Below are 229128 nucleotides of genomic sequence, written 5' to 3'. Positions count from 1 at the left end.
GCGTGCTGGTCTTCTCGCTGGCCGCCGTACCGATGGCGTACCTGCTCCTGCGCGCCCACCGCAGCGGCCGGGTGCTGCGCACGCCGCCGGGCTTCCTGTTCTGGCTGGTCTTCCTCGCCGCCGTGGTGATCGGCCTGGCCGCGCTGGACGCCGACCCGCCCGGCACGGTGCCCGGCGCGATCGGCGACCGGCTGTTCGGCGCCGGGTACCGGATCAGCCAGTACGGCGTGGCCACCGTCGTCCTGCTCTACGCGGGCAACCTCGCCGAGGCGGAGCTGCCCCGGCGCCGGCTGGTACAGCTCCTCGGCTGGCTGTTCGGCGTGACCGTGGCGGGCGGCTTCCTCGGCATCGTCGCCGGGCACTTCGCCTTCACCTCGCCGGTGGAGCTGCTGCTGCCGGCCGGGGTGCGCAACCAGCCGTTCGTGCAATCGCTGGTGCACCCGTACGCCGCGCAGATCATGGACCTGGTCGGCGGCGCCGCCCCCCGCCCGGCCGCGCCGTGGGGGTACACGAACACCTGGGGCAACAACTACTGCCTGCTGGTCGGCTGGTTCATCGCCGCCGTCTGGGGCCGGCTCGGCCGCCCCGGCCTCAAGCTGCTCGCCGCGGGCGTGCTCGCGGCCAGCATCGCCCCGGTGATCATCTCGCTGAACCGCGGGCTGTGGATCGGGCTGGCCGTGTCCGCGGTGTACGTCGCCGTCCGGCTGGCGCTGCGCGGGAACCTGGCCGCGTTCGGCGCGCTCGCCGGCGCCGTGCTGCTCGCCGGCGGCCTCGTCCTGGCCACCCCGCTCGGCGACGTGCTGACCGCGCGGCTGGACAACGGCAAGTCCAACGGGGTGCGCTCGTACCTGGCCGAGAAGTCCGTCGAGGGGCTGCTCGCCACCCCGATCGTCGGGTACGGCTCCACCCGCAGCACGCTGGGCGGCCGCAACTCCATCACCGTCGGCGAGCGCGCCGACTGCGCCCGCTGCGGCAACTTCACCATCGGCGGCACCGGGCAGCTCTGGCAGCTCCTGTACGCGCACGGGCTCGCCGGCACCATCGGGTACCTCGGCTTCCTCGGCTACGGCCTGTGGCGGTTCCGCCGCGACCACACGGCGGTCGGCCTGGCCGGCAGCGTCACGCTGATCAGTTCGCTGGTCGCGACGCTCTGGTACAACGCCCTGGTCACCCCCCTGATTTTCACGTTTCTCGGGTACGCGCTGCTCTGGCGCCAGCACCTCCGGGGGTCTTCCGCATGAGTCCACTCCAGACCGCACCGGCCGGCCTGACGGCCGACGACCGCGACCGGCGCGCCGCGTACCTGGAGGAGGTCCTCGGCGTGCTCTACCCGCAGACCCGGGCGATAGCCCGCCCGGCGCCGGACGCGGTGGCCGCGTACGCGCTGGTGCCGCACGCCCGCCGGCCGGTGCTGATGGTGCCGGTGGCGTCCCGCCGGGTCGCCGCCGCGGCCGTCCGCCGGTACGCCGAGCCGGGCTCCCGGCTGGCCCGGCTCAAGCGCGAGGCGGTGATCGCCGCGCTGCGCACCGGCGCGGACGCCGTGCTGCTGCCGGACCGGGTCACGGTCACCGGCGACCCGGCCGGCACGATCGACGGGTACCTGTCCGCCGCGCTCGGCGCCGAGCTGCACGTCAGCGTGCACATCGGCCCGGCCCGGGCCAACCGCAAGCCGGTCCTGCAACTGATCACCCCGGCCGGCGAGACCGTCGCGTACGCCAAGCTCGGCACCGGGCCGCTGACCCGCACGCTGGTCCGGCACGAGGCGGCGGCGCTGACCGCGCTGGCCGACGCGTCGCTGACCCGGCTGCGGGTGCCGCAACTGCTGCACCACGGCCAGTGGAACGGCCACGAGGTGCTGGTCCAGTCGGCGCTGCCGGTCTGGCTGCCCCGGGCGCCGCTGACCGACGACAAGCTGGCCGCCGCGATGCGCGAGCTGGCGCACGCCGGCGCGGTCGGCGCGGGGCCGCTGGGGGCGAGCGCGTACTGGCGGGACCTGCGCGCCCGGCTCGCGCTGCTCACCGACACCGCCGACGGCGCCACCCTGGCCGACGCGGCCCGCACGCTGGTCGACCGGCACGGCGCCGCGGAGCTGCGGTACGGCGGGTGGCACGGCGACTGGTCGCCGTGGAACATGGCCACGCTGGTGGACACGCTGCTGGTCTGGGACTGGGAGCGGTACCGGGTCGGCGTCCCGATGGGCTTCGACGCCGTCCACCACGAGCTGCAGAAGCGGCTGGCCGGCACGACCGACGCGACCGCCGCGCTGACCCGCACGCTGGCCCGGCTGGACAAGCTGCTGCCGGAGGTGCCGCCGGACGCGCGGGAGGTGACCGCGCTGCTGTACCTCGTGGACCTCGCCGCCCGGTACCTCGCCGACCGGCAGGCCGAGGCCGGCGCCCGGCTGGGCGTGCTCGGCACCTGGCTGCTGCCCGTCCTGGTGGCCCGGGTGGCGGACCGATGAGGCTGATCACCGGGGACCGGGTGCCCATGCCGGTCAAGCAGGTCGCGCACGCCGGCTGGCGGACGTACGGGCGGCTGACCGCCGACGACCGGATGCTGCCGTCGTTCCTCATCTGCGGCGGCCAGCGCTGCGGCACCACGTCGCTGTACCGGGCGCTCGCCGCCCACCCGGCGATCCTCAAGGCCGTGCTGCACAAGGGGGTGCACTACTTCGACACCGGGTACGCGCGCGGCCCGCAGTGGTACCGCGGCCACTTCCCCACCCAGCGCGCCGCCGCCCGGGTGCGGGCGGCGACCGGGGTGAACCCGCAGACGTTCGAGTCGAGCCCGTACTACATGTACCACCCGCTCGCCGGCCGCCGGATCGCCGCCGGGCTGCCGAAGGCGAAGCTGCTGGTGCTGGTCCGGGACCCGGTCGAGCGGGCGTACTCGCAGCACGCGCACGAGGTGGCCCGCGGCTTCGAGCCGCTGACCTCCTTCCCGGACGCGCTGGCCGCCGAGCCGCGCCGGCTGGCCGGGCAGGAGGAGCGGCTGGCCACGGACCCGGCGTACTACAGCTTCAGCCACCAGCACCACGCGTACCTGGCCCGCGGCGAGTACGCCAGCCGGCTGGCCAAGCTCGCCGACGTGCTCGGCCGGGAGCGCATCCACGTGGTCGAGAGCGAGCGCTTCTTCACCACGCCGGAGAAGGTGTACGACGAGGTGCTGGCGTTCCTCGGCCTGCCCTCGATGGGGTACCCGGACTTCGCCCGGCACAACGCCCGCCCGCGGCCGGCGCCGATGGACCCGAACCTGCGGGCCGCGCTGTGGGACTACTACGCGCCGTACGACGAGCACCTGGGCCACTGGCTCGGCCGCCCGCCGATCTGGCGCCTGCGGTGACCCGGGCCGCCCCGCCCGCCCCCGCGCCTCCCCCGGCCCCGGCCGCACCGGACGACCCGGCCGCACCGGACGGGCCGCTCACGCCGGACGGTCCGGCCGCCGCAAGCGGCCCGGCTGCGGCGGTCGGCGCCGGTGGGCAGGCCGGCGCCGACCGCGGGGAGACCGCGGCCGTGGCGCGCGGCGGGGCGGCCAACCTGGTCGGCGGCGGCGTCGCGGCCGTCTGCGGCGTCGGCGTCACCTGGGCGGTCGCCCGCGGCCTCGGCCCGGCCGCCGCCGGCGGCTTCTTCGCCGCCGTGGCCGCGTTCACGCTGGCCGGCGGGGTGGCCAAGCTCGGCACGTCGACCAGCCTGGTCTACTGGCCGGCCCGGCTGCGCGCCGGCGGCACCCCCGAGCTGCTGCGCGAGGGCCTGCGCGCCGGCCTGGTCCCGGTCGGGCTGGCCGCGGCCGCGCTCGGCGGGCTGCTCTGGTGGGCGGCGCCGGCCATCGCCCGGGCCACCGCCGAGGGGCACGACCCGGCGCTGGTCGCCGAGCCGCTGCGGGCGCTGGCCGTCCTGCTGCCGGCGGTGGCGCTGGCCGACACCCTGCTCGCCGCGACCCGCGGGTACCGGGCGATGCGCCCGACCGTCCTGCTCGACCGGCTGGCCCGCCCGGCGCTGCAACTCGTCGGCGTCGGCGGGCTGTGCCTGCTGGCCGGGCACCGGCCGGTGCCGCTGTGGGCGTTCGCGCTGGCCTGGGCCGGGCCGTACCTGCCGACCGCGCTCGCCGCGGCCCGGCACCTGCGCCGGGTGCACCGGGCCGCCGTCCGGGCCGGCGGGCCGCGGCCGCCGGTGGACCGGGCCGGGCGGCGGGCGTTCCGCCGCCGGTTCTGGGCGTTCGGCTGGCCGCGCGCGGTCGCGTCCGTCCTCCAGCTCGCGCTCCAGCGGGTCGACGTGCTGCTGGTCGCCGCGCTCGGCGGCCTCGGCCCGGCCGCCGCGTACGCCGTCGCCGGCCGGTTCGTCGTCGCCGGGCAGCTCGCCAACCAGGCCATCTCGGTGGCCGTCCAGCCGCGGCTCGCCGAGGCACTGAGCACGGGCGACACCGCCAGGGCCGGTGAGCTGTACCGGGTCGCGACCGGCTGGCTCGTCCTCGCCACCTGGCCGATCCACCTGCTCGTGCTGGCGTTCGCGCCGCTGTACCTCGGGCTGTTCGGCCCCGCGTACGCCGGCGGCGGCGCGGTCGTGGCCGTGCTCGCCGGCGCGATGCTGCTCGCCACCGGCTGCGGCATGGTCGACATGGTCCTGGCCATGGGCGGCCGCACCCGGTGGAACCTGCTCAGCGTCGGCATCGCGCTGGCCGCCCTCGTCGCCGTCGGCGCGCTGGCCATCCCCCGGCTCGGCGCGCTCGGCGCGGCCCTCGGCCTGGCCGCGGCCATCGCGGTGAACAACCTGCTGCCGCTCGCCCGGGTCCGGCGCGAGCTGGGCCTGCACCCGTTCGGCCGGGGCACGCTGGCCGCCGCCGGGCTGGCGGTGGCCGCGTTCGGCGCGCTGCCCGCCGCGGCCACGGCGCTGCTCGGCCGCGGCTGGGCCGGGCTCGGCGCGGCGCTGGTGCTGGGCGGCGCCGCGTACGCCGCCGGGGCCCGGCTGCTGCGCCGCCCCCTCGCGCTGGACGCGCTCCGCACGCTGCGACCGCGGGGAGGCCGCGGCGCCGGACCATCCACCGAGGGGGTTGCATGACCGCGACGACCGACTACCCGGCCGTCTTCACCGACGAGCAGGCAGTGACCAAGTACGCCGACGAGGTGTACGCGCCGGGCAGCTACAGCTCGATCGTCAGCGCGCGGCAGCGGCGGTACCTGCGCAAGCTGGTCGCCCGCGAGTTCCCGTACCGCCGGCCGGTGCAGCACGACTTCGCCTGCGGCACCGGGCGCGGGATGCGGATGCTGGCGGGGCTGGTGCGCACGGCGTACGGGTACGACCCGTCCGAGCAGATGCTGGACCGGGCCCGCCGGGACGGCACGGTCGGCGACCTGCGGGTGATCCCGGCCGACGGCCCGGTGCCGCTGCCCGCGGCGGCCGACGGCCCGGCCCTGGTCACGGTGTTCCGGCTGCTGCTGAACGTGCCCGCCGAGGTGCGCGACCGGGCGCTGGCGTTCGCGGCGGCCGCCCTGCCGCACGCCCACGCGGGCCTGCTCGTGCTGGAGAACCACGGCAACCGGCACTCGCTGCGGCACCTGCGGCACCGGGGCAAGTCCACCTGGTACGCCGAGCTGTCCCACGCCGAGGTGGCCGACCTGCTGGCGCGGCACGGGTTCGAGTTGGAGCGGGTGCGCGGGTGCACGCTGTTCCCCCGCGGCTGGTACGGGCGGGCGTGGCTGCGGCTGCTGGTCCGGCCGGTGGACGCGCTGCTCACCCGGCTGTCGGTGGCGGACCGGTTCGCGGTGACCGTCCTGTACGTCGCCCGCCGGGTGCCGCCTGCCTGACGCGGCCGGGCTTCCCCGGTTCGTTCGGACGGTGGGGAGGGGCGGGTGCCCCGGCAGGGGCGGTCAGGCTTGATCCCCTGCCGGGGCACCCGCCCCTCCCCACCTCACGTCCGTACGCGGGGTGCCGGGTGGGGACGGGTCAGTCCGCCGGGGGGCGCTGGCCGGGGCGGTAGCGGGTGAGGGTGGCGCCGGCCAGGAGGCGCAGGGCGTACGGGGCGTCGTGTCCGATGTAGCGGGTGGCCAGCCGGCGGGGCTCGCTGGCCAGCCGGTGGGCCCACTCCAAGCCGCTGCGCTGCATCCACTCCGGGGCGCGCACCCGGTCGCCGGCGACGAAGTTGACCGCGGCGCCGCAGCCCAGGTACCAGGCGCCCGGCAGCCGGCGGCGCAGCACCGAGATCACCGACTCCTGCTTGGGGAAGCCGACGCCCACGCAGACCAGGTCCGGGGCGGCCCCGGCCACCGCGGCCACCACGGCGTCGAGCCGGTCGGGGTCCCGCTCGAACCCGTACGGCGGGCTGTGCGCGCCCGCGATCCGCAGGCCGGGGTACGCGTGGGCGAGCTTGACCGCCGCCCGCAGCGCCCCGTCCGGACCGGCCGGGTCGCCGTCGCCGTCGCGCGGCTCGCCGCCCAGCACGTACAGCGAGCGCCGGTCGCAGGCCAGCCCCGCCGCGAGCGAGAGCAGCAGGCTGGACCCGGCCACCCGCTCGGGCAGCGGCGTGCCGGCGAGCCGGCTGGCCCAGACCAGCGGCATCCCGTCGGCGACGACGAGGTCCGCGTCGGCCAGGTACCCGCGCACCGCGGGGTCCCGCCGGGCCTGGCGGAGAATGTCCACGTTAGGGGTGATGATCCGACCACCCAGGCCGTCGCGCAGGGCGGCCCGGACGGCGGCCACGACCTCGTCCTCCGTACACGCGTCGAACCGCCCGGCGCCGACGGCCACCTGCGCGAACGTGTCATGCTGCGACAACTCTCGCCCCCCGACCCCTAATCGATCGTTCTATGGGTATAACGACTAGAAAAGGGTCAAAGTGGCATCTGTCCTCTTTTTAGGGGGGCTCGGGCGTAGCGGGACCACCCTGCTCGAACGCACCCTCGGCGAACTGCCCGGCGTCGTCGCGCTCGGCGAGGTGGTCCACCTCTGGCAGCGCGACGTCCGCGACAACGAGCGCTGCGGCTGCGGCGCCGCGTTCGCCGACTGCGCGTTCTGGACCGCGGTGGGCGAGGAGGCGTTCGGCGGCTGGTCCGGCGTGGACGTCGACCGGGTCCTGGCCCTGCGCGACGCCGTCGAGCGCACCCGGCACATCCCGGCGCTCGCCGGCCGCCGGCTGCCCGCGCGGCGCCGGGCCGACGTGCTCGCGTACGGCGCGTACTACGCCGCGGTGTACCGCGCCGCCGCCACCGTCACCGGCGCGGCCGTGCTGGTCGACTCGTCCAAGCACAGCGCGCTCGCCCACGTGCTGCGCTGGCTGCACCCCGGCGCGCTGGACCTGCGGGTGGCGCACGTCGTGCGGGACCCGCGCGGCGTCGCGTACTCCTGGACCCGGACCGTCGCCCGCCCCGAGGCCGAGGGCGAGCAGATGACCCGCTACTCCCCCGCCCGCAGCGCACTGCTGTGGACGGCGCACAACGCGGCGCTCGGCCTGCTCGGCCGGCGCGGGGTGCCGCTGACCCGGCTGCGGTACGAGGACTTCCTCGCCGACCCGGCCGGCACGCTGCGGCACCTGGCCCGGTTCGCCGGGCTGCCGCCGGGCGCCGACCCGGACTTCCTCGGCCCGGGCCACGTCGACGTCCGCCCCGGCCACAGCGCCGCCGGCAACCCGATGCGGTTCACCTCCGGCCGGATCGCGCTGCGCCGCGACGACGCGTGGCGGGCGGCGCTGCCCGCCGGCCAGCGCCGGCTGGTCACCGCGCTGTGCGCGCCGCTGCTGCACCGGTACGGCTACCCGCTGCGCGTCCCCGCCCCCGCCGCCGCTCCCCCGCCGCCACCGCGCGACCCGGCTGCGGGCGACCGCCCGGCGGGTACGGGCGACCCGGCGCCGCGGCGCGACCCGGCGGCCGGCAGCGGCGCCGCGGCCCGGCGGGATCCGGCGGCCGCGGCGGGAACCGGCGGCGCGGCCGGCGCGGTCGAAGCCGGCGGCGTGCGGGCGGGAGGTGGGCGGTGAGCGGGGCGTGGCCGTCGGTCGGCGTGGTCGTGCCGACCCGGGACCGGCCGGAGCTGCTGCGCCGCGCGCTCGCCGCGATCGCCGCGCAGGACTACCCCGGCCGGCTGACCACGGTCGTCGTGCACGACCGCACCGAGCCGGACCAGAGTGTCGCGGCCGACGCCGTCCGGGTGCTGGCCAACACCCGCGCGCCGGGCCTGTCCGGCGCGCGCAACACCGGCATCCTGGACCTGGACACCGAGTGGGTCGCGTTCTGCGACGACGACGACGTGTGGGCGCCGGCCAAGCTGCGCCGCCAGGTCGAGCTGCTGCGCACCCGGCCGGAGGCGGAGTTCGCGACCTGCGCGATCGAGGTCGAGTTCCGCGGCGCGCTCACCGCCCGCCGGGCCGGCACCGACCGGGTCGGGGTCGCCGACCTGGCCCGGTCCCGGATGGCGATGCTGCACGCCTCGACGTTCCTGGTCCGCCGGGACAGCCTGGTCGCCGCCCGCGACCGCGGCATCGGCCTGGTCGCCGAGGACGCCCCCGGCTCGCAGAACGAGGACTGGGACCTGCTGCTGCGCGCCGCCCGCCGCCGCCCGATCGCCCACCTGGACGAGCCGCTGGTCCGGGTGCTGTGGGGGCGGACGTCGCAGTTCGCGTACGAGTACGGCACCAAGATCACGTCACTGCGCTGGATGCTCGGCCGGCACCCGGAGATCCGGGAGAGCCGCCCCGGCGCCGCCCGGGTGTACGGGCAGCTCGCCTGCTGGTCCGCCGCGGCCGGCGACCGCCGGCAGGCGTGGCACTGGACCCGGCAGACGGTCCGGCACAACTGGCGCGAGCCGCGGGCGGCGATCGCGCTGGCCGCGCTCACCGGCGCGGTGCCGGTCGACCGGGTCCTGGCCACGCTGCACCGCCGCGGCCACGGCATCTGACGGACCGGAGACGACGGGAGCGCGCCACCCCCGCGGGGGTGGCGCGCTCCGACGTCGAACGGACGGACCGGCCGGGCGAGCGGGGCCCGGCCGCGGGTCAGCCGGCGGTCAGGCCGCCAGGCGCTGGGACAGGTTGGTGTCCAGCGCCGCCATGAACTCGTCCGTGGTCAGCCACGGCGCGTCCCGGCCGATCAGCAGCGCGAGGTCCTTGGTCATCTGGCCGGACTGGACGGTGTCGATGCAGACCCGCTCCAGCGTCTGGGCGAACTCCGTCACCGCCGGGGTGTTGTCCAGCTTGCCCCGGTGGGCCAGGCCGCGGGTCCAGGCGAAGATCGACGCGATCGGGTTCGTCGAGGTCTTCTCGCCCTTCTGCCACTGCCGGTAGTGCCGGGTGACCGTGCCGTGCGCGGCCTCGGCCTCGACGGTCCGGCCGTCCGGGGTCATCAGCACCGAGGTCATCAGGCCCAGCGAGCCGAAGCCCTGCGCGACCGTGTCCGACTGGACGTCGCCGTCGTAGTTCTTGCAGGCCCAGACGAAGCCGCCCTCCCACTTCAGCGCGGCGGCCACCATGTCGTCGATCAGCCGGTGCTCGTACGTGATGCCGGCGGCCTTGAAGTCGCCCGCGAACTCGGCCTCGAACACCTCGGCGAAGATGTCCTTGAACCGGCCGTCGTACGCCTTGAGGATCGTGTTCTTCGTCGACAGGTACACCGGGTAGTTGCGGGCCAGGCCGTACCGGAACGAGGCCCGGGCGAAGTCCCGGATGGACTCGTCGAAGTTGTACATGCCCATGCCGATGCCGCCGCCGGGGAACTTGGCGACCTCGAACTCCATCGGCTCGGTGCCGTCCTCCGGGGTGAAGGTCACGGTCAGCGTGCCCGGCCGGTCCACCACGAAGTCGGTGGCCTTGTACTGGTCGCCGTGCGCGTGCCGGCCGATGATGATCGGCTTGGTCCAGCCGGGGACGAGCCGCGGCACGTTCGACATGATGATCGGCTCGCGGAACACGACGCCGCCGAGGATGTTGCGGATGGTGCCGTTCGGCGAGCGCCACATCTTCTTCAGGCCGAACTCGGCGACCCGGGCCTCGTCCGGGGTGATGGTGGCGCACTTCACGCCGACGCCGTGCCGCTTGATCGCGTTCGCCGCGTCGATCGTCGCCTGGTCGTCGGTGGCGTCCCGGTGCTCGATGGACAGGTCGTGGTAGTCCAGCTCGACGTCCAGGTACGGCAGGACGAGCTGTTCGCGGATCTGCTTCCAGATGATCCGCGTCATCTCGTCCCCGTCGAGCTCGACGACCGGATTGTTCACCTTGATCTTCGCCATCCCGCGGGCGCTCCTCTCACACACGTCTGCCAACCGTACGAGCGTACTGCAACGTGCGGCACCCGGGTAAAGCCGCCCGCCGGTACCCGAGCGTAGTGGCCGCGGCGGCCGGGCCGGGGCCTGCCTACCCGCCCCGACGCCGGTCAACCAACCGACTGTGACAAATGTCTGACAGCGCCCGAATGCCCGAACCGGCTACCGTCCGCCCACGGTGGACCGCCCGCCGGCGCCGGGTTTCGGCCCGGGGCGCGGCGGACACGTTCGACCCGCCCGGCCGGTGCCGCGCCCGGCCGGCGAGCCGCCCGCGGCGGGGTCCGGCCAACGCGCACCCGGGCCCCCGCCGCGGGTCTAGCATCGCGGGAGAGGCAGGTCACGAACCACTCCACGAGGGGCTGGCACATGAGCGGACAGGTCGTGCACTTCGAGATCCCCGCGGACAACGTCGAGCGCGCCCGCGGCTTCTACGCCGACGTCTTCGGCTGGGTGGTCAATCCGATGCCGGAGATGAACTACACGATCGTCCAGACCACGCAGACGGGCGAGAACGGCCTGCCGACCAAGCCGGGCGCGATCAACGGCGGGATCTTCGAGCGCAAGGACCCGCTGCACCACCCGGTCCTGACCGTGGACGTGGCCGACGTGACCGACTCGCTGGAGCGGGTGGAGCGGGCCGGCGGCAAGACGGTGCTCGCCAAGCAGGCCGTGGGGGACATGGGGTTCGTCGGGTACTTCACCGACCCCGAGGGCAACGTCATCGGCCTCTGGCAGAACGCGAGCTGAGCCCGCCCGCGAGCCCCGCCGCCCGCGGCCGCGGCCCGCGCCGCGCCCGGAAAAGCTTGCCCGGCGCGCACCGCCCGCCGGGCGCCGCCCGCCGGGCGCGGCGGGCCGGGTGCCGCACCCCGGCCCGCGCGCCGACCGGTCAGAGGTCGGCGACGTCCGCCTGCTTGGCCCGGACGGCCTCGGCGGCCTCCTTGAGCCCGGCCAGCTCGGCCTCGGTCAGCGGGGTCTCGACCACCCGGCGCACGCCCTCGGCGCCGATCTCGGCCTCCACGCCCAGGTACACGCCGGAGATGCCGTACTCGCCGTCCACCCAGGCGCAGACCGGCAGGACGGCGCCGGAGTCCTCGGCGACCGCGCGGGCCATCCGGGCGGCGGCGGCCGACGGCGCGTAGAACGCCGAGCCGGTCTTGAGCAGCGCGACGACCTCGGCACCGCCGTTGCGGGTCCGGACGACCAGCTCCTCGACCTTCTCGGCCGGCAGCAGGTCGGCCAGCGGCTTGCCGTCCACGGTGCAGCGGGACGGGACCGGGACCATCGTGTCGCCGTGCGAGCCCAGCGTGAGCGTGCGCACCGAGCCGACCGGGACCTTCAGCTCCTCGGCCACGAAGTTCGTGAACCGGGCGGTGTCCAGCATGCCGGCCTGGCCCATGACCCGGTTCTTCGGGAACTGGGTGGCGAGCTGCGCCAGCGCGGTCATCTCGTCGAGCGGGTTCGACACGACGATGATCACGGCGTTGGGCGCGTACTTGGCGACGTTCTCGGCCACACCGCGGACGATCCGGGCGTTGGTCTCCAGCAGGTCCATCCGGCTCATGCCGGGCTTGCGCGGCAGGCCGGCGGTGATCACCACGATGTCCGAGCCCTCGATGACCTCGTACCCGCTGCCGTCGGTGCCGGTCGTCCGCCCGACCAGCTCGGTCTCGAAGCCCTCGACCGCCCGGGACTGGTTCAGGTCCAGGGCCAGGCCCTCCGGCTTGCCCTCGATGATGTCGGTGAGCACGACGGTGTCGAAGATGTCGTACTCGGCGAGGCGCTGCGCGGTGGTGGCGCCGTAGAAACCGGCGCCGACCACTGTGACCTTCTTGCCCATGTACCCTCCCGGGTGAGTCCGGCTCGGATGGCGATTGCCTACCGCGACCCTAATCCGCACCCCGCGGCGCCACCCGTCCGGGTCACCGCCGCCGCCCGAAGGCGCACCCGACGCGGCCCCCCATGGGGCCCGCCCGTCAGGCGCGCTCCGCGCGCTCCACCACCCGTCAGGCGCGCTCGGCGCGCTCCACCACCCGTCAGGCGCGCTCCGCGCGCTCCACCACCCGTCAGGCGCGCTCCGCGCGCTCCACCACGTTGGCCAGCAGCATCGCCCGGGTCATCGGGCCCACCCCGCCCGGCACCGGCGCCACGAAGCCGGCCACCCCGCGCACGTCCGGCGCCACGTCCCCGGTGTAGACGCCCTTGCCGTCCGCGCCGACGACCCGGGTGATCCCCACGTCGACCACGGCCGCGCCGGGCCGGACCAGGTCGGCGGTGATCAGCCCCGGTACGCCCGCCGCCGCCACCACGACGTCCGCGGCCCGGGTGTGCACGCCGAGGTCGGTCGTGCCGGTGTGGCACAGCGTCACGGTGGCGTTCTCGCTGCGCCGGGTCAGCAGCAGGCCGAGCGGCCGGCCGACCGTCGTGCCCCGGCCGACGACGACGACGTGCGCGCCGGCCAGCTCCACCCCGTACGCGCGCAGCAGGTGCACGATGCCGCGCGGCGTGCACGGCAGCGGCCCGGGATAGCCCAGCACGAGCCGGCCCAGGTTGATCGGGTGCAGGCCGTCGGCGTCCTTGTCCGGGTCGATCGCCTCGAGTACCCGCTGGGTGTCCAGGCCGCGCGGCAGCGGCAACTGGACGATGTAGCCGTGGCAGGCCGGGTCGGCGTTCAGCTCGGCGACCGCGGCGTCCACGTCGGCCTGGCCGGCGTCGGCGGGCAGGTCGCGGCGCAGCGAGGCGATGCCGACCTCGGCGCAGTCGCGGTGCTTGCCGGCCACGTACGCGTGCGAGCCCGGGTCGTCGCCGACCAGGACCGTGCCCAGCCCGGGGACGATCCCGCGCTCGGCGAGCGCCTTGACCCGCTGCCGCAGGTCGTCCTTGACCGCCGCGGCGGTCGCCTTGCCGTCCAGCACCGTCGCCGTCACCGGGCACTCCCTCCGCGCCCGCGGTGGGTCACGGGGCGCAGGCCCGATTTTCCCACGTCACCCGCCGTGACCGCGCGGCAGCACCGGCACGGCCCCGGCGGGCGGGCGGCGCTCGTCAGTGGAAGAAGTGCCGCGTACCGGTCAGGTACAGCGGTACCCCGGCGGCCTTCGCGGCGGCGATGACCTCCTCGTCCCGGACCGAGCCGCCCGGCTGGACGACCGCCCGGACGCCCGCGTCCAGCAGGATCCGCAGCCCGTCGGCGAACGGGAAGAACGCGTCCGAGGCGGCCACCGCGCCGGCCGCCCGGTCGCCCGCCCGGGCGACCGCGAGCCGGGCCGAGTCGACCCGGTTGACCTGGCCCATGCCCACGCCGACGGTCGCGCCGCCGGCGGCGAGCAGGATCGCGTTGGACTTCACCGCGCGGCAGGCCCGCCAGGCGAACGCCAGGTCGGCCAGCACCGCGGGCGGGGCCGGGTCGCCGCAGGCCAGCGTCCACCCCGCCGGGTCGTCGCCCGGGGCGTCGATCCGGTCGGGGGTCTGGGCGAGCAGGCCGCCGCCGATCGGCCGGTACTCGACCGGCTCGTCGCCGCCGCCGGTGACCACGAGGATGCGCAGGTTCTTCTTGGCCCGCAGCAGCTCCAGCGCCCCGTCCCCGTACGCCGGGGCGGCGATGACCTCGGTGAACACCTCGGTCACCGCGGCGGCCATGGCGGCGGTCACCGGGCGGTTGGCGGCGATGATCCCGCCGTACGCCGACACCGGGTCGCAGGCGTGCGCCCGCCGGTACGCCTCGGCGACGTCCGCGCCGACCGCGATGCCGCACGGGTTCGCGTGCTTGATGATCGCCACAGCCGGCTCGGCGTGGTCGTGCGCGGCCCGCCAGGCGGCGTCGGTGTCGACGTAGTTGTTGTACGACATCTCCTTGCCGTGGAGCTGCTCCGCCGCGGCCAGGCCGGTGTCGCCGTCGCGGTACAGGGCGGCCCGCTGGTGCGGGTTCTCGCCGTACCGCAGCACCGCCGCGCGCTGCCGGGTCGCCCCGGCCCAGGCCGGGAACTCCCCGGCCGGCGCGGCCTGCGCGCCCAGCCAGGAGGCGACGGCCACGTCGTACTCGGCGGTCCGGCGGAACGCCTCGACGGCCAGCTCGCGCCGCTGGGCCAGCGTGAAGCCGCCGCCGGTGAGCGCGGCGACCAGGTCGGGGTACTGCCGCGGCGCCACGACGACCGCGACGCTGGCGTGGTTCTTCGCCGCGCTGCGGGTCATCGCCGGGCCGCCGATGTCGATCTGCTCGACGCACTCGTCCGGGCCGGCGCCGGAGGCGACGGTGTCGCGGAACGGGTACAGGTTCGACACCAGCAGGTCGAACGGCGGGATGCCCAGCTCGGCGAGCTGCGTGCCGTGGGCGTCCCGGCGCAGGTCGGCGAGCAGCCCGGCGTGCACCCGCGGGTGCAGCGTCTTGACCCGGCCGTCGAGCACCTCGGGGAAGCCGGTGAGCTGCTCGACCGGCGTCACCGGCACGCCCGCGGCGGCGATGGCGGCGGCGGTCGAGCCGGTCGAGACGATCTCCACCCCGGCGCCGTGCAGCGCCACGGCCAGGTCGGCCAGGCCGGTCTTGTCGTACACGCTGACCAGCGCGCGGCGGATCGGACGGCGCGCGGCGTCGGCGTCGCTCATGCGGTGCTTGCCCCTTCGATGGTGACCTTGCGGTCGCGGATGGTCCAGCCGTGCCGGACGAGCCGGCCGACGTACTCGACGAGCTGCGCCCGCTCGGCCACCTTGATGCGCTCGGTCAGCGCCGCCTCGTCGTCGTCGTCGCGGACGGGCACGGCGACCTGGGCGATGATCGGCCCGGTGTCCACGCCGGCGTCGACGAAGAACAGCGTGGCGCCGGCGACCTTCACCCCGTACGCCAGCGCGTCGCGCGGGCCGTGGATGCCGGGGAAGGCGGGCAGCAGGGCGTTGTGCGTGTTGACGTACCGGTCGCCGTACGCGGCCAGGAACGCCGGGCCGACGAGCTTGAGGAAGCCGGCCGAGATCACCAGGTCCGGCTCGTACTGCTTCACCCGGGCGGTCAGGTCGGCGTCCCAGGCGGCCCGGTCGGCGTGGTCGCGCAGCCGGGTCACGAACGTCGGTACGCCCGCGGCGGCCGCCCGGTCCAGGCCCGCGGCGCCGTCGCGGTCGGCGCCCACGGCGACCACGGCGGCCCCGTAGCCGGGGTCGGCGCACGCGGCCAGCAGCGCGGCGAGGTTGCTGCCGCCGCCGGAGACGAGGACGACGAGCCGGGCGCCGGGCGCGCGGGGCGGCCGGCGGACGGGGGTGCTGCCGGGGTCGGTCACCCGTGCACCCTACCGTCGGCCCCGGATCGCGAATCGGGCACCGCCCGGCCGGACCGGGCACATTGCCGGGCCCCGGATTGCTACCCTCCGGCCGACGGGGCCGGTGCCCCGGCATCCATAGCCACAGGCCGTGCGGCCGGCGCCCGCCGGACCGACGCGGTAGACCGGGAGGATCACGTGACCGCTCCATATCAGCAGCCCGTACCGGCGGGGAACGACAAGACCACCCTGTGGGGCGTTCTCGGCATCGTGTTCGCGCTGTGCTGCGCGCCGCTGGGCATCCTCTTCTCGGTGCTGTCGCTGCTGGAGGCCAAGAAGGTCGCCAAGCAGCCGACGCTGGCGTACGTGGGATTCGGCCTCGCGGCCCTGTCGATCATCGTCGGCATCATCAGCGCCGTCACGGGCAGCTTCGGGCTGAACAACAACTGACCCGCCCCGCGCCCCCGGTGCCCGGCCCGGCCGGCCGGCGCCGGGGGCGCGGCCGTCAGCGGCGGCGGCCGCGCAGCAGGCCGTGCGCCGCCGCGACCAGTACCGCGCCGACCAGGCCGCCGCCGGCCGCGACCAGCGCGACCTGCCAGGCGACCGGGCCCAGCTCGGCCAGCCGGCCGGCGCCGAGCGCCCCGCCGCCGGCCCACGCGGCCGCGCCGAGCAGCGCCCCGGCCACCGGCCCGCTGAGCGCCGCGGCGCCGAGCAGCCGGGACCAGTCCGGCCCGTCCCCGCCGCGCGGCGCGGCCCGGGCGAGCAGCCAGCCGCCGAACCCGCCGGCCAGGACCGGCGCCGCGGCCACGAACAGCCCGAGCCCGGCCAGGTCGCCGTCGGGCAGCCCGGCGAACAGCGGTACCGCGGGCAGCGCCCCCACGTGCACCTCGGCCACGGTCACGCTCGTCTCGGTGCCGAGCGCGAAGCCCGGCCCGAGCAGGTACGCCGCGGCCCAGACGGCGACGTTCGGCAGGTACGCGGCGCACAGCAGGGTCAGGCCGAGCTGGCCGCCCACCCCGGTCCGGTACGCGCCCAGCACCTTGCTCGCGTCGTCCCAGGCCAGCGCGAGCGCCAGCCCCGCCGCGGCGGCGCCGAGCGCGAGCAGGGTCAGCGCGGCGACCGTCCCGAACCGGGCGGCCAGCCGGACCGGCACCGGCAGCGCCCGGTGCAGCCGCGCGGCCGCGCCGCTGGCCCGGGCCGCGCCGACGCCGCCGGCGACCGCGCCGAACACCGTCAGGGTCAGCACCGCCCGCCACGCGGTGACCGCGACCTCGCCGTCCCCGCCGACGACGAGCGCGGCGAGGCCGCCGACCAGCCCGTACACCAGGCCGAGCGCGCCCGCGACGGCGAGCGTGCGGCCGATCGCGCCGGTGCGGCGCGCGCCGATCGCCCGGACGGCGTGCAGCCCGGCCCGCTCCAGCCGCCAGGCGGCGAGCGCGCCGAGCGCGAGCGGCGCGAGGGTCAGCGGGCCGACGGCCGTGCGGACCGGCACGCCGTGGCCGAGCAGCCAGCCGGCCAGGCCCAGCCGCAGCCCGGTGCCGAAGCCGGTGCCGGCGAACCAGCCGGCGAGCAGCGGCGGCAGCGCGGAGACCAGAGTGGCCCAGCCGACCGCGACGGCGGCGGCGAGCAGCAGCGGCGCCCGCTTGCGCCCGGGCCGGCGCTGGCGCGGCAGGACGACGGTGGGGCGACTGCGCAGCTCGTCGAGGTCGAGCAGGACCGTCGGCTGCGCGTCGTCGCCGGCCGGGTCGCTGTCGCGGGCCGGGTCGGTGTCGTCGCGCGTGGCTGCCATCCCCTCCACCTTTGCAGATCAACGGCGGGAACGGCGGCCTGATCGACCGGTGCCGCGCCCACGGCGGACCATCGGCGGCTGCCGCGCCCGCGGGGAGGTCCGGGCCCGGCAGCCGGAACGGCCCGGGCGGGTCCGACCGGTCCGGCCGGGCCCGCCCGGGCCGCGCTCGCGTCGTCCGCGCCTCAGACGTGCTGGCGCATGACCTCGCGCATGAGGTTGGCGGTCTCGGTCGGCGTCTTGCCGACCCGCACGCCCGCCGCCTCCAGCGCCGCCTTCTTCGCCTCGGCGGTGCCGGACGAGCCGGAGATGATCGCGCCGGCGTGCCCCATGGTCTTGCCGGGGGGCGCGGTGAAGCCGGCGATGTAGCCGACGACCGGCTTGGTCACGTACTGCTTGATGAAGTCCGCGGCCCGCTCCTCGGCGTCGCCGCCGATCTCGCCGATCATCACGATCGCCTCGGTGTCGGGGTCGTCCTGGAACGCCGCCAGCGCGTCGATGTGCGTGGTTCCGATGACCGGGTCGCCGCCGATGCCGACGCTGGTGGAGAAGCCGATGTCGCGCAGCTCGTACATGAGCTGGTACGTCAGCGTGCCGCTCTTGGAGACCAGGCCGATCCGGCCGGGGCCGGTGATGTCGGCCGGGATGATGCCGGCGTTGGACTTGCCCGGCGAGGCGATGCCCGGGCAGTTGGGCCCGATGATCCGGGTCCGGTTGCCGGCGGCGTTGTTGTGCGCCCAGAAGGCGGCGGTGTCGTGCACCGGGATGCCCTCGGTGATGACGACGACCAGGCCGATGCCCGCGTCGATCGCCTCGATGACGGCGCCCTTGCAGAACGCCGGCGGCACGAAGACCACGGAGGTGTCCGCGCCGGTCTCCTTGATCGCCTCGGCGACCGTGCCGAACACCGGTACGCCGGTGCCGTCCACGTCGACCGTGGTGCCGGCCTTGCGCGGGTTGACCCCGCCGACGATCGCGGTGCCCGCGGCGAGCATCCGCCGGGTGTGCTTCATGCCCTCGGAGCCGGTCATCCCCTGGACGATGACCTTGGAGTCCTCGGTGAGCCAGATAGCCATGTCAGTAACCCTCCCCGCTCAGGCCGCGGCCAGCTCGGCGGCGCGGCGGGCCGCGCCGTCCATCGTGTCGACCCGCTGGACGAGCGGGTTCGCCGCGCCGTCGAGGATCGCCCGACCGGCCTCGGCGTTGTTGCCGTCCAGCCGGACGACCAGCGGCTTGGTGACGTCCTCGCCGCGCTGCTTCAGCAGGGCGAGCGCCTGCACGACGCCGTTGGCCACCTCGTCGCACGCGGTGATGCCGCCGAAGACGTTGACGAAGACGCTCTTGACCGCCGGGTCGGAGAGGACGATCTCCAGCCCGTTGGCCATCACGTCGGCGCTGGCGCCGCCGCCGATGTCGAGGAAGTTGGCCGGCTTGACCCCGCCGAAGTCCTCGCCCGCGTACGCGACCACGTCGAGCGTGCTCATGACCAGGCCGGCGCCGTTGCCGATGATGCCGACCTCGCCGTCGAGCTTGACGTAGTTGAGGTCCTTCTCCTTGGCCCGCTGCTCCAGCGGGTCGATCGCCGACTGGTCGACGTACGCCTCGTGCTCCGGCTGGCGGAAGTCGGCGTTGGCGTCGAACGTGACCTTCGCGTCCAGGCAGAGCACCCGGCCCTCGGCCGTCTTGGCCAGCGGGTTGACCTCGACCAGCGTGGCGTCCTCGGCGACGAACGCCGCCCAGAGCTGCTGCGCGATGACCACGACCTGCTCGGCGACCTCGGCCGGGAACCGGGCCGCGGTGACGATCTCCCGCGCCTTCGCCTCGTCCACGCCCCTGAGCGCGTCGATCGCGATCTTGGCCACCTGCTCCGGCGTCTGCTCGGCGACGGCCTCGATGTCCATGCCGCCGGCGACGCTGGCGATGCAGAGGAAGGTGCGGTTCGCGCGGTCGAGCAGGTAGGAGAGGTAGTACTCCTCGGCGATGTCGGCGGTCACGGTGACCATGACCTTGTGCACCGTGTGGCCCTTGATGTCCATGCCGAGGATGTCGGTGGCCCTGGCCTCCGCCTCGTCGGCCCCCTCGGCCAGCTTCACGCCGCCGGCCTTGCCCCGGCCGCCGACCTTGACCTGGGCCTTGACGACCACGCGCTCGCCGAGTCGCTCGGCGATGGCGCGGGCTTCGCTCGGGGTCGTGGCGACGCCGCCGTCGAGCACGGGCAGGCCGTGCTTTCCGAACAGGTCGCGCCCCTGGTACTCGTACAGGTCCACCTGTGCGTCCGTCCCGTTCTCTTGCGCGGCGCGCGTGACGGCCCGCCGGCGAGGGTGAGAGTGTGCCGCCCGCCGCTCCGGTCGAGGCGGGCCCTCGGCGCAGCTTATCGAGGCGGCGCGCCGGGGCCGGGCGTCGGGGGCGGCGTGTGCCGTACCGCACACGCTCGCGTCACGCGGTGTTTCCCCGGGCGCGGCGCCGCGGACGACCCGGTCGCGGTACCGGCACCCGACCGGGTCGGCGCAATCCGGCATACCAGGACAAAGTTTCTCTGCGAGGTGCGTCACCTCGCCCGAGAGCCGTCGTTGAGAAGGATGTCGCCGGCGCCACCGCGCCCGCGACGACTACCGACCCGGACCGCGGCGCGAGCCGCCGGCGGGTCGCATGGACGGCCGATGCCCTGTCGGTCGAGGGGTGGCGGCGGGGCGTCGTGCATGGAGGGGCCGGGCGTGTGAGGGGTGCGCCCGGCCCCTCATTTTCGTGTGTCCGGAGCCGAATGTCCGAGAAGGATTCACATTCCGCCCCGGTCCGGCGCCACTCCGGGGTGGAATTTCCGTCCCGCCCGGCCCGCCGCGGTCCGGCGGGCGCGCGGGCGGCGGTCAGGACTCGGTCTTCACGTTCGCCCGGACCCACTCCACGATCGAGGACGTGGTCGCGCCGGGCGTGAACACCTTCGCCACGCCGATCCGCGACAGCTCGGGCATGTCGTCGTCCGGGATGATGCCGCCGCCGAACACCACGATGTCCCGCGCGTCGCGCTCGGCGAGCAGGTCGAGCACCTTGCGGAACAGCGTCATGTGCGCGCCGGAGAGCACGGACAGGCCGACCGCGTCGGCGTCCTCCTGGATCGCGGTCTCCACGATCTGCTCCGGCGTCTGGTGCAGGCCGGTGTAGATGACCTCCATGCCGGCGTCGCGCAGCGCGCGCGCGACGACCTTGGCGCCGCGGTCATGGCCGTCGAGGCCGGGCTTGGCGACGACGACGCGAATCCGTGAGCTCATCAGGCAGTACCCTTCCGGCGGCCGACCCTTCGACGCACGGTAACGCGTCCCCGGAAGCGGGACCCCACCCACCCCGGCCGGTGGGTCCCCGACGGTGTCCCCCGTCCGGTCCGCCGGGCGTCACCCGATAAGCTGATCAAGTACTACCTTCCGGACACAATACGTTGCGTCATGTGCTTGACTACTGAGCGAAGTCGGGTCTAATCGCCTTATACCGCAACAGAATCGGGCGCTCTACGACGGACAGACGCACCCGGGTCGCATTCTGGCCCCCCAGTGACTTGTAACGGGGGGTAGGCGTTAGCTACGGTGTCGCGTGGCCATCGATATGCTGGCTGCACGGCATTTCCATCCGCGGCACGTGCTGCATGCGCGCAATTGCCGCACGCGCACCCGCGCCGGGAGTGCCAGCCAACTGAAGAGCATGGGCACCGGCCACGCACCGGAGCCCGGCACCCCAGACGGGTGAGTGCCGCGAACGGCTCGAACCGCCGCCGCCGCGCGCACGTACCCGTCCGCAGGACCCACCCGCCACCGGCACCACCGGCGGAGGGGACATCGGCCAGCGGGTCACCCCCAATACATCCGCCCGCCGACCACCATGGACACCGATTACGGAGGATATGCGTGCGTCAGCGTTTGTCGTCTGAGCCGGACCGGTATCGCGGTCGCCGGCGGGTACCGACCCCGCCGCGCAGCCGGTACGCCGCGGCGGTGACCGGCGCGTTCGTCGGGGCCGGAATGGTGGCGATGGGGGCCAGCGCCTTCTTCCCCGACGCCAAGGAGATCCCCGACGCGACGCTCGCCAAGGTCGCCGAGTCGTCGCAGATCGCGCAGGACCTGGCGGAGCGGGACAACCCGCAGGCCGCCTCCCGGAGCACCCGCCGCGCCGAGGTGACCCGCTCCGTCGACCAGCAGGCCGCCGACGCGTGGCTGCTGCCGGTGAAGGGGTACCACTTCACGTCCCCGTTCGGCGTCGTCGACGGGAAGATGCACCCGGGCATCGACCTCGCCGCGCCCGAGGGCAGCACGGTCCGCGCGGTACACGCCGGCACCGTGAAGGTCGCCCGCTGGATGGGCGCGTACGGGTACACCGTGGTGATCGACCACGGCAACGGCCTGGAGTCGCTGTACGGCCACCAGTCCTCCCTCGCCGTGAGCGAGGGCCAGCAGGTCAAGGCCGGCGACAAGGTCGGCCTGGTCGGCAACACGGGCCTGGCCTACGCGCCGGAGCTGTACCTGGAGATCCGGTCCGGCGGCGAGGCGGTCGACCCGATCCCGTTCCTCGAGGCCAAGGGCGTCAACATCAAGCTCGAGGTCGAGGCCATCTACGGCGGGCTCAGCTCCACCGCGTAACCACCTGATCACCGAGGGCATACGGCGCCGCGATCATCGCGCCGTATGCCCTTTTTTGCGCCCTACCGTCCGGCCAATCGGTCATTCCGCCCGCCCGACTGCGGGCCGGGACGCGGTCGCCGGCCGATGCCGGCCGCGCCGGCCCGGCGGAACCCTGGAGTGGACCGCCGAGCCGGGGGGAGATCACGTGCCGGACCGTCCGGACCGCTACCGGGGCCGCCGGCGCGCCACCGCCGCGCCCGGCGCCCACCGCGCGCCCCCGTTCGCCCGCGGGGCGCACGCCGCGCCGGTCAGCATCCAGGTCGGGCCGACCGCCACCGCCGCCGTGTTCGGCGTGACGGCCGCCGCGGTCGCCCTCGGCTCCGCCGCCAGCGGCTCCGACCTCGCCGACACCGTCGAACTGCCCCGCATCGACCCCGCCGCCGACACGGTCCGCACCGCCGCACTCGCCGGCGACCCGGCGGCCGACGCCGGCCGGGCCGCCGACGTGGCCAGCCGCGGCAGCCCGCGCAACGACGCCGTCCGCGCGCTCACCACGCCCGCGCCGCGGGTCGCCGCCCGCGGCACGGCCAGGGTGGTCGTCGCCACCGCCGAGGCGCGCGCGGCGCAGCGCGCCCGGGAGAAGCGGGCGCTGGCCGTCCGGGCCGCCGCGCGCAGGGCGCTGGCCGCCGCGCGCAGGTACAGCCACCCGCTGCCCGGCGCGTCGGTCACCTCGTGCTTCGGGCAGCGCTGGGGCGTGCTGCACGCCGGCATCGACTTCGCCCGCCCGGCCGGCTCGCCGATCCGGGCGGTGCAGCGCGGCGTGGTCGTCGCCGCCGGCTGGAACTACGCCGGGTACGGCATCTCGGTCATGCTCCGGCACGCCGACGGCACGCTCACCCACTACGCGCACATGCAGAAGACCGCCGTCCGGGCGGGCCAGCCGGTCAAGGCCGGCACGGTCCTCGGGTTCGAGGGCAGCACCGGCGACTCGACCGGCCCGCACCTGCACTTCGAGGTCCACAAGGGCCTGTGGAACCAGGTCAACCCGGCGGGCTGGCTCGGCGCCCGCGGCATCCGCACCTCCTGCTGACCCGCCGCGCGATCCGGCCCGGCGGGTCGGCGCCGCGCTAGATCTTCTCCAGCGGGGCGTGCCGGAGGATCAGCCAGAGGGTCTGGTCGCCGAAGTCGATCTGCGCCCTGGCCCGCGGCCCCGCGCCCTCGACCGCGACGACCCGCCCCAGCCCGTACCGCTGGTGGTTGACCCGGTCCCCCGCCGCCACCACCGGCGCCGCCGACAGCTCGCTCGCCGCGCGGAACTTGCTCGCGTCCACCCCGATCCGGGCGGCCAGCTCGGCGCCCTTGGGCGTACCGCCGACGAACGACGACCGCTCCGCCCGCCCGCCGTGCCCGCCCCCGCCGGACCACGTCGTCGCGGCGGCCTCGGTCCGCTCCCAGCGGACCAGCTCGGCCGGCAGCTCGCCGAGGAACCGGGACGCCGGCTGGTACTGCGGCTGCCCCCACGCCGCCCGGGTGATCGCCCGGGACACGTAGAGCCGCTGCCGGGCGCGGGTGATCCCCACGTACGCCAGCCGCCGCTCCTCCTCCAGCTCCCCCGGGTCGGACAGCGACCGCATGTGCGGGAACGTCCCGTCCTCCAACCCGGACAGGAACACGACCGGGAACTCCAGCCCCTTGGCCGTGTGCAGGGTCATCAGCGTGACCACGCCGGTGTGGTCCGGGTCGTCGTCGGGGATCTGGTCGGCGTCGGCGACCAGCGACACCTGCTCCAGGAACCCGTCCAGCGTGCCGGCGGGCCGGGCCGCGGCCGCGCCCTCGGCGGCGTCGTCCGCCTGCGCCGCCGGCTCGGCCGCCTCCTCCCCCGCGTCGCCGCCGGCCGCGAGCAGCTCGGCCCGCTCGGCGTACTCGCGGGCGACGCTGACCAGCTCCTGCAGGTTCTCCACCCGGCCCTCGTCCTGCGGGTCCAGGCTCTCCTCGAGCTGGGCCAGGTACCCGGTGCGGCGCAGCACCTCCTCCAGCACCTCGTCCGGCGCGGCGGTGGCGGCCAGGTCGCGCAGCTCGTCCAGCAGCGCCACGAACGCCTCGATCGACTTCGCCGCCCGGGCCGGCATCCCCGGCGCGTCCGCCGCCCGGCGCAGCGCCGCGCCGAACGACAGCCGGTCGCGCGCGGCCAGCGCCTCGACGCACGCCTCCGCCCGCTCGCCGATCCCCCGCCGCGGGGTGTTCAGGATGCGGCGCAGGCTCACCGTGTCGTCGGGGTTGGCGATGGCCCGCAGGTACGCCAGCGCGTCCCGGACCTCCCGCCGCTCGTAGAAGCGCACCCCGCCGACCACCTTGTACGGCAGCCCGTGCCGGATGAACACCTCCTCGAACACCCGCGACTGCGCGTTGGTCCGGTAGAACACCGCGACCTCGCCGTACCGGACCGCGCCCGCGTCGACCAGCCGGTCGATCTCCCGGGCGGCCCAGTCGGCCTCCGCGTGCTCGGTGTCGGCGACGTACCCGGTGATCGGCTCCCCCGCGCCCGCCTCGCTCCACAGCCGCTTCGGCTTGCGCCCGGCGTTGCGGTCGATCACCGCGTTGGCGGCGTTGAGGATCGTCTGGGTGGAGCGGTAGTTCTGCTCCAGCAGGATCGTCGCGGCGTCGGTGAAGTCCCGCTCGAACTCCATGATGTTGCGGATCGTCGCGCCGCGGAAGGCGTAGATGGACTGGTCGGCGTCGCCGACCACGCACAGCTCGGCCGGCGGCAGCTCGGCGTCGCCCGCGGGGCCGACCAGCTCCTTGATGAGCATGTACTGGGCGTGGTTGGTGTCCTGGTACTCGTCGACCAGCACGTGCCGGAACCGCTGCCGGTACACCCGGGCCACCTCGGGGTGGGCCTGGAACAGGTGCACGGTCGTCATGATCAGGTCGTCGAAGTCGAGCGCGTGTGCCTCGCGCAGCCGCCGCTGGTACAGCGTGTACGCCTCGGCCACCGCCCGCTCCTGCGGCCCCTTCGCCTCCGCCGTGGCGCGCTCCGGGTCGACCAGCTCGTTCTTCAGCGCGGACACCCGGGTGACCAGCGCGCGGGCGCCGTACCGCTTCGGGTCCAGGTCCAGCTCGCGGGCGACGAGCTGCATCAGCCGCCGGCTGTCGTCGGCGTCGTAGATGGTGAAGCCCGACTTGAGCCCGAGCGCCGCGTGCTCCCGGCGCAGGATGCGCACGCACGCGGAGTGGAACGTGGACACCCACATGTAGCGGCCCCGCCGCCCCACCAGCCCCTCGACCCGCTCGCGCATCTCGGCGGCGGCCTTGTTGGTGAAGGTGATGGCGATGATCTGCCCGGGGTGGACGTCGCGCGCGCCCAGCAGGTAGCCGATCCGGTGGGTGAGCACGCGCGTCTTGCCGGAGCCGGCGCCGGCCACGATCAGCAGCGGGCTGCCGGCGTGGACGACGGCCGCCCGCTGGGCGTCGTTCAGGCCCGCGAGCAGGGCCTCGGGGTCGGCGGGAGCCCGGTCGTCGGCGTACGCACCATCCCGCTGGACCGGCTGGACGGGAGGTGGGTCGAAGAGTGCCTGCATCGCCTACCGAGTCTAGGCCGCCCCACCGACACTCCGGCGCGCGGAGTTCACGCGGTCGGGGTGGCCCGGTCACCGGGGCGGGGCGAGGATGTCGACATGAGGACGACATCGACCCGCGTACGCACCGGGCTCGCCGCCGCGCTGGCGCTGGCCGTCACGCTCACCCCGCTCCCGCGGCCCGCGGCCGCGGCCGACCCGCTGGCCCCGGTCCGGGTCACCCTCGGCGCCGGCGACCGGCTCGCCCGCGGCACCCTGCTCGGGTACAACGACTTCCACGGCGCCGTCGACCCACCCGCCGGCAGCGCCGCCGCGGTGACCGGCGTCCCGGCCGGCGGGGTGGAGTACCTGGCCACCTGGCTACAGCGGCGCCGCGCGGCCGCGGCGGCCGCCGGCCGGCCCGCCCTGACCGTCGGCGCCGGCGACCTGATCGGGGCCACGCCGCTGGTCTCGGCCGCCTTCCACGACGAGCCGACGATCGAGCTGATGGACCTCGTCGGGCTCGACATCAGCGCGGTCGGCAACCACGAGTTCGACGAGGGCGTGGCCGAGCTGCGCCGGATGGACCGCGGCGGCTGCCACCCGGTCGACGGCTGCGCCGACGGCGACGGCTTCGCCGGGGCCCGGTTCGCGTACCTGGCCGCCAACACCGTCGACCGCCGCACCCGCAAGCCGGTCCTGCCGCCGGTCGCCGTCCGGACAATCGACGGCGTCCCGGTCGGCTTCGTCGGCCTGACGCTGAAGGGTACGGCCGGCATCGTCAACCCGGCCGGCGTCGCCGACGTCGAGTTCCTCGACGAGGCGGCCACCGCGAACGCCTGGGCCGCCCGCCTGCGCGACCTCGGCGTGCACGCGGTCGTCCTGCTGCTGCACGAGGGCGGCCAGCAGGGCGGCACCGCCCCCGCCCCGGGCGGCTGCGCGCACTTCGCCGGCCCGGTCGTCGACATCGTCGCCCGGCTCGCCCCGGAGTTCGGCGCGGTCGTCTCCGGCCACACCCACCGCTTCTACACGTGCAGCCTGCCCAACGCCGCCGGCGCCCCGACGGTCGTCACCAGCGCCGGCAGCAACGGCCAGCTCATCACCGACCTGAGCATCACCCTGGACCGCCGCACCAAGCGGTTCACCGAGGTCGCCGCCCGCAACCACATCGTCGTCAACGGCATCCCCGACGGCCAGGGCGGCTGGCGCAAGGACGCCACCGGCGCGTACCTGCGCGACCCCGCCCTGGTCGACCCGGCCGCCAAGCGCCTCGCCGACAAGTACCGCACCGCCGTCGCCCCGCTCGCCAACCGCGTCGTCGGCCGGATCACCGCCGACATCGGCAACACCCCCGCCGCCAGCGGCGAGCAGCCGCTCGGCGACGTCATCGCCGACGCGCAGCTCGCCCGCACCCGCGGCGCGGGGGCGCAGCTCGCCCTGATGAACCCCGGCGGCGTCCGCGCGCCGCTCGTGCACGGGGCGTCGGCCGGCGGCGAGCAGCCGGGCGAGGTGACGTACGGCGAGGCGTTCGCGGTCCAGCCCTTCAACAACCTGCTCGTCACCCAGACCCTGACGGGCGCGCAGGTGCGGGCGGCGCTGGAGCAGCAGTTCCCGGTCGCCGGCCCGCAGCGGGTACTCCAGCCGTCGGCGGGCGTCCGGTTCACCTACGACACCCGCCGCGCGCCGGGCGACCGGATCACCGCGGCCACGGTCGACGGGGTGCCGCTGGACCCGGCCCGGGCGTACCGGGTCACCACCAACGACTTCCTGGCCAACGGCGGCGACGGCTTCGCGGCCCTCACCGGCGGGACGGACCGCGCCGTGGCGCCGGGCTTCGACATCGACGCCCTGGTCGCGTACCTGGCCGCCGGCCCGGTGGCGCCCGGCCCGGCGGACCGGGTGACGAGAATCGGCTGAGCCGGGACCACTGCGAGATCGCCGTCCGGGGCGGCGCCGTGGGTGGCCGGGGGCCGTTCCCGGCCGAAAGTTCGGCGGAACCGGGAACCACAGCGGTCGATCCGACGACCATCCCCACGATCGGGTCCGCGCCCGGCGGCCTGAACACGCTGGGGGCAACCGCGTGGGGGTGGGCGCTGGCGGCGCGGCCCGATCGGTCCCGCCGCGGTCCTCGTGGCCGTCGGCCGCGGCGGGACCGGTCCCCGGGCCGGACGGCCAGTGTTGTCCAGTCGTGGCGGCGATTCGGTTGCCCCGGTGCCGCGCGTCGCGCATACTGACTGCGTGACCTGCGCTTCCTTTACCACCGGCTTCCTCGGCTATGTGCTGCCGAGTCCGAAGCCGGTGGGCAGCGCCTGAGAACTGTCCACGAAGGCCCCGGGCTCGTCGAGCCCGGGGCCTTCGTGATTGTTCCGGCTCGACCATCCCGTACCGCACGAGGAGATCGAGATGTCCGTACCGCCCGCTGACACCACCACCGCCCCCGACGTGACCGACCTGCGCGCCCGCATCGACCAGATCGACGCGACGATGCTGGATCTCTGGCGGGAACGCGCCGCGATCTCCCGAGAGGTCGGCCGGGCCCGCTTGGCCGGCGGGGGTACCCGGCTCGCGCTGGCCAGGGAGCAGCAGATCCTGACGAAGTTCCGCCAGGCGATCGGCGAGGACGGCGTCCAACTCGCCCTCCTCCTCCTCCGCGCCGGCCGCGGCCCGCTGTAGGCCGACCGACATGAGCTGAGGTACCTCAACAAGCCCGCATTCGGTACCTCGCCTCATGTTCGCCGACGCGTAGGGAGCGCAGTGTGAAGGTTGGGTTTCTCGGCAAGGATCCCCACAGCCAGCACACCAACTGCCCCTCGCTGTACCGCACCGATCGCGACTCGTACCTCGTGCAGGGTTGGCGCGTCCACGACCCGGAGGCTGGCCGCACTCGCGGTACCCGGCCACGAGACGGTCGTGGAGATCCCGGCCCGCATGATGCACTTGTTCCGGGGCCGGGGCTGAGGTGCTCCGCACGCTGACCGCCGACGAGTTCGGGGCGCGGGTCGCGCGGTACCGGGGGCGTTCGCCCGACTCCGGGAGGTGGCCACGGACCACGATGAGTACCGGCCGCCTCTCCGCGGCCGACGAGGCTCGGGCGTCGCTCGGCGCCCGCCTCCGCCGGATCCGGCGCTCCGCCGGCCGGACGGGGCGGGCGCTGGCGGCGCTCATCGGCACCCACCCCACCTGGCTGAGCCGGATCGAGAACGGCCGCGGGCGGCCATGCGCTACTGGCGGGACTTCTTCGACGCGCCCGACGACATCGAGCAGGCGATCGAGCTGCGCCGGCGCACGTTCGACCTCGCGCTGCGACCAACCGGATCTCGGTCCTGCTCGCGGAGGCCGCGCTCACCACCCGGTACTGCGACCCGGCAGGGCACGGGCAGCAGCTTGCCCCCACCTGCTCACGATGATGCGCCGGCCGAATATCTCGGTCGGCGTCATCGCGCGCGACCGGCAGATGTACGGGGTCCCGGCGGTCGGCTTCCGGATCCTCGACGAGGAGTCGGTGGCGGTCGAGTTGCCGACCGCGCAGCTCCGGGTCACCCGGCCGTCCGAGGTCCGGCTGTACCTGCGCCTCCACGCCGACCTGCACGCACAGGCGATGTTCGGGAGCGCGGCCCGCCTCTGGTCGCGGCGACCATGGGCGCGATCGAATGAGGTGCCGGCCCGGACGAGGAAACGCCGCGGTGCGGGTTGCCCCGCGCCGCGGCGTTGTGGATCGCGCCGATCTCAGGCTTCGTGCGTCTGCACGATCTCCCGGATCTCGGCGTAGTGGCAGGCCGACGGGTGGTCCGTCCGCTCCCGCAGCGTCAGCAGCGGTACCTGCTCGGCGCACAGGTCCTGCGCCTTCCAGCAGCGGGTCCGGAACCGGCAGCCCGAGGGCGGGTTCACCGGCGACGGCACGTCCCCGGTGAGCCGGATGATCTGCTTCTGCTCCCGGACCGTCGGGTCCGGCACCGGTACCGCCGACAGCAGCGCCTGCGTGTACGGGTGGGTGGGCCGCTCGTAGATCTCCTCGTCGCTGCCCAGCTCCACCATCTTGCCCAGGTACATGACGCCGACCCGGTCCGACAGGTGCCGGACCACGGACAGGTCGTGGGCGATGAAGATGTACGCCAGGCCCAGCTCCCGCTGGAGCTTCTCCAGCAGGTTCATCACCTGGGCCTGGATGGAGACGTCCAGCGCCGAGACCGGCTCGTCGCAGACGACGATCTCCGGCCGCAGGGCCAGCGCCCGGGCGATGCCGATGCGCTGCCGCTGGCCGCCGGAGAACTGGTGCGGGTACCGGTTGAGGTGCTCCGGGTTGAGGCCGACCAGCTCCAGCAGCTCCTGGACCTTGCCCTGCCGGCTGCCCTTCGGCGCCACCTCGGTGTGGATCTCGAACGGCTCGCCGATCAGGTCGCCGACCGTCATCCGGGGGTTGAGCGAGGTGTACGGGTCCTGCATGACGAGCTGGATCTGCCGGCGCATCCGCTTCAGCTCCGCGCCGCGCAGCTTCGAGATGTCCTTGCCCCGGTACCGCACGGCGCCCGACGTCGGCCGCTCCAGGTTCATCAGGACCCGGGACAGCGTCGACTTGCCGCAGCCGGACTCGCCGACCACGCCGAGCGTCTCGCTGTGGTGCAGGTCGAAGCTGACCCCGTCGACGGCCTTGACGTGGCCGATCGTCTTCTTGAACACCACGCCCCGGGTGACCGGGTAGTGCTTGACGACGTTGTCGACCTCGAGGATCTTCTCAGCCACGGTTCACCAGCTCCTCCGCGAAGTGGCATGCGCTGGCCCGGCTGGGGCCGACCTGCAGCAGCGGCGGGAGCTGCTGGGTGCAGAGCTGCTCGGCCCGCGGGCAGCGCGGGTGGAACGGGCAGCCGGTGGGGATGCGCATGAGGTTCGGCGGGAGGCCCTTGATCGTGCGCAGCTCCTGGCCCTTCTCGTCGATCCGCGGGATCGAGTTGATCAGGCCGATGGTGTAGGGGTGGGCCGGGTGGGCGTACAGCTCGTGCACGTCCGCCTGCTCGACGATCCGCCCCGCGTACATGACCGCGATCCGGTCCGCGACGTCGGCGACGACGCCGAGGTCGTGGGTGATCAGGATCATCCCCATCTGCCGCTCGCGCTGGAGTTCGGCGAGCAGGTCCATGATCTGCGCCTGGACCGTCACGTCGAGCGCCGTGGTCGGCTCGTCGGCGATGAGCACCTCGGGGTCCAGCGCCAGCGACATCGCGATCATCACGCGCTGCCGCATGCCGCCGGAGAACTGGTGCGGGAACTCGGTGACCCGCTGCCTCGCGTTGGGGATCTTGACCAGGTCGAGCATCTCGATCGCGCGCCGCTTGGCCTCCCGGCGGCCCATGCCGCGGCGGACGCGGAACTGCTCGGCGATCTGGAAGCCGACCGTGAAGGTCGGGTTCAGCGCCGACAGCGCGTCCTGGAACACCATGGCGATGCCCTCGCCGCGGATCTTGCGCCGCTCCTCGGCGGACATCTTGAGCATGTCCTTGCCGTGGAACCGGATCGACCCCGCGCTGACGTGGCCGGGCGGCACGTCCAGGATGCCCATGATCGTCTGGGCGGTGACGGATTTGCCGGAGCCCGACTCGCCCAGTACGGCGAGCGTCTCGCCGGCCCGGACGTCGTACGTGACGCCGTTGATGACCTTGGCCACGCCCTCCCGGGTGCGGAACTCGACGTGCAGGCCCTCGACCTCGAGCAGCGGCCGGGAGCCGGGGCCCGAGGCCGCATATGCCGGCTCGGAGACAGTGAGATTGGACAACGCGATCACCTACCGCAGCTTCGGGTCGAGGGCTTCGCGGACGCACTCGCCCAGCATGACGAAGGCCAGCACGGCCAGGACGAGGAACGCGGCCGGGAAGAACAGCCAGCCGGGCACGAGGCGCAGGTAGTTCTGCGCCTCATTGATCATGATGCCCCAGGACATCGCCGGCGGCCGCAGCCCGACGCCGAGGAACGACAGCGTCGCCTCCGCGCCGATGAACGAGCCGATCAGCACCGTCGAGTACGCCAGCAGCGAGGCCAGGCAGTTCGGGATCACGTGCTTGAAGACGATCCGCACCGGGCTCGCCCCCAGGGCCCGGGCGGCCACGATGTAGTCCGCCTCGCGCACGCTCAGCACCGCCGACCGCATGATCCGCATGGACACCGGCCAGGACAGCACGAACAGCGAGGCAACCACCAGCGCCATCACCTTCGGCTTGCTCGGCGTGGAGCCGGGCGGGTTGAAGGTGAACAGGATCAGCAGCGCGCCCAGGACGAACGGCAGGCCGAAGAACACGTCCGCGATCCGCGACAGCAGGCCGTCGACCCAGCCGCCGACGTAGCCGGACAGCGTGCCGATCAGGCCGCCGATCAGGACCGTGCCGAGCGTCGCCAGGACCGACACCACGATGGACGCCTGCGCGCCGTAGATGGTCCGGGCGAAAATGTCCCGGCCCTGGATGTCGGTGCCGAACCAGTGTGCGCTCGACGGGCCTTGCAGATTGGTCGCGAGCGAGCTGGTGTCGGGGTTGATGGAGGTGAACCAACCGGGGAAGGCCGCCATTGCCAGGAAAACGACAATAAGAGCCATCGAGATCCAGAACATCGACTTGCGTCGCAGTTCCGCCCACACGTCGGCGAACTGGCCGCGCGGTTTCCGTGCAGCCTCGGCCGGGGCGGCCGACATCGTCGGCGGCGGGGTCGCCGTCGGCGACGCCACCGTGCCCACGTCACTGATGTCACTCATAGCGAATCCTCGGGTCCAGCGCCGCGTAGAGCAGGTCGATGAGCAGGTTCATGAAGAGGTACACCAGCACCAGGACGACGACGACGGAAACGACTGTCCCGCCCTCCTTGGTGACGATCGCCCGGTACGCCGTCCGGCCGATTCCGTTGATCTGGAAGATGCCCTCGGTGACGATCGCGCCGCCCATGAGCGCGCCCAGGTCGGTGCCGAGATAGGTCACCACCGGAATGAGCGAGTTGCGCAGCAGGTGGATGCCCACAACCCGGCGCATCGGCAGTCCCTTGGCGATGGCCGTGCGCACGTAATCGGAGCGGCGGTTCTCGGCGATGCTGGTGCGGGCGAGCCGCGTCACGTACGCGAGGGACACGCTGCCGAGCACGAAGCCCGGCACGAGCAACTCGCTGAACGGGGCCTCCGCCGACACGGTCGGGCGGACGAGGCCCAGCTTGACGCCCAGGAACCACTGCAGCAGGAAGCCGGTGACGAAGGTCGGCAGCGCGAGCAGGAACAGCGTGGAGACCAGGGTCAGATTGTCCAGGAAGCCGTTGCGGCGCAGGCCGGTGAGGACACCGGCGGTGATGCCGATCAGCGTCTCGACGGCCAGCGCGACCAGGGCGAGCTTGGCGGTATTCGGGTACGCGGTGAGAATGAGCTGGCCGACATCCTGGCCACCGAAGGTCGTCCCGAAATCGCCCTGGAGCAGATTCGTCATGTACTTGACGTACTGCACCGGAAGGGGCTGGTCGAGCGAGTAGAGCTGCGTCATCTTCTCGATGTACGAATCGGGGCAACGGCGCTCACCGCACTTGCCTGCGAACGGATCGCCCGGCACTGCCCAGACCAGCCAATAGATCAGAAATGTCGTGCCGATAAAGACGGGAATGAGTTGTAGAAGCCGTCGCAGGACGTAACGGCCCATCGTTCCTCCAACTGACAGAAGCAAATTCCGCGTCGGCGAATGCGGTCAACTCACGCAATTGTCGCGCGCCGGGGGTTGGGTGCACGGGGTCCGGCCCACCTTGCGGTGGACCGGACCCAGAGCATAGCCGTATTACTTGAGTTCGATCGTGGAGATGTCGAGCTCACCCACGTGATCGACCTTGACGTTCGCCACGCGCTCGGAGTAACCCGCCTGGCTCTTGTAGAAGTAGACCGGAATCGACGGAACGTCCGCGTCCACGAGCTTCAGGGCCTCGGCGAACTTGGCGTGCGCGCCGTCGAGGTCCTTGGCGGAGGTGCCCTCCTTGTAGAGCTTGTCGACGTCCTTGTTGCTGTAGAGGCCGTCGTTGGAGGAGCCGCCGGTGACGTACAGCGGGCCGACCCAGTTCTCCACGTCCGGGTAGTCCTGCTGCCAGGCCGCGCGGTACGGGCCCTTCATCTTGTGCTCGTCGATGAGCTGCCGGAAGACCGCGAAGGTCGGCACACCCTCGGCGCGGGCCTTGATGCCCAGCCCGGTCTTGACGGCGTCGGCGACGGCCTCCATCCACTCCTTGTGGCTGGAGTCGGCGTTGTAGTAGAAGACCATCTCGTCGGAGAACCCGCCGGCCTTCTCCAGCAGCTTCTTCGCCTCGGTGGCGTCGAACTTGCAGACCGTGCAGCCCCCGGCCGGGTTGCCCGGCGTGCTCGGGTTGGCCCAGCTGTCCGCCGGCGGCCGGCTGCCGAAGAAGATCTTGTCCGAGATCAGCTCCCGGTTGATCGCCAGCGAGACGGCCTTGCGCAGGTCCGGGTTCTGGAAGCGCTTGTCGTAGATCGGGAACGCGATCAGGCCGGTCGTGGGGATGTTGCCCTCGATCGTCCGGTCCGGGAGGTCGCCCTTCCACTTCTGGCCGGCGAGCGCCGAGATCGGCACCTGCTCCATGAAGTCGAGGTTGCCGGCGAGCAGGTCGGTGTAGGCCGCCGAGTCCTGCTGGTACAGCTTGATCGTGACGTCCTTGACCTTGACCTTGTCGTCCAGGGTGTAGTCGTCGAACCGGGCCAGCTTGACCTCGACGTTGTCCTGCCAGCTCACGAACTTGACCGCGCCGTTGCCGATCGGCTTCTTGCCGAACGCCGTCGGGTCCTTGAAGAAGGAGTCCGGCAGCGGCATGAAGGCGCTGTAGCCGGTCTTGGTCGGCCAGATCGAGAACGGCGCCTGGAGGGTGACCTCGAAGTTGTAGTCGTCGACGACCTTGAGGCCCGACATCTCCTTGGTCTTCGGCTCCGGGGCCTTCTTCGGGCCGTCGGCGTCCGGGTCCTCGGTGTGGACGTCGGCGTAGCCCTGGATCTCGTTGAAGAACGTGCCGTTGGAGGCGCCGTTCGGCGAGTAGGCCGCCCAGTTCCAGGCGTCGACGAAGTTCTTCGCCTTGACCTCGGTCCCGTCGTGGAACTTCGTGCCCTGCTTAATCTTGATCTTGTATACCTTGGAGTCGGTGGTGTCGATCGACTCGGCCACCTGCTTCTCCGGGTTGCCGCCACCCACGGGGTAGCGCACCAGACCACTGAACAGGTAGTCGATGATCTTGCCGCCACCGGTCTCGGTGGTGTTGGCGGGAACCAGCGGGTTCTGCGGCTGGGTGCCGTGCATGCTGATCGCGCCGTCGGCGGTCTTGGCGGAGTCGCCGCCGCCGCTCTTCGAGTCGCCGCAACCGGCAGCAGCCGCGACGAGGGCCAGTGCGGCCAAACCGGCCGCAACATTACGTGGGGTGCTCCCGCGCATGCGAATGCCTCCTCAGGGGCGCTCACGTGGGAATGTGAGGTCGCTGTCACTGTGCACTGAAATGTGTGGAACGTGAAGATGCTGTTATCAAGCCGATACGCGTTGCGGCCGCACCCCACGAACACGAATAGCCAACAGCGGCGTCACCCTACCGGGGGACGCTGCCGGCGCGTGCACCGGCTCGGGTCCCCCCTTGCCCGGTGCGCACGCCGCTGTCCAGCCTGCCGCTCGCGGCGGCTCCAGCACCGTGATGATGACGAATGGTTATCCGACCGCAATGAAGCAGGTGTCCGAAAATCATGGAAACAGCCGCACGCCCGCCACTTCCGACACACCCGGCGTCGCGGACGGGCCCGGGGCGGGGTGAATATGCTGGACGGCGCCCCGACCGCGCCCTGACCCGAGGAGCGTCCATGAGCCAGTCGCCCGCCGACCCCGCGGGGCAGCCCGCCCCGTTCGCCGACGCCCCGCCCGCCGCCGTGGAGCTGGACGCGCGCGCCGCCCGGGTCCTCACCACCGAGCTGAGCCGGCACCCCGGGCCGAAGACCGGCCTGCTCATCGACGCCGAGCCGGGTACACCCGCGCTGGACGCCGCGCTGGACGCGGTCCGCCCCGGCGACGCGCTGACGCTGGTCGGCGAGGGGCCGGCCGGCGACGCGCTGCGCGCCCACCTCGCCGGGCTGGGGAGCTGGCTGCGCGAGCAGGTCCGGGTGGTGGACGGGCTCGGCGAGGCCGACCCGGCCGACGTGCTGATCGTGTGCCGGCCGCTGACCGGCAGTGCCGAGGAGGCGCGGGAGCGGATCGACGGGTACACCAAGTACCTCGCGCCCGGCGGCGTGCTCGTCGTCGCCGCCCCGCTGTACGGCGCGCCCGCCGCCGGCGAACTGGACCGGCAGGCCGTGCTGTTCGGCGTCGGCTCCGACCTGATCCTGCGGCACCGGCCGCCGGTCCGGGTGCACCGGCTGCGCTGGACCGAGGCGGACGCGGCGACGGCCGCGAAGCTGGCCCCGGCCGAGCGCCCGTCCAGCGTCCGGCTGACCCGGGACCTGCGGATCGACTCCAACGGCGTCGCCGCCGCCGGGATCGCGCTCGGCGCCGCCGCGCTGCTGCGGCTGGTCCGGCCGCGCTCGCGCGCCTGGCTGGTGCCGGCGCTGGCCGCGCCGGCCGTCGCCGCGTTCTTCCGCGACCCCGAGCGCGACCTGCCCGCCGACGCGGACGCGGTCGTGGCGCCCGCCGACGGCAAGGTGCTCTCGGTCGAACGGCTGGTCGACGAGCGGTTCGGCGGCGGGCCGGGCGAGTGGCTGCGGGTGGCGGTGTTCCTGTCCGTCCTCGACGTGCACGTCAACCGGTCGCCGGTGGCCGGGCGGGTGGCCGACTACTTCGTGGTCGACGGCGGGTACGCCAACGCGATGACCGCGGCGGCCGAGCACAACGTCGCCGCGTACACGGTCCTCGACACCGAGCGCGGGAGGGTCGTGGTGGCGCAGCGGACCGGGCTGATCGCCCGCCGGATCGTGCACCGCGCGCCGGTCGGCGCGCTGCTGGCGCGCGGCGAGCGGTTCGGCCTGATCCGGTTCGGCTCGCGGACGGACGTGTACCTGCCGGCCGACGCGGCCGAGGCGGTCGTGGCGCCGGGCGAGCGGGTCGTCGGCGGCACCACCCCGATCGCCCGCTGGTCCTGACCCGGATACGGAACGACCGGCCCGCGTTCGCGGGCCGGTCGTTCGTGCGTTGCGGGGCGGGTCAGCCGGCGAGGGCGTCCGGGTGCTCGGCGGCGCGCTGCCGCCACCACAGCAGCGGGCCGCTGGCCAGGTAGCCGACCACGACGGCGGCGAACGTCAGCCGGACGTCGACGAACGCGCCGGCCAGCGGCGCCAGCCACAGCCACGGCGGGAACTTGGCGAGCCGGGCCAGCTTGGCGTACGGGAAGCTGGACACCATCGCGAACGCCAGCAGCGCCACGCCCGCGACCATCACCATGCCCGGGACGGGCAGGCCGATGAGCACCGCGACGGCGAGCACGGCGGCCGCCATCGTCGTCGGTACGCCGCTGAAGAAGCGGCCGTCGCGCGGCGACACGTTGAACCGGGCCAGCCGGATCGCGGCGCAGCCGGCGACCAGCGCGCAGGCCACGGCGGCGGCGGCCGGCGGGACGTCGCCGGCCAGCGAGGCGTAGACCACGACCGGGGTGGCCAGGCCGAACGAGCACATGTCGGCGAGCGAGTCCATCTGCGCGCCGAACGGGCTGGCCACGCCGAGCCGGCGGGCGAGCAGGCCGTCGACGCCGTCGAAGGCGACGCAGCCGACGAGCAGGGCGGCGGCGATCCGCGGCTCGCCGTTCATGGCCAGGAAGATGGCGCCGAGGCCGAGCGCGAGGCTGGCCAGCGTGCACGCGTTGACCAGGGCGAACTTCACCCGGCGGGCGACCGTGCGGTCGCCGGGCAGCAGCGGGATGGCGCGCGGGTGGGCGGCCGGGGCCGACCCGGCCGGCGGCGCCGGGCGGGTGCCCTGGCGGGGCAGCAGGCCCATGGCCGTGCGGGTGCGCAGCAACGTGCCGTGCGAGCCGTCGCGCCGGTGCGGTACGCGGATCAGCAGTACCCGCCGGGCGAGGCTGCCGCCCCGCCGCAGGCCGCCCGACCAGCGGCGCTGGCCACCGGGGCGCGGGCTGTCGCCGGCTCGCCGGCGGCGCCACAGGGTTCGTTGCACGTACTCCTCCATCGGCCTGTTCATCGGCACGGCGGCGGTACAGTGCAGAGCTTTCGCCCCCCGCTCGCCGTCCCCGCGCGGCCGCTTGCCACGCGGCCTACACCATCGCACAGGCAGGCCGGCTTGGCGATACCGCGTTACGACGAATGGCCGGCTGAAATAGCGACCAATCGCCCTACTACGGGCTACGATACCGCACGAAAATGTCTGGTATTTGCCCCGAAAGGGACGGGCGTCGGGTTCGCGTCACGCCCACCACTCCAGCCCCGCCGCCGCCGCGGGCGTGAGCGCCAGATCGGCCGCCGCCGCCCGGCTCCACCAGCGCGCCGCGGCCGTCGAACCGCCCGGCGCCAGCACCCGGGCCGGCCCGGGCTCGTCGACCAGCACCCGGTACAGCACCCGCACGACGTGCCAGTCCAGCGGGCGCCCCTCCGGGCCGAACGCCCGCGGGGTGTGCCGGTGCCCGACGTCCAGCAGGCCGGTGACCCGGCCGCGCTGGCCGGTCTCCTCCCACAGCTCGCGCAGCACCGCCACCGCCGGCTGCTCGCCGAAGTCGGTGCCGCCGCCGGGCAGGTGCCAGCGGCCGGCGTACGGGTAGCCGGGGGCGTTGCGGGTCAGCAGCACCCGGTCCGCGGGGTCGGTGGTCAGGGCGTACGCGCTGAACCGCTGGCCGCGGTCGCCGGCCCGCAGCCGCGCCTCGGCGACCGGCGGCGGCTCGGGCGGGTACGGCAGGGCGGCGGCGGGCAGCGGGTCCAGGCCCAGCGGCGGCCGGGCGAACGGATCCAGCGCCAGGCCGGACAGCTCACTCTCCGCCCACCACCGCAACTCCGCCGGACCGGGATCGTCAGCGGCCGGGCGGTCGGCGTTCACCGCGCCGCCCGCGGTCGGGCGGGCGTCGACCGGGACGACGTCGAAGACGATGCCGTCGACGTGGGCCGTGGCGCCGGGCTCGGCGACCAGGTACGACTCGACGGCGCGCAGCGCGACCGGCGCCACCGCCAGCCCGGCGGTGTCCGCCACCGCCCGGGCCACCGCCGCGCGCGGGTCCTCGCCGTGCCCGACGACGCCGCCCGGCAGCGTCCAGTCCCCGGTGCCGGGCCAGCGGACCAGCAGGGCGCGGCCGGCGTCGTCCCGGCACACGCCGTACGCGGCGATCCTCCGCTCCCCCTGCACCGATCCACCGTACCGGCGCCCACTCCCGAGCGCCGGTCAGCGCAGGCCGGCGGCGTGCACGGCCTCCGCGGTGACCTCCGTGAGGTCGTCCTCGGCCAGCGCGGCCAGCTCCGCCGGGCTGAACCACCGCACGTCGCAGGTCGACCCGCCCACGTCCAGCACCTTCAGCGGCGCCGGCACGTCGACCTCGACCCGGTAGAAGGCGCGCACGCCGTGCCAGTCGATCGGATACCCCTCGGGCCCCAGCGACGCGGCGTCCCGGTGGCTGGCGACGCCGAGCAGGTCGATCAGCCGCCCGCTCTGCCCGGTCTCCTCGACCAGCTCGCGGATCAGCGCGCTGCCGGGCTGCTCGCCGTAGTCGGTGCCGCCGCCGGGCAGGTGCCAGCGCCCGCCGCCCGGGTAGCCGGGCGAGATGCGGGTGAGCAGGACGCGGCCGTCCGGGTCGGTGGCGACGGCGTACGCGGCGAACCGCTGCGCCCGGTGCAGCCCGTCCGGGCCGGGGGTGGCGTAGAAGGACGGGAAGTCCGGCGCCTCCTCCGGCCGCAGGTCGACCGGGCCCGGCGGCAGCCCGATGGCGGACGCGGTGAACGGCCGCAGCGGCAGCAGTTCGGCGTCGGCCGGGGCGAGCCAGCGGGCCAGGTCGGTCGGCTGGCCGACCCGGTCGCACAGCGTGCCGCCGCGGACGCTGCCGGTGTAGATGAGCCGGTCCGTGTGGATGGTGATGCCGCGGTGCGGCAGGGCGCGCATGTCCGCGAGGACGTGCCGCAGTCCGCTCACGGCGATCGACAGCCCGGTCTCCGCGGCGGTCTCCCGGACCACCGTGTGGATCGGGTCCTCGCCGTGGTCCACCGCCCCACCGGGCAGGGACCACACGCCGGGCGTGCCGGCGCGCGCGGAGGCGCGGACGAGCAGGAACCGACCGTTGTCGTCGGTGCACACCGCGTATGCGGCGATGCGGCGAAGTGGCTCAAGCGCGGGGGTCACGACGTGAATCCTCGCGCAAGGGACACATGCCACTGCCAGAAAGTGTCGGATTCCTGACAGTCAGTTCACCCGTACGGGTCCGATGTTGTATAGAAGATCATTCCCATTCGATCGTGCCCGGCGGCTTGCTCGTCACGTCGAGGGTGACCCGGTTGACCTCCGGCACCTCGTTGGTGATCCGGGTGGAGATCCGGGCGACCACCTCGTACGGCAGCCGGGACCAGTCAGCCGTCATCGCGTCCTCGCTGGACACCGGCCGCAGCACCACCGGGTGCCCGTACGTGCGGCCGTCGCCCTGCACCCCGACGCTGCGCACGTCCGCGAGCAGCACCACCGGGAACTGCCAGACCTCGCGGTCCAGCCCGGCGGCGGTCAGCTCCTCGCGGCCGATCAGGTCGGCGGCGCGCAGCGTGGCCAGCCGGTCCTCGGTGACCGCGCCGATGATCCGGATCGCCAGCCCCGGGCCGGGGAACGGGTGCCGCCAGACCATCGCCTCGGGCAGCCCCAGCTCCAGGCCGAGCGCGCGGACCTCGTCCTTGAACAGCGTGCGCAGCGGCTCGACCAGCGCGAACCGCAGGTCGTCCGGTAGCCCGCCGACGTTGTGGTGGCTCTTGATGTTCGCGGTGCCGGTGCCGCCGCCGGACTCGACCACGTCCGGGTACAGCGTGCCCTGGACCAGGAACTCCACGTCCCGCTCGGCGTCCACCTCGCGGGCGGCCGCCTCGAACACCCGGATGAACTCACGTCCGATGATCTTGCGCTTGTCCTCCGGGTCGCTGACCCCGGCCAGCGCGGACAGGAACCGCTCGCGGGCGTCCACCACCTTGAGCCGGATGCCGGTGGCGGCGACGTAGTCGTTCTCCACCTGCTCGGCCTCGCCCGCCCGCAGCAGGCCGTGGTCGACGAACACGCAGGTCAACTGGTCGCCGACCGCGCGGTGGACCAGCGCCGCGGCCACCGCCGAGTCGACCCCGCCGGACAGCCCGCAGATCACCTGCTTGTCGCCGACCAGCGCGCGCACGGCCGCGACCTGCTCGCTGATGATGTTCGCCGGGGTCCAGGTCGGGGCGAGGCCCGCGATGTCGTACAGGAACCGGGTGAGGATCGTCTGCCCGTGCTCGGTGTGCAGCACCTCGGGGTGGAACTGCACGCCCGCGCGCCGGCCGGCGACGTCCTCGAAGACGGCGACCGGCGCCGCCGACGACGCGGTCACCGCGAAGCCGGCCGGGGCGGCGGCGCAGGCGTCGCCGTGGCTCATCCAGACCGCGAACTCCGCCGGCAGGTCGCGCAGCAGCACGCCGGGGTCGCCGGCCACCCGCAGCGGGGTGCGGCCGTACTCGCGGGTGCCGGTGTGCGCGACCTCGCCGCCGAGGGCGCGGGCCATCGCCTGGAAGCCGTAGCAGATGCCGAGGACCGGTACGCCCGCGTCGAACAGCTTCGGGTCGACCTGCGGGGCGCCGTCGGCGTACACCGAGGACGGGCCGCCGGACAGGATGATCGCGGCCGGGTCGCGGGCGAGCAGCTCGGCGACCGGCGTGGAGTGCGGGACGATCTCCGAGTACACCCGCGCCTCGCGGACCCGCCGGGCGATCAACTGCGCGTACTGCGCTCCGAAGTCCACAACAAGAACGGGCCGCGGGGTACTCATGCCCACCAGTTTACCGAGAGTGGTGATCTTGAGCGGACCGCCCGGGGCGGGCGGGGCGGGTGCCGCGATCGCGGTGCGGTGTCCATTTTGTCGTACGACGGTCGGCGGCCCGACCGAGCCGGTCCGGGGATGGGAGGGCGGCGGCGCCCGGCCGACGATGGGGAATGATCTCCCGGAGGGACCCCATGCCGGACGAGCAGCAGCCCGCCCCCACCCCGCCGACCGACCACCACAGCCCCGCCACCGCACCCGCGTCCCCCGACGCCGGCACCACCGCCGCGCCCCCCGACACCGCCACGGACGCGCCCCCTGACGCCACCACCACCGCCGGAGCCGGGACCGCCGGGCCTCCCGAAACCGGAGCCGCCACCTCCTCCCCCGATGCCGACTCCCTCGATGCCGACACCGACACCGACCCCGGCACCGCGGCCGCGCCGGCCGATGCCGCCGCCCCGGCTGCCGCGATCCCCGCGCCCCGAACCGCGCCCGACGCGACCGCGCCCGCCGCCGCGCCGACACCCGCGCCCGCCCCGGCCGCCGCGGGCATCCGGCGGGCCCGGCGGCCCTGGGTCGTCGTCACCGCCGCCGCGGTCGTCGCCGCCGCGCTGGTCGCCACCCTCGCCGTCCAGGCCGTCCGGACCGCCCGCGACGGCGCCGTCAGCGCCCTCCTGCCCGGCGCGGCCGACCTGCTCGGCGCCACCCCGGCCCCGCCCCGCACCCCGGCCGGGCTCGTCGGCCGGCAGCTCCGGGGCCCGCTGAACATCCTCATCGTCGGCATCGACCCGCGGCAGAGCGACCCGAACTGGCGGCCGAACGCCGACGCGGTCCTGCTGCTGCACGTACCGCGGGCGCTCGACACCGCCTACCTCTACTCGCTGCCGCGCGACCTGGTGGTCGACATCCCGGCGTTCGCCCCGGCCGGCTTCGCCGGCGAGCGCACCAAGCTGACCCACGCGATGAGCTTCGGCAGCGTCGTCCCCGGCCGGGCGCGGCCGGACCGGGCGCAGGGCTTCCGGCTGCTGTCCCTGACGGTCAGCAAGTACACCGGCATCCCGCGGTTCGACGCGGGCGCGGTGCTGGACTTCGGCGGCTTCACCAAGCTCGTCGACGCCGTCGGCGGCGTCGACCTGCGGGTCGACCGGTTGGTCACCTCGATCCACCGGCAGCCGGACGGCAAGCACCGGGAGCCGGGCGCGAGCAGCACCGGGTACGTCGGGCCGCAGATGGTGTACCGCCCCGGCGTCCGCCACTTCACGGGCTGGCAGGCCCTCGACTACGGCCGGCAGCGGTACCTGCCCGGCTCGGACTACACCCGCCAGAAGCATCAGCAGCAGCTCATCCGCGCGATTCTCACCAAGTTGGTCAAACAAGGCGCGCACCGCGACGCCGCGAAACTCGCCCGGATTCTCGCCGCCGTCCGGGACTCGTTGACCTACGACGGCCGCGGTCACTCCGTGGTGGATTTCGCCTACTCGCTGCGCCGGGTCACCCCGGCGCGGATGACGCTGGTCAGCCTGCCGGGCGACGCGGTCGGCTCCGGCGGCGGGTACCGCGGCGAGGCGCTGCAACCGGTCGGCCGGCAGTTCCTGCGCGCGGTCCGGGCCGACGCGGTACGGCCGTTCCTGGCCCGCAACACCGGCCTGGTCCACTCCCGGTGATCACGGTCACCAATGTCGACCTCGCCGCTCGCTGATCACGTAGCGCCCTAGTCTCAGCGTCATGCGGGAATCCACCACCGATCCCCCACCGCCGGGCGCGGGGCCGCCCGCCGAGTGGCGCGACCTGTTCGCCGCGGAGCTGCTCCAGCGCGGCGTCCGCACCGACGCGGTGTCGGCGGCGCTGGCCGACTGCGACCGCCGGCTCGCCGCCCCCGCGCCGCTGGCCGACCCGCGGGTGGTCGCCCGCGAGGTGCACGCCGGTCTCGGCCCCGCGGCTCTCGTCCCGCTGGTCCACCAGATCGCCGGCGCGACCGCGCTCGCCGCCGTCGCCGCCCCCGGCCTGCTGCTCACCCTCGGCGGGGTGCGGGCGCTGGCCCGCCAGACGTACGCGGTGGTCACGCTCGGCCTGGTGATCAGCGCGGTCGGCGCCGCGGTCGGCGCGGCCGTCGGCACCGCCTGGACCCGCCGGCTGGGCGGCCGGACCGGCGCCCTGCCCGGCCTGCTGTCGCTCGCCCTGGCGGTCCCGCCGTACCTGCTGATCCACCGCCCGTTCCTGGAGATCGACGGTTGGCGCGTCCTCCTCCTCGGCCTGCTCCCGGCCAGCGCCCTGGCGGCGGCGACCCTGGCCCCCCAACTCATCCACGGCTCGGTCACCGACCCCCGCACGGGCGAACCGATGCGCGCCTCCCCCACCACCATCCGCCAACGCTGGACAGCCGTGACCGCCGTCCTCCTCCTCTTCGCCCTGGCCTACACCACCTCCCGCTGGCGCTGACCAAGAGCAAAGAACACCGCAACAAGCACACATACGGCGACCACAACAGGCTTCCCACCACCACGAGGCACGGCACCACGACGACCACAACGGTCAATCACCACCACCGACAGGCCGCTCCTGAACAGCCCAGGAATTCCCATCCGGATCAGCAAAGAACAGGAACGAGTTCCACCGCCCGCCCCGCCCCGCCCGCAGCACCCCACCCTCGGCGAAATGCTGCACCCCGGACACGTTCACCCCGCCCTCCAGCAACGCCACCCGCGCGGCGTCGATGTCGGTCACCACGAGCTGCAACCCCTTGATCGACCCCGGCGCCATGTCGCTGAGCCCCTGGCTGATGCTGATCGAGCACCCCGACCCCGGCGGCGTGAGCTGGATGATCCGGATCGTCGGGCTGATCGCGCTGTCGTGGTCCACGGCGAAGCCCACCTGCTCGGCGTAGAACCGCTTCGCCCGGTCGATGTCGCTGACCGGTACGACCACCAACTCCAGCTTCCAGTCCATCGGCCCATCATGCCGGCCCGGCGGGCGCGGCCGGGCCGGTTCGGCGCGCGGTCAGGGGCGGGCGGGGCGCTTCGAGCCGTACAGCCAGGCGTCGAACAGCGCCTTCAGGTCGCGCCCGGACAGCCGCTCGGCCAGCGCCACGAACTCGGCCGTCGTGGCGGTGCCGTCCCGCTTGCCGGCCGTCCACTCCTTGAGCAGCCGGAAGAAGACGTCGTCGCCGACCGTCCTGCGCAGCGCGTGCAGGGTCATCGCGCCGCGCTGGTACACCGACTCGTCGAAGATCCGGTCGGCGCCGGGGCGGCCGGGCGGCAGCGACCATACGGCCGCCGGCGACGCGTCGTACCGCTGGGTGAACTCCGCGGCCGCCGTCCGCACGCCGCGCTCCTGCGACCACAGCCACTCGGCGTACGTCGCGCAGCCCTCGTTGAGCCAGATGTCCTCCCAGCGGTGCAGCGAGACGCTGTTGCCGCACCACTGGTGCGCCAGCTCGTGCGTGATCACGTCCTCGGCGCTCTCCGCGGAGGTGAAGAAGGACGGCCCGTACACCGGGCGGCTCTGCGTCTCCAGCGCATACCGGATCCGGTCGTCGGCGATGGCGACCCCGCCGTACGCGGCCACCGGGTACGGCCCGAGGACCGTCTCCAGGTAGTCGGCGATCCGGGTGGTCCGGGCCAGCGACCGCTCGGCCAGCCCGCCGGCCGGGGCCGACGCCGGTACCGCGGTGAGCACCGGCTTGCCCTTGTGCGTGCCGCGGGTGACCCGGTACCTGCCGATCACCGCGGTCGCCAGGTAGCTGGCCATCGGCGTGGTCTCGGCCCAGGCCCAGGTGGTCCAGCCGCCCTCGGCCGTCCGCTCGCCGGGTACGCCGTTGGACAGCGCGACCAGCCCGTCCGGGACGGCGAGCGCGAACTCGTACGTCGCCTTGTCCGCCGGGTGGTCGTTGACGGGGAACCAGGTCGACGCCGACTCCGGCTGCCCGAGCGCGACCGCGCCGTCGGTGGTGTGCAGCCAGCCGCCGCCGCCGAGCGCCGGGTTGTCCTTCTGCCGCGGCTTCCCCCGGTACGCGGTGACCACGGTGAACTCCCGCCCGGCCGGCAGCGCCGCGGCCGGGGTGACGACCAGCTCGTCCTCCTGCCGGGCGGCGGTGGCCGGCTTGCCGTCGACGGTGACCGAGTCGACGGTCAGCCCGGCGAGGTCGAGGTGGAAGGAGGTCAGGCCGCTGGTCGCCGTGGCCCGCATGGTGGCGGTGGCGGTGAGCGTGTCGTCGGCGGGCTGGTACCGCGCGGCGATCCGGTAGGCGAGGGCGTCGTAGCCGCCGTTGCCGTACGTCGGGAAGTAGGGGTCGCCGATCCCGGCCGCGCCGGCGACCGGGGCGGCGCTGCTGTCGGGCCGGGACTGCCAGCGGACCGGGCCGGGCTCGTCGCCGCAGCCGGCGAGCGCGAACGCGGCGGCCAGCGCGGCGGCGAGCGCGGCCCGCCCCGACCGCGGCTCCCGGCCGTCCCCGCTTCTTCGCCGGACCCGGCCGCCGCGTGCCGAACCCCTGCCGCTCACGTCAGCGCCGTGTACGTCACTGCTGCATGCGTCGTCGCTGCGAAGATCACCGCTGGGTGCCGAACCGCTCACGCTTCCACGATAGACGTCGGTACCCGCGCCGCCCGCCGCCGGCCCGCCGGCTCAGTGCGGCAGATCGATCAACGAGCGCAGCGCCTCGGCGGCGTCGACCACGGCGGCGGCCGCCACCCGGGACAGCGGGGCGAGGTTGGCGAACCCGTGGTCCAGCCCGGCCGCGCGCACGTGCGCCACCGGCACGCCGGCCGCCGCCAGCGCCGCGGCGTACGCGTCGCCCTGCGCGGCGTACCGGTCGTACTCGGCCGTCACCACGACGGTCGGCGGCAGCCCGCGCGGGTCGGCCAGCAGCGGCGAGGCCGCCGGGTCGGCCGGGTCGGCGCCGGCGAGGTACCGCCGCCGGTTGGCCAGCGGGCCGGAGCCGTCGTCGGCCGGCAGCCCGTCCGGGTCGGCCGGCGCGGGCGGGACGTCGCGCAGGTCCACGCCGGGGTACAGCAGCAGCAGCGCCGCCGGCAGCGGCCCGCCGGCCGCGCGCAGCCGCCCGGCGGCGACGGCGGCGAGGTTGCCGCCGGCGCTGTCCCCGGCGGCGACGAGCCGGGTGACGCCGGCCAGCTCGGGCGGCCCGGACAGCGCCCAGCGCAGGACCGCGGTGGCGTCGTCGGGGCCGGCGGGGAACGGGTGCTCGGGGGCGAGCCGGTACGTCACCGAGAGCACGTCCAGCCGGCAGTCGACGGCGAGCGCCCGGGCGACCGGGTCGGCGGTGTCGAGGTCGCCGAAGCACCAGCCGCCGCCGTGCAGGTACAGCAGCAGGGTCCGCGGGTCGCCCCCGGCGGCGTGGTACCGGCGGGCGGCGAGGTCGCCGGCGGCGCCGGGGACGGTCAGCGCGGCGACCCGCACGTCCGGCCGGGGCAGCCGGGCGGTGACGGCCCGGTCGACCTCGCGCCAGTACCGCACCAGGGCGCCGTCGTCCCCGGCGGGCGGGTCGCCGGCCAGCGCCCCCGCGGCGGCGCGCTGGTCGCGCAGCGCCGCCAGGTACTCCGCGTCCCGGCCCGGCATGCCCCACCCCCGTGGCTGGCCGGCGGGCTAGCGATCGAGGACCAGGCCGACCTTCTGGAACTCCTTGGCGTCCTTGAAGCCGCACTTGGCCATCGACCGGCGCAGCCCGCCGAACAGGTTCAGCGCGCCGTCGGCCCGGTCCGCGGGCCCGTACAGCAGCTCCTCCAGCGTACCGAGGGCCGGCTGCGCGGCGGTGAAACCGCCGCGGGGCAGCTTGGGGTGGCTGGCCGACGAGTGCCACCAGGCGCCGCCGGCCGGCGCGCCGGCGCAGCGGGCGAGCGGGCTGCCCAGCATGACCGCGTCGGCGCCGCAGCCGATGGCCTTGGCGATGTCGCCGGAGGTGTGGATGTCGCCGTCGGCGATCAGGTGCACGTACCGGCCGCCGGTCTCGTCCAGGTAGTCGCGGCGGGCCGCGGCGGCGTCGGCGATGGCGGTGGCCATCGGCACCCGGATGCCCAGCACGGTGTCGGTGGTCGAGGCGGCGCCGCCGCCGGTGCCGACGATCACGCCGGCCGCGCCGGTGCGCATGAGGTGCAGCGCCGTCTTGTAGTCGGTGCAGCCGCCGACCAGGACGGGCGCGTCCAGGTCGGCGATGAACTCCTTGAGGTTCAGCGACTCGTCGGTGGACGAGACGTGCTCGGCCGAGACGATCGTGCCCTGGATGACCAGCAGGTCGACGCCGGCGGCGAGCACCACCGGGGCGAGCGCGAGCGTGTGCTGCGGCGAGACCCGGACCGCGACCGTGACGCCGGCGGCGCGCATCTCCTTGATCCGCACCCCGATGAGGTCGGGCAGGATCGGCGCCGCGTACGCGGCCTGGAGCCGGGCGGTGGACCGCTCGTCGGCCGGCAGCGCGGCCAGGTCGGCCAGCAGCGGCTCCGGGTCCTCGTGCCGGGTCCACAGGCCCTCGGCGTTGAGCACGCCGAGGCCGCCGAGCCTGCCGACGGCGATCGCGGTGGCCGGGCTCATCGTCGCGTCGGACGGGTGCGCCACGCACGGGATGCCGAACGGGTACGCGTCCAGCTGCCAGGCCGTCGACACGTCGTCCACGTCCCGGGTGCGGCGGCTGGGGACGATCGCCACGTCGTCCAGGTGGTACCCGCGCGGGGCGGTCTTGCCCAGGCCGATCTCGACCACGTCTCGCATCGTTCGTACTCCTCGCGCCCGCGTCAGCGGGAGTGGTAGTTCGGCGCCTCGACCGTCATCTGGATGTCGTGCGGGTGGCTCTCCTTGAGGCCCGCGGCGGTGATCCGGACGAGCTGGCCGCGCTCGCGCAGCGCGTCCACCGTCGCGGCGCCGCAGTAGAACATGGCCTGCCGGACGCCGCCGACGAGCTGGTGCGCGACCGTGGCCAGCGGCCCCCGGTACGGCACCTGGCCCTCGATCCCCTCCGGGATGATCTTGTCGGCCTCGGTGACGTCGGCCTGGAAGTAGCGGTCCTTGGAGTACGACTGCGCGGCGGCGCCGCGGGCGGCCATCGCGCCGAGCGAGCCCATGCCGCGGTACGACTTGAACTGCTTGCCGTTCATGAAGATCAGGTCGCCGGGGCTCTCCGCGCAGCCGGCGAGCAGGCCGCCGAGCATGACGCTGCTGGCGCCCGCGACGATGGCCTTGGCGATGTCGCCGGAGTACTGGATGCCGCCGTCGGCGATGACCGGCACGCCGGCCGGCCCGCAGGCCCGGTACGCCTCCATGATCGCGGTGATCTGCGGCACGCCGACCCCGGCCACGATCCGCGTCGTGCAGATCGCGCCCGGCCCGACGCCGACCTTGACCGCGTCGGCGCCGGCCTCGACCAGCGCCCGCGCCCCGGCGAACGTGGCGACGTTCCCGCCGACCAGGTCGACCGACGACTCCTGCCGGAGCCGGGCGATCAGCTCGGGGACGGCCCGGTTGTGCCCGTGCGCGGTGTCGACCATGATCACGTCGACGCCGGCCTCGATGAGCGCCCGGGCCCGCTTGTACCCGTCCTCGCCCACGCCGACCGCCGCGGCCACCCGCAGCCGGCCCGCGTCGTCCTTGGCGGCCAGCGGGAACTGCTCGCTCTTGCGGAAGTCCTTCACCGTGATCAACCCGCGCAGGACGCCCGCGCCGTCGACCAGCGGCAGCTTCTCGATCTTGTGCTGGCGCAGGATCGCCAGCGCCTCGTCCTTGCCGACCCCGACCGGGGCGGTGACCAGCGGCATCGCGGTCATGACCTCGTGCACCGGCACGTCCAGGTCGGTGACGAACCGCATGTCCCGGTTGGTCACGATGCCGACCAGGATGCCGTCCGCGCCGACCACCGGGACGCCGGAGATGCGGAACCGGGCGCAGAGCCCGTCCACGTGCCGCAGGCTGTCCGCCGGGCTGCACGTCACCGGGTTGGTGATCATGCCGGACTCGGACCGCTTCACCAGGTCGACCTGGGTCGCCTGCTCCTCCACCGACAGGTTGCGGTGCAGCACGCCGATGCCGCCCTGGCGGGCCATGGCGATCGCCATCCGGGCCTCGGTCACGGTGTCCATCGCGCTGGAGGCCAGCGGGATGTTCAGCGCCACGTTCCGGGTCAGCCGGGTGGCCGTGGTGACCTGGCTGGGGATCAGGTCCGACTCCGCCGGCACCAGCAGCACGTCATCGTAGGTCAGGCCGAGCGGCAGCTCGGCGGCGTGATCGGCGGGGACGTGGTTCGGCGGCACTGGCGGCGACCTCCCGGGGAGCGCGGCGGCGGAGCGCCCATCGTACCCGCGGGCCGGGTGCCGCCCCGGTGCCGGCCCCATCGGTACCGGTACCCCTCCCCATCCCGGCGGTCCCCGCGGGGGCGCTCGGGGGGATACCGTGAGAGGCGTGCATGACGAGCCGATCGACCCATTCAGCGGGGATCCCGCGGATCCGTCCGCCGGCCTCGACGAGCCCGCCGCGGACGGCAGCACCACGCCGCTGTCGGAGCCGGAGCGGCGGGACGTGCTGGAGGACCTGGCGGACCTGGAGATCTACCGGGCCCTGCTGGAGCCGAGCGGGATCCGCGGCCTCGTCATCGAGTGCGAGGACTGCCGCGAGCCGCACTACTTCGACTGGGACCTGCTGCGCGGCAACCTCAAGCACCTGCTGGACTCCGGGCGGCCGCGGGTGCACGAGCCGGCGTACGACCCGGACCCGGAGAACTACGTGACGTGGGAGTACGCCCGCGGGTACGCCGACGGGGTGCACGACGCCCTGGGCGACGCCGAGGACGAGCCGGCGAGCTGACCGCGAACGGGGGCCCGGGCGCTGTGCGCCCGGGCCCCCGTTCGTTCCCGGATCCCATCCGGCCCCGCTGGTGCGGTCAGACGACCAGTCCGGCCCGGAAACCGGCCGCGACCGCGTGTGCGCGGTCCCGGGCGCCGAGCTTGCGGAACAGCCGCCGGGCGTGCGTCTTGACGGTGTCCTCCGAGACGAACAGCTCGCGCCCGATCTCGGCGTTGCTCTTGCCGTCGGCCATCCCGCGCAGGACCTGCATCTCCCGCTCGGTCAGCACGACCCGCCGGGCGGCGGGCAGGCCCGCGCCGTAGCCCGGGTCGATGCCGCGGGCGGCCATCCGCGCGGCCTCGGCCGGGTCGCCGAAGTCGCGCTGGCTCGGTACCGGCGAGCCCGGCACCCGGACCCCGGCGGGGTCCGCGACCAGCTCGGCCCCGGCGGCGCGGGCGCCCTCGGGGCCCAGCGGGGCGCCCTTGCGCCCGACCGGGGTGCCGAACCGGGACGGCGCGTTGGCCCCGCGCAGGGCGGCCGCGGCCGGTATCGGGGCGCCCGCGACCGGCCCGGCGGTCCGCGCCGGCATGCCCAGCAGCAGCACCGCCTTGGCGACGGTGCTGACGAGATCCTCGGTACCCCGGATCAAGGCCCGGGCCCCGGCCGCGACCGCGGCGGCGGCGACGCGTGGATCCTCCGCGCCGAAGAGCACCAGCATGGCCCCCGGCGCGCGGGCCAGGACACGCCGGGTGAAGCCAACGGTGTCGGATCTGGTGACGGCGACGTCAGCCAGGATCACGTCGGCCGGTCGCTCGGCGAGCCGAGCGATGACCTCAGTCTCCGACATGGCGGTCCGGACCTGCGCCGATAGCCCGAGTCGGGCGGCGCAGGTGGCCACCGCCTGGGCTGCGGGCGAAGACCGGACGCACACGAGGACGCTACGCACTGTTTTTTCCCCTCTCCTCTATGGAGGAGACCACGCGTTCGTTTGATCATTACGTGCTTTTGGGGGAAACAAGCGGAAAGTTCCGAACAGTTCCCTACCGGACTTTCGATCGTTTACCGGCGCTGCCGTACCCACGGGTGTATGAACTTGCGCCCCCGGGTACATCAACGACGCTCAGGCCCAAACGCCTACGGCTGAACTTGCCCGGCTGCGGGTTCCGCGCGGAAGGAGTACCAAATGTCTGATGTGCGCAGATTGCCGACCCCGGTGACGGAGGTCTGGGACTGGCAGCGGGCCGGCCTCTGTCGCGGCCGGGACAGCGCACAGTTCTTCCACCCGGAGGGCGAGCGCGGCCGGGCCCGCCGCCAGCGGGAGGCCCGCGCCAAGGCAATCTGCGCCGAATGTCCGGTCCGCCGCGAGTGCGCGCGACACGCGCTGTCGGTCCGGGAGCCGTACGGCATCTGGGGTGGTATGGGCGAAACGGAACGCCACCGACTGCTCGCGCTCGCCGGCTGACGCCGGGCGCGAGCGGGCGCGCCCCAGCGCGCCCTCCGGTCGACCGGGCCCGCGGTCGGCCGCCGCCGGGTCCGGCATGGCAGCGCCGGACCCGGCGCCCCCATGCCCGCACCCCGCGGCGGGCCGGCCCCGCGCCGCGGCGCAACCGGCCCAGCGCTCATCTCCGCGGCGGCCCGTGGCCACGCCACGGGCCCCACACCGCGGGCCATTGCCGCGCACCGGGCCGGTGATTCGGCCGCGGACAGCGATGCGGCCCGCGGTGAGGACCGCGGGCCGCATCGAAGTGCCGTACTACGTGACTGCCTCAGTGCGCGTGGCCGTGCCCGCCGTGGCCGTGGTCGGCCGGCTCGGGCGCGGCCGGCTTCTCCACGATCAGCGTCTCGGTCGTCAGCAGCAGGCCGGCGATCGAGGCGGCGTTGGACAGCGCGCTGCGGGTGACCTTCACCGGGTCCACGATCCCGTACGCGGACAGGTCCACGTACTCGCCCGTCGACGCGTCCAGGCCGTGCCCCCACTCGGCGGCGCGGACCCGCTCGACCACCACGTACCCGTCGTGGCCGGCGTTCTGCGCGATCCAGCGCAGCGGCTCCACGAGGGACGCCCGCACGATCGCCGCGCCGGTGGCCTCGTCGCCGGTCAGGTCGAGCTTGTCCAGCGCCGAGGTGATCTGGGTCAGCGCCGCCCCGCCGCCGGGGATGATGCCCTCCTCGACGGCCGCCCGGGTCGCCGCGATGGCGTCCTCGATGCGGTGCTTGCGCTCCTTCAGCTCGACCTCGGTGGCCGCGCCGACCTTGATCACCGCGACGCCACCGGAGAGCTTGGCCAGGCGCTCGCCCAGCTTCTCCCGGTCCCAGTCCGAGTCGGACGACTCGATCTCCTTGCGGATCTGCGCCACCCGGTCCCGGACGGCGTCGGCGGTGCCGGCACCCTCCACGATGGTCGTGTTCTCCTTGTCGACCACGACCCGCCGGGCGCGGCCCAGCAGCTCGACGCCGACCGAGTCGAGCTTGTAGCCCAGCTCCGTGGCGACGACCTCGCCGCCGGTCAGGATCGCCAGGTCCTGCAGGAGCGCCTTGCGCCGGTCGCCGAAGCCCGGCGCCTTGACCGCGCACACCTTGAACGTCTTGCGCATCGCGTTGACCACCAGCGTGGCCAGCGCCTGCCCCTCGACGTCCTCGGCGACGATCAGCAGCGGCTTGCCCGCCGCGATGACCTTCTCCAGCAGCGGCAGGATCTCCTCCACCGAGGAGATCTTCGAGGTGGTGATGAGGACGAGCGCGTCCTCCAGCACCGCCTCGCTGGCCTCGGCGTCGGTGGCGAACTGGGGCGAGATGAACCCCTTGTCGAACTGCATGCCCTCGGTCACGGCCAGCTCGGTCGCCAGCGTCGAGCCCTCCTCGACGGTGATGACGCCGTCCCGGCCGACCTTCTCCATCGCCTCGGCGATGAGCGCGCCGATCGTGGCGTCCTGCGCCGAGACCGTCGCCACGTGGGCGATCCGCTCGGAGCTGTTGACCTCGACGGCCTTGTCCAGCAGCGCGGCGGAGACCGCCTCGACGGCGATGTCGATGCCGCGCTTGAGGCCGAGCGGGTTGGCCCCGGCGGCGACGTTGCGCAGGCCCTCGCGGACCAGGGCGCGGGCCAGCACGGTGGCGGTGGTGGTGCCGTCGCCGGCGACGTCGTTGGTCTTCGTCGCCACCTCCTTGACGAGCTGCGCGCCCAGGTTGGCGTACGGGTTCGCCAGCTCGATCTCCTTGGCGATGGTGACGCCGTCGTTGGTGATCGTCGGCACGCCGAACTTCTTGTCCAGGACGACGTTGCGGCCCTTCGGGCCCAGCGTCACCTGCACGGCGTCGGCGAGCGCGTCGACGCCGTGCTCGAGCTGGTGGCGGGCGGCGTCCGAGAAGCTCAGGATCTTGGCCATTATGTCCTCTCTACGGTGCGATCCGCGGGCCGCCGTCCGGGCGGGCGCGGGCCTCGACGCAGTGAAGCCCCGGGTCGGTTCACCCGGGGCATTCGCCTGACCTGCTTACTTCTCGATGACGGCGAGGACGTCGCGGGCGGAGAGCACCAGGTACTCCTCGCCGCCGTACTTGACCTCGGTGCCGCCGTACTTCGAGTAGAGGACGGTCTCGCCGACCTTCACGTCAACCGGGATGCGGTTGCCCTTGTCGTCGATCCGCCCGGGGCCGATGGCGAGGACGGTGCCCTCCTGCGGCTTCTCCTTGGCGGTGTCGGGGATGACAATGCCGGAGGCGGTGGTCGTCTCGGCCTCGTTGGCCTGGACCACGATGCGGTCCTCAAGCGGCTTGATCGCAACCTTCGTCGCGGTAGTCACAGGAATACCCTCCCGGGGCATATATGTCGCTCATGCCACACAGGCGTTGGCCGTCGTCGCGGGTGCCGGTCTCGCCTGGCGTCCTGGTGGTGCCCCCACGGCGGACCCGCGGAAGCGGTTGGCACCCTCGCCACGAGAGTGCTAATCGCACGTTAGGCCGCCGGCTGGCACTCCGTCAAGGAGAGTGCCAAACCGCCACCCCCCTGAGTCGCCGGTCATGCCCCTTTTGCCGGCCCGCGGCCCGCATGACCCGGCCGGCCGTGGGCACCCTGCTCCGGTAGCCCGGAAACAGGACCGGCGGAAGGGGTCGGGGATGCACGCCACGATCGGTGACCGGATTCACGTCCACAGCAACGCGGTCGGCGCCGCGGACAAGATCGGCGAGATCATCGAGGTACGCGGGATGGACGGCGCGCCGCCGTACCGGATCCGCTATCCGGACGGGCACGAGAGCCTGCTGTTCCCCGGCCCGGACTGCGTCATCGAGCCCACCGCCGCGCGCTGACCGCCGGGCCCGCCGCCAGAATGGTGCGGTGGACCCCGACCTGCTCGCCGCGCTGCGCTCCCCCGCCGGCACCGCGGCCCTGGCCGCGGCCGGCGCGCTGGCCGGCACCGACCCGCTCGCCGCCGCGGCCGCGCTGCGCGCCGCCGGCACCCCGCCGGAGCTGGCCGCCGCCGCGCTCACCCAGGCCGAACTGCGCCGGCGCGCGGCGGCCAAGTTCGGCGCCGACGCGGGTGCCCTGCTGTACACCCGGCCGGGGCTGGAGCAGGCCACCCGCCGGGTCGTCGCCGACCGCCGGGCCGCCCGGCTGGCCGCCGCCGGCGTCCGCCGGCTGGCCGACCTGGGCTGCGGCCTCGGCGCCGACGCGCTCGCCGCCGCCCGCGCCGGCATCGCCGTGCTCGCCGTGGAGGCCGACCCCGGTACGGCGGCGCTGGCCCGGCACAACGCGGCCGCGCTCGGCCTGGCCGACCGGGTCGAGGTGCGCTGCGCGGACGCCGCCGCGGTCGACCTGTCCGGGTACGACGCGGTGTTCTGCGACCCGGCCCGGCGGCGCGGCGGCAGCCGGGTGTTCGACCCGGCCGCGTACTCGCCGCCGTGGGACTTCGTCGCCGCCCTGCCCGGCCGGGTGCCGCGGACGGCGCTCAAGCTGGCGCCCGGCATCGACCACGCGCTGCTGCCGCCGGGCGCCGAGGGCGAGTGGGTGAGCGTCGGCGGGGAGCTGGTCGAGGCGGCGGCCTGGTGCGGGCCGCTCGCGGCGGTCCCCCGGCGCGCCACCGTACTGCCGGCCGCGCGGGCGGCCGCCGCCGCCGGGACGGTCGTGGCGCCGGCGGCCGAGCTGGTCGGGGGCGGGGACCGGGTGGCGCCGGTACGGGCGGTCGGGCGGTACCTGTACGACCCGGACCCGGCCGTCGTCCGCGCCCACCTCGTCGCCGAGTTCGCCGACACCGTCGCCGGCTGGCTCGCCGACGAGCGGGTGGCCTATGTGTACACCGACACCCCGCACGCCACGCCGTACGGCCGCGGGATCGCGCTGACCGACGTACTGCCGTTCGGGCTGAAGCGGCTGCGCGCCCACCTGCGCGAGCGGGGCATCGGGCGGCTGGAGATCATGAAGCGGTCCTCGCCGCTGGAGCCGGACGCGCTGCGCCGCCGGCTCGGGCTGTCCGGCCCGCACGGCGCCACGCTGGTGCTGACCCGGATCGGCGACGCGCCCATGGCACTCCTCGGCCAGCCCCTGCCCCGCTAGCCCGCCGGAGCCGGTCGCGGACGCCGGGGCTCGCGGGTGCCGGCCGCGCAGCAGCTCCTCGCGGATCCGCCGGCCCGCGGGCGCCGGGGCTCGCGGGAACCGGTCAGCGGGCGGCCGGGGCGATCGGCGGGCCGGCCGCCCGGCGCTGGCGCGGGGCCGCGGCGTCGCCGTGCCAGGTGCGCCAGAGCGCCGCGTACGAGCCCGCCGCGGCGATCAGCTCGTCGTGCGTGCCCAGCTCCGCGATCCGCCCGTCGACCACCACCGCGACCCGGTCGGCGTCGTGCGCCGAGAACAGCCGGTGCGCGATCGCCACGACCGTCCGGCCGGCGAGCACCGCGGCCAGCGACCGTTCGAGCTGCCGGGCCGCGCCGGGGTCGATCAGCGAGGTCGCCTCGTCCAGCACCAGCGTGTGCGGGTCGGCCAGCACCAGCCGGGCCAGCGCGACCTGCTGCGCCCGGGCGGGCGGGAGCGGGTGCGCGCCGGTACCGACGGCGGTGTCCACGCCCGCGGGCAGCGCCTCGGCCCAGGCCAGCGCGTCGACCGCGGCGAGCGCCGCCGCGACCTCGGCCGCGGACGCGTCCGGGCGGGCCAGGGCGACGTTGTCGCGCAGGGTGCCGGCGAAGACGTGGTGCTCCTGGGTGACCAGCGCGACCTCGCCGCGCAGCCGCTCCGGCGGCAGGGCGGACAGCGGGACGCCGTCGAGGGTGATCGTGCCGGCGTCCGGGTGGTGGATGCCGGCCAGCAGCCGGCCGAGGGTGGACTTGCCGGCGCCGGACGGGCCGACGATCGCCAGCCGCTCGCCGGGGCGCAGCCGCAGCGAGACGTCGTGCAGGACCTCCCGGCCGGGTACGTACCCGAACCGCACGCCGGCCACGACGAGCCCGCCGGACCCGCCGGGAGCCGCCCGCGCCACCGGTCCGGCGGCGGGGTCGGGGTCGGGGGTCGGGCGGGCGACGCCGAGGAGGCGGGCCAGGGAGGCGCCGCCGACCTGGAGTTCGTCCAGCCAGGACAGCAGGCGGTCGAGCGGGTCGACGAGCTGCTGCACGTACAGCGTCGCCGCCGTCACCGCGCCCAGGCCCACCCAGCCGCGCAGGTACATCCAGCCGCCCGCCAGCAGCGTCAGCGCCGCCGGCAGCACGTAGCAGGTCTCGGCGACGGGGAACCACACCGTGCGCAGGTACAGCGTGTACCGCTCGGCCCGGTACGACCGGCGCAGGTCCGCGTCGGTGCGGCGCAGCCGGGCCGGGCCGAGCCGCAGCGCCTCGACCGTCCGGGCGCCCTCGACCGTCTCGGCGACGCCCTCGGTGATGTCGGAGTAGCTGGCGTTCTCGGCCAGGTACCCGTCGGGCGCGCGGCGCAGGTACCACCGGGTGCTCACCCACAGCGCCGGCACGACGACCAGCGCCGGCAGCGCGAGCAGCGGCGAGTTGAGCAGCAGCGCCGCGCCGGTGAGCAGCAGCGTGACCAGCGCGATCAGCGTCTCCGGGACCGCCCGGTGCACGGTGTGGGCCAGCGCCGCCACGTCCCGCGAGGTGCGGGTGAGCAGGTCGCCGGTGCCGGCCCGCTCGACCACCGGCAGCGGGATGGCCAGCACCCGCTCGACGAACTCCTCGCGCAGCCGGGCCAGCACCTTCTCGCCGAACCGGGCGGAGACGTACGAGGCGAACCGGGCGAACACCGCCTGCGCCAGCACGAAGCCGGCGATGGTCAGCGCGATCCGGTCGACGGCGCCGCCGCCGGTGCCGCCGCGCAGCGCCTCGACCAGCCGGCCGAGCAGCCACGGCGTCGCCAGGCCGGTGACCGCCGCGCCGGCGTGCAGGGCGAGGACGCCGGACAGCGGGCGGCGCTCGGTGCGCAGCAGGTGCCCGGCGTACCGGCGGACGGTGGCCGCGTCGGCGACGGGCAGCGACGTGCTCATCTCACTCCTCCCCCCGGTGCACGGTGCGCGCGTACGCCGGGACCCGGCGCAGCAGGTCGCGGTGGGCGCCGGCGGCGACCACCCGGCCGCCCGCGACGTACGCGACGCTGTCGGCGGCGGCCAGCACGAGCGGGCTGGCGCTGAACACGACGGTGGTCCGGCCGGCCCGGGCCGCCGGCAGGCCGGCGGCGATCGCCGCCTCGGTGTGCGCGTCGACGGCGCTGGTCGGCTCGACCAGCAGCAGGATCTCCGGCTCGGCCAGCAGCGCCCGGGCCAGCCGCAGCCGCTGCTGCTGGCCGCCGGACAGGTCCCGGGCGCGCGGCGCGACGACGGTGTCGAGGCCGTCGGGCAGGGCGGCGACGATGTCCTCGGCGCGGGCCGCGGCCAGCGCGGCGGCGAGCGCCGCGTCGCCCGCGCCGCGCGGGGCGAGCTGGTCGCGCAGCGGGCCGGCGAACAGGTGCGCGTCGTTGTCCGCGACGAGGACGGCCGCGCGGACGCCGGCCAGCGGCAGCGCGCGCAGCGGCACGCCGGCCAGGGTGGCGGCGGAGTCGGTGTACCGGCCGAGCCGGTCGGCCAGCGCGAGCGCCTCGGCCGGGTCGGCGCAGGCGACGACGGTCAGCTCCCCGGCCGGTACGACGAGCCCGGAGTCCGGGTCGGTCAGCACGCCGGTGACGACCGCGCCCGCGCTGTCGGCGAACGCCGGTTCGGCGCCGAGCAGCCGGACCACCCGGCGGGCGGCGACGAACGCCCGGGTGATCCGCTCGACGGCCTCGGTGAGGTGGCGCAGCGGCTGGACGAGGAACGCGGCGTACCCGTAGAAGGCGACGAACTCCCCCACGGTGATCGCCCCGGCCAGCGTCAGGCGGGCGCCCAGCCAGGTGACGATCACGACGAAGACGCCGGGCAGCAGGACCTGCGCGGCGTCCAGCAGCGACGCCACCCGGGCGACGCCGACACCGGCCGCGCGGACCTCCTGCGACTGCGCCCGGTACCGGGCGGCGAACGTCGCCTCGCCGCCCACCCCGCGCAGCACGCGCAGGCCGGTGACGATGTCGGTGGCCCGGGCGGCGAGGGCGGACTCGCGGTCCCGGTACGCCTGCTGGCGCCGGTGCAGCGGGCGGATGAGCAGGCCGACGACGCCCATCAGCAGCGGTACGCCCAGCACCACGACCAGGCCGAGCGGCACGGACGTGCGCAGCAGCACCACGGCGACGATGACGATCGCGACCAGGCCGCCGGAGCCGCGGGCGGTCAGGTCGAGGGCGTTGCCGATGTGCGGGGCGTCGGAGGTGGTGATGCTGGCCAGCTCGCCGGCCGGCACCCGGCGGGGCAGTGCCGCGCCGAGCCGGATCGCCTGCCGGACGGCGACCTGCGCGGTCCGGTATGCGCCGCCGAGCCAGTTGAACACCGCCACCCGGTGCCGGCACACGGCCGCGGTGGCGACGCCGACGCCGAGCCCGGCGACGGCGAGGCTCCAGGTGAGCAGCCCGGCCGGGTCGCGGCGGAGCAGGCCGTCGTCGATGGCCCGGCCGATCGCGGCGGGGATCAGCGCGGACAGGCCCATCCAGAGCACGCCGAGCAGGACCCCGAGGGCGACGGTCCGGCCGTGGCTGCGCGCCAGCCACCACAGCAGCCGGGCGGCCGAGCGGTGGTCGGGGGTGCCGGGGTCGGCGACGGGGAGGGTACGCATCAGGCCGCCGACGTTACGGATCGACGCCCGTCCCCCGCCACCGGATTTCCCGCCCCGGGCCCGGTCGCGCCGGGCGGACCGGCCGGGCCCGCCGACCCGGCCGGGGGGCGTGCGCGGCCGGCCGGGAGCGCGGCTAGAGGTCGACCGGGGTGAAGTCCCAGGAGTGGGGCGCGCGGGCCACCCAGGCGGCCGGCGGGTCGGGCAGTGCGCCCGGCTCGCCGCGCCACCGGCTGAGCACCACGACCCGGTGGTCGGCCGAGGCGAACACCTCGCTGCCGGCATGCGTCGGCTCGGCCGCGACGGCGGGCAGGGCGGTGTGGGCGAGCCAGTCCAGCAGCGCGGCGGCGTGGCCGGGGTACGCCCGCACCTCCCACATCCGGACGATCACGGCCGCCGCCGCATGACGATCGCGTCGGTGTTGCTGGGCTGGTAGTACCCGCGCCGCACGCCGACCCCGACGAACCCGTACGCGTCGTACAGCCGCTGCGCCGGCCCGTTGTCGGCGGCGACCTCCAGCAGCACGGCGCCCGCGCCCCGCCGCTCGGCCTCGGCCAGCAGCGCTTCCAGCAGCGCCCGGCCGACCCCGGCGCGCTGGGCGGGGCGGGCGACGGCGATGTTCTGCACCCACGCCTCGCCCGGCGCGACGGCCAGGCCGGCGTACCCGAGCAGGGTCCCGTCGGCGGCGGTGGCGGCGAGGTAGTGGTGGCCGGCGGCCAGCTCGTTCCAGAACATCGCGGCGGTCCACCGCTCGACGCCGAACAGGTCCGCCTCGACCGCCAGCACGGCGTCGAGCTGCCACCAGCGCAGCCGGCCGAGCCTCGCCGCGGCGGTCCTCGCCGGTGCCGCGGTCATTGCCGGACGGGCTTGCGGGCGGCGGCGGCGACCGCGTCGGGGCGGCGCAGGTACAGCGGGGTGAGCCGCTCGCCGGGCGCGCCGGCCCGGACCCGGTCGGCGGCGAGCGCCGCCAGCGCGGCCACGGCCGGGTACGGCGGGGCGTCGGCCAGCGGCAGGCCCAGCACGTCGGCGTAGGTGGCGGCGCCCTCGCCGAGCGCGGCGGTCACGCCGTACCCCGCGATGGCCGCGGCGACGGCGGCCGGGGCGGCGACGGCGGGCGGGGTGAGCGGGGTGCCGTCGGCGTACACGGCCCAGTAGACCTCGCGGCGACGGGCGTCGGTGGCCACCAGCAGCCGGCCGGCGGTGCCGCGGGCGAGGGCGTCGAGCGTCCCCACGCCGTACGCCGGCACGCCGAGCGCCTGCGCGAACGCCGCGGCGGTGACCAGCCCGACCCGCAGGCTGGTGTACGGCCCCGGCCCGACCCCGGCGACGACGGCGGCCAGCTCCTCCCGGCGGACGCCGGCCGCGGCCAGCGCGTCGGCCAGGTGCGGCGCGAGCAGCTCGCCGTGCGCCCGCGCGTCGACGGTGACCCGCTCGGCGCGCACCGCGACACCGTCCGCGGCGACCTCGACCACCCCGGCGGTGACGGCGGGCGTACCGGAGTCGACCACTAGCGCAAGCACGCCGCGAGCTTACGCGCCGCCCGCCCGACCCCGGTGCGCGGCGGGCGGGCACGCGGGCCGGCCGGCGGGTCGTCCCGGCGCCGGGACGGCGCGGCGGGTCACCAGTCGATCGGGGGCAGGCCCGCGTCGACCAGGGCCTTGTTGGCCCGGCTGAACGGGCGGCTGCCGGCGAACCCGCGCGGGTTCAGCGGGCTCGGGTGCCCGGCCTCCAGCACCACGTGCTGCGGCGCGGTGATCAGCTCGGCCTTGCGCCGGGCGTAGCCGCCCCAGAGCAGGAACACGATCCGCTGGTCCCGGCCGTTGAGCGCGCGGATCGTCGCGTCGGTGAACGTCTCCCAGCCGTGCCCGGCGTGCGAGCCGGCCTCGCCCGCCCGGACGGTCAGCACCGCGTTGAGCAGCAGCACGCCCTGTCGGGCCCAGTGGGTGAGGTCGCCGCTGGCCCGGCTCGGCAGCCGCGGCGGCGGCAGCGGCAGGCCGGGCAGGACGGCGCTCGGGTCCGGCGCGGCCGGGCCGACGCCGAGGTCCTCGGCCAGCTCCTTGAAGATGTTGCGCAGCGACGGCGGCACCCGGACGCCCGGCGGCACGCTGAAGCTCAGCCCGTGCGCCTGCCCGGCCCCGTGGTACGGGTCCTGCCCGAGGATCACCACCCGGCAGTCGCGCACCCGGCAGTGCCGGTACGCGGCGAACAGGTCGTCCGGCGCCGGGTACACCGTGTGCGTGGCGTACTCGGTCGTGACGAAGGCGGCCAGCTCGGCGGTCGCGTCGGCGTCGATCAGCGGGGTGATCGCGGTGAGCCACTCGCCCGGCAGCCGGCCGAGCAGGTCGATGGTCACGCCGCCGCCACCCGGCGGTCCCAGTCGCCGCCGTGCCCGGCCAGCGTGATCACCCGGCTGTCGTCGGGGTGCCGGTCGATCCGGACGTGCAGGTGCGCGTCGGCCAGCCGCTCGGCCACCCCGTCGCCCCACTCGACCACGGTCACGGACTCGTCCAGCGACGCGTCCAGGTCGAGGGCGTCGATCTCGCCGAGCGGGTCGGGGGTGTCGCCGAGCCGGTACGCGTCCACGTGCACCATCGCCGGCGCGCCGGGGTGCACCCGGGCGATGACGAACGTCGGCGAGGTGACCGCCCCGGCCACGCCCAGCCCGGCGCCGATGCCCCGGGCCAGCGCGGTCTTGCCGGCGCCCAGCGGCCCGGACAGGAGGATCAGGTCGCCCGGCCGGGCGACGGCGGCGAGCCGCTCGCCGAGCGCGTGGGTGTCGGCGGCGGTGGCGCAGCGCAGCTCGCGGGTCACGGCGCGCCGCCCGGCATGACCCGGTCGAGGAACGCCAGCAGCGCGGCGTTGACCTCGTCGGGGTGCTCCAGCATGACGACGTGCCCGCTGTCGGGCACGGTGACGAGCTGGGCGTCCGGCAGGTGCTGCACGATCTCCTCGGAGTGCTCGGGCGGCGTGATCACGTCCCGGCCCCCGACGACCACCAGCGTGGGCACGTCGCGGAGCGCGGCCAGCGCGGGGTGCCGCGCGTGGGTGCTCAGCGTACGCAGGTAGCCGGCGACGGTCTCGGCGGAGGTCCGGGAATTCATCCGCTCCACGTACGACACCAGGGCCGGGCTGGGCCGCGGCCCGCCGAAGCCGTACCGGCGGGTGAGCAGGTACGCGAGGTCGGCCGAGGCGAGCCGGGCCCGGTCCAGCACCGGGCCGGTGAGCCGGGCGCCGCGGCGGACCAGCGGCAGCAGCGGCCGGGCGAACCGGGCGGCCAGCGCGGGCAGCCCGATCCGGGCGCCGCCGAGCAGGCTGCCGGACGTGGAGATCAGCACGACGCCGGCGACCCGGTCGGTGAACAGGTCCGGGTGCTGCTCGGCCAGCGCCATGATCGCCATGCCGCCCATCGAGTGCCCGACCAGCACGACCGGCCCGCCGCCGGTGGTGCCGTCGATGACCGCGCGCAGCGCGTCGCCGAGGGCGGAGAGGTGGTACTCGCCGGCGTCCAGCGCGCCCGAGCGGCCGTGGCCGGGCTGGTCGTAGAAGACCATCCGGTGGTCGCCGCGGCGGATCAGCTCCCGGCGCTGGAAGTGGAACGTGCCCATGTCCAGGCAGAAGCCGTGCACGAAGACGATCGTCGGGTCGGCCGGCGGCAGGTCGAACACCCCGGCGAAGTCGACGTCCACCTCGACGCCGTCGGCCGGGTCGACGATCTCGACGTACAGGTCGGCGCCCTCGGCGGTGGCGACCAGCTTGACCTCGTCGCTGGGCAGCGCGCCGAACGGCTCGTCCGCGTACGGGTCGGCGCCGCCCCGGCTGCGCCGCACCGCGGCCCGCTGGACCGCCACCCCGGCGGCCACGCCGGCCGCGGCGAGGCCGACGACCGCGCTGATCAGCCCGGCCCGGCGCGGCACCCTCACGCGTCGAGCCCCACGTACGTCCGGGGGACCCGGGGGCTGCCGAACCGGGCGACGATCTCGTAGTTGATCGTGTCGGCGGCCGCCGCCCAGTCGTCGGCGGTGGGGCCGTCCGGGCCGAACAGCGTCGCCTCGTCGCCGGGGGCGACCGGGTCGTCGCCGCAGTCGACGACGATCTGGTCCATGCTCACCCGGCCGGCGATGGTCCGAACCCGGCCGGCGAGCCGGACCGGGCCCGCGTTGGACGCCGCCCGGGGCACCCCGTCGGCGTAGCCGAGCGGCAGCAGCGCCAGCGTGGTCTCCCGGTCGGTGACGTACGTGTGCCCGTACGCCACCCCGGTCCCCGCCGGCACCCGCTTGGTGAGCAGCACCCGGGCCCGCGCGGTCATGGCGGGCCGCAGCCCGTGCCCGGCGCCGGGGATCGGCGAGAGCCCGTAGCAGGCGAGCCCCGGCCGGACGAGGTCGAAGTGGGCGTCCGGGCGGGCGAGCGTGGCGGCGGAGTTGGCCAGGTGCCGCAGCGGCGGCCGGACCCCGTGCCGCTCCGCGACGTCCAGCGCCCCGCGGAACGCGGCGAGCTGCCGGTCGGTGGTCGGGTGGTCGGGCACGTCCGCGTACACCAGGTGGCTCCACACGCCGACGATCTCGACCGCGCCCGCGGCGGCGTGCTTGGCGGCGGCCTCGACCAGCGCCGGCCAGGCACCGGCCGGCGCGCCGGCCCGGGCGAGCCCGGTGTCCGCCTTCAGGTGGAGCCGGGCCGGCCGCCCGGCCGGGCCGGCGGCGGCGGCGATCGCGGCGAGCTGCTCCAGCGAGCTGGCGGACAGGTCGACGTCCGCGGCGATGGCGGGGGCGAAGTCGGCGTCCGGGGCGGTGAGCCAGGCCAGGACGCGGGCGGTGATCCCGGCGGCGCGCAGGTCAGCGGCCTCGCCGAGCGTGCAGACGCCGAGCCAGGTCGCGCCGCCGGCGAGCGCCGCCCGGGCGCTCGGCACGGCCCCGTGGCCGTACCCGTCGGCCTTGACGACCGCCATCAGCTCGGCGGCGGTGCCGGCGCGCAGCCGCGCCACGTTGTCCCGGATCGCCGCGAGGTCGACGCGCACTTCCGCCTGCCACATGGCGAACAGCGTACTGAACGCCTAGCGTGATCCCGAGCAGGCGGAATCGCGCCGCGGCGGTGGGAGGACACCTACCCGGTGTACAGTTACCACTGCGCGATGTGGTCTATATTGCCTGCTTGCGCCAGTTATGTCCGCACCATCAGGAAGGCGCCAGCAATGGCACAGGGAACCGTCAAGTGGTTCAACGCCGAGAAGGGCTACGGCTTCATTACCGTCGACGAGGGCGGTAACGATGTCTTCGTCCACTTCTCGGCCATCCAGACCAGCGGCTACCGGTCGCTGGAGGAGAACCAGCGGGTCGAATTCCAGATCGGCAAGGGGCCCAAGGGCCCGCAGGCCGAAGAGGTTCGCCCGCTGTAAGCCTCCTCCGGCGAGGTAATGCCGGATTCGTGTTGAGCCCCGCGTCCTGCCCTGTACGCGGGGCTCAACCACGTGCGGGCCCGCGCGCGGCCCGGGCCCGGTGCCGCGGCCTAGGCCGGGGCCAGGGTGCGCAGGGCCTCGGCCACGTCCGGGGCGGTGACCGCGCCGGTGGCGGCGCGGCCGGCCAGGCCGTGCGCGTACGCCCCCGCGACCGCGGCGCGCAGCGGCGGCACCCGGGCGGCCAGCAGCGCCCCGATCAGGCCCGCCAGCACGTCCCCCGTGCCGGCCGTGGCGAGCGCCGGGCTCCCCGTCGGGTTCACCCACGCCTCGCCGGACGGGTCCGCGACGACCGTCCGGTCGCCCTTGAGCAGCACGACGGCGTTGGTCCAACTTGCCAGTTTCTGTACGGCGCCGACCCGATCGCCGTCCGGCGCGGTACCGGCGAGCCGCTGGAACTCCCCGTCGTGCGGGGTCAGCACCACCGGCGCGGCGCGGCCGCGCAGCAGCTCGGCCATCCCGCCGTCCAGCAGCAGGGTCAGCGCGTCGGCGTCCAGCACCGCGGGCACCGGGGCGGCGAGCACCGCGCGCAGCTCGGCCGCGGCGGCGGCGTCCGTACCGCGGCCGCAGCCGCACACCCACGCCTGCACCCGCCCGGCGTCACCCACCCGGGCGGCGGCGATGACCTGCGGGTACCGCGACAGCACGAACTCCCGCGCCGGGCCCGCGTAGCGCACCAGCCCGACCGGCCCGGCCAGCGCCCCGGCCACCGACAGCACGGCCGCGCCGGGGTACGTCGCCGAGCCGGTGGCCAGGCCGACCACCCCGCGGCGGTACTTGTCCGAGGTCCGCTGCGGGCGCGGCCACCAGCGCCGCACCTGCTCGTCGGCGGCGACCCGCAGCGCGGGGTCGCCGCGCAGCCACGGGCCGAGCCCGATGTCCACCACCTCGACCTCGCCGGCCAGCGCCGCGCCGGGCCCGACCAGCAGGCCGGGCTTGAGGCACCCGAACGCCACCGTCACGTCCGCGGCGACCGCGACGCCGGGCACGTCGCCGGTGTCCGGGGCGACGCCGCTGGGCAGGTCCGCGGCCACGATCGCCGGCCGGTCCCCGGTGCGCGGCCGGGCGGCGAGCGCCGCCGACAGCGCCGCCGCCGCGGGCGGGCGCAGGCCGTCGGCCGCGCCGATGCCGACGATGCCGTCGACGACCAGGTCCACCCGGTCCGGTACGGCGTCCACGACCCGCCCGCCGGCCGACCGCAGGGCCGCCAGGCCGCCCGCGTGCGCCCGCTCGGGGTCGAGCAGCAGGGCGCGGACCGCGGCGCCGGAGCGGGCCAGCCGGGCCCCCGCGTACAGCGCGTCGCCGCCGTTGTCGCCCGCGCCCACCAGCAGCAGCACCCGGGCGCCGTACCGGCCGCCGGTGTCCGCCAGCAGCCGGGCGCAGCGGCGGGCCAGCCCGGCGGCGGCGCGCGCCATCAGGGTGCCCGGCGGCAGCGTCGCCAGCAGGGCGGCCTCGGCCGCCCGCACGTCGGCCACCCGGTACGCGGTCCGCAGCACGCTCATGCCCGTCAGTGTTAGCACGCCGGTACCAGCGCGGTACGGCTTACGGGGAACGCGCCGCGCGGTTCCGGCGGGCGCGGCCGCCCGGGTACCGGCTCGGCCCGATGATCCCCGGTCCGGCGGGCGCGGGCCGCTCGGGCACGGCTCGGTGGCCGCCCGCGGCGCCGGCCCGACCCCGCCCGGGGGCGGCGCGGGCTACCGCTCGGCGACGACCATCGCCACGGCGACGCCGCCGTCGTGCGACAGCGACAGGTGCCAGCGGGCGATGCCGCGCTCGGCGGCGACCGCGGCGACCGTACCGGCGACCGTCAGCCACGGCCGCCCGTCCGGGTCGGTGACGACCTCGCAGTCGTGCCAGCGCATGCCGCTCGGCGCGCCCAGCGCCTTGGCCACGGCCTCCTTCGCGGCGAACCGCGCGGCCAGCGACTCCGCCGGCCGGGCGTTGCCGGCCCGGGTGCGCCGCTCGGCCTCGGTGAACAGGCGCTCGGCGAGCAGCGGGGTCCGCTCCAGCACCCGGGCGAACCGCTCCACCCGCACCACGTCCACACCGATCGCGACCACCACGCCGGCCAGGGTAGCGGCCGGCGCGGCGGCGCCGTGTCGACCGTGCCGGACACCGCCCGGCGGGCGCGGTCATTCGACCGCGACGGACCCCGCCGGGCCGGTCATTCGACCGCTACGGACGCGTCCGGGCAGGTGACGGTCATTCACTCCACCCGGCGGCCAGGGTCACTCGACCGTAACGGACTTCGCCCCGGCGGGCCACGGTCATTCGACCGTGACGGACTTCGCCCCGGCGGGCCACGGTCATTCGACCGTGACGGACTTCGCCCCGGCGGGCCACGGTCATTCGACCGTGACGGACTTCGCCAGGTTGCGCGGCTGGTCCACGTCGTTGCCGCGGGCGGCGGCGATGCCGCAGGCCAGCACCTGCAACGGCACCGTCGTCATCAGCGGCGCCAGCAGCGTCGGCGTGCGCGGCACCCGGATCAGGTGGTCGGCGTACGCGGCCACCGCCTCGTCGCCCTCCTCGGCGATGACGATCGTGCGGGCGCCGCGGGCCCGGACCTCCTGGATGTTGCTGACCATCTTGTCGTGCAGCACCCCCCGGCCGACCGGCGACGGCACGATGCAGACCACCGGCGTGCCCTGGTCGATCAGCGCGATCGACCCGTGCTTCAGCTCGCCGGCGGCGAACCCCTCGGCGTGCATGTACGCCAGCTCCTTGAGCTTGAGCGCCCCCTCCAGCGCCACCGGGTACCCGACGTGCCGCCCGATGAACAGCACCGTCGAGGCGTCCTTCAGGTCGCGGGCGAGCTGGCGGACCGGCTCCATCCCGGCGAGCAGGTCGGTGAGCTGGTCCGGGGTCCGCTGGAGCCGCTCGACCACCGCGGCGACCTCGTCGGCGAACATCACCCCGCGCACCTGCGCGAGGTGCAGGCCGACCAGGTAGCAGGCGATGAGCTGGGTGAGGAACGCCTTGGTCGACGCCACGGCGACCTCCGGGCCCCCGTGGGTGTACAGCACGGCGTCGGACTCGCGCGGGATCGTCGAGCCGTTCGTGTTGCAGATCGCCAGCACCCGCGCCTTCTGCTCCTTGGCGTGGCGCAGCGCCATCAGCGTGTCCATCGTCTCGCCGGACTGGGAGATCGCCACGACCAGGGTGGACCGGTCCAGCACCGGGTCCCGGTACCGGAACTCGCTGGCCAGCTCGACCTCGCAGGGGATCCTGGTCCAGTGCTCGATGGCGTACTTGGTGACCAGCCCCGCGTGGTACGCCGTGCCGCAGGCGACGATGAACACCTTGTCGACGTCGCGCAGGTCCTGGTCGGTCAGCCGGACCTCGTCCAGCACGATCTGCCCGGTGTCGGACAGCCGGCCGAGCAGCGTCTCGGCCACCGCGCGCGGCTGCTCGTCGATCTCCTTGAGCATGAAGTAGTCGTAGCCGGCCTTCTCGGCGGCGGCGGCGTCCCAGTCGACGTGGTAGTCCCGGCCGGTGGCCGCCGTACCGTCGAAGTCCGTGATCTCGACGCCCGCCGGCGTGATCAGGACGACCTGGTCCTGGCCCAGCTCGACCGCCTCGCGGGTGTGCGCGATGAACGCCGACACGTCGCTGGCCATGAAGTACTCGCCGTCCCCGCGGCCGACCACCAGCGGCGAGTTGCGCCGGGCGCCGACGACGGCGTCCGGGGCGGCGGTGTCGACGGCGAGGAGCGTGAACGCGCCCTCCAGCCGCCGGCTCACCCGGCGCATGGCCTCGGCGAGCGCCGCCGGGCCGGTCGTCCCCTCGGCGTTGACCGCGGCCAGCTCGCCGGCGAGCAGGTGCGCGGCGCACTCGGTGTCGGTGTCGCTGGCGAACTCGACGCCGGTGCCCTCCAGCTCGGCGCGCAGCTTGGCGAAGTTCTCGATGATGCCGTTGTGGATCACCGCGACCCGGCCGTCCGGCGAGGCGTGCGGGTGGGCGTTGCGGTCGGTCGGGCCGCCGTGGGTGGCCCAGCGGGTGTGGCCGATGCCGGTGGCGCCGGCCTCGATGCCGTCCGTACCGCGCTCGGCGAGCGCCTTCTCCAGGTTCGCCAGCTTGCCGGCGCGCTTCTCGGTCAGCAGCGCGCCGCCGCCGAGCACGGCGGCGCCGGCCGAGTCGTAGCCGCGGTACTCCAGCCGCCGCAGTCCGTCCAGGACGATATTGAGCGCCGGCCGACCGCCGACGTACCCCACGATTCCGCACATGCCCCGCAGCGTAGCCGACGAACGCGCAGCACACCTGCGCGGATACCCTTGTTTCGAGCAGCCGTCCTGATTGATTTGGGCGTCCGGCCCGGCCGCATCCGAAACCCGATGGTCCGGGCGAATCGACCGATCGGCCGTACGTCGGACACCCGGGACCGGACGTACGCCGCAGCCACCACCCGACCGCCCACCGCGAATCGCCGGCCGCCCGGCTCGGATGGGGCGGGCGGCCGGCTCGGATGGGGCGGGCGGCCGGCTCGGATGGGGCGGGGCGGCCGGCTCGGGTGGGGCGGGCAGCCCGGGCGAGGCGGGGCGACCGGCGGGGCGGGCTGGGCGGGGCGCCCGGCCGGAGTGGGGTGGCGACTGGCCGGAGTGGGGTGGGCAGGCTGGCCGCTTTGCCCGGTACCGGGCGTAATGCGGCGGTAGCGTGCGGAGAGCGGTCGGCACCCGCCCGGCCCCCGAGGAGCCCGCGCGATGAGCCAGCCACCCCCACCGCCCGACGACCGGGAGCGGCCGGAGCAGTCCGGACCGCCGTTCGCGGGCCGGGACGGCGCGGCGGCCGACCCGCCGACTCCCCCGCGCGCCGGCGGCGAGCCCGCCGACGACGAGCCCGAGGGCGACGTGTGGCCGGCGACCGGCGGCTCCGGCGCCGCGGTGTACCGCTCGCTGTCCGCGGCCGCCGACCCGCCCGGCCACGACCCGCCCCCGCCGCCGGCGGGCGATCCGGCCGGGCCCGCACGGGACGCGACCGGACCGCACGGGATCGATCCCGGCGCGTCCGGGCCGGCGCTGCCCGCCGGCGGCGAGCCGCCCGCCGCGCCGGTGGGCCCGCCGCCCGGGGTGCCGCCGCTCGGCGGGCCCTCGGCCGACACCGCCATCATCCCCGTCGTCGAGCCCGCCGGCCCGCCGCCGCCGACCGGGCCCGTCCCCGCCGCCGGCCTCCCCGCCGGCCCGCTCCCGCCGCCCGGCGGGCCGGCGCCGGCCAAGCCGGAGGAGAACCGCTGGCTGTCGTACGCCGTCCTGGCCGGCGCGGCGGTCCTGATCGTCGGCTGCGGCGTCGTGATCGCCGGGCTGCGCGAGAAGTCGGGGCCGACCAGCGCGCCCGTGCCGTCGTTCGGCTTCGGCGGCAACCCGGGGACGCTCACCGCGCCGCCGGCGACGCCGTCCCCGACGCCCACGGCCGAGCCGCGCGCCCGCGGTACGGCCACGGCCACGGCGGCCCGCACCGGCACCGGTACGCCCACGGCCGCCCGCACCGGCACCGGCCGCTCGGCCACCGCGACGAGCAAGCCCGCCGACGGCCCGGTGGCCGGGCAGATCCTGCTGGAGGTGACCGGCACCGGCCCGGCGGACGTGACGTTCTTCCGCAGCGACGGCGGTGCCCGCCGGTTCGCCCGGGTGACGCTGCCGTGGGCGACGGGCTTCGCGCCGACGCAGGAGGCGATCGCGGTCCGGTTCGAGGCGACCCGGACGCAGGCCACCACCGGCCAGCTCACCTGCCGGATCAGCCAGGGCGGCGCGATCCGGGTGGAGCGCCGCAACAGCGGCCCGAACGCCAAGGTGAGCTGCTTCGACCTCATCCGCCCCTGACGGGCCCGCGAAGGCATGCCGGATTCCGACCGCGTCGAGGACGGGATCTATCCGCTCGGTGCTTCGCGGCCACGGCACCCGGCGGCGGACGCATCGGGCCACCCGTCGGCCCCTACGGCGGCGCCTGGGCAGCCAACAGGGTCTCCGCGGCAACCGACCGCCCGTACAGGACACTGCGCCCCATGCGATGTCGCGTGACCAGGGCACCGGCGTACAGCGCCGACAGGTGCGCCGACACCGATGCGGGCGAGAGACCGGTGGCGGCGGCCAGGTCCTTCGTCGATGCCGGCAGGGCCAACTGCTGCAGGAGCAGCGCGCGGGAGTGGCCGACGACCGCGGCCAGGCCGGCCGAGCCGCCCGATCGGGACGCCCAGGTGTCCGCGAATCCGCGCGCCGGGTAGCGCAGGGTCGGCTGCCAGGGACGGGTCACCTTCGCGTAGACCCGCGGCCAGACGAACACCGACGGCACCAGCAGCAGACCCCGGCCGCCCAACTCCACGGACCGCGTCCGCGGATTGGCCACCCGCAGATGACCGCCGGTCCAGGTGGCGGCCGGGCGCAGATCGTCGAAGAGGCGCTCCGTGCCGCCCTCCACCAGACCCCGGGCCCGAACGGCGACGTCCGCCCGGAGCACCGCCCGCATCCTCGGCCAGTACGGCTCCAGCACCGCTGACCAGTACACGCGCACCGCTTCGGCCAGAGCCACCAGGCCGGCCACCGGATCACTCCACTGGCGAACCAGGTCGGGGGGTAGCCGGCGGGGAGGTCGGGCCAGCCCCCGGCGCACCACATCGGGCGGCGTGGCCGCCAGTGCCGCCAGCTCCAGACCCAGATCCGGTACCGATGCCGTCGGCGGCGGGCTGAGGAAGCCCGGGAACAACGGCGCATACGCCCGCACCAGCTCGACGAAGGGTCGGACGTCCGCGGCGTCGACCCGGCGCAGCCGTTGCCTGGCTTGCTCCAGCCACCGGCCGTGCAGCCCGTCCGACGACCGCCCGTCCTGGAGGAGCCGCACGCTCGCCGCCGCCTCCCACAGTGGCGAGACCGCGAACCTGATCCGCGTCAGATCCGCCGACGAGAACGACAGCGTCAATCCCGGATTCGCCACGGAACGAATCTATCGCGCCGCCGGAAGTGCTTCCCGCACGCTGGTGGCCATGACGAACCCCGAACTCACCATGGGTGACCTGACCGTGCGCCGCCTCGGACTCGGGGCCATGCGCCTCGGTCGCCCCGACGCGTGGGGCCGGGCCACCGACCCGGCCGGCGGCGTCGCCCTGGCACGGTTGGCCGTCGACCTCGGCATCGCGTTCTTCGACACCGCCGACGCGTACGGCCTCGGGGCCAACGAGGAACTGCTCGCCGCGGCCCTGCACCCCTACCCGGAGCACCTCGTCATCGCCACCAAGGCCGGCCAGGTTCGGCCGGCCGAGCGCACCTGGGTCCCGCTGGGGCGACCCGAGTACCTGCGCCAGCAGGCGGAGCTGAGCCTGCGCCGGCTGAAACTCGATCGCATCGACCTGTTCCAGCTCCACCGGATCGACCCGCGGGTGCCGCTCAGCGACCAGATCGGTGCTCTGCACGAGCTGCGGCGCGAAGGAAAAATTCGGCACATCGGCCTGTCCGAGGTGACCGTCGCGCAGCTCAGCGACGCCCAGCGCATCGCCCCCATCGCCGCGGTGCAGAACCGGTACAGCGTCCACGACCGCGCGCACCAGCCGGTGCTGGACCACTGCGCGAGCACGGGAATCGCCTTCATCCCCTGGCTGCCCATCGGCGCCACCCGGAGCCTTCACCCGGGCGTCGCGGCGGTCGCCCGCGAACTCGGCGCGACACCGGCGCAGGTGGCACTCGCCTGGCTGCTCGCCACCAGCGATGTCACCGTCCCGATTCCCGGCACCAGCTCACCGACCCACCTGCGCGAGAACGCCGCTGCCGCAGCACTGCGCCTCAGCCCCGCGCAGCTCGCCGGGCTCAGCCGGCCGCCGGCATCCGCCGGCCACCGGGCCGCCTGAGACCGCAGCAGCAGCCGCGCGAACGCCGATGGCAACGGGGGGCGCTCGCACGGCACGGGGCCGTGCCCCGCGACCGAGTCAAGGCCACAGCAAATCACCTGGAGGTGAAGCAATGCGACGAATCAATGTGGTGGTCACCGGTGCGGTGGCGGCCCTCGCCATCGTCCCGGCGCCGGGAACGGCGGCACCGCCGACCCGGGCCGGCGCCGACGCACTCGTGGTGCGCGCCAAGGACGCCACCACCGGCAAGCCGGTCCAGGGCTTCTGCACGGAGGTCAGTGCGAGTGTCGGAAGCTGGATCAAGTGCACCGAGGGAACCAGCACCAGCATCACGTTCACGGGTCTGCCCACGGACCAGATGTTGACGGTCGACACCAGCCAGGACCTGAGCCGGTATCCGCAGCGGTACTACGTCGAGTCCATCGCCGGGGTCGAGCCGCAGATGCCGCGTGAGTTCACCTCGGTGCTCGAAGTCGGCGGCGTCATCAGCACGTCCGTCAAGCGGCGTTCGACGGGCGCGCCCGTCGAACGGGCCGACGTGAATATCCGCCCGCTGTTCGACACCCAGCTGCGCCATGTCCAGGGGGCGGTCGTCAGCGACCCGGCGGGCGCGGCGATCAGCGATCCGGTCCCCGCCGGCCCGTACAATCTCTACTCGTCCGCCGCCGGTCTCGGCGCCCAGTGGGTGGGCACCGCCGGCGGCTCCGGCCAACAACGGCAGGCGGCTGTGGTCACCGTCGCACCGGGGCGGACGACATCCGCACCGCAGGTGCTGTTCGACGAACCCGGCCGGCTCGCCGGCAGGGTCCTGCGCCCGAACGGCAGCCCGTACGGCAAGCTCCTCCACCTCGGCACGGACGTCCGGCCCTGCTACGAAAGCCCGCTCCCCACGGGATCCGGCGTCGGCTGGAAAACCCGGGAGGACGGCTCGTACGACTACGACCTCGGGCCGTACGAGTGGTCGCTCAGCCTCAACTTCGGCGCTGGCGGAACAGAGTTCCCGACCCAGTGGGCCGGCGGGGCGGTGAACGTCGCCGACGCGCAGACCGTCCGCGTCGAATCCGGCAGGACCACCACGTGGTCACCGCGGCTGGTCGCCGGAGTCGAGGTCAAGGGTGCCGTCACTCCCGCCCACCGCCGGGGCGTGGTGCGACTGTGCGACGCGGAGACCGGCGAGCTCTCCGGCCAGGGGAAGGTCGACCGCGACGATCAGTACACCCTGGTGGTCCCGGCCGGGCACACCTACAAGGCGTACGCCGAGAACAACGACGACACCCACACGCCCCGGAGCGGTTGGCACGACAACGCCCACACGCTGGCCACCGCCAAGCCCCTGCACATTCCGGCGGTACCGGGCCCGGTGACAGTCAACCTGCGCTTCCCCGTCTGACCCGCGACCGCACTCTCACCCGGGCCGGGGCCAGCCCCCGGCCCGGGTGCCGGCGCACTCGGCTCGCGGCCGGGGATCAGGCGGGGCTGGCGCGGCGGACCTCGGCGGCGACGCGCTCCGCGACCGCCGACGCCACCTCCCCCGTCGCCGCCTCGACCATCACCCGGACCAGCGGCTCGGTCCCCGACGGCCGCAGCAGCACCCGGCCGCTGCCGGCCAGCTCGCCCTCCGCCGCCGCCACCGCGGCCAGCACCGCCGGCGCGGACGCCCCGGCGGCCCGGTCCCCCACCGGTACGTTGATCAGCACCTGCGGCAGCGGCGTCACCACCGACGCCAGGTCGGCCAGGGAGCGGCCGGTCGCCGCCATCCGGGCCATCAACTGCAGGCCGGTGAGCACGCCGTCGCCGGTGGTCGCGTGGGCGGGCAGCACCAGGTGGCCGCTCTGCTCGCCGCCGAGCGCGTACCCGCCGCTGCGCAGCTCCTCCAGCACGTACCGGTCGCCGACCTTGGTCTCGACCAGCCGGACGCCCGCGGCGGTCATCGCCAGCCGCAGGCCGAGGTTGCTCATGACCGTGGTGACGAGCGTGTCGTCGGTGAGCTTGCCGGCGTCGCGCATGGCCAGCGCGAGGATCGCCATGATCTGGTCGCCGTCGATGGTGGACCCGTCGGCGGCCACGGCCAGGCAGCGGTCGGCGTCGCCGTCGTGGGCCAGGCCGAGGTCGGCGCCGTGCGCGCGGACGGCGTCGCGCACCTGGTCCAGGTGGGTCGAGCCGCAGTTGTCGTTGATGTTGTACCCGTCCGGCGCCGCGTGGATGGCGACCACCTCGGCGCCGGCCTCCCGGTACGCGACCGGGGCGATGTCGGCGGCGGCGCCGTTGGCGCAGTCGACCACGACCTTGACCCCGGCCAGCGGGGCGTCGACCGTACCGAGCAGGTGCTTGACGTAGTGGTCGGCGCCGTCCAGCAGGTCGTTGACCCGGCCGACCCGCGGGCCGGCCGGGCGCTGCCAGGCCGCCGCCGGGTCGCCGCCGGCCGCGGCGGCGATGGCGTCCTCGATCCGCTGCTCGACCTCGTCCGGCAGCTTGTGGCCGCCGGCGGCGAACAGCTTGATCCCGTTGTCCGGCATCGGGTTGTGCGAGGCGGACAGCATCACACCGAGGTCGGCGCTGGTCTCCGCGGTGAGGTACGCCACACCGGGCGTGGGCAGCACGCCCACCCGGACGACGTTCGCGCCGGCGCTGGTCAGTCCCGCGACGACGGCCGCCTCCAGCATCTCGCCGCTGGCCCGCGGGTCGCGGCCCACGACGGCCAGCGGGGCGTGGCTGCGGTCGCTCTCGGCGAGGACGTGCGCCGCCGCCAGCGCGACGGAGAGCGCCAGCTCCGGGGTCAGGTCCGCGTTGGCCCGCCCGCGGACGCCGTCGGTGCCGAAGAGTCGACCCATGTGCCGTACCTCCTGCTGTCGGGGCCGCGCGCGGCCCGGAAAAGCCCGTGGCCGGGCGCGCCCTCGTGGGCGTTCCCGGCCACGCGTGCCGTGCGGTCGCTCAGCGCTTCGAGTACTGCGGCGCCTTGCGGGCCTTCTTGAGACCGTACTTCTTGCTCTCCTTGACCCGGGCGTCCCGGGTGAGGAAGCCGGCCTTCTTGAGCGCCGGGCGGTCCTCGATGTCGTTCACGCACAGGGCCCGGGCGATGGCCAGGCGCAGCGCGCCGGCCTGGCCGGTGATGCCGCCGCCGCGCAGGTTCGCCAGGACGTCGAACGCCTCGTTCTTCTCCGAGGTCACCAGCGGCTCGCGGATGAGCTGCTGGTGCACCTTGCTGGGGAAGTACTGCTCCAGCTCGCGACCGTTGCAGACGATCTTGCCGCTGCCGGGGACGATGCGCACCCGGACGATGGCCTCCTTGCGGCGGCCGACGGTCTGGATCGGGCGGTCGCCGCGCGGGACGCGCGGGGTGGCGGTGGCGACCGCGCCGGTCTCCACCGGGGTGGCGACGGCGACCGGGGTCGGCACGGAAAGGTCGTCGGTCATGGTGGTTCCCTCGTCGCTCGTCGTCACTGCGCGATCTGCTTGATCTCGAACGGCACCGGCTGCTGGGCGCCGTGCGGGTGGTCGGTGCCGGCGTAGACCTTCAGCTTCTTGATCAGCTTACGACCGAGCTTGTTGTGCGGGAGCATGCCCTTGATGGCCATCTCCACCGCCCGCTCGGGGCGCTTGTCCAGCAGCTCGCCGTAGCGGACCTGCTTGAGGCCGCCCGGGTAGCCGGAGTGACGGTAGGCGATCTTGGTCTCGCGCTTGTTGCCGGTCAGCGCGACCTTGTCGGCGTTGACCACGATCACGAAGTCGCCGGTGTCCACGTGCGGGGCGAAGGTCGGCTTGTGCTTGCCGCGCAGCAGCGTCGCGGCGTGCGTGGCCAGGCGGCCAAGGACGACGTCAGCGGCGTCGATGACGTGCCAGTGACGCTCGATCTCACCCGGCTTCGGGCTGTACGTACGCACAGGTAAACCTTGTCTCGTAGTCGGGGACGATCCGCCCTCGGTGCTTGGTGGCTCGGTACGCGGAGGTGGCGGCGACAGCATGTCTCGCCGCACCCGGGTCAGCCAAAACCCGGGTCGCACACCAGCGGGCAACGATACCGGGCCCCCGACGCACCGGTCAAAGCGGGGTGGGCGCACCCCGTTCGGGTTGGACCGGGCGGACCCGGGTACTCGAACGGGACCAGCTCATCCCCGGACGAGGAGGTACCCCATGGCTGCGACCGTACGCGACGTGATGACCGCCGACCCCATCTGTCTCGCGCCCGACGCCACGCTCACCGAGGCGGCGCGGTACATGCGCGACAGCGACATCGGCGACGTGCTCGTCGTCGACCAGGGCAAGCTCCGCGGGATCGTCACCGACCGTGACATCACCGTGCGCGCGGTGGCCGACGGGCTGGACCCGAAGTCCGCCCGGATCAGCCAGATCGCCAGCGGCCCGATCCACAGCATCTCCGCGCAGGACCCGATCAACGAGGCCGTCTCGCTGATGCGCAAGCACGCGCTGCGGCGACTGCCGGTCACCGAGGGTGACCGGCCGGTGGGCATCGTCTCGATCGGCGACCTCGCGCTGGAGCAGGACCGGACCTCGGCGCTGGCCGACATCTCCGGCGCCCCGCCCTCGCGCTGACGCGCCCCGGGCCCCGGCCCGCCCGGGCCGGGGCCCGCGAGCGGGCACTACCGCGAACCGATACAGGAGGAAGAAATGAACCGCACCGCACCGGACGCCCCGGCCGCGCCGCCGACCTACCGGACCGGCGCCGAGCAGCCCTGGGACCCGGAGGACGTGACGGTGGCCAAGGGCCAGGACCCGACGCCGGAGAACGTCGAGCACGCCCGCCGCGAGCTGGCCGAGCACGGGGCCGCGACGATCGAGCGCCTCGTCCCCTGACGGCACCGCCCGGCCGGGCCGCTGATACCCCGCCGGGCCCACCGAACCGCGCCGCGGTGCCGGTACCCCGCGGGGTACCGGCACCGCCCGGCTCACTGCGTCGTGACCGGCAGGTACACCCGGCCGCCCCCGTCCACGAACTCGCGGGACTTGGCGGCCATGCCGCTGGCCGCGTACTCCTTCAACTCCTGGCTGATCTTCATCGAGCAGAACTTCGGCCCGCACATCGAGCAGAAGTGCGCCGTCTTCGCCGGCTCGGCCGGCAGCGTCTCGTCGTGGTACTCGCGGGCGGTGTCCGGGTCCAGCGACAGGTTGAACTGGTCCTGCCAGCGGAACTCGAACCGCGCCTTGCTCAGCGCGTCGTCCCACTCCTGCGCCGTCGGGTGCCCCTTGGCCAGGTCGGCGGCGTGCGCGGCGATCTTGTACGCGATCACCCCGGCCTTCACGTCGGCCCGGTTCGGCAGGCCCAGGTGCTCCTTGGGCGTGACGTAGCAGAGCATCGCCGTGCCCCACCAGCCGATCATCGCGGCGCCGATCGCCGAGGTGATGTGGTCGTACGCCGGCGCCACGTCGGTGGTCAGCGGCCCGAGGGTGTAGAACGGCGCCCCGGCGCACTTCTCCCGCTGGAGGTCCACGTTCTCCTTGATCTTGTGCATCGGGACGTGGCCCGGGCCCTCGACCATGACCTGCACGTCGTACTCCCACGCGATGTGGGTCAGCTCGCCCAGGGTCTCCAGCTCGGCGAACTGGGCCGCGTCGTTGGCGTCCGCGATCGAGCCCGGCCGCAGGCCGTCGCCGAGGGAGAAGGCGATGTCGTACTCGGCGAAGATCTCGCACAGCTCGCGGTAGTGGGTGTAGAGGAAGTTCTCCTCGTGGTACGCCAGGCACCAGGCCGCCATGATCGAGCCGCCGCGGGAGACGATGCCGGTGACCCGGTCGGCGGCCAGCGGCACGTACGCCAGCCGGACGCCCGCGTGCACGGTCATGTAGTCGACGCCCTGCTCGGCCTGCTCGATGATCGTGTCCCGGTACACCTCCCAGCTCAGCGCCTTCGGGTCGCCGTTGACCTTCTCCAGCGCCTGGTACAGCGGCACCGTGCCGATCGGCACCGGGCTGTTGCGCATGATGTTCTCGCGGGTGGCGTGGATGTGCTTGCCGGTGGACAGGTCCATGACCGTGTCCGCGCCCCACTTGGTCGCCCAGGTGAGCTTGTCCACCTCCTCGGCGATCGAGGAGGACACCGCGCTGGTGCCGATGTTCGCGTTGATCTTCACCAGGAACCGCTCGCCGATCAGCATCGGCTCGCTCTCCGGGTGGTTGATGTTGTTCGGCAGGATCGCCCGCCCGGCCGCGATCTCCGCCCGCACCACCTCCGGGTCCAGGCCCTCGCGGATCGCCGCGAACTCCATCTCCGGCGTGACGACCCCGCGGCGGGCGTAGTGGAGCTGGGTGGGGCGCCGGCCGGGCCGGGCGTGCCGGACCACCTGCCCCTGCGTCGCCGGGCCGCGGGCCGGGCCGAGCGCGGTGTCGCCGCGCTCGTCGATCCAGTGCGCCCGCAACTGCGGCAGCCCCACCTCGGGTTCCGACCCCGGCCCCGACGTGTCGTACAGCCGGACCGCGGGGTCCTCGTTGGTGAGATCCACCTCCGCGAACGGGACCCGGATGTCCGGCCGCGAACCCCCCACGTAGACCTTGCGTCGCATTACCCTCTCCTCCCCTGGGTGTCCCGGGCGAAGTGGTCGACCGGGCCGTGGCCGGCGCCGATGCTCCACTCGCGCGCGCCGGCCAGCGCCCGAGCCAGGTAGGTCTTCGCCGCGGCGACCGCGTCGGCCACGCCCTCGGCCGGGTACCGGGCGAACCGGGCGGCGAGCGCCGCCGCGAACGTGCAGCCGGTCCCGTGCGTGTTCCGGGTCGCCACCCGCGGGCCGCGCAGCGCCCGGGCGCCGGTGCCGGCGCTCCACAGGCTGTCCACCGGCTCGCCGGGCAGGTCGCCGCCGGTCACCACGACCGCGGCGGGGCCGCGCGCGGCCAGCGCGGCGGCCGCCGCGGCGGCCTCGCCCGGCGTCCGCACCGGCCGGCCCAGCAGCGCGGCCGCCTCGGCGATGTTCGGGGTGAGGATCTCGGCGTACGGCAGCAGCGGCGCCACCGCCTCGACGGCGCCGAGCCGGTCCCCGCTGGTCGCCACGAGCACCGGGTCGACCACGAGCCGCGGCAGCGCGCCGGCCGCGGCGCGGCCGGCGAGCAGGGCGCCGACGGCGGGCGTACCGATCATGCCGACCTTGACGGCCGCGACCGGGAGGTCCGCGAGCACCGCGTCGAGCTGGGCGGCGACGATGTCGACCGGGACGGCGTGCACGGCCGTGACGCCGCGGGTGTTCTGCGCCGTGACCGCGGTGAGCACGCTGGCGCCGTAGCAGCCGTGCGCGGCGAACGTCTTCAGGTCGGCCTGGATGCCGGCCCCGCCGCCGGAGTCGGACCCGGCGATCGTGAGCACGACGGGCGGCGTCACGCGCCGCCCCGGCGGGGCGCGGGCGGGGTCCGGGTGGCCGCCGGCGGCCGCCCGGTCGCGCGCACCAGCGCGGCGGCCAGCGCCGCCGGGTCGTCGGCCCGGGCCAGCGCACCGAGCACCGCGACGGCGTGCGCGCCGGCGGCCAGGCAGTCGCGGACCTGCGCGGGCGTGCCGATCCCGCCGAGCGCCACCACCGGCACCCGGCCGCCGAGCGCGCGCACCCCGGCGGCCAGGCCGGCGGGGTGCAGCGCCGGGCCGTAGCCGGGCTTGGAGCGGGTCGGGTACACCGGCGACAGGGTCACGTACGCGGCGCCGGCGGGCACCTCGCCCCGCCCGTGCCAGGACCAGCCGACGAGCCCGCCGGGCGGGGCGCCGGGCGCCATCGCGAAGTCCGCGGGCACGTTCCGGTCCCCGCGCGGCACCCCCGCGGCGCCGTCGTCCCCGGCGCCGGCGGCGCCGGCCGGGGCGCGGTCCGGGAGGTCGCCCCCGCGCCCGGCGTCGTCGTCCGGCCCGGCGGCGGTGCCGGGGGTGGCGGGGGTGGCGGTGCCGGGGTCGGGGAGGTGGCGGGCGGTGCCGCCGAGCGGGTCCGGGCCGGCGACGATCAGCAGGCCGTCGACCGGGGCGAGCAGCGCCCGCAGCGCGCCGGCCAGGTCGAGCCGCTCGCCGTACGGCAGGTCCCGCTCGCGCAGCAGCACGGTCCGCACGCCGCCGGCCACCGCCGCGGCGACCAGCTCGGGCAGCGGCCGGGCGGCGGCCCGCCGGTCGGTCAGCAGCCACACCCCGCCGGGTACCGCGCCGGCGGCGGGCGCCGGCACCACCTCGGGCGGGCTCCAGGTACGCGCGCTCACAGCTCGGGCCTCCCCTCGTCCGGGGTGGAGGCGAGGGCGTGGAACCGGCGCGGGATGCGCCCCGCCCCGTACGCCAGCCGCCCGGCCGCCACCGCGTGTCGCATCGCCGCGGCCATCGCCGCGGGGTCCGCCGCCCGGGTCACCGCCGACGCGAGCAGGACGGCGTCGCAGCCCAGCTCCATCGCCAGCGCCGCGTCGGACGCGGTGCCGATCCCGGCGTCGAGGATCACCGGTACGTCGACCGCCTGCCGCAGCAGCCGGATCTGGTGCGGATTGTTGATCCCCAGCCCGGAGCCGATCGGCGACCCGGCCGGCATCACCGCGGCGCAGCCGGCGTCGGCCAGCCGGCGGGCCAGCACCGGGTCGTCGGTCGTGTACGGCAGCACGGTGAACCCGTCGGCGACCAGCTCGGCGGCCGCCCGCAGCAGCTCGACGCCGTCCGGCAGCAGGGTCCGGTCGTCGCCGATCACCTCCAGCTTGACCAGCGACGTCTCGAACGCCTCCCGGGCCAGCCGGGCCACCGCGACCGCCTCCCGGGCGGTGTAGCAGCCGGCGGTGTTCGGCAGCAGCCGGACGCCCCGCCGGTCCAGCAGGTCGAGCAGCCCGCCGGGCTGCCCGGCGGCGGCGTCCACCCGGCGCAGCGCCACCGTCACCAGGTCGGTGCCGGAGGCCTCGATCGCCGCGTCCAGCGCGGCGAGGCTGGCCGTGCCGCCGGTGCCGAGGATCAGCCGCGAGCCGATCTTCTCCCCCGCGATCACCAGGTCGTCCACGTCAGCCCCCCTGCGCCGCGGTCAGCACCTCGACCCGGTCGCCGGCGGCCAGCGGGCGCCGGGCCCAGGTCCCGCGCGGGACGACCGCGCCGTTGACGGCCACGGCGACGCCGCGCGCGGGCGCGGCGACCGCGGCGACGGCGTCGGCGACGGTGGCGTCGGCGGCCAGGTCGCGGCCGACACCGTTGATGGACAGGCGCATTCAGGCCCTCCGGAAGCGGTCGGGGTGGAACGGCGCCCACGGCGGCGCCGGCTCCGCGCCGTCGACCAGGTCGGCGATCGCGGCGGCGGCGAGCGGGGTGAGCACGATCCCGTGCCGGTGGAAGCCGCCCGCGACGAGCACGCCGTCGCGCAGCCGGCCGACCACCGGCCCGTTGTCCGGCGTACCGGGGCGGTGCCCGACGGACACCTCGGCGAGCGCGTACTCGGCCAGCTCGGGCAGCAGGTCGGTCGCCGCGCGCAGCAGCTCCAGCACCCCGCCGGCGGTCGGCAGCGCGTCCCCGCGCTCCTCCACGGTCGCGCCGACGACCACCTCGCCGTCGGCCCGCGGCACGCAGTACACCCGGCGCCCGTCGGCCAGCCCGCGGATGACGTGCCGGAAGCCCGGCGCCGCCCCGTCCGGCGTGCGCAGCCGCAGCACCTGGCCCTTGACCGGCCGGATCGGCAGCCCGGTCAGCGCCGCGGCGGCGTGCCCGGCGGCGACCACGACCACGTCGGCGTCGAGCGCGTCGAGCGCGGCCACCGACTCGTCCACGACGGACCCGCCGGCGGCGGCCACCGCGGCGCGCAGCGTCGCCACCAGCCGCCGCGGGTCGACCGCGTGGTCGCCGGGCGCCAGCGCGCCGCCGCGCACCCGCGGCGACAGCAGCGGCTCCCGCTCCCGGACCGCGTCCGCGCCGAGCGCCTCGATCGGCAGCCCCAGGCTCTCCTGGTACGCCCGCAGCCGCGCCACCTCGGCCAGGTCGTCGCTGGTCCAGCCGACGATCAGCGTCCCGTCGGTGCGCAGCCCCAGCGGGTCCGGCCCGGCGCCGGCCAGCCCGGCGGCGAACGCCGGCCACGCCGCCGCCCCCGCCACCAGCAGCGCGGTCAGCTCCCGCTCGCCGAAGTACGACTCGGCCACCGGCGCGAGCATCCCGGCCGAGGCCCGCCAGGCCCCGCCGCCCGCGTCGTACACCGTGACCGCGTGCCCGCGCCGGGCGCACTCGTACGCGCCGGCCAGCCCGACCGGCCCGCCGCCGACCACCGCGACCCGGCTCACGCCGCCGCCCCCAGCACCCGGTACAGCTCGCCCATCGCCCCGGCCGGGTCGGCGGCGCAGTTGATCGCGCCGACGACGGCGACGCCGTGCGCCCCGGCCGCGCGCAACGCGGGCACCCGGGCGGCGGTGATCCCGCCGATCGCCACCACCGGCGTGGCGGGTACCGCGGCGACGACCGCGGCCAGGCCGGTGGGCCCGATCGCGGTCGGCAGCCCGGCCTTAGTGCTGGTCCCGTACGCCGGCCCCACGCCCAGGTACGACGCCCCGGCGGCCACGGCGGCCCGGGCCTCCCCCGGCGTCCGGCAGGTGGCGCCCAGCACCGCGCCGCCGCCGAGCACCCGGCGGGCGGCGACGACGGGCAGGTCCTCGGCGCCGACGTGCGCCCCGGCCGCGCCGGCGGCGAGCGCCACGTCCAGCCGGTCGTTGACCAGGCACACCGCGCCGGCCGCGGCGCACAGCGCGAGCGCGGCGCCGACCAGCGCGTACGCCTCCCGGTCGGTCCACGCGTCCTCGACCCGGACCTGGACGGCGAGCCCGACCGCCGCCGGCACCGGTACGGCGAGCGCCGCCCGCAGCACGTCCAGCGGCCGCGCCCCGGGGCGGGTGTCGGTCAGCAGGTGTAATCGGGGAAGGGACGACACGGTGGGCTCCTCCCTGCGCCGGCATTACCCGGATCAGGTACGGCGGTCGGGGGCGCCAGCCCCCCTCTCAGCCCGGTGGCTCCGGGCTCCCGCGGATTCGCTTGGGTCGCACCCTACGACCGTCGGGCGCCGGACGCCAGAGCGGGTGCCGGTCGCCACAGCGTCAGCGCACGTCCCAGACCGGTTCCGGCACCTCCGCCACCTCACCGTCCGCGCCAAAAAGGACAAAGCGATCGAACGACCGGCTGAACCAGCGGTCGTGCGTCACCGCCACCACCGTCCCGGCGAACGCCGCCAGCCCGTCCTCCAGCGCCTGCGCGCTGGCCAGGTCCAGGTTGTCCGTCGGCTCGTCGAGCAGCAGCAGCGTCGCCCCGGACAGCTCCAGCAGCAGCACCAGGAACCGCGCCTGCTGCCCGCCGGACAGCGTGCCGAACCGCTGGTCCCCCTGCCCGGCCAGCTCGTACCGGTTCAACGCCCCCATCGCCGCGTTCCGGTCCAGCCCGGCCCGCCGCTCGTCGCCGTTCCACAGGATCTCCGCCAGCGTCCGCCCGGTCAGCTCCGGCCGGTCGTGGGTCTGCGAGAAGTGCCCCGGCACCACCCGCGCCCCCAGCCGCGCGACGCCGCCGTGCGCCACCGGCGCGAGCGCCCGCCCGTCCGGCAGCACCGCCGCCGGGTCCGGGTCGGTGCCGCCGCGGGCGAGCAGCCGCAGGAAGTGCGACTTGCCGGTACCGTTCGCGCCGAGCACCGCCAGCCGGTCGCCGTACCAGACCTCCAGGTCGAACGGGTACGTCAGCCCGTCCAGCTCGAGCCCCTCGCAGACGACCGCCCGCTTGCCGGTGCGCCCGCCGGCCAGCCGCACCCGGATGTCCTGGTCCCGCGGCGGCAGCGGCGGCGGCCCCGCCTCCTCGAACTTGCGCAGCTTCGTCCGCGCGCTCTGGTACCGCGAGGCCATGTCCGCGTTGTACGCCGCCTTCTGCTTGTACATCAGCATCTGCTGGCGCAGCTTCTCCCGCTCCTCGTCCCAGCGCCGGCGCCGCTCCTCCATCCGGTCGTGCCGGTGCGCCCGCGCGTCGTGCCAGGACGCGAAGCCGGCCGGGTGCACCCACGCGCTGCCGCCCTCGACGGCCACCACCCGGTCGGCGGTCCGGGCGAGCAGCTCCCGGTCGTGCGAGACGTACAGCACCGACTTCGCCGACTCGGCCAGCCGCTCCTCCAGCCACCGCTTCCCCGGTACGTCGAGGAAGTTGTCCGGCTCGTCGAGCAGCAGCACCTCCTCCGGCCCGCGCAGCAGCAGCTCCAGCGCGAACCGCTTCTGCTCCCCGCCGGACAGCGTCCGGACGAGCCGCCCGCGCACCGCCTCCCACGGCTGCCCCAGCACCGCGGTGGCGACGGTGTCGAACAGCACCTCCGCCTCGTACCCGCCGGCCTCGCCCCAGCCGCCCAGCGCCTCCGCGTACGCCAACTGCGCCCGCTCGGCGCCCCGGGACAGCCGACCGCCGACCTCGGCCGCGACCAGCGCCCGCTCGGCGCCGGCCAGCCGCTCGCCGGCCGCCCGGGCCGCGGGCGGGGCCAGCGACAGCGCCAGGTCGGCCAGCGCCGTGTCGTCGCCGATCATCCCGATGAACTGCCGCATCACCCCGAGCCCGCCGACCCGGGCGATCCCGCCGGTCCGGACGGGCAGGTCGCCGGCCACCAGCCGCAGCAGCGTGGTCTTCCCCGCGCCGTTCGGGCCGACCAGCGCGATCTTCGCGCCGTCGCTGACCCGGAACGACACGTCGGCGAACAGCTCCCGGCCGTCCGGCAGCGTGTGGGCGACCCCGGCGACATCCACGTAACCCATGCCGCCATCGTGCCGCCGCGCCGCCCTCCGCGGCACCGAATTTCGGCGCGCTCAGCGCCCGGGGCCGGCCCAGCCGGCCGAGCGTCGCTTTCCCTGTGTCATGCGGCCGACGCTATTCGCGCCCCCGCACCGAGGGATGAGTACCCGTACCCGGTTCCGCGGGCTTACCCCGCCGCCCCGCCGGCCGTACCGTTGGGCGGTGGAGCCTCCGACGCTGACGACGGGCGAACGCATCAAGCTGTGCCGCACGCGCGCCGGCAAGAGCCGCCCCGTGCTCGCCGGCCTGGTCGGCCGGTCGCCGGGCTGGCTGAAGGCGGTCGAGACCGGCACCCTCCTCCCGCCCCGGCTGCCGATGCTGACCCAGCTCGCGACCGCCCTCGGGGTACCGGTCGCGGCGCTCGCCGAGGACGCCCGGGCCGCCCCGGTCAGCCTGTCCGGCCCCCGGCACCCGGCGCTGGCGGCGGTCCGGTCCGCCCTCAACCGCCCGGACGCCGGCGCCGCCCTGCCGCTGGCCGACCTCCGCCGGGAGATCGCCGCGACCTGGCGGCTCCGGCACGCGAGCCCGCACCACCGCACGGCCGTCGGCCCGCGGGTCGCCCACCTCCTCGCGGCCGCGCACGCGACCGTCCGGGCGCAGGACCAGCGCGGCCCGCTCCTGGCCGCGCAGGGGCTGCTGGCCGACGTGTGCGGGCTCGCGCAGACCTATGTGGCGTACCAGTCCGGGGCCAGCGACATCCTCTGGCGGGTCATCGACCGCATGGTCGTGGCCGGCTGGGACTCCGCCGAGCCGGTCGCGCTGGCCGCCGCCGCGTGGGGCGCCGGCCTGGCGCACCGCGAGACCGGGGACTTCGAGGCCGGCCTGGACGCCCTGGACAGCGCCCTCGCTGAGGTCGAACCGCGGCTGCCGGACGGCTCGACGGAACTTCTGGCCCTGTACGGCGCCCTGCACTCCGAGGTCGCCACGATCGCGGCGCGGCTCGGCGAGTCCGGGCGGGCGCTGCGCTCCCTGGACCGCGCGGCCGCGGTGGCCGACCGGCTCCCGGCGGGGTACTTCCAGCGGCAGACCGGCTTCGGGCCCGCCTTCGTCGCCGTGCACACCACGACGATCGAGGTCGACCTCCGGCGGCCGGGGTCCGCGCTGCGCGCGGCGGGCCGGGCGACCCCGCTGCCGTCCCGGCCGCGGTGGGCGCGCCACCTGGTCGAGGTGGCGCGGGCGCACCACCAGCGGGGTACCCACGACGAGACGGTCGCGGCCCTGCGGGCGGCGCACGCGTCGGCGCCGGACACCGTGCGCTGGAACCCGTTCGCCCGCCGGATCGCCCTCGACCTGCTGGACATCCGCGGCCAGCGCGCCCTCGCCCACGAGGCCGCCACCCTGGTGGGCCTGACGTCGTAGGCCAGAAACCCTGCCCCTCCGCGCTCGCGTACCGCCCTACGGTCCTGACCACGGGGTCACCGACGACGGGCCCCGCCGACGGGGGCAGGGGGGCGAATGAATCACCGGAGGCGTGTTCCGTGGTGGCATGTGTGGCGCTGGGGCGACACGGGGCTGTGCGTCTGCGGCCTCCCCTGGCCCTGCCTCGATGCGGGCTTCCACTCCTACTCCGCTCCCCCGCGGGAGTCCGGCGGTCGCCGGAACCGGGTTCGGGAGGAGCACGAGTGGAAGCGCCTCTGACGACCAACTGCTATCGGGACCGCCACGACCACTGCCCCGGTTACCTGGACCCCGACCTCGGGCCCGTACACCGCCCGTAGTTGTCCGTGCCATCGCACGGCGGTAACCCGAGGGCGCCGATCCGATGGCCACGGCGATGCCGCCGCGGCCATGCCGGCGGAAACTCCTGATCCGTCAGTCGCGGCTGACGCGCAGGACGCGGAAGCCCTTCTGGCTGGCCTGCCGCGACACCGCCCAGCCCAGCCCGACCAGCCACTCCTGCAGCGAGTCCGCCCCCAGGTGCCGCGCGACCACCAGCCACGCCACCCCGTCGTCGGCCAGCCGCGGCAGCCACCGTTCCAGCAGCGCGTGCAGCTCCGCCTTCCCCACCCGGATCGGGGGGTTGCTCCACACCTGCCGGAACCGCACCCCGGCCGGCACCCCGTCCGGGTCGCTCACCCGCACCCGCTCCGCCGCCCCGACCGCCGCGGCATTGACCGCGGTCAGTTCGCGGGCCCGGGCGTTCACGTCGACCGCATACACCGTCGCCCCCGGCGCCCGGTCGGCCAGCACGGCAGTGATCGGCCCGTACCCGCACCCCAGGTCCAGCAGCGGCCCGACCTCGTCGGCGTCCGGCAGCGGCGCCTTGCGCAGCAGCACCGCCGTACCGGGGTCCAGCCGGCGCGCCGAGAAGACCCCCCGCCCCGCGGTCAGCGTGTACTCCCGCCCGCCCGCGGCGAACGCCACCGCGTGCGTCCGCCCGCTGCTGCCCGGCTCGGCGGCGAAGTAGTGCTCCGCCGCGGGCCGCGGGCCGCCCCCGGCCGCCGCCGGAACACCGTCGTCGCCGCCGGCCGGCGGCACGGTCGGGTCGGCGGTCACGGCGTGCCCGCCGGGAGGGTGCGCAGCCGGCGCGTCCGGGCGTCCTGCGCCGCGTACTCCGCCGCGTCCGGGTACCCGACCTCCACCAGCGTCAGCCCGTGCGCCGGCGCCACCGTCACCTCGCCGGCCCGCTCGGCGCGCCCGAGCAGGCTCGCCGGCCAGTCCGGCCCGCGCCGCCCGTCGCCGACCGGCAGCAGCGCCCCGACCAGGCTGCGGACCATCGCCTGGCAGAACGCGTCCGCCTGGACCGTCGCCAGCAGGATGTCGCCGTCGCGCCGCCAGTCCAGCCGGGTGAGCGCGCGGATGGTGGTCGCGTTGTCCTTGCGCCGGCAGTACGCCGCGAAGTCGTGCTCGCCGAGCAGCCCCGCCGACGCCGCGGCGAGCCGGTCGGCGTCGAGCGGGCGCGGCCAGGCGACCGTGTCGCGGCGGCGCAGCGGCTCGGCGCCGTACGCCGCGTCGGTGACCCGGTACTCGTACCGCCGGTGCGTCGCCGAGAACCGCGCGTCGAAGCTCGCCGGCACCGCCGCCAGCGCCCGCACCCGCACGTCGTCGGGCAGGAACCGGTTCAGCCGGTGCAGCGCGTTGCCGGGCAGCTCGGCGAGGTCGAGGTCCAGGTGGCAGACCTGTCCGGTGGCGTGCACCCCGGCGTCGGTGCGCCCGGCCACGGTCAGCCGGTCGACCCGGTCCACCCCGTACAGCGTGCGCAGCGCGTCGCCGAGCACCCCGGCCACGGTCCGCTGCTCCGGCTGGACCGCCCAGCCGGCGAAGTCGGTGCCGTCGTAGCTGACGTCCAGCCGTACCCGCACCGCGCCCCTCCCGTCCACATGCGAGTGGAGGCGCCCCGCCCGCGCGGAACGCCCCCACCATTGTCGGATCCGCGGACTACTTGTCGCCCTCGGCGTCCTTCGTACCCTCGACGTCGCCCGACGCGGAGGCCGCGGCGGCCTCGGTGTCGGCGGCCGCCGGCTCGGCGGCGGTCGCCTCGGCGGGCTCCTCCGCGACGGCCTCGGCCGGCGCCGCCGGCTTCGGGGCGGCCTTCTTCGCCGGGGCCTTGCGCGCCGGCGCGGTCTCTACCAGCTCCTCGACCAGCTCGATGATCGCCATCGGCGCGTTGTCGCCCTTGCGGGGGCCGGTCTTGGTGATCCGCGTGTAGCCGCCGGGGCGGTTGGCGAACCGCGGCGCCAGCTCGTCGAACAGCTTGAAGACCACGTCCTTGTCGCGGACGACCGACAGCACCCGGCGGCGGGCGTGCAGGTCACCGCGCTTGGCCTTGGTGATGAGCTGCTCGGCGAACGGGCGCAGCCGCTTGGCCTTGGTCTCGGTGGTCTTGATCTTCCCGTGCTCGAACAGCGACGTGGCCAGGTTCGCCAGCATCAGTCGCTCGTGCGCGGGGCTGCCGCCGAGGCGCGGACCCTTGGTGGGCGTGGGCATTGGTGCTCCTAGTCTCAGGTGGCGGCAGCCTCAGAGCTGCTCGGTCTCGCGGTAGTCGTCACTGTCGTAGTCCACCTCGCCGAAGGAGTCCACGACATTGGCCGGGTCGAACGTCGGGGCGGAGTCCTTGAGCCCCAGGCCCATCCCGGCGAGCTTCATCTTGACCTCGTCGATGCTCTTCTGGCCGAAATTCCTTATATCCAGAAGATCGGCTTCCGTGCGCCCGATGAGTTCGCCGACGGTGTTGATGCCCTCGCGCTTGAGGCAGTTGTACGACCGGACGGTCAGGTCCAGCTCCTCGATCGGCAGCGCCAGGTCGGCGGCGAGCTGCGCGTCCTGCGGCGACGGGCCGATGTCGATGCCCTCGGCCGACTCGTCCAGCTCGCGGCACAGCCCGAACAGCTCGACCAGCGTCGAGCCGGCCGAGGCCAGCGCGGTCCGCGGCGAGATCGACGCCTTGCTCTCCACGTCGATGATCAACCGGTCGAAGTCGGTCCGCTGCTCGACGCGGGTGGCCTCGACGCGGTACGTGACCTTCATGACCGGCGAGTAGATCGAGTCGATCGGGATCCGGCCGATCTCCGCCGAGGCGTTCTTGTTCTGCGCCGCGGTGACGTACCCGCGGCCGCGCTCGACGGTCAGCTCCATGTCCAGCCGGCCCTTGCCGTTCAGCGTGGCCAGCTTGAGGTCCGGGTTGTGCACCGAGACGCCGGCCGGGGGCTGGATGTCGCCCGCGGTGACGTCGCCGGGGCCCTGCTTGCGCAGGTACATGCTGACCGGCTCGTCGTGCTCGGAGCTGACGGACAGCTCCTTGATGTTCATGACGAGCTCGACCACGTCCTCCTTGACCCCGGGGATCGTGGTGAACTCGTGCAGCACGCCGTCGATCTTGATGCTGGTGACGGCCGCGCCCGGGATCGAGCTGAGCAGCGTCCGCCGCAGCGAGTTGCCGAGCGTATACCCGAAGCCGGGCTCCAGCGGCTCGATCGTGAACTTCGACCGCGTCTCGCTGATCGCCTCTTCGGACAGCGTGGGTCGCTGAGTAATGAGCACTGTCGATCTCTTTTCGTCAGGGGCACCCGCTATATGACGCCCACAAACCCAATTCTAAAGCTCTTGATCCAACGCCGGTGGCCGCCGCGAGGGCGGCGCTGGCGGTGCCGCGGCCGGACACCGTGTGCTGGCGCACACAAGTCCGGCCGCGGTGCCGCCAGCGACGTTCTCGCGGCGGCCGTACGCATCAAACCCGGCGGCGCTTGGGGGGGCGGCAACCGTTGTGCGGCTGCGGCGTCACGTCGCTGATCTGGCCGACCTCCAGGCCCGCGGCCTGGAGCGACCGGATCGCCGTCTCCCGGCCCGAGCCCGGGCCCTTGACGAACACGTCGACCTTCTTCATGCCGTGGTCCATCGCGCGGCGGGCGGCGGCCTCGGCGGCGAGCTGCGCGGCGAACGGGGTCGACTTGCGCGAGCCCTTGAACCCGACCTGCCCCGACGACGCCCAGGAGATCACCGCACCGGTCGGGTCGGTGATCGACACGATGGTGTTGTTGAAGGTGCTCTTGATGTGGGCGTGCCCGTGGGTGACGTTCTTGCGTTCCTTACGCCGGACCTTCTTGACCGCGGCCCCGGCACGTGCCTTCGCTGGCATAACTCAGTGGCTCCTCATCACGATTACTTCTTGCCGGCCTTCTTCTTGCCTGCCACGGTCCGCTTCGGGCCCTTGCGGGTCCGGGCGTTGGTACGCGTGCGCTGGCCGCGTACCGGCAGGCCCCGGCGGTGCCGGATGCCCTGGTACGTGCCGATCTCGACCTTGCGGCGGATGTCGGCGGCGACCTCGCGGCGCAGGTCGCCCTCGACCTTGAAGTGGGCCTCGATGTAATCGCGGAGCTGGACGACCTCTTCGTCGGTGAGGTCCTTGGCCCGCTTGTTGTTGTCGATGCCGGTGGCGGCGAGCGTTTCGAGTGCCCGGGTGCGACCGACCCCGAAGATGTAGGTGAGCGCGATCTCCATCCGCTTTTCGCGGGGGAGGTCGACGCCGACTAGACGTGCCATCGGTGGGCGTACTTCCTAACTGTGCGCGGAGGTCTGCGCCCACCCCGTCCCCCACCCGGCGCAGCGCCGGTGCCCGTGGGGCCCCGGCCTCCGACCGGGGGTGAGCGGGCGGCGGCGCTGGTGCGCCATGGGCGTGGCCGGTCCGGCCACGGCCGCCCGCTGGGGCGAGCTATTCAACTGTGTGCGTCGAGCCGGGGCTCAGCCCTGGCGCTGCTTGTGGCGCGGGTCGTCACAAATGATCATGACCCGGCCGTGCCGGCGGATGACGCGGCACTTGTTGCAGATCTTCTTGACGCTCGGCTTGACCTTCACGGTGTGCCTTTTCGGTCCATGCCCGGCGCCGCGAGGCCCGCGGCGTGGGCGGTGGGGTTGTACCCGGCTACTTGTAGCGGTAGACGATGCGCCCGCGGGTCAGATCGTACGGGGAAAGCTCCACGACGACCCGGTCCTCGGGCAGGATGCGGATGTAGTGCTGCCGCATCTTGCCGCTGATGTGGGCCAGGACCTTGTGGCCATTGGCGAGCTCGACCCGGAACATTGCGTTCGGGAGTGGCTCGATCACCCGGCCCTCGATCTCGATGGCCCCGTCCTTTTTCGGCATGTCCTCCGCTACCTACGTCGGGATCCTGGGAACAGGCGCCGCGCGGCCCGTCCGCTGCCCGATCGGGCAGTCCCGCGAGGAGTTGACCCGCGAGGAGTGGCCGATGCTGGACAGGCAGGATGGGACGCCGAGCGCCAAGCGGTCAGTCTACGCCCCCCGTTCGAGCGACGCCAAACCGGGGGCCGGCGGTACGGCGGTCAATGCAGCGCGGGCTGCCGGGCGGTGACCAGGTCGCCCAGCCGCTCCCGCCCGCCATCGGCGGCGGTCAGCACCCACACCCCGTCGGGCAGCAGCGCCATCGTGTGCTCCACGTGGACGGACATCGATCCGTCCCGGGCCACGACCGTCCACCCGTCGTCCAGCTCGACCGTCTTCGGCGAGCCGAGCGTGACCATCGGCTCGATGGCCAGGCACAGCCCGGTCACCAGCGCCGGGCCGCGGCCGGGGCGGCCGTGGTTGAGCACGTGCGGGTCCTGGTGCATCTCGGTGCCGATGCCGTGGCCACCGTACCCCTCGACGATGCCGTACCGGCCGCCCTTGCGGATCGTCCGCTCCACGGCCGCGGAGATGTCGGTCAGCCGGCCCCGGCCGCTGGCGCAGCCGCGGGCGGCGGCGGCGATCCCGGCCCACATCGCGTCCTCGGCGACCGCGGCCATCCGGGCCACCCGCGGGTCGATCCCGCCCACGCCGACCGTGATCGCCGCGTCGCCGTGCCAGCCGTCGAGCACCGCGCCGCAGTCGAGCGAGATCACGTCACCCGCCCGCAGCACCTGCTCCTTGCTGGGGATGCCGTGCACGATCTGCTCGTTCACCGAGGCGCAGATCGACGCCGGGAAGCCCTGGTACCCCTTGAACGACGGGACCGCGCCCGCCGCCCGGATGGTCGACTCCGCGATCGCGTCCAGGTCGGCGGTCGACACGCCGGGCGCGACCGCCGCCCGCATCGCGGCCAGCGCGTCGGCGACCACCAGGCCGGCGGCGCGCATGAGCGCGATCTGCTCCGGCGTCTTGAGCTGAATGTCGAGATCCTGCTGCCGCACGCCTACCCGCCGTATGAACGCAGCGCGTCTATCGCGCGGTTGGTCACGTCCTCGACCGGGCCGGTCGCGTCGATCCCGACGAGCTTGCCCTGCGCCCCGTAGTAGTCGACCAGGGGCGCGGTGTCCCGGGCGTACACCCGGAGCCGCTCGGCGATCGTCTCGGCCTTGTCGTCGTCGCGCTGGTACAGCTCGCCGCCGCACCGGTCGCAGATGTTCTCCCGGCTCGGCGCGTCGAACTCGAGGTGCCAGATCTTCTGGCAGCCGCGGCAGTTGCGCCGGCCGGACAGCCGCCGGATCACCTCGTCGTCGTCGACCACCAGCTCCAGCACGAGGTCGATCGCCGTGCCGAGGTCGGCCAGCAGCTTGTCCAGCGCGACCGCCTGCGGCGTGGTCCGCGGGAAGCCGTCGAGCAGGAACCCGTCGGCGGCGTCCGACTCGGCGAGCCGGTCCGCAACCATGTTGATCGTGACCTCGTCCGGGACGAGCTGGCCGGAGTCCATGTACCGCTTGGCCTGGAGGCCCAGGGGGGTCCCCTGGGCCACGTTGCCGCGGAAGATGTCGCCGGTGGAGATCTTCGGGACCGCGAGGTGGGCCGCGACGAACTCGGCCTGCGTACCCTTGCCCGCGCCCGGCGGGCCCACCAGCACCAGGCGCATCATCGGACCGCTCCCGCGGTCGGGTGGCTGCCCGGACCCACTAGCGCAGGAACCCTTCGTAGTTGCGCTGCATAAGCTGGCTCTCGATCTGCTTCACGGTCTCCAGGCCCACACCCACCATGATGAGGACCGCGGTACCGCCGAACGGGAAGTTCTGGAACTGGTCCTTGTCCAGCCAGATGAACATGAAGTTCGGCAGGACGGAGATGAGGCCCAGGTACAGCGAGCCCGGCAGCGTGATCCGGCTCAGGATGAAGTCCAGGTAGTCCGCGGTCGGGCGGCCGGGCCGGATGCCCGGGATGAAGCCGCCGTACTTCTTCATGTTGTCGGCCACCTCGGTCGGATTGAAGGTGATCGACACGTAGAAGTAGGTGAAGAAGATGATCATCAGGAAGTAGATGACGATGTGCTCCCACGCCGTCGCCGAGACGATGTGGTCGTTCACCCACCGCTGCCAGCCGTTGAGGTTGTTCTGGTCGAAGAACTGGAGCAGCAGCTGCGGCAGGTACAGCAGCGACGACGCGAAGATGACGGGCACGACGCCGGCCTGGTTGACCTTCAGCGGGATGTAGGTCGAGGTGCCGCCGTACATCCGCCGGCCGACCATCCGCTTGGCGTACTGCACCGGGATCCGGCGCTGCGCCTGCTCGATGAAGACCACGAGCGCGATGACCAGCAGCACCATGATGATGACCAGGCTGAACTTGTCCCAGCCCTTCTCCCGGATCCGCCAGCCCTCGGCGGGGAGCCGGGCGGCGATCGAGGTGAAGATCAGGACCGACATGCCGTTGCCGACGCCGCGGTCGGTGATCAGCTCGCCCAGCCACATGATCACGCCTGTGCCGGCGGTCATCGTGATGACCAGCGTGGCCAGGGTCAGCCAGTACGGCATCCCCTCGCCGCTCATGTCGGGGATGATCGTGAAACGCGCGTCGTTCTGCGGGCAGGCGTTGCCGAAGATCGTGCCGGAGCGGGCCAGCGCGATGAAGGACGCCGACTGCAGCACGGCGAGACCGAGTGTCAGGTATCTGGTGTACTGCGTGATCTTGGCCTGCCCCGACTGGCCCTCCTTGCGGAGCTGCTCGAACCGCGGCACCACCACGGTGAGCAACTGCAGGATGATCGACGCCGTGATGTACGGCATGATCCCGAGGGCGAAGATCGAAAGCGAGAGCAGGGCTCCACCGGAGAACAAATTCAGTAGCGTAAAGACGCCGCTGGTATCATTCTGCGAAACCTTCAAGCATTCCTGAAGGTTTCCATAGGAGACACCCGGGCCCGGCAGTGTTGCGCCGAGGCGGTAGACCGCGATCATCCCGAGCGTGAACAAGATTTTCTTGCGCAGGTCAGGCGTGCGGAACGCACTCACAAAGGCGGACAGCAACGATTCCTCCTGCGTTGGTACATGCCTGCGCCCATGGCAGGCAGGTTCACGGCAGCGTCGACCGACTGCCGGGCACCGTACAGTACCAAGCCGGTCCGTCGAGGAGCGGCTTGACCCGGCACGGATCGCCCATCGTCGGCGACACCGACCGTCATGCTAGTCGATCCCGCCGCGCAGCCGCCGCCCCAGCCTCCGTCAACTCGCGACGACCAGGCTAAACATCAATTTCATTCATGTTGCGCGGCGGCCTCGATCGACCACAGCCACCCCCATACGCGCCGGGACCACCGACGCGCGGACGCCGCTGCACTCTCGCGCCACGAACCCGTTGCGCATCGACGAGGAGCTGGCGCGACCCCGCGAAATCTCGGGTCGCCTCGCGGGGATCGCCGCCCAGTAACCACCGGGATCGACCGATGACGTGTTGAGGCTGGTCAGCAGGGTGCTGCCGCTAATGAGCACCCCGAACCGCTGCGGCACTGCGCAGCCCTGCGCTGTCGGGTAGGTGACACAACGGATGCGATCAAGGATTTACAGCTATACAAAATAGCTGTGATCGCAATCCGGCGACGCACTCTTTCAGCAAAGGCGGGGTAATGCAGCAGAGGTACCTTATTGCGGCTGCGGCGGCCGTATCGCTGTTCAGCGTCGGTTCGCTACAGCAGGGTGCTGCCGCGGCAGTATCACCGGCTCCATCGATTTCCTTCCAGCCGGGGAATCCCGTGCAGGACGGAAGCACCGTGACCGTGCGAACCAGCGACTTCCCGGCCGACAGCGAGCTGGACGTCTTCCAGTGCAACGGCGCGGCGGCACCCAACGTCGTCTGCTCCACCGCTGCGCCACTCACCCTCGTGTCGAACCAAGCGGGCGCCGCCAGCGGCACCACCACCCTGTCCAGGAAGTTCGACGGCACGGATGACCAGGGTGAACCCGTAGCGATCGACTGCGCCGTCAGCCAGGAGTGCGTGCTGGTGGCGGTGACCGTCGACCAGGACGACGAATTCAGTGCGGTTACCAAGCTTTCGTTCAGCACCGATCAGCGATAGGAGTTCAGTCATGACGAAGCCGATGCGAAGGATCGCAACGTTCGCACTCACCACTGCCACGGTGTTCACCGGCATGGCGACAGTGAATGCACCGGCGAACGCCGCAGCGCCCGGTGATGCCGCCGCAATTCTGCGCGCGTGTGGCTTGGAGGCCGGTAACACCCACCGGTCCGGCAACGAGATCGTCGGCTCCGGACGTTCCACGGGGTCGCCGTGCGCAGGTCGATTCAACCTCGAGATTCAGCGCAAGCGGTGGCTCGGCTGGGAGACCGTAAAGAAGGGTGACGGTGCCGCGAACGGCACTTGGCAGTACATCCGCTATAACTGCGCCAAGACCGGTACGCATACTTTCCGTACTCTGGTCAAGGGCAGGATCGCCGGCAAGTACCTCTCCGATTTCTCGAACGAGACGCGCCAGAACTGCGGAAAGTAGCACCACCGCCCCGCACGAATACCGGGCGGTTGCCCCGAATAACATCGTTCTGGCCGCCGAGATGCCTCGGCGGCCAGAACTGTTCTACTCGCTTTTCGACCGTTGCCATAGCGCGTGGCGGGCAGGCACATCGATGTGCCTGCCCGCCACGCGCTAGGAAGACTACAGCTCGGTGACCGAGCCGCCGGCCGCGCCGATCTTCTCCTTCGCCGACGCGCTGAACGCGTGTGCGCTGACCTGCAGCGCAACCCCGTTCAGGTCGCCGTCGCCGAGGACCTTCACCGGCTGACCCGGCCGGACCGCGCCGCGCTCGGCCAGCTCCAGCGGGCCGATCTCGCCGCCCTCCGGGAAGAGGGTCGCGAGCCGCTCCAGGTTGACCACCTGGAAGGTGACCCGGAACGGGTTCTTGAAGCCCTTCAGCTTCGGCAGCCGCATGTGGATCGGCATCTGGCCGCCCTCGAACGCCGCGGGGACGTTCTTGCGCGCCTTGGTGCCCTTGGTACCGCGCCCGGCCGACTTGCCCTTGGAGCCCTCGCCGCGACCCACCCGGGTCTTGGCGGTCTTGGCGCCGGGGGCCGGGCGGAGGTGGTGGACCTTGATCGTCATTACTCGACCTCCTCGACCTTCACGAGGTGGCTGACCTTGAAGATCATGCCCCGAATCTCGGGACGGTCCTCCTTGACCACCACGTCATTGATCCGCTTCAGGCCGAGCGAACGCAGGCTCTCGCGCTGGTTGTGCTTGGCCCCGATCTCGGAGCGGAGCTGGGTGACCTTGAGGCGGGCCATCACGCACCCACCCCGGCGGCCTCGGCCTTGGCGCGCAGCATCGCGGCCGGGGCCACATCCTCGACCGGCAGGCCACGACGCGCCGCGACCGCCTCGGGCGACTCCAGGCTCCGCAGCGCGGCGACCGTGGCGTGCACGATGTTGATCGGGTTCGACGAGCCGAGGCTCTTGGACAGGATGTCGTGGATGCCGGCGCACTCCAGCACGGCACGCACCGGGCCACCGGCGATGACGCCGGTACCGGCGGAGGCCGGCTTGAGCAGCACGACGCCCGCGGCGTCCTCGCCCTGGACCGGGTGCGGGATCGTCGCGCCGATCCGCGGCACCTTGAAGAAGTGCTTCTTCGCCACCTCGACGCCCTTGGCGATCGCCGCGGGCACCTCCTTGGCCTTGCCGTACCCGACGCCGACCGTGCCGTCGCCGTCGCCGACGATCACCAGGGCGGTGAAGCTGAACCGACGACCGCCCTTGACGACCTTCGCGACACGGTTGATCGCGACGACCCGCTCGAGGTGCGGGGTCTTCTCGGCGGACGCGTTCCCGCGACCGCCCTCACGGCGGTTGTCGCGGCGACCACCCTCGCTGCCACCGGACCCGCCGCCACGGCGCTGTTGACCTGGCATCAGCAGCCTTCCTTCCTACTCGTGACGGACTAGAACTGGAGACCGGCTTCGCGGGCGGCATCCGCCAGCGCAGCGATCCGACCGGCGTACTGGTTGCCGCCGCGGTCGAAGACCACGCGGTCGATGCCCGCGGCCTGCGCCCGCTCGGCCAGCAGGGTGCCGACCTTCGTGGCCTGGTCGCTCTTGCTGCCACCGACGGTGCGCAGCGAGGCGTCCAGCGAGGACGCGGAGGCCAGCGTACGGCCCACGGAGTCGTCGACGATCTGGGCCGTGATCTGGCGCAGCGACCGGGTGACGACCAGGCGCGGCCGGGCGGCCGTACCGGTGATCCGCTTGCGGACGCGGAAGTGCCGCCGGGCCTTGCCGACCAGGCGCTTGCCCGCGACCCCGCCACCGCTGCGGCGCTTGAGGAGCGTGGCGCTCACTTCTTACCTGCCTTTCCGGCCTTGCGGCGGATGACCTCGCCCTGGTACTTCACGCCCTTGCCCTTGTACGGCTCCGGCGGGCGGATCTTGCGGATGTTCGCCGCGATCTCGCCGACGAGCTGCTTGTCGATGCCGGAGATGTGGAACAGGGTCGGCTTCTCCACCGCGAAGGTGATCCCCGTCGGGGGGGTCACCACGACCGGGTGCGAGAAGCCGAGCGCGAACTCCAGGTCCGAGCCCTTGGCCGTGACCCGGTAGCCCGTGCCGTTGATCTCCAGCGTCTTCTTGTAGCCCTCGGTGACGCCGACGATCATGTTGTTGATCAGCGTACGGCTCAGGCCGTGGCGCTCCTTCGCCCGACGCTCGTCGTTCGGCCGGTTCACGTCGATCGAGCCATCCTCGGCCCGGCTGACGGTGATCGGCTCGACGACGTCGTGCGACAGCTCGCCCTTGGGCCCCTTGACCTTGACGGTCGGCCCGGTGATGGTGACCTCGACCCCGGCCGGGACCGGGATCGGCTTACGTCCGATTCGCGACATTGATCTTCCTCACCAAACGTAGGCGAGGACTTCCCCGCCCACCCCTCGCTTGCGGGCCTGCCGGTCGGTGAGCAGCCCCTGGGACGTGGAAATGATCGCCACGCCCAGGCCGCCGAGCACGCGCGGCAGCTCCTGCGACTTGGCGTACACCCGCAGGCCGGGCTTGGAGACGCGGCGGATGCCCGCCAGGCTCCGCTCGCGGTTCTGGCCGAACTTCAGGTCCACCACCAGCTTCTTGCCGACGACGCCCTCCTCGGGCTCCTCGACAGCCCAGGCGGTGATGTACCCCTCGATCTTGAGGACCTCGGCCACATTGGCCTTGATCTTCGAGTAGGGCATCACCACCCGGTCGTGGTACGCCTGGTTGGCGTTGCGCAGACGCGTCAACATGTCTGCGATCGGGTCGGTCATCGTCATGGGAATGTCAGCCTTTCTCGCCGCGGTTCCCGCCGGTAGCGGTGGGCCTTCGGCGAAGAGCAATAGCCAATTCCGGCTCCGCCGGCGAGCCCCGCCGGCGTCCGGAAACTACCAGGAAGCCTTCGACACGCCGGGCAGCTCACCGCGGTGGGCCATCTCCCGGACGCAGACCCGGCACAGTCCGAACTTGCGGAACACGGCCTTGGGACGCCCGCAGCGCTGGCAGCGGGTGTACGCACGCACGGCGAACTTCGGCTTCGCGGCGGCCTTGATGATCAGCGCCTTCTTCGCCATCTCGCTCAGTTCTCCTTGAACGGGAAGCCCAGGAGCTTCAACAGCGCCCGGCCCTCGTCGTCGGTCTTGGCGGTCGTGACGACCGTGATGTCCATGCCCCGGGTCCGGTCGATCCTGTCCTGATCGATCTCGTGGAACACCGACTGCTCGGTCAGACCGAACGTGTAGTTGCCGTTGCCGTCGAGCTTGCGCCCGTCCAGGCCGCGGAAGTCCCGGATACGCGGCAGCGCGATCGACAGCAGCCGGTCGAGGAACTCCCACATCCGGTCGCCGCGCAGGGTGACCTTCGCGCCGATCGGCATGCCCTCGCGCAGCTTGAACTGCGCGATCGACTTGGTCGCGCGGCGGAGCTGCGGCTTCTGGCCGGTGATGGTGGCCAGGTCGCGCAGCGCGCCCTCGATCACCTTCGAGTCCTTCGCGGCGTCGCCGACGCCCATGTTGACCACGATCTTGACCAGACCGGGGGTCTGCATGGGGTTCGCGTAGCCGAACTGCTCGCGCAGCTTCGCGGCCAGCTCGGCGCGGTACCGCTCCTTGAGCCGCGGGATGGTCTTCTCTACGGTCGCTGCCGTCATCACAGGTCCTTACCGGTACGACGCGAGATGCGGACCTTCTGGCCGCTGTCGTCGACGCGGTACCCGATCCGGGTCGGCTTGCCGTCCTCGCTGAAGGCCACGTTCGACACGTGGATCGGGGCCTCCTGGGTGACGATGCCGCCGGTCTGGCTGCCGCGCTGTGTCTGGCTGATCCGGGTGTGCTTCTTGACGCGGTTCACGCCCTCGACCAGGACCTTGTCCAGCCGCGGGTAGGCGGCGAGCACCTTGCCCTGGCGGCCCTTGTCCCGGCCGGCGATGACGACGACCGTGTCGCCCTTCTTGATCTTCACGGTTTACAGCACCTCCGGCGCCAGCGAGATGATCTTCATGAACCGCTTGTCCCGCAGCTCCCGGCCGACCGGGCCGAAGATGCGCGTTCCGCGCGGGTCCCCGCCGTCCTTGATGATGACCGCGGCATTCTCGTCGAACCGGATGTACGACCCGTCCGGGCGGCGCTTCTCCTTGGCCGTACGCACGACGACCGCCTTGATGACGTCGCCCTTCTTCACGTTCGCGCCGGGGATGGCCTCCTTGACGGTGGCCACGATGACGTCACCGATGCCCGCGTAGCGCCGACCGGACCCGCCGAGCACCCGGATGCACAGGATCTCCCGCGCACCGGTGTTGTCGGCGACCCGCAGTCGCGACTCCTGCTGAATCACGTCTCTCTCCTATGTCCGCCAGTCCTCCGGCGCACCGGAGCTTGGAAGAACTCATCAGCGTGGCGGTGCCCGGCCGGGGCGGCCGGGCACGCGCCGTGCGACTACTTGGCCTTCTCGATGACCTCGACCAGCCGCCACCGCTTCGTCGCGGACAGCGGGCGCGTCTCCATGATCAGGACGCGGTCGCCGATGCCGCACACGTTCTGCTCGTCGTGCACCTTGAGCTTGCTGGTACGGCGCAGGACCTTGCCGTACAGCGGGTGCTTCACGCGGTCCTCGACCTCGACGATGATGGTCTTGTCCATCTTGTCGCTGACCACCAGGCCCTCACGGACCTTACGCCGGTTCCGCACCTCGGTCGTTGCTGCCTCAGTCATTACGCAGTCACCTCAGTCGGCGCGGCCGAGAGTCCCAGCTCGCGCTCACGCATGATCGTGTAGATCCGAGCGATGTCCCGCCGAATGACCTGCAGTCGGCGGTTGTTGTCGAGCTGACCGGTCGCGGACTGCACCCGAAGGTTGAACAGCTCCGCCTTGGCCTCCTTCAACTGCGCGACCAGCTCCTCCTCGGAGGACTCCCGCAGCTCGGCGGCCTTCACGCCCGCGGCCATCAGCTCTCACCCACTTCGCGCGTCACGATGCGGCACTTCATCGGCAGCTTGTGGATCGCGCGGCGCATCGCCTCACGCGCGATGGCCTCGTTCGGGAACGACATCTCGAACAGCACGCGACCCGGCTTGACGTTCGCGACCCACCACTCGGGCGAGCCCTTGCCGGAGCCCATCCGGGTTTCGGCCGGCTTCTTGGTCAGGGCCTGGTCCGGGAAGATGTTGATCCACACCTTGCCGCCACGCTTGATGTGCCGGGTCATCGCGATACGGGCCGACTCGATCTGTCGGTTCGTCACGTAGGCCGGCTCCAGCGCCTGGATACCGAACTCGCCGAAGACCACCCGGTTGCCGCCCTTGGACGCGCCGCTGCGGTCCGGGTGGTGCGGCTTGCGGAAGCCCTTCGGGGGCTTACGCGGCATCAGCATCGGTCAGCCCTCCTGCTGCTGATCGGGTGCGGCGGGGGCCGCACCGGTCTGCGTCTCGGTCGCCACCGGGGCGGCGGCCGCCGCGGCGACCGGGGCCGCGGCCGGGGCCTCGTCCCGGGCCGCGCGGCCCGCCTCGGTGCCGCCGGCCGTCGTCCCCGACGAGCCCGAGCGGGCCCGGCGCGGACGCTCGGCGCGGTCCCGGCGCGGGCGGCCGCTCGGTGCCTGCTCGGTCGGCTGCTCCCGACCCGGCACCGCGTCGCCCTTGTAGATCCAGACCTTCACGCCGATCCGGCCGAAGGTCGTGCGCGCCTCGAAGAAGCCGTACTCGATGTTGGCCCGCAGCGTGTGCAGCGGGACCCGGCCCTCGCGGTAGAACTCGGTCCGGCTCATCTCGGCGCCGCCGAGGCGGCCCGAGACCTGCACCCGGATGCCGCGGCACAGCGGGTTCTTCATCGCCGACTGCATCGACTTGCGCATCGCGCGGCGGAAGCTGACCCGGCTGGAGAGCTGCTCAGCGACGGCCTGCGCGACGAGCTGCGCGTCCGACTCCGGGTTCTTGACCTCGAGGATGTTGAGCTGGACCTGCTTGCCGGTCAGCTTCTCCAGCTCGCCGCGGATCCGGTCCGCCTCGGCGCCCTTGCGGCCGATGACGATGCCCGGGCGGGCGGTGTGGATGTCGACGCGGACCCGGTCCCGGGTGCGCTCGATGTCCACCTTGGAGATGCCGGCCCGCTCGAGGCCCTTCGACATCATCTTGCGGATCTTGACGTCCTCGCCGATGTAGTCCTTGTACAGCTTGTCGGACGCGTACCAGCGGGACTTCCAGTCGGTCGAGATGCCGAGCCGGAACCCGTGCGGGTGTACTTTCTGACCCATTACTCGGTCCCCTCCTCGGCCTGCGCGGCCGCCGGCTTCGCCTTCTTGGCCTTCGGCCGCGCCGTCGCCGCGGCGATCGCCACCACGCCGACGGTGATGTGGCAGGTCCGCTTCCGGATGCGGTACGCCCGGCCCTGGGCCCGCGGCCGGAACCGCTTCAGGGTCGGGCCCTCGTCCACGTACGCCTCGCTGATCAGCAGCGAGTCCGGGTCGAGCCGCTCGTTGTTCTCCGCGTTGGCGATCGCGCTCGCCAGCACCTTGTACACCGGCTCGCTCGCGGCCTGCGGCGCGAACTGGAGCACCGTCAGCGCCTCCTTCGCGGGCAGACCGCGGACGAGGTCGATCACGCGGCGCGCCTTGGTTGGCGAGAGGCGCACGTGGCGCGCGCTCGCCCGAGCGCCCGGCAGCACCGGAGCGTCGTTGGTTGGCATCGCTGTAACCCCTTGATCCTCTACTCGGTCTTACCTACGCCGGCTCTTACGGTCGTCCTTCTCGTGACCCTTGAACGTGCGGGTCAGCGCGAACTCGCCGAGCTTGTGCCCGACCATCGCCTCGGTGACGAAGACCGGCACGTGCTTGCGGCCGTCGTGCACCGCGATCGTGTGGCCGAGCATCTCCGGGATGATGGTCGAACGCCGCGACCAGGTCTTGATGACGTTCTTCGAGCCCTTCTCGTTCTGCGTCTCCACCTTCTTGAGCAGGTGGTCGTCGAGGAACGGGCCCTTCTTCAGGCTGCGTGGCATGGCGGATTAACCCCGCTTCCGGGTTGCGTAACGACGGCGGACGATCAGCTTGTCGCTCGCCTGCCCCTTGCGACGGGTACGGCCCTCGGGCTTACCCTTCGGGTTGACCGGGTGGCGGCCACCCGAGGTCTTGCCCTCACCACCGCCGTGCGGGTGGTCGACCGGGTTCATGGCGACACCGCGGACGGTCGGGCGCTTGCCCTTCCACCGCATCCGGCCGGCCTTGCCCCAGTTGATGTTTGACTGGTCCGCGTTGCCGATCTCGCCGACCGAGGCCCGGCAGCGCACGTCGACCCGCCGGATCTCGCCCGAGGGCATCCGGAGCGTCGCGTACACGCCCTCGCGGCCGAGGAGCTGGATGCCGGCGCCGGCCGAGCGGGCCAGCTTGGCCCCGCCGCCGGGGCGCAGCTCCACGCAGTGCACCGTCGTACCGACCGGGATGTTGCGCAGCGGCAGGTTGGCGCCGGGCTTGATGTCCGCGCCCACGCCCTGCTCGACCCGGTCGCCCTGCTTGAGGTCCTTCGGCGCCAGGATGTACCGCTTCTCGCCGTCGGCGAAGTGCAGCAGCGCGATCCGCGCGGTCCGGTTCGGGTCGTACTCGATGTGCGCGACCTTGGCCGGCACGCCGTCCTTGTCCACCCGGCGGAAGTCGATCAGGCGGTACTGCCGCTTGTGGCCGCCGCCGTGGTGCCGGGTGGTGATCCGGCCGTGCACGTTGCGGCCGCCCTTCTTGGGCAGCGGGCGCAGCAGCGACTTCTCGGGGGTGGACCGGGTGATCTCGGCGAAGTCGGCGACGCTGGAGCCACGTCGGCCCGGCGTCGTCGGCTTGTACTTACGGATAGGCATCTTTAGTCACATCCCTAGCTGACCGGGCCGCCGAAGGCCTCGATGCGGTCGCCGTCGGCCAGCTTCACGATCGCGCGCTTGGTGCTCTTGCGCTGCCCGAAGCCGGTCTTGGTCCGCTTGCGCTTGCCCTCGCGGTTGATCGTGTTGACCGTCAGCACGCGGACGTTGAAGATCTGCTGAATCGCGATCTTGATCTGGGTCTTGTTCGCGTCCGGGTGGACGAGGAACGTGTACCAGTTGTCGTCCAGCAGCCCGTAGCTCTTCTCCGAGATCACCGGGGTCTGGATGATGTCACGCGGGTCGGCAACCGTGCTCACTTGCCCGCCTCCTCGCTGCTCTCGGCCGGTACGCCGAGGAACTCCTCCAGCGCCTCGGTGGTGAACACCACGTCGTCGGCGACCAGCACGTCGTACGTGTTGAGCTGGCCCGACTCGATCAGGTGGACGCCCTCGCCGCCGAGGTTGCGCAGCGACAGCCAGTTGACCTCGTCCTCGACGCCGAGCACGACGAGCACCCGGCGGGATTCGGTCACCTTGCGCAGCGCCGTCAGCGCGGCCTTGGTCGACGGCGTCTCGCCGTCCACGAACGCCGAGACGACGTGCACCTGCCCGCCGCGCGCCCGGTCGGACAGCGCGCCGCGCAGCGCGGCGGCCTTCATCTTCTTGGGCGTCCGCTGGCTGTAGTCGCGCGGCACCGGGCCGTGCACGACACCGCCGCCGGCGAACTGCGGGGCGCGGATCGAGCCCTGCCGGGCGCGGCCGGTGCCCTTCTGCTTGTACGGCTTCTTGCCGCCGCCGGCGACCTCGCCGCGGGTCTTCACCTTGTGCGTGCCCTGGCGCGCCGCGGCGAGCTGGGCGACGACGACCTGGTGCATCAGCGGGATGCTGGCCTTGGCGTCGAAGATGTCGGCGGGCAGCTCGACCGAGCCGGCCTTGCTGCCGGTCGCGTCGATCACGTCCACGGAGGTCACTGGGTCACACCACCCTTCGCGGCGGTTCGGATCAGGACGAGCGCGCCGGCGGGGCCGGGGATCGCGCCCTTGACCAGGATCAGGTTCTGCTCGGTGTCGACGGCCTGCACGGTGAGGTTCTGCACCGTGAACCGGCGGCCGCCCATGCGGCCGGCCATCCGCAGGCCCTTGAACACGCGGCCCGGGGTCGCGCAGCCGCCGATGGAGCCGGGCGAGCGGTGCTTGCGCTCGACGCCGTGGCTGGCGCGCAGGCCGTGGAAGCCGTGCCGCTTCATGACGCCGGCGAAGCCCTTGCCCTTGGTCTTGCCGGTCACGTCGATGACCGCGCCGGCCGGGAAGCTCTCAGCGGTCACCTCCTGGCCGAGGGTGTACTCGCTGGCGTCCTTGGTGCGCAGCTCGACCAGGTGCCGGCGCGGCGCGACGTCGGCCTTGGCGAAGTGGCCCGAGACCGGCTTGTTGACCTTGCGCGGGTCGATCGCGCCGTACGCGAGCTGCACCGCCGAGTAGCCGTCCTTGTCCGCGGTCCGGACCTGGGTGACGACGCACGGGCCGGCCTGGACCACGGTCACCGGGACAACACGATTGTTGTCCCAGACCTGGGTCATGCCGAGCTTGGCGCCCAGGATGCCCTTCACTTGCCTGTCCATGAGTTCGCAGTCCCTACAGCTTGATCTCGATGTCGACGCCGGCCGGCAGGTCGAGCCGCATCAGCGAGTCGACCGTCTTCGGGGTCGGGTCCAGGATGTCGATGAGGCGCTTGTGCGTGCGCATCTCGAAGTGCTCCCGCGAGTCCTTGTACTTGTGCGGCGAGCGGATCACGCAGTAGCGGTTGATCTCCGTCGGCAGCGGCACCGGGCCCGCCACGTGAGCACCGGTCCGCGTGACGGTCTCGACGATCTTGCGCGCCGAGGAGTCGACGACCTCGTGGTCGTACGCCTTGAGCCGGATGCGGATCTTCTGTCCCGCCATGATGGCTTCCGTTCCTTCTCTTCTGCGATCCTCGCCGGCACACCGCCGACGCACCGACCTTTTCTCCGACCCCCGCGGTCGGGCGTGTCGCGATCTCGGGCGGTCCACGGCGCGGACAACTTCGTCCTACCCGGGCCCGCTCGGCGCGCCACGCCGCCGGCCGGAAATCCGGCCGGCTGGTCCTGACCTGCGGAAGTGGGGCGACATGAAGGCCGGTGGCCTCCGGTCGCCGCGAGTGGTGGCCCGTTCACCCCGCCGATGGGGAGTGCCCCGGCCGCCCGCTACGCAACCTGTTCATTATGCCGTACCGCGTACGGCACCCGAACGCGGGGGTGGCCACTCGTGCGGAGCGGCCCGACGCCCGCTCCCCGACACGCGGGGAGCGGGCGTCGCCGTGTCACTTGATGATCTTCGTGACCCGACCGGCGCCGACGGTGCGGCCACCCTCGCGGATCGCGAAGCGGAGGTTGTCCTCCATCGCGATCGGCTGGATCAGCTTGACCGCCATGCTGGTGTTGTCGCCCGGCATGACCATCTCGGTGCCCTCGGGCAGCGTGACGACGCCGGTGACGTCCGTGGTGCGGAAGTAGAACTGCGGACGGTAGTTCTGGAAGAACGGCGTGTGACGGCCGCCCTCCTCCTTCGACAGGATGTAGACCGTGGCCTCGAACTCCGTGTGCGGGGTGTTGGTCCCCGGCTTCACGCAGACCATGCCGCGCTCGACGTCCTCGCGCTTGATGCCGCGCAGCAGGAGGCCGACATTCTCGCCCGCGCGGGCCTCGTCGAGGACCTTGCGGAACATCTCGATCGCCGTGACGGTGGTCTTGATCGACTTCTCCCGGATCCCGACGATCTCCACCTCCTCGTTCGGCTTGAGAATGCCACGCTCCGCGCGACCGGTGACCACGGTGCCGCGGCCGGTGATCGTGAAGACGTCCTCGATGGGCATGAGGAACGGCTTCTCGACCTCCCGCTCCGGCTCCGGGATCGCGGTGTCGACCTGGTCCATCAGCTCCAGCAGGGCCTCCGACCACTTCGGGTCGCCCTCCAGGGCCTTGAGCGCCGAGACGCGGACGACCGGCAGGTCGTCGCCCGGGTACTCCTGGTTCGACAGGAGCTCCCGGACCTCCAGCTCGACCAGGTCCAGCAGCTCCTCGTCGTCGACCATGTCGCTCTTGTTGAGCGCCACGACGATGTAGGGAACGCCGACCTGGCGGGCCAGCAGCACGTGCTCGCGGGTCTGCGGCATCGGGCCATCGGTCGCCGCGACCACCAGGATCGCGCCGTCCATCTGGGCGGCACCGGTGATCATGTTCTTCACGTAGTCGGCGTGACCGGGGCAGTCCACGTGCGCGTAGTGCCGCGCCGCGGTCTGGTACTCGACGTGCGCGATGGCAATCGTGATACCGCGGGCCTTCTCCTCCGGCGCCTTGTCGATCTCGTCGAACGGCGTGTAGGGGTTCAGGTCCGGGTACTTGTCGTGCAGCACCTTGGTAATGGCCGCGGTCAGCGTCGTCTTGCCATGGTCGATGTGACCGATCGTGCCGATGTTCAGGTGCGGCTTAGTCCGCTCGAACTTCGCCTTCGCCACTGGTGTCCTCCTGTGGACTTCCGGTTCGTACGCCCCGCGTGCTGTTGCCCGCTAGGGACTCTGTCGACGGTCTCCCCGGGTCACCCCGGGGAAGCCTGGTTGCGGCCGTCAGGCCCGATGGGGCGCAAGCCCGCCCCGACCACCGGTGTTACTCGCCGGTGGCCTTGGCGATGATCTCCTTCGCGACGCTCTGCGGAACCTCGGCGTAGGAGTCGAACTGCATGCTGTAGCTCGCCCGGCCCGCCGTCTTCGACCGCAGGTCGCCGACGTAGCCGAACATCTCCGACAGCGGCACCAGGGCCCGGACGACGCGCGCACCGGCGCGCTCGTCCATTGCCTGGATGGTGCCACGCCGCGAGTTGATGTCGCCGATGACGTCACCCATGTTCTCCTCCGGAGTGGTGACCTCGACCGCCATCATCGGCTCGAGCAGCGCGGGGTCGGCCTTGCGGGCCGCGTCCTTCAGCGCCATCGAGCCGGCGATCTTGAACGCCATCTCGGAGGAGTCGACCTCGTGGTACTGGCCGTCGACCAGGGTCAGCTTGACGCCCACCAGCGGGTAGCCGGCCAGGATGCCGTACTGCATGGCGTCCTGGGCGCCGGCGTCGACCGACGGGATGTACTCCCGCGGCACCCGGCCGCCGGTGACCGCGTTCGCGAACTCGTACGTCGGGGCGTCGTTGTCCAGCGGCAGCGGCTCCAGCGAGATGATGACCCGGGCGTACTGGCCCGAACCACCGGTCTGCTTCTTGTGGGTGTACTCGACCTTCTCCACCGCGCGGCGGATGGTCTCCCGGTACGCCACCTGCGGCTTGCCGATGTTCGCCTCGACGTTGAACTCGCGGCGCATCCGGTCGACCAGGATGTCCAGGTGCAGCTCGCCCATGCCGGCGATGATGGTCTGGCCGGTCTCCTCGTCGTTGTTGACCCGGAACGTCGGGTCCTCCTCGGCGAGGCGCTGGATGGCGGTGGAGAGCTTCTCCTGGTCGGCCTTGGTCTTCGGCTCGATGGCGACCTGGATGACCGGCTCCGGGAACGTCATCGACTCCAGGATGACCGGGTTGTTCGGGTCGCACAGCGTGTCGCCGGTGGTGGTCTGCTTCAACCCCTGGACCGCGATGATGTCGCCGGCCTGCGCGGAGGGGCGCTCCTCCCGCTTGTTGGCGTGCATCTGGTAGATCTTGCCGATGCGCTCCTTGCGGTCCTTGGTCGAGTTGATGACCTGCGACCCGGACTCCAGGGTGCCGGAGTAGACGCGCACGTAGGTCAGCTTGCCCAGGTGCTTGTCGGTCTGGATCTTGAAGGCCAGCGCCGAGAACGGCTCCTTCGCGTCCGGCTTGCGCAGCAGCGTCGTCTCGCCGTCGGTCGCGGTGCCCTCGATCGCCGGGATGTCCAGCGGCGACGGCAGGTACTCCACGACGGCGTCGAGCATGGGCTGCACGCCCTTGTTCTTGAACGCCGAGCCGGTCAGCACCGGGTTGGCCTTGCCCGCGATCGTCGCCTTCCGGATCGCGGCCTTGATCTCGGCGACGCCGATGTCCTCGCCCTCGAGGTACTTCTCCATGATCGAGTCGTCGACCTCGGAGAGCGTCTCCATCAGCTTCTCGCGCCACTCGGCGGCCTGCTTGACGAGGTCGGCCGGGATCTCCTCGACCGCGTAGTCCTCGCCCTTCTGGGTCTCGCCGCGCCAGGTCAGCGCCCGCATCTCGACCAGGTCGACGACGCCGATGTGCTCGCCCTCGGTGCCGATCGGGATCTGCAGAACCAGCGGCGTGGCCTTCAGCCGGTCGATCATCATCTGGACGCAGCGGAAGAAGTCCGCCCCGGTGCGGTCCAGCTTGTTGACGAAGCACATGCGCGGGACGTTGTACTTGTCCGCCTGCCGCCAGACGTTCTCCGTCTGCGGCTCCACGCCCGCCACACCGTCGTAGACCGCGACCGCACCGTCGAGCACCCGCAGGGAGCGCTCCACCTCGACCGTGAAGTCGACGTGGCCAGGCGTGTCGATGATCTGGATCGTGTGGCCCTTCCACTCGCACTTCGTGGCGGCGGAGGTGATGGTGATGCCCCGCTCCTGCTCCTGCTCCATCCAGTCCATGACCGCGGCGCCCTCGTGGACCTCGCCGATCTTGTACGTGATGCCGGTGTAGAACAGGATCCGCTCGGTGGTGGTGGTCTTACCGGCGTCGATGTGCGCCATGATGCCGATATTGCGTACCTTGGCGAGCGCGTCTGCGGCGGCCACTGCTTCGTCCCTACTTCGTCGTCTTCAAAAGGGGCTGGTTACCAGCGGTAGTGCGCGAAGGCCTTGTTGGACTCCGCCATCTTGTGCGTGTCCTCGCGCCGCTTGACGGCGGCACCGAGGCCGTTGCTGGCGTCGAGCAGCTCGTTCATCAGTCGCTCGACCATCGTCTTCTCCCGGCGGGCCCGCGAGTACTGCACGAGCCAGCGCAGCCCCAGCGTCATCGCCCGGGCCGGCCGCACCTCGACCGGCACCTGGTACGTCGCGCCACCGACCCGGCGGCTGCGGACCTCCAGGGTCGGCTTCACGTTGTCCATCGCCCGCTTGAGCACGACCACCGGGTCGGTGCCCGACTTCTCCCGCGCGCCCTCGAGGGCCTCGTACACGATCTTCTCGGCGAGACCGCGCTTGCCGCGGAGCAGGATCTTGTTCACCAACTGGGTGACCAGCGGCGAGTTGTGCACGGGGTCCGGCGTCAACGGACGACGCGGTGCGGGGCCCTTACGCGGCATGTCAGCTCTTCTCCTTCTTCGCACCGTAGCGGCTACGGGCCTGCTTGCGGTTACGAACGCCCTGGGTGTCCAGCGAACCGCGAACGATCTTGTACCGAACGCCGGGGAGGTCCTTCACCCTGCCGCCGCGGACGAGCACGATCGAGTGCTCCTGCAGGTTGTGGCCGACGCCCGGGATGTAGGCGGTGACCTCGATCTGGCTGCTGAGCTTCACCCGGGCGACCTTGCGCAGCGCCGAGTTGGGCTTCTTCGGGGTGGTGGTGTAGACGCGGGTGCACACCCCGCGCCGCTGGGGGCTCCCCTTCAGCGCCGGCGTCTTCGTCTTGCTCGTCTTCGCCTGGCGGCCCTTGCGGACCAACTGCTGGATCGTGGGCACCGGGTCTCTCCGCTCCCTGTCTGTTGACGCGCCATCGCCGGTAAACGGCGCGACGGGCCTTTCGGCCGTCGTTCACGGCCGCGCCGACTGCTGTGCCGGTCCGACCGGAGGCCGGGCCGTGGTGGTGCGCGGGCCGTCTCCGACCCCCGCGGTCGGGCGTGTCGCCCGACGCGCGCTTGCGCGCGCTCATCCCGGGCGATCAGCGCGGGCGCTGTCCGCTCGGGCGGCACACTGAATGCGTGCCGGTCTGCCATTGTCGCCGGTGCGCCCGGGCGGCCCGACACCGGGTCGGCGTCGTACCGCGCGACGGTGCCGGACGGGCGGGCGATCGAGCGCCCTCGCCGCGGACAACGCGCACACGAGTGCGCCCGGGCAGGCCCCGGGCACGATCGCAAAGAGTACCGACCGCCGGGACGGAGGTCAAAACCGGGTCCCCGCCGCCGCGCGCCAGTCTAACGACCGGCCCGGCGGCGCGCTGACCAATCCCCCGCCGCGGCGGCCGGTCAGGTCAACTGGATCAGCGCCGCGCCGCCGAGCGCGCACAGCGCCAGCGCGATGGCCAGCCCGCCGGTCACGACCGCCCACACCGCCGCGCCCCGGCCGCGCAGCCCGCCGGAGGACCGGCGGATCTGCCGCAGGGCGTACGTACCCAGGCCGACCGCTCCCCCGCCGAGCAGCACGGTGAGGATCGCGATCGCGCCGGCCACCAGCACGCCCCAGCCGGCGGTGGCGCCGCCCAGCCCGAGCAGGACGGCGAGCAGGCTGACCAGCAGCGCGCCCAGGCCGGCGACCAGCGCGCCGATCGCCATCCCGGCGACCGAGCTGGGTACCGGCATGAGGCCGAGGACGTACCCGCTGCCGGGCACGGGCACGTACCGGGCCGGGGCGGGCCAGTGCGCGGCGTGCGGGCCGGGGTGGTGGGTGGCCCGGCTGGGGTAGCCGGGGGCCGGTCCGCCGGGGTATGGCGGGACGGCGGCCGCCGCGGCGGCGAGCCCCGGCACCCGGCCGGCCTCCGGGCGCCCGCCGTGCGGGTGGCCGCGGTCCGGGGGCCCGCCGTACAGGTGGCCGCCGGGTGCGTACCCGGACGGGCCGGGCGGGCCGTACCCGGCAGAGCCAGCCGCGGGCGGACCGTACCCGGCAGGACCGGCCGCGGGCGGCGTGGGTGCGTCGGGGTGGCCGGCGTGCACGGCGTGGTGGTGCGGGCCGTGCCGGCCGTGGTGGTGCGGCGCGTGGCCCGCCGGCGGGAGGTAGCGCTGCGGGGGCGCCGCGTGGCCGGGCGGCGGCCCGCCCGAAACCGCCGCGGCCGGCGCGCCCGGCGCGTAGTGGGGCGGGGTGCCGCCCGCCGGACCCCGACCGGACCCGGCGCCCGGCGGTGCCTGACCCGCAGGCGGCGCGTGACCCGCTGACGGGACGTGGTCCGCTGGCGGGACGTGGTCCGCTGGTGGGGCGTGATCCGGTGGCGGCGCGTGACCCGGTGGCGGGGCGTGGTCCGGGGAGGGAGGGCCCGGCGGTGGCGCGTGCTCCGGGGCGGGGCGGCCCCACGGCCGGTGGTCCGGCGGGACGTGGCCCGGCTCGGTCATGGCGCTCCCCGTCCTCTCGGTCCGGCGCCGCGCGCCGCGCTCACTGCACCGTAGCCGGGAAGTCCGGGTCGCCGGCGCCCGACCACCACGTCCACATGGCCCAGCCGACCGCACCCACGGCCGCGAGGCCCAGGCCGATGAAGGCGAGGATCTCGCCGGCCCGCACGTACGGCGCGCCGGCCAGGTACCCCGCGGCGGCACGGGCCTCCCGCCGCGCCTGCGCGCCGAGCTGGAGCGCGACGACGGCCGGCAGCACCCCGACGACGAGGACGCCGGTCAGCACGGCGACCGTGCCCAGGGTGAGGACGGCGGGCGCCTTGGAGGCGGGCGTCGGCTGCTGTACGGCTACCACGCTCCCTGGATACCACCGCCAACGCCGCCGCGGCGGCATCCCTCGGGATGCCGCCGCGGTCAACGGCACTGGACCTACCGGTACGACCCGACTGTCACCGCGTACCGCGTCAGCGGTACGACCCGAAATCGAAGTCGTCCAGCGGGACCGCCTGGCCCGAGGCGGGGCCGAAGCCGTAGTCCGCCTCCGGGTACCCGGTCATCGAGTACACCTTGGCCTTGGCCTCCTCGGTCGGCTCGACCCGGACGTTGCGGTACTTGCTGATGCCCGTACCGGCCGGGATGAGCTTACCGATGATGACGTTCTCCTTGAGCCCGATGAGCGAGTCGCTGCGGGCGTGGATCGCGGCATCGGTGAGCACCCGGGTCGTCTCCTGGAAGGAGGCCGCCGACAGCCACGAGTCCGTGGCCAGCGACGCCTTGGTGATACCCATCAGGATCGGCCGGCCGGCGGCCGGCTCGGCGCCCTCGGCGACGGCCCGGCGGTTCTCCGACTCGAACACCGCGCGGTCCACGAGCACGCCCGGCAGGAACTCGGTCGAGCCGGAGTCGATGACCGTGACCCGCTTGAGCATCTGCCGGATGATGATCTCGATGTGCTTGTCGTGGATGAGCACGCCCTGCGACCGGTAGACCTCCTGGACCTCCTGGGTCAGGTGGACCTGGACGGCCCGCGGGCCGAGGATGCGCAGCAGCTCGTGCGGGTCGATGGTGCCCTCGGTGAGCTTCTCCCCGACCTTGACGTGGTCGCCGTCGTGGGAGCGCAGCCGGACCCGCTTGGAGATCTTGTCGTGGACGATCTCGTCGCTGCCGTCGTCCGGCACGATGATGATCTTCCGGGACCGCTCGCCGTCCTCGATCCGCACCCGGCCGGGGGTCTCCGCGATCGGCGCCTTGCCCTTGGGCACGCGCGCCTCGAAGATCTCCTGGACCCGGGGCAGGCCCTGGGTGATGTCCTCACCCGCGACGCCACCGGTGTGGAAGGTACGCATCGTGAGCTGCGTACCCGGCTCGCCGATGGACTGGGCGGCGATGATGCCGACCGCCTCGCCGACGTCGACCGTCTTGCCCGTGGGCAGCGAGCGGCCGTAGCAGGCGCCGCAGACGCCGAGCTTGGACTCGCAGGTCAGCACCGACCGGACCCGGACCTCGCCGATGCCGGCCGCGACCAGCTTGTCGATGAGGATCGAGTTGAGGTCGGCGCCGCGCTCGACGACGAGGTTGCCGGCCGGGTCGGACATGTCGTCGGCCAGCGTCCGGGCGTGCGCGCCGGTCTCGGCGAACTCGTGCACGACCAGCGCGCCGTCGTCCAGCTTCTCGCCGATCTGCATCGGGATCGCCCGGTCGGTGCCGCAGTCCTCCTCGCGGATGATGACGTCCTGGGAGACGTCGACCAGCCGCCGGGTCAGGTAACCCGAGTCGGCGGTCCGCAGGGCGGTGTCGGCCAGACCCTTGCGGGCGCCGTGGGTGGAGATGAAGTACTCCAGCACCGACAGGCCCTCGCGGTACGAGGACTTGATCGGCCGCGGGATGATCTCACCCTTGGGGTTGGCCACCAGGCCGCGGATCGCCGCGATCTGGCGGAGCTGGAGCAGGTTGCCGCGGGCACCCGAGTTGATCATCTTCCACAGCGGGTTCTCCTGCGGCAGCGCCGTCTCCATCTCCTTCGCGACCTCCTTGGTCGCGTCGGTCCAGATGTCGATCAGCGAGCTGCTGCGCTCCCCCGCGGTCATCAGACCGCGCTGGTACTGCTTGTCGATGACCTCGGCCTTCTTCTCGTACGACTCGAGGATCTCCCGCTTGCGCGGCGGGGCGATGACGTCGCCGATGCCGATCGTCACGCCGGACCAGGTGGCCCAGTGGAAACCGGCCTCCTTGAGCGCGTCCAGCGTGGCGGCCAGGGCCACCTTCGGGAACCGCTCGGCCAGGTCGTTGACGATCGCCGAGAGCTGGCCCTTGCGGACCTCGTAGTTCACGAACCGGTACCCCGGCGGCAGGGTCTCGTTGAACAGCACCCGGCCCAGCGTCGTCTCGACGACCAGCGGCTCGCCCGGCACCCAGTCCTCGGGCGCCGACCAGCTCGCGCCGCCGGGGCCGTTGTCGACCTCGATGACGCCGGTCAGCCGGATCCGGACCGGGGCCTGCAGGTCCAGCTCGCTGTTGTCGAAGGCCATCCGGGCCTCCGAGTCGGAGCTGAACGTCCGCCCCTCGCCGGCGCCGCCCGCGCTCTGGTGGGTCAGGTGGTACAGGCCGATGACCATGTCCTGCGTGGGCATGGTCACGGGCTTGCCGTCGGCCGGCTTGAGGATGTTGTTGCTGGACAGCATGAGGATGCGGGCCTCGGCCTGCGCCTCGGACGACAGCGGCACGTGCACCGCCATCTGGTCGCCGTCGAAGTCCGCGTTGAACGCGGTGCAGACGAGCGGGTGGATCTGGATCGCCTTGCCCTCGACGAGCTGCGGCTCGAACGCCTGGATGCCGAGGCGGTGCAGGGTCGGCGCCCGGTTCAGCAGGACCGGGTGCTCGCCGATGACCTCCTCCAGCACGTCCCAGACGACCGGCCGCTGCCGCTCGACCATCCGCTTCGCGCTCTTGATGTTCTGCGCGTGGTTCAGGTCGACCAGCCGCTTCATCACGAACGGCTTGAACAGCTCCAGCGCCATCTGCTTCGGCAGGCCGCACTGGTGCAGCTTCAGCCGCGGGCCGACGACGATGACGGACCGGCCGGAGTAGTCGACCCGCTTGCCCAGCAGGTTCTGCCGGAACCGGCCCTGCTTGCCCTTGAGCATGTCGGACAGCGACTTGAGCGGGCGGTTACCGGGGCCGGTGACCGGGCGGCCGCGGCGGCCGTTGTCGAACAGCGCGTCGACGGCCTCCTGCAGCATCCGCTTCTCGTTGTTGACGATGATCTCCGGCGCGCCCAGGTCGATCAGCCGCTTGAGCCGGTTGTTCCGGTTGATCACCCGGCGGTACAGGTCGTTCAGGTCGCTGGTGGCGAACCGGCCGCCGTCGAGCTGGACCATCGGCCGCAGGTCCGGCGGGATCACCGGGACGCAGTCCAGCACCATGCCGCCCGGCGAGTTGCTGGTGTTCAGGAACGCCGCGACGACCTTCAGCCGCTTGAGCGCGCGGATCTTCCGCTGGCCCTTGCCGGTCCGGATCGTCTCGCGCAGGTTGTCGGCCTCCGCCGCCAGGTCCATGGTGTCGAGCAGCGACTTGATCGCCTCGGCGCCCATGGCGCCGGTGAAGTAGTCGCCGAACCGGTCGCGCAGCTCGCGGTAGAGCAGCTCGTCGGTGATGAGCTGCTTGACGTCCAGCTTGCGGAAGGTGTCGAGCACCTCGTCCAGCCGGTCGATCTCGCGCTGGGCCTTGTCCCGGATCTGGCGCATCTCGCGCTCGCCGGACTCCTTGACCTTGCGCCGGACGTCCGCCTTGGCGCCCTCGGCCTCCAGCTCGGCGAGGTCCGCCTCCAGCTTGGTGGCCCGGCGCTCGATCTCGGCGTCGCGGGCGTTCTCGAGCTGCCGCTTCTCGGCGAAGATCTCGTTCTCGACCGTGGACAGGTCGCGGTGCCGCGCCTCGGCGTCGACCGTGGTGATCACGTACGAGGCGAAGTAGATGATCTTTTCGAGGTCCTTGGGCGCCAGGTCCAGCAGGTAGCCCAGCCGGCTCGGCACGCCCTTGAAGTACCAGATGTGGGTCACCGGCGCCGCCAGCTCGATGTGCCCCATCCGCTCGCGGCGCACCTTGGCCCGGGTCACCTCGACGCCGCAGCGCTCACAGATGATGCCCTTGAACCGGACCCGCTTGTACTTGCCGCAGTAGCACTCCCAGTCCCGGGTGGGACCGAAGATCTTCTCGCAGAACAGCCCGTCCTTCTCCGGCTTCAGGGTCCGGTAGTTGATGGTCTCGGGCTTCTTCACCTCACCGTGCGACCACTGCCGGATGTCCTCGGCGGCGGCCAGCCCAATTCGAAGCTCATCGAAGAAGTTGACGTCGAGCATCCGCTATCCCTCGAGTCTGGTGGTGCCGGTTTTCTTTACGTCTATTGCGCTTTTCTCGGGCCCGGGATCAGGGGCTGGCTCGCCAGCCCCTGATCCCTTTCCGTTGCGCTTTGTGAAACCGGAGGTTGGTAAGCCTGTTGTGGTGCAGGCCACACCCTTACTCGCGGTTTCTGTTGCTTATCGGGCGCTCGGCTTGTGGGGGCCCCGCCCCCACAAGCCTCACGTGTCCGAATTCAGCGTCACACTTCGTCGACCGTGATAGCGCCCTCGTTGGGACGGCGAGAGAGGTCGATGCCGAGTTCCTCCGCGGCGCGGAACACCTCGTCGTCGGTTTCGCGCATCTCCAGGGCCACGCCGTCGCTGGACAGCACCTCGACGTTGAGGCACAGCGACTGGAGCTCCTTCAGCAGGACCTTGAAGGACTCCGGGATGCCCGGCTCCGGGATGTTCTCGCCCTTGACGATCGCCTCGTAGACCTTGACCCGGCCCACCACGTCGTCGGACTTGATCGTCAGCAGCTCCTGCAGGGCGTACGCGGCACCGTACGCCTGCATCGCCCAGCACTCCATCTCGCCGAAGCGCTGGCCACCGAACTGCGCCTTACCACCCAGCGGCTGCTGGGTGATCATCGAGTACGGACCGGTCGACCGGGCGTGGATCTTGTCGTCGACCAGGTGGTTCAGCTTCAGGATGTAGATGTAGCCGACCGCGATCGCGTCCGGCAGCGGCTCACCGGAGCGGCCGTCGAAGAGCTGGGCCTTGCCGGTGGAGTTGACGAGCTGGACCCCGTCCCGCGTCGGCAGCGTGCTGTCGAGCAGGCCGGTGATCTCCTCCTCCTTCGCGCCGTCGAAGACGGGCGTGGCGAGGTTCGTGTCCGGCTCGGACTCGCTGGCGCCGATGGCGTGCAGCGACTTCTTCCACTCGGCGTCCTCGCCCTCGACCTTCCAGCCCGTCTTGGCCAGCCAGCCGAGGTGCGTCTCCAGGACCTGCCCGATGTTCATCCGGGACGGGACGCCCAGCGGGTTCAGCACGATGTCGACGGGCGTGCCGTCGCTCAGGAACGGCATGTCCTCGACCGGAAGGATCTTGGAAATGACGCCCTTGTTGCCGTGCCGGCCGGCGAGCTTGTCGCCGTCCTGGATCTTGCGCTTCTGGGCCACGTACACCCGGACCAGCTCGTTGACGCCCGGCGACAGCTCGTCGCCGTCCTCGCGGGAGAAGGTCCGGACGCCGATGACCGTGCCGGTCTCGCCGTGCGGCACCTTCAGCGAGGTGTCCCGGACCTCGCGCGCCTTCTCGCCGAAGATCGCGCGGAGCAGCCGCTCCTCCGGGGTCAGCTCGGTCTCGCCCTTCGGCGTGACCTTGCCGACCAGGATGTCGCCGGGGACGACCTCGGCGCCGATCCGGATGATGCCGCGCTCGTCGAGGTCGGCGAGCATCTCCTCGGAGACGTTCGGGATGTCCCGGGTGATCTCCTCGGGGCCGAGCTTGGTGTCCCGCGCGTCGACCTCGTGCTCCTCGATGTGGATCGAGGTGAGGACATCCTCCTGGACGAGGCGCTGCGACAGGATGATCGCGTCCTCGTAGTTGTGGCCCTCCCAGCACATGAACGCCACGAGCAGGTTGCGCCCGAGCGCCATCTCGCCGTCGTCGGTGCACGGGCCGTCGGCGATGACCTGGCCCGCCTCGATCCGGTCGCCCTCGAAGACGATCGGCTTCTGGTTGACGCAGGAGCCGGCGTTGGAGCGGCGGAACTTGTGCAGCAGGTACGTCCGGCGGTAGCCGTCGTCCTGCAGGATCGTGATGAAGTCCGCGCACAGGTCCTCGACCACGCCCGCGATCTCCGCCACGACCACGTCGCCGGCGTCGACGGCGGCCCGGTACTCCATGCCCGTACCGACGAACGGCGCCTCGGCCTTGACCAGCGGCACCGCCTGGCGCTGCATGTTCGCGCCCATCAGGGCGCGGTTGGCGTCGTCGTGCTCCAGGAACGGGATCATCGCGGTGGCGACGGAGACCATCTGCCGCGGCGACACGTCCATGTAGTCGACGGCGGCCGGGGCGACGAAGTCGACCTCACCGCCCTTCCGGCGAACCAGGACCCGGTCCTCGGCGAAGGCGCCGTCGCTGCTCAGCGGCGAGTTGGCCTGCGCCTTGACGAACCGGTCCTCCTCGTCGGCGGTCAGGTAGTCGATCCGGTCGGTGACCCGGCCGTCGACGACCTTGCGGTACGGCGTCTCGATGAAGCCGAACGGGTTGACCCGGGCGAACGTCGACAGGGCGCCGATCAGGCCGATGTTCGGGCCCTCGGGCGTCTCGATCGGGCACATCCGGCCGTAGTGCGACGGGTGCACGTCCCGGACCTCGAAGCCCGCCCGCTCCCGGGACAGACCGCCCGGGCCGAGCGCGCTCAGCCGGCGCCGGTGGGTCAGGCCCGCCAGCGGGTTGGTCTGGTCCATGAACTGGGAGAGCTGCGAGGTGCCGAAGAACTCCTTGATCGCCGCCACCACCGGGCGGATGTTGATCAGGGTCTGCGGCGTGATCGCCTCGACGTCCTGCGTGGTCATCCGCTCGCGGACGACCCGCTCCATCCGGGACAGGCCGACCCGGACCTGGTTCTGGATCAGCTCGCCGACCGTGCGCAGGCGCCGGTTGCCGAAGTGGTCGATGTCGTCGGCCTCGTAGACCTGACGCTCGTCCGGCTCCTCGCCGGTGTGCAGCTTGCACAGGTACTCGACCGTGGCGACGATGTCGTCCTCGGTCAGCACCCCGGTCGTCATCGGGACGTCGACCAGGAGCTTCTTGTTGAACTTGTACCGACCGACCTTGGCGACGTCGTACCGCTTCGGGTTGAAGAAGAGGTTGTCGAGCAGGGTCTGGGCGTTCTCGCGCGTCGGCGGCTCGCCGGGGCGCAGCTTGCGGTAGATGTCGAGCAGCGCCTCGTCCTGGCCGCCGACGTGGTCCTTCTCCAGCGTGGTCATCATCAGCTCGGACCAGCCGAACTTCTCGCGGATCTGCTCCGCGGACCAGCCGACCGCCTTCAGCAGCACGGTGACGGCCTGCCGCCGCTTGCGGTCGATGCGGACCCCGACGGTGTCCCGCTTGTCGATGTCGAACTCGAGCCACGCGCCGCGGCTCGGGATGACCTTCACGCTGGTGAGGTCGCGGTCGGACGTCTTGTCCGGCTGCTTGTCGAAGTACACGCCCGGGGACCGGACGAGCTGGGAGACCACGACGCGCTCGGTGCCGTTGATGATGAACGTGCCCTTGGGCGTCATCATCGGGAAGTCACCCATGAAGACGGTCTGGCTCTTGATCTCGCCAGTCGTATTGTTGGTGAACTCCGCGGTCACGAACAGCGGCGCGCAGTACGTCAGATCCTTCTCCTTGCACTCCTCGATCGAGGCCTTGACCTCGTCGAAGCGGGGCGCGGAGAAGGACAGCGACATTGTGCCGGAGAAGTCCTCGATGGGACTGATCTCCTCGAGGATCTCGGCCAGGCCGGAGCGCGCGTGCGCGACCTCGGCCGACCGGGTCTGCCATGCCTCGTTGCCGACCAGCCAGTCGAATGACTCGGTCTGGATGGCGAGGAGGTTGGGCACCTCAAGGTGTTCGGTGATCCTGCCGAAGGAGATCCGGCGGGGAGCTAGCGAATTACGACTGGTCTTCGCAGGGCGGGAAGCTGCCAAGATGCGTCCTTCCGAGGACCGGTGCTGCAACGGCCGTTTCACGCGCACTCCGAGGGCCCCACACCAAGATCAACCGACGATCGCGGGCAGATTTGGGCAGGAAAACGTTCGGAAGGCAGCGCAAACTAGCAGTGTAGCCGAGCGGCCAACCGCTGTCCAGCCACCACCGCGCGGCGCCCGGATACGGCTACCACGGTACGAGCGGCGGCGGCCGTTCGCACCCGGAAACCGGGCTTGCGCGGCCGCGGACAACGGTGAACCGGGTGGAGCACGGCGGCGCGGCCGGGGACGCCGAACGGTCCCAGGGCCCGCCGCGGTGTGCGCCGGTGACCCGCGGGGCGGGTGGCTCACGTCGCGCCGGAAGGCTGTGCTGATGTCAGCGTGCCTGGCCAGGCAGATCCAGTCAAGGGCCGGACTGCGGGTTGCAACCGAGAGATCGCGCTCCGCCCCCGAACCGCACCGGAGAACGGGACAAACCACCCGGTCCTCGCGCAGTATCGAGGGATGGAGCAGATCCCGGGGCACACCCCTCCACCCCGCGGGGGAACCGGCCGATGACCACCCCCACGGCGGACGTCCGCACGGTGCTCACCCGGCGCAGCCGGCGGCTGGCCTGGTTCCTGCAGTGCGCCGTCGCGCTGTACCTGCTGCTCGGGGCCGGCGTCCCCAAGCTGCTCGGCGACCCGGCGGCGGTGACGCTGTTCGCCGACATCGGGGCCGGGCAGTGGTTCCGGTACGTCGTCGGGTCGCTGGAGGCCCTCGGCGCGATCGGGCTGCTGATCCCCCGGCTGACCGGGCTCGCGGCCGCCGGGCTGGCGCTGGTGATGGCGGGCGCGGCGGTCACCCAGGTGGTCGTACTCGGCCACCCCGACCTGGCCCGGGCGCCGACGCTGCTCGCGGCGATCCTGGCGTTCGTGGCGTGGGTCCGCCGGGACACGCTCCCGCACCGCGCCCGCCGCCGCCGGGCCGCCGCGCCAGCGCCCCCCGACACTCCGCCGCCCGCCGCCGCGCCGCCGCTGCCCGACCCGCCTCCCCCGGCCGGGGCAGCTCGGCCCGCCGACGCCCCGCCCGCCGAGACCTCGCCGCCCGCCGCTGCGCGGGAGCCGGACCGGCCGCCGCCCGGCTGACCCCCGGCCGCCGTACCGCGGCAAGTCCCGCCCGGAAACGAGCCGTGGGCGGGACCCCGGTTCGGGGGTCCCGCCCACGGCGGACGCGTCGGCGTCAGGTCACTTGAGGGTGACCTTGGCGCCCTCGGCCTCCAGCTTCTCCTTGGCCTTCTCGGCGGTCTCCTTGTTGACCTTCTCGAGAATGGCCTTCGGCGCGGCCTCGACGGTGTCCTTGGCCTCCTTCAGGCCCAGGCCGGTCAGCTCGCGCACGACCTTGATGACCTGGATCTTCTTGCCGCCGTCCGACTCCAGCACGACGTCGAACTCGTCCTGCTCGACCGGGGCGGCGGCCTCGCCACCGCCACCGCCGCCGGCGGCGGCGATCGCGACCGGCGCGGCCGCGGTGACCTCGAAGACCTCCTCGAACTGCTTCACGAACTCGGAGAGCTCGATCAGCGTCATCTCCTTGAAGGCGTCCAGCAGCTCGTCGGTGCTCAGCTTCGCCATGTGGGGCGTCCTTTCCTGGCTTTCTCTACGACGTGTGGGTGGGGCGGCGGTGGGCGTCAGCCCTCGCCACCCTCGCTGCGCTTGTCGCGCAGAGCCGCGGCCGCGCGGGCGGCCTTGGCCAGCGGGGCCTGGAACAGGGCCGCAGCCTTGCTCAGGTTGCCCTTCATGGCGCCGGCCAGCTTGGCCAGCAGCACCTCGCGGGACTCGAGGTCGGCGAGCTTCTTGACCTCGTCGGCCGAGATCGCGCGCCCCTCGAACACCCCGCCCTTGATGATCAGGTGCGGGTTGGTCTTGGCGAAGTCGCGCAGGCTCTTCGCCGCCTCGACCGGGTCGCCGGCGACGAAGGCGAGCGCGGTAGGACCGGTGAACAGCTCATCGAGGCCCGCGATGCCGGCCTCGACCGCGGCGCGCTTGGCCAGCGTGTTCTTGGCGACGGAGTACTTGGCACCCTGGCCGAGCGACCGGCGCAGCGTGGTGAGCTGGGCGACCGTCAGGCCGCGGTACTCGGTCAGCACGGTGGCCGGCGAGTTCTTGAAGCTGTCGGTCAGCTCGGCGACCGCGGCGGCCTTGTCGGACCGTACAGGCTTGTCCGCCATGTCCCTCCTCTCTCGTGGTTCGGGCTGGCGCCTCGGGGGCGGGCCTACCGACGAAAGACGCCCCGGCGCAGGGCGCACGGGGCGGAGGGCGGCGCGGGGCCGCTCGTCGCTGCCGTTCTCCCTGCGCGGGTCGCCCGCCGTGGCGGGACCTTCGGCCGATCGGGGTTCGATGCGGCGACCAGCGGTCTGTGGGTGGAACTACACCCGGTACTGTACCCGGCCGCCCGGGCCGCGTTCCCGGCGACCCCCGCGGCCGGGCCGCGGCGCCGGCGGGAACGGCGAAGGGCGCCCCGCGGGGCGCCCTTCGTGCGTTGCGGCGGACGTCAGACGACGTCGGTCTCGCGCAGGTTCTTGATCACCTTGGGGTCGATCGGGACACCCGGGCCCATCGTCGTGCTCAGCGTGACCTTCTGCAGGTACGTGCCCTTGGCCGACGACGGCTTGGCGCGCAGCACCTCGTCCAGCACGGCGGCGTAGTTCTCGACGAGCTGGTCGGCGCTGAACGACGCCTTGCCGATGATCAGGTGCAGGTTCGAGTGCTTGTCCACCCGGAAGCTGATCTTGCCGCCCTTGATGTCGGCCACCGCCTTGGCGACGTCCATCGTGACCGTGCCGGTCTTCGGGTTCGGCATGAGGCCGCGGGGGCCGAGGATGCGGGCGATCCGGCCGATCTTGGCCATCTGGTCCGGGGTGGCGATGGCGGCGTCGAAGTCCAGCCAGCCCTCCTGGATCCGGGCGACCAGGTCGTCGGTGCCGACGACGTCGGCGCCCGCGTTCGTGGCCTCCTCGGCCTTGGCGCCGCCGGCGAAGACGACGACCCGGGCGGTCTTGCCCGTACCGTGCGGGAGGTTCACCGTGCCGCGGACCATCTGGTCGGCCTTGCGCGGGTCGACGCCCAGCCGCATGGCCACCTCGACGGTCGCGTCGAACTTGGCCGGGTTGGTCTTCTTGGCCAGCTCGACGGCCTCGACCGGCGGGTACAGCTTCGCCCGGTCGATCTGGTCGGCGGCCTTGCGGTAGCTCTTGCCGTGCTGCATGTCGTTGCTCCTGTGGTCGATGGCGGGCGCGCCGCGCGGGGGCGCCCTCCCACATGGTCGGGGTACCGGCCCGGCCCGCGTGCGGGGCACGGCGGGCGGCGGACCGCCGACCAATCTAACCCGGGCGCCCGCCGACCCGGCGGCCGACCCGGGAACGGATCGAGGGCCGTACCCCGCGGGGTACGGCCCTCGATCGACGCGCTCGGAGCGGGCGCCGGTCAGATCTTGGCGACCTGGTTGAAGTTCAGCTCGACCGGCGTCTCCCGGCCGAAGATCGACACCAGCACCTTGAGCTTCTGCTGGTCGGCGTTGATCTCGCTGATCGTGGCCGGCAGCGAGGCGAAAGCGCCGTCGGTGACGGTGACCGAGTCGCCCTCCTCGAAGTCCAGGACCTTGACCTCGGGCTTGGCCTTCTTGGTCTCGGTCTCGACCGCGGGGGCCAGCCACTTCATGACCTCGTCGAGGCTCAGCGGCGCCGGGCGGTCGGCCCGGTCGGTGGCGCCGACGAAGCCGGTCACGCCCGGCGTGTTGCGCACGCAGGAGTACGACTCCGGGGACAGCTCCATCCGGACCAGCAGGTAGCCCGGGAAGACCTTGTTCTGTACCTGGAGCCGCTTGCCGTTCTTGACCTCGACCTCTTCCCGGGTCGGCACCTCGACCTGGTAGATGAACTCCTCCATGTCGAGGGAGGTGATCCGGGTCTCGAGGTTGGTCTTGACCTTGTTCTCGTAGCCGGCGTACGAGTGCACGACGTACCACTCGCCCGGCGCGAAGCGCAGCTTCGCCCGCAGCGCGGCGACCGGGTCGAACTCCTCCTCGGCCGCGGGCTCGGCGTCGTCGTCCCCGTCCCCGGCGTCGTCCCCGCCGGCGGCATCGTCCCCGGCGGCCGCGACGGGCTCGTCATCGGCGGCCTCGTCGGCAGCGGCCTCGTCGGCAGCCGGCTCGTCGTCCCCGGCGACCGGCTCATCGGCGGCGGCCGGCTCGTCGGATGCGGCGACCGGCTCGTCGTCGGCGGCGGCGTCGGGCGTCGGCTCGGCGTCCGCTGTGGTCGCCGCGTCCGCTGTGGTCGCCGCGGCCGGCTCGACGAGTGCGGCGCCCGGCGAGGAATCCCCCGCGGCAGCGATCGCCTCGGCGGCGTCCGGCTGCCCCGGCGCGGAGTCGTCGACCACCGACGCCCCGTTGCCGGTCCGGGCGGTCTCGTCGTACTCAGGCACGCTCGCTCACTTCCGTCGGGTTACTTCTTGCCGCTGCCGAACAGGGCGAGGATGCCCTTGGCGAAGCCGTAGTCGAGGCCGACGACGATCGCCGTGAGGATCGACAGGAAGACGATCACCACGGCGGTGTACGTGACCAGCTCTTTGCGGGTCGGCCAGATGACCTTACGCAGCTCCGCCACGATCTCGCGGAAGAACCGACCGAGGCGGCCGATGGGTCCCACCCGGCCCGAACTCTTCTTGGCCTCGCGTACCGGGCTGTCGTCCTCGACGGCGTCGACCCGGCCGTTGTCGTCCGCGGGGTCCGCGGCGGTCTCCGGCTCGTCGTCGAACTGCTCGTCGGCGGGCTCCTCGCCGCGCCGCTTGTCTTCCGCCACTTCGCCCTCTTCCATCGCGGGGTGTCTGTCGCGCCGCCACGTCGGCCGCCCGCCGATGTCCGGCGGGCCGTGACGCGCGCTGCGGGACCGCGGCGGGCCCCGTGGTCCCGGACGACCCTCGGCGACCCCGCTTCGCGGGACCACCCGGGAGCCGTCCGGCCCCAGGCGCAGGGGCGACAGGACTCGAACCTGCAACCTGCGGTTTTGGAGACCGCTGCGCTGCCAATTGCGCCACACCCCTAGGTGGGAGTGAACCTACACCGAGCACAGGGCGAACGACGGATGACCCGTCGGGTGCGCATGCCGGAGCAGGGGTATCAGCCCCACGGCGGACCAGTGTACGGGTTGCGCCGGGAGTTTCCCAACCGGGCGGAAGTTACCCCTGACCACTATCGGGCGTCGGCCAGCGGACCAGCGCCCTGGCCTGCGCGAGCACCTTCTCGCCGGCGCAGGTGACGGTCAGGTCCAGCCGGGTGAGCCCGGCGTCGTCCGGCTCCCGGCGCACCGCGTCGACCGTCAGCTCGGCGCCGGCGTCGTCGTCCGGGACGACCACCGGGCGGGCGAACCGCACGCCGTACTCGACGATCGCGTCCGCCCGGCCGACCCACGCGGCGACCGCGCGCCCGGCCAGCGCCATCGTGAGCATGCCGTGGGCGATGACCCCCGGCAGGCCCACCGCGGCGGCCTGCCGGTCGCTCCAGTGGATCGGGTTGAAGTCGCCGGAGGCGCCGGCGTACCGGACGAGGTCCGCCCGGGTCACCCGGTAGGTCTGGGTGGGCAGGCCCATGTCACTCCCCTCGCACGACGAGCTTGGCGGACACCTCGGCGACCGGCTCGCCCGCGGGCGTGCGCAGCTCCGAGCGGGTGGTCAGGAAGCCGTGGCCGCCGCGCGTGGTGACCTCGGCGATGCGGTGCACGCAGACGATCTCGTCGCCGGCCCGGACCGGGCGGGCGTGGGTGAACCGCTGCTCGCCGTGCACCACCCGGCTGAAGTCCAGGCCGAGGTCGGGGTCGGCGTAGACGACGTCCATGGACGCGCCGGAGATCACGATCGCGAAGGTCGGCGGGGCGATCACGTCCGGGTGGCCGAGAGCGCGGGCGGCGGCGGGGTCGTGGTGGACCGGGTCGGTCGCGCCGATCGCGCGGGCGAACTCGCGGATCTTCTCCCGGCCGACCCCGTACACGGGCGCCGGCGGGTAGGTGCGGCCGGCGTACGCGGGATCCAGTGGCATGGCTGCTGACCCTACCGGGGCCGCTCGGGGCCGCCGAACGCGCGACGCCCCCGAGCGGGGCTCGGGGGCGTCGCAGTGGCCGGTGGGCGCGTCAGCGGGTCTCGCGGTGCGCCTGGTGCTTGCCGCAGCGGGGGCAGAACTTCTTCAGCTCGACGCGGTCCGGGTCGTTGCGGCGGTTCTTGCGCGTGATGTAGTTGCGCTCCTTGCACTCCACACACGCCATAGTGATCTTGGGACGTACATCGGTCGCCTTGGCCACGGCGGAGTGCCTTCCTCGCTGAAGTCAACCTAACGGCGTACCAGACTAGCCGCTGGCCGTGCCGCGCTGCAAAGCGGGTCCGGGGCGAACCCGCGACGTCCGGGACGTCACCGTAGCGGTGGCCGGACTTGAACCGGCGACACAGCGATTATGAGCCGCTTGCTCTGCCATCTGAGCTACACCGCCGCGACCGAAACCGGCGTGCCGACCTCGGGTTGGAGCCCCCTTACGGAATCGAACCGTAGACCTTCTCCTTACCATGGAGACGCTCTGCCGACTGAGCTAAGGGGGCGCATGACCACGGGGAGCAAGCCCCTGTGGACGCGCAGGAGTAAGAGTACACAACCGCCCCGGGGCCCGGAAACCAGATCCCCCCACTCGCCGCGAACCCACCCCTACGCTGGGCGAACCCGGCGCTACGGCACCGCCCGCAGGCGGCGCACCTCGCCCGCCGGGGTGCGCTCGGCCTCGGTCTGCTGGCCGAGCCACGCCTCCAGCCGCTCGTACGGCAGCGGCCGGCTGAACAGGAAGCCCTGGCCCACGTCGCAGCCCATCTCGCGGAGCAGGTTGAGCGTCAGCTCGCTCTCCACGCCCTCGGCGACGACGGTGAGGCCGAAGTGGCGGGCCAGGTCGACCACCGCCCGGACGATCGCCAGGTCGCCGGGGTCGGTCGCCATCCCCTGCACGAAGGTGCGGTCGATCTTGACCTCCTGCACCGGCAGCCGGCGCAGGTAGGACAGCGAGGAGTAGCCGGTCCCGAAGTCGTCCACCGAGAGCTGCACGCCGATCTCGTGCAGCCGCTGCAGGGTGGGCATCGGCCGGTCGGGCGCGCCGCCGTCCTCGGCCACCTCGAACGTCACCCGGGCGGGGTCGACCTCGAACTCGCGGATCAGCCGCTCCACCCGGTCCGGGAAGGTGGCGTCGACGAGCGTCCGGGAGGAGAGGTTGACCGCGACGTTGAGCGGGCGGCCGGCGTCGGCCCACTGCCGGCACCGGCGCAGGCCCTCCTTCAGCACGGCCTCGGTGAGCCGGCTGAGCTGCCCGGTGTGCTCGGCGACGGCGACGAAGTCCTCCGGGTCGACCGAGCCGTGCGCGGGGTGCTCCCACCGGGCCAGGCACTCGACGCCGACCAGGTGCTTGTCCGCCAGCGACACCTGCGGCTGGAAGTAGATCTCCAGCTCGTCCTGGTCGATCGCGCGGCGCAGGTCGTTGGCCAGGCCCAGCCGGCGCACCGAGCGCGACTCCAGCGCCGGGTTGAAGACCTGCACCCCGGCCGGGATCAGCTCCGCCGCCCGGGCGGCCACGTCGGCCCGCTGGATGAGCGTCGCCGGGTCGCTGCCGTGGTCCGGGTGCACGACGACGCCGACGGCCGTGTCCACGTCCAGGGTCAGGGCGCCGAAGTCCATCGGCACCCGGAGCTGCTCGCGCAGCCCGGCGGCCAGCACGGCGGCGGCCTCCACGTTCTCCACCCGCAGCGTGACCACGAACTCGTCGCTGCCCAGCCGGCCGACCAGCGCTGCCGGCGGGGCCAGCTCGCGCAGCCGCTTGGACACCTCGACCAGCAGCCGGTCGCCGGCGGAGTGGCCGAGCGAGTCGTTGACGTCGCGCAGCCCGTCCACGTCGAACAGCAGGACCGCGACCACCTCGCCGGGCGCGCGGAACTTCACCGACTCCTCCAGCGCCTGGAGCACCCGGCGCCGGTTGGGCAGCCCGGTCAGGGCGTCGTGGTACGCGTCGAAGCGCAGCCGGTCGACCAGCCGCGAGTTCTCCACCGCCACGCCGACGTGCGCGGCGACGGTCTCCAGCAGCCGGACGTCCTCGGGGTGGAAGGAGTTCACATCGCCGATCCGCCCGGCCACCTCCAGGCAGCCGATGACGACCGGTCCGGAGCGCAGCGGTACGACGATCACGTCCGTGCCGACCCGGGGCGTGGCCGCGGCGGGCGGGTCGAAGTTCGCCCCCACCGCGATGGTCTCGCCGTGCTCGACGGCGTACCGGCGCAGCGCGTCCGGCGTGCCCGGCAGGTCGATCAGCCCCGGTACGTCGATCTTCGAGGTCAGCAGGATCTCGGGGTGCCGCCGGTCGGCCGGCAGCCACAGCGTCGCGTACTGCGCGCGCAGCATCTGCCGGGTGCCGTGCAGCAGCCGGTCGTACAGCGTCGTCTCGTGCCGCGTCTCGCGCACGTGCTCGGTCAGGTCGTACAGCTCCTGCAGCCGGTGGTGCTGGCGCATGAACCGCGAGTACGACCGGTACGCCAGCACGAACGACACGCCGAGCACGCCGAGCAGGGCGACCGCCCACGCGCTCTGCTTCAACACCAGCAGCACGACCAGGCCGAGCGTGATGTTGACGACGCCGACCGCCAGCGCGGGCACGGCCATCCGGGTGACCTCGTGCCAGGCCCGCCGCCCGTGCGCGATCGCGAGCACCGCGGACATGCTGGCGATCATCACGAGGATGTGCAGCAGGACCGCGCCGACCAGGACCAGCCAGGTCTCGACGTTGGCGGTGTCCAGCGGCCGGTACGCGGCCACCATCGCCGCGGCGGCGCTCGTGCTGGCGGCCTTGGTGAAGAAGTTGAACCACTGCTTGATCGCGGTCGCGCCGAGCCGGCCGCGGACCAGGTAGATCATACCGGCGGCGGCCAGCCGCACGACGATCAGCGGTACGGCGGGCAGGTAGAACAGCGCGAGCAGCAGCGGCAGCTCGGAGATGTTGATGCTGAAGACCTGCCGCCGGAAGTCGACCCGCAGGTAGGCGGCGTCAGCGGCGATGAAGAGGACGAGGAAGCACAGGGCCTGCGGCCACTGGTCCAGCGTCGGCTTGCCGTCGTAGCTGAGAGCGACACCGGTGAGGGCCGCCGCCACGAGACCGAGCGCGCCGGTGACCAGCCAAATGAGCTGGGGCGGGCGCGCATCGGCGACGACGGGCTTGGACACCAGCGGCCCCTAGGTTTCGCGTCGGGTAGCCCTCCCGGCCGGAGCCGGAGGGGTTACATCCATTCGATGTCGCGGAACGGGTTCGGGGAGTTGTGCACCGGGCCGCGGTCGGAGTCGTTGCCGCGCTGGTGGTTGTTGTTCGTCGAGTTGCCGCCCCGGTCGTCGGTCTGGGCGGAGGCGACGGTGATGCCGACGACGGAGAGCGCCAGCACGGCCGCGGCGATGAGGGCGGCGCGCCCGGCCTTACGGCCGATCCGGCTTTCGCGCATGATGTGCTCCTGTCGTGCGGTGTGGCGGGATTCCCACGCACCGTCGGGCACCGGCGGGCGGGATGGTGATACGTCCCGGTTGCGGTACTGCTGCGGAGGTGCGGTGCCGGCCCGATGTCCGGTTCGTTGGTAGCACTGATGGTGCCACATGGGCACGGACGGTCGCAGTGTCCGGGACAGCGTCCGACACCGCGGAGTACTAATTCTGGCCGATCGGTTGACCCCGCACAGCGGTCATTGGACTCCTGTGCGGACATATCGGTGAGATGCGTTGCGGCGGGCCGTCCGGGGCCGTGTTTTCCGGGCTGTGCCAGGGCGTTGTCCCAGGTTACGGGCGTGATCATTGATCTTGTTGGGACAAGGGATTCCGATGTGTTCGCGGCGCTCCCGGGGCACTGCGGGGGCGTGACGCGGCCGGCGCGTGCAGTACGCCGTACGGGCGCGGGCGACGCGCTCGGCGGGTCGCGGGCGGGGTGGCGGCTCGATTACGTGCCGTGGTTGAGCGCCTGCCTTGCGTGTGGGGCGCGGTGGCGACGGCGATGGGCGGCCGTCGTTGGGTCGGCGGATCGGGTGGCGGACCCGGTTGTCGGGTGGGCGATTGGGGGCCGACCGGGGTCGCTGGCCGCGATCGGGTGTGGGTCGGGGTTCGACGCGGCCTTGTACAGCCTTGGTCGTGCGGCTGGGTCCGGACCTTCTTGTCGCGCGCATTGATCGTGCGCGCTGGCGGCTGGCGGCTGGCGGCTGGCGGCTGGCGGCTGGCGGCTGGCGGCTGGCGGCTGGCGGCTGGCGGCTGGCGGCTGCAGTTTGCCAATTCTCGTGGGTGGCGGTCGAGGGCGCGGAGCGCGTGGACAATTGCCCAGCGCCGCGGCCGGTCGATGAACCGCGCGGCCGGTGCCGCCGTGCGCCACCACGGACGGGGAAAGGTAGGACAGTACGTGTCAGCCCTCGATCGCTACCGCAGCATGCTGCGCGACATCGTCGGACCCGCGCTGCGGGAAGCGGGGATGCGCGGCTCGCGCGGCCGGTGGTGGCTGCGGTCGCCGCTCGGCGACCACGGAATCGTGGAGTTGCGCACCTCGACGGCCAGTTCGCGGGACGAGGTCGAGTTCTCGGCGGTGCTCGCGGTGGCGCCGGAGCCGTGGCTGGCGGACCGGGCGGCGCGCGGGGTGGTGATGCCGCGGACCGGGCCGCGGGCCGAGGACGGGCTGTGGCGCGAGGTGCTGGGGCCGGAGTCGGCGATGCTGGCGCGGTTCCGGGCGGCCGATCCGTCGTGGTGGGCCTTTCCCGACGATCCCTATGCCGAGGGAGTGGGGCCGACGCTGGCGGACCTGCTGGTGGAGGTCGCGGTACCGCGGATCGAGGAATTGCTGGACCGGCGACAGTTGGTCACGGAGCTGCGGCTGCGGAAGCTGGCGGACTGGGAGCGGATCGTCGCGATGCTGGGCGTACCGGTCACGTAGTCGACCACGCCGTGCGGGTCAGCGCTGGGTGGACTCGACCGACTGGTCGTCGGTGGCGCCGACGGCCGCGCCGAAGGCGTTGCAGCCGCCGAGGCAGAGGCTGATCAGGACCGGGACGGCCAGCAGGTACAGCAGGATCGACGTCGTGCTCATCTGCCGGTGCATCGGGGCCGGGGCGGTCATCGGTGTCCTTTCGCAGTGAGCATGTTCCCCTGCCCCATCGACCACCGCCGGACCGGCTTGAGGCTCCCCCGGTCTCGTATCGCCGCTCCCTACGTGGACAACCGAATCGACCACTGTGAATAGCGGATTGCCGAAACGGCTTCTCCGGAATTGCATTCCGTACGCTGATCGCTATTCACTCGGGAAGGCGAACTTGTCGTGCTCGCCCGACTTCGGAGCGCGCGTGCGGCGCGGGTTCGCGCGGCCGCGGGAGCCGGGCTCCCTCCGGGCAGCCGCACACCCGCGGCCCGAACGGCGTCCGGGGTGGGCCGCAAAACGCCCGAAGCAGGCTGTGGCGGGACACCCGCACCGCGTCGAGGGCTCACCGACGCGGAGGCCCCTCGTCGCTGTTCGAGCGACTGAGGGGCCTTCGGTGTAGCTGGTGGCGGGTAGAGGATTCGAACCTCTGTAGCTTTCGCGACGGATTTACAGTCCGCTCCCATTGGCCGCTCGGGCAACCCGCCGGGCAGTGCACCGCCCGTGTCGCGACGGCGTCAGCAAGGATAGCGGTACGCCCGGTCCGTCCCGCAACCGGGTACCGTTCCGGCATGCCGGGAGCGCCGCCACAGCGCTCCGGCCCGCGAAGCCCACCGGTCCGACCTCACCCGCAGGAGTGCGCGCATGGCAGCCAACCCGTCGTTCGACATCGTCAGCAAGGTCGACCGGCAGGAGATCGACAACGCCCTCCGGCAGGCCGAGAAGGAGCTGTCCACCAGGTTCGACTTCCGGGGGACGGGCACCGAGATCGCCTGGTCCGGCGAGGAGGCGGTGACGCTGACGGCCGAGACCGAGGACCGGGTGCGGGCGGCGCTGGAGGTGTTCAAGGAGAAGCTGATCAAGCGGAACATCTCCCTGAAGGCGCTGGACGCCGGCGAGCCGCGGACGTCCGGGAAGTCCACGAAGATCGACTGCAAGATCGTTCAGGGGATCGACCAGGAGAAGGCCAAGGTCATCAGCAAGAAGATCCGGGACGAGGGGCCGAAGGGGGTCCAGGCGCAGATCCAGGGCGACCAGCTCCGGGTGACCGGCAAGAAGAAGGACGACCTGCAGGCCGTGATCACGCTGCTGAAGTCCGCGGACATCGACATCGCCCTCCAGTTCACCAACTACCGCTAGCGGATGAACCGCACCCCAGGTCAGTCCACATCAGGCTGACGATGACCTGCGGAAACCCCGATATCGCTGGTCATCGTTGGTTGCTAGAGTTCAACGCTCGACGGCCTGGTGACGGCCTGGGCGTCCTTCAGGTTTGCCGCTGCCGGATCCAGGCGATAGAGCCTGGGCGGGCCTGCTCGCCAGGCACGAGCAGCAGCGTGAACCTTCATCGCCCGCCCTTCGGAACTCATTCAGGTTTCTGCCCATGACCCTGAACAGAGCAGCGGGTTGCATCAGAAACCTGAACGAGCATGCTCGCTGTTCAGGTTTTGGCCTGAAATCTGAATGTCGCCGAGCGGTGCGCACGAAACCTGAACCACCCGCCCGCACATTCAGGGATGGGCGCGCTAACCTGAATGACGTGGACGTGGAAGGCCTTCGCAACTCCCCGATTGGGCGCCTAGAGCCCATCTCGGGCACCGATCCCCGCACCGGTGACGACTGGAGGTACTGGGCATATGTGCCTAAACCCCTCCCTTCGTCGCCTGATCTCCTGCCGGCTACCCATCAGATCGCTACCGCTGCCGCGATGCAGCTAGCGCGCCTTGACCAAGCCATGACCCAGCTGCCCAGGCCCGAGCTCTTGGTCAGGCCGATTCTGCGTCGTGAGGCAGTAGCCACCTCCGCTCTCGAAGGCACCTACGCCACCTTCGATGAGGTTCTTGAGGCCGAGTTCTTGGCCGAGAACCAACAGTCACAAGAGCAGCGCGAGGTCATCAACTATATCCGCGCAACTGAATTAGCCTTGGAACGTAGTGAGAAGTACCCAATCTGCCGCACCCTTCTGGGGCCAGTCCAAAAAGAAATTGTAAGGAATACCCCCGACGACTCTGGCGAGGCAGGCGATTTACGGCAACATCAAGTAGCAATCGGACCGAAGAACAGGCCGATCTCGGAAGCGCGTTTAGTGCCAAGCCCGCCCGGCCCAATATTGGTCGACGGTTTCAGCGATTGGGAGAAGTGGGTAAACGACAACACTCTTCCGCTCTCCCCGGTCATCAAAATAGCGATGGGTCACTATCAGTTCGAGACGCTACATCCATATAACAATGGAAACGGGCGACTAGGCAGACTGATCATGGTCCTTCAGCTCATAGCCGACAATATTATGACCAAGCCTGTTCTCAATCTAGCAAGATGGCTGGAAGAGCGGAAGGACGACTACATCGCGGGCTTGTTGAAGGTAAGTCACACAGGCGACTTCAACCCTTGGGTATCGTTCATTTCCGAAGGCGTGAAGATTCAAGCCGAAAACGGCGTCAAGACAATCAACGATCTTCTCGCACTAAAGTCCTCCTACTCTGCCCGGCTACGCGAGGCTGGGGCGCGAGGGGCCGCAATGGAAGTCGCCGATATCCTTATCGGTTTCCCGATCATCGATGTTTCGACAGCGGCAAAATTGATTGATCGACCATTCGAAACCGCCAATCAGGCAATTTCCAAGTTAGTGACCCTTGGGGTTCTTCGAGAGATAACCGGCCGCCGAACTCATAGGTTGTTCCTTTGCGCGGACGTACTACGAATAGCAAACGGCGCCGCCCACTAGCCAGAGCCATCCAGGTCTAGACGTCGCATTGCCATCCCGTCTGCTGTCGTCCCGCCCTCTGGGGTGCGGGCCGGCCCCGGGGTGACCAGGTGGAGCGCCCGGCGGACGTACGACCTGGTCACCCCGGGGCCGGTCTGCTCGGCTTGCCCGGGACGAGAGCAGGCGGGATGGCACCCAGCCCCACCCCGACCACGCACCCGCCGCGACGGCCGCGCCGACCCTCGGCCATCCCGGAGCAGGAGCGCCCCCGCCGGAGGCGCTCTAACCGCAACCGGCTACGGCCGCAGGCCGCATCCACCACGGCGGCCTGGTCGCCGAGCTGGTGCACGTACGGCCCGCACGGCGGGCACCTCGATGCGCGCGACGCAACGCCCCGCGCTGCCAGCCTCGGCGGCCCGGGGCGTTGTCGTGTTGGCGAAGCGCCAGGCGCCGGGCGTGCTACGCGGCCGGAACGGAGCCCCGCGGCGTGGAGGCCGCGCGCCCTGGCGGCGGCGCGTGCGGCCCGCTTGCCGGGCCGCCTTGAGGCCCATGTCGCCGCTTGGGCGCCGAAGTCCCTGGTGCTCCCTTGGGAGATCCCGTCGGGCAAGCCGATAACGGCTGATCTGTTGATCTACGACAAGAGCGGCGTGGCGCTGGACCGCAACACGCTCAACCGGGAGAGCTGGTGGCCCGCGGTCACTGCGGCCGGGATCGCCAAGGCGCGAAAGAACGGGATGCACGCGTTGCGGCACTTCTATGCCTCGGTGCTCGACGCTGGTGAGTCGATCAAGGCCCTGGCTGCCTACCTAGGGCACTCGGACCCGGGTTTCACGCTCCGCACCTACACCCACCTGATGCCGACCAGGAGCGCACCCGCAACGCGGTGGACAAGGCGTTGGGGCACGAAGGGCCGTCGCCACGGCCTGATGACGGCCTAGAGGGATGACAGCGGTATGGATGCCCAGGTCAGAGGGCCTGCGGGATCAGTTCACCAACTACCGCTGAGCGATCGGCTCCGGCCCGCGGGCCCGCGACCCTCTCCGGAGGTCGCGGCCCCGCGGGCGCACCGCCGCCCGGCGCTCCCCGGCCGCTCGTCCGATACCCGTGCCTGCTTCCCGCCGGGCTCATGCCGGCTGAGGGACGTCCGCGCGGTACACCGCGCCCGAGCGCGCTGACGTCAGGACGGCCGACACCGCCACCACCGCGCTCGCGATGACGAACATCCACGCCACCCCGTGCGCCCGCTCCACCACCACCCCCGCCAGCGCCCCGCCCAGCGCGCTCCCCGCCACCATCAGCGTCGTCGCCCACGTGTACGCCTCGTTCCGCATCCCCGCCGGCGTGATCCGCCCGACGAGGCTGTTCTGTGCCGTCAGCGCCGGGGCGATCGCCGCGCCGCCGACCGTCAGCGCCAGGCCCAGGGGCAGGACGTCGGGCATCGCGGCGTACGAGAGCAGGGCCGCCGACAGCAGGGCGGCGAAGGCGCCGTACTGGCGGGACAGCGGCGCCGTCGGCGGGCGGATGCCGTACGAGATGCCGCCGACCGCGCTGCCGACGCCCCAGACTGCCAGCAGAATTCCGGCGGTGGCCTCGGCCGCGGTGGGGGCGTGCTGGGTGGCGAACGCCGGTACGGTGACCGCCATCGCGCCGAACGCCAGGCCGAGCAGGCCGACGGCGGCCAGCAGGGTGGGGAAGCCGGGGGTGGCCAGGGCGCCCGCGCCGCGGGTCGGGCCGGCCGTCGGGTGCGGGCGCCAGCCGCGCATCACCCGGCCGCGGGCCAGGGTGAGGGTGCCGGCCAGGGTGGTGGCGGCGGCCGCCGCGATGGCCAGTTCGGGGCCGGACAGCAGGGTCAGGCCGGCGAACATCAGCGGGCCGAGGATGAAGACGACCTCGAACAGCGACGTCTCCGCCGCCAGGGCGGGGGCGCGCAGGTCGGCGCGCCCGGTGGCGGGCTCGGTCAGGTCGTTCCAGGCGCCGCGGACGGCGGCCGTGGTGGGCGGGAAGGTGGCGCCGGTGACGGCCGCGGCGGCCAGGATCAGCGGGAGCGGGCCGGTGTGGACGGCCCAGAGGAGGGCGAGCAGGGCGAGCGGGTGGGCCAGGCCCGTGGTCAGCAGGACGGGGGCCGGGCCGATGCGGTCGGCGAGACGGCCCAGCAGCGGGCCCAGCGCGGCGCCGGAGAGGGCCGCGATGGCGTCGGCGAGGCCGGCGGGGGCGTAGCTGCCGGTGCCGCGCTGGACAAGCAGGAGCATCGCCAGCGGGGTGACGCCGATGCTCAGGCGGGCGAGGACGCCGGCGAGGAGCAGCGCGGGGGCGCCGGGGATGCGCCACAGGGCCGCGTACGGGCGCAACGCCGGCACGGTCCGCCTCCTCGCGCTCGGGGTGCGGTACCGCGGCGTCCGGGGTAGGGCGAGCGGGGCGGGCGGACGCCGGGTGCCACGGGGTCGGCGCCCACTCGATCATGGCGGGCCGGCACAGCCTAGCCACGCCCGTGGGGCGGCGGTACGGCATTTCGCCGTGGCCGCGGTCACGGCGGCGACCTCAGCGGAGGGCGCGGGACGGCGGGCCTCGACCGGCTGCCGAAAATGGTCAGCCGACGATGCCGGTGGCCATCTGCTCCAGGCGGCGGACCCGGTCCTCCATCGGCGGGTGGGTGCTGAACATCGCCGCGATGCCGCCCCCCGACAGCGGGTTGGCGATCATCAGGTGCGCGGTGCTGGTGAGCTGCCCGTTCGGCGGGAGCGGCAGCCGGCTGGCGCCGTAGTGGATCTTCCGCAGCGCGCTGGCCAGGGCGAGCGGGTCGCCGGTCAGGGCGGCGCCGGAGGCGTCGGCCTGGTACTCGCGGCTGCGGCTGATCGCGAGCTGGATCACCGTCGCGGCGAGCGGGCCGAGGATCAGCAGGACCAGGGTGACCAGCGGGTTGGGGCGGTCCTCGTCGTCGCCGCCGCCGAACGGGAGGAAGAAGGCGAGGTTGGCCAGCATCGTGATGATGCCGGCGAGCGCGGCGGCGACGCTGGAGAGGAGGATGTCCCGGTTGTACACGTGGGACAGTTCGTGGCCGATGACCGCGCGCAGCTCGCGGGGGTCGAGCATCTGGAGCAGGCCGGCCGTCACGCAGACCGCGGCGTGCTGGGGGTTGCGGCCGGTGGCGAAGGCGTTGGGCTGGAGGGTCGGGCTGGCGTACAGGCGGGGCATGGGCTGGTTCGCGGCCGCCGACAGGGAGCGGACGATGCGGTACAGGTCGGGCAGCTCGGCCTCGGTGACCGGCTGGGCGCCCATCGAGCGCAGGGCGATCCGGTCGGACCAGAAGTAGCTGACGGCGTTCATCACCAGGGAGACGCCCGTGGCGATGATGACCCCGGTACTGCCGCCCAGCCAGTAGCCGACCCCGATGATCAGGGCGGTGAGCAGGCCGAGCAGGGCGGCGGTCTTGAGGCCGTTGTGGTGCCCGTGCACGTGGAACACCTCCGGTGCGCGGCGAGTGGGGGCCGCACGCCCCAGCTAACCCGGCCGAGCTGTGCGCCGGCGGGGAGCAACCCGGGAATCCGCCGTGTTCACCAGGGCAGGGCCGCCAGGTCCAGTACCCACTGCGGGGCGAATCCCACCAGTACGGCGGCCGCGGTGGCGGCGCCGAGCCCCGCGGTGACACTCCACGGCCGGCCGGCGAACCCGACAAAGGTCCCACCGCGCCGGTACAGGGCAGTGGCCGGGCGGAGGTAGTAGGCCAGGGCCAGGACCGTGTTGGCGGCGATCAGCAGCGCCAGCCACGGCAGGTCGCCGGCCAGCACCGCCCGGGTCGCCGTGATCTTGGCGAACAGCCCGGCCAGCCCCGGCGGCAGGCCGGCGAGGCCGACCAGCGCGAGCGCCAGCGCCGCCCCGGCGAGGGGCCGGTCGCGGGCGGCGCCCCGGTACGACTCGATCGTGCCGCCGTCGCCGGCCGCGCCGCGCAGCGCCACCAGCGCCGCGAACGCGCCGAACTCGATCAGCACGAAGAACACCAGATACGCCAGCGCCGCCGCGCCCGCCGCCCGCACCGCGGCCCCGTCCCGCTGGCCGGCCGACAGGACCACGGCGAGCGGGGCGAGGACGTACCCGAGCTGCGCCACCGACGACCACGCCAGCAGCCGGACGATCCGGCGCTGGCGCAGCGCGGCCAGGTTGCCGGCGGTCATCGTGACCGCGGCGACGACGGCGAGCGCGGGGCCTGTCCACTGGCCGGGGAGCGGGCCGCGCCACAGGGCCAGCAGGGCGACGGCGCCGCCGACCTTCGCGGCGGTGGACAGGTACGCCGTGACCGGCAGCGCCGCGCCGTCGTAGACGGCGGGGGCCCAGGCGTGCACCGGTACGGCGGCGACCTTGACGGCCAGGCCGACCAGCAGCAGGACGGTCCCGACGGCGGCCAGCCGGGTGTCGGCGGCCGGGCCGGCGGCCAGCGCGGCCAGGTGCAGCCGGCCCGTGGCGGCGTACAGCAGGGCGGCGCCGAGCAGGCTCACCGCGGAGGCGACGACGCTGACCACGTAGTACGTCACCGCCGCCCCGGCCGCGCGGCGGCGGGCGCGCAGCGCGACCAGCGGGTACAGCGGCAGGGTCAGCGTCTCGACGGCGACCAGCAGGGTGACCAGGTCGGCGGCGTAGCCGAGGACGACGCCGCCGGTCATCGAGGCGGCCAGCAGGAAGCACCACTCGCCGGCGGGGACGTCCGGCTCGCGCAGCAGCGGCGCGGCCAGGGCGAGCACGCCGAGGGTGAGCGCGGCGAACAGGGCGGCGACGACGGCGGCGTACCCGGTGGCCCGGTAGGCGCAGCCGCCGGCCGCGCACAGCGTCTCCCTGGTCCCGCCGGCGCCGACGACGGCCGCGCCGACCCCGGTGGCCAGCGCGCCGAGCGCCGCCGTGCCGAGGACCGCGCCGCGGCGGGCGAACACCAGGTCGGCGAGCAGGACGAGCAGGGCGGTGCCGGCGGCCAGGTACGCGGGCAGCAGCGCCGCGTGGTCGAAGGTCATCACTCCCCCACCAGGTACCGCAGCGGGGCGTGGCCGGGCTCCAGGACCAGCGCCGGCAGCAGGCCGAGCAGCAGCGTCAGGCCGACCAGCACCGCCCACACCGACCACTGCGCCGCCGCGGGGCGGGCCAGGCCGGCGACCGCGGGGGTCGCGGGGCCGTGGCTGACCCGGCGGAGCAGGCGCAGGAAGTACGCGGCCGTCAGCGCGCCGCCGAGCGCCGCGAGCGCGCCGAGCGCGGCCCAGTACGCGCCGCCGGCCCGCCACGCGCCGACCACCGCGAACGCCTCGCCCCAGAAGCCGGCCAGGCCGGGCAGGCCGAGCGAGGCGACCGCGGCGAAGCCGAGCACGCCGGCCAGCCAGGGGGCGCGCTCGCGCAGGCCGCCGAGGTCGCGCAGGTCGCCGGTGCCGGTACCGTCGCGGATCACTCCGGCCAGGAAGAACAGCAGGCCGGTGATCAGCCCGTGCGCGACGTTGCCGACCAGGGCGGCGTGCAGGCCGATCTCGGTACCGGTGGCGACGCCCAGCAGGACGAAGCCCATGTGCCCGACGCTGGAGTACGCGATCAGCCGCTTCAGCTCGGTCTGCGCCAGGCAGACCAGTCCGCCGACGAGGATCGCCGCGGTGGCCAGCGCGCCGAGCAGCGGGCCGGCCGCGACGGCGGCGTCGGGGGTGACGCCGAGGCCCACCCGGATCAGCCCGTACGTGCCCAGCTTGAGCAGGACCCCGGCCAGCAGCACGCTGCCGACGGTCGGGGCGGCGGTGTGCGCGGCGGGCAGCCAGGTGTGCAGCGGCCACAGCGGCGCCTTGACCGCGAAGGCGAGCGCCAGCAGCGCGAACGCCGTCGCCTGCACGCCGCGGGGCAGGCCGGCGCCGTGCGCGGCGGTGAGGGCGGCGAGGTCGGCCGTACCGGCGGCGGTCACCACGGTCAGCACGCCGACCAGCAGCAGGACGGAGCCGGCCAGCGTGTACAGCACGAACAGCCGCGCCGCGCGGCGCCGGTCGGCGCCGCCCCAGCCGGCGATGATCGCGTACATCGGCAGCAGGACGACCTCGAAGAAGCAGAAGAACAGCACCAGGTCCCAGGCGAGGAACGTGCCGAGCGCGCCCAGCTCGACGAGCAGCAGCAGCGCGGCCAGCACCCGCCCGCCGCGCTCGGGCGGCCGGGCCAGCAGGTACCCGCAGCACAGCAGCGTGAGCAGGGCGGTGAGCAGCACGAGCGGGTACGCGATGCCGTCCACGGCCAGGTGGAAGCGCAGGCCGAGCGCCGGTACCCAGGGCAGGTCCAGGTCGTGCCAGCGCGGCGGCCCGCCGGCCGGCCCGGTACCGGGGCCGAGGAACGCCGCGGCGACCAGGGTGAGGGCGGCGGCGGCCGCGGCCAGCGCGCGCCCGGCGCGGTCCCCGCGGACGGCGACGGCCGCGACCGCGCCGAGGGCCGGCAGGGCCAGGACGGCGACCAGCGCCGCGCCGCTCACCGCGCGCCCCCGAGCAGCCCGGCCGCGGCGGCGGCGAGCACCAGCCCGCCGAGCGCGAGCGCGGTCGCCCGCGGCAGCGGCCCGCGGTGCAGCGCGGCGACCCGCTCGGCCGCGGCGTCGACCGCCCGACCGAGGCCGGCGACCGCGCCGCCGAGGCCGCGCTCGTCGGCGGCCCGGGCGACCCGGGCCAGCGCGGCGGTCGGCCGGACCACCAGCGCCCGCTGGACCGCGTCCGCGCCGAAGCCGGCGGCCGCGGCGCGCGGGCCGGGCATCGCCGGGTCGCGCCGCCAGCGCCACCACGCCGCGGCCAGGCCGGCCGCGGTCAGCGCGAGCGGCAGCAGCGCGTCCGCGGACAGGTGCGGCGCGGCCAGCCGCAGCAGCCGGCGGGCGTCGCCGTCGAGGGCGGCCAGGCCGAGCAGGGCGCTGGGTACGGTCAGCAGCAGCATCGGCGTGCGCATCCACCAGCCCGGGTCGTGCGCGCCGGCGGCGGCCGGCCCGGCCGGGCCGGCGAACGTGCGCAGCAGCAGCCGGGCGGCGTAGTAGGCGGTCAGGGCGAGGCCGAGCAGCGCGGCGACCCGGAACGTCCAGCCCACCGGCCCGCCCGCCGCGCCGGCCGCGGCCACGATCATCTCCTTGCTCACGTACCCCGACAGCGGCGGCACCCCGGCCAGCGCGCCGAGCCCGATCGCGGTGCACCAGAACGTCACCGGCATCCGCCGGCGCAGCCCGCCGGGCATCGCGTTGGTGCCGGCGGCGTGGATGACCGCGCCCGCGCAGAGGAACAGCAGCGCCTTGAACGCGGCGTGGGTGAGCAGGTGGAACAGCGCGTTCGCGACCGGGCGCAGGGCGATCGCCCCCATCATGTACCCGACCTGGGACACCGTGGACCAGGCCAGCACCCGCTTGATGTCGTCGGCGGCCGCGGCGGCGAGCGCCCCGAGCAGCAGCGTCACGGCGGCGAGCACGCCGAGCACCGCGCGGGCCGGGCCGGTGAACACGGCGTCGAGCCGGACCAGCACGTACACGCCCGCGGCGACCATCGTGGCCGCGTGGATCAGCGCGGAGATCGGGGTGGGGCCGGCCATCGCGTCCGGCAGCCAGGTGTGCAGCGGGACCTGGGCGCTCTTGCCCATTACCCCGCACAGGATGAGCAGGCTCGCCCCCGCGAGCACGCCCGGCGGCAGGTCGGCGGCGGCGATGGCGGGCAGGCTCAGCGAGTCCGCCCGGACGGCGAGCAGCGCGATCCCGAGCAGGAACCCGACGTCGCCCACCCGGGTCACGAGGAACGCCTTCACCGCGGCGCCCGGCGCCGCGTCGAGCCGGCGGTCGTGGGCGATGAGCAGGTACGAGCACAGGCCCATCACCTCCCAGCCGACCAGCAGCAGGACCAGGTCGCCGGCCACCACGACGATCAGCATCGCCGCGGTGAACAGGCTGATCTGGGCGGCGTAGGGGGCGTACCGGTCGTCGCCGCGCAGGTACCCGACCGAGTACGCCTGCACCGCCAGCGCCACCGCCGCCACGGCCACGGCGAACAGCCCGGTGGACGGCTCCAGCCAGACGTCCAGCCCGACGGCCAGGTCGCCGAAGTCGGCCCAGCGCAGGTGGTGGTACACCTCCGGGCGGAGCAGGTGCAGGGCGACGGCGAGCAGCAGCGCGCCGGCGGCGCCGGCCAGGCCGAGAGCGGCGCCGGCGCGGCGGGCGGACTGCGGCAGGAGCAGCCCGGCGAGGCCGGCGGCCAGCGGTACGGCGGGCAGGGCGTACCCGACGGCGACGGCGCTCACCGCACACCCCCGGCGGGGGTTTCCTCGGCGGGTCTGCCTTCGGCGGGTTTGCCCTCGGCGACCGGGGCTTCGGTGTCCGTGTTCGTGTCCGTGTTCGTGTCCGTGCTCGCGTCCGCGTCCAGGGGGATGGCGTCGGTGGCGACCGTGGCGCGGGTGCGGAACAGGCGCAGGATGAGCGCCAGGCCGACGCCGATCTCGGCGGCGGCGAGCACGATGATGAAGAGGGCGAACACCTGCCCGCCGTACGGCAGCGCCCCGGCCAGCGTCGCGCGGACCGTGGCGTCCGCGGTCACCAGGACCAGGTTCACGGCGTTGAGCAGCAGCTCCACCGCCATCAGCAGCAGGACGGCGTTGCGCCGGCGGAGCACGCCGAACACCCCGAGGCCGAACAGCAGCGCGGCCGTTACGTACGGGATCGTGGGGTGCATCAGCCGCGCTCCGCCGGGCGGGAGACGACGATCGCGCCGACCAGCGCGGCCAGCAGCAGGATCGACACCACCTCGAACGGCAGCACCCAGGTGGCGAACACCTCCGCGCCGATCGCGCCCGCGGTACCGGGCGGGGGCGGGTCGATGCTCGTCCACCGGTACGCGTCGACCAGCAGCGCGGCCAGGCCCAGTCCGGCGGCGCCCCCGACCACCGGCGCGGCCCAGCCGGGCCGGTCCAGGTCGTCGGCCGCGCCGATCGGCGCCCGGGTGAGCATCACGGCGAACAGCAGCAGCACCACCACCGCGCCGACGTAGATCAACACCTGCACCCAGGCGACGAACTCGGCGCCGAGCACGAGGTACATCCCCGCGAGCGCGCCCAGGCACAGCACCAGGTGCAGCCCGGCCCGGACGACGTGCGCGGTGGCCACCACCCGGAACCCGGCGGCGACGGCGATCGCCCCGAGCGCGACGAGCAGCGCGTCGGCGGCGGTCACGCGCCATCCCCGTCCGGCGGCACGGCGGGCGGGGGCGCTGCGGGCGGCGGAACGGCTTTCGGCGGACCGGGAGGCGGCAGGTCGGCAGGCCGAGCGGTGGCGGGGCCGGTGGGCGTGGGCGGTTCGCTTGCCCGCGGTTCGGTCTCGTGTGATTCGGTCGCGGGTGGTGCGGTCGCGCCCGATTCGGTCGTGGGTGGTGCGGTTGCGGACGGCTCGGTTGCCGGCGGTGCCGTTCCGGCCGCGCGTGGCGGGCGGGTCGGCCGCGCCTCCCCGGCCGGGCGAGCGGGGCGAGTTGGTCCGGCGGTCACCGACGGCTGAGCGCCGGCCGGCGCGGCGGCGGGTCCGGTGCGCTTGGCCGCGGCGGCCTCCTCCTTGGCCGGCTCGCCGTTGGGGTCGTGCGCGGGCGGCGGCGGTACCGTCGCCATCCACTCCCCCAGCCGCTCCCGCTCGTGCAGCAGGTCGCGCAGGTCATACTCGGCGTACTCGAACTCCGGCGACCAGAACAGCGCGTCGAACGGGCACACCTCGATGCAGATGCCGCAGTACATGCACAGCGAGAAGTCGATCGCGAACCGGTCGAGCACGTTGCGCTGCCGCGCCCGTGCCGCACCCGGTACGACGACCTCCTCCTTGTGCGAGTCGATGTAGATGCACCAGTCCGGGCACTCGCGCGCACAGAGCATGCAGACGGTGCAGTTCTCCTCCCGCAGCGCGATGACGCCGCGGGAGCGGGGTGGGAGGTCGGGGGGCGTGTCGGGGTACTGCTGCGTGCCGGCGCGGCGGGTCATCGTCCGCCCGGTGACGGCGAGCCCCTTCAGCAACCCTTCGCCCGGTAGTCCCATACCGCTCATCCTGCCGTGTCCCCGAGCCTCCGCGCGAGCACCCCCGACCACATGGCGCGCGCGAGCCCGATCGTGCCGCTACTCATCGCAGGAGGTCCGGCGTTTGCAAGGGCGACCAGCGATCAGCTGAGGTCGGGGTGATGCTGCGGGGTGAGCTCCCCGCGCGTGCGGGGACGACGATGCCCGGATCATCGTGGACGAGTGCCACAACGAAGGATCCCTGCACACGCGGGCGACACCGAGCCGAGGGCTACGACACACCGCCGTGCAGAGATTCCCGCGCGTGCGAGGGTGACGCCACGCCCGAGCCGTGCCAGCAGTTGATCGCGGGAAGTCCTGCGCGTGCGGGGACGACTCGGGGACGTCCTGGACCTCCCACACATCCCAGGGAAGGATCCCCGCGCAGCGGGGCGACTGGATGGACGACAGCCTCGCCGTCGCGCTCGGCGGAAGATCCACTAGCGTGCGGGGACGACACCGTAGCGAGTCGTCCCGACACTCCCCCGCGGGGAAGATCCCCGCGCGTCATGATCGCGCTCACCGCGCGGCGCCTCGGGAAGATCCCGCGCGTGCGGGGCGACGCCCAGACCCCTCCTCATGGGAGGTGTCTTCCGGAAGATCCCCGCGCGTGCGCGGGGGCGACCGACATGCGCATGCTCACCCGCTCGGGCCTAGGAAGATCCCCCCGCGTGCGGGGGCGACTTGTTGTTGCCGCGGACGACGACGGGTGGGTGGGGAAGATCCCCGCGCGTGCGGGGGCGACGCCATGCGGGACCTGCTGCCCACCGACGAGGGGGGAAGATCCCCGCGCGTGCGGGGGCGACATGGCCAACAGCCCCGCCAACACGCCCGGCTGGGGAAGATCCCCGCGCGTGCGGGGGCGACACTTGTTGAGCTGGGAATCTACCGGCGGATACGGTCCGTCAGAATCAGTCCATCCACGCCAACCGTACCCGTCGGTCCGCTCCGCTGCCCGCATTGCTACTCGGGCCGGCACTCGTCGTGGTTGGTGGGCAGTGGCCAGACCCACTCGAACAAGTCGGCACAGAAGTCCACCCCGCCCGCTCCTCGCAACCACCTGCCTGCCGACCACTCGCGCCCGCCGTAGTGCAGAAAACATGGCGACCGCCACTCAGAAAGTAAACGTCCACATCACCTCTGCCGAGTCCCAGAGCGTCCGCGCGAGCACCCCCGTCCACGCGCCCCGCGCCCGCGCGCCATCCGAAAGCCTAAGAGTCGTCCAGCGCGCGCGTGATGATCCGGCGGGCGTCCCGGCCGTACACGGCGACTGATTGGAGGTGAGCGAAGACCCGCGCGTAGATGTCGATCTCGCCCGGCCGGGTCACCTTGATCTCGGCCGATGGCGATTCGAGGTACACCGCGCTGTTGTCGTAGATCCAGAAACCCGTGCCCGCGCCGGTGCAGCGGACCAGAGTGCCGAGTGGGATGATCCCGAGCGACACGTACGGCAGGGCTCGGACGCTGAGCAGCTTCACCAGTTGTTCGTCATGCTCCGCGCAATACCGGGTCCGGATCGCGTTCTCGGCGAGAACGACCACGATCCGCTTGCCCGCGTGCATCACCCTGCGTGCTCGCTCCAAGCGGAAGCGCACGGCCTCCTCCACATCATCGGGAATACGGTGGAACTCACGCCAGAATCCGATGATCCCGCGTGCGTACGCCTCGGTCTGGAAAAATGCCGGGGATGACGGCGCTCTCGTGGATGCGGAACAGGCGGGTGCGGGTGTACTGCTCCAGCGAGCCCGGCCGGGCAGCGCCGCGCATGCCATCCCGCACCCGAGCCCGCCATTCGACATATGCGCTCTCGATCGACCGCAAGGTACTGACGAGGTCAGGCAGCTCATCCGCAGCATCACACGCGCGACACCATGCACGGACGTTGCCGAGGGTCGGGGTGACCGCGCCATTCTCGATCTTACTAACCCGCGCTGACCAGGCTCGCCCAGCCGTCGTGGTAGCTCAGGTCGGTCAACTCGCCGCGACGCCATCGCGCGAAGGGTTCCGCATCGCCGGGCACACCATAGAAGTCGCGCAGCTCCATGTGCGCCCAGCTGCGCCGCACGCTGCTGTACCGGCGAACGAACTCGGCGCGGTCCACCTCGAACAAAGACACCTACTTCGGGAGCTGGAGGAATCGGAGCATTCGTGCGGGGATCTCCACGGCGTCCTCGTGGCCAGGGAGATGGAGCGAGGCCAGCGTCTCGGGGTCGAGCTTCCAGCCCTGGATCACGTAGCTGTCCCGGTCCGGGCAACGGTAGACCGTCGGAGAATCGCCACGCCCGGACTCGGGGTCCTTGCCGATGAAGTCGAGTCGCATCGTGCCTCCAAAGGCCGCGCCTGTTTCCTCATGTTGGCCGAACCCATCTTGGAACGACCACCCGATGTGGTCAGGAGGAAACCGTGAGCAAGGCCGTCGACCGGCAAGGACGTACCCGGACAGGGTCGTCCCGGCAGCAAGCCCGACGAGTCCCTGACGCCGTCCGCCGATTCGGCTGCGGCGGGCCGGTTGGGGTGGGCCGCCACGGCGACGGAGAGCCGGCCTCCGTCGCTCCCGTACCGATCGACGCAGGAGGTATGAATGCTGAGAACCGGCGACATCCTGGTGCTACGCACCGTCGAATACGTGACGGGGAACGGCTCGATCATCGTCAAGATCGACGCCGTCGGGGACATCCGCGAACGGCACGGCGAGCAGTGGATCGCCGTGAAAGCCGCCGGGTCATCGAAGGTGCCGCACCCGCGACGCGGTTCATCGAGGTCCGGACGGCGTCGATCCTGGCCGCCCGGCAACGGGCATGGACCCGCCCCGCCGGTCGAGCCACTGTGGTCACCACACCGACCACGGTGCTCGGCGAGACCACAGCCCGATACCGCGAGCCGAGTACGGACGCTGCGGTGGGGAGGGCGGGTGCCCCGGCAGGGGATCAAGCCTGACCGCCCCTGCCGGGGCACCCGCCCTCCCCACCGCCCACAACGCAAAGCCCAAAGCGCAAGCCCAAAGCGCAAGCCCACAACACAGAGCCCACAACGCGGGCCGAACGCAAAGCCCGAAGCGCACAAGCGCAAAGCGGCCGACCCTCAGATGGCCACCACGACAGCGGCCGTCAACACCAACTGCCCGAGGGCCACCGGTACCAGCCCCTGCCAGCACAGCCGTTGCAACTGATCCGCCCGCAGCCGCGGGAACGCCACCCGGCACCAGATCACGAAGAAGCTCACCCCGCCGACCTTCAGCAGCGTCCACAGCCACCCCAGCGCGCCGTCCGCGAACGGCCCCTTCCACCCGCCGAGGAACAGCACCGTCGTCAGCGCGGCGATCACCACGATCCCCACGTACTCCGCGAGCAGGAACAGGGCGAAGCGCAGCCCCGTGTACTCCGTGAGGTACCCGAACACCAGCTCCGAGTCGGCGATCGGCATGTCGAACGGCGGCCGGCGGATCTCGGCCAGTCCCGCGGTCAGGAACACCAGCAGCGCCGGGAGCTGCCAGAGCAGCCACCACGGCCGCCACGCCTCGACGATGCCGGGCAGCGAGAGGGTGCCGGCGGCCATCGCCACCGAGGCCGCCGACAGGACCAGCGGCAGCTCGTACCCGAGGAGCTGGGCCGCGCCGCGCAGGCCGCCGAGCAGGCTGTACTTGTTGGCCGACGCCCACGCCGCCATCAGCAGCGACAGCACCCCGACGCCGAGGACGGCGAGGGCGAAGAACAGCCCGGCGTCCAGCGGCTGCGCGACCAGGTCGCCGGGGCCGAGCGGGATGACGAGCAGTACGACCAGGTACGGCAGCAGCGCCACCGCCGGGGCCAGCCGGAACACCGCCCGGTCGGCGCCACGCGGGGTGATGTCCTCCTTCTGGGCGAACTTCACGCCGTCGGCGATGAGCTGCGCCCAGCCGTGGAACGCGCCCGCGTACATCGGGCCCAGCCGGCCCTGCATGTGGGCCATGACCTTGTGCTCGGCCTGGCCGACGAGCAGCGGCAGGGTGAGGAACGCGACGAGCACGAGCGCCACCCGCAGCGCCAGTTCGGCGGCGCTCACGCGGTACCGTCCGGCTCGGCGGCCGGGTCGACCGCGGCCGGGCCCCACTCGCGGGGGTCGGGGACGCCCGGCGGGCGGGCGGGGGCGCGGCGGCCGCCGCCCGCGGCCTCGCCCGGCTCCTTGGCACCCGGCCACGCCTTGGCGACCCGGGCGGCGAGGACGAAGTCCTTGCGCAGCGGGTGGCCCTCGAACTCCGGCGGCAGCAGCAGCGGGCGCAGGCCGCCGGGGTGGCCGGGGAAGTCGATGCCGAACATCTCGTGCGTCTCCCGCTCGTGCCAGGCGGCGCCGGGGAACGTGTCGACCACGGACGGCACGGCCGGGTCGACGGCGGGCAGCCGGGTGCGCAGCAGCAGGCCGTGCCGGGCGGTGGTGGACCAGAGGTGGGCGACGACGGTGTACCCGTCGCCCTCGTCGACGGCGCTCAGCCAGTCGAGGAAGTCGCAGGCCACGGCCGGGGTGTCCCGGGCCGCGCGGACCGCCGCCGGCCAGGCCGCGGGCGGGACGTCGACCGTGCCGCGGGCGTACGGGCCGCCGGCCGATACCCCGACGACCGCCTCGGCGTCGCCCAGCGCGGCGGCCAGCAGCGCCGCGGGCTCCTGCTCACCCATGCCCCGATCCTAGGGCCCGCCCGGCCCGCCGCGGTCGGCCGGACCGGGGATGTCGGTGGGTCCTGTCAGGATGGCCGTACGTCGTGGAGGGAGGCACCGATCCTGTCCGATCATGGATCAGCATGCTGTTCACATCGTCCCGGCTCCGCCTTGCGGGTGGCGGGCTGGGCCGGCCCCGGCCGGGCGACGTGACCCGTTAGAGGCCGGGGAGGCGATTGTTGCGGAACAGGTCGACGAACAGTTGGTGGTCGGCCCGCGCCCGGCCGCCGTACGCGTGGGCGAAGTCCACGAGGTACGCGGCCAGCGGCGCCGGGTCGGTCCCGACAGCCGCGGCGATCGCCTCCTCGGTCGAGTAGTCCACCAGGTCGTGCGCGGACTCGTCGTCGGCGACCGAGTGCATCCGCGCGACGGCCCGGCCCAGGTCGGTGACGATGTCGGCCAGCTCGGCCGGCTCGTTGACGTCGGCCCAGTCCAGGTCGGCGGCGTACGGGGAGACCTCGGCGACGACCTGGCCGACGCCGTCGAGCACGGTGTGCCCGCACCACGGGTCGGCGTGCGCCTGCAACGCCCGCTGCGACTCGGCCGTCCGGTGGCCCTGGTGCAGGAAGTAGCCGGCCACCCGCGGGTCGTCGATGTGCCGGGCCACCGCCGGGACCTGGGCCTGCTTCATGTACAGCACGACGTCGTTCTCCAGCGCCTGGGTGTGGCCCTCCAGCAGCAGGTTGTACGACGGCAGACCGGCCGAGCCGATGCCCACGCCCTTGCGCAGCTTCACGTCCTTGATCCGGGCCGCGACCGGGCGGACCCCGGTGGACCGGGGCAGGGTGCCCAGGTACGCGTCGAACGCCGCCGCCACCCGCTCCCGGGTCGGGTCGTCGACCTCGTACACGCCCTCGCCGAGCGAGAACCGGCGCTCGTACGAGTCGATCGTGGTCTGGCTGGCCAGCAGGTCCACCCGGGTGCTCAGCCGGGCCCGTTGCAGGACCGTGCGCAGCACGCCGGTGGCCGTGTCCAGGGTGATCGAGCCGATCGCGTCGTCGCCGCCGGCGGCGATGGCGGCCAGCTCGGCGTGGTAGGCGGCCGTGAACCGGCTGACCAGGTCGCCGATCACCGCGTCGGAGAGCGCCTTGGCGTACCCGAGCAGGGCGATGCTGGCGGCGAACCGCTTCAGGTCCCAGGTGAACGGCCCGACGTACGCCTCGTCGAAGTCGTTGACGTTGAAGACGAGCACGCCGGCGTCGTTCATGTACGTGCCGAAGTTCTCCGCGTGCAGGTCGCCGTGGATCCACACCCGGCTGGTCCGCGGGTCGAGGAACTCCCCGTCCGCGTACGGGCCGGTCAGGTCGGCGTAGAACAGGCTGGCGCTGCCCCGGTAGAACGCGAACGGCGACGCCGCCATCTTGCGGAACTTGCGCCGGAAGGCGGCCGGGTCGCGGCCCATCGACTCGCCGAACTCCCGGACGAGGACATCGAGGATCACGCCGGCCCGCTGCTGCTCGCTCACGCCCCGCAGCCTACTTGCCGCCCGCCGGGTCACCGGGCCGGTTCGGCGCGTCGGGGGTCAGGCCGGCGGCGGTACCAGGGGCGCGGTCAGTGCGAGCGGGTCCGGCCGGGGCACCCCGCCGATGCCGGCCTGCTCGCCGGCGATCCGCTCCTGGAGGCGCAGGATGCCGTGCAGCAGGGCCTCGGGGCGGGGCGGGCAGCCGGGCACGTACACGTCCACGGGGATGAGCTGGTCGACGCCCTTGGTCACCGAGTAGGAGTCCCAGTACGGGCCGCCGCAGTTGGCGCACGAGCCGAAGGAGATCACGTACTTGGGCTCGGGCATCTGCTCGTACAGCCGCAGGATCGCCGGGGCCATCTTGTCGGTGACCGTCCCGGAGACGACCATCAGGTCGGCCTGGCGCGGGCCGTGGGCGAACGGGATCACGCCGAGCCGCATGAAGTCGTGCCGGGACATGCTGGCGGCGATGAACTCGATCGCGCAGCAGGCGAGGCCGAAGTTGAACACCCACAGCGAGTAGCGCCGACCCCAGTTCAGTACGAACCGGATCGGCTCACCCAGTACGGCCGGCAATCCCACCCGGACACCCTACCGCCGCGCCGCCACCCCGGCCGCGGGCCGCGCGCCGCCGGGGCCCCGCGGCACCGAGCCCCGCGCCGCCCGGGCCGGCCGCCGCCGGGCCGGGCGGCGCGGGGCCGTGCGGTCAGGTCGGGTCGTCGGGGTACCAGGCGGCGCGGCGCAGGTCGACCCGGTCGCCGCGCAGCGGGGTGCCCTCGCCGGCCAGCCGGGCCAGCGCCGCCGCCGGCTGCGACGGGGCGACCCGCCCGGCGGCGTTGACGACCCGGTACCAGGGCACGCCGCCGCCGTGCCGGGCCATGATCGTGCCGACCCGGCGGGCGGAGTTCTGCCCGGAGGCGTCGGCGAGGGCGTCGGCGACGGCGCCGTACGTCATCACCCGGCCGGGCGGGATGCGCTCGACGAGGCGCAGCACGGCCTCCACGTACTCCTGCGGGTCCACCCCGCCATTATCGGCCCCGCTCAGGGGACGGGCGGGCCGGTGTACGGGCGGCTGTCGCGGTACGGCCAGCCGTACGCGATGCAGCCGCGCAGGCCCAGCGTCTGCTGCTGCATCACCGGCGCCGGCGCGCCGCGGCGCGGGCAGCCCTCGTGGCCGCGGCCGAGTTCGTGGCCGACCTCGTGGTTGACGACGTACTCGCGGTACTCCGCCAGCGGTGCCCGGTACCGCGGCACGCCCTGCCACCAGCGGGCCTGGTTGATGATGACCCGGCCGGTGACCCGGCAGTTGGTGAACCGCTCGGTGCGCAGCCCGCCCGCGGCGCACATCCGCTCGGACGTCACCGGGGTGGCCAGCAGCACGCTGAAGTCGGCCGTCGCCCCGGCCGGCACCCGCTGGAACCGGCGCTCGCCGCCGGCCGTCCAGCCGCGCGGGTCGCCGAGGGTCCGCTCGACGGCGGCGGCGAACGCCGCCCGGTCCTGGCCGGTGTCGGACTCGACGCCGACGCGGTACCGCAGCAGCGGCCCCGACCGCCCGTACACCCGGGAGGTGCCGGCCGCGTAGCCGAACGTGCCCGGGCCGGCGTTCGGGAAGGCCGCCGTCGTACCGGTGGGGCTGGGTGTCGCCGTGGCGCTCGGGGTGGTGGGGGCCTCGGTGGTGGCCAGCGGGCGGCCGGTGGTCCGGCTGTCCTCGTCCCGGGCCAGGTCGACGCCGATGATCGCGGCGGCGGCGAGCAGCACGGCGACGACGCCGACGCGCTGCCGGCGGCGCTGGGCGCGGCGCCGGCGGTCGTCGGTGGGTGGCGGGAGCGGGCGGGCCTCGCGGCGGCGGGCCTCGGCGAGCGCGGCCCGGCCGGCGCCGGTGAGCCGCCCGACGGGGCCGCGGGCGCTGGTGCGCCGGTCGCCCGCGCCGGCCGGCCCGCCGCCATCCGCGGCGGACGGCCCGGCGGCGCGGCTGTCGCGAGGTGCCCCGGGGACGCGGCCGTCGCGAGCCGGCCCGGGGGCGCGGGCGTCGTCGGTCGGACCGGCAGTGCGGCCGCCGCCGGTCGGGCGGGTGCGGCGGTCGTCGATGGTCGGGCGAGCGCCGATCGTCGGGCGCAGCCGGCCGTCGCCGGTGGCCGGACGCAGGCGACCGTCGCCGGTGGTCGGACGGGGCCGGCCGTCGCCGGTGGCCGGGCGGAGCGTGCGGTCGCCGGCCGAGCGCGCCGGGCGGCCGCCCGGCGCGGCGCCCGGGTCGGGGTCGACGCCGGGGCCGGAATCGGCCGGACGGGTGCCGGACGGGCGACCGCCGGACGGGCGGGTGGTGCGCGGCGGGGCGTCGGGGTCGCGGCCGGTCGCGGCGTCCGGGTCGAGAGTGGTCGCGGCGTCGCGGCGAACGGCGCGGCTGCTCGGGCGGGTCCGGGGGCGGCGGCCGGGGATGACCGGGATGCCGGCCACCGGCGTCGGCTCGGCCCAGGCGGCGGGGTCCGGGCGCTCCCAGGCGGCCGGGTCCTGCTCGGCCCAGGCGGCCTCGCGGGCGGCCCGGTCGCGGTCGGGCGCGCGGCCCGGCTCGGGTCCGGGGCCGGCGGGCCGGTCGCCGGTCGGGTCGGCGGCGCGGTCGGGGCGCTGGTCGCGGCGCGGACCGGCGGGCTTCGCCATCGGCATCCCCCCGCTTTCCCCGCTGCTCGTACGGCCGCTCGATTTCCTCGGACCCTTACCACCATAAGGAGATAAACCGGACTATGTGCGGTAAGGGCCGGTGCAACTCGCGCCGCGAACAGCAGTGCCCCGCCCGTACCGGTGCACAGTCTCGACCACGGCCCGCCCGGACACAATGCGCGCTATGCCGCACTATGGGTGGTTGGCGCGACCGCGCGTACGCCCGACCGGGATCACCGCGCGCACCGCGCCGGCGCCGATCCCGCCGGCCGCCCCGGGCCGATCACCCCGGGGCCGCGGCGGGCCGGTCACCCGGCCGACCGGGCGCGTTCAGGTTACCGGCCGTCGACCAGGCGGCGAACGGCGCGGGCCACCAGGTCGGGGACCTCCATCTGGGCGACGTGGCCCACGCCCTCCAGCATCGACAGCCGGGCGCCGGGGATCACGCCGGCGACCCGCGGGGCCACCCGTACGTCCACGATCCGGTCCAGCGTGCCGCCGATCACCAGGGTCGGGGCGGTGATCCCGCGGGCCATGGACCACAGCGAGCCGGCGCCGGGCAGGTACGCCCGCAGGAAGGTCAGCACCAGCCCGCGCAGCGTCCGGACGTACACCGACGGGTAGTACGGCAGCACGTACCGGTCGCTGACCTCCGTCACCGCCTCCGCCACCCGCTGCGGGCTGAGCCGGCCGGGGTCGCCGAAGCACGCCTCCAGCACCTGCCGGGTGAGGTCGGCGGGCTCGGTGCGGGCCAGCCGGCGGCCGGCGATGCGGCTCGCCCCCGGTACGGCGAGCAGCGGCAGCATCGAGCCGTGCAGCGAGCGCCGGGCGTCCAGGAACGGCATGGCCGGCGAGATCAGGGTGAGGGTGCGGACCAGGTCGGGCCGCCGGGCGGCCACCCACACGGCCACCGCGCCGCCGAACGAGTTGCCGACCAGGTGGACCGGCCCGCGCTCGTCGCGGTCGATCCAGGCGGCGACCCGCCGGGCCACCGAGGCGACCGAGTACGTGCCCGCCGGCGCGCTGCGCCCGAAGCCGGGCAGGTCGATCGCCTGGCCGGCGACCCGGTCGGCGAGCAGGCCGGCCAGGTCGGTCCAGTTCTGCGCCGAGCCGCCGAGGCCGTGCAGGTACAGCGCCGGCGGCGCGCCCGCGGCCGGGCTCGGCGTGTCGCGCACGTGCAGCGCCGCGCCGCCGAACTCCACCAGCCGGCCCGGCCACGGCGGCCACGACCCCGCCGGTACCGCCGGGGCGCCCACGTCGGTGCTCGTCACGGCGCCGTACCCCCCTCCCGTAGCGGTGCGTATCCCCTCACAGTAGGGCGTCGAGCAGGCGATTGACGGCAGCCATGGTGGCCCGGACCGCGGCTCTGGTCCGGTCCCCGGTCACGATCGCCGAGCCGGCGAGCTGCTCCACCCAGCCGTCGCAGACCAGCAGGATCACCACCACGGCCACCTCGCACGTGCCCAGCGGGACGATCGCCGCGTGCTCGACGAAGCACCGCCCCGGCGCGTCGCCCGGCCGGGCCGCGGCGACCAGCTCGCCGATCGCCGCCGCGGCGGCGGCCGCGCAGAGCCGGGGGACGTACCGGTCGACGGCGGGGCCGCTCGCCGCGCCGCGGGCGGTGCGGTCGCCGGCGGCGAGGCGTACCTCGACGGTCCCGTCCAGGCCGGTCACGGTGAGGCCGACGTGCTCGATCACGACGCGCGCGGGCGCGCCGGGCCGCCCGGCTACCCCGGCCGGCGCGCCGCCGGGGTGGTCGACGCCGTACGGGTCGCGCCGCACCGGCCGGCCGGGCGGCGGGATGACGGCGGCCCGTTCGGCGGGCCCGGCCGGGCCGGACCCGGCGACCTCCGGCGCCGCCGGGGCGCTCCCGGCAGGCGAGACGACCCCGGCCGGCGAGGTGACCGGCGCCGACGGAGTGGCCCCGGCCGACGGGACAACCGCAGCCGGCGGAGTGCCCCCGGCAGACGGGGTGACCCCGACCGGCGAGACGGCCGCAGCCGGCGGAACGGCCCCGACCGGCGGGATAACCCCGACCGGCGGAACGGCCCCGCCTGGCGGAATGGCCGCAGCCGGCGGGAGCGCGCCGGGTGCGGCCGGCGCGGGCGCCGGGTCGAACAGGGTGCGGCCGGGGCCGCGCGGGTCGGGATGCGGGTCGAGGCGGGGGTCGGGCCGCGGGCCGGGGCGCGGTTCGTACGCCCCGTCCGGGTTCGGCTCCCCGGTCGACCCGCCGGCCGGGCCGAACGCGCCGGCCCCGTTGCTGCCCGGCGGCGCGGCGAACCCGCCGAGCCCGCCGGATGCCAGGGAAAGATCGGGTCCGCGGAAGGGTCCACCGGCCGGGAGCGGCCCGGCCGGCCCGTCGTCGGGTCCGGCCGGACCCGGTCGCAGCGGCGCCGCCGCATTCGGGTCCACGGCGTCGCCGCCCAGCGGCGGCGCCCCGGCGGCCGGAGCGGTCGGGTCGGCGCCCGGATAGCGGGAGTCGTGGTCGGGCACCGGCCCGGCGGCCGGGTAGCCGGGGTCCCACCCCGGTGCCGCCCCGATGGCCCGAGTGGTCGGCCCGACCGCCGGGACGGTCCGGGCGGCGGGCGGCGGCGCGGCGTCACCGGCCGGGCCCGCGCCGGACTCGCCCGGCTCGCGGGGCTCGCCGGACTCGCCGAGCCCGAGTGGGCCCGTCGACGGTCCCCACGGCGGGCGGGCGGGCGTCGGCCCGTACCCCGCCGGGTCGACCGGGCGGCGCGGGGACGGCGCCGGCGGCCGCCAGCCCGCGTCGGCGTCCCCGTCGACCGCGCGGCGCCGGCCGCGCCGGGAGGGCCGGGGCGCCACCGGGTCGGGCGCGGCGTGGGCCGGGCGGCGGTCCGGCTCGCTCTGCTGCGGGATGCGCCGGGGCTCCGGCTCGACCGCGGGGCGGGGCGGCTTGGCCGCCAGGCCGAGGCGTTCCTGGAGCATGCGGGCCACCTCCCGGCTCACGTGGGCCGCGTCGGCCCCGTCGGCTAGATCGAGGCGGAGCAGGTGTGCTCCGCTGGGGGTCGTGCGCAGCGACGCGCCGCGGACGCCGCCGACGTCGTGCGCGGCACCGAGGACGGCGTCCACGTCGAACCCCTCCGGCCGCTCCCGCGGGGCGCCGGGCTCGTCGTCGCGGCGCAGGTGGGTGGCGATCCGGGCCAGCTCGGGGGTCTGCGCGGGCGGGGCGGCGGCGGGACCGGCCGGGGGGTCGTCGACCGGCACCCGGTGCGGCAGCACGGGCCCGTCCGGCACGAGCAAGGTGGACGGGGTGGCCTCGCGCCGGTCCGACGTTTCGGCCGACCAGTCCCAGCGCGACGGCGGCGGGTAGGTGGTGCTCCACAGGGCGGCGGCGGACGGGTACCGCGTGCCGTTGCGCCCCTCGGGCTCGACCGGCGGCCAGCCCCCGTTCTCCTTCGGAGTGTCCACGGCCTCCCCGGCACCGCCCTCCCTGCCCGCCGCGGCGCCGCCGGGCTGCCCTGTTTCGTCCACCGTGTGCTCCTCGGTCACCTCTGCTGAGGCTACCGTGTGCGTGCGGTACGGAGGAGCCACGCGACAGCCGTGCGGGCTCTACGGTGAGATGATGCCGCGCGCGGGGTCGTCATCGGCCCGAGGGGGTGCGCGGGTGCGGAGGGGTCGATGAACTCGGTTGGAACGCGTACGGAGGGGCGGCCGGCGCGGCTGCCCAGGTCGGCGCGCCGCAAGCAGCTCCTCGCCGCCGCGCAGGAGGTGTTCGTCGCGCAGGGGTACCACGCGGCCGCGATGGACGACATCGCCGAGCGGGCCGGAGTGTCCAAACCGGTCCTGTACCAGCACTTCCCCGGCAAGCTCGAGCTGTACCTGGCGCTGCTCGACACGCACTGCGAGGCCATCATCGACGGTGTGCACGCGGCGATGCGGGTGCAGAGCGAGAACAAGGGCCGGGTGCACGCCGCGGTGGGGGCGTACTTCGACTTCGTCGACCACGACAGCGGGGCGTTCCGGCTGGTGTTCGCCTCCGACCTGCGCAACGAACAGGCCGTCCGGGAGCGGATGGACCGGGTCGAGTCGGCCTGCTGCACGGCGGTCGCCGACGAGATCATGACCAGTACCGGGGCGCCCCGCCCGCACGCCGAGCTGCTGGCCTCCGGGCTGGTGGGGGCGGCGGTGCAGGCGGCGCAGTTCTGGCTGGGCGGCGGGCGCTCGCTGCCGAAGGAGGACGCCGTGGCGCTGCTGGCCACGCTGGCCTGGCGGGGCATCGCCTCGTTCCCGCTGCACGGGGTCGACGAGCGGCCGGCGGACTGACCGCGGCGCCCGGTCCCTGCTCGGGCTGGCCGTTGCGGCGTCCCCGGGCGGGTAGGCTGCGGGTGACGTTTTTCGCGACGAGCGGGAGGTTTCCACGTGGAGGTCAAGATCGGCGTGCAGTACGCCGGCCGGGAGCTGGTGATCGAGAGTGACCAGTCCCCCGCGGACGTCGAGAAGCTCGTCACCGAGGCCGTCAACGGCGACTCCGGCGTGCTGAGCCTCGCCGACGAGAAGGGCCGGCGGGTGCTGGTGCCGACCGACAAGCTGGCGTACGTCGAGATCGCCGAGGCGACCGTGCGCTCGGTGGGCTTCGCCGCCCGCTGACGCCGCGCACCCGATGAGCAGCGGGCCGGGCCTGCTGCTCATTTTTTTCGACCTCGCCGTCCGGAATGTCCATCAATGTGCGGGCTACCGGGGACCGCCGGCCCGGTCGGGTAGGATGGTGGGGATGGTTGCCGGCTGGCCGACCACTCCACCGCTCGACCCGGACCGTCCGATCCGGCGCCCCGGACCCGTCCGGGGTCGGTGCCGGACTCCGGGCCGGCCGACCACTGCACCGACCCGGCCACTGCACCCGGCCGACGGTCCGGCGGTCGGCACACCGGCGGAGTGGCCGACCGGGGGACCGGAGGCACCCGGCGTTTGCGGCGCCGGCGGCGCCCGTTCGGACGACCACACCGACGACGCGACGGCAGTGCGCTGCCTGCCGCCGTACCACAGCCAGGCGCGGCCCGCGGACATCCGCGTGCGGCCCGCCGCGACCCGGAGCCGCGACCGCACGGCCGCGACCCGAACCCGGCGCGACCACCCAGTCGCGACCACCCGGCCGCGGCTGCCCAGCCGCGACTGCACAGCGCGGCCGCACGGCCGCACCACACAGCCGCGCCCTTCGACACGCCGGGGCGCACCCACGAGAGGGCACCCCAGAAAACCCCATGACAGAGCAGCACACAGCCGAACGCCCCGCCAGCCCGACCTTCGCCGAGCTGGGCGCCCGCCCGGAGACGGTGGAGGCCCTCGCGGCGGCCGGCATCACGCACGCGTTCGCCATCCAGGAGTACGCCCTGCCGATCGCCCTGCGGGGCACCGACCTCATCGGGCAGGCGCCGACCGGCACCGGCAAGACGCTGGGCTTCGGCATCCCGCTCATCGACCGCGTGCTCGCCCCGGACGAGGGCGCCAGCGGCGTACCGCAGGCGCTCGTCGTCGTCCCGACCCGCGAACTCGGCCTGCAGGTCGCGACCGACCTGGCCACGGCCGGCAAGGTCCGCGGCGTCCGGGTCCTGTCGATCTACGGCGGGGTCGCGTACGAGCCGCAGGTCGACGCGCTGACCACCGGCGTCGAGATCCTCGTCGGCACGCCCGGTCGCCTGCTCGACCTGGCCAAGCAGAAGAAGTTGAAGCTGAACGCCGTCCGGCACCTGGTGCTGGACGAGGCCGACCGGATGCTCGACCTGGGCTTCCTCGACGACGTCGAGCGGATCCTGGCGATGCTGCCGGACGAGCGGCAGACGATGCTGTTCTCGGCGACCATGCCGGACCCGATCGTCGCGCTGTCCCGCCGGTTCCTGCACCACCCGGTGACGATCCACGCCGGGCACACCGCCGAGACCGGCCCGTCGCCGCTGACCACCCAGGTGGTGTACCGGACGCACTCGCTGAACAAGATCGAGGTGCTGGCCCGGATCCTCCAGGCCGAGGGCCGCGGCCTCACGATGATCTTCACCCGGACCAAGCGGGCCGCCGACCGGGTGGCCGAGGACCTGGACTTCCGCGGGTTCGCCGCGGCGGCCGTCCACGGCGACCTCGGGCAGGGAGCCCGGGAGCGGGCGCTGCGCGCGTTCCGGACCGGCAAGATCGACGTACTCGTGGCCACCGACGTCGCCGCCCGCGGGCTGGACGTCTCCGGCGTCACCCACGTGGTGAACTACGACTGCCCCGAGGACGAGGCCACGTACACCCACCGGATCGGCCGGACCGGCCGGGCCGGCGCGACCGGCGTCGCCGTGACCTTCGTCGACTGGGAGGACGCGCCGCGCTGGAAGATCATCGACAAGAACCTCGGGCTGGCCATGCCCGAGCCGCCGGAGACGTACCACACCTCCGAGTGGCTGTACGCCGACCTGGCCATCCCCACCGACATCACCGGCACGCTGCCCAGCGCCGAGCGCACCCGGGCCGGCCTGGCCGCGGAGCACGAGGAGGACCTCGGCGGCCCGTCGCGGCGCGGCCGCGACGGCGGCCGGGGCGGGCGGGACGGCCGGCGGGACAGCGGCCGCGGCGGGAGCGGCCGCGGCGAGCGCCGCGACGGCGACCGCGGGCGCGGCCGGGACGACAGCCCGGCCGCGACGACCGAGGAGAGCGCGCCGCGCGCGTCCCGGCAGCGCCGCCGCCGGCGCGACGGCGCCGAGGTCGCCGCGGAGGCCGCCACGGCCGCCGCCGGGGCCACGCCCGCCGCCCCGACGGCCGAGGCCGCCGGGGGCACCCGCCGGCGCCGCCGGCGCGGGGGCGCGGACGACACCCGTACGCCGAACGCCGGCCCCGACGCCGGCGACGCCCGCGCGGACAACGCCCCGCGCGGCGGCGGCGACGCCCGCCCGGACAACAGCCACCGCGACGACGCCCCGCGCGCCGCCGCGGGCAACGGACCGCGGGAGGACGCGCCGGCCGACGGCGACGCGCACAAGCCGGCCCGGCGGCGCCGCCGGTCGGGCCGCGGCTCCGGCGGGCGGGACGCCACGCCGGCCGCCGGCTGACGGTGCCCGGGCTCGACGCGGCGCTGGCCGAGGTCCGCGCCGCGCTGCTCGACCCCGGCCTGGTCCGGGCGGTGGCCGCCGGCCGCCGCCGGGGCGCGCCGGTGCCGGACCCGGTCCGGGCCGAGCTGCGCCCGGTCGCCCTGCGCGCCGGCGCGCGGCTCCAGGTCGTCGCCTCCGACGGCGTCCGGCCGCACACCAGCAACGTCCCGCCGGGGGCGCCGGCCGCGGCCGCGGTCGACGCGCTGCTGGCCCAGCCGTACGGCAACTGGCACGTCGAGACCCGGGCGGCAGTGCTCCAGGTCCGGATCTCGAAGAAGGGCGACGCGTACGTGCACCGCGGCGGCCCGCCCGCCGACCCCGCCCCGCCGGCCGCGCACGACCGGGCCAAGCGGCACCTGCTCGACCCGGGCGACCCGCTGTTCGCGGCGATCGGCGGCGGCGCCGCGAAGCGGCGCCAGGTGGACGCCTTCCTGCGCGCCCTCGACGCCACCCTGCCGGCCGACGGGCTGCCCGAACCGCTGCGGGTGGTGGACCTGGGCTGCGGCAACGCGTACCTGACGTTCGCCGCGTACCGGTACCTCGCCGGGCGCGGGCTGCCGGTCGAGGTCACCGGCGTGGACGTGCGCGCCGACCAGCGCGCCCGCAACACCGCCCTGGCCGCCGAGCTGGGCTGCGCGGACGCGGTCCGGTTCGTCGCCGGGACGATCGCCGACGCGCCCGTCGCCCCGCCGCCGCACGTGGTGCTGGCGCTGCACGCCTGCGACACCGCGACCGACGGGGCGCTGGCCCGGGCGGTCGCCTGGCGGGCGCCGTGGGTGCTCGCCGCGCCCTGCTGCCACCACGACCTCGCCGCGCAGCTCCGCCGGGCGCCGGCCACCGCGCTGACCCGGGACGGCATCCTGCGCGAGCGGCTGGCCGACACGCTGACCGACGCGCTGCGCGCGGCGCTGCTGCGCGAGCACGGCTACGCCGTGGACGTCGTCGAGTTCGTCGACTCCGCGCACACCCCGCGCAACACGCTGCTGCGCTGCCACCGCACCGCGGTGCCGCAGCGCGCGGAGGCGGCGGCGCTGGCGGCGGCGTACGGGGTCACGCCCGCGCTGGCGGGGATGCTCGCGGCCGGCTGACCCCGCCCGGGGCGCGCGGCGGGGCGTCAGGGGATGGTCAGCGTGAACGGCGCGGTCAGCACCCGGCCCGAGGTCGAGAAGTCGAGGAACATCCGGTACGTGCCGGGGCTCGGCGGCGACAGCCAGAACTGCACCGCGTCGGCCGCCATCGTCACCTCGGCGTGCACGTGCACGTACCCGAGGTCCGCCGCCCGCAGCACCACCAGGTGCCCGTACGCGCCCAGGTACCGGTCCAGCGGCGCCGGGTCGCCGCCGCGGGTGACCCGGAACCGGATCGGCTGGATCGCGCCCGAGGTGGCCGTGCCGTCCACCTCGACCCGGTACCCGCCGACCGTCGCCACCCGCGCCGGCGGGGGCAGCGGCGCCGGCCGGTACTCCCCCGGCACCGTGAGGTCGATGCCGAGCGTGACCGGGGTCTGCGCGCCGGTCGCGTCGGCGGCGGTGAAGTCGGCGTACGCGTGCCACACGCCCGCGCCGGGCAGCCGCAGCGGGATCCGCCAGGTGCCGTCGGGCGCCATCGAGGGGTGCAGGTGCTGGTACCCGCCGAGGTCCCGGCGGACGACGATGAAGTGCAGCTTGCGCTCGTGCGCGTCGATGAACCGGGTGACGGTGGCCCCGGCGCTGTCCACCACCCGGAACGTGAACGGCCGGGTCGCGCCGGCGGCCAGGACGGTGCTGGCGGCCACGATCCGGTACCCGGCGGCGACGGCGGCCAGCCCGTTGGCGGTGCCGCCGACGACCGACTCGCCGTTGGCGCCGGCGGTGCCGCCGTGCCCGTGCTGGGGCGTGCCGGGGGCGTGCGTGTGGGTGGCGCCGGGCGCGGGGGTGCCGGCGGTCGGGGCGGTCGCGGCCCGGCCGAGGCCGAAGCCGCCGAGCAGCGCCGCGATCAGGCCGCCGACGATCACGGCCATCCGGATGGCCGACCGGTCGGCCGCGGAGGCCGTCCGGCGCGGGCGGCCGGGCCGGGCGGCGGCGATCCCGGCCACCCCACCGGCCGCGGCGGTCGCGGTGCCCGGCGTCGGGGCGGTCGCCGCCACCCCGTCCGGGGCTACGGCGTTCGGGTTCACCGCGTCCGGCGTCGGCGGCGCGGCGGCCGGCGTGTCGCCTGTGGAGGACGGCGGGTCGGCGGGCGCCGCGCCGGGCGCGGCGGGCTGCGGGGTGGGCGCGGTGGGGTCGTCCGGCCGGCTAGAGGTCGCCACGACCCGAGCCTAGCGGCCCGACCCGGGACCGCTGCCGGCCGTACGTCTCGATCTTGTGTCCTAATTATGCGGTTTCGTCACAAAGAGGTGTTACGCGACTTTTGCGCTGAAGGAGTCGTTAGCAGAATGTGTTCTCGCCTGCCGTGACCGGCCGTCGTGCCGGTCGCCTCACCCTCGCCGCCGCCCTCGGGGCGGCCCTCCTCCCGCTCCCCTTCGCCACCCCGCCCGCCAGCGCCGCCGCCGCCGCGCCGCTGGACCTGCAACTGCGCCGCGCCCGCCACCAGCTCGACGCCGTCGTCGAGGAGTACAACCGGATCCGCGAGGAGCTGGACGCCACCCGGGCCCAGCTCGCCGACCTGACCCCCCGGCTCGCCCCCATGCGCGAGGCCGTCGAGCAGCAGCGCGGCAAGGTCGGCGCGCTGGCCGCGGGCGCGTACCGGATCGCCGCCGGGTACCGGGTCGGCATCCTGCTCGGCGCCGACGACCCCGCCCAGTTCACCGACCGGCTGATCGTGGTGACCCGGCTCGCCGACAACCAACAGAAGGCCGTCGCCCACCTGGACCAGGCCAACCACCACTACCGCAAGGCCCAGCAGGCGCTCGCCGCGCTGGCCGCCGAGCAGCGCAAGAAGCACGCCCAGCTCCGGGCCAAGCGGGTGCACGTACAGGGGGAGATCCGCCGGCTGCGCGACCTGATCGACGACGCCGAGGCCCGCGACGCGCTGCGCGCCGAGCGGCGCCGCCGCGCCGACCTCGACGTCGGGCCGCCGCCGGTCGTCGAGGGCCCGGCCGCCCGGGCGGTCCGGTTCGCGTACGGGGAGCTGGACAAGCCGTACGCCCTCGGCGGCGACGGCCCCCGCGGGTACGACGCGTCCGGCTTCACCCTGGCCGCCTGGCGGGCCGCCGGCCGGACGCTGCCGCACAGCACCGCCGGCCAGCGCAGCCTGGTCCCGGTGGTGCAGCGGGCCGACCTGCGCCCCGGCGACCTGGTGTTCTACCACCGCGACCTGTCGCACGTCGCGGTCTACGTCGGCAGCGGCCGGATCATCCACTCCCCCGGCTACGGCGAGACGGTCCGGGTCGACGCCATCGGCTACGCCGAGATCCACTCCTACGGCCGCCCCTAGCCCGCCGCGCGGGTCAGCTCGGCGGGCGCAGCGCCGCGGCCAGCCGGTCCCAGCCGGCCCGGCTGGCCGCGGCGAGCAGGCCCCGGTACCGGGTCGTCGGCGTGTACGGCTCGCCGTTGAGGTGCGCCACCGCCCCGCCCGCCTCGGCCAGCAGCAGCGCGCCCGGCAGGTGGTCCCACGGCTTGGTCCGCCAGAACAGCGCGAAGTCCTGCACGCCGGTGACGATGTCCGGGTACTCCCGCCCGGCGCAGCGCAGCCCCGGCAGCAGCTCGGCCGACCCGGCCCGGCGGGCCCGGGCGATCACCCGCTCGGGGACCGAGCGGGCCGACACCGCCCCGCGGTCGGGCGCCGCCGGCCGGGCGGCGACCGCGACGGCCCGCCCGTTGCGGTACGCGCCGCCGCCGTGCACCGCGTGCCACAGCTCGTCGGCCCGCGGGTCGTACAGCCAGGACGCCTCGGTCACCCCGCCCCGGCGCAGCGCGACCAGCATGAGGAACGGCCCGCTGCCGGCGACGTAGTTGGCCGTACCGTCGACCGGGTCCACCACCCAGGCCGGCCCCGGCGCGGCCAGCGCGCGCAGCAGCGCCGGCCGGGCGGCGACGGCCTCCTCGCCGACCACCGTCGCCCCGGGCAGCAGGGCGGCCAGGCCCACGGTCAGCGCCGCCTCGGCCCGGTCGTCGACCGTGGTGACCAGGTCGCCGCCGGCCTTGGACCGGACGTCGGCCGGCTCCAGGCGGCCGTAGCCGGGCAGCACGATCCGGGCCGCGGTCTCCCGCAGCAGCTCGCCGACCCGCTCGTACATCGCGGTCAATTCCGCGGCGGCAACTTCACCACGCTGACGAAGAAGTCGTCGATCTGGCGCACCACCTCGATGAACCGGTCGAAGTCCACCGGCTTGGTGACGTACGCGTTGGCGTGCAGCGCGTAGCTGCGGACGATGTCCTCGTCGGCCTGCGAGGTGGTCAGCACGACGACCGGGATCTGCCGCAGGTCCTCGTCGGCCTTGATCTCCTGGAGCACCTCGCGGCCGTCCCGCTTCGGCAGGTTGAGGTCGAGCAGGATCAGGTCCGGCCGGACCGCGTCCGGATACGGCTCCTCGCGGCGCAGGTAGGCCAGCGCCGCCGCGCCGTCGGGGACCACGCTGAGCCGGTTGCCGAGCTTGTTGTGCTCGAACGCCTCGACGGTCATCAGCACGTCGCCGGGGTCGTCCTCGACGAGCAGGACCTCGATGGGCGCGGCGGTCGGGGTCATCCCGTGACCTCCTCGGGCGCTGCCGTCGCCCCGGTCGGGGCCGCTGTGGCCGGCAGGGTGAATCTTATGACCGTGCCGGGGTCGGCGTCCGGCGCCTCGCGCGGCTCCACCCAGACCCGCCCGCCGTGGTACTCGATGATCTTCTTGACGATCGCCAGGCCGATGCCGGTGCCCGGGTAGGCGTCCCGGCCGTGCAGCCGCTGGAAGATCACGAACACCTTGTCGACGAACTCGGGGCCGATGCCGATGCCGTTGTCGGCGACCGTCAGCTCCCACTCGTCGCCGACCCGGCGGGCGCTGACCTCGACCTCCGGCGGGGCGTCCGGGCGGCGGAACTTCAGCGCGTTGCCGACCAGGTTGGCGAACACCGCGGACAGCAGCGACTCCTCGCCGACCACGGTCGGCAGCCCGGACCAGCGGACCGTCCCGCCGGCCGCCAGGATCGCGCCGTCGAGCTGCTCCCGGACGTCGCCGAGGACCGTGTCCAGGTCCAGCGGGGCGAACTCGGTGCGCCGGCGGCCGATCCGGGAGAAGGCCAGCAGGTCGTTGATCAGCCGCTGCATCCGCTGGGCGCCGTCGATGGCGAAGTTCAGGTACTGGTCGGCCTTGTCGTCGAGCTGCCCGAGGTACCGGCGCTGCAGGAGCTGGCAGAAGCTCGCCACCTTGCGCAGCGGCTCCTGCAGGTCGTGCGAGGCGACGTACGCGAACTGCTCCAGGTCCCGGTTCGACCGGGTCAGCTCCGCCGCCTGCGCCTCCAGCGCCGCGTTCGCGGCCTCGACCTCGCGCCGGGCGGCCCGGACCGCGTCCAGGTCGGCGCCGATCCGCTGCCGCATCGTCTCCACGTCGGCGGCCAGCCGGTTCAGCTCGGCCGGGCCGGCGGGGGCGATCCGGTGGCCGAAGTCGCCCGCGGCGACCAGCCGGACCTCGCCGGCCAGCCGGGTCACCGGCCGGATCACCCAGCGCTGGATGATCACCACCAGCAGGATCGCGGCGAGCAGGACGAACACCGCCGCGGCAGCCAGCAGCAGGTAGAGCTGGTTGGCCAGCGCCCGGACGGCGTCCACGGCGTCGTCGGTGCGCTGGATCAGCCGCAGCAGCAGCGCGTCCAGCTCGTTGCGCAGCTCGGTGAACTGCTCGCCGGTGACCCGCCGGATCGCCGCCTGGCCCGCCGTGGGGCCGCCGGCCGCGGTCGCCGCGATGATCGGCTCGGCCACCTGCGACCGCCACCGGTCGCTCGCCGCCAGTACCGCGTCGAGCTGCGCGGTCAGCGCCGGCTCGCCGGCGAACAGCCGGTGCAGGTCCGCGGCGAGCCGCTGCTGCTCGGCGGCGCTGCGCCGGTACGCGCCCAGCTCGTTGGCGTCGCTGGTGGCGGCGTACCCGCGCATCGAGCTGCGCTGCTCGATCGCGCCGGAGCGCAGCGCCTCGACCGCCGTCCGGGCGGGCTTGATCTCGTTGGCCAGCCGGTCGGTGTGCCCGCGGCTGCGGCTGGCCAGGATCGTGGCGCCGCCGGCGACCGCGAGCAGCAGCAGCCCGACGGCCGCGCAGAGCGCGGTCACCCGGGTGCGCAGGCCCACCCGCTCGGGCCTCACGCCGGCCCCCCGCCGGCCGCGAGCGGGCTCCCGCCGCCCGCGGGCAGGTCCCCGCCGGAGGCGAGCAGGATGGCCACGTCGTCGGCGAGCGGCCCGCCGTTGGCCGCCTCCGCGCGGCCGACCAGCCAGCCCGGCAGGGCCGGCCCGCGGACCGCGGTCCGCTCGGCCTCGGCGAGCAGCCCGCACAGGCCGGGCAGGTCCAGCCGCTCCTCCCCGACGCCGGACCGGCCCTCGATCAGCCCGTCGGTGTACAGCAGCAGCGACCACCGCGCGGGCAGGTCGACGGTGTACGGGTCGGGCCGCCGCGGCACTACCCCGAGCAGCCGCCCCGACGGCGCCGGCAGCGGCGTCGCCCCGGCCGGGTCGAGCAGCAGCGGCGGCGGGTGCCCGGCCAGCCGTACGGTCGCCCGCCCCGCCGCCAGGTCGAGCACGACGGTGGCCGCGGTGGCGAAGATCTCCGGCGCCCGGCGCTCGCTCATCAGCACCTGCTCGACCGCCGGCAGCACCGCCTCCTCGGGCACCCCGGCGAGCGTCAGCGCGCGCCAGGCGACGCGCAGCTCGACGCCGAGCGCGGCCTCCTCGACGCTGTGCCCGCACACGTCCCCGACCATCAGGTGCACCCGGTCGGGCGCGGTCTGCACGACGTCGAAGAAGTCGCCGCCGATCAGCCCGCGCTGCCGGCCGGACCGGTAGAACGACCGGACGTCCAGCCGCGCCGACTCCATCAGCGGCTGCGGCAGCAGTCCCCGCTCCAGCCGGGCCGACTCGGCCTGGCGCAGGTCGGCCTCGTGCAGCCGGCGGGCGTTCTCGTCGGCCCGCTTGCGCTCGACCGCGTACCGCACCGCCCGGCTGAGCAGGACCCCGTCGACCTGCCCCTTGACCAGGTAGTCCTGGGCGCCCTCGGCCAGCGCGGCCTCGCCGAGGTGCTCGTCGTGCAGGCCGGTGAGCACGCAGACGGCCGCGTGGTGGGCCAGGTCGAGCACGGCGCGCAGGCCGGCCAGCCCGTGCGCGTCGGGCAGCCCGAGGTCAAGCAGGACGCAGTCCACGGCGTCCAGCCGGGACCGCGCCTCGGCGATGCTCGCGGCGACGCCCAGCGCGATCGGCGCGTCGACCTCGTCGAGCAGCTCGCGGACGAGGAAGGCGTCGCTCGCGTCGTCCTCGATCAGCAGCACGCTGAGCCGGCGCGGCGCCGCCGCGCGGGTCGCCGGCGGCGCGGCGGTCGCGGGGTCGCTCGTCACGGCGTCGCCTCCTCCTGCGGTCCGGCCGCGGGGTGCGGCCAGCCGACCGTACCGGCCGGGCCCCGGCGCGCTGCGCGGGCCGGGGTGGGTGCGACGCGCGGCACGCGAGCCGGTGTCGCCCGGCGTCGGTCGCGGAGTGTCATGCTGCCAAACGTACGGCCGGGCGCGCACGACCGCCGAGCCGTTTGTCCCATTGCGCCGCTACCCGGGCGAAACGTCAGCGCCAGCGGAAGTGGACGAAAACCCGCCCGAAGTTCTTCGAATCCTTCTCGACCCGGTGGTACAGGGCCTTGATCTCCTTCTGCTCCAGGAACCGCAGCACGCGCTTCTTGAGCTGGCCGGAGCCCTTGCCGGGGATGATCTCGACAAGCGGCGCCTTCTTCGCCACGGCCTCGTCGATGATGCCGCGCAGCGCGCGGTCGATCTCCTGGCCGCGGTTGAAGACGTCGTGCAGGTCCAGTACGAGCTTCACCGGGCCGACGCTAGCGCACCGCCCGGCCGGCCGGGGGCGGCGGCGGGCGGGTCAGGGGACACGCGGGCGGATCCAGCGCAGGGCCGCGGCCTTGTTCACCGCGTCGAGCCGGGAGACCGCGCCGAGCTTGGCGTAGATGTTGGTCAGGTGACGCTTGACCGTGCCCTCGGTGATGAACAGCCGGGCGCCGATCTGGGCGTTGCTGAGCGCCTGCCCGGCCAGCTCCAGCACCTGCCGCTCGCGCGGGCTGAGCACGGTCGGCGGCGGGCCGGTGTCGCCGGGGCGGCGCATCGGCGGCGGCACCAGCTCGTCCCGGTACGCGACGGCGCGCAGCGCGTGCACGAGCTGCTGCCGGGTGATCGTCTTGGCCAGCAGCCCGTGCGCGCCGGCCTCGATCACCTGGTTGGCCAGCAGCGGGTCGTCGTGCATGGTCAGGATCAGCACCCGGGCCGCCGGGCACACCTCCTGCAGCCGGCCGATGGTCTCCTGTACCGGCGCGTACGGCATCTCGACGTCCAGCAGCACCGCGTCCGGCCGGGCGGCGGCGGCGAGCCGGACCGCGGTCTCGCTGTCGGCGGCCTGCGCCACGACCCGGATGTCCGCCTCGATCATCAGCAGCTCGGCCAGGCCCTCGCGGAACAGCGTGTGGTCGTCGACGAGCATGAGGCGCAGCCAGTCCGTCACCGGGTGGCCCTCGGTCGCACCGGCGAGCGCCGTGCTCATTCCTCCTCCTCGCCGAGCGGTATCTCGACCGCCACCTCCGTGCCCCCGCTCTCCCGGCGCCGGAACACCACCGTGCCGCCGCAGGCGGCGGCACGCTCGCGCATCGACAGCAGGCCGATGCCGGTGGAGGGCGGGTCGTCCACGGTAAAGCCGACGCCGTCGTCGCGCACGCTGGCCGTCACCCGATTGCCCACCACTCCGATGGCGATGTCCACGACGGTGGGTCGCCCGTGCCGGTGAGCGTTGCGCAGCGCCTCGCGCAGGATCAGGTACAGCTCGCCCCGGATCGCCCGGGGCAGCGGCGGTTCGACGTCGGGTACGTGCAGCCGGGTGGGCGCGGTGAAGCCGGCGGCCTCGAGGTACAGCCGCAGCTCGTCGCCGAGCGCGCCGCTGCCGGGCTCGCGGCGCAGCGCGGCGGTCACGCCGCGGAGCTGGTCGAGCGCCGCGCGCAGGTGGGCGGCGGCGGCCTCCAACTTGGCCTCGGCGCGCGCCGGCGAGGTGTGCCGGAGGGCCCCGAACAGTTCCAGGTCGTGCAGGACCACCGCGAGCGTCGGCGCGATGACGTCGTGCAGCTCGCGGGCGATCCGGCGACGTTCGTCCACCTGGCAGCGGTGGAGGCGGTCCAGGAGGACGGCGACCGTGGTTTCACTCATTGACTTCCGTTTCGCGGGTCTGTGCGCGCTCGCGGATTCCGCCGAGCGCCGCACGTCGGCGCCCCGACATGCACGGGAGCACGCCGGGCGACCACTGCGACCGTCATGGTCGGGGAGAGGGTGCCATCCAGTGGCCGAGCGATCCGCCAGGTCCCGCTCGCCCCGCCGGCTTCAGCCCCAGCCGGGTCTGCGCTGGGCCTCCTTCCGGGTCGTCCGATGCATGACCGGCCGGAAATAACGATCTTCCGTCATCGCTGCGTATCCCACCGCATACTGTCTGCTTTGGACACGCGGCGCTACCTCCATCGAAAGATGTGTTTACGGTGTGAGCTAGATTACAAGCTGTTGTCCGGTTGGCTAGGTAACTGTCAGAAATCCGACGGTTGACTAGTGCACACCAGCACAACGTGTCACTGCGTAACCCATTCGAGGGTCCATACCACCCCCTACGGAGCGTTACCGTCGGCGGTCACCCGGGACCGCCCGTCCGAGGGGGCCGCGCCACCCGCACGGGCACCCCACCGGCTGCTATGCCGCGAACACGAGGCGTAGCCCCGCGACTCCGGGCGGGGAGCGCGGCGGGGCCGGCCACGTACGGCAACCGTCCGAAAAGGACTGACTTTACCGCGGCCCGCGCGATCGCGGGTCCGTACGCCACTCGGCGGGCCGGAATCCGGCCATTGGGGGCTGTGATAGTCGTCACTATCCGGCCACGCGAGCCCAGCTCGGAGCACCCGGGGCCCGGATTGCCGGACCCGGTTCGCCCATTCCGAAACGCAAATCCGCACAACCGGGACAAAGCCCGGAGTCGGTGGCGATCGCCTATGGACCTGGCCGCCGGTTCATGACAACCTTCCCCCACATGTAACGACGACTGTGAATGTCTGCCATCCGGCGGCCGCGGCCACCCCACGCGCCCGCCACCGCATCAGCAGCACGCACACCCAACCCCCGCCGCCCCGACCACCCCTGCGGGGCGCCACGAAGGGAGCACCTTCCCATGGCCGGACTCGGGCGCTCGCCCCTCGCGCTGACCGCAGTCGGCGCGCTGGCGGCGGCACTGGTCCCCGCGGCCGCCCTCGCCGCCGCACCCGCACACCGCACCGCCGCCGCGCCGTACATCGCCGAGCGCGTGTACGTCGAGACGCAGGTCGACAGCGACGGCAACGGTCGCAAGGACCGCGTCGCCATCGACATCAACCGCCCCTCCAGCGGCAAGGTGCCGGCGATCCTGGAGCACACCCCGTACAAGGACGGCCTCAACCAGGCCCCCAACCACAACGTCGACGTGAACAAGCTGCCGCAGGAGAGCACGTCGTTCACCGACGGGGCCATCCCGCGCGAGCCCAAGCCGATCCGCAAGAGCAACCTGCGCGGCTACATGTTCGACGAGCTGCTCGCCGACGGGTACGCCACCATCGCCGGGCAGAGCATCGGCACCTCCGGCAGCGACGGCTGCCCGACCTCCGGCGACATGCAGGAGGCGCTCGGCGGCGTCGCCATCGTCGACTGGCTCAACGGCCGGGCGAAGGGCTACAACTCCAGCGGCCAGGAGGTCCGGGCGGACTGGGCCACCGGCAAGGTCGGCATGACCGGCGTCTCGTACAACGGGACGCTGCCGAACATGGTCGCCGCCACCGGCGTCGAGGGCCTCGCCGCGATCATCCCGGTCGCCGCGATCGCCGACTGGTACGACTACTACCGGGCCAACGGCCTGGTCGTCGCCCCCGGCGGCTACCAGGGCGAGGACGCGGACGTGCTGGCCAAGGCCGTGGTCAAGAAGGGCGGTAGCTGCGCCGGCCAGATCAACAAGCTGACCCAGCAGCAGGGCCGCGAGCACGGCGACTACACGCAGTTCTGGAAGGACCGCGCGTACGTCGACAAGGTCGACAAGGTCAAGGCCGCGGTGCTGGTCGTGCACGGGATGGGCGACTGGAACGTCAAGGGCGCCCACTACGCCAAGTGGTACCGGGCGCTGGCCAAGGCCAACAAGCCGCGCCGGATCCTGCTGCACCGCGGCGGCCACGGCACCGGCAGCAGCTTCCCCGGCTACAACCAGCTCCTGACCCGCTGGTGGGACAAGTACCTCAAGGGCGTCGACAACGGCGTGGACCGCGAGCCCAAGGCCGACGTGGACGTCGACGGCACCTGGAAGAAGTTCGCGGACTGGCCGGACCCGGCCGCCAAGGAGGTCACGTACCAGCTCGGCGCCAAGGACGCGACGAACCCCGGCACGCTGACCGCCGGCGCCCCGGCCGGCACGACCCCGCAGTCGTTCACCGACGAGGGCCGCAGCGCCAAGGTCGGGACGCTGATCGGCGGCGGCAACGCGGCCAAGGGCGGCCGGCTGATCTACCTGACCGAGCCGGTCAGCGGGAACAAGCGGATCACCGGCACGGTCCGGGTGAAGCTGAACGTCGCGGTGGAGAACAAGACCGCGGCCAACCTGACAGTGGCGCTGGCGTCGTACGACAGCAGCGGCAACGCCACCCACATCACCCGCGGCTGGGCCGACCCGCAGAACGCGACGAGCCTGGAGAAGGGCACGCCGCTGACGCCGGGCAAGGCGGTCACGGTGACGTTCGACCTGGAGCCGCAGGACCGGGCGATCGCCAGCGGGCGGCGGCTGGGCATCGTGGTCCTGTCCACGGACAGCGACTACACGCTGCGGCCGCCGGCGGGCACCAAGCTGCGGGTGGACCCCGCCGGCAGCGAGGTGACGTTCCGCCTGGCCGACAACTGAGTCGACGAGGTAGCGCGGGGCGGGTCCGGGTCCCCGGACCCGCCCCGCGGCCGCTCCGCTCCCGGGCCGCGGCGCCCGGACCGGTGCCGTGGTCCGGGCCGGGCCGGCGCGGATTTCCCGTCGCGGTCCGACGGCGGGGGTGGGAGGCTCGGCGGGTGGACGAGATCGCGACCCCGCGGCTGCGGCTGCGCCGGCTGACCGACGCCGACGCCGCCGACCTGGCCGCGCTCGACGCCGACGCCGCCGTCCGCCGGTACATCGCCGCCGACCCGCCGGACGCCGCCCGGGTCGCCGCCGCGGTGCTGCCGCGGATGCGCGGATACGACGGCACCGGGTTCGGCTACTGGGCGATCGAGGCCGGCGGCGCGTTCGCCGGCTGGGGCGAGCTGCGCCCCGACCCGGCCCGGCCCGGCGAGCTGGAACTGGGGTACCGGCTGACCCCGGCCGCCCGCGGCCGCGGCTACGCCACCGAGTGCGGCCGGGCGCTGCTGGCGCACGCCTTCGCCGACCCGGCGACGGCCGCGGTGTGGGCCGAGACGATGGCGGTCAACGACCGGTCCCGGGCGGTGCTGCGGCGGCTCGGCTTCCGCCACGTGGCCACCCACCACCGGACGTTCGCCGACCCGCTGCCGGGTACGGAGCAGGGCGAGGTCGAGTACCGCCTGACCCGCGCGGACTGGTCCGCCGCGACCTGACCCGCGGGGCCGGCGCTAGGTGAGTGCCGGGGCGAGGTGCCAGGGGTCGGTGAGGTCCAGGTACCGGTCGGTGCTGACCAGCTCGTCGTGCCGCGCCCGCTGGGCCCGCAGCCCCGGCGGCTCCGGCTTGCGCTCGCCGAGCCGGGCGTCCACCTCCGAGGTGAAGTAGTTCACCCGGTGCACGGTCCCGTCGTCGGTGACGGTGACGACGCCGCCGATCAGGTCCGGGCGCAGCGCGCCGAGCTGCTCGCTGGTGTGGTCCAGCAGCTCGCGCAGCCGCTCCGGCGCGGCCGTGCGCCCCTCGACGACCTGGACGAACCCGGCCCGCTCGCTGGCCCCGCCGAGCAGGGTGAGCGGCCGGTCGCAGTCGTGGAAGGCCGGCTCGGCGTGGAGGGTCTTGGCCGTACTCATCCACCACTGGTGCTGGTCGACCCGGTCGCTGCTCTGCCGGGCCGCGGCCGGCGACGAGAACCGGGCGAGGCAGACGAACGTACCGTCGTCGGTCAGGCCCGCGGTCGTGCCCAGCCAGCCGGTCGCGCCGGGGGCCAGGTCGGTCCGCCAGCGCGCGAGGGCCGACCGCAGCGCGTCGGCGTCCGCGACCCGTCCGATGATCAACTGAACGAACATGGCCGCCTCCCCGCAGGTCCACCGAACGCGACGCTACGCGCACCCCCCGTACCCCGCGCGGCTTTCCCGGAATCGACAAACATCATTGAACCGCGCGGCCGCACCGCGCGTGCCAGGGGTGCGCGAGCAACCGATCCGCCCCACCGGCGCCACCCGTAACAGCCGCGTTCGCGCAGGCCAGCCACTCGGTTGCCCGGTTCGGGCCGAAGGGTGCGGGCGCCGGCGACGCGGATCGGTAAAGATCGCTATCCAGCTATATCGAAGATCGTCTACAGGACGCTAGCGTGAGGTTCATCGCAGTACGCGAAGACATCTCGCGCTCACTGTCCGTGGCGCCGGGTTCGAGGGAGGTACGGGGTGGAGCCGGAAGCGCCACCACGCCCGCGGCCGCCCGATACGGGCTCGCCGACGCGGATCGCGCTGCGCCGCCTCCGCCGGGACCGGACCGCGATGGCCTGCCTGGCCGTCGTGCTGTTCTTCGTCCTGGTGGCGGTGTTCGCGCCGGTGCTCGCGGGCTGGTCGGGGCAGAACCCGTTCGACCCGCACTTCGACCTCATCGACGAGGCCACCAGCCTGCCGCTGGTCGGGATGACGCCGGAGCACTGGTTCGGGGTCGAGCCGCGGCTCGGCCGGGACCTGTTCGCCCGGTGGGCGTACGGGGCCCGCCCGTCGCTGCTCGTCGCCGCGATCGCCACCGCGGTCAGCGCGGTGGTCGGGGTGACCGTCGGCCTGGTCTCCGGCTTCGTCGGCGGCTGGGTGGACCGGGTGCTGTCCTGGGTGATGGACCTGCTGCTCAGCCTGCCGTACCTGCTGTTCGCCATCGCCACCCCGGCCACCCTGATGGCGGTGCTGGGCCTGACCCCGGACGACGCCGCCCCCGAGGTGGTCTCGGAGATCCGGTTCTACTCGCTGATCCTCGTCCTGTCGGTGTTCGGCTGGGCCAGCCTGGCCCGGCTGATCCGCGGCGAGGTGCTGTCGCTGCGCGAGCGCGAGTTCATCGCGGCGGCCCGGGTGCTCGGCGTGCCGACGTACCGGGTGCTGGCGCGCGAGCTGCTGCCGAACCTGGTCGCGCCGATCGTCATCTCCATCTCGATGGCCCTGCCCGGCTACATCGTCGCCGAGGCCGGCCTGACCTTCCTCGGCGTCGGGCTCACCGAACCCACCCCCTCGTGGGGCGTCACCATCTCGGCCGCCGTCAGCTCGTACGAGGCGGTACCGCACTACCTGTGGCTGCCGGTGCTGAGCGTCACCGCCCTCGTCCTCGCGCTGAGCCTGCTCGGCGACGCGGTGCGGGACGCGTTCGACCCGAAGACCCGCAGGTGAACCACCCGGAATGGGAGTTGTCGTGAAGCGTTGGAACGTCACCGTCGCGGCGGTCGCCGCGACCGCGCTGGGCGCGGCGGGCTGCGGCGTGCAGCGGCCGCCGAGCGGCGCGAACCCGGCCACCTCGGCGCCGCCGCAGATCGGCGTCCAGACCAACAGCGTCGACCCCGACGCCAAGGGCCCGGCGCGGGAGATCCCCGGCGCCCGCAAGGGCGGCATCCTGACCGTGTACGGGCAGACGCCGCCGGAGACGTTCGACCCGACGGCGATCTACGCGGTGGACAGCAACGAGATCGGCAAGCTGCTGTTCCGGACGCCGACGCAGTTCGACATCCGGGCCGGCAAGCCGGTGCTGGTGCCGGACCTGACCGACGTCGGCGAGGTCTCCGACGACAAGAAGACGTGGACGTTCACCTTCAGGGGCGGCAAGTACGAGGACGGCAGCCCGATCAGGGTCGAGGACCTGGCGTACGCGATCAAGCGGTCCTTCGCGCACGACATCTACCCCACCGGGCCGACGTACCAGATGTCGTTCTTCAAGGACGGCAAGTCCTACAAGGGCCCGTACAAGGAGCGCGGGGCCGAGTACAAGGGCGTCGAGGTGGACGGCGACAAGCTGGTCATCAAGCTGGGCAAGGCGTTCTCGGACCTGCCGTTCTACCTCTCCTTCCCGATGTTCACGCCGATCCCGGAGGCGAAGGACAGCAAGCAGGAGTACAAGAACAAGCCGCTGGCCACCGGCCCGTACAAGTTCGACAAGTACACGCCCGGCTCCGAGCTGACGCTGGCCCGCAACGACCAGTGGGACGCCAACTCCGACCCGGTCCGGCACCAGTACGTCGACGGCTGGCGGTTCCGCTGGGGCCAGGACGCGGTGAAGACGCAGAAGCAGCTCCTGGCCAGCAACGGCGACGACAGCAACGGCGTCAGCTACACCAAGGCCGACGCGCAGGTGCTGGCCGAGGTGACCGGGGCGCGGTCGGCGCAGTTGGTCAAGGGCGACAGCCCGTGCAACATCGGCGTCCAGATCGACAGCCGGAAGGTGCCGCTGGCGGTGCGCAGGGCCATCGCCCGGGCGTACCCGTACGACCAGGTGCGCAAGACGTCCGGGCTCACCGACCTGACGGCCGAGCGGTCCTCGACGGTGCTGCCGCCGAGCGTGCCGGGGTACGAGAAGTACACCCCCGTCGAGGACCTGGACGGCATCGGCCAGGGCGACCCCGACGGCGCCCGCAGGATGTTGGAGGAGGCGGACGCGGTCGGTTTCGAGCTGAGCTGGTACTACGACAACCAGCAGCCGCTGCCCCAGCAGGTCAGCCAGGTCCGGGCGGACGCGCTGAAGAAGGCCGGCTTCAAGGTCAAGCCGATCGGCGTGGCCACGGCCGAGCTGCGGGCGAAGAAGTCCGACTACACCGCGCCGGTGAACATGGGCCAGGGCCCGGCCGGCTGGTGCTCGGACTGGCCGACCGGCGGGAGCTGGTTCCCGGTGCTGTTCCGCTCGCAGAGCGTCGAGGAGGGCCAGAGCTGGGGAATGCTGGCCGAGAAGAAGCTCGACAAGCGGATCAACAAGCTGACCAAGCTCCCGGCCGACGAGTCCGAGAAGAAGTGGGCGGAGTTGGACGAGGAGATCATGGAGAAGTACATCTTCCTCCCCCACTACTACGACAAGACCGCCATCGTGCAGGGCACCAACGTCGGCGGCTGCGAGGCCGACCCGACGATGGGCATGCCGTTCCTGCCCAACATGTTCCTCAAGAAGTAGCCGGTGGCGGGGTACCTGCTGCGCCGGGTCGCCAGCGCCGCCGCGGTGGTGCTGGTGACCCTGCTGGTCAGCTTCGTGCTGTTCTTCATCGCGCCGAAGGACCCGGTCGGCGCGGTCTGCGGCGCGAAGTGCCCGCCCGAGCGGGCGGCGGAGATCGCCGCCAGCCTGCACCTGGACGACCCGGTGATGCAGCAGTTCGGCCAGTACGTCAAGGGCATCTTCGTCGGGCAGACGATCAGCAGCGGCGGCACGACCGTGGAGTGCGGGCCGCCGTGCCTGGGCTACTCGTACAAGCTGGGCCAGCCGGTGACGACGCTGCTCGCCGACGCGGCACCGGTCACCTTCTCGATCGTGCTCGGCGCGGCCGTGGTGTACCTGCTGGTGGGCGTCTGCAACGGGATCGTCGCCGCCCGCCGGCGGGGCACCACACTGGACCGGGTCACCGTCGCCGGCACGCTGGTGCTGTCGTCGATCCCGTACTTCGTGGTCGCGCTGATCCTCGCCCTGTACGTCGCCGGCCGGGTGCTGCCGCCGTCCGGCTGGACGTCGCCGCTGGACAGCCCGCTGGCCTGGTTCAACGGGCTGCTCGCCGCCTGGGTCACGCTGGGGCTGGTCAACGCGGCGGCGTACACCCGGTACTCGCGGGCGTCCATGATCGAGGCGCTGGGCGAGGACTTCGTCCGGACCGCCCGGTCCAAGGGGATCAGCGAGCGCCGGGTGGTGTACCGGCACGGGCTGCGCGCGGCGCTCGGCCCGGTCACCACGATCTTCGGCATCGACCTGGCGGCGCAGCTCACCGGCGCGTTCTTCACCGAGCGGATCTTCGGCCTGCCCGGCCTGGGCACGCTAACGCTGAACGCGTTCGCGCAGAACGACATGCCGGTGATCATGGGCAGTGTGCTGGTCGGGGCGATCCTGCTGGTCACGCTGAACCTACTGGTCGACCTGATGTACACCGTCCTCGATCCGCGCGTCCGGCTGGGGTGAGCAGATGGCCTTCGACGATCCGTACCTGACCGTGCGGGACCTGCGGGTCGGCTTCCCCGTCGCCGGCGGCGTGGTGCAGGCCGTCCGCGGGCTGAGCTACTCGGTGCCGCTGGGCCGGACGCTGGCGATCGTCGGCGAGTCCGGCTCCGGCAAGAGCGTGTCCAGCATGGCCGTGATGGGCCTGCACGACGCGCAGCGGACCCGGATCAGCGGCTCGATCCGGCTCGGCGGCGAGGAGATCGTCGGCGCGCCCGAGCGGGAGCTGCGCCGGGTCCGCGGGTCCAGCGCATCGATGATCTTCCAGGACCCGCTGTCGTCGCTGCACCCGTACTTCACCGTCGGCGACCAGATCGTCGAGGCGTACCGGGCGCACCACCGGGTCGGCAAGCGGGCCGCCCGGGCCCGGGCCGCGGACCTGCTCGACCGGGTCGGCATCCCGAACCCCGGCCGCCGGCTGGACGAGTACCCGCACCAGTTCTCCGGGGGCATGCGGCAGCGGGTGATGATCGCGATGGCGCTGGTCAACGACCCGAAGCTGCTCATCGCCGACGAGCCGACCACCGCGCTGGACGTGACCGTGCAGGCGCAGATCCTCGACCTGATCAGCGACCTCCAGCAGGAGTTCGGCTCGGCCGTCGTGTTCATCACCCACGACCTCGGGGTGGTCGCCGAGATCGCCGACGACGTCCTGGTCATGTACGCCGGCCGGGCCGTCGAGTACGGCAGCGTCGAGCAGATCCTCGCCCGCCCGCTGCACCCGTACGCGTGGGGGCTGTTGGAGTCGATCCCGGCGCTGTCCGGCGACCCGGTGCCGCTGCGGCCCATCCCCGGCCTGCCGCCCAGCCTGGCCGACCTGCCCGGCGGCTGCGCGTTCCACCCGCGCTGCGCGATGCGCGACCGGGTGCCCGCCGGCCGGTGCGCGGACGAGGTGCCCGCCCTGGCCCAGCGCAGCAGCGAGCCGGGGCGGCTGTCCCGCTGCCACCTCGCCCGCCCTGAACTGATCTTCGTGCAGGACATCCTGCCCCGGCTGCCGTGAGGAGCGCGCGATGAGCGTGTACGCGAGGAACCACCGGGCCCGGCGCCGCGTGCCGCGGGTCGACGGCGAGCCGCTGCTCGCCCTGCGCGACGTCCGGATGCACTTCCCGGCCGGCGGCGGCCGGCGCGGCGGGACGGTCAAGGCGGTCGACGGGGTGTCGTTCACGCTGCGCGAGGGCGAGACGCTCGGCCTGGTCGGCGAGTCCGGCTGCGGCAAGTCCACCACCGCCAAGCTGATCGCCCGGCTGCTGGAGCCGACCGGCGGGCAGATCCTGTACCGGGGCGTGGACATCGCCCGGCTCGGCCAGCGCAAGCTGCGGCCGTACCGGCAGGAGATCCAGTTGATCTTCCAGGACCCGTTCTCGTCGCTGAACCCCCGGCACACCGTCGGCACGATCATCGCCACCGCGCTGCGCGCGCACCACATCGTCGACCGGTCCCGGGAGACCGCCCGGGTGCAGGAGCTGCTGGAGATCGTCGGGCTGAACCCGGAGCACCACGGCCGGTACCCGCACGAGTTCTCGGGCGGGCAGCGGCAGCGCATCGGCATCGCCCGGGCGCTCGCGGTGAAGCCGAGGGTGATCGTCGCCGACGAGCCGGTGTCCGCCCTGGACGTGTCCATCCAGGCCCAGGTGATGAACCTGCTCGACGAGCTGCGCCGGGAGTTCGGCATCGCGTTCGTGTTCATCGCCCACGACCTCGGGGTGGTCCGGCACTTCTGCGACCGGGTCGCGGTGATGTACCTCGGCAAGGTGGTCGAGCTGGGGACGCGGGAGTCGCTGTACGGGTCGCCGATGCACCCCTACGCGCAGGCGCTGCTGTCGGCGGCGCCGGACCTGTCCGGCCTGCGGGGGGCGCCGCCGCGGGCGCGGATCCGGCTGGTCGGGGACGTGCCGAGCCCGATCGACCCGCCGACCGGCTGCCGGTTCCGGACCCGCTGCTGGCGGTCGGAGGAGCGGTGCGCGACGATCGAGCCGACGCTGACCCCGACCGCGCGGGACCTGGTCACCGCCTGCCACTATCCCGAGCCGCTCGACCCGTCCTGGCTCGAAGTGGCCTGAGCCCGTCGCTCCACATGGGATACTCGACCGATGGCGCTGTTCGTCGTCGGCCTCACGCTGGCCGGGCTGTCGGCGGTCGCCGGCATGCTGGCCAACTGGATCCGGCCGCCCGCGTGGGCCGAGCGGTCCACCCGGCGGGTGGCCTTCGCGCTGGCCGCCTGCCTGCTCGCCGCCACCGCGGTCGGCTGGTGGGCGTCGGGCCGCCGGGCCCGCCCGGACCCGCCGCGGCCGACGGCCGACCCGGCGCCCGTGGACGCGCTGCTGCGCACCCCGTGGCTGGGGCTGGAGTTCCGGCAGCAGGACCGGCGGCTGCCGATCCGCGACCGGGGCACCGGCCGGGCGGACCGCCGGGACGTCGTGGTGCCGATCGGGGCCGGGCCGTTCGAGATCCGGCTGCCCAAGCCCGGCGCGGGGCGGGCCGTCCAGCTCTGCGCGTGGGTCGACGGCTCGATCTTCCGGCTGGCCGCCGGCGACCGGGTCGACGACGTGCCCTTCCTGCGGCCGGGCACCGGCATGGCGCAGACCGCCGCGGGCAGCGGCGACCTGGTGCTGACCGACGCGGCGCAGAACTACTTCGCCGGGCGGCGGCTCGCGCCGGTGTCGAGCGAGCAGCAGGCGATCCTCTTCTCCCGGATCACGTATCCGTACTGGATCGAGACGCCCCCGCCGCTGCGCCCGGACACCGACATCTCGGTGGTCGTGTACATCGACCACAACGGCAACGGCCTGATCGACAACGACGAGTACGAGTACGTGGTCCTCGACCGCTGACCGCGCCCCGCTAGGGTGGGCCGCGTGGGTGGGGGGACGATCGCGCCGGGGCCGGCGTACGCCGTGGTCCTCGCCGCGCTCGCGCTGCTCACCGCCGCCGGCGCCGCCCTCGCCCGGCTCGGCGTCGGCCGGCAGATCCTGGTCGCCTGCCTGCGCGCCGCCGCCCAGCTCGCCGCCGTCTCGCTCGTCGTCGTCGCCGTGCTCCGCTCCGCCGGCCTGACCGCGCTGTTCGTCGCGCTGATGCTCAGCGTCGCCGCGCTCACCTCCGCCCGCCGGGTCGGCGGTCTGCGGGCCGCGCCGTGGACCGGCGCGGTGCTCGCCGCGGCCACCCTGCCGGTGCTGGGGGTGCTGCTCGCCACCGGGGTGGTGCCGCGGGCGCCGATCGCCGTCGTACCGGTCGCCGGCATCCTCATCGGCGGCACGATGACGGCGACGTCGCTGGCCGGGCGGCGGGCGCTGGACGCGCTGGCGGACCGGTTCGGCGAGTACGAGGCGGCGCTGGCGCTCGGGCTGACCGGCCGGCACGCGGCGCTGGAGGTGTGCCGGCCGCGGGCGGCCGAGGCGCTGCTGCCGGCGCTGGACCAGACCCGGACGGTCGGGCTGGTCACGCTGCCCGGCGCGTTCGTGGGGGTGCTGCTGGGCGGCGCCACGCCGGTCGAGGCGGGGGCGGCGCAGTTGCTCGTCCTGGTCGGGCTGCTCGCGGTGGAGACGGTGGCGGTGGCGCTGACGGTCGAGCTGGTCGCCCGGCGGCGCATCGCCTGGCGCCGCTGACGACCGCGCCGCGGCCGCCCGCCGGCCGGATCGCCGCCGGGGTGGCGCGGGACGGCGCGGTGGCGCGGGCGGCTGCGGTGTTCGCCCACTGTGAACAGCGGTGGCGGAACCGGGGGCGGCGGGGTTGGCTCGGGGGATGCGGATGCTGGTGCTCGGCGGTACGGCGTGGCTCGGGCGGCACGTGGCGGCAGCGGCGGTGGACCGCGGGTACGCGGTGACCTGCCTCGCCCGCGGCACGGCCGGGGTGGCGCCGGCGGGCGTGCGGTTCGTCGCGGGCGACCGGGACGACCCGGCGCTGTGGGAGGGCGTACCCGGCGAGTGGGACGCGGTCGTGGACGTCGCCCGGCAGCCGGGGCACGTCCGGCGGGCCGCCGCGGCGCTCGCCGGCCGGGCCGGGCACTTCGGGTACGTGTCGTCCTGCTCCGCGTACGCCGACCAGCGCACACCCGGCACCGACGAGACCGCGCCGGTGCTGCCGCCGCTGGCCGGGGACGCGATGGCGTCGGCAGTGGAGTACGGCGCGGCGAAGTCCGCCGGCGAGGCGCACGTGGCGGCGGCGTTCGCCGGGCGGCACCTGATCGCCCGGGCCGGGCTGATCGGCGGGCCCGGCGACCGGAGCGGCCGGACGACGTACTACCCGGAGCGGTTCGCCCGGCCCGCCGGGCCGGGCGGCGCGGTGCTGGTGCCGGACGTACCGGGGCTGCGCACGCAGGTGATCGACGTGCGCGACCTGGCGGCGTGGCTGGTGACGGCGGCCGCCGCCGGTACGGCCGGGGTGTTCAACGCGGCCGGGGACGCGCTGCCGCTGGCCGACCACCTGGCCGTCGCCCGGGACGTGGCCGGGCACACCGGACCGGTACGGGCGGCGCCGGCGCAGTGGCTGGCGGCGCGCGGGGTGCAGCCGTGGGCGGGGCCGCGGTCGCTGCCGCTGTGGCTGGAGCCGGCGTACGCCGGCATGAACGACCGGGACACCGCCCGGGCCCGGGCGGCGGGCCTGGTCACCCGGCCGCTGGCCGACACGCTCCGCGACGGCCTGGCCGGGGCCGCGGCCGACACACAGGGTGACGGGTCCGGCGGGCGGCCGTGCGGGCTGGCGCCGGACGACGAGCGGGCGCTCCTCGCCGAGTGGGCGGCCTGACCGGATCGGGCCGCCCGGCCCGCGCCGCGCTCAGCGGGCGCCGGCCCAGGAGGCCGCCTCGTACGGGGCGATGACGAGCACGCACAGCGGCTTGCCCTCGCAGACCGCGCCGCGGACGGTCAGCTCCGGCGCCTCGAACTCGTCCTCCCGGCCGCTGACCAGGTCGGCGAGGCTGGTCAGGATGGCGCTGCGAACGAACCGCTCGCTGGTGCCCTCGTGCTCGACGAACAGGCCGCCCTTGCCGTCCTTGCGCTGCACCCAGCCGATGCCGGCCCACGCCTCCTCGCCGGTCTCGGTGGCCCACTGCGCGGCGTACACGCAGTACATCTTGTCGCCCCACTGGCCGACCGGGACCGGCGTGGCGCCGCTGGCGTCGACCGAGGTCCGCGGCGGGACGACGCTGGACAGCCGGATCAGGTTGTAGTGGCCGAGGTTGACGTGCACCAGCGCCTCGTGGAAGGCGGACAGCGTGGTGCCGCCGGTGCCGGTGGCGGAGACGACCGGGATGGTGGCGTACACGGCGGAAGTCGACATGGATATCTCCGTTCGCGTCCAGCGCGCACTGAGCGCCCACCGCGCGGCAGGGCGCGGTGGGGCGGCGCGGGATGAGGGGTGAGCAGAGCAGGGGGTCCCACGGTGGGCGGCGCCGAGCGGCGCCGGGCATGGCGGTGCGGGCGGAGTCGATCCGGCGGGTTCGATCCGCCGGCCGCCGCGGACGTGGGGGCCGCGGGGCCGGGTGGGGGTGCGGTGGGGGCGGTGGGCCTACGCGACCCGGTGCCGGTCGGTACGGGTGGGCAACGGACGAGCCGCGGGGCCCGCGGTGAGCCGAACGGATAGCGATCGCCGGTGGCACGGCGTCGGGTTCCGGAAGGTACGCACCTGGGTGTGTCCTCTCGCTCGTCACGTCGGTGGTGGCGGTGGCTCCGAGTGAGGGGCTCTCCCCAGCCCCGGTCGGTGCTACCGCGCTCGTGCTACAACAATATTCGCGTATCGGGCAACTCTCGGTAATCGGGCGCCAGGCCGGTACGCGGATACCTGGTTGGTCGCCACCACCCTCGGTAACGGCGACACGCTATCGGGTGCTACTGGCTGAACTTCGCTATCCAGACATTACAGTCAGTACGCGACTACTCTACGTAATTGCCGCGGGCCGCCCTCGGGCGCGCGCTCGGGTGTCCGGCGCGCGGACGCCACGCGCGGTCCCGCCGGGCCGGCGGTGCGCGCTCGGGTACGTGGCGACGGCTGTACACCCGCGCGGGCATCGGCGCGGGTCGTTGCGAAGTGCGATTTCCACAATAGGCACTTCCACCCCGACTGTCTCCATCGATACAGCGAGATTTCCACCACGGCGTCCTGTTCCGACCCACCCGATCGGCCGATCCGGGTAGCCGGGTCCGCACGCCGCCGTGCGGCCTCCGCTCGGCTGCGGCCGGCGCGGTCGGGCTGCGGGCGCGGTGCGGGTGGCTCGCGGGCGGGCCGCGGTGGATGGCGGGCGCGGCGTGGGTGGGCGCGGTCACGGGTGGCGGGGGCCACGTTCGGTGGCGCGGCGGGGCGCCGGCACACGATCATGGGAGAGCGCCCGTACCGGACGCCGCTCGACCAGGGAGTATCAGCATGACCGTCGCCCCGACCAACGCCCACGCCCGCGCCAGCCAGGGCGGCGCGATCGAGATCGGCAAGGCGCCGTCCGAGTCCCGGCTGACGCTGTCCCAGATCATGGACGACCACGACACCAACCTGCTCGGTACGGTGCACGGCGGCGAGATCCTCAAGCTCGTGGACAGCGTCGCCGGCGTGGTGGCCGCCCGGCACAGCGAGGGCCCGGCGGTGACGGCGTTCATGGACGAGGTGGCGTTCCTGGCACCGGTCCGGGTCGGCGACGTCCTGCACGTCGACGCCGTGTGCACGTGGGCCGGGCGGACGTCGATGGAGGTCTCCGTCGTGGCCCGGGCCGACCGGTGGGACAGCACCGCCCCGCAGACCACGGTCGCCACCGCGCACCTGGTGATGGTCGCGGTCGACGACGCCCGCCGCCCCCGCCCGGTACCGCCGCTGAACCCGCAGACGGACGAGGAGCAGCGCCACTACCAGGAGGCGGAGATCCGCCGCCGCCACCGCCTGAACCTCCGCGAGGAACTCCGCCCCACCAAGCCCTGACCCCGCACACCACCCGCAACACCCGCCCCGCCAGCCTCCCCCGGCCTCGCCGGCCACGTCACCCGCACCCGCGAACCACCCCCGACTCCGGCCCGCGCCGGCCGCACGATGCCTGCCGCGGGCCCACTGCCCGCCCGCGACGTCACGCCAGCCGCGGCCCGCGCCCGCCGCGTCACGCCAGCCCGTCCGTGCACGCGCAGCCCGACCGCGCCACGCGTAGCCGGCCGCACGCCCTGGTCCGCCGCCCCGGTGCACCGGCCCCTTGCCACTTCGCGCGCACCCGGGGGGTTCCCACGGAAGTGGGTGCGTTTCTGATCGTTCCCACAGCCAGAAATGCACCCACTTCAGCTCTGCCTTCGACCGCGCGACCGCGCCGGCTGATCAGGCATACCCCAACCGCCACCACCGGTCGCCGGGGCCGGCGTCGGGGCCGGGCGTCAAGGGCCGGGGACCGGGGGCCGGGCAGAGGGCGGACACCGGAACCGATGTCGGGCGTCGGGCGTCGGGCGTCGGGCGTCGGGGAGATCGGAGCGTCGGGGGGCTCCGGGCGCGTCCCGATCGCCATCGCTCGGGGATCGGGGCTGGGCCGGAAAGCCAGGGCGCCGGGGTCGAGGTCCCGGGATTCGGCAGCGGAGATCCGGGCCAAGGATCCGGGCGGGGACCCGGGGGCCGGGTGGTGGCGGGATTGATGCGGGATGGGGTGGATTGTCGCGGGTGGCGGATCAACCAGCGGTGATGGGCGTTGCCGGGTGCGGATGGAGGGCCGCCGGAGGGTTCCCTTCGATCGACGTACGTGCATATCCTCGGGCATGGTCACCCACCCCCGGTACCTCGCGCCGGCCCCCCACCGGGCCACCCGTACCCGCCACCGCCTGGCCGCCGGCCTTACCGCGGCGCTGCTCGGCGCCGCCCTGACCGCCGTCCCCGCGACCGCCGCCGCGCCGCCCGGCGCCGCGCCCGCGGAGACCGCCGACATCACCCCGCCGCCGCCGGTGAGCGGCCCGTTCGTCAGCGGTACCAAGACCGTGAAGACGTACGACTACAGCAAGGCGATCCGCGAGTCCGTCCGCGTCGACACGAAGATCGACAGCGACGGCAACGGGAAGAACGACGTGATCGTCGTGGACATCGTCCGGCCGGCCGAGGCCGCGCGGGCCGGGATCAAGATCCCGGTGATCATCGACCCGTCGCCGTACTACGCCTGCTGCGGCCGGGGCTCGGACTCGGAGAAGAAGAAGTACGGCAACGACGGCGTGCACACCCACATGCCGCAGTTCTACGACAACTACTTCGTCGAGCACGGGTACGCCGTCGCCGCCCTCGACCTCGTCGGCACCGCGCGCTCCACCGGCTGCGGCGACGTCGGCGGGCGCAACGACGTGGCCTCGGCGACGCTGGTGGTGGACTGGCTCAACGGCCGCAACACCGCCTCGTACGTCAACGGCGGCGCCGCGGCGAAGGCCGACTGGTCCACGGGGTCGGTCGGCATGATCGGCAAGTCGTACGACGGGACGATCCCCAACGGCGCCGCCGCCACCGGTGTGGTCGGGCTGCGCACGATCGTGCCGATCGTGGCGATCTCGTCCTGGTACTACTACAACCGGTACGAGGGCCTGACCACCAAGAGCCAGTACATGGCGGGCCTCGGCAAGACCGTCGGCAACAACCAGGGCGTGTGCGGGCCGATCCAGGCCAAGCTCAATACCGCCGCCGACGACTCGACCGGCAACTACAACAACTTCTGGGCCGAGCGGGACCACATCAAGGACGTCGCCAAGGTGCGCTCCTCGGTGTTCGTGATCCACGGCCAGGAGGACATGAACGTCATGCCGATCAACTTCAGCAAGTGGTGGAAGGGGCTCGCGCAGCAGAACGTCCCGCGCAAGATCTGGCTGGCCCGGTCCGACCACGCCGACCCGTTCGACTACCGCCGCACCGAGTGGGTCAAGCAGCTGCACGAGTGGTTCGACCACTGGCTGATGGGCCTGCCGAACGACGTGATGAAGAAGCCGCTGTCCGACGTCGAGTTCGAGAACGAGACCTGGCAGCAGGACCCGGCCTGGCCGGTCGCCGCCGACGCCCGGATCGGGCTGACCACCGGCGGCCTCGACGGCGGCGCGACGGGCACCGGCACGGTGACGATCAAGGACCAGTCGCTCAGCTCCGAGGACCAGGTGTCCGGCTCGCCGAACAGCAAGCAGCCGTACCGGCAGCTCTTCCTCTCCGCGCCGGTCGCGAAGAACGTCCGGGTGAGCGGGTTCCCGACGGTCACCCTGACGATCAAGTCGAACAAGCCGCAGACGCCGCTCGTGGCCCGGCTGGTCGACTACGGCAACCGCAAGGTGTTCGCCGGGATCAGCTCCGGCAGCGGCGAGTCCTGCTTCGGCGGCAAGATCGCCACCGACGACGGCTGCTACGCCAACCGGCCGGCGACCACCAAGAACGCCGCGTACGCGGTGTTCGGGCGGGGCTGGCAGAGCGCCGAGCACCGCACCTCGCTCAGCAGCAGGACGCCGCTGCCGGTCGGCGAGTGGACCGAGGTGACGATCACGCTGATGGGTACCGACCAGCTCATCCGCTCCGGGCACCAGCTCGGGCTGTCGCTGCTGCTGTCCGACCAGCTCCGGTTCGGCGGGCGCAGCTCCGGGGCGACTGTGGACATCGACCTGTCCCGCTCGCGGCTGAACCTGCCGGTCGACGCGCCGGACGCGATCAAGCCGGCCGGGCGGGTGAGCGTGCCGATGACGTACGCACCGCCGCCGGCCCGCCTGCCGGGCGAACTGCGCTAGCGGCCCCACCGCCCGACGACAAGAAACGGCCCCCGCGGTATCGCGGGGGCCGTTCGTCGTCGGGAGCGGTCAGGCGCGCGGGCCGGCCAGGCGCAGGACGTCGTCCAGCAGCGCCGCCGCCGTCACCTCCGCGCCCGCGCCCGGTCCCTGGATGACCAGCGGGCGGTCGGGGTACCGGTCGCTGGTGATCGTCACCCGGTTGTCGCAGCCGCCCCCGCCGGCCAGCGGGTCGCCCGCGGCCAGCGCCTCCAGGCCGACGCTCGCGCCGCCGTCCGGGGCCAGCCGGGCGACGTACCGCAGGGTGCGGCCGCCCGCGGCCGCCGCGGCGTACCGGGCGGCCATCGGGGCGTCCAGCGCGCCCAGCGCCGCGTCGACCCCGGCCGGGTCGGCGGCGGCCAGCGCCGGCGGCAGCAGCGACTCCACCCGGACGGCGTCGGCGGCCAGCGCCGTGCCCGAGCGGCGGGCCAGGATCAGCAGCTTGCGCTGGACGTCCACGCCGGACAGGTCCACCCGCGGGTCCGGCTCGGCGTAGCCGAGCGCGCGCGCCTCGCGGACCAGGTCGGCGAAGGAGCGCCGGCCGTCGTACGCGTCGAGCAGCCAGGCCAGCGACCCGGACAGCACTCCGGCGAGGCCGTGGATGCGGTCGCCGCCGCCGCGCAGCCGGTCCAGCGCGCGCAGCAGCGGCAGGCCGGCGCCGACCGTGGCGGCGGCGCCGTACCGGGCGGCGTGCGCGTCGATGGACCGGTACCGGTTCAGGTCGGCGCCGATTCCCGCCTTGTTGGCGGTGGCGATGGCCAGCCCGGAGCGCAGCCAGCGGGCGTGCCAGCTCGCGACCTCCTCGCTGGCCGTCGCGTCGACGACCACGCCCGACGCGCCGAGCGCCGAGGCGACGCTGTCCAGCCGCTGTACCCGGCCCTCGGGCAGCCGCTGGGCGACCGTCCGCGGGTCCAGGCCGGCGGCCGCGGCGATCCGGCGGCGGGAGTTCGCCACCTGGACCAGCCGCAGGCCGGTGCCGATGCCCTTGCGGCGCAGCCGGTGCAGCCGGTCCAGGAACGCGGTGCCGACGACGCCCGTGCCGAGCAGGACCACGCCCGTGGTCACCGGCGCCGCGGTCGTACGGGGTGCCTCGACCAGACTGCTCACCGGGCCGCCGCCAGCGCGGCGGCGGGGGCCGCGGCCGGGGCGCTGTCGACGAGGGCGGTGCCGGCGCGGTCCAGGGCGGCCACCAGGTCGTTGATCAGGTCGGCGGCGTCCTCGATGCCGACGGACAGCCGCAGCAGGCCGTCGCCGATACCGGCGACCGCGCGGGCCTCCGGGGACATCGCGGCGTGCGTCATGGTGGCCGGGTGGGCGACCAGGCTCTCCACGCCGCCGAGGGACTCGGCCAGGGTGAAGCAGTGCAGGCCGTCCAGGAACGCGCGGACTGCGTCCACGCCGCCGGCCAGCTCGACGCTGACGATGGCGCCGAAGCCGCGGTACTGCTCCTTGGCGATCGCGTGGCCGGGGTGGCTCGGCAGGCCGGGCCAGTGCACGGCCGCGACGGCGGGGTGGTCGGTGAGCGCCGCGGCGACGGCGGCGGCGTTCTCCTGGTGCACCCGCATCCGGGCCGGCAGGGTGCGCAGGCCGCGGCTGGTCAGGTACGCGTCGAAGGGGCTGCCCGTCACGCCGAGGCAGTTGGCCCACCAGGCCATCCGCTCGGCCAGCTCGGTACAGCCGGCGATGATCGCGCCCCCGACGACGTCGCTGTGGCCGTTGATGTACTTCGTGGTCGAGTGCACGACCAGGTCGGCGCCGAGCGCGAGCGGCTGGGCCAGCGCCGGGGACAGGAACGTGTTGTCGGCGACCACGGTCGCCCCGGCCTCGTGCGCGGCGGCGGCCACGGCCCGGATGTCGGTGATCCGCAGCAGCGGGTTCGACGGCGTCTCCAGCCACACCACGGTCGGCTCCGCGGCCAGCGCGCGGGCGACCGCGTCCGGGTCGGTGAAGTCGACGGTGACCAGGTGGAACAGGCCCTTGCGGGTCAGCGCGTCGAACAGCCGCCAGCTCCCGCCGTAGCAGTCGTGCGGGACGACCAGCGTGTCGCCGGGGCTCAGCAGCGCGTGCAGCACGGTGGTGATCGCGCCCATGCCGGTCGCGGTGATCACGCCGCCGGCGCCGCCCTCCAGCGCGGACAGCGCGTCGGCGAGCAGGTCCCGGGTCGGGTTGCCGCTGCGGGTGTAGTCGTACGTGCGCTTGTCGTCGAACCCGGCGAAGCTGAAGTTGCTGGAGAGCACCATCGGCGGCACCACGGCCCCGTACGTCGGGTCGGTGTCGATCCCGGCCCGCACGGCGCGGGTGGTCGGGGACAGCTCGGTCATGCGGGACCTCCAGTGAGCGCGGCGCGCAGGATCGCGCCGATCCGGTCGGGTTCGGTGAGAAAGGCGTCGTGGCCGGTCAGCGAGCTGATCCGGGAGAAGTGGACCGGGGCGGGCAGCCGGTCGGCGAGTTCGGCGACGAGGGCGGGCGGGACGAGCTGGTCCTCCTCCACGGCGACGAGGACGGTCGGCGTGCGGACGGCGGCGGGGTCGACGGCGTGCAGGTCGATCGACTCGGAGAGACATCGGAACGCCGCGGGCGAGGTGTGCCGGACGTACTTGGACCCGCAGTGCTCCAGGTAGTCCGCCGAGGCGGCCCGGGCGTGCCCGTCGACCAGCGCGACCGGGTCGGCGAACCGGGCGGCGAACTCGGCCGGCGTGCGGTACGTCAGCATGGCGAGCTGCCGGGCCAGGGCCAGGCCCTCGCCGGCCCGCCCGCCGGCCGCGCCCAGCTCGACGACCTGCCGCTGGACGGCGCGCAGCGCGCTGGCGTACGGGTGCGGGCGGTGGGCGCCGCTGATCGCGACCAGCCGGTCGAGCCGGTGGCCGTGCCGGGCGGCGAACTGGAGGCCGGTCATCGCGCCGTACGAGCTGCCGACGAACGCGGCGACCCGGTCGACGCCCAGCTCGGTACAGGCCAGGGCCAGCGCGTCGGCCTGGTCGGCGCTGTCCACGGGGGCTTCCAGCGCGCCGTCGCCGCCGAGCCAGTCCATCGCGACCACCCGGTACCGGTCGGGGTCCAGCGCGCGGCCGGGGCCGACCTGGGCGTCCCACCAGCCGGGCTCGGGGTGCTCGGGGCTGGCGGCGGCGTGCCGGTGGGCGGAGATGCCGCCGGCGACGATCACGGCGGGGGCGTCGGCGCGGCCGACCTGCTCGGCGCGGATCGTGAGGGTGCGGCGGCCGGCGTGCCGCAGTTCCAGGGACGCCGCGAACGCGACCCGCCGGGCGGCCGTGCGCGGCGCCGGGGTCGGTGCGGTGGTGGCGTTCATCCTGGATCACTCCGCCTGGCCGGGGGCTCAGGGGCCACACCCGGCGGGGCGGAAACCAAACGCTGCGGTGATACCAGGTACGCATCGACTGGCGGCGGGCAGCCTGACGGCCGTCGTCTCCAGCGATCCATCTACCGGCGGACCCGACGAAGGTCCCCGCAGGATTTGGCACCATTCCGTCGAGTTACCTCGACGGCGGCTGCCCCGGCGTCATCGGGCCTGTCCCTAAGCCGGTCTTGATGGATATCGCCGATCAGACTATGGCGCCGAGTGACGCTGTGTCAACGAGTGTGAATCGACCCACGTCGCTGGCGCCGGAACCGGCCGCGGGCGGCGCCGCCCGCGGCCGGTGCGCGGGCTCAGAGCACCGACTCCGCGACGGCCAGGAACGCGTCGTTCTCCGCCGGCGTGCCCACCGTGACCCGGACGCCGTCGCCGGCGAACGGCCGGACGATCACGCCCTTGGCCTCGCACGACTTCGCGAACTCGACCGCCCGGTCGCGCAGCGGCAGCCAGACGAAGTTGGCCTGGGTCTCCGGTACGTCCGGCAGCAGCTTGCGGCTGCGCTCCAGCAGCCGCTCCCGCTCGGCGATGACCAGGTCGCAGCGGCGGCGCATCTCGTCGGCCTGCGCCAGCGCGGCCAGCGCGGCGGCCTGCGCGGTCGAGCTGGCCGAGAACGGCGTCACCACCTTGCGGACGGCGGCGGCCACCTCCGGCTGGGCTATCAGGAAGCCCATCCGCAGCCCGGCCAGGCCCCACGCCTTGCTGAGCGTGCGCAGCACCACGATGTTCGGGCGGTCGGCGTAGGTGAGGCCGTCGGGGACGTCGGCGTCGGTGACGAACTCCCGGTACGCCTCGTCCAGCACCACCAGGACGTCGTCCGGGACCGCGGCGAGGAAGCGGTCCAGCTCCTCGCGGCGGACGGCCGTACCGGTCGGGTTGTTCGGGTTGCAGACCAGCACCAGCCGGGTCTGCGGGGTGATCGCCGCGGCCATCGCGTCGAGGTCGTGGGCGTGCGCGGCGGTGTTCGGCACCCGGACCGCGGTCGCGCCGGAGGTGGCGGCGATGATCGGGTACGCCTCGAACGACCGCCACGCGAAGACCACCTCGTCGCCGGGCAGGCAGGTGGCCCGAACCAGCGTCTCGGCCAGCGCCACCGAGCCGCAGCCGGTCGCGACGCGGCCGGGGTCGACGCCGTACCGCTGGGCCAGCGCGTCGCGCAGCGCGAGCACGCCCATGTCCGGGTACCGGTGCGCGGTGGCCGCCGCCCCGGCGACCGCGTCGACCACGCCGGGCAGCGGGCCGTACGGGACCTCGTTCGAGGCCAGCTTGATCGCCTCGGGCAGCCCCAGCTCGCGGGCCAGGTCGGCCGGGCTGCGGCCGGGGACGTAGTTCGGCAGGGCGTCGAGGTCGGGTCGGGTCAACTTCGTCATGGGGTGTCTCCGGTCGGACGGGCGCCGGCAGGGTCACCGGCGGCGGGCGTGCGCGGGGTCGCCACGACCACGGTCATGGCGGCCCGGTCGTGCAGGGCCTGGCGCAGCGGGCGGTTGTACAGCACGGCGACGCAGTCGATGAACTGCAGCACCGGGCCGAGGCAGCCGCAGCACCAGAGGAGGGTGGCGAGGCCGAGCGGGTTCCAGCGCAGGAGCGCGCGGCCGACGCCGATCGGGCCGGCCCGGTCGAGCCGGACCACCTGGATGCCGGCCAGCCGCTTGCCGAGCGTGCGGTTGCCGAAGGCGAGCGCCGGGATCTCGTACGCCGCCCACAGCGCGGTGGTGATGCCGAGGATCAGCATCAGGTACGTGTCCAGCTCGGGCGGCGGCGGCGCACGGTAGACGTCGCCGCGCTGGGAGGCGGCGATCACCTCGCGCCAGATGGGGATGAGCAGCTCGCCGGCCCGGTACAGGAACCAGGAGTTGACGACGAGCGCGAGCATGCCGACGGCGCCGACGTCGATCACCCGGGCGACGAACCGGGCGCCGAGCGGCGCGACGGGGAGGCCGTGCACGATCGCGGGCGGCAGCGGGCCGCGGTACGCCGGGACGCCGGGGTACGGGCCGGGCTGGCCGTGGCCGGGCTGGCCGGGTCCGGGCAGGCCGGTCGGGACGCCGCCGGGCACCGGGTGGTCGGGGCCGCCGGATGCGGGGTGGCCGGGGTCGGCGGGTGCGGGGTGGCCGGGGTTGGCGGGGCCGGGCCGGGGCGCGCCCTGGTGGTCCGGCCATGCGGCCGAGGGGTTCTGGTGGGCTCCGCCGGGCCCGCCCACCGCGCCGGTCGGGGCGCCGGGGCCCGCGGCCGGCGGGGCGCCGGATCCCGGCGGCGGGCCGGGGCTCGGCTGGGTGGCGGGCGCGGGCGGCGGGCCGGTGAGCCAGCCGCCGCCGGCGGCCGGGCCGTCCGGGGTCGCGGGCGGGTCCGCCGGGGGCGGGCCGGGGGGCGGGGTGGCGGCGACGGGCAGCGGCGCGCCGAGCCAGCCCTCGCCGTCCCAGTACCGCTGGGTGCTGCGGTCGGCGGGGTCGGGGTACCAGCCGGGGGGCAGGCTCATCGCGGGTCCACGACCACGGCGGTGCGGGCGACCTTGTCGTGCAGGCACTGCTGGTACGGCTTGTCCCAGAGCTGCCACAGGCCGTCCAGCAGGTTCCAGAACGGCACGACGACCCCGGGCAGCGTCGCGATCAACCAGCGCAGGCCGAGCATGCCGCGGGTCAGCGGCACGCGCGGGTCGAGCGGGACGATCCGGATCCCGCAGAGCCGCTTGCCGAGCGTCTGCCCGGTCCGGCGGACCAGCTCCACGTGGTACACCCAGGACAGGCCGAACATCAGCGCGAACAGCACGGCGTACCCGAGCAGGACGAGCGGGACGACGACCGCCGGCTCCGGCTCGGCGTCGGCGTCGCTGAGGACCGCCACGGCGCCGAACGCCAGCAGCATCAGCGGCAGCGCGACGACCAGCGAGGCGAGGCCGAGGATCAGGCCGTCCAGCAGGTACGCGCCCAGCCGGATGCCGAAGCCGGCGAGCGGCTGCCCACCGGGAGTCAGCGCGGGCGGCGCCGCCACCGGGCCACCGGGGTACGGCGCACCGGGGTACGGCGCGGCGAGGTGGGCCGGGGCGCCGGGGTACGGCGCCGCGCCGGGATGCGGTGCGGCGGCGGGTGGCGCGCCGTGGCCGGCGTGCTGCGGCGCCGGGTACCCGGCGGGACCGCCGGGCGGCACGTCGGCGGCGGCCGGCGCCTCGGCCGCCGGGCGCGCGGCGGGGTCGGGAGCGGTCGGCGGCGGGGCGGGCGGGGTCGGGGCGGCGACGGGCGGGGTCGCCCGGCCGGGTGGGTCCGTCGGTTCCGTCATGCGCTCACCCTCACCACGATCGTCCTCGCCGCCCTGTCGTGCAGGCACTGCCGGTACGTATGATCCCCGAGCTGCCACAGCCCGTCGAGCAGCACCCAGGCCGGCACGCACAGCGCCGGCAGCCACTGCGTCGCCCAGCGGATCAGCAGCGTCGAGCGGCGCAGCCGCGCGCCGGGCTCCACCGGCACGATCGCCACGCCGCAGGTCCGCTTGCCGAGCGTGCGGCCCTGCCGGACGACCAGCTCGACGAAGTACAGGTACTGGAGCAGTCCGGCCGTGCCGAGCGAGACCGCCAGCCCGCCGGGCGAGATGGTCGGGCCCTCGCCGGTGTTCGACGAGCCGACCGCGCCGGCGAGCGGGCCGAGGCCGAGCAGCAGGACGCCGATCGTGGCGTCGAGGATGAAGGCGGCCAGCCGGCTGCCGAAGGAGGCCAGCCGCCGCTCCTCCACCACCGCCGCGCCGGCCGGCGCCGGGTCAACCGGAGCCGAGGCGACCGGAGCCGCGTCGACCGTGGTCGGCTCAACCGGGGCCGGGGCCGGGGCGGCGGGCGGCGGGTCCGGGGCGGCGCTGGGCTCGGCCGGAGGACCGGCCGAGCCCGTTTCGCCGTGTTCGTCAGGGTTCGTCACCCCGACAGTCTTACAGGTTGCCGCGCTGCTCCTGCTCGCGTTCGATCGCCTCGAACAGGGCCTTGAAGTTGCCCTTGCCGAAGCCCAGCGAGCCGTGCCGCTCGATCAGCTCGTAGAAGACCGTCGGGCGGTCCTGCTGCGGCTTGGTGAAGATCTGGAGCAGGTAGCCGTCCTCGTCCCGGTCCACCAGGATCTTGCGCTTCTTCAGCTCCTCGACCGGGACCCGGACCTTGCCGATGCGCTCGCGCAGCTCCGGGTCGTCGTAGTACGAGTCCGGGGTGGCCAGGAACTCCACGCCCGCGGCCCGCATCGCGTCGACGCTGGCCAGGATGTCGTTGGTGGCCAGCGCGATGTGCTGGGCGCCCGGGCCGCCGTAGAACTCGAGGTACTCGTCGATCTGCGACTTCTTCTTGGCGACCGCCGGCTCGTTGAGCGGGAACTTGACCTTCCGGGTACCCGAGGCCACGACCTTGCTCATCAGCGCCGAGTAGTCGGTGGCGATGTCGTCGCCGACGAACTCGGCCATGTTGATGAAGCCCATGACCCGGTTGTAGAAGGACACCCACTCGTCCATCTTGCCCAGCTCGACGTTGCCGACGATGTGGTCGACCGCCTGGAAGAACCGCTTCGGCGCGCCGGGGGCCTTGGCCACCAGCGGCTGCCGGGCGACGAAGCCGGGCAGGAACGGGCCGGTGTAGCCGGAGCGGTCGACGAGGACGTGCCGGGTCTCGCCGTACGTCGCGATCGACGCGGTCCGGACCGTGCCGTACTCGTCCTTGTGGTCGGTCGGCTCCTGGATGCCCGTGGCGCCCTGCGCGATGGCGAACGCGTAGTTCTTGTCGACGTCCGGCACCTCCAGCGCGATCTCGATGACGCCGTCGCCGTGCCGGGCGTAGTGCTGGGTGGCCTCGGCGCCGGCGTGCACGCCGCCGGCCAGGACGAACCGCACGCCGCCGGAGGTGAGCACGTACTCGGCGTGGTCCCGGTGCCCCTGCTCCGGGCCGCGGTAGGCGACCAGCGTCATGCCGAACGCGGTCGAGTAGTAGTGCGCGGCCTGCTTGGCGTTGCCCACGTAGAAGCGGACGTGGTCCCAGCCCTTGATCGGGAACGGGTCCGCGGAGATGTCGTGCGCGACGGCGCCGACGAGATCGTCGACGTTGACCTCGGCGTCGAGATCGGTCGTGAGATCGGTCATAGTCGATGACCCCTTCCCTGTGGCGGTGGAGAGTCCGAGAATGCCCCGCTCGCCCGCAACTGGGCAACTGACCTCTTCCGAGCTGGTCAGCTTGTACGGAACGACAACCGGAACCCCGAGTATGCTGGACAATCTGTCCAGCCCGACGCGACATGCCGGGCCGGCCCGCCCCCGGAGGTCCCCGATGTCGCTCGATGCGCTCGACGCCCGACTCATCGATCTGCTCACCGCCGAGCCGCGGATCGGGGTGCTGGAGCTGTCCCGCCGGCTCGGCGTGGCCCGCGGTACGGCCCAGGCCCGGCTGGACAAGTTGCAGGCGCGCGGGGTCATCCGCGGGCTCGGCCCGGAGATCGACCCGGCGGCGCTGGGCTTCCGGGTGATGGCCTTCGTCACGCTGGAGATCCGCCAGCGGTACGGCCACCGGGCCGTCGCCGACCACCTGCGGGACATCCCCGAGGTGCTGGAGGCGTACACCATCTCCGGCGCCGGGGACCTGCTCTGCCGCATCGTCGCCCGGACCAACGCCGATCTGCAGCGGGTGATCGACCAGGTGGTCGGGTACGACGGGATCGTCCGGGCCTCGACGTTCATCGCGCTGGCCGAGCGGATCCCGCTGCGCACCCTGCCGCTGGTGCACGCCGCCACCGCGCCCCGCCCGCCGACCGAGCCGCCCACCCACTGAAGTGCCCCGTCAGCAGCCGCCGTCGGGGCCCGCGGCCAGGCCCGCGGCGACCCCGCCCGGCGCCGGCGGCGGGTCCGGCGCGGCCGGGCCGAGCGCCGCGCCCGGCACCGTGACCGTGAACGTGCTGCCCGCCCCCGGCACCGACGCCACCGCGATGTCGCCGCCGTGCGCCCGGACGATCCGGTGCACCACCGCGAGCCCCAGCCCCGTCCCGCCGGACCGCTCCCCCGCGGCCCCCACCCGGGCGAACGGGTCGAAGATCAGGTCCAGGTCGGCCTCGGCGATGCCGACGCCGGTGTCGCTGACCGCCACCGTGAGGTCCGGCCCGGCGGCGCCGGCCGCGACGGTGATCCGACCCCGCTCCGGGGTGTACCGGATCGCGTTGGCCAGCAGGTTCTCCAGGATCTGCCGGAACCGCACCGGGTCCACCCGGACCAGCATCGGCGGCACCTCGACCGCCACCCGCAGCCGCTTGGGATCCAGCAGCGGGCCGAGCGAGCTGACCAGGTCCCGGACGAGCCGGTCCAGCCGGATGTCGGCCGGGTCCAGCTCCATCGTCCCGGACTCGACCCTGGACAGGTCCAGCAGCTCGTTGATCAGGGCGAGCAGGTGCCGGCCGCTGGTGTGCACGTGCCCGATCCACGCGGCGTGCGGGTCGTCCGGGGCGAGGTCGGCCCGCATCAGGTCGGAGAAGCCGATGATCGCGTTCAGCGGGGTGCGCAGCTCGTGGCTCATCGCGGCGAGGAAGTCCCGCTTGGCGTTGTCCGCCCGGGTCAGCGCCCGGACCGACGCCGCCAGCTCGGCGCCCAGCCGGCGCTGCTCGGCCAGCGCGGCCTCCCGGTCGGCGAGCACCGCGCTGCGCTCGGCCAGCACCCCGCACAGCACGGCGATCCGGGCGACCAGCTTCAGGTCGTCCCCGGCGAACAGGCCGCGGGTCCGGTTCGCGATGACCAGCGCGCCGCCGGCCAGCCGGGGCGGCGGCAGCGGTACGGCGGTGAGCAGCAGCCCGGCGCCCGGCCCGGCGGCGAGGTCGGCGAGCAGCGGCCCGCCGGCGTGCCGGCTGGCCGCGCCGCGGGCGGCGCCGACGGCGACCGGCTGGCGCAGCCCCAGCAGCGCGTCGAGCGCGCCCGCGGGCAGGCCGGGCGGCGGGGCCCAGTCGGTGCCGGCGGCGCCGGCCCGGCAGAGCGCGCCGGCCGGGTCGCGGAGCAGCACCACGACGGCGTCCGCGCTGGTCACGTCGCGGACCACCCCGGCGTACCGGCGCCACAGCCGCTCCGCCGCCTCGGTCGGCGGGGCGTCCAGCAGGCGCTCGCCGACGACGTTCGCCGCCCGGGTCGCCCACACCTCGCGCAGCCAGCGCGGCGGTACGAACGCCACCAGGTAGCCGAGCGCGGACAGCACCAGGCAGCTCTCGTACGCCACCAGCACGGCCACCCCCGGCCCGGTCAGCGCGAGGTGGTGGTTGGCGCCGTCGTCGGTGATCAGCCCGGCCCGGGTGCCGACGACGGCGAGCAGCGGTGCCCCGGCGAACAGCAGCGTGGCGGCCGCGGCCACCCGCAGCCGGACGGCCGGCGTGCCGCGGCGGTGCCGGGCCTCGGCGGCGAACAGCCGGGCGGCGGCGACCTCGATGGCGACGAAGCAGGCCGCGTACGGGATGCCGACCGCGGGCGGGACCGGCCGGTCGACGGCGGCCATCGGCACGGACAGCAGCAGCACCGCCGCCAGCGCCGCGCCCTCCAGCCAGCGCGCCGTCGGCCGCAGCAGCCCGGCGATCCGCAGCGTCTGGTACGCCCGGGCCAGCGCGAGCGCCGCGACCGGGCCGGTCAGGTCGGTGCGGCCGGTGGCGTACCAGAGCAGGTCGGCGACGAGGAACACCAGGTCGGGGACGAACAGCAGGGCGATCTGCCCGTCGATCGGGTCCCGCCGGCGCAGCCACAGGACGGCCGCGCGCACCAGGATCGCCACCGCGGGGAGCGCGACGAGCGTGGTGAGCAGCGAGGTCACGTTCACTGGCTGGTACCCATCGGTGAGCCGGCCCGCGAGCCGGGCCCCCTACATTGTCCCTGCTGGGGCGCCCCCGCGGCCCCGCTTTGCCGGCTGCCCCATAAACCCCTCAATCGGTACGACACGGAACAACCGGGCTGACCCGCGGCGCGGGCGCGGCGCCACTACCGTGCACGCGTGCCCCGCCGCGACAACGCCGGGATCGCGCGCTGGCTGGCGCTCAGCGCGGTCGTGCTGATCGTGCTCGCCGCCACCGGCGTGTGGAACCCGCTCGCCCCGCTCTGGCGGCTCGTCCACGCGAGCCGCCCGCTCGCCGACGCCGGGCTGGCCTGGCAGCAGCGGCTGGGCGGCACCCCGCACACCGTGACGCTCGCCGGGGACGTGCTGGTCGCCGAGCACCGCGACTTCACCGAGGCCCGGGCGCTCGCCGACGGGCGGCGGCGGTGGAGGACCGACGCCGACTGGTCCGCCGTCGCCGGGGACGGCCGGTCCGCCGTGGTGGTCACCGGCGAGCTGCTGACCGAGGGGTACCGGGTGCTCGACCCCGGCACCGGCCGGGCGCTGCGCGAGGAGAAGCGGGCGGCGGCGGTGTGGACGTACCGGGACGCGGTGCTGGACCTCGGCTGCGCCGCCGCGGGCGACTGCGCGCTGACCGCGTGGGCGCCGCGGGGCAGCCGACCGCGCTGGCGGGTGCCGCTGCCGAGCCCGGACTTCGTGCTGTTCGCCGACAACCCGCCGCTGCCCGGCGCCCGGCCGCTGGCCGCCCCGGCGGTGCCGGCCGCTGCCGCCGGCCCGGCGCCGCTGCCGCCGGTGCTGGGCTTCCCGGTGGGCGACACGGTGTACGTCGTGGACACCGCCGCCGGCGCGCTGCGCCAGGAGGCCCCGCCCGCGGCCGACCAGCGGGTCGTCGTCGCCGGCGGCCGGGTGCTGCGGATCCGGGCGGAGGCGCGCGACGGCGGCTGCTGGTTCGACGTGGCGGCCACCGACCCCGGTACCCAGGCCGAGGCGTGGGCCCGCCCGGAGCTGAACCTGCGCACGGTCCGCCGCGGCTGCGTCCAGCGCGACGACCCGAGCGGCGGCGAGAGCGTGCTGGTCGGGGTGGACCCGGGCGGGCGCGAGCTGCTGGTCGACGCGTACGACGGGCGCACGCTCTGGCGCGCGGCCGACCGGGGCGAGCGGGTGGCCGGGGTGGACAGCCGGCGGGCGCTGGTGGTCGGCGGCGGCGGGCTGCGCGGGGTGGCCTTCGGCGCGGGCGCGCGGGCCTGGCAGCGGCGGCTGCCGGACCGGGCGCAGGTCGCGCTGACCCCGGCCGCGGCGCTGGTGGTGGACCGGGCCGGCGAGCGGATCACCGCGCTGCGCCCGGAGACCGGCGCCGAACTGCTCAGCACCGGCTCGACGGCGAAGGTGGTGGCGGTGGGCCCGGCCGGGCTGGTCCTGCTGAGCGGCGCCGACATCGGGTACGCCCGGTTCGCCCCGCGCTGACCCCGGCCCGGCGCGGCCGCGCCCGCCCGCCGCTGCGGCGCCGCGACCGGCCGGGCTTAAGCTGGCACGTTATGAGCGCCGCCGCATTCGCCCACGCCCCGCTGCTGCCGCTGGGTGCCGACACCACCGAGTACCGGCTGATCACCGACGAGGGCGTCGACGTGGTCGAGGGGCCGGGCGGGCGCCGGTTCCTGACGGTCGAGCCGGCGGCGCTCACCCAGCTCACCGCCGAGGCCATGCACGACATCGCGCACTTCCTGCGCCCGGCGCACCTGGCCCAGCTCCGGGCCATCCTGGACGACCCGGCGGCCAGCGCCAACGACAGGTTCGTCGCGCTGGACCTGCTGCGCAACGCGAACATCGCCGCCGGCGGGGTGCTGCCGATGTGCCAGGACACCGGTACCGCGATCGTCATGGGCAAGCGCGGCCGGCACGTGCTCACCGACGGGCGGGACGAGGAGGCCATCGCCCGCGGCGTGCACGCCGCCTACACGAAGCTGAACCTGCGCTACTCGCAGCTCGCCCCGCTGACCATGTGGGACGAGCGGAACACCGGCAGCAACCTGCCGGCCCAGGTCGAGCTGTACGCCGAGGACCCGGGCGGGGTGGCCGACGCGTACAAGTTCCTGTTCATGGCCAAGGGCGGCGGGTCGGCGAACAAGTCGTACCTGTACCAGGAGACCAAGGCCCTGCTGAACCCCACCCGGATGATGCAGTTCCTGGAGGAGAAGCTGCGGCTGATCGGCACGGCCGCGTGCCCGCCGTACCACCTGGCGATCGTCGTCGGCGGGACCAGCGCGGAGTTCGCGCTGAAGACCGCCAAGTACGCCTCGGCCAAGTACCTCGACGCGCTGCCCACCGCGGGCGACATGACCGCGCACGGCTTCCGCGACCTCGAACTGGAGGAGCAGGTGCTGGAGCTGACCCGGGAGTTCGGCATCGGGGCGCAGTTCGGCGGGCGGTACTTCTGCCACGACGTGCGGGTGGTCCGGCTGCCCCGGCACGGCGCGTCCTGCCCGGTGGCGATCGCCGTGTCCTGCTCGGCCGACCGGCAGGCCGTCGCCAAGATCACCCCGTCGGGGGTCTGGCTGGAGAAGCTGGCGACCGACCCGGCCCGGTACCTGCCGGACGTCACCGACGCCGCGCTCGACGGCGGCGAGGTCGTCCGGGTGGACCTGAACCGGCCGATGGCGGAGATCCGGGCGGAGCTGTCCCGGTACCCGGTCAAGACCCGGCTCTCGCTCACCGGCCCGCTCGTCGTGGCCCGCGACATCGCCCACGCGAAGATCGCCGAGCAGCTCGACGCGGGCGCGCCGATGCCGGCGTACCTGCGCGACCACGCCGTCTACTACGCCGGCCCGGCGAAGACCCCGGAGGGGTACGCGTCCGGCTCGTTCGGCCCGACCACGGCCGGCCGGATGGACTCGTACGTCGAGAAGTTCCAGGCCGCCGGCGGCTCGCTGGTCATGCTGGCCAAGGGCAACCGGTCGGCGCAGGTCACCCGCGCCTGCCGCGAGCACGGCGGCTTCTACCTCGGCTCGATCGGCGGCCCGGCCGCCCGGCTGGCCCGGGACTGCATCAAGCGGGTCGAGGTGCTGGAGTACCCCGAGCTGGGCATGGAGGCGGTCTGGCGGATCGAGGTCGAGGACTTCCCCGCCTTCATCGTCGTGGACGACAAGGGCAACGACTTCTTCGCCGCGACCAGCACGCCGACGCTGACGATCGGCCGCCGGTAGCTACTTCAGCTCGTGGTCCCGCCGGTCGTAGAACGGGCCGGCGATGATCACCGGCTCGCCGGTCAGGTAGTACTCGTCGTCGTCCGGGCTGGCCGACGCGCCGGCCCGGAGCTGCTCGAACACGACCAGGTGCGGCCCGCCGACGGCGAAGCCGGGGACCCAGTCGTCCGGGTGCAGCGACTTGTCCAGCGTGATGCCGGCCAGCAGCGCGCCCGTGCGCAGGTCCAGCTCCGCGGCGCGGCCGGCGGCCGTGCTCACGTAGAGGCTGTCGCCGTACGCGGTCAGCAGGTGCCGGACCGCCGGCGCCGACGGGTCGACCCCGCGCGGCCCGACCGGCGGCACCGCCGGGGCGGGCAGGCCGAGCAGCGCGGCCAGGTCGGCGGCCGGCGGGACCGGCGCGGTCGGGCCGCGCCAGCGCCAGCGCGGCCGGCCGTCGACCGCGCCGCTGACCACGGCGGCGCCGTCGGCGACGGTCGCGGCGAGCACCGAGCCGTCGGGGCGGCCGATCGGCATCGCGCCGTCGGCGTCCAGGCCCGGCGCGCGGACCGGCCGGGGTACGGCGCCGGGGCGGGCGGGGGCGGTGAGCAGCCAGGCGGCGGTCGTCGGCGCCCCCGGCACCGGCGGTGGCGGCACGACCGGCGGGGCGCCGCCCGCCGGGCGGGCGGTCGGTGCCGCGGCGCCGGATGGGCGGGCGGGCGGGCGCGCCGGGCGGGCGGGCGACGGGGTGAGGGCGGGCGGTTCCGGCGGGGTGACGATCCGGACGCCGAGGCAGCCGCCGCGGGCCGGGCCGCAGCCCAGCGGCGTGACGACCGCCCCCTCCCGCTCCGCGCGCCAGGTGCCGACCCGGGCGCCCGTCCGCGGGTCCGCGTACTCGATCGTCGCCGGGCCGCAGCCGCGGATCACGGCCAGCAGCTCCCCGGTCGTGGTGAACGCGTCCAGCAGGCACCGGTCGCCCGGCCGGCGCCAGCGGACCGCGCCCGCGTGGTCCAGCGCCATCGTCTCGGTGGCGCCGGCGACCACGATCGTGTCCGCGGTCGCGTGCATCCCCGCCGGGGTGTACACGGTGGTGGCGCCGTCGCGCCGGCCGGTGTACCCCGCGCCGGCGGGCGCGGCCGGGCCGGGGGTGCGCCAGCGCAGCGCGCCGGTGCGCAGGTCGGTCGCCGTCAGCAGGCCGTCGGACCAGCGGGTCACCGCCAGCCGGTCGGTGGCGACGACGCCGAGGACCTGCTGTGGCCAGCGGCGCAGCGCCCAGTACGGGCTGGTCTGGTACCGGGTGTGCGCCGGCCCGTCGGCCTTGACCTGGAACTTGTCGGCGTACACCCGCAGGTCGGTGCCGATGAACAGCGGTGCGTTGGCCAGCCGCCCGTAGAGCTGGGTGGGCCGGCCGGGGCCGCTCGGGTACGGGCCCTGCGCCAGCGTGACCACCTCGGCGGGGCGCAGCGTGCGGTACGCGGCGAGGGCGCCGAGGCCGGCGAGGAGGGCGACCGCGGCGAGCGCGGCCAGCCAGGTGCGGGCCCGCCCGGGGCGGCGCGACGGGGCGACGTCCATGGTGCTGCACCCTACCGAGCGCCCGCACCCCCGCCGGCGGCCGGCCGTCCGGTCAGGCGGCGGTGGCGTCGCCGTCCGCGTCGCCGCCGGGGTGGGCGGCGGCCCGGGCGAGGTCGGCCAGCTCCTGCCGGAGCGCCCCCTCGGCCGTCCGGGTGGCGAGGCCGCCGAGGACGAGTTCGAGGATCCGGGCCCGGCCGCCCTCGGCGTGGCCCTCCTGGTCGACGGTCACGAGCGTCCCGCCGCGGTGCCGCCCCTCGGTGACCGGCGCGAGGGTGTAGGCAGTCTCGTACGCCGCGCCCTCCCCCGGCGAGCCGAGCACGAACCGGTGCCGCGGCTCGCAGGCCAGCACCCGGTACTCCTCGGTGGCGTCGGCGCCGTCGGGCATCCGGTGCGTCTCCCGCCAGACCGTCCCGGCGGCGAACGGCGGCGGCGTCACCGGCTCGACCGCGCCGGCGGTGGAGAGCCACTCGGCGCGGCCGGGTACATCCGTCAGCAGCGCCCACACCCGGTCCACCGGGGCGGCGACGTGCTGGCTCACGGTGATCGTCGACAATCCGTCCTCCTCGGGCCGACCCCCACCCCACGCTAGCGGCACCGCCGGGCGGGTTCCCGCCCTTCGCCGGACGAGCGCGCGCCGGGATCCCGCGGGGATCCCGGCGCGCGAGGACCGTTCCGCTACGGCCGGGCGGGCAGGATCGTCCCGACGACCTCGCCGAGCGCGACCACGGCGCCGTCCGGGCCGGGCGCGGTGGCCCGCAGGGTGATCGTGTCGCCGTCCTCCAGGAAGCCGCGCTTGGCGTCGCCGACGGTGACCGGCTCGGCGCCGCCCCACGTCAGCTCGAACAGCGAGCCGGTCTGGTCGCGCTCCGGGCCGGAGACCGTCCCCGAGGCGTACAGGTCGCCGGGGCGGATCGACGCGCCGTTGGCGGTCAGGTGGGCGAGCTGCTGGGCCGGCGTCCAGTACATCGGCGCGAACGGCGGCCGGGAGACGACAGTGCCGTTCCACTCGACCTCGAGCGTGAGGTCGAGGCCGAGGTGGGCCTCGCCGGTGAGGTACGGCAGCACCGGCGGGTCCTGCACCGGTGCCGGCACCCACGCCCCGGCCAGCGCGGCCAGCGGGGTCACCCACGCGCTGACCGAGGTCGCGAAGCTCTTGCCGAGGAACGGGCCGAGCGGCTGGTACTCCCAGCCCTGGATGTCCCGGGCGGACCAGTCGTTGACCAGCACCACGCCGAACACGTGGTCGGCGAACGCGTCCACGCCGACCCGCTCGCCCAGCGCCGAGCCGGTGCCGACGACGAAGCCGACCTCGGCCTCGATGTCCAGCCGCGCGGTCGGCCCGTACGTCGGGGCGTCCGCGGCCGGCGCCTTGCGCTGCCCGCGGGGCCGGACGACGTCGGTGCCGGAGACGACGACCGTGCCGGCGCGGCCGTGGTACCCGATCGGGATGTGCTTCCAGTTCGGCAGCAGCGGCGGCGAGCCCGGCCGCAGCAGCGCGCCGAGGTTCGCGGCGTGGTGCTCGGAGGAGTAGAAGTCGACGTAGTCGCCGACCGCGAACGGCAGCCGCAGCTCGACCCCGGCCAGCGGGTGCAGCAGCCCGGCCACGGCGTCGCCGCCGGCGCGCAGCACGGCGGTGATCCGCTCCCGGGCGGCGGCCCAGGCCGCCCGGCCCTGCGCCAGGTGCGCGTTGAGCGTCGGCGCGGCGAACGCGCCCCCGGCGTCGACCAGCCCGGCCGCCTCGGCGCCGGCGAGGTCGAACACCTCGTCCCCGATCCGCACGCCGACGCGCGGGGCGTCGCCGGCGCGGGAGAAGACGCCGTACGGCAGGTGGTGGAGCCCGTACGGGCCGGTCTGGTCAGGCACTTGGCTGCGCTCCTCGGGGGTTGGCGATGAGTCCGAGTCCGATCAGGTCGTCCAGCGGCTCGGTGACGCTGCACGAGCCGTACCCGACCCACAGCGGCCGGGCGGCGGCCGTGCGGTCGGCGACGGCCGCGACCAGCGGGGCGGGGTCGGTGGCGGCGAGCAGCTCGGCGATCTCGTCGACCTCGGCGCCGCGCGCGGCGCCGACCGCGCCGACGAGCACGTTGAGGAACCCGTGGTGGGTGAACCCGGTGCCGGGGTCGGTGTGCCGGACGGCGTGGTGCAGGCCGGCGGTCAGCTTGAACGGCAGTTCCCGGTCCCGGCAGGCGCAGATGACGGCGGCCAGCTCGACGGGCGTCGGGAACAGTTCGGCGGCGAGCCCGCCGGTGCGGAACTTCGGCGCGACCGACACCCCGCCGGCCCGGGCGGCGGCGACGGCGTCGAGGGCGCTGAGCAGGCCGGTGGCCAGCGGGATCTCGGCGTACCCGCGGAGCTGCGGCCGGGCCCGGTAGTGCGCGATGAGCGCGGCCAGGCCGGGCTGCGGGTCCTCGCCGCGCTTGGCGACGGCGACCTCGGCCTGATGGACGGCGAACCGCGGGTCGGCGCCGGCGAGCGCGGCCGGCAGGCCGGCCACGCCGGTGTCGCCGATCAGGCCGATCGCGACGGTCTCGTCGGGCCCGAGCAGCTCGGCCGCGGCGGGCAGCGCCGAGGCCGGCAGGAGCAGCGGGCCGACCAGGTCGGCGTACCACGCGGCGCGGTGCCGCCGGTGCGCGGCGACCGCGTCGGGCAGCGGCGCGCTGCCGGGCGGGAAGACGGCGGCGTCGTCGACGAGCCCGGCGAAGAGGGCGGGGACAGCCGGTGCGGGCACGGCGGACCCCGGCTTGGCGGTGGACGCTGACTGCTGCGTTGACACAGGTGACAACCTAGTGGACGCTACAGAGAGCGGACAACAACGTCCGATTATCGGACGCCTCTTGGCAACACCCGCCCGCTCGGACCGCACCCGCAGTCGGACCGTTTCGGGAGGCAGAGCCATGCCGCACTACCGCAGTCTCGGCGAGGTGCCGCGGAAGCGGCACACCCAGTTCCGCAAGCCCGACGGCGGGCTGTACGCGGAGGAGCTGATGGGCCAGGAGGGCTTCTCCTCCGACTCGTCGCTGCTGTACCACCGGCACGCGCCCACGGCGATCACCGCCGCCGAGGCGTACACCCCGCCCGCGTGGAGCCGGCAGCCCAACCGGCCGCTCAAGCCGCGCCACCTCGTCACCCACAAGCTCGACTCGTCCGGTACCGACGCGGTCCTCGGCCGGCAGCACCTGCTGGCCAACGACGACGTCCGGGTGTCGTACGTGCTCGCCGACACCCCCTCGCCGCTGTACCGCAACGCCATCGGCGACGAGTGCCTGTACATCGAGGCCGGCACCGCCCGGGTCGAGACCAGCTTCGGCGTGCTCGACGCGGTCCCCGGCGACTACGTGCTGATCCCCACCTCGACGATCTACCGGGTGGTGCCCACCGGCGGCCCGGTCCGGATCCTCGGCATCGAGGCCAGCGGGCACATCGGCCCGCCGAAGCGGTACCTGTCGGTGCGCGGGCAGTACCTGGAGCACTCGCCGTACTGCGAGCGGGACATCCGCGGCCCGGCCGAGCTGATCCAGGTCGACGCCACCGACGTGGACGTGCTCGTCCAGCACCGCCGCGGCTGGACCAAGCACACGTACGCCCAGCACCCGTTCGACGTCGTCGGCTGGGACGGCCACCAGTACCCGTGGATCTTCTCGATCCACGACTTCGAGCCGATCACCGGCCGGATCCACCAGCCGCCGCCGGCGCACCAGACGTTCGCCGGGCCGAACTTCGTGATCTGCTCGTTCGTCCCGCGCAAGGTCGACTACCACCCGCTGGCGATCCCGGTGCCGTACAACCACCACAACGTCGACTCCGACGAGATGCTCTTCTACACCGGCGGCAACTACGAGGCCCGGCGCGGCTCCGGCATCGGCCAGGGGTCGATCTCGCTGCACCCGTCCGGCTTCACCCACGGGCCGCAGCCCGGCGCGGCCGAGCGGTCGATCGGCGCCGACTACTTCGACGAGCTGGCCGTCATGGTCGACACCTTCCGCCCGCTGGACCTGTGCGAACCGGCCCTGGCCTGCGAGGACGACAACTACGCCTGGACCTGGAACCGCCAGCCCGACTGAACCGCCCATCCGTCGCGGCGGGGGCCGACCCGGACGGGTGGGCCCCCGCCGGGTTATTACCGGACCGACATGGATCCGCGGGGGCCCGCGGTGCGTCCGATCCGACATGAGCACCACCGACCCGGGCGCCGCGAGCGTGGCGCCCCACCGCCGCCGCGCCCCGCGACGGCTGCTGTTCGGCACCGCGGCCATCGCCGTCGGCGCCGCGGCCGCGCTCGCCCTCGTCGTGCCCGGCAACCCGCCGACCGCCGACGCGGGCACCCTCCCCGGCTACCCCGTGGCGCCCACGGTGCCGGCCGACGACCCGGCGCCGTACCAGCACGCCTGCACCGCGGACGACGCCCTCGTCGGGCCGGCCGTCCGCGCCCACCTCGGCCGCTCGCTCACCGAGGTGCGGACCGAACTGGGCGGCGCCCTGCTGCGTGTCATCGGGCAGGACGGGCGCTGCGCCCCGCTCACCCGGGACTACAACCCCGCCCGGACCAACGTCTACCTGGAGCGCGGCGTCGTCGTCCGCGCAACGATGGGGTGATGATGCGCAGTCGAGTACGCCCCGCCCTCCTCGCGCTCGCCGTCGGCGGCTGCCTGGCCGTCGCCGGGTGCGCCGACGGGGACGCCACCGTGGTGCCGCCGCTCGCCGGCGGCTCCCCCACCGCGAGCGCCGAGCCGTCCCCCACGCTGCCCTCCCCGCCACCGGCGGGCGACGGCCGCCGGACCGCCCCGCCGGGCGGCGACGCCCAGCCGCCGCAGCGGTCGCCGGGCGGCCAGAGCGGCACGCCGTGCACCGCCGCCGAGCGGGCCGGGATGTTCCCCACCCCGACGCCGTACCGGGGGCTGACCGTCGACGCGCTGCGCAAGCGGCTCGGCGCCAAGGCGGAGATCCGGGTGGTCGGCGCCGACAACGAGTGCTACGTCGTCACGACGGACCTGCGGCCGGGCCGCGTCAACGTGTACCTGGAGAAGGGCCGCATCGCGGCCTCGGACACGGAGTAGGCACCACCCGCGGACACGTTCGGGGCGGGCGGCCGGTGCCAGGGGTGGAGTGCCGGCCGCCCGCCCCGAACGGACTTCCCGCCCCGTCGGCCGTTGGCCGGCGGGTCAGCGGCGGGTGCGGACCAGGCCCGCGGTGGCGGCCAGGGCGGCCGGGATCAGCGGCCACCAGAGACCGGTCGCGGCGAGCGCGGCGAGGGCGGCCGCGCCCAGCAGGCCGGCGGCGAGCGCGCCGAGCGTCCGGCCGGTCCGGGCGAACCGCGCCCGTGCCCACAGCCCGACGGCCGCGCCGCCGAGGACCACCGCGAGCAGGCCGGCGAGCAGGGCGACGGCCCCGCCGAGCAGCGGCAGGCCGGCGCCGACGACGAGTACGGCGGCCAGCGCGCTGCCGTGGGTGGCGACGGCCGCCTCCCGCACCCGCTGGCCGTCGCGCCGGACCGCCCCGGCGCCGCCCCACGGACCGGCACCGGACGGACCCGCTCCGGCGGGCGGCTCGGGCGCCCGGTCGGCCGGGTCCGGTGCGCGGACCGCGCCGTCGGCACCCGCCACCCCGGCCGAATCCCGTCCGCCGGCCCCGGGGCCGTCGGCCGTGGACCGGTCGGCTCCCGCGGCCGCCTCCGCGCGCCCGGCGGCGGCTGCCGCGTCCCGGCGGCCGGCGGCGGCAGCGGCGTCGAACCGCTCGGCGGCGCCGCCCGCGTCGAACCGGTCGGGGGGCCGGCGGCCGGCGCCGTCCTGGCCGGTGCCCGACCTGCCGCTCCCGTCGCCGGGGCCGGGTCGGGCGGTGCCGGGGCGGCCGGGGCCGCCGGGTGGGGTCGGGGTGGTCGGCTCGGGGCCGGTGAGCGGCGGGGCGCCGCCGGGGCCCAGCCCGAGCAGTCGCTCCAGCGCCCGGTGCTGCCGCCGGATCTCCAGCCGCCCCACGCCGGGATCGTTCGCGATGGCCGCCAGGTCCGGCTCCCGCTCCAGCGCCTCCGCGTACGCGCGCGCCGCCAGCTCGTACTGCCCCAGCCCCGCCGCGACCAGGCCGAGGACGAGGTGGGTGCGCGCCTGCTCCGGGGCGAGCCGGACCGCGTCCCAGGCCGCCGACAGCGCCCGCGGCCCGTTGCGCGACTCGGCCAGCGCCCCGGCGCCGGCGCAGAGCGCGTCCACATCGGCCGCCCAGCCGGCGAGGATCCGCGCGCCGAGCGCCGCCGCCCGCCGGTACCGGCGCAGGTCGATCAACGCCATCGCCCGCACGCTCAGCACCGCCACCTCGCCGACACCGGACCCCGCCGCGCCACCGCGACCGCCGCCCGACCCCGCGCCGCCGGCAGAGCCCGAGCTGTCGGACGTCCCGCCGCCACCGAATCCCACACCACCGACGGACCCGCCCCCGGCGGATCCCGGGCCATCGACAGCTCCGGACCCCGAACCGCTCCCCGCTCCGCCGGTGAGCCCGGGACCACCGGCGGGCCGCGCGGTATCGCCCGGCCCCGCGGAAGGCCCGGTATCGCCCGACCCCGCGGAAGGCCCGGTATCGCCCGACCCCGCGGAGGGTCCGACATCGCCCGACCCCGCGGAGGGTCCGACATCGCCCGGCCCCGCGGAGGGTCCGACATCGCCCGGCCCCGCGGAGGGTGCGGCGTCGAGGGCGTCGAGGGCGTCCTGCGGGCGGCCGGCGGCGACGGCGATGCGGGCCCGGAGCAGGGCCGTCGCCCCGTCCGCCGGTGCCGCCGCCAGTTCGGCGACGGCGTCGTCGTAGCAGCCGAGGGCGGCCATCAGCTCGGCCCGGTCCCGGGCGGTGGCGTCCACCGCTACGCCCCCGGCGGCGCGGCGTGGACGAGCGCGACGGCGATCGCCGCGAGCCCCTCGCCGCGGCCGGTCAGGCCGAGGCCGTCGGTGGTGGTACCGGCGACGGTGACCGGCGCGCCGAGCGCGTCGGCGAGCGCCCGCTGCGCCTGCGCCCGGCGCGGGCCGAGGCGCGGGCGGACGCCGATGACCTGGATCGAGACGTTGCCGATGGCGTACCCCGCCGCGCGCACCCGGCGCGCGGTCTCGGCGAGCAGCGCCGTGCCCGCCGCGCCCGCCCACTCGGGGCGGTCGGTGCCGTAGTTGCTGCCGAGGTCGCCCAGGTCGGCCGCCGAGAGCAGGGCGTCGCAGGCGGCGTGGGCGGCGACGTCGCCGTCGGAGTGGCCGGCGAGGCCGGGCTGGTCGGGCCAGTGCAGGCCGGCGACCCAGCAGGGCCGGTCGGGGTCGAAGGCGTGCACGTCGGTACCGATGCCGATCCGGGGTGCGCTCACCCGAGCCAGCCTACGACTCCCCCTCCCCGCCCGCGCGGGCGAGGAGGGCCTCGGCGAGCGCCAGGTCGTACGGCGTGGTGATCTTGAATGCGGCCTCCGCGCCGGGCACCGCCGCCACCGGTACGCCGAGCGCCTCCACCAGCCCGGCGTCGTCGGTGCGGTCGTCCGCCGCGGCGGCGTGCGCCCGGGCCAGCACCGCGCGGGCGAAGCCCTGCGGGGTCTGGACGCGGCGCAGCGCGGCCCGGTCCACCACGCCGGCGAGCGCCCCGGCGGCGTCGACGCCGCGGACGGTGTCGACGACCGGCAGCACCGGTACGACGGCCGGCGCGCCGGCCCGGACCGCGGCGGCGACCGCCTCGACCAGCGCGACCGGCGCGAGCGCGCGGGCGGCGTCGTGCACGGCGACGATGTCGAGCCCGGCGGGGGCGGCGGCGAGCGCCGCGGCGACGGACGCCTGCCGGGTGGCCCCGCCGGCCACCACGAGGACCACCGGGGGCCGCTCCACAGTGGGAGAAACTTTTTCGCCGGAAGCGGGAACGCCCTGGTCAGGGGCTACGTCAGATCCATACTCCGGTAATGCGGCGGCCGCCCCGGGGGTATCCCCAGCCCCGGCGGCGGCCCCGCGCTCCGGTGGGATCGTCACGGGTGGAACGGAGGTACCGAGCGCGACCGCATCGGCGAGCAGGTCGCGGACGTACGGTACGTCGCCCGGCGGAGCGGCCACCACGATCGCCCCCACACTGGGCGCGGCTGCCAGTCGCCGGACGGCGTGCCAGAGGATCGGGGCGCCGGCGAGCGTACGGAGCGCCTTCGGCGCCCCCGGCCCGAGCCGGGTGCCGAGCCCGGCCGCAGGAACGAGAACCGCGACGTCACCGCGCAGAGGTTGCTGCGTGGTCACGTCGCGGTCCCGTTTGCTATGCGTGCGGCGAAGGGGCTCAGGCCTCGGTGAGCACCTTGTCCAGCAGGATCTCCGCCTCGTCCTTGCTGCTCTTCTCGGCGAGGGCGACCTCGCCGACCAGGATGTCGCGGGCCTTGGCGAGCATCCGCTTCTCCCCCGCGGACAGGCCGCGCTCGCGCTCCCGGCGCCACAGGTCGCGGACGACCTCGGCGACCTTGAGCGGGTTGCCCGACGCCAGCTTCTCGAGGTTCGCCTTGTAGCGACGCGACCAGTTGGTCGGCTCCTCGGTGTGCGGGGCGCGCAGAACATCGAAGACCTTGCTCAGGCCCTCCTCGCCCACCACTTCGCGCACGCCCACGATCTCGGCGTTCTCCGCGGGAACCCGGACCGTCAGGTCACCTTGCGCGACCCTGAGGACGAGGTACTGCTTCTCCTCGCCCTTGATGACCCGGGTCTCGATTGCCTCGATGAGTGCGGCCCCGTGGTGGGGGTAAACAACGGTCTCGCCGACACTGAAAACCATAGGTTCGAAACCCCTTTCGCTGTGTCCAGGGTAACACGCTCCGAGACGGGTGTCCCCCTGCGGCAGTGGTCGTATATGCAGCTCAGAGCACATGTGAGGCGCATTGCTACCGCTTGACAAGAGACTCCCGGGCCACTTTCGTAACCCAGCGTAACGAATTCATCACGGCAACTGTTTACCGGGGTATATGGCTGACCCGCCGGAAATTCCACTATGCGGAGTGGAAACGACCTGATGTCCGGTACGCGGTTGCCGCACCCTTCCTCCCGATCACCCGATCGGCGGGCCGGGCCGCCCGAGCGGGCCGCCGCCGGCGGCCGAGAGCAGCGCCGCGTACAGCGTGAGGCCCGGACCGAACGCGAGCAGCAGCACCCACCGCGGCGGGGCGGGCTGCCTGGTCAGCGCGTCGAGGATCAGCAGCACCGTCGGCGACGAGCAGTTGCCGTGCGCCGCCAGGACGCCGCGCGAGGCCGTCAGCGCCGCCGGCCCGAGGCCCAGCTCCGCCTCCACCACTCGGAGGATGCGGGGACCACCCGGATGGACGGCCCAGCCGTCGACATCGGCGGCCGTCAGCCCGTACCGGGCCAGCAGGTCGGCCACGAGGTCCGCCACGTGCACGGCGAGGATGTCCGGCACCTTCGGTGACAGGCCCATCCGGAAGCCCAGATCGGTGACGGTCCACGTCATCAGGTCCGCGGTGGAGGTGTCCGTGACCGACACCACATCCCGGACGCGGTACCCCGGCCCGGCGCCCGGCACCAGCACGGCGGCCGCGGCGGCGTCGGAGAACAGCGCGTGCGCCACGATCTGCTGGGCGTCCCGGGTCGACGGCTGGGCGTGCAGGCTGGTCAGCTCCGCGCAGAGCAGGACCGCCGGGCGGCCGCGGGCGCGGACGAAGTCGGCGGCCGTACCCAGGCCCGGCAGGGCCGCGTAGCAGCCCATGTGCCCGACGAACAGCCGCTGCGTCGTCGTCGCCATGCCGAGCTGGTGGGCCAGCAGGATGTCCAGGCCGGGCGTGGCGTACCCGGTGCAGGAGCAGACCACCAGCAGGCCCACGTCGGCGGCGGCGAGCCCCGCCGCGGCCAGCGCCCGGGTCACCGCGGTCGCGCCGAGCGGGACCACCTCGGCCGCGTACCGGCCCATCCGGCGGGCCGTCGACCAGGCGGTGACGTCCTCGACCAGCGGGCTGACCACGGCCTGCCGGGTGGTCACCCCGGCGTTGGCGAAGATCCGCTCGGCCAGCGGCTGCGCCGCCCCGGCGTAGTGGTCGGCGAAGAAGCCCGACCAGAGCGCGTCCTGCCGGGTCGCCGGCGGCAGCGCCACCCCCACCCCGGCGATCCGGGCGCCGGTCACCAGCGCCCCGGCCCGTCCGGGTCGGCGCCGAGCGCCGCCGCGCCGAGCCAGTCGGCGCAGACGTCGGAAGTCGGCGGCTGGAGGGCGCCGCAGCGGGCGTCCCGGTACAGCCGCTCCAGGGGGTGCCCGCGCCGGGTCGCCGACGTGCCGGCCGCGGCCAGCATCGACGCGGCCACCTCGGCGGCGGTGTCGCCGGCGAGCAGCTTCGCCCGCCACACCGCGGCCCGGGTCGCGGCGGCGTCCGGGGCGGCGTCCACCAGGCGGGCCGCCTCCCGGACCACCGCCAGCGCCGCCGCCACCGCGGCGTCCGCCCGGCCCAGCCGCGCGCGCAGCGCCGGCAGGTCGGCGTGGCCGCGCTCGCGGGCGTGCGCCGCGGCCGCGTCCACCGCGGCCCTGGCCACCCCGACGTACACCGCGGCGTAGCTCGCCACCATCCAGTGCGGCATCAGCGCCGCCACCGCCAGCGCCAGGCCCTCCACGCCGCCGAGCAGGGCGGCCGGGCCGACGGTCACGTCGACGGTCAGGTCGTGCGAGCAGGTGGCCCGCATGCCGAGCGCGTCCCAGGTCGGCTCGACCGCCAGGCCCGGCGTGCCCGCGGGCACGAGGAACTGCGAGACCCGGTCGCCGGACCGGGCCGCGACCAGGTACGCGTCGGCGTGGCCGGCGCCCGAGCAGAACGTCTTGCGGCCGGTGATCCGGTACCCGTCGCCGACCCGCTCGTACGCCGTGGCCAGCCGGGACAGCCGCGAGCCCACGCCGTGCTCGCTCATCGCCACCGCGTACCAGGCGCCCCCGGCGGCGCCGGCCAGCGCCGCGTCCCGGGCGGCCAGCGCCGCGTCCGGTACGCCGAGGTCGAGGGCGACGTCGTCGGTGACCGCGGCCAGCGCCCCGGTGACCGAGGCGTGCATGTTGAACACCAGCGCGGTCGCGCCGCTGCCCCGGGCCAGCTCGTACGCGACCTCGACGTACGTGCCGAAGCCCGCCCCGCCGCCGCCCAGCCGGGCCGGCACCATCAGCCCGAACAGGCCCGCGTCGCGCAGGTCGGCGAAGTCCGCCGCGGGGAACGAGCCGGCCGCGTCGTGCGCGGGCGCGCGGGCGGCGAAGCGCGGCGCCAGCCGGGCCGCCGCGGCCACCGGGTCAGCCATCGGGCGCCGTCCGCCCGGCCGCGCGGACGCCGAGGCCCTGGTACAGCACCGCCGTCGACCGGATCGGCACGATCCGCCCCCGGTCGTCGCCGCTGACCAGCCAGCGCAGCGTCGGCAGCACGGTCGGCCGGGCGCCGCGCACCCGCAGCCGCACGCCGTGCCGGGCGCACAGCGCGCCGAGCCGGGCCGGGTCCACGTACCGGGCCGGGTCGTGCAGGCCGACCGGTACCCGCGGCAGCCGCTCGGCCACCGTGATCGTCAGCCAGCGGCTCAGCCGGGTGTCGTTGAGCGTGTCCAGCACCAGCACCCCGCCGGGCGCGAGGACCCGGCACGCCTCCGCCACCGCCGCCGGCAGGTCCGCGACGTGCTCGAACAGCTCGCCGGCCACCACCACCTCGGCGACGCCGTCGGCCACCGGCAGCGCGGTCGCGTCGGCCAGCACCGGCCGCACGCCCCGGCCGGCGGCGTACCGCAGCGCCGAGGCCGTCACATCCACGCCGACGTGCCGGTACCCGAGCCCGGCGACGTACGGGGCCAGCAGCCCGCCGCCGCAGCCGAGGTCGAGCAGCAGCGCGCCCGGCCGGCGGGCGGCGGGGATCAGCGCGGCCCGGGCGGCGGCCAGCCAGCGCAGTACCGCGAACGCCCCGCCGGGCCGCCCCCACTGGTCGGCGAGCGCGTCGTACTGGCGCGGGTCGTTGCGCGGGAGGTCGCGGCAGGGATCGCGGCCGGCGCGCGCCGCGGCCGGGCCGGGTCGCGGCGTCGCGGCCGGGTCGCGCGGGGTCGCGCCGCGGCCCGCGCGGGGCAGCGCGGCCCGGCGCGTCGCGCCGACGGCGGCCCGCCACATCCGCGCCCCGCCGACCGTCCGCATGGGAGCCAGCCTGGCACGATTGCGGCCGGCAAACCAGGGCTGGCGGACGGGCGGGCAGGGGTCTACTGTGGCCGGCATGTCACGGCCGGCGAGCGGGCGGGGTGCCCCCGTGCCCGCGGGCGACCGGCCGGCCGCCCCCGCGCCCCGGCCCGGCGGGGGTCCCACGCGCCGCGGGTGGGCGTTCCTGCGCGCCGGCCACCCCGAACCCGCCGTCGCCGTTACCGCGCTCACCGGCCTGCTGGCGTACGGCGGCGGGCACCCGCCCGGCTCCCTGGCGCTGGTCTGCGCCGCCGTCCTGGCCAGCCAGCTCGCCGTCGGCTGGGTCAACGACGCGCTGGACGCCGACCGCGACGCCGCCGCCGGGCGGGCCGACAAGCCCGTCGCCGCGGGCCGGCTGAGCCGGCGCGCCGTGGCGCTCGCCGGGGCCGCCGCGGCGCTGGCCTGCGCCGGGCTGGCGCTCGCCACCGGCCTGCGGTCCGGGCTGGTGCTGATCGCCGCGCTGGCCAGCGCGCTGCTGTACGACTGGCCACTCAAGCGCACCCCCGCCTCCGTACTGCCGTACGCGTTCTCGTTCGGCGCCCTGCCGGCGTTCGTGCTGCTCGCCGGCGGCGTCCGCCCGCCGGCCTGGCTGGTCGCCGCCGGGGCCCTGCTCGGCGCGGGCGGCCACTTCGCCAACGCCCTGCCCGACCTGGCCGACGACGCCCGGACCGGCGTCCGCGGCCTCCCCCAGCGGCTCGGCCCGGCCGGCTCCCGGCTGGCCGGCGCGCTGCTGGTCGCCACCGCCACCGGCACCCTCGCCCTCGGCCCGCCGGGCCCGCCGGCGTGGTGGGGCTGGGCGGCGCTCGCGGCGGCCCCCGCCGCGCTGCTGGCCGGCGGCCTGGCCGACCGGCGGGCGCAGCGGGCCGGCCGGCGGCCGGGGTACATCTTCCGGGCGGTCATGGCCGTCGCGGTCCTGGACGTCGCGCTGCTGGTCAGCGGCGCGCACGGACTCCCTTAGGGTCCGCGCTCGCGGCGGCGCGCGGCCAACTAGGCTGAGCGGCGGCGCAACCGCCGGCCGCACAGCCCGCCGCGGACGCGCTCCGAGGAGGATCCAGTGACGCGGAGGACCCAGTGACGCGCTCGACCCACCGCCGGGCCGCCGGCCTGCTCGCCGGTGTCGCCACGCTGGCGCTCACCGGCTGCTCCGCCGGCCAGGTCACCGAGACCGCGCGGAAGAAGCCCGCGGTCGGCGGCGGGGGCGCCGCCGTCACCGTCGGCGACGGCGAGCTGTCGGTCCGGGACGCCCTGGTGCTGTACGGCACCCTCGCCGGCTACCCCGCGGGCGGGGCGGCGCCGCTGGCGGTGAGCGTGTTCAACGACACCCCCGAGGCGGTGACCGTCAAGGTGTCCGTCGACAGCGCCGCGGCCGACCCGGCCGCGCAGGTGATCGGCGCCGGCGGCGTCGAGCTGGTCCGCGGCACGGTCGCGACGGCCCCGGCCGCCACCCCCGACGCGCACGGCTCGGCCGAGCCCGGCGCCCACGGCAGCACCCCCGCCGGCGGCGCCGGCCACGGCGGCACGGCCGGCGGCCGCGCGGCCCCGACCGGTGCCCCGTCGGCGACCGCGGTGGGCCCCGGCGCGCCCTCGGCGACGGCGGTCGCCCCCGGCGCCAGCCCGAGCGCCCGGCCCGGCGGCACCGGCGGCGGCGCCACCATCGACCTCCCGGCCTGGGGCTTCCTCAACCTCGGGGCGGCCCAGGGCCAGTACCTGTCCATCACCGGCCTGGCCGCGCCGCTGAAGGCCGGCATGTCGGTGCCGCTGCGGTTCACCTTCAGCAACGGCACCGTGCTGCCGGTCGTGGCGCCGGTCGGCTCGCCGCTGACCCCGCTGCCGCGGGCCACCGCCGACCACGGCGGGGAGTCGGGCGGCCACTGACCGCGGTTTGTCGGCGGTGCTGTCTATGGTGCCGGAGTGACGACAGCGAGCGGGGCCAGCGGGATCAGGCAGGGCGCCAGCGGGGTCAGGCAGGGCGTGCGGCGGGGCGCGAAGGAGCGCCCGGCGTACGAGTGCGACGCGTGCGGGCACCAGCCCCCCAAGTGGGTCGGCCGGTGCCCCGAGTGCCACGAGTGGGGCGCGATCGTCGAGTGCACGGTGTCCGGCCCGGTGGTGGCCGGCAAGGCCGTCGTCGCGCGGGCGCCGAGCGAGCCGGCCCGGCCGATCGCCACGATCAGCGCCGCCCCGGCCCGGGCCAAGCCCACCGGCGTCGGCGAGCTGGACCGGGTCCTCGGCGGCGGCCTGGTCCCCGGCGCGGTGGTCCTGCTCGCCGGCGAGCCCGGCGTCGGCAAGTCCACCCTGCTGCTGGACGTCGCCCAGCAGTGGGCGTGCCACGCCGGCACCCCCGCCCTGGTCGTCTCGGGCGAGGAGTCGGTGAGCCAGGTCCGGCTGCGGGCCGAGCGGATCGGCGCGCTGGACGACCGGCTGTACCTGGCCGCGGAGAACGACCTCGGCGCCCTGCTCGGCCACCTCGACGCCGTCGCCCCCGGCCTGCTGGTGGTCGACTCGGTGCAGACCTTCTCCGTGGCCGGCTCCGACGGGATCGCCGGCGGGGTCACCCAGGTCCGGGCGGTCACCGCGGCGCTGGTCGCGGTCGCCAAGGAGCGCGGCATCGCCACGGTCCTGGTCGGGCACGTGACCAAGGACGGCAACGTCGCCGGGCCGCGGGTGCTGGAGCACCTGGTCGACGTCGTCCTGCACTTCGAGGGCGACCGGCACTCGGCGCTGCGGCTGGTCCGCGGCATGAAGAACCGGTTCGGCCCGGCCGACGAGGTCGGCTGCTTCGAGATGCACGAGGGCGGGATGACCGGCCTGCCGGACCCGTCCGGCCTGTTCCTCACCCGGTACGCCGAGCCCGTCCCCGGCACCTGCGTGACGGTGGCGATGGAGGGCCGCCGCGCCCTGGTCACCGAGGTGCAGGCGCTGATCGGCGCGACCGTGGCCGGCTCGCCCCGCCGTACGGTATCGGGCCTGGACGGCGCCCGGCTGGCGATGGTGCTGGCGGTGCTCCAGCGGCGGGCGGGCAAGCTGACCCTGCACGACCGGGAGGTGTTCGCGGCGACCGTCGGCGGGATGCGGGTGGTCGAGCCGGCCGCCGACCTGGCCGTCTCGCTCGCGGTGGCCTCCGGCGGCCTCAACCTGGCCATCGACCCGCGGCTGGTGGCGATCGGCGAGGTCGGCCTGACCGGCGAGGTCCGCCGGGTCGGGGCGGTCGGCCGCCGGCTGGCCGAGGCGGCCCGGCTGGGCTTCACCGCGGCGCTGGTGCCGCCCGGCTGCGGGGGCGGCGAGACCGGGTCGCCGCCGGAGGGGCTCCGGGTGATCGAGGTGGCCGATGTGAAGGCCGCGCTGCACTGGGCCGCCCGGGTGTCGGCCGAGTGATCGACGTCGCTGCCGCGAACGAAAGATGCACGGAATCCGACGGATCCCCCGGACCGGCCACCGCTGGTGGGAAGTCCGTAGACTGTGGGGGTGCCGACTGACCGCGACGCCCGCCATCGCGATGACCGTTCCGGTGACGAGCGTCACCGCGACAGCGCATCCGGTGACGGGCGGTCCGGCGACGGGCGTTCCCGGGACGAGCGGGAGGCCGGTCGCGGCGAGCCGGCGCGGCGGCACGAGCCCACCGGTCCGGCGTACGCCGGGCCGGGCCGCGCGGCGGTCGTCGGCGCGGCGAGCCGGTCCTGGGGGGTCGCGTTGAGCGGTGCACAGCACGTCAGCACCAGTGCGGGTGACCCATTGCGGGCGACCCTGGCGCTGATGGCCCCCGGTACGGCCCTGCGCGACGGCCTCGAACGCATCCTCCGCGGCCGCACCGGCGCCCTGGTCGTCCTCGGCTTCGACCGGACGGTCGAGAGCATCTGCACCGGCGGCTTCGCCCTGGACGTCGAGTTCTCCGCGACCCGGCTGCGCGAGCTATGCAAGATGGACGGCGCAGTGGTGCTGTCCAGCGACGGCACCCGGATCGTCCGCGCCGCCGTGCACCTGATGCCCGATTCGTCCATCCCGTCCGAGGAGTCCGGCACCCGGCACCGGACGGCCGAGCGGGTCGCCAAGCAGACCGGCCACCCGGTGATCTCGGTGAGCCAGTCGATGCGGATCATCGGCGTGTACGTCAACGGCCAGCGGCACGTGCTGGACGACTCCGCCGCGATCCTGTCCCGGGCCAACCAGGCGCTCGCCACGCTGGAGCGGTACAAGCTGCGGCTGGACGAGGTCTCGGGCACGCTGTCCGCATTGGAGATCGAGGACCTGGTGACGGTCCGGGACGCGGTCGCCGTGGTGCAGCGGCTGGAGATGGTCCGCCGGATCGCCGACGAGATCGCCGGGTACGTGGTCGAGCTGGGCACCGACGGCCGCCTGCTGGCCCTGCAGCTCGACGAGCTGATGGCCGGCGTGGACGCCGACCGCACCCTGGTCATCCGCGACTACCTGCCGGCCGGCCGGCGGGCCCGCACGCTGGACGAGGCGCTGGTCGAGCTGGACCTGCTCAACGCCGCCGAGCTGATCGACCTGGTCGCGGTCGCCCGCGCCCTCGGCTACCCCGGCGCCACCGACGCGCTGGAGGCGGCGGTCAGCCCGCGCGGCTTCCGGCTGCTGGCGAAGGTACCCCGGCTGCCCGGCGCGGTGATCGACCGGCTGGTCGAGCACTTCGCCAGCCTGCAACGCCTGCTCGGCGCGACGGTCGAGGACCTGCAGGCGGTCGACGGGGTGGGCGAGACCCGGGCCCGCGGCGTCCGGGAGGGCCTGTCCCGGCTGGCCGAGGCGTCGATCCTGGAACGCTACATCTAGCACTTTCCGTAGTCGCACGACCACGCTTCGAAGTACCGCATGGCGGTGTCGGGCGGGCCGTCCGGGCGGGGCGGGGCCGAGCCGGTACGGTGTAGGCGCTCATTCCGCCCGTACCGCCGGAGGGATCCGCCCGTGAAGGTCGTCAGCGTCGTCGGGGCCCGCCCCCAGTTGATCAAGTTGGCCCCCGTCGCCGCCGCGTTCGCCGACACCCCGTACGAGCACCGCATCGTCCACACGGGCCAGCACTACGACGCCGACCTGTCCGACGTCTTCTTCAGCGGCCTCGGCATCCCCGACCCAGACGTCCACCTGGGCATCGGCTCCGGCAACCACGGCGCCCAGACCGGCGCCATGCTGGCCGCCCTCGAACCGGTCTTCCTCGACGACCGCCCCGACTGGGTCCTCGTCTACGGCGACACCAACTCGACGCTGGCCGCGGCCGTGGCCGCGGTGAAGCAGCACATCCCGGTCGCCCACCTGGAGGCCGGCCTCCGCTCGTTCAACCGCCGGATGCCCGAGGAGCACAACCGCGTCCTCACCGACCACGCCGCCGACCTGCTGCTCGCCCCCACCGAGGAGGCCGTGCGCCACCTCGCCACCGAGGGCCTGGCCGCCCGCTCGGTCCTGGTCGGCGACGTGATGGTCGACGTCTGCCTGCGCGTCCGCGACGCGGTCACCCGCGGCGAGGTCCCCCCGCCGGCGCTCCCGGAGGGCATCGACCCGACCCGCCCGTACCTGCTGGCCACCCTGCACCGCGCCGAGAACACCGACGACCGCGACCGCCTCGCCGGCCTGCTCGACGCCCTGGCCGACCTGCCCGTCCCGGTCGCGCTGCTCGCCCACCCGCGGCTGGTCGCCAAGGCCGACCAGCACGGCCTGAAGCTCGGCCGCGGCGCGGTCCGGGTCGGCCGCCCCCTGCCGTACGCGGGCATGGTCGCCGGCGTGCTCGGCGCGGCCGGCGTGGTCACCGACTCGGGCGGGCTGCAGAAGGAGGCGTTCCTGCTCGGCCGCCCGTGCACCACGCTGCGCCCGGAGACGGAGTGGGTGGAGACGCTGGCCGACGGCTGGAACCACCTGGTGCCGGAGCCGCGCGAGGTCGGCGCGGACCGGTGGCGGGGGCTGGCCACGCGGCCGGCGCCGGGGGCGGAGCGGGGGGCGCCGTACGGGGACGGGCGGGCCGCGCAGGAGGTCGTCCGCGTCCTGGCCGCCCGGTCCGGCCACTGAAGCAGGGCGGCCGGGGTCAACCCGGCCGCGGAGCGGTGGGGCGGCCGGGGTGAACCGGCCGCCCCACCGCTGTCTCACCGCCCGGTCGGGATCGGCACGCGGACGCGCGCGAAGCCGGCGCTGCCGGCCCGCCGCGGGTTCTTCTGGTACCAGAGCTGCAGCGCGTCGTCCGGCGACCGGAACAGCACGCCCCACGTGCTCAGCCCGTCCACCGAGAGGGTGGCGATCGTCGGGTCGCTCTGCGCGACCTCGCCCGCGGGCGTCATCCGCACCCAGGAGCCCCAGGTGTCCGAGCCGTTCGCCGTCTCGGCGATCTGGTGCATCGCGCCGTCCTCGGTCCGGGCCACCACCCGCACCCGGCTGTCCTGGGTCGTGCCCTGGATCGCCGCGGGGACGCCGGTCACGACGAGGTCGCCGACCGGGCTCCACTTCTGCGGGTACGTGCCGTTCAGGTTCTGCGTCTGCGAGCCGAGGCGGCCGTCGGGCAGCCGGGCGAACACCCGCGCCCGCGGGCCGGCCGTGATGATCGCCGCGGGCTCGCCGACCGTCCCCTGGCCGAGGCTCTGCCACTCGCCGTAGGCACCCTTGCCGTACCGGACGCCCCGCAGCTCCCCGGACGCGTCCAGGCCGACCAGCTCGAACCCGTTGTCGCTCAGCGCCGCGGCCCACGGCGCCTCGGCGAGCGGCGGCGCGGTGACCCTCACCCACGGCAGCAGCCCGTCGTCGGCGGCCGGGTCCTGCGTCCGGCTCCACAGGCCGCCGTCGGGGTCGACCGCGAAGACGATCACCCGCCCGTCGGTCAGGGTCACCACGCTGGCGGCGTCCTCGAACTCCCCGCCCAGGTTGACCGGCGGCTTGAACGCCGGCGACCCCTCGGCCGCCTGCGCGATCACGTGGACGTTGCCGTTCTGGTTGTGCCCGTACGCCGACACGACGCCCTTGGGGCTCGCGGTCAGCACCGGCTCGCCGGCGAACGCCTGGTCACCGGAGATCGGCGTCCACTGCACGGTGCCGCCGCCGGACAGCCGCCCGTGCCGGAGCACCCCGGCGTTGTCGGTCAGCGCGACGTCCAGCGGCCCGCTGGCGCCCCCGGCCCGCAGGGCGGCCACCCGGCTGAACGACCGCAGCGGCACCTCCACGTCCGCCGGCGCGGGCAGGTCGGCGGTGCAGGTCGTGCTGGTCGCCGCGATGTCGCGGACCTCGTCCCACTTGTCCACGACCCTCGCGGCCTGCACCGGCCACGAGTTGTTCGACCGCTCGTACCGGTAGTGCAGGAGCTGGTGGTCGTCGTTCAGGGCGAATAGCGTCTCCCCGCCCGCCGACGTGACCCCCCGGTCGAACCGCTGCCAGCCGCCGTTGCCGACCTGCACGTCGCGGGCGAGCCACCGCTGCGTGGTGAGGTCGTAGTGGTGCCGGAACAGCACCCCCGCCGGCGTCCGGGTCATCAGGACGCCGGGGCCGACGGCGGTCACCATGTCGTACTTGGACCATCCGGTCGCGAGCGGCCGCTGGGCGAAGTCCCAGTCGTTGGCCGCCTCGTTCCACCGGTACGCGCGCAGCACGCCCTCGCCGTCGATCAGGTAGATGTCGCCGCGGTGATCCACCGTGATCTTGTTGCGGTTCGCGGAGCCGGCGTACCGGGTGAAGCTCTTGCTGATCAGCTTGCGGCTCGGCTCCTCCCACTTGTCGCCGAGCCACCGGTACCGGAACAGGCCCTCGGTGGGGTGGATGGCGTAGATGCGGCCGTTCGGGCCGCCGAGGATGCGGCCGTACTGATCCCAGCCCTTGCCGAACTCGGTCTTCTTGGCGACCTTGGGGGTGGCGGTGCCGGGGCCACTGATCTGGTACAGGTGCAGGCTCGTGCTGTCCTTATCCTTGACGGACGCGAACACCCACGCGGTCTTTCCGCACTTCCACCCGGCCGCACCGCCCGCCACCGCCGGCGTGGTGAACAAGAGGGGGGCGGTGAGGGTCACCACCGCGCCGAGCGCCGCCGATCGCCACGATCTTCCGACTATCACATGACTACCTTTCGCAGGATTGGGTCCAACGCCGTCGCAGGTGGGGTCGTTACTGCGGCGGCGGAATCACGCGCGCCAGGGCGATTCGATCGAGTCCGGCCCGCCGCAGCAGGGCACTCACCGAATCGTCGCCTTGCTCGAGAAGTCGGCGCAAAATGGTGTCGCCCTGAACGGGTTGAATGCCGCTGCCGGCGAACCACTCGCGCAGTCGCTCCTCCGCCTGCGCGGCAAACGGCGAATCGGACTCCCCCCGTACATCGACGATTTCCGCCGCGGCCATCTGCAACGTCTCGGGATTCCCCGCTGCCCGGCGCAGTGCCGTGAGCGTGCGGTCGGTCCCGGCGAACTCCGGGACGAAGGAGGCGCCCAGGACGGCCACGTCGGTCGCCAACTGGGCGAGCGCCAGGAGCAGGTGGGCGTCGGCCACCGACGCGGACCCGGATCGTTGGACCTGGCGTTCCGCCTCGCGGGCGACAGCGGAAAGGACCGGCTGCCCGTCCCATCGCTTCGACCGACCCCCGAACCGCGCGAGCAGGCGAATCCCCCTGCCCGGCTTGTCGACGAACGCGCCCGAGGCCCGGAGCACGCCACAGCCGGCCGCGACCGGCTCGCCGGTGTTCCCCAGGACCTCCGCAACCTGCGGATCCGCCAACAGCGCCGCGCTCGTGGCATCCGCGGCCGCCAGCAACCGCGACAAACCGGTGTCCGTCGGCTGGGCAGCGCCGATCAACATGTGGATGGCGTCCGCGTTCCACGCACCGTGATCGTTCGCGACTTCCACCGCGCGGCGCAGGGCGGCCCGGGCCGCGGGTCCGAACGAGGCATCGGCTCCCCCCGTCGCCTCGCGCAACGCCGCATCGACCGACCAGCGGGCACTCTCGCTCGGGGGGTTGCGCTCCTCCGTCGCACGCCAGTAGCGGAGCTCCGCCGCCGTACCGCCGGTCTCCCGGGTGGCTTCTCTCCACAGCCGTTCGCGCACACCCGCGACCCGCTGATGGTACGGCGGTAACGCCGGACACAAGCAGTAGAGGAGGTGTCCGGTTTCCACTCGGCCGATACCCCGCGCACGACACTGATCGACGGCGTCGCGCAGAACCTGCATCGCTTGTCGCGTGAATTCCATTTCGGCTTCCGTAGCTAGGTGAAATCGTGCGGTCTGGTGTAGACCGGTAGCCGCCATGGATTCGCGCCGTCGCGCGCGCCGGCCATCCACCCGCGAACGCCACCGATCACGAAGCCTAGTCCACGGGCACCACCGATCAGAGCTGGCGATGTGGTGGCCCCCTCGACCAGGCCGGCGAGTTGGCTCGACAATTCCCAGCCCTGGTGACCGGCCTCGTGCACCTGTGGGCCGATCTTGGCGCCGAGCTTGTCGAACAGCGTGTCCGCCCGGTGCGCACCGACGTAATCCGGCGGGCCCTCCGCGAAGTGGCGGCCGTGGTAGGTCTTGTACTCCGGCGCGCGGTGCCGCCCGACATACCCCTCGCCGGCTTGGCGGTGCCGGCCACCGCCCAGCTCGTGCCGGCCGCAATTGTGGACGAGTACGTCACTCGCGCCGCTCGAAACATAGTACGAATGCAGCCCGTCAACAGTGAGGTTGTAGACCGGCTGCTGCTGTCGCCAGGACCGCGTGCCGAGGACGCGCGTAGGGCGGTTGTCCGCAGTGAGGAATCGGTAACCGGGCTTGAGGTCCTTCGCCTCGACCCACCGCCGCAGATCCACCGCCCAGAAGTGGTGCCCGTCGGTAGCCGTGACCTTCCCGGCCTTCCCCCGACCGCTCTCGACAGTGATCTCCACGAGGGACTTGTCGCCGTCCCCGGCGATGACGTCGGTGACCGCGCGCGACTCCGTCTTCCCTGTCGTCGGATCGGTCGCCCGGACCATCTCCCCGACCTTGACGTCCGCGATCGGCTTGCTCGACCCGTCCGCCATCAGCACCGCCGTCGTCGGCGTGAAGCTGTTGCACGGCCGCGCCCCGCGCAGCGCCCCGCCCGACAGCCGCCCGGCCGCGATCTCCCCGGCCTCCCCGGCCATGGCCTGCCGCGCCGCCGTACCCGCGCCGCGCAGGCCGCCGGACAGCGCCCCGATGCCCGCCTTGAGGCCGGCTCCGGCGACCGAGCCGAGTCCGCCCGTCAGGCCGCCCAGCAGCGCCCCGCCCACCGTGGACTTGACCAGGTCCATCCCGCGCTCGCCGTTGATCGCCCCGGTGACCGCCGACCCGACCGCCCCCGCGAGCGCCCCGCAGGCCACCGCCCCGACGCCGGTCCAGCCGATCGCGACGCCGCAGCCGATGCCGACCGCGATCCCGGCGACCGCGCCGATGATCGCCGCCTTGTTGTCGGCGACGAACTGGCCGACCGCCTGGGCGGCTTGCGAGACCGTCTCGACGACCGCGCCGGCGGCCTCGACCGAGCGTTCGTACAGGTCCCTGGCGAACTTCGCCGGGTCGGCGATCGCCTGGCGGGCCACCGAGACGACGGCCGCGGGCAGCTTCGCCGTGGCCGAGACGACGGCCTTGAGGCCGTTGAGGACCGGCTTGGTGACGGCCTTGAGGACCGGCAGGACCGTGTGCTTGATCGCGTGGTCGATCGCCGCGCGGGCCTGTCTGGTGACCTCGCGCGCCCGTTCGTACGCGGCCCTGGCGATCGCCGCCGCGCGCTCCTTGGCCCAGTTGAAGCCCGCGCGCAGGGCGCGCATGCCCTGGCCGACCTTCTCGGCGACCCAGCTCACCCCGGCGCGGACCTTCTGGTACAGCCACTTCGCGCCCTCGCTGAGGTAGTGGCCGACGGTGCGCAGGGCGGAGCCGATGAACCGGATGCCGGTGTTGACCGCGTGGCCGACGGCGGAGATCGCGCCGCTGATCATGTTGCCGGCGGACTGGCGGGCGCGGTCGAGCCAGCCGGGCCAGTGGCCGTCCGGGTCGGCGTGGTCGAGGGGGGCGCCGGCGCCGTAGGCGTACCGGTTGGCGAGGATCGAGTCGCCGGCGCGGTACGCGACGCTGTCCCGGGAGGCGAAGCCGCCGGTGTTCGGCTCGTACCAGCGGGCGCCCATGTTGACCCGGCCCGTGCCGGGTGCGGTCCAGTCGCCCTGGAAGCCGATCCGGCCGGTCTCGCCGGTCCGGGCGGTGACCTGGCCGAACGGGTCGTAGGAGGTGGACGCCGGGAGCGTCGCCGCGCCGCTGTCGGCCGGGTCGAGGGTGCCGACGACGTCGTCGTGGGCGTCGAGCAGGGTCAGGTGCTTGCGGTCGCCCTGCGCGACGGCCAGCAGCTCGTCGGCGGGGCCGCGGGCGAACTGCTGCTCGCCGTCGCCGACCGGCTCGTCGCTGGTGCCGGCGTAGGCGAAGTCGACGCCGTTGCGGTCGGCGACCCGGTCGAGGCTGTCGTACGCGTACTCCTCCTTGTCGGCGCGGACCAGCCGGTCGAACGCGTCGAAGGAGTACGGCTCGGTCAGGCCGGAGCTGGTCCGCCCGGACCGGGTGCCGCGGGCGGTGTACGCGTACGTGTAGTCGCCGTCGGCGAGCAGCCGGTTGCGCTCGTCGTACGTCGAGGTCTTCGGGCCGGCGCGGGTGCGGTTGCCGGACCGGTCCCAGGCGTAGTCGACGGTGCCGCGCGGGCCGGTCCACTTGGTCAGGCGACCCGCCCGGTCGTACGCGTAGGCGTTGGTCCCCGCGTCGGCCACCCCGGCGGTCTTCTTCTGGGTCAGGTGGCCGTTGAGGTCGTAGGCGTAGGTCACGGACGCGACCGTGGCGCCGGTGGCGTTGCGCAGGACGTCGGTCGACAACTGGCCGAACGCGTCGTAGTCGAACGTGCGGACCCGGCCCGCGCCGTAGTCGATGCTCCCGGTCGCGCCGGCCGCGTCGTAGCCGTACCGCTGGGTGGCGCCGGTCGCCGCGTCGGTGACGGTGTCGAGCCGACCGCGGTCGTAGCCGAAGGTGGCGGTGCCGGCGGCGTCGGTCCGGCCGACCATGTTGCCGTCGCCGTCGAACGCGAACGTCGCCCGCCCGGCCGCGCCGGTGGAGCCGATGAGGGCGCCGCGGTCGTTGTACGTGAACTCGCTGGTCCCCTTCGGCCCGGCGCTGGTGGTCAGCCGCCCGGCCGCGTCGTAGCCCAGCCTGCGCTCGGCGGTGCCGGCCTCGGCGCCGGTGCCGGTCTCGGTGCGCAGCCGGCCGGCGGCGTCGTACGTGCGCTCCCGGGCGACGTTGCCCGGCGCGACCAGGCGGCGGGCCCGGCCGAGCGGGTCGTACCCGACGGTCCAGGTGCGCTGGTCCGGCTCGGGGTGCGCGTCGGTGCGCGGCTCGATCACCGACTCGGGCAGGCCGAGGCTGTTGGTGGTGTAGAAGGTGCTGTGGCCGCGGCCGTCGGTGTACCGGGCGCGGTTGCCGGCGACGTCGTAGCCGAACGTGGTGGTGATCGACTCGTCGGCGCTGACCGGCTCGACCTGCTTGGCGAGGCGGTTCAGGGCGTCGTACTCGTAGGTGGTCGACTGCTTGTCCGGGTCGATCGACTCGACGAGGTTGCCGGCGTCGTCGTACCGGTACCGCTGCTCGCGCAGCATCTCGTCCGCGGCGGGGTCGCTGGCCGGCTTGGCGTTCCAGTCCCGGCTGCGCTCGCCGAAGGCGTTGTGGTCGGTCCGGACGACCCGGTTGCGGCCGTCGATGGTCCGGGCCAGGCGGCCGAACTGGTCGTACCCGAAGCCGATGGTGACGCCGTTCGGGCTGGTGGTGCCGGTCCGGTCGCCGGCGGCGTCGTACCGGTGGGTGGTCACCGCGCCGGTCGGCGAGGTGACGGTGGCAAGGTCGCCGGCCGGCGTGTACGTCATCAGGGTGGTCAGCTCGGCGCGCGCCGGGCGGCGCTCCACCTGCGTCACCGAGGTCAGCCGGTCCAGCTCGTCGTAGGTGGACTCGCTGTACGCGCCGGTCGGGTCGGTGACCGAGCGGATCTCGCCGGTGCGGTAGTAGGTGTACCGGCGGATCGCCCGGCCGCCGTCGCCGGCCGGCTCGTCCCGGGTGATCACGTGGTTGAGCCGGTCGTAGCTCAGCCGGGTCTCGTTGCCCTCGGCGTCGCGGACGCGGACGGCGTTGCCGAGCGCGTCGTACGCCGTCTCCTCCGTCGGCGTGACCGTGCTGTCACTGCCGGGCGCCCGGTAGGCCGGCGCGATCCGCTTGACGGGGCGGCCGAGCCGGTCGTACTCGGTCCGGGTGACGTGGCCGCGCGGGTCGCGCACGGCGACGAGGTCGCCGAACGCGTCGTACCCGCTGACCGTGCTCGCCCTGGCCGCGCCGCGGCGCGGGCCGCGGCGGGCGCTGCCGGCCTCGACCGGGGCCTCCGGCGCGGTGACCGAGGTCTGCCGGCCCAGCTCGTCGTGGGCGAAGGTCGTCGTGTACGCCGACTTGTCCGCGCCCTCGGCGTAGCCGCGCGGGTCGGTCGTGGACAGCGGGA

At 74.4% G+C, this 229128-nt stretch carries 215 protein-coding genes, 4 tRNA genes, 4 pseudogenes and 2 riboswitches (2 of these 225 running past the window's edge); of the genes and pseudogenes, 63 read left to right on the top strand and 160 right to left on the bottom strand.

Going from position 1 to position 229128, the window contains the following annotated elements:
• The 5 genes in view from IEY94_RS15795 to IEY94_RS15775 are tightly spaced (each overlapping or abutting the next) and all read left to right on the top strand, a layout consistent with a single transcriptional unit that may run on beyond the window.
• A protein-coding gene (locus tag IEY94_RS15795; protein ID WP_229783992.1) for an O-antigen ligase family protein crosses the window boundary here: on the top strand, positions 1-1241 show its 3' portion. The gene continues 157 nt to the left of window position 1, outside the view; 1241 of the gene's 1398 nt are visible here — the last part of the coding sequence; its start codon lies off the left edge, out of view; it ends in the stop codon at positions 1239-1241.
• On the top strand, positions 1238-2461 hold the full coding sequence (locus IEY94_RS15790; protein WP_189170925.1) for a hypothetical protein: 1224 nt from the start codon (positions 1238-1240) through the stop codon (positions 2459-2461). The genes IEY94_RS15795 and IEY94_RS15790 overlap by 4 nt, the downstream gene beginning before the upstream one ends.
• Positions 2458-3342: a sulfotransferase domain-containing protein gene (locus tag IEY94_RS15785; protein ID WP_189170924.1), complete on the top strand. Its 885-nt coding sequence runs from the start codon at positions 2458-2460 to the stop codon at positions 3340-3342. Before IEY94_RS15790 ends, IEY94_RS15785 begins: the two co-directional genes overlap by 4 nt.
• Entirely contained in the window at positions 3339-5054 is a 1716-nt protein-coding gene (locus IEY94_RS15780) for a lipopolysaccharide biosynthesis protein (RefSeq protein ID WP_229783989.1), read from the top strand. Before IEY94_RS15785 ends, IEY94_RS15780 begins: the two co-directional genes overlap by 4 nt.
• On the top strand, positions 5051-5800 hold the full coding sequence (locus IEY94_RS15775; protein ID WP_189170923.1) for a methyltransferase domain-containing protein: 750 nt from the start codon (positions 5051-5053) through the stop codon (positions 5798-5800). The genes IEY94_RS15780 and IEY94_RS15775 overlap by 4 nt, the downstream gene beginning before the upstream one ends.
• Positions 5801-5939: 139 nt before the next feature.
• Here IEY94_RS15775 and IEY94_RS15770 read toward each other — a convergent pair whose 3' ends face one another.
• Positions 5940-6767, bottom strand: coding sequence for a WecB/TagA/CpsF family glycosyltransferase (locus tag IEY94_RS15770; RefSeq protein ID WP_229783986.1), 828 nt, complete (start codon positions 6765-6767; stop codon positions 5940-5942).
• 61 nt (positions 6768-6828) lie between these two features.
• On the opposite strand from IEY94_RS15770, the gene IEY94_RS15765 reads away from it, so the two are divergent.
• Together IEY94_RS15765 and IEY94_RS15760 are read left to right on the top strand one after the other, a co-directional pair.
• On the top strand, positions 6829-7962 hold the full coding sequence (locus IEY94_RS15765; protein WP_189170922.1) for a sulfotransferase: 1134 nt from the start codon (positions 6829-6831) through the stop codon (positions 7960-7962).
• Positions 7959-8879, top strand: a complete 921-nt coding sequence (locus IEY94_RS15760) for a glycosyltransferase (protein ID WP_189170921.1) — start codon at positions 7959-7961, stop codon at positions 8877-8879. Before IEY94_RS15765 ends, IEY94_RS15760 begins: the two co-directional genes overlap by 4 nt.
• Positions 8880-8987: 108 nt before the next feature.
• On the opposite strand, the gene IEY94_RS15755 is transcribed toward IEY94_RS15760, so the two are convergent.
• Complete coding sequence (locus tag IEY94_RS15755; RefSeq protein WP_189170920.1) at positions 8988-10205, bottom strand: NADP-dependent isocitrate dehydrogenase; 1218 nt, start codon at positions 10203-10205, stop codon at positions 8988-8990.
• A gap of 399 nt (positions 10206-10604) precedes the next feature.
• On the opposite strand from IEY94_RS15755, the gene IEY94_RS15750 reads away from it, so the two are divergent.
• Positions 10605-10985, top strand: coding sequence for a VOC family protein (locus IEY94_RS15750; protein WP_189170919.1), 381 nt, complete (start codon positions 10605-10607; stop codon positions 10983-10985).
• Positions 10986-11124: 139 nt separating this feature from the next.
• Here the strand turns inward: IEY94_RS15750 and mdh are convergent, their stop codons facing one another.
• The 4 genes from mdh to purN all read right to left on the bottom strand — a co-directional run bounded on the left by mdh (position 11125) and on the right by purN (position 15496).
• Positions 11125-12075, bottom strand: a complete 951-nt coding sequence (gene mdh / locus IEY94_RS15745; protein ID WP_189170918.1) for a malate dehydrogenase — start codon at positions 12073-12075, stop codon at positions 11125-11127.
• Between the two features lie 226 nt (positions 12076-12301).
• A complete protein-coding gene (locus IEY94_RS15740) occupies positions 12302-13162 on the bottom strand; it encodes a bifunctional methylenetetrahydrofolate dehydrogenase/methenyltetrahydrofolate cyclohydrolase (RefSeq protein ID WP_189170917.1) in 861 nt (286 codons plus the stop codon).
• Positions 13163-13277: 115 nt separating this feature from the next.
• Positions 13278-14834, bottom strand: a complete 1557-nt coding sequence (gene purH, locus IEY94_RS15735) for a bifunctional phosphoribosylaminoimidazolecarboxamide formyltransferase/IMP cyclohydrolase (protein ID WP_189170916.1) — start codon at positions 14832-14834, stop codon at positions 13278-13280.
• The gene (gene purN, locus IEY94_RS15730) at positions 14831-15496 is read right to left on the bottom strand and encodes a phosphoribosylglycinamide formyltransferase (RefSeq protein ID WP_189170915.1); all 666 of its coding nucleotides are present in this window, start codon (positions 15494-15496) and stop codon (positions 14831-14833) included. The genes purH and purN overlap by 4 nt, the downstream gene beginning before the upstream one ends.
• Positions 15497-15673: 177 nt before the next feature.
• On the opposite strand from purN, the gene IEY94_RS15725 reads away from it, so the two are divergent.
• Positions 15674-15925 (top strand): DUF4190 domain-containing protein, encoded by a 252-nt coding sequence (locus tag IEY94_RS15725; protein WP_189170914.1) that lies wholly within the window; start codon positions 15674-15676, stop codon positions 15923-15925.
• Between the two features lie 55 nt (positions 15926-15980).
• On the opposite strand, the gene IEY94_RS15720 is transcribed toward IEY94_RS15725, so the two are convergent.
• The 4 genes from IEY94_RS15720 to icmB all read right to left on the bottom strand — a co-directional run bounded on the left by IEY94_RS15720 (position 15981) and on the right by icmB (position 20527).
• Positions 15981-17264, bottom strand: coding sequence for a cell division protein PerM (locus IEY94_RS15720; RefSeq protein ID WP_189170913.1), 1284 nt, complete (start codon positions 17262-17264; stop codon positions 15981-15983).
• 182 nt (positions 17265-17446) lie between these two features.
• Positions 17447-18337 carry a succinate--CoA ligase subunit alpha gene (gene sucD / locus IEY94_RS15715; protein ID WP_189170912.1) on the bottom strand — a complete coding sequence of 297 codons (891 nt, stop codon included), beginning with the start codon at positions 18335-18337 and terminating at the stop codon, positions 17447-17449.
• An 18-nt stretch (positions 18338-18355) separates the two neighbouring features.
• Entirely contained in the window at positions 18356-19528 is a 1173-nt protein-coding gene (sucC, locus tag IEY94_RS15710; RefSeq protein ID WP_189170911.1) for an ADP-forming succinate--CoA ligase subunit beta, read from the bottom strand.
• Positions 19529-20125: 597 nt separating this feature from the next.
• Positions 20126-20527: a coenzyme B12-dependent isobutyryl CoA mutase small subunit gene (gene icmB, locus IEY94_RS15705; protein ID WP_189170910.1), complete on the bottom strand. Its 402-nt coding sequence runs from the start codon at positions 20525-20527 to the stop codon at positions 20126-20128.
• 627 nt (positions 20528-21154) lie between these two features.
• On the opposite strand from icmB, the gene IEY94_RS15700 reads away from it, so the two are divergent.
• Positions 21155-21883 carry a M23 family metallopeptidase gene (locus IEY94_RS15700; RefSeq protein WP_189170909.1) on the top strand — a complete coding sequence of 243 codons (729 nt, stop codon included), beginning with the start codon at positions 21155-21157 and terminating at the stop codon, positions 21881-21883.
• Positions 21884-22070: 187 nt separating this feature from the next.
• Positions 22071-22955: a M23 family metallopeptidase gene (locus IEY94_RS23620; RefSeq protein WP_229783983.1), complete on the top strand. Its 885-nt coding sequence runs from the start codon at positions 22071-22073 to the stop codon at positions 22953-22955.
• A gap of 37 nt (positions 22956-22992) precedes the next feature.
• Here IEY94_RS23620 and IEY94_RS15690 read toward each other — a convergent pair whose 3' ends face one another.
• A complete protein-coding gene (locus IEY94_RS15690) occupies positions 22993-25443 on the bottom strand; it encodes a UvrD-helicase domain-containing protein (RefSeq protein WP_189170908.1) in 2451 nt (816 codons plus the stop codon).
• 96 nt (positions 25444-25539) lie between these two features.
• On the opposite strand from IEY94_RS15690, the gene IEY94_RS15685 reads away from it, so the two are divergent.
• From IEY94_RS15685 to IEY94_RS15675, 3 genes are all read left to right on the top strand, one after another.
• A complete protein-coding gene (locus IEY94_RS15685) occupies positions 25540-27336 on the top strand; it encodes a bifunctional metallophosphatase/5'-nucleotidase (RefSeq protein WP_189170907.1) in 1797 nt (598 codons plus the stop codon).
• Between the two features lie 486 nt (positions 27337-27822).
• Complete coding sequence (locus tag IEY94_RS15680; protein WP_189170906.1) at positions 27823-28092, top strand: chorismate mutase; 270 nt, start codon at positions 27823-27825, stop codon at positions 28090-28092.
• Between the two features lie 379 nt (positions 28093-28471).
• On the top strand, positions 28472-29188 hold the full coding sequence (locus tag IEY94_RS15675; RefSeq protein WP_189170905.1) for a Scr1 family TA system antitoxin-like transcriptional regulator: 717 nt from the start codon (positions 28472-28474) through the stop codon (positions 29186-29188).
• On the opposite strand, the gene IEY94_RS15670 is transcribed toward IEY94_RS15675, so the two are convergent.
• The 5 genes from IEY94_RS15670 to IEY94_RS15650 all read right to left on the bottom strand — a co-directional run bounded on the left by IEY94_RS15670 (position 29146) and on the right by IEY94_RS15650 (position 34814).
• Positions 29146-30159 carry an ABC transporter ATP-binding protein gene (locus IEY94_RS15670; protein WP_189170904.1) on the bottom strand — a complete coding sequence of 338 codons (1014 nt, stop codon included), beginning with the start codon at positions 30157-30159 and terminating at the stop codon, positions 29146-29148. The two genes, IEY94_RS15675 and IEY94_RS15670, sit on opposite strands and share 43 nt — an antisense overlap.
• The gene (locus IEY94_RS15665) at positions 30152-31186 is read right to left on the bottom strand and encodes an ABC transporter ATP-binding protein (RefSeq protein ID WP_189170903.1); all 1035 of its coding nucleotides are present in this window, start codon (positions 31184-31186) and stop codon (positions 30152-30154) included. Before IEY94_RS15665 ends, IEY94_RS15670 begins: the two co-directional genes overlap by 8 nt.
• A gap of 9 nt (positions 31187-31195) precedes the next feature.
• On the bottom strand, positions 31196-32155 hold the full coding sequence (locus IEY94_RS15660) for an ABC transporter permease (protein ID WP_189170902.1): 960 nt from the start codon (positions 32153-32155) through the stop codon (positions 31196-31198).
• Positions 32148-33074, bottom strand: a complete 927-nt coding sequence (locus IEY94_RS15655; RefSeq protein ID WP_189170901.1) for an ABC transporter permease — start codon at positions 33072-33074, stop codon at positions 32148-32150. The genes IEY94_RS15660 and IEY94_RS15655 overlap by 8 nt, the downstream gene beginning before the upstream one ends.
• A gap of 132 nt (positions 33075-33206) precedes the next feature.
• Positions 33207-34814 carry a peptide ABC transporter substrate-binding protein gene (locus IEY94_RS15650; RefSeq protein WP_229783982.1) on the bottom strand — a complete coding sequence of 536 codons (1608 nt, stop codon included), beginning with the start codon at positions 34812-34814 and terminating at the stop codon, positions 33207-33209.
• Between the two features lie 449 nt (positions 34815-35263).
• On the opposite strand from IEY94_RS15650, the gene IEY94_RS15645 reads away from it, so the two are divergent.
• Positions 35264-36532, top strand: coding sequence for a phosphatidylserine decarboxylase (locus tag IEY94_RS15645; protein ID WP_189170899.1), 1269 nt, complete (start codon positions 35264-35266; stop codon positions 36530-36532).
• A 61-nt stretch (positions 36533-36593) separates the two neighbouring features.
• Here IEY94_RS15645 and IEY94_RS15640 read toward each other — a convergent pair whose 3' ends face one another.
• The 4 genes from IEY94_RS15640 to guaA all read right to left on the bottom strand — a co-directional run bounded on the left by IEY94_RS15640 (position 36594) and on the right by guaA (position 41361).
• Positions 36594-37478 (bottom strand): CDP-alcohol phosphatidyltransferase family protein, encoded by an 885-nt coding sequence (locus IEY94_RS15640; protein ID WP_189170991.1) that lies wholly within the window; start codon positions 37476-37478, stop codon positions 36594-36596.
• 324 nt (positions 37479-37802) lie between these two features.
• Complete coding sequence (locus IEY94_RS15635) at positions 37803-38729, bottom strand: NUDIX hydrolase (protein ID WP_189170898.1); 927 nt, start codon at positions 38727-38729, stop codon at positions 37803-37805.
• A gap of 36 nt (positions 38730-38765) precedes the next feature.
• Positions 38766-39713 carry an NUDIX domain-containing protein gene (locus tag IEY94_RS15630; RefSeq protein ID WP_189170897.1) on the bottom strand — a complete coding sequence of 316 codons (948 nt, stop codon included), beginning with the start codon at positions 39711-39713 and terminating at the stop codon, positions 38766-38768.
• Positions 39714-39810: 97 nt separating this feature from the next.
• A complete protein-coding gene (gene guaA, locus IEY94_RS15625; RefSeq protein ID WP_189170896.1) occupies positions 39811-41361 on the bottom strand; it encodes a glutamine-hydrolyzing GMP synthase in 1551 nt (516 codons plus the stop codon).
• Between the two features lie 185 nt (positions 41362-41546).
• Here guaA and IEY94_RS15620 point away from each other — a divergent pair, with 185 nt between their 5' ends.
• Positions 41547-43019 carry an LCP family protein gene (locus IEY94_RS15620; RefSeq protein WP_189170895.1) on the top strand — a complete coding sequence of 491 codons (1473 nt, stop codon included), beginning with the start codon at positions 41547-41549 and terminating at the stop codon, positions 43017-43019.
• A 61-nt stretch (positions 43020-43080) separates the two neighbouring features.
• Positions 43081-43794: a hypothetical protein gene (locus IEY94_RS15615; RefSeq protein ID WP_189170894.1), complete on the top strand. Its 714-nt coding sequence runs from the start codon at positions 43081-43083 to the stop codon at positions 43792-43794.
• A 93-nt stretch (positions 43795-43887) separates the two neighbouring features.
• Here the strand turns inward: IEY94_RS15615 and IEY94_RS15610 are convergent, their stop codons facing one another.
• From IEY94_RS15610 to guaB, 5 genes are all read right to left on the bottom strand, one after another.
• Positions 43888-44301, bottom strand: coding sequence for a VOC family protein (locus IEY94_RS15610; protein ID WP_189170893.1), 414 nt, complete (start codon positions 44299-44301; stop codon positions 43888-43890).
• A 51-nt stretch (positions 44302-44352) separates the two neighbouring features.
• On the bottom strand, positions 44353-45756 hold the full coding sequence (locus IEY94_RS15605) for a M1 family metallopeptidase (RefSeq protein WP_189170990.1): 1404 nt from the start codon (positions 45754-45756) through the stop codon (positions 44353-44355).
• A gap of 219 nt (positions 45757-45975) precedes the next feature.
• Positions 45976-46923, bottom strand: coding sequence for an alpha/beta hydrolase fold domain-containing protein (locus IEY94_RS15600; RefSeq protein WP_189170892.1), 948 nt, complete (start codon positions 46921-46923; stop codon positions 45976-45978).
• Positions 46924-46950: 27 nt separating this feature from the next.
• Positions 46951-48069, bottom strand: a complete 1119-nt coding sequence (locus IEY94_RS15595; protein WP_189170891.1) for a GuaB3 family IMP dehydrogenase-related protein — start codon at positions 48067-48069, stop codon at positions 46951-46953.
• Between the two features lie 23 nt (positions 48070-48092).
• On the bottom strand, positions 48093-49682 hold the full coding sequence (gene guaB, locus IEY94_RS15590) for an IMP dehydrogenase (protein WP_189170890.1): 1590 nt from the start codon (positions 49680-49682) through the stop codon (positions 48093-48095).
• Positions 49683-49749: 67 nt separating this feature from the next.
• On the opposite strand from guaB, the gene IEY94_RS15585 reads away from it, so the two are divergent.
• Positions 49750-50151, top strand: a complete 402-nt coding sequence (locus IEY94_RS15585) for a DUF5319 domain-containing protein (protein WP_189170889.1) — start codon at positions 49750-49752, stop codon at positions 50149-50151.
• Between the two features lie 76 nt (positions 50152-50227).
• Here IEY94_RS15585 and IEY94_RS15580 read toward each other — a convergent pair whose 3' ends face one another.
• Positions 50228-51076, bottom strand: coding sequence for a response regulator transcription factor (locus tag IEY94_RS15580; RefSeq protein WP_229783971.1), 849 nt, complete (start codon positions 51074-51076; stop codon positions 50228-50230).
• Between the two features lie 237 nt (positions 51077-51313).
• On the opposite strand from IEY94_RS15580, the gene IEY94_RS15575 reads away from it, so the two are divergent.
• A complete protein-coding gene (locus tag IEY94_RS15575; RefSeq protein WP_189170887.1) occupies positions 51314-51592 on the top strand; it encodes a WhiB family transcriptional regulator in 279 nt (92 codons plus the stop codon).
• Positions 51593-51896: 304 nt separating this feature from the next.
• Here IEY94_RS15575 and groL read toward each other — a convergent pair whose 3' ends face one another.
• Both groL and groES read right to left on the bottom strand, forming a co-directional pair.
• Entirely contained in the window at positions 51897-53516 is a 1620-nt protein-coding gene (gene groL / locus IEY94_RS15570) for a chaperonin GroEL (protein ID WP_189170886.1), read from the bottom strand.
• Positions 53517-53621: 105 nt separating this feature from the next.
• Positions 53622-53930 carry a co-chaperone GroES gene (gene groES, locus IEY94_RS15565; RefSeq protein ID WP_505849369.1) on the bottom strand — a complete coding sequence of 103 codons (309 nt, stop codon included), beginning with the start codon at positions 53928-53930 and terminating at the stop codon, positions 53622-53624.
• A 313-nt stretch (positions 53931-54243) separates the two neighbouring features.
• Here groES and IEY94_RS15560 point away from each other — a divergent pair, with 313 nt between their 5' ends.
• Both IEY94_RS15560 and IEY94_RS15555 read left to right on the top strand, forming a co-directional pair.
• On the top strand, positions 54244-54435 hold the full coding sequence (locus IEY94_RS15560) for a DUF1918 domain-containing protein (protein ID WP_189170884.1): 192 nt from the start codon (positions 54244-54246) through the stop codon (positions 54433-54435).
• Between the two features lie 28 nt (positions 54436-54463).
• Positions 54464-55678 (top strand): THUMP-like domain-containing protein, encoded by a 1215-nt coding sequence (locus IEY94_RS15555; protein WP_189170883.1) that lies wholly within the window; start codon positions 54464-54466, stop codon positions 55676-55678.
• Between the two features lie 103 nt (positions 55679-55781).
• On the opposite strand, the gene IEY94_RS15550 is transcribed toward IEY94_RS15555, so the two are convergent.
• From IEY94_RS15550 to alr, 9 genes are all read right to left on the bottom strand, one after another.
• On the bottom strand, positions 55782-57596 hold the full coding sequence (locus IEY94_RS15550) for an ABC transporter ATP-binding protein (protein WP_189170882.1): 1815 nt from the start codon (positions 57594-57596) through the stop codon (positions 55782-55784).
• Between the two features lies 1 nt (position 57597).
• Complete coding sequence (locus tag IEY94_RS15545) at positions 57598-59286, bottom strand: ABC transporter transmembrane domain-containing protein (protein ID WP_189170881.1); 1689 nt, start codon at positions 59284-59286, stop codon at positions 57598-57600.
• Positions 59287-59419: 133 nt separating this feature from the next.
• Positions 59420-59674, bottom strand: a complete 255-nt coding sequence (locus IEY94_RS15540) for an antibiotic biosynthesis monooxygenase (RefSeq protein WP_189170880.1) — start codon at positions 59672-59674, stop codon at positions 59420-59422.
• A complete protein-coding gene (rimI, locus tag IEY94_RS15535) occupies positions 59671-60138 on the bottom strand; it encodes a ribosomal protein S18-alanine N-acetyltransferase (RefSeq protein WP_189170879.1) in 468 nt (155 codons plus the stop codon). The genes IEY94_RS15540 and rimI overlap by 4 nt, the downstream gene beginning before the upstream one ends.
• On the bottom strand, positions 60135-60803 hold the full coding sequence (tsaB, locus tag IEY94_RS15530) for a tRNA (adenosine(37)-N6)-threonylcarbamoyltransferase complex dimerization subunit type 1 TsaB (protein ID WP_189170878.1): 669 nt from the start codon (positions 60801-60803) through the stop codon (positions 60135-60137). Before tsaB ends, rimI begins: the two co-directional genes overlap by 4 nt.
• Before the next feature lie 98 nt (positions 60804-60901).
• Complete coding sequence (locus IEY94_RS15525; RefSeq protein ID WP_229783969.1) at positions 60902-61636, bottom strand: uracil-DNA glycosylase; 735 nt, start codon at positions 61634-61636, stop codon at positions 60902-60904.
• Positions 61633-62094 carry a tRNA (adenosine(37)-N6)-threonylcarbamoyltransferase complex ATPase subunit type 1 TsaE gene (gene tsaE / locus IEY94_RS15520; RefSeq protein WP_229783967.1) on the bottom strand — a complete coding sequence of 154 codons (462 nt, stop codon included), beginning with the start codon at positions 62092-62094 and terminating at the stop codon, positions 61633-61635. Before tsaE ends, IEY94_RS15525 begins: the two co-directional genes overlap by 4 nt.
• Entirely contained in the window at positions 62091-63203 is a 1113-nt protein-coding gene (locus IEY94_RS15515; RefSeq protein ID WP_189170877.1) for an alpha/beta fold hydrolase, read from the bottom strand. The genes tsaE and IEY94_RS15515 overlap by 4 nt, the downstream gene beginning before the upstream one ends.
• Positions 63200-64309, bottom strand: coding sequence for an alanine racemase (alr, locus tag IEY94_RS15510; protein WP_189170876.1), 1110 nt, complete (start codon positions 64307-64309; stop codon positions 63200-63202). Before alr ends, IEY94_RS15515 begins: the two co-directional genes overlap by 4 nt.
• A 159-nt stretch (positions 64310-64468) precedes the next feature.
• Between alr and IEY94_RS15505 the strand changes: the two genes are divergently transcribed.
• Positions 64469-64672 (top strand): cold-shock protein, encoded by a 204-nt coding sequence (locus IEY94_RS15505; RefSeq protein WP_189170875.1) that lies wholly within the window; start codon positions 64469-64471, stop codon positions 64670-64672.
• A 110-nt stretch (positions 64673-64782) separates the two neighbouring features.
• On the opposite strand, the gene IEY94_RS15500 is transcribed toward IEY94_RS15505, so the two are convergent.
• The 3 genes from IEY94_RS15500 to glmS form a co-directional block, all read right to left on the bottom strand.
• Complete coding sequence (locus tag IEY94_RS15500; RefSeq protein ID WP_189170987.1) at positions 64783-66222, bottom strand: NAD(P)H-hydrate dehydratase; 1440 nt, start codon at positions 66220-66222, stop codon at positions 64783-64785.
• 201 nt (positions 66223-66423) lie between these two features.
• Positions 66424-66792, bottom strand: a complete 369-nt coding sequence (locus tag IEY94_RS15495; RefSeq protein WP_189170874.1) for a holo-ACP synthase — start codon at positions 66790-66792, stop codon at positions 66424-66426.
• A 282-nt stretch (positions 66793-67074) separates the two neighbouring features.
• Positions 67075-68955 (bottom strand): glutamine--fructose-6-phosphate transaminase (isomerizing), encoded by a 1881-nt coding sequence (glmS, locus tag IEY94_RS15490; protein ID WP_189170873.1) that lies wholly within the window; start codon positions 68953-68955, stop codon positions 67075-67077.
• A 474-nt stretch (positions 68956-69429) separates the two neighbouring features.
• Here glmS and IEY94_RS15485 point away from each other — a divergent pair, with 474 nt between their 5' ends.
• Positions 69430-70545, top strand: coding sequence for an MmpS family transport accessory protein (locus tag IEY94_RS15485; RefSeq protein WP_189170872.1), 1116 nt, complete (start codon positions 69430-69432; stop codon positions 70543-70545).
• A 112-nt stretch (positions 70546-70657) separates the two neighbouring features.
• Here IEY94_RS15485 and IEY94_RS15480 read toward each other — a convergent pair whose 3' ends face one another.
• Positions 70658-71653, bottom strand: a complete 996-nt coding sequence (locus IEY94_RS15480; RefSeq protein WP_229783960.1) for an ArsR/SmtB family transcription factor — start codon at positions 71651-71653, stop codon at positions 70658-70660.
• A 49-nt stretch (positions 71654-71702) separates the two neighbouring features.
• Between IEY94_RS15480 and IEY94_RS15475 the strand changes: the two genes are divergently transcribed.
• Entirely contained in the window at positions 71703-72560 is an 858-nt protein-coding gene (locus IEY94_RS15475; RefSeq protein ID WP_189170871.1) for an aldo/keto reductase, read from the top strand.
• 220 nt (positions 72561-72780) lie between these two features.
• Positions 72781-73950, top strand: a complete 1170-nt coding sequence (locus IEY94_RS15470) for a hypothetical protein (protein ID WP_189170870.1) — start codon at positions 72781-72783, stop codon at positions 73948-73950.
• A gap of 76 nt (positions 73951-74026) precedes the next feature.
• Here IEY94_RS15470 and glmM read toward each other — a convergent pair whose 3' ends face one another.
• From glmM to rplM, 3 genes are all read right to left on the bottom strand, one after another.
• A complete protein-coding gene (gene glmM, locus IEY94_RS15465; RefSeq protein WP_189170869.1) occupies positions 74027-75391 on the bottom strand; it encodes a phosphoglucosamine mutase in 1365 nt (454 codons plus the stop codon).
• 100 nt (positions 75392-75491) lie between these two features.
• A complete protein-coding gene (gene rpsI / locus IEY94_RS15460; RefSeq protein WP_189170868.1) occupies positions 75492-75974 on the bottom strand; it encodes a 30S ribosomal protein S9 in 483 nt (160 codons plus the stop codon).
• Positions 75975-75997: 23 nt separating this feature from the next.
• A complete protein-coding gene (gene rplM / locus IEY94_RS15455) occupies positions 75998-76441 on the bottom strand; it encodes a 50S ribosomal protein L13 (protein WP_189170867.1) in 444 nt (147 codons plus the stop codon).
• Positions 76442-76691: 250 nt separating this feature from the next.
• Between rplM and IEY94_RS15450 the strand changes: the two genes are divergently transcribed.
• Positions 76692-77111: a CBS domain-containing protein gene (locus tag IEY94_RS15450; RefSeq protein WP_189170866.1), complete on the top strand. Its 420-nt coding sequence runs from the start codon at positions 76692-76694 to the stop codon at positions 77109-77111.
• A gap of 75 nt (positions 77112-77186) precedes the next feature.
• A complete protein-coding gene (locus IEY94_RS15445) occupies positions 77187-77372 on the top strand; it encodes a hypothetical protein (protein WP_189170865.1) in 186 nt (61 codons plus the stop codon).
• A 92-nt stretch (positions 77373-77464) separates the two neighbouring features.
• Here the strand turns inward: IEY94_RS15445 and thiC are convergent, their stop codons facing one another.
• The 8 genes from thiC to IEY94_RS15400 all read right to left on the bottom strand — a co-directional run bounded on the left by thiC (position 77465) and on the right by IEY94_RS15400 (position 85238).
• Positions 77465-79075, bottom strand: coding sequence for a phosphomethylpyrimidine synthase ThiC (gene thiC / locus IEY94_RS15440; protein WP_189170864.1), 1611 nt, complete (start codon positions 79073-79075; stop codon positions 77465-77467).
• Positions 79075-79881 (bottom strand): bifunctional hydroxymethylpyrimidine kinase/phosphomethylpyrimidine kinase, encoded by an 807-nt coding sequence (thiD, locus tag IEY94_RS15435; RefSeq protein ID WP_189170863.1) that lies wholly within the window; start codon positions 79879-79881, stop codon positions 79075-79077. Before thiD ends, thiC begins: the two co-directional genes overlap by 1 nt.
• On the bottom strand, positions 79878-80729 hold the full coding sequence (locus tag IEY94_RS23610; RefSeq protein ID WP_229783958.1) for a thiamine phosphate synthase: 852 nt from the start codon (positions 80727-80729) through the stop codon (positions 79878-79880). Before IEY94_RS23610 ends, thiD begins: the two co-directional genes overlap by 4 nt.
• Positions 80726-81499 carry a thiazole synthase gene (locus IEY94_RS15420; RefSeq protein ID WP_189170862.1) on the bottom strand — a complete coding sequence of 258 codons (774 nt, stop codon included), beginning with the start codon at positions 81497-81499 and terminating at the stop codon, positions 80726-80728. Before IEY94_RS15420 ends, IEY94_RS23610 begins: the two co-directional genes overlap by 4 nt.
• A 1-nt stretch (position 81500) precedes the next feature.
• On the bottom strand, positions 81501-81701 hold the full coding sequence (thiS, locus tag IEY94_RS15415; protein ID WP_189170861.1) for a sulfur carrier protein ThiS: 201 nt from the start codon (positions 81699-81701) through the stop codon (positions 81501-81503).
• Complete coding sequence (gene thiO / locus IEY94_RS15410; protein WP_189170860.1) at positions 81702-82757, bottom strand: glycine oxidase ThiO; 1056 nt, start codon at positions 82755-82757, stop codon at positions 81702-81704.
• Entirely contained in the window at positions 82754-83398 is a 645-nt protein-coding gene (locus IEY94_RS15405; RefSeq protein ID WP_189170859.1) for a thiamine phosphate synthase, read from the bottom strand. The genes thiO and IEY94_RS15405 overlap by 4 nt, the downstream gene beginning before the upstream one ends.
• Positions 83392-83501, bottom strand: a riboswitch (TPP riboswitch). (Overlaps the previous gene by 7 nt.)
• Before the next feature lie 60 nt (positions 83502-83561).
• Positions 83562-85238: an ATP-binding cassette domain-containing protein gene (locus IEY94_RS15400; RefSeq protein WP_189170858.1), complete on the bottom strand. Its 1677-nt coding sequence runs from the start codon at positions 85236-85238 to the stop codon at positions 83562-83564.
• Positions 85239-85437: 199 nt separating this feature from the next.
• On the opposite strand from IEY94_RS15400, the gene IEY94_RS15395 reads away from it, so the two are divergent.
• Positions 85438-86634 (top strand): transcriptional regulator, encoded by a 1197-nt coding sequence (locus IEY94_RS15395; RefSeq protein ID WP_189170857.1) that lies wholly within the window; start codon positions 85438-85440, stop codon positions 86632-86634.
• Positions 86635-87087: 453 nt separating this feature from the next.
• Here the strand turns inward: IEY94_RS15395 and IEY94_RS15390 are convergent, their stop codons facing one another.
• The 11 genes from IEY94_RS15390 to secY all read right to left on the bottom strand — a co-directional run bounded on the left by IEY94_RS15390 (position 87088) and on the right by secY (position 94935).
• Positions 87088-87639 carry a class I SAM-dependent methyltransferase gene (locus tag IEY94_RS15390; protein ID WP_229784058.1) on the bottom strand — a complete coding sequence of 184 codons (552 nt, stop codon included), beginning with the start codon at positions 87637-87639 and terminating at the stop codon, positions 87088-87090.
• A 128-nt stretch (positions 87640-87767) separates the two neighbouring features.
• Positions 87768-88595 carry a tRNA pseudouridine(38-40) synthase TruA gene (gene truA / locus IEY94_RS15385; RefSeq protein ID WP_189170856.1) on the bottom strand — a complete coding sequence of 276 codons (828 nt, stop codon included), beginning with the start codon at positions 88593-88595 and terminating at the stop codon, positions 87768-87770.
• Positions 88596-88653: 58 nt separating this feature from the next.
• Entirely contained in the window at positions 88654-89202 is a 549-nt protein-coding gene (gene rplQ, locus IEY94_RS15380; protein ID WP_189170855.1) for a 50S ribosomal protein L17, read from the bottom strand.
• 30 nt (positions 89203-89232) lie between these two features.
• Positions 89233-90255 (bottom strand): DNA-directed RNA polymerase subunit alpha, encoded by a 1023-nt coding sequence (locus IEY94_RS15375; RefSeq protein WP_189170854.1) that lies wholly within the window; start codon positions 90253-90255, stop codon positions 89233-89235.
• Between the two features lie 187 nt (positions 90256-90442).
• Entirely contained in the window at positions 90443-90850 is a 408-nt protein-coding gene (gene rpsK, locus IEY94_RS15370; RefSeq protein ID WP_189170853.1) for a 30S ribosomal protein S11, read from the bottom strand.
• 23 nt (positions 90851-90873) lie between these two features.
• Positions 90874-91254 carry a 30S ribosomal protein S13 gene (gene rpsM, locus IEY94_RS15365; protein ID WP_189170852.1) on the bottom strand — a complete coding sequence of 127 codons (381 nt, stop codon included), beginning with the start codon at positions 91252-91254 and terminating at the stop codon, positions 90874-90876.
• 198 nt (positions 91255-91452) lie between these two features.
• On the bottom strand, positions 91453-91566 hold the full coding sequence (gene rpmJ, locus IEY94_RS15360) for a 50S ribosomal protein L36 (RefSeq protein WP_020520458.1): 114 nt from the start codon (positions 91564-91566) through the stop codon (positions 91453-91455).
• Positions 91567-91633: 67 nt separating this feature from the next.
• Complete coding sequence (gene infA, locus IEY94_RS15355) at positions 91634-91855, bottom strand: translation initiation factor IF-1 (protein WP_007073013.1); 222 nt, start codon at positions 91853-91855, stop codon at positions 91634-91636.
• A 197-nt stretch (positions 91856-92052) separates the two neighbouring features.
• Positions 92053-92895, bottom strand: a complete 843-nt coding sequence (gene map / locus IEY94_RS15350) for a type I methionyl aminopeptidase (RefSeq protein WP_189170851.1) — start codon at positions 92893-92895, stop codon at positions 92053-92055.
• A gap of 2 nt (positions 92896-92897) precedes the next feature.
• On the bottom strand, positions 92898-93551 hold the full coding sequence (locus tag IEY94_RS15345) for an adenylate kinase (RefSeq protein WP_189170983.1): 654 nt from the start codon (positions 93549-93551) through the stop codon (positions 92898-92900).
• A 40-nt stretch (positions 93552-93591) separates the two neighbouring features.
• Positions 93592-94935, bottom strand: a complete 1344-nt coding sequence (secY, locus tag IEY94_RS15340; RefSeq protein ID WP_189170850.1) for a preprotein translocase subunit SecY — start codon at positions 94933-94935, stop codon at positions 93592-93594.
• Between the two features lie 596 nt (positions 94936-95531).
• On the opposite strand from secY, the gene IEY94_RS15335 reads away from it, so the two are divergent.
• Positions 95532-95981: a neocarzinostatin apoprotein domain-containing protein gene (locus IEY94_RS15335; RefSeq protein WP_189170849.1), complete on the top strand. Its 450-nt coding sequence runs from the start codon at positions 95532-95534 to the stop codon at positions 95979-95981.
• Positions 95982-95991: 10 nt separating this feature from the next.
• Complete coding sequence (locus tag IEY94_RS15330) at positions 95992-96414, top strand: hypothetical protein (protein WP_189170848.1); 423 nt, start codon at positions 95992-95994, stop codon at positions 96412-96414.
• 162 nt (positions 96415-96576) lie between these two features.
• Here IEY94_RS15330 and rplO read toward each other — a convergent pair whose 3' ends face one another.
• From rplO to rpoB, 29 genes are all read right to left on the bottom strand, one after another.
• Entirely contained in the window at positions 96577-97020 is a 444-nt protein-coding gene (gene rplO / locus IEY94_RS15325) for a 50S ribosomal protein L15 (RefSeq protein ID WP_189170847.1), read from the bottom strand.
• Complete coding sequence (gene rpmD, locus IEY94_RS15320; RefSeq protein ID WP_189170846.1) at positions 97020-97202, bottom strand: 50S ribosomal protein L30; 183 nt, start codon at positions 97200-97202, stop codon at positions 97020-97022. Before rpmD ends, rplO begins: the two co-directional genes overlap by 1 nt.
• Positions 97202-97825, bottom strand: a complete 624-nt coding sequence (gene rpsE / locus IEY94_RS15315; protein ID WP_189170845.1) for a 30S ribosomal protein S5 — start codon at positions 97823-97825, stop codon at positions 97202-97204. Before rpsE ends, rpmD begins: the two co-directional genes overlap by 1 nt.
• A 29-nt stretch (positions 97826-97854) precedes the next feature.
• Complete coding sequence (gene rplR, locus IEY94_RS15310; RefSeq protein WP_189170844.1) at positions 97855-98250, bottom strand: 50S ribosomal protein L18; 396 nt, start codon at positions 98248-98250, stop codon at positions 97855-97857.
• Positions 98247-98789 (bottom strand): 50S ribosomal protein L6, encoded by a 543-nt coding sequence (rplF, locus tag IEY94_RS15305; protein WP_189170843.1) that lies wholly within the window; start codon positions 98787-98789, stop codon positions 98247-98249. The genes rplR and rplF overlap by 4 nt, the downstream gene beginning before the upstream one ends.
• A gap of 9 nt (positions 98790-98798) precedes the next feature.
• Positions 98799-99206, bottom strand: coding sequence for a 30S ribosomal protein S8 (rpsH, locus tag IEY94_RS15300; protein ID WP_189170842.1), 408 nt, complete (start codon positions 99204-99206; stop codon positions 98799-98801).
• 108 nt (positions 99207-99314) lie between these two features.
• Positions 99315-99500, bottom strand: coding sequence for a type Z 30S ribosomal protein S14 (locus IEY94_RS15295; protein WP_189112297.1), 186 nt, complete (start codon positions 99498-99500; stop codon positions 99315-99317).
• A gap of 5 nt (positions 99501-99505) precedes the next feature.
• Positions 99506-100075, bottom strand: a complete 570-nt coding sequence (gene rplE / locus IEY94_RS15290; protein WP_189170841.1) for a 50S ribosomal protein L5 — start codon at positions 100073-100075, stop codon at positions 99506-99508.
• Positions 100075-100386, bottom strand: a complete 312-nt coding sequence (gene rplX, locus IEY94_RS15285) for a 50S ribosomal protein L24 (protein ID WP_189170840.1) — start codon at positions 100384-100386, stop codon at positions 100075-100077. The genes rplE and rplX overlap by 1 nt, the downstream gene beginning before the upstream one ends.
• A 3-nt stretch (positions 100387-100389) precedes the next feature.
• Entirely contained in the window at positions 100390-100758 is a 369-nt protein-coding gene (gene rplN, locus IEY94_RS15280; protein ID WP_189170839.1) for a 50S ribosomal protein L14, read from the bottom strand.
• 101 nt (positions 100759-100859) lie between these two features.
• Complete coding sequence (gene rpsQ / locus IEY94_RS15275; RefSeq protein WP_189170838.1) at positions 100860-101135, bottom strand: 30S ribosomal protein S17; 276 nt, start codon at positions 101133-101135, stop codon at positions 100860-100862.
• Positions 101135-101368 carry a 50S ribosomal protein L29 gene (gene rpmC, locus IEY94_RS15270; RefSeq protein ID WP_189170837.1) on the bottom strand — a complete coding sequence of 78 codons (234 nt, stop codon included), beginning with the start codon at positions 101366-101368 and terminating at the stop codon, positions 101135-101137. Before rpmC ends, rpsQ begins: the two co-directional genes overlap by 1 nt.
• Positions 101368-101793, bottom strand: a complete 426-nt coding sequence (gene rplP / locus IEY94_RS15265; RefSeq protein ID WP_189170836.1) for a 50S ribosomal protein L16 — start codon at positions 101791-101793, stop codon at positions 101368-101370. Before rplP ends, rpmC begins: the two co-directional genes overlap by 1 nt.
• A 3-nt stretch (positions 101794-101796) precedes the next feature.
• Positions 101797-102669, bottom strand: coding sequence for a 30S ribosomal protein S3 (rpsC, locus tag IEY94_RS15260; protein ID WP_189170835.1), 873 nt, complete (start codon positions 102667-102669; stop codon positions 101797-101799).
• Positions 102669-103100 carry a 50S ribosomal protein L22 gene (gene rplV, locus IEY94_RS15255; protein WP_189170834.1) on the bottom strand — a complete coding sequence of 144 codons (432 nt, stop codon included), beginning with the start codon at positions 103098-103100 and terminating at the stop codon, positions 102669-102671. The genes rpsC and rplV overlap by 1 nt, the downstream gene beginning before the upstream one ends.
• A gap of 30 nt (positions 103101-103130) precedes the next feature.
• On the bottom strand, positions 103131-103412 hold the full coding sequence (rpsS, locus tag IEY94_RS15250) for a 30S ribosomal protein S19 (protein WP_189170833.1): 282 nt from the start codon (positions 103410-103412) through the stop codon (positions 103131-103133).
• A 6-nt stretch (positions 103413-103418) separates the two neighbouring features.
• Positions 103419-104258, bottom strand: a complete 840-nt coding sequence (gene rplB, locus IEY94_RS15245) for a 50S ribosomal protein L2 (protein ID WP_189170832.1) — start codon at positions 104256-104258, stop codon at positions 103419-103421.
• Positions 104259-104272: 14 nt separating this feature from the next.
• Positions 104273-104575 carry a 50S ribosomal protein L23 gene (gene rplW, locus IEY94_RS15240; protein ID WP_189170831.1) on the bottom strand — a complete coding sequence of 101 codons (303 nt, stop codon included), beginning with the start codon at positions 104573-104575 and terminating at the stop codon, positions 104273-104275.
• Entirely contained in the window at positions 104572-105228 is a 657-nt protein-coding gene (gene rplD / locus IEY94_RS15235) for a 50S ribosomal protein L4 (RefSeq protein WP_189170830.1), read from the bottom strand. The genes rplW and rplD overlap by 4 nt, the downstream gene beginning before the upstream one ends.
• Positions 105225-105875 (bottom strand): 50S ribosomal protein L3, encoded by a 651-nt coding sequence (gene rplC, locus IEY94_RS15230; protein ID WP_189170829.1) that lies wholly within the window; start codon positions 105873-105875, stop codon positions 105225-105227. Before rplC ends, rplD begins: the two co-directional genes overlap by 4 nt.
• A 13-nt stretch (positions 105876-105888) precedes the next feature.
• Positions 105889-106197 carry a 30S ribosomal protein S10 gene (gene rpsJ / locus IEY94_RS15225; protein ID WP_189112283.1) on the bottom strand — a complete coding sequence of 103 codons (309 nt, stop codon included), beginning with the start codon at positions 106195-106197 and terminating at the stop codon, positions 105889-105891.
• A gap of 397 nt (positions 106198-106594) precedes the next feature.
• The gene (tuf, locus tag IEY94_RS15220; protein ID WP_189170828.1) at positions 106595-107788 is read right to left on the bottom strand and encodes an elongation factor Tu; all 1194 of its coding nucleotides are present in this window, start codon (positions 107786-107788) and stop codon (positions 106595-106597) included.
• 148 nt (positions 107789-107936) lie between these two features.
• Entirely contained in the window at positions 107937-110033 is a 2097-nt protein-coding gene (gene fusA / locus IEY94_RS15215; protein WP_189170827.1) for an elongation factor G, read from the bottom strand.
• 38 nt (positions 110034-110071) lie between these two features.
• The gene (gene rpsG, locus IEY94_RS15210) at positions 110072-110542 is read right to left on the bottom strand and encodes a 30S ribosomal protein S7 (RefSeq protein ID WP_189170826.1); all 471 of its coding nucleotides are present in this window, start codon (positions 110540-110542) and stop codon (positions 110072-110074) included.
• Position 110543: 1 nt separating this feature from the next.
• Positions 110544-110918, bottom strand: a complete 375-nt coding sequence (rpsL, locus tag IEY94_RS15205) for a 30S ribosomal protein S12 (RefSeq protein ID WP_014440718.1) — start codon at positions 110916-110918, stop codon at positions 110544-110546.
• Positions 110919-111421: 503 nt separating this feature from the next.
• Complete coding sequence (locus tag IEY94_RS15200; RefSeq protein WP_189170825.1) at positions 111422-112105, bottom strand: hypothetical protein; 684 nt, start codon at positions 112103-112105, stop codon at positions 111422-111424.
• A gap of 433 nt (positions 112106-112538) precedes the next feature.
• Positions 112539-112850, bottom strand: a complete 312-nt coding sequence (locus IEY94_RS15195; RefSeq protein WP_189170824.1) for a hypothetical protein — start codon at positions 112848-112850, stop codon at positions 112539-112541.
• Between the two features lie 109 nt (positions 112851-112959).
• Positions 112960-116850, bottom strand: a complete 3891-nt coding sequence (locus IEY94_RS15190) for a DNA-directed RNA polymerase subunit beta' (RefSeq protein WP_189170823.1) — start codon at positions 116848-116850, stop codon at positions 112960-112962.
• Between the two features lie 239 nt (positions 116851-117089).
• Positions 117090-120539, bottom strand: a complete 3450-nt coding sequence (gene rpoB / locus IEY94_RS15185) for a DNA-directed RNA polymerase subunit beta (RefSeq protein ID WP_189170822.1) — start codon at positions 120537-120539, stop codon at positions 117090-117092.
• A gap of 554 nt (positions 120540-121093) precedes the next feature.
• Between rpoB and IEY94_RS15180 the strand changes: the two genes are divergently transcribed.
• A complete protein-coding gene (locus IEY94_RS15180; RefSeq protein ID WP_189170821.1) occupies positions 121094-121666 on the top strand; it encodes a DoxX family protein in 573 nt (190 codons plus the stop codon).
• Positions 121667-121765: 99 nt separating this feature from the next.
• Here the strand turns inward: IEY94_RS15180 and rplL are convergent, their stop codons facing one another.
• The 13 genes and pseudogenes from rplL to IEY94_RS15115 all read right to left on the bottom strand — a co-directional run bounded on the left by rplL (position 121766) and on the right by IEY94_RS15115 (position 130075).
• Positions 121766-122152: a 50S ribosomal protein L7/L12 gene (gene rplL / locus IEY94_RS15175; RefSeq protein ID WP_189170820.1), complete on the bottom strand. Its 387-nt coding sequence runs from the start codon at positions 122150-122152 to the stop codon at positions 121766-121768.
• Between the two features lie 56 nt (positions 122153-122208).
• A complete protein-coding gene (gene rplJ, locus IEY94_RS15170) occupies positions 122209-122748 on the bottom strand; it encodes a 50S ribosomal protein L10 (protein WP_189170819.1) in 540 nt (179 codons plus the stop codon).
• A 323-nt stretch (positions 122749-123071) separates the two neighbouring features.
• The gene (gene rplA / locus IEY94_RS15165) at positions 123072-123785 is read right to left on the bottom strand and encodes a 50S ribosomal protein L1 (protein ID WP_189170818.1); all 714 of its coding nucleotides are present in this window, start codon (positions 123783-123785) and stop codon (positions 123072-123074) included.
• 218 nt (positions 123786-124003) lie between these two features.
• Positions 124004-124696, bottom strand: a pseudogene (nusG, locus tag IEY94_RS15160) (transcription termination/antitermination protein NusG); the annotation flags it as partial.
• A 323-nt stretch (positions 124697-125019) separates the two neighbouring features.
• Positions 125020-125376, bottom strand: a complete 357-nt coding sequence (gene secE / locus IEY94_RS15155) for a preprotein translocase subunit SecE (RefSeq protein WP_189170817.1) — start codon at positions 125374-125376, stop codon at positions 125020-125022.
• A gap of 168 nt (positions 125377-125544) precedes the next feature.
• Positions 125545-125617 (bottom strand) — tRNA-Trp (locus IEY94_RS15150).
• Between the two features lie 135 nt (positions 125618-125752).
• Positions 125753-126163 carry a MaoC/PaaZ C-terminal domain-containing protein gene (locus tag IEY94_RS15145; RefSeq protein WP_189170816.1) on the bottom strand — a complete coding sequence of 137 codons (411 nt, stop codon included), beginning with the start codon at positions 126161-126163 and terminating at the stop codon, positions 125753-125755.
• Between the two features lies 1 nt (position 126164).
• Positions 126165-126608 (bottom strand): MaoC family dehydratase N-terminal domain-containing protein, encoded by a 444-nt coding sequence (locus tag IEY94_RS15140; RefSeq protein ID WP_189170815.1) that lies wholly within the window; start codon positions 126606-126608, stop codon positions 126165-126167.
• Positions 126609-126699: 91 nt separating this feature from the next.
• Entirely contained in the window at positions 126700-126867 is a 168-nt protein-coding gene (gene rpmG, locus IEY94_RS15135; RefSeq protein ID WP_189170814.1) for a 50S ribosomal protein L33, read from the bottom strand.
• A 113-nt stretch (positions 126868-126980) separates the two neighbouring features.
• Positions 126981-127053, bottom strand: a tRNA-Met gene (locus IEY94_RS15130).
• A gap of 30 nt (positions 127054-127083) precedes the next feature.
• A tRNA-Thr gene (locus IEY94_RS15125) sits at positions 127084-127159 on the bottom strand.
• 124 nt (positions 127160-127283) lie between these two features.
• A complete protein-coding gene (locus tag IEY94_RS15120) occupies positions 127284-129806 on the bottom strand; it encodes a putative bifunctional diguanylate cyclase/phosphodiesterase (RefSeq protein WP_189170813.1) in 2523 nt (840 codons plus the stop codon).
• Positions 129807-129859: 53 nt separating this feature from the next.
• Entirely contained in the window at positions 129860-130075 is a 216-nt protein-coding gene (locus IEY94_RS15115; protein ID WP_189170812.1) for a hypothetical protein, read from the bottom strand.
• A gap of 935 nt (positions 130076-131010) precedes the next feature.
• Between IEY94_RS15115 and IEY94_RS15110 the strand changes: the two genes are divergently transcribed.
• Positions 131011-131535, top strand: coding sequence for a hypothetical protein (locus IEY94_RS15110; protein WP_189170811.1), 525 nt, complete (start codon positions 131011-131013; stop codon positions 131533-131535).
• Positions 131536-131553: 18 nt separating this feature from the next.
• Here IEY94_RS15110 and IEY94_RS15105 read toward each other — a convergent pair whose 3' ends face one another.
• Both IEY94_RS15105 and IEY94_RS15100 read right to left on the bottom strand, forming a co-directional pair.
• Positions 131554-131718 (bottom strand): hypothetical protein, encoded by a 165-nt coding sequence (locus IEY94_RS15105; protein WP_189170810.1) that lies wholly within the window; start codon positions 131716-131718, stop codon positions 131554-131556.
• Positions 131719-132137: 419 nt separating this feature from the next.
• Positions 132138-132221, bottom strand: a tRNA-Tyr gene (locus IEY94_RS15100).
• Positions 132222-132378: 157 nt separating this feature from the next.
• Between IEY94_RS15100 and IEY94_RS15095 the strand changes: the two genes are divergently transcribed.
• The 3 genes from IEY94_RS15095 to IEY94_RS15085 all read left to right on the top strand — a co-directional run bounded on the left by IEY94_RS15095 (position 132379) and on the right by IEY94_RS15085 (position 135375).
• Positions 132379-132873 carry a YajQ family cyclic di-GMP-binding protein gene (locus IEY94_RS15095; RefSeq protein ID WP_189170809.1) on the top strand — a complete coding sequence of 165 codons (495 nt, stop codon included), beginning with the start codon at positions 132379-132381 and terminating at the stop codon, positions 132871-132873.
• Positions 132874-133117: 244 nt separating this feature from the next.
• A complete protein-coding gene (locus IEY94_RS15090) occupies positions 133118-134458 on the top strand; it encodes a Fic family protein (protein WP_306341608.1) in 1341 nt (446 codons plus the stop codon).
• Positions 134459-135015: 557 nt separating this feature from the next.
• Positions 135016-135375, top strand: coding sequence for a tyrosine-type recombinase/integrase (locus IEY94_RS15085; RefSeq protein ID WP_229783939.1), 360 nt, complete (start codon positions 135016-135018; stop codon positions 135373-135375).
• Between the two features lie 186 nt (positions 135376-135561).
• Here IEY94_RS15085 and IEY94_RS15080 read toward each other — a convergent pair whose 3' ends face one another.
• From IEY94_RS15080 to IEY94_RS23595, 19 genes and pseudogenes are all read right to left on the bottom strand, one after another.
• Positions 135562-136794 carry an MFS transporter gene (locus IEY94_RS15080; RefSeq protein ID WP_189170807.1) on the bottom strand — a complete coding sequence of 411 codons (1233 nt, stop codon included), beginning with the start codon at positions 136792-136794 and terminating at the stop codon, positions 135562-135564.
• Positions 136795-137023: 229 nt separating this feature from the next.
• The gene (gene htpX, locus IEY94_RS15075) at positions 137024-137890 is read right to left on the bottom strand and encodes a zinc metalloprotease HtpX (protein ID WP_189170806.1); all 867 of its coding nucleotides are present in this window, start codon (positions 137888-137890) and stop codon (positions 137024-137026) included.
• 98 nt (positions 137891-137988) lie between these two features.
• Positions 137989-139434 carry an NADH-quinone oxidoreductase subunit N gene (locus IEY94_RS15070; RefSeq protein WP_189170805.1) on the bottom strand — a complete coding sequence of 482 codons (1446 nt, stop codon included), beginning with the start codon at positions 139432-139434 and terminating at the stop codon, positions 137989-137991.
• Positions 139434-140906 (bottom strand): complex I subunit 4 family protein, encoded by a 1473-nt coding sequence (locus IEY94_RS15065; protein WP_189170804.1) that lies wholly within the window; start codon positions 140904-140906, stop codon positions 139434-139436. Before IEY94_RS15065 ends, IEY94_RS15070 begins: the two co-directional genes overlap by 1 nt.
• Positions 140903-142690, bottom strand: a complete 1788-nt coding sequence (locus IEY94_RS15060; protein ID WP_189170803.1) for an NADH-quinone oxidoreductase subunit 5 family protein — start codon at positions 142688-142690, stop codon at positions 140903-140905. Before IEY94_RS15060 ends, IEY94_RS15065 begins: the two co-directional genes overlap by 4 nt.
• The gene (nuoK, locus tag IEY94_RS15055; protein WP_189170802.1) at positions 142687-143118 is read right to left on the bottom strand and encodes an NADH-quinone oxidoreductase subunit NuoK; all 432 of its coding nucleotides are present in this window, start codon (positions 143116-143118) and stop codon (positions 142687-142689) included. The genes IEY94_RS15060 and nuoK overlap by 4 nt, the downstream gene beginning before the upstream one ends.
• Complete coding sequence (locus tag IEY94_RS15050) at positions 143118-143615, bottom strand: NADH-quinone oxidoreductase subunit J family protein (protein WP_189170801.1); 498 nt, start codon at positions 143613-143615, stop codon at positions 143118-143120. Before IEY94_RS15050 ends, nuoK begins: the two co-directional genes overlap by 1 nt.
• 229 nt (positions 143616-143844) lie before the next feature.
• Positions 143845-144466, bottom strand: a pseudogene (locus IEY94_RS23605) (NuoI/complex I 23 kDa subunit family protein); the annotation flags it as partial.
• A gap of 1220 nt (positions 144467-145686) precedes the next feature.
• Positions 145687-146247, bottom strand: coding sequence for a Scr1 family TA system antitoxin-like transcriptional regulator (locus IEY94_RS15040; protein WP_229783930.1), 561 nt, complete (start codon positions 146245-146247; stop codon positions 145687-145689).
• Positions 146248-146396: 149 nt separating this feature from the next.
• Complete coding sequence (locus IEY94_RS15035) at positions 146397-146576, bottom strand: DUF6879 family protein (RefSeq protein ID WP_373291299.1); 180 nt, start codon at positions 146574-146576, stop codon at positions 146397-146399.
• A gap of 15 nt (positions 146577-146591) precedes the next feature.
• Positions 146592-146795 (bottom strand): hypothetical protein, encoded by a 204-nt coding sequence (locus tag IEY94_RS15030; RefSeq protein ID WP_189170797.1) that lies wholly within the window; start codon positions 146793-146795, stop codon positions 146592-146594.
• A 761-nt stretch (positions 146796-147556) separates the two neighbouring features.
• Positions 147557-148516: a complex I subunit 1/NuoH family protein gene (locus IEY94_RS15025; RefSeq protein ID WP_189170796.1), complete on the bottom strand. Its 960-nt coding sequence runs from the start codon at positions 148514-148516 to the stop codon at positions 147557-147559.
• Positions 148513-149124 carry an NADH-quinone oxidoreductase subunit C gene (locus tag IEY94_RS15020; RefSeq protein ID WP_189170795.1) on the bottom strand — a complete coding sequence of 204 codons (612 nt, stop codon included), beginning with the start codon at positions 149122-149124 and terminating at the stop codon, positions 148513-148515. The genes IEY94_RS15025 and IEY94_RS15020 overlap by 4 nt, the downstream gene beginning before the upstream one ends.
• Positions 149125-149320: 196 nt before the next feature.
• On the bottom strand, positions 149321-150628 hold the full coding sequence (locus IEY94_RS15015; protein ID WP_373291296.1) for a DUF2252 domain-containing protein: 1308 nt from the start codon (positions 150626-150628) through the stop codon (positions 149321-149323).
• A 57-nt stretch (positions 150629-150685) separates the two neighbouring features.
• Positions 150686-151207 (bottom strand): NADH-quinone oxidoreductase subunit B, encoded by a 522-nt coding sequence (locus tag IEY94_RS15010; protein ID WP_189170794.1) that lies wholly within the window; start codon positions 151205-151207, stop codon positions 150686-150688.
• A gap of 124 nt (positions 151208-151331) precedes the next feature.
• Entirely contained in the window at positions 151332-151646 is a 315-nt protein-coding gene (locus IEY94_RS15005) for an MGMT family protein (RefSeq protein WP_189170793.1), read from the bottom strand.
• Between the two features lie 20 nt (positions 151647-151666).
• The gene (locus tag IEY94_RS23600) at positions 151667-153280 is read right to left on the bottom strand and encodes a DUF3152 domain-containing protein (protein WP_229783928.1); all 1614 of its coding nucleotides are present in this window, start codon (positions 153278-153280) and stop codon (positions 151667-151669) included.
• Positions 153281-153615: 335 nt separating this feature from the next.
• Positions 153616-154551 carry an alpha/beta fold hydrolase gene (locus tag IEY94_RS14995; protein ID WP_189170792.1) on the bottom strand — a complete coding sequence of 312 codons (936 nt, stop codon included), beginning with the start codon at positions 154549-154551 and terminating at the stop codon, positions 153616-153618.
• A gap of 37 nt (positions 154552-154588) precedes the next feature.
• Positions 154589-156790: a hypothetical protein gene (locus tag IEY94_RS23595; protein ID WP_229783926.1), complete on the bottom strand. Its 2202-nt coding sequence runs from the start codon at positions 156788-156790 to the stop codon at positions 154589-154591.
• Positions 156791-156919: 129 nt separating this feature from the next.
• Here IEY94_RS23595 and IEY94_RS14985 point away from each other — a divergent pair, with 129 nt between their 5' ends.
• The 4 genes from IEY94_RS14985 (at position 156920) to IEY94_RS14970 (ending at position 161447) form a co-directional block, all read left to right on the top strand.
• Complete coding sequence (locus IEY94_RS14985; RefSeq protein ID WP_189170791.1) at positions 156920-157564, top strand: TetR/AcrR family transcriptional regulator; 645 nt, start codon at positions 156920-156922, stop codon at positions 157562-157564.
• Between the two features lie 96 nt (positions 157565-157660).
• On the top strand, positions 157661-157888 hold the full coding sequence (locus tag IEY94_RS14980; RefSeq protein ID WP_189170790.1) for a DUF3107 domain-containing protein: 228 nt from the start codon (positions 157661-157663) through the stop codon (positions 157886-157888).
• Positions 157889-158499: 611 nt separating this feature from the next.
• Positions 158500-160320, top strand: coding sequence for a DEAD/DEAH box helicase (locus tag IEY94_RS14975; protein WP_229783924.1), 1821 nt, complete (start codon positions 158500-158502; stop codon positions 160318-160320).
• Between the two features lie 2 nt (positions 160321-160322).
• Positions 160323-161447 carry a class I SAM-dependent methyltransferase gene (locus IEY94_RS14970; protein WP_189170789.1) on the top strand — a complete coding sequence of 375 codons (1125 nt, stop codon included), beginning with the start codon at positions 160323-160325 and terminating at the stop codon, positions 161445-161447.
• A gap of 26 nt (positions 161448-161473) precedes the next feature.
• On the opposite strand, the gene IEY94_RS14965 is transcribed toward IEY94_RS14970, so the two are convergent.
• Positions 161474-162646, bottom strand: a complete 1173-nt coding sequence (locus IEY94_RS14965; RefSeq protein ID WP_268244844.1) for a DUF8832 domain-containing protein — start codon at positions 162644-162646, stop codon at positions 161474-161476.
• Between the two features lie 143 nt (positions 162647-162789).
• Here IEY94_RS14965 and IEY94_RS14960 point away from each other — a divergent pair, with 143 nt between their 5' ends.
• Positions 162790-163773: a C40 family peptidase gene (locus IEY94_RS14960; protein ID WP_189170788.1), complete on the top strand. Its 984-nt coding sequence runs from the start codon at positions 162790-162792 to the stop codon at positions 163771-163773.
• Positions 163774-163786: 13 nt separating this feature from the next.
• Here the strand turns inward: IEY94_RS14960 and IEY94_RS14955 are convergent, their stop codons facing one another.
• The 7 genes from IEY94_RS14955 to IEY94_RS14925 all read right to left on the bottom strand — a co-directional run bounded on the left by IEY94_RS14955 (position 163787) and on the right by IEY94_RS14925 (position 169699).
• A complete protein-coding gene (locus tag IEY94_RS14955; protein WP_189170787.1) occupies positions 163787-164575 on the bottom strand; it encodes an inositol monophosphatase family protein in 789 nt (262 codons plus the stop codon).
• A 5-nt stretch (positions 164576-164580) separates the two neighbouring features.
• Positions 164581-165024, bottom strand: coding sequence for a response regulator (locus tag IEY94_RS14950; protein WP_189170786.1), 444 nt, complete (start codon positions 165022-165024; stop codon positions 164581-164583).
• Entirely contained in the window at positions 165021-166613 is a 1593-nt protein-coding gene (locus IEY94_RS14945; protein WP_189170785.1) for a sensor histidine kinase, read from the bottom strand. The genes IEY94_RS14950 and IEY94_RS14945 overlap by 4 nt, the downstream gene beginning before the upstream one ends.
• Positions 166610-167851 (bottom strand): PP2C family protein-serine/threonine phosphatase, encoded by a 1242-nt coding sequence (locus tag IEY94_RS14940; protein ID WP_229783922.1) that lies wholly within the window; start codon positions 167849-167851, stop codon positions 166610-166612. Before IEY94_RS14940 ends, IEY94_RS14945 begins: the two co-directional genes overlap by 4 nt.
• Positions 167852-168068: 217 nt before the next feature.
• On the bottom strand, positions 168069-168323 hold the full coding sequence (locus tag IEY94_RS14935) for a Smr/MutS family protein (protein ID WP_189170784.1): 255 nt from the start codon (positions 168321-168323) through the stop codon (positions 168069-168071).
• 51 nt (positions 168324-168374) lie between these two features.
• Entirely contained in the window at positions 168375-169046 is a 672-nt protein-coding gene (locus tag IEY94_RS14930; protein WP_189170783.1) for a response regulator transcription factor, read from the bottom strand.
• Positions 169043-169699 carry a sensor histidine kinase gene (locus IEY94_RS14925; protein ID WP_189170782.1) on the bottom strand — a complete coding sequence of 219 codons (657 nt, stop codon included), beginning with the start codon at positions 169697-169699 and terminating at the stop codon, positions 169043-169045. Before IEY94_RS14925 ends, IEY94_RS14930 begins: the two co-directional genes overlap by 4 nt.
• A gap of 1000 nt (positions 169700-170699) precedes the next feature.
• Here IEY94_RS14925 and IEY94_RS14920 point away from each other — a divergent pair.
• Complete coding sequence (locus tag IEY94_RS14920; RefSeq protein ID WP_189170781.1) at positions 170700-172442, top strand: CocE/NonD family hydrolase; 1743 nt, start codon at positions 170700-170702, stop codon at positions 172440-172442.
• Positions 172443-172597: 155 nt separating this feature from the next.
• Complete coding sequence (locus IEY94_RS14915; RefSeq protein ID WP_189170780.1) at positions 172598-173137, top strand: GNAT family N-acetyltransferase; 540 nt, start codon at positions 172598-172600, stop codon at positions 173135-173137.
• 15 nt (positions 173138-173152) lie between these two features.
• Here IEY94_RS14915 and IEY94_RS14910 read toward each other — a convergent pair whose 3' ends face one another.
• Positions 173153-173764 carry a hypothetical protein gene (locus tag IEY94_RS14910; RefSeq protein ID WP_189170779.1) on the bottom strand — a complete coding sequence of 204 codons (612 nt, stop codon included), beginning with the start codon at positions 173762-173764 and terminating at the stop codon, positions 173153-173155.
• A gap of 357 nt (positions 173765-174121) precedes the next feature.
• Here IEY94_RS14910 and IEY94_RS14905 point away from each other — a divergent pair, with 357 nt between their 5' ends.
• The 8 genes from IEY94_RS14905 (at position 174122) to IEY94_RS14870 (ending at position 182612) form a co-directional block, all read left to right on the top strand.
• Positions 174122-175087, top strand: coding sequence for an ABC transporter permease (locus IEY94_RS14905; protein ID WP_229783921.1), 966 nt, complete (start codon positions 174122-174124; stop codon positions 175085-175087).
• A 22-nt stretch (positions 175088-175109) separates the two neighbouring features.
• The gene (locus tag IEY94_RS14900; protein ID WP_189170778.1) at positions 175110-176849 is read left to right on the top strand and encodes an ABC transporter substrate-binding protein; all 1740 of its coding nucleotides are present in this window, start codon (positions 175110-175112) and stop codon (positions 176847-176849) included.
• Between the two features lie 3 nt (positions 176850-176852).
• Positions 176853-177836, top strand: a complete 984-nt coding sequence (locus IEY94_RS14895) for an ABC transporter permease (RefSeq protein ID WP_189170777.1) — start codon at positions 176853-176855, stop codon at positions 177834-177836.
• Positions 177837-177840: 4 nt separating this feature from the next.
• On the top strand, positions 177841-178872 hold the full coding sequence (locus IEY94_RS14890) for an ABC transporter ATP-binding protein (RefSeq protein ID WP_189170776.1): 1032 nt from the start codon (positions 177841-177843) through the stop codon (positions 178870-178872).
• A gap of 10 nt (positions 178873-178882) precedes the next feature.
• Complete coding sequence (locus tag IEY94_RS14885) at positions 178883-179932, top strand: ABC transporter ATP-binding protein (protein WP_306341607.1); 1050 nt, start codon at positions 178883-178885, stop codon at positions 179930-179932.
• A gap of 30 nt (positions 179933-179962) precedes the next feature.
• Entirely contained in the window at positions 179963-180703 is a 741-nt protein-coding gene (locus tag IEY94_RS14880; RefSeq protein ID WP_189170775.1) for a hypothetical protein, read from the top strand.
• Between the two features lie 24 nt (positions 180704-180727).
• The gene (locus IEY94_RS14875; RefSeq protein ID WP_189170774.1) at positions 180728-181474 is read left to right on the top strand and encodes an ABC transporter permease; all 747 of its coding nucleotides are present in this window, start codon (positions 180728-180730) and stop codon (positions 181472-181474) included.
• A gap of 136 nt (positions 181475-181610) precedes the next feature.
• Positions 181611-182612 (top strand): NAD-dependent epimerase/dehydratase family protein, encoded by a 1002-nt coding sequence (locus IEY94_RS14870; protein ID WP_189170773.1) that lies wholly within the window; start codon positions 181611-181613, stop codon positions 182610-182612.
• A gap of 30 nt (positions 182613-182642) precedes the next feature.
• On the opposite strand, the gene IEY94_RS14865 is transcribed toward IEY94_RS14870, so the two are convergent.
• Positions 182643-183146: a pyruvoyl-dependent arginine decarboxylase gene (locus IEY94_RS14865; RefSeq protein ID WP_189170772.1), complete on the bottom strand. Its 504-nt coding sequence runs from the start codon at positions 183144-183146 to the stop codon at positions 182643-182645.
• 1080 nt (positions 183147-184226) lie between these two features.
• Here IEY94_RS14865 and IEY94_RS14860 point away from each other — a divergent pair.
• Together IEY94_RS14860 and IEY94_RS14855 are read left to right on the top strand one after the other, a co-directional pair.
• Complete coding sequence (locus tag IEY94_RS14860; protein WP_189170771.1) at positions 184227-184769, top strand: acyl-CoA thioesterase; 543 nt, start codon at positions 184227-184229, stop codon at positions 184767-184769.
• Between the two features lie 809 nt (positions 184770-185578).
• Entirely contained in the window at positions 185579-187558 is a 1980-nt protein-coding gene (locus IEY94_RS14855; protein WP_189170770.1) for a CocE/NonD family hydrolase, read from the top strand.
• Positions 187559-187627: 69 nt separating this feature from the next.
• Here IEY94_RS14855 and IEY94_RS14850 read toward each other — a convergent pair whose 3' ends face one another.
• From IEY94_RS14850 to hppD, 8 genes are all read right to left on the bottom strand, one after another.
• Positions 187628-188701, bottom strand: coding sequence for a homoserine dehydrogenase family protein (locus IEY94_RS14850; RefSeq protein WP_229783918.1), 1074 nt, complete (start codon positions 188699-188701; stop codon positions 187628-187630).
• Complete coding sequence (gene metB / locus IEY94_RS14845; RefSeq protein WP_189170769.1) at positions 188698-189915, bottom strand: cystathionine gamma-synthase; 1218 nt, start codon at positions 189913-189915, stop codon at positions 188698-188700. Before metB ends, IEY94_RS14850 begins: the two co-directional genes overlap by 4 nt.
• Entirely contained in the window at positions 189912-190901 is a 990-nt protein-coding gene (metX, locus tag IEY94_RS14840; RefSeq protein WP_189170768.1) for a homoserine O-succinyltransferase MetX, read from the bottom strand. Before metX ends, metB begins: the two co-directional genes overlap by 4 nt.
• Before the next feature lie 124 nt (positions 190902-191025).
• A riboswitch (SAM riboswitch) is annotated at positions 191026-191147 on the bottom strand.
• Positions 191148-191260: 113 nt separating this feature from the next.
• Positions 191261-192334, bottom strand: coding sequence for a histidinol-phosphate transaminase (hisC, locus tag IEY94_RS14835; RefSeq protein WP_189170767.1), 1074 nt, complete (start codon positions 192332-192334; stop codon positions 191261-191263).
• A complete protein-coding gene (locus IEY94_RS14830; RefSeq protein ID WP_189170766.1) occupies positions 192331-193440 on the bottom strand; it encodes an RDD family protein in 1110 nt (369 codons plus the stop codon). The genes hisC and IEY94_RS14830 overlap by 4 nt, the downstream gene beginning before the upstream one ends.
• Positions 193437-194237: an RDD family protein gene (locus IEY94_RS14825; protein WP_189170765.1), complete on the bottom strand. Its 801-nt coding sequence runs from the start codon at positions 194235-194237 to the stop codon at positions 193437-193439. Before IEY94_RS14825 ends, IEY94_RS14830 begins: the two co-directional genes overlap by 4 nt.
• Complete coding sequence (locus IEY94_RS14820; protein ID WP_189170764.1) at positions 194234-194863, bottom strand: RDD family protein; 630 nt, start codon at positions 194861-194863, stop codon at positions 194234-194236. The genes IEY94_RS14825 and IEY94_RS14820 overlap by 4 nt, the downstream gene beginning before the upstream one ends.
• 10 nt (positions 194864-194873) lie before the next feature.
• The gene (gene hppD / locus IEY94_RS14815) at positions 194874-196058 is read right to left on the bottom strand and encodes a 4-hydroxyphenylpyruvate dioxygenase (RefSeq protein ID WP_189170763.1); all 1185 of its coding nucleotides are present in this window, start codon (positions 196056-196058) and stop codon (positions 194874-194876) included.
• Between the two features lie 184 nt (positions 196059-196242).
• On the opposite strand from hppD, the gene IEY94_RS14810 reads away from it, so the two are divergent.
• On the top strand, positions 196243-196740 hold the full coding sequence (locus tag IEY94_RS14810) for an Lrp/AsnC family transcriptional regulator (protein WP_229783915.1): 498 nt from the start codon (positions 196243-196245) through the stop codon (positions 196738-196740).
• Positions 196741-196749: 9 nt separating this feature from the next.
• Here IEY94_RS14810 and IEY94_RS14805 read toward each other — a convergent pair whose 3' ends face one another.
• Positions 196750-198750: a sensor histidine kinase gene (locus tag IEY94_RS14805; RefSeq protein WP_189170761.1), complete on the bottom strand. Its 2001-nt coding sequence runs from the start codon at positions 198748-198750 to the stop codon at positions 196750-196752.
• Positions 198751-198921: 171 nt separating this feature from the next.
• Between IEY94_RS14805 and IEY94_RS14800 the strand changes: the two genes are divergently transcribed.
• Together IEY94_RS14800 and IEY94_RS14795 are read left to right on the top strand one after the other, a co-directional pair.
• A complete protein-coding gene (locus tag IEY94_RS14800; protein WP_189170760.1) occupies positions 198922-200226 on the top strand; it encodes a PQQ-binding-like beta-propeller repeat protein in 1305 nt (434 codons plus the stop codon).
• 71 nt (positions 200227-200297) lie between these two features.
• The gene (locus tag IEY94_RS14795) at positions 200298-201962 is read left to right on the top strand and encodes a fumarate hydratase (RefSeq protein WP_189170759.1); all 1665 of its coding nucleotides are present in this window, start codon (positions 200298-200300) and stop codon (positions 201960-201962) included.
• Here the strand turns inward: IEY94_RS14795 and IEY94_RS14790 are convergent, their stop codons facing one another.
• The 4 genes from IEY94_RS14790 to IEY94_RS14775 all read right to left on the bottom strand — a co-directional run bounded on the left by IEY94_RS14790 (position 201963) and on the right by IEY94_RS14775 (position 206238).
• A complete protein-coding gene (locus IEY94_RS14790) occupies positions 201963-203510 on the bottom strand; it encodes a hypothetical protein (protein WP_189170758.1) in 1548 nt (515 codons plus the stop codon).
• Between the two features lie 52 nt (positions 203511-203562).
• On the bottom strand, positions 203563-204063 hold the full coding sequence (locus IEY94_RS14785) for an SRPBCC family protein (RefSeq protein ID WP_189170757.1): 501 nt from the start codon (positions 204061-204063) through the stop codon (positions 203563-203565).
• 122 nt (positions 204064-204185) lie between these two features.
• Entirely contained in the window at positions 204186-205373 is a 1188-nt protein-coding gene (gene fahA / locus IEY94_RS14780) for a fumarylacetoacetase (RefSeq protein WP_189170756.1), read from the bottom strand.
• Positions 205366-206238, bottom strand: a complete 873-nt coding sequence (locus tag IEY94_RS14775; protein ID WP_189170755.1) for a hypothetical protein — start codon at positions 206236-206238, stop codon at positions 205366-205368. The genes fahA and IEY94_RS14775 overlap by 8 nt, the downstream gene beginning before the upstream one ends.
• 166 nt (positions 206239-206404) lie before the next feature.
• On the opposite strand from IEY94_RS14775, the gene IEY94_RS14770 reads away from it, so the two are divergent.
• The 3 genes from IEY94_RS14770 (at position 206405) to IEY94_RS14760 (ending at position 208564) form a co-directional block, all read left to right on the top strand.
• Positions 206405-207571: a homogentisate 1,2-dioxygenase gene (locus IEY94_RS14770; protein WP_189170754.1), complete on the top strand. Its 1167-nt coding sequence runs from the start codon at positions 206405-206407 to the stop codon at positions 207569-207571.
• A 106-nt stretch (positions 207572-207677) separates the two neighbouring features.
• Positions 207678-208103 (top strand): hypothetical protein, encoded by a 426-nt coding sequence (locus IEY94_RS14765; RefSeq protein ID WP_189170753.1) that lies wholly within the window; start codon positions 207678-207680, stop codon positions 208101-208103.
• Complete coding sequence (locus tag IEY94_RS14760; protein WP_189170752.1) at positions 208103-208564, top strand: hypothetical protein; 462 nt, start codon at positions 208103-208105, stop codon at positions 208562-208564. Before IEY94_RS14765 ends, IEY94_RS14760 begins: the two co-directional genes overlap by 1 nt.
• 105 nt (positions 208565-208669) lie before the next feature.
• Here IEY94_RS14760 and IEY94_RS14755 read toward each other — a convergent pair whose 3' ends face one another.
• The 8 genes and pseudogenes from IEY94_RS14755 to IEY94_RS14725 form a co-directional block, all read right to left on the bottom strand.
• A complete protein-coding gene (locus tag IEY94_RS14755; protein ID WP_189170751.1) occupies positions 208670-209803 on the bottom strand; it encodes a tetratricopeptide repeat protein in 1134 nt (377 codons plus the stop codon).
• A gap of 548 nt (positions 209804-210351) precedes the next feature.
• The gene (ispF, locus tag IEY94_RS14750) at positions 210352-210837 is read right to left on the bottom strand and encodes a 2-C-methyl-D-erythritol 2,4-cyclodiphosphate synthase (RefSeq protein ID WP_189170750.1); all 486 of its coding nucleotides are present in this window, start codon (positions 210835-210837) and stop codon (positions 210352-210354) included.
• Between the two features lie 10 nt (positions 210838-210847).
• Positions 210848-211390, bottom strand: a pseudogene (locus IEY94_RS24340) (2-C-methyl-D-erythritol 4-phosphate cytidylyltransferase); the annotation flags it as partial.
• A gap of 75 nt (positions 211391-211465) precedes the next feature.
• Positions 211466-211735, bottom strand: a pseudogene (locus tag IEY94_RS24335) (IspD/TarI family cytidylyltransferase); the annotation flags it as partial.
• Between the two features lie 37 nt (positions 211736-211772).
• Complete coding sequence (locus IEY94_RS14740; protein WP_189170749.1) at positions 211773-212258, bottom strand: CarD family transcriptional regulator; 486 nt, start codon at positions 212256-212258, stop codon at positions 211773-211775.
• Between the two features lie 270 nt (positions 212259-212528).
• On the bottom strand, positions 212529-213611 hold the full coding sequence (locus tag IEY94_RS14735) for a type III polyketide synthase (RefSeq protein ID WP_189170748.1): 1083 nt from the start codon (positions 213609-213611) through the stop codon (positions 212529-212531).
• Positions 213608-214756 (bottom strand): acyl-CoA dehydrogenase family protein, encoded by a 1149-nt coding sequence (locus tag IEY94_RS14730; RefSeq protein ID WP_189170747.1) that lies wholly within the window; start codon positions 214754-214756, stop codon positions 213608-213610. Before IEY94_RS14730 ends, IEY94_RS14735 begins: the two co-directional genes overlap by 4 nt.
• On the bottom strand, positions 214749-215624 hold the full coding sequence (locus IEY94_RS14725; protein WP_229783906.1) for a class I SAM-dependent methyltransferase: 876 nt from the start codon (positions 215622-215624) through the stop codon (positions 214749-214751). Before IEY94_RS14725 ends, IEY94_RS14730 begins: the two co-directional genes overlap by 8 nt.
• Before the next feature lie 76 nt (positions 215625-215700).
• Here IEY94_RS14725 and IEY94_RS14720 point away from each other — a divergent pair, with 76 nt between their 5' ends.
• The 5 genes from IEY94_RS14720 to wecB all read left to right on the top strand — a co-directional run bounded on the left by IEY94_RS14720 (position 215701) and on the right by wecB (position 221669).
• The gene (locus IEY94_RS14720; protein ID WP_189170746.1) at positions 215701-216621 is read left to right on the top strand and encodes a UbiA family prenyltransferase; all 921 of its coding nucleotides are present in this window, start codon (positions 215701-215703) and stop codon (positions 216619-216621) included.
• 113 nt (positions 216622-216734) lie between these two features.
• Complete coding sequence (locus tag IEY94_RS14715; protein ID WP_189170745.1) at positions 216735-217538, top strand: copper chaperone PCu(A)C; 804 nt, start codon at positions 216735-216737, stop codon at positions 217536-217538.
• Between the two features lie 63 nt (positions 217539-217601).
• Positions 217602-219035: a DNA repair protein RadA gene (radA, locus tag IEY94_RS14710; protein WP_229784043.1), complete on the top strand. Its 1434-nt coding sequence runs from the start codon at positions 217602-217604 to the stop codon at positions 219033-219035.
• 315 nt (positions 219036-219350) lie between these two features.
• Complete coding sequence (disA, locus tag IEY94_RS14705) at positions 219351-220445, top strand: DNA integrity scanning diadenylate cyclase DisA (protein WP_189170743.1); 1095 nt, start codon at positions 219351-219353, stop codon at positions 220443-220445.
• 132 nt (positions 220446-220577) lie between these two features.
• On the top strand, positions 220578-221669 hold the full coding sequence (gene wecB, locus IEY94_RS14700) for a non-hydrolyzing UDP-N-acetylglucosamine 2-epimerase (RefSeq protein ID WP_189170742.1): 1092 nt from the start codon (positions 220578-220580) through the stop codon (positions 221667-221669).
• A 74-nt stretch (positions 221670-221743) separates the two neighbouring features.
• Here wecB and IEY94_RS14695 read toward each other — a convergent pair whose 3' ends face one another.
• The 3 genes in view from IEY94_RS14695 to IEY94_RS14685 are tightly spaced (at most 49 nt apart) and all read right to left on the bottom strand, a layout consistent with a single transcriptional unit that may run on beyond the window.
• Positions 221744-223690 carry a tachylectin-related carbohydrate-binding protein gene (locus IEY94_RS14695; RefSeq protein WP_189170741.1) on the bottom strand — a complete coding sequence of 649 codons (1947 nt, stop codon included), beginning with the start codon at positions 223688-223690 and terminating at the stop codon, positions 221744-221746.
• A gap of 49 nt (positions 223691-223739) precedes the next feature.
• A complete protein-coding gene (locus tag IEY94_RS14690; protein ID WP_189170740.1) occupies positions 223740-224813 on the bottom strand; it encodes a hypothetical protein in 1074 nt (357 codons plus the stop codon).
• A 14-nt stretch (positions 224814-224827) separates the two neighbouring features.
• Positions 224828-229128: the end of a polymorphic toxin-type HINT domain-containing protein gene (locus IEY94_RS14685; RefSeq protein WP_189170739.1), read on the bottom strand. Its footprint extends 4945 nt past the window's final position; 4301 of the gene's 9246 nt are visible here — the last part of the coding sequence; its start codon lies beyond the right edge, outside the window — the gene reads right to left on this strand; its stop codon occupies positions 224828-224830.

Origin of the sequence: Pilimelia anulata, assembly GCF_014647895.1 — a bacterium.
GTDB classification, from domain to species: domain Bacteria; phylum Actinomycetota; class Actinomycetes; order Mycobacteriales; family Micromonosporaceae; genus Pilimelia; species Pilimelia anulata.
Note: the sequence above shows the minus strand (reverse complement) of the source record. Positions and strands in the feature narration are given on the sequence as shown.

What these genes read in the sequence shown, in the direction of transcription:
- glmM (WP_189170869.1), bottom strand. Translation starts at nt 75,391, where the DNA reads ATGGGTCGACTCTTCGGCACCGACGGCGTCCGCGGGCGGGCCAACGCG.
- rplJ (WP_189170819.1), bottom strand. Translation starts at nt 122,748, where the DNA reads ATGGCGGACAAGCCTGTACGGTCCGACAAGGCCGCCGCGGTCGCCGAG.
- IEY94_RS14955 (WP_189170787.1), bottom strand. Translation starts at nt 164,575, where the DNA reads ATGTACGAGCGGGTCGGCGAGCTGCTGCGGGAGACCGCGGCCCGGATC.
- rpsH (WP_189170842.1), bottom strand. Translation starts at nt 99,206, where the DNA reads ATGACGATGACCGACCCGATCGCAGACATGTTGACGCGTCTGCGCAAC.
- IEY94_RS15680 (WP_189170906.1), top strand. Translation starts at nt 27,823, where the DNA reads ATGTCCGTACCGCCCGCTGACACCACCACCGCCCCCGACGTGACCGAC.
- rpsM (WP_189170852.1), bottom strand. Translation starts at nt 91,254, where the DNA reads ATGGCACGTCTAGTCGGCGTCGACCTCCCCCGCGAAAAGCGGATGGAG.
- IEY94_RS15610 (WP_189170893.1), bottom strand. Translation starts at nt 44,301, where the DNA reads ATGGACTGGAAGCTGGAGTTGGTGGTCGTACCGGTCAGCGACATCGAC.
- IEY94_RS15400 (WP_189170858.1), bottom strand. Translation starts at nt 85,238, where the DNA reads ATGGGTTACGTGGATGTCGCCGGGGTCGCCCACACGCTGCCGGACGGC.
- IEY94_RS14920 (WP_189170781.1), top strand. Translation starts at nt 170,700, where the DNA reads ATGGCCGGACTCGGGCGCTCGCCCCTCGCGCTGACCGCAGTCGGCGCG.
- rpsG (WP_189170826.1), bottom strand. Translation starts at nt 110,542, where the DNA reads ATGCCGCGTAAGGGCCCCGCACCGCGTCGTCCGTTGACGCCGGACCCC.
- IEY94_RS15675 (WP_189170905.1), top strand. Translation starts at nt 28,472, where the DNA reads ATGAGTACCGGCCGCCTCTCCGCGGCCGACGAGGCTCGGGCGTCGCTC.
- rpmD (WP_189170846.1), bottom strand. Translation starts at nt 97,202, where the DNA reads ATGGCCCGCCTCAAGGTCACCCAGCTCCGCTCCGAGATCGGGGCCAAG.
- thiS (WP_189170861.1), bottom strand. Translation starts at nt 81,701, where the DNA reads ATGCGCCTGTCCATCAACGGTGTCGGCCGCGACCTGGCCGCCGACGCC.
- rimI (WP_189170879.1), bottom strand. Translation starts at nt 60,138, where the DNA reads ATGACCGCGGCACCGGCGAGGACCGCCGCGGCGAGGCTCGGCCGGCTG.
- IEY94_RS14975 (WP_229783924.1), top strand. Translation starts at nt 158,500, where the DNA reads ATGACAGAGCAGCACACAGCCGAACGCCCCGCCAGCCCGACCTTCGCC.
- IEY94_RS15660 (WP_189170902.1), bottom strand. Translation starts at nt 32,155, where the DNA reads ATGAGTGACATCAGTGACGTGGGCACGGTGGCGTCGCCGACGGCGACC.
- IEY94_RS14810 (WP_229783915.1), top strand. Translation starts at nt 196,243, where the DNA reads ATGTCGCTCGATGCGCTCGACGCCCGACTCATCGATCTGCTCACCGCC.
- IEY94_RS15775 (WP_189170923.1), top strand. Translation starts at nt 5,051, where the DNA reads ATGACCGCGACGACCGACTACCCGGCCGTCTTCACCGACGAGCAGGCA.
- rplC (WP_189170829.1), bottom strand. Translation starts at nt 105,875, where the DNA reads ATGGACAGGCAAGTGAAGGGCATCCTGGGCGCCAAGCTCGGCATGACC.
- guaB (WP_189170890.1), bottom strand. Translation starts at nt 49,682, where the DNA reads ATGGGGCCGGCACCGGGGCGGCACCCGGCCCGCGGGTACGATGGGCGC.
- IEY94_RS14830 (WP_189170766.1), bottom strand. Translation starts at nt 193,440, where the DNA reads ATGAGCCTGCCCCCCGGCTGGTACCCCGACCCCGCCGACCGCAGCACC.
- rplO (WP_189170847.1), bottom strand. Translation starts at nt 97,020, where the DNA reads ATGACGATCAAGGTCCACCACCTCCGCCCGGCCCCCGGCGCCAAGACC.
- alr (WP_189170876.1), bottom strand. Translation starts at nt 64,309, where the DNA reads ATGTGGCAGGCGGAAGTGCGCGTCGACCTCGCGGCGATCCGGGACAAC.
- IEY94_RS14985 (WP_189170791.1), top strand. Translation starts at nt 156,920, where the DNA reads ATGAACTCGGTTGGAACGCGTACGGAGGGGCGGCCGGCGCGGCTGCCC.
- IEY94_RS15485 (WP_189170872.1), top strand. Translation starts at nt 69,430, where the DNA reads ATGAGCCAGCCACCCCCACCGCCCGACGACCGGGAGCGGCCGGAGCAG.
- IEY94_RS15475 (WP_189170871.1), top strand. Translation starts at nt 71,703, where the DNA reads ATGACGAACCCCGAACTCACCATGGGTGACCTGACCGTGCGCCGCCTC.
- thiC (WP_189170864.1), bottom strand. Translation starts at nt 79,075, where the DNA reads ATGCGACGCAAGGTCTACGTGGGGGGTTCGCGGCCGGACATCCGGGTC.
- IEY94_RS15190 (WP_189170823.1), bottom strand. Translation starts at nt 116,850, where the DNA reads ATGCTCGACGTCAACTTCTTCGATGAGCTTCGAATTGGGCTGGCCGCC.
- IEY94_RS15020 (WP_189170795.1), bottom strand. Translation starts at nt 149,124, where the DNA reads ATGGGTGAGCAGGAGCCCGCGGCGCTGCTGGCCGCCGCGCTGGGCGAC.
- sucD (WP_189170912.1), bottom strand. Translation starts at nt 18,337, where the DNA reads ATGGCTATCTGGCTCACCGAGGACTCCAAGGTCATCGTCCAGGGGATG.
- rplF (WP_189170843.1), bottom strand. Translation starts at nt 98,789, where the DNA reads ATGTCGCGAATCGGACGTAAGCCGATCCCGGTCCCGGCCGGGGTCGAG.
- rplA (WP_189170818.1), bottom strand. Translation starts at nt 123,785, where the DNA reads ATGCAGCACGGCAAGAGCTACCGCAAGGCCGCCGACCAGATCGACCGG.
- IEY94_RS15335 (WP_189170849.1), top strand. Translation starts at nt 95,532, where the DNA reads ATGCAGCAGAGGTACCTTATTGCGGCTGCGGCGGCCGTATCGCTGTTC.
- rplE (WP_189170841.1), bottom strand. Translation starts at nt 100,075, where the DNA reads ATGACGGCAGCGACCGTAGAGAAGACCATCCCGCGGCTCAAGGAGCGG.
- IEY94_RS14770 (WP_189170754.1), top strand. Translation starts at nt 206,405, where the DNA reads ATGCCGCACTACCGCAGTCTCGGCGAGGTGCCGCGGAAGCGGCACACC.
- IEY94_RS15655 (WP_189170901.1), bottom strand. Translation starts at nt 33,074, where the DNA reads ATGGGCCGTTACGTCCTGCGACGGCTTCTACAACTCATTCCCGTCTTT.
- IEY94_RS15345 (WP_189170983.1), bottom strand. Translation starts at nt 93,551, where the DNA reads ATGCGCCTGGTGCTGGTGGGCCCGCCGGGCGCGGGCAAGGGTACGCAG.
- IEY94_RS14880 (WP_189170775.1), top strand. Translation starts at nt 179,963, where the DNA reads ATGGCGCTGTTCGTCGTCGGCCTCACGCTGGCCGGGCTGTCGGCGGTC.
- rpsJ (WP_189112283.1), bottom strand. Translation starts at nt 106,197, where the DNA reads ATGGCGGGACAGAAGATCCGCATCCGGCTCAAGGCGTACGACCACGAG.
- rpsE (WP_189170845.1), bottom strand. Translation starts at nt 97,825, where the DNA reads ATGCCAGGTCAACAGCGCCGTGGCGGCGGGTCCGGTGGCAGCGAGGGT.
- purH (WP_189170916.1), bottom strand. Translation starts at nt 14,834, where the DNA reads ATGAGCGACGCCGACGCCGCGCGCCGTCCGATCCGCCGCGCGCTGGTC.
- rplP (WP_189170836.1), bottom strand. Translation starts at nt 101,793, where the DNA reads ATGCTGATGCCGCGTAAGCCCCCGAAGGGCTTCCGCAAGCCGCACCAC.
- IEY94_RS14910 (WP_189170779.1), bottom strand. Translation starts at nt 173,764, where the DNA reads ATGTTCGTTCAGTTGATCATCGGACGGGTCGCGGACGCCGACGCGCTG.
- rpsK (WP_189170853.1), bottom strand. Translation starts at nt 90,850, where the DNA reads ATGCCAGCGAAGGCACGTGCCGGGGCCGCGGTCAAGAAGGTCCGGCGT.
- IEY94_RS15330 (WP_189170848.1), top strand. Translation starts at nt 95,992, where the DNA reads ATGACGAAGCCGATGCGAAGGATCGCAACGTTCGCACTCACCACTGCC.
- IEY94_RS15105 (WP_189170810.1), bottom strand. Translation starts at nt 131,718, where the DNA reads ATGACCGCCCCGGCCCCGATGCACCGGCAGATGAGCACGACGTCGATC.
- nuoK (WP_189170802.1), bottom strand. Translation starts at nt 143,118, where the DNA reads ATGCACCCCACGATCCCGTACGTAACGGCCGCGCTGCTGTTCGGCCTC.
- IEY94_RS15595 (WP_189170891.1), bottom strand. Translation starts at nt 48,069, where the DNA reads ATGCGAGACGTGGTCGAGATCGGCCTGGGCAAGACCGCCCCGCGCGGG.
- rplV (WP_189170834.1), bottom strand. Translation starts at nt 103,100, where the DNA reads ATGCCAACCAACGACGCTCCGGTGCTGCCGGGCGCTCGGGCGAGCGCG.
- IEY94_RS15140 (WP_189170815.1), bottom strand. Translation starts at nt 126,608, where the DNA reads ATGCCACTGGATCCCGCGTACGCCGGCCGCACCTACCCGCCGGCGCCC.
- IEY94_RS14825 (WP_189170765.1), bottom strand. Translation starts at nt 194,237, where the DNA reads ATGACGGAACCGACGGACCCACCCGGCCGGGCGACCCCGCCCGTCGCC.
- IEY94_RS23600 (WP_229783928.1), bottom strand. Translation starts at nt 153,280, where the DNA reads ATGGCGAAGCCCGCCGGTCCGCGCCGCGACCAGCGCCCCGACCGCGCC.
- IEY94_RS15545 (WP_189170881.1), bottom strand. Translation starts at nt 59,286, where the DNA reads ATGCGTACCCTCCCCGTCGCCGACCCCGGCACCCCCGACCACCGCTCG.
- IEY94_RS14740 (WP_189170749.1), bottom strand. Translation starts at nt 212,258, where the DNA reads ATGGTTTTCAGTGTCGGCGAGACCGTTGTTTACCCCCACCACGGGGCC.
- rplQ (WP_189170855.1), bottom strand. Translation starts at nt 89,202, where the DNA reads ATGCCCACGCCCACCAAGGGTCCGCGCCTCGGCGGCAGCCCCGCGCAC.
- rpmC (WP_189170837.1), bottom strand. Translation starts at nt 101,368, where the DNA reads ATGGCCGCGGGCGTGAAGGCCGCCGAGCTGCGGGAGTCCTCCGAGGAG.
- IEY94_RS15445 (WP_189170865.1), top strand. Translation starts at nt 77,187, where the DNA reads ATGAACCGCACCGCACCGGACGCCCCGGCCGCGCCGCCGACCTACCGG.
- IEY94_RS15560 (WP_189170884.1), top strand. Translation starts at nt 54,244, where the DNA reads ATGCACGCCACGATCGGTGACCGGATTCACGTCCACAGCAACGCGGTC.
- IEY94_RS15600 (WP_189170892.1), bottom strand. Translation starts at nt 46,923, where the DNA reads ATGCCGGGCCGGGACGCGGAGTACCTGGCGGCGCTGCGCGACCAGCGC.
- IEY94_RS15685 (WP_189170907.1), top strand. Translation starts at nt 25,540, where the DNA reads ATGAGGACGACATCGACCCGCGTACGCACCGGGCTCGCCGCCGCGCTG.
- groL (WP_189170886.1), bottom strand. Translation starts at nt 53,516, where the DNA reads ATGGCCAAGATCCTGAGCTTCTCGGACGCCGCCCGCCACCAGCTCGAG.
- IEY94_RS14720 (WP_189170746.1), top strand. Translation starts at nt 215,701, where the DNA reads ATGTCACGGCCGGCGAGCGGGCGGGGTGCCCCCGTGCCCGCGGGCGAC.
- IEY94_RS14950 (WP_189170786.1), bottom strand. Translation starts at nt 165,024, where the DNA reads ATGACCCCGACCGCCGCGCCCATCGAGGTCCTGCTCGTCGAGGACGAC.
- rpsI (WP_189170868.1), bottom strand. Translation starts at nt 75,974, where the DNA reads ATGACCGACGACCTTTCCGTGCCGACCCCGGTCGCCGTCGCCACCCCG.
- hisC (WP_189170767.1), bottom strand. Translation starts at nt 192,334, where the DNA reads ATGACGAAGTTGACCCGACCCGACCTCGACGCCCTGCCGAACTACGTC.
- IEY94_RS14890 (WP_189170776.1), top strand. Translation starts at nt 177,841, where the DNA reads ATGGCCTTCGACGATCCGTACCTGACCGTGCGGGACCTGCGGGTCGGC.
- IEY94_RS15550 (WP_189170882.1), bottom strand. Translation starts at nt 57,596, where the DNA reads ATGAGCACGTCGCTGCCCGTCGCCGACGCGGCCACCGTCCGCCGGTAC.
- IEY94_RS14765 (WP_189170753.1), top strand. Translation starts at nt 207,678, where the DNA reads ATGAGCACCACCGACCCGGGCGCCGCGAGCGTGGCGCCCCACCGCCGC.
- IEY94_RS15755 (WP_189170920.1), bottom strand. Translation starts at nt 10,205, where the DNA reads ATGGCGAAGATCAAGGTGAACAATCCGGTCGTCGAGCTCGACGGGGAC.
- IEY94_RS15295 (WP_189112297.1), bottom strand. Translation starts at nt 99,500, where the DNA reads ATGGCGAAGAAGGCGCTGATCATCAAGGCCGCCGCGAAGCCGAAGTTC.
- IEY94_RS15790 (WP_189170925.1), top strand. Translation starts at nt 1,238, where the DNA reads ATGAGTCCACTCCAGACCGCACCGGCCGGCCTGACGGCCGACGACCGC.
- IEY94_RS15070 (WP_189170805.1), bottom strand. Translation starts at nt 139,434, where the DNA reads ATGACCTTCGACCACGCGGCGCTGCTGCCCGCGTACCTGGCCGCCGGC.
- rplL (WP_189170820.1), bottom strand. Translation starts at nt 122,152, where the DNA reads ATGGCGAAGCTGAGCACCGACGAGCTGCTGGACGCCTTCAAGGAGATG.
- IEY94_RS14725 (WP_229783906.1), bottom strand. Translation starts at nt 215,624, where the DNA reads ATGCGGACGGTCGGCGGGGCGCGGATGTGGCGGGCCGCCGTCGGCGCG.
- glmS (WP_189170873.1), bottom strand. Translation starts at nt 68,955, where the DNA reads ATGTGCGGAATCGTGGGGTACGTCGGCGGTCGGCCGGCGCTCAATATC.
- IEY94_RS15690 (WP_189170908.1), bottom strand. Translation starts at nt 25,443, where the DNA reads ATGCAGGCACTCTTCGACCCACCTCCCGTCCAGCCGGTCCAGCGGGAT.
- IEY94_RS14690 (WP_189170740.1), bottom strand. Translation starts at nt 224,813, where the DNA reads ATGGAATTCACGCGACAAGCGATGCAGGTTCTGCGCGACGCCGTCGAT.
- IEY94_RS15575 (WP_189170887.1), top strand. Translation starts at nt 51,314, where the DNA reads ATGTCTGATGTGCGCAGATTGCCGACCCCGGTGACGGAGGTCTGGGAC.
- IEY94_RS15090 (WP_306341608.1), top strand. Translation starts at nt 133,118, where the DNA reads ATGACCCTGAACAGAGCAGCGGGTTGCATCAGAAACCTGAACGAGCAT.
- IEY94_RS14860 (WP_189170771.1), top strand. Translation starts at nt 184,227, where the DNA reads ATGACCGTCGCCCCGACCAACGCCCACGCCCGCGCCAGCCAGGGCGGC.
- hppD (WP_189170763.1), bottom strand. Translation starts at nt 196,058, where the DNA reads ATGACCGATCTCACGACCGATCTCGACGCCGAGGTCAACGTCGACGAT.
- IEY94_RS15750 (WP_189170919.1), top strand. Translation starts at nt 10,605, where the DNA reads ATGAGCGGACAGGTCGTGCACTTCGAGATCCCCGCGGACAACGTCGAG.
- rpsQ (WP_189170838.1), bottom strand. Translation starts at nt 101,135, where the DNA reads ATGACTGAGGCAGCAACGACCGAGGTGCGGAACCGGCGTAAGGTCCGT.
- IEY94_RS15645 (WP_189170899.1), top strand. Translation starts at nt 35,264, where the DNA reads ATGAGCCAGTCGCCCGCCGACCCCGCGGGGCAGCCCGCCCCGTTCGCC.
- IEY94_RS15040 (WP_229783930.1), bottom strand. Translation starts at nt 146,247, where the DNA reads ATGGCATGCGCGGCGCTGCCCGGCCGGGCTCGCTGGAGCAGTACACCC.
- IEY94_RS15620 (WP_189170895.1), top strand. Translation starts at nt 41,547, where the DNA reads ATGCCGGACGAGCAGCAGCCCGCCCCCACCCCGCCGACCGACCACCAC.
- IEY94_RS15720 (WP_189170913.1), bottom strand. Translation starts at nt 17,264, where the DNA reads ATGGCAGCCACGCGCGACGACACCGACCCGGCCCGCGACAGCGACCCG.
- IEY94_RS14870 (WP_189170773.1), top strand. Translation starts at nt 181,611, where the DNA reads ATGCGGATGCTGGTGCTCGGCGGTACGGCGTGGCTCGGGCGGCACGTG.
- IEY94_RS15615 (WP_189170894.1), top strand. Translation starts at nt 43,081, where the DNA reads ATGCGGGAATCCACCACCGATCCCCCACCGCCGGGCGCGGGGCCGCCC.
- IEY94_RS15030 (WP_189170797.1), bottom strand. Translation starts at nt 146,795, where the DNA reads ATGCGACTCGACTTCATCGGCAAGGACCCCGAGTCCGGGCGTGGCGAT.
- mdh (WP_189170918.1), bottom strand. Translation starts at nt 12,075, where the DNA reads ATGGGCAAGAAGGTCACAGTGGTCGGCGCCGGTTTCTACGGCGCCACC.
- IEY94_RS14925 (WP_189170782.1), bottom strand. Translation starts at nt 169,699, where the DNA reads ATGAGTGAAACCACGGTCGCCGTCCTCCTGGACCGCCTCCACCGCTGC.
- IEY94_RS14865 (WP_189170772.1), bottom strand. Translation starts at nt 183,146, where the DNA reads ATGTCGACTTCCGCCGTGTACGCCACCATCCCGGTCGTCTCCGCCACC.
- metX (WP_189170768.1), bottom strand. Translation starts at nt 190,901, where the DNA reads ATGAACGCCACCACCGCACCGACCCCGGCGCCGCGCACGGCCGCCCGG.
- rpsC (WP_189170835.1), bottom strand. Translation starts at nt 102,669, where the DNA reads ATGGGTCAGAAAGTACACCCGCACGGGTTCCGGCTCGGCATCTCGACC.
- IEY94_RS14930 (WP_189170783.1), bottom strand. Translation starts at nt 169,046, where the DNA reads ATGAGCACGGCGCTCGCCGGTGCGACCGAGGGCCACCCGGTGACGGAC.
- IEY94_RS15095 (WP_189170809.1), top strand. Translation starts at nt 132,379, where the DNA reads ATGGCAGCCAACCCGTCGTTCGACATCGTCAGCAAGGTCGACCGGCAG.
- IEY94_RS14885 (WP_306341607.1), top strand. Translation starts at nt 178,883, where the DNA reads ATGAGCGTGTACGCGAGGAACCACCGGGCCCGGCGCCGCGTGCCGCGG.
- metB (WP_189170769.1), bottom strand. Translation starts at nt 189,915, where the DNA reads ATGACCGAGCTGTCCCCGACCACCCGCGCCGTGCGGGCCGGGATCGAC.
- IEY94_RS14730 (WP_189170747.1), bottom strand. Translation starts at nt 214,756, where the DNA reads ATGGCTGACCCGGTGGCCGCGGCGGCCCGGCTGGCGCCGCGCTTCGCC.
- IEY94_RS15785 (WP_189170924.1), top strand. Translation starts at nt 2,458, where the DNA reads ATGAGGCTGATCACCGGGGACCGGGTGCCCATGCCGGTCAAGCAGGTC.
- IEY94_RS15145 (WP_189170816.1), bottom strand. Translation starts at nt 126,163, where the DNA reads ATGGGCCTGCCCACCCAGACCTACCGGGTGACCCGGGCGGACCTCGTC.
- IEY94_RS14795 (WP_189170759.1), top strand. Translation starts at nt 200,298, where the DNA reads ATGAGCGCCGCCGCATTCGCCCACGCCCCGCTGCTGCCGCTGGGTGCC.
- IEY94_RS15450 (WP_189170866.1), top strand. Translation starts at nt 76,692, where the DNA reads ATGGCTGCGACCGTACGCGACGTGATGACCGCCGACCCCATCTGTCTC.
- rpsS (WP_189170833.1), bottom strand. Translation starts at nt 103,412, where the DNA reads ATGCCACGCAGCCTGAAGAAGGGCCCGTTCCTCGACGACCACCTGCTC.
- rplB (WP_189170832.1), bottom strand. Translation starts at nt 104,258, where the DNA reads ATGCCTATCCGTAAGTACAAGCCGACGACGCCGGGCCGACGTGGCTCC.
- IEY94_RS14790 (WP_189170758.1), bottom strand. Translation starts at nt 203,510, where the DNA reads ATGGACGTCGCCCCGTCGCGCCGCCCCGGGCGGGCCCGCACCTGGCTG.
- IEY94_RS15180 (WP_189170821.1), top strand. Translation starts at nt 121,094, where the DNA reads ATGACCACCCCCACGGCGGACGTCCGCACGGTGCTCACCCGGCGCAGC.
- IEY94_RS15115 (WP_189170812.1), bottom strand. Translation starts at nt 130,075, where the DNA reads ATGCGCGAAAGCCGGATCGGCCGTAAGGCCGGGCGCGCCGCCCTCATC.
- IEY94_RS15505 (WP_189170875.1), top strand. Translation starts at nt 64,469, where the DNA reads ATGGCACAGGGAACCGTCAAGTGGTTCAACGCCGAGAAGGGCTACGGC.
- guaA (WP_189170896.1), bottom strand. Translation starts at nt 41,361, where the DNA reads ATGAGTACCCCGCGGCCCGTTCTTGTTGTGGACTTCGGAGCGCAGTAC.
- IEY94_RS14760 (WP_189170752.1), top strand. Translation starts at nt 208,103, where the DNA reads ATGATGCGCAGTCGAGTACGCCCCGCCCTCCTCGCGCTCGCCGTCGGC.
- infA (WP_007073013.1), bottom strand. Translation starts at nt 91,855, where the DNA reads ATGCCGAAAAAGGACGGGGCCATCGAGATCGAGGGCCGGGTGATCGAG.
- icmB (WP_189170910.1), bottom strand. Translation starts at nt 20,527, where the DNA reads ATGAGCTCACGGATTCGCGTCGTCGTCGCCAAGCCCGGCCTCGACGGC.
- IEY94_RS14855 (WP_189170770.1), top strand. Translation starts at nt 185,579, where the DNA reads ATGGTCACCCACCCCCGGTACCTCGCGCCGGCCCCCCACCGGGCCACC.